Origin of the sequence: Protaetiibacter mangrovi, from assembly GCF_024752305.1 — a bacterium.
GTDB classification, from domain to species: domain Bacteria; phylum Actinomycetota; class Actinomycetes; order Actinomycetales; family Microbacteriaceae; genus Homoserinibacter; species Homoserinibacter mangrovi.
In genome coordinates this window covers 210,433-402,242 of sequence record NZ_JANTHX010000007.1, presented here as the reverse complement: position 1 = coordinate 402,242, position 191,810 = coordinate 210,433, and the positions used below count along the sequence as shown (strand labels likewise).

General features: G+C 71.7%; 185 protein-coding genes, 4 tRNA genes and 1 pseudogene. 123 read left to right on the top strand and 67 right to left on the bottom strand.

Going from position 1 to position 191,810, the window contains the following annotated elements; translation table 11 throughout:
• Window positions 1-957 (top strand): cation diffusion facilitator family transporter (locus tag NUH29_RS09600; protein WP_308445761.1); only part of this gene is annotated, 957 nt, incomplete at its 5' end.
• A 37-nt stretch (window positions 958-994) separates the two neighbouring features.
• A complete protein-coding gene (locus NUH29_RS09595; protein ID WP_258798879.1) occupies window positions 995-1,744 on the top strand; it encodes an alpha/beta fold hydrolase in 750 nt (249 codons plus the stop codon).
• A 1-nt stretch (window position 1,745) separates the two neighbouring features.
• On the opposite strand, the gene NUH29_RS09590 is transcribed toward NUH29_RS09595, so the two are convergent.
• The gene (locus tag NUH29_RS09590) at window positions 1,746-2,240 is read right to left on the bottom strand and encodes a bifunctional nuclease family protein (RefSeq protein ID WP_258798878.1); all 495 of its coding nucleotides are present in this window, start codon (window positions 2,238-2,240) and stop codon (window positions 1,746-1,748) included.
• Between the two features lie 107 nt (window positions 2,241-2,347).
• Here NUH29_RS09590 and NUH29_RS09585 point away from each other — a divergent pair, with 107 nt between their 5' ends.
• The gene (locus NUH29_RS09585) at window positions 2,348-2,845 is read left to right on the top strand and encodes a hypothetical protein (RefSeq protein ID WP_258798877.1); all 498 of its coding nucleotides are present in this window, start codon (window positions 2,348-2,350) and stop codon (window positions 2,843-2,845) included.
• Between the two features lie 147 nt (window positions 2,846-2,992).
• On the opposite strand, the gene NUH29_RS09580 is transcribed toward NUH29_RS09585, so the two are convergent.
• Window positions 2,993-4,453, bottom strand: coding sequence for a helix-turn-helix transcriptional regulator (locus NUH29_RS09580; RefSeq protein WP_258798876.1), 1,461 nt, complete (start codon window positions 4,451-4,453; stop codon window positions 2,993-2,995).
• 146 nt (window positions 4,454-4,599) lie between these two features.
• On the opposite strand from NUH29_RS09580, the gene aceA reads away from it, so the two are divergent.
• The 9 genes from aceA to NUH29_RS09535 all read left to right on the top strand — a co-directional run bounded on the left by aceA (window position 4,600) and on the right by NUH29_RS09535 (window position 13,728).
• Window positions 4,600-5,928 (top strand): isocitrate lyase, encoded by a 1,329-nt coding sequence (aceA, locus tag NUH29_RS09575; protein ID WP_258798875.1) that lies wholly within the window; start codon window positions 4,600-4,602, stop codon window positions 5,926-5,928.
• Window positions 5,929-6,033: 105 nt separating this feature from the next.
• Window positions 6,034-7,695, top strand: a complete 1,662-nt coding sequence (gene aceB / locus NUH29_RS09570; RefSeq protein WP_258798874.1) for a malate synthase A — start codon at window positions 6,034-6,036, stop codon at window positions 7,693-7,695.
• The gene (locus tag NUH29_RS09565; RefSeq protein ID WP_258799255.1) at window positions 7,695-8,249 is read left to right on the top strand and encodes an adenylate kinase family protein; all 555 of its coding nucleotides are present in this window, start codon (window positions 7,695-7,697) and stop codon (window positions 8,247-8,249) included. The genes aceB and NUH29_RS09565 overlap by 1 nt, the downstream gene beginning before the upstream one ends.
• Window positions 8,250-8,269: 20 nt before the next feature.
• Window positions 8,270-9,499 (top strand): DUF2254 domain-containing protein, encoded by a 1,230-nt coding sequence (locus NUH29_RS09560; protein WP_258798873.1) that lies wholly within the window; start codon window positions 8,270-8,272, stop codon window positions 9,497-9,499.
• A 109-nt stretch (window positions 9,500-9,608) separates the two neighbouring features.
• The gene (locus NUH29_RS09555; RefSeq protein WP_258798872.1) at window positions 9,609-10,292 is read left to right on the top strand and encodes a hypothetical protein; all 684 of its coding nucleotides are present in this window, start codon (window positions 9,609-9,611) and stop codon (window positions 10,290-10,292) included.
• On the top strand, window positions 10,289-10,525 hold the full coding sequence (locus NUH29_RS09550) for a hypothetical protein (RefSeq protein ID WP_258798871.1): 237 nt from the start codon (window positions 10,289-10,291) through the stop codon (window positions 10,523-10,525). The genes NUH29_RS09555 and NUH29_RS09550 overlap by 4 nt, the downstream gene beginning before the upstream one ends.
• 37 nt (window positions 10,526-10,562) lie before the next feature.
• Window positions 10,563-11,255 carry a response regulator transcription factor gene (locus tag NUH29_RS09545; RefSeq protein ID WP_258798870.1) on the top strand — a complete coding sequence of 231 codons (693 nt, stop codon included), beginning with the start codon at window positions 10,563-10,565 and terminating at the stop codon, window positions 11,253-11,255.
• Window positions 11,252-12,586 carry a sensor histidine kinase gene (locus NUH29_RS09540; protein ID WP_258798869.1) on the top strand — a complete coding sequence of 445 codons (1,335 nt, stop codon included), beginning with the start codon at window positions 11,252-11,254 and terminating at the stop codon, window positions 12,584-12,586. Before NUH29_RS09545 ends, NUH29_RS09540 begins: the two co-directional genes overlap by 4 nt.
• A 113-nt stretch (window positions 12,587-12,699) precedes the next feature.
• A complete protein-coding gene (locus NUH29_RS09535; protein WP_258798868.1) occupies window positions 12,700-13,728 on the top strand; it encodes an SDR family NAD(P)-dependent oxidoreductase in 1,029 nt (342 codons plus the stop codon).
• Between the two features lie 30 nt (window positions 13,729-13,758).
• Here the strand turns inward: NUH29_RS09535 and NUH29_RS09530 are convergent, their stop codons facing one another.
• From NUH29_RS09530 to NUH29_RS09505, 5 genes are all read right to left on the bottom strand, one after another.
• The gene (locus NUH29_RS09530) at window positions 13,759-14,301 is read right to left on the bottom strand and encodes a TetR/AcrR family transcriptional regulator (protein ID WP_308445760.1); all 543 of its coding nucleotides are present in this window, start codon (window positions 14,299-14,301) and stop codon (window positions 13,759-13,761) included.
• Between the two features lie 84 nt (window positions 14,302-14,385).
• The gene (locus tag NUH29_RS09520; protein ID WP_258798867.1) at window positions 14,386-14,901 is read right to left on the bottom strand and encodes a hypothetical protein; all 516 of its coding nucleotides are present in this window, start codon (window positions 14,899-14,901) and stop codon (window positions 14,386-14,388) included.
• Window positions 14,902-15,096: 195 nt separating this feature from the next.
• Window positions 15,097-15,891 carry a ferritin family protein gene (locus NUH29_RS09515; RefSeq protein ID WP_258798866.1) on the bottom strand — a complete coding sequence of 265 codons (795 nt, stop codon included), beginning with the start codon at window positions 15,889-15,891 and terminating at the stop codon, window positions 15,097-15,099.
• 16 nt (window positions 15,892-15,907) lie between these two features.
• Window positions 15,908-18,223 (bottom strand): SDR family oxidoreductase, encoded by a 2,316-nt coding sequence (locus NUH29_RS09510; RefSeq protein WP_258798864.1) that lies wholly within the window; start codon window positions 18,221-18,223, stop codon window positions 15,908-15,910.
• The gene (locus NUH29_RS09505; protein ID WP_258798863.1) at window positions 18,220-19,023 is read right to left on the bottom strand and encodes a hypothetical protein; all 804 of its coding nucleotides are present in this window, start codon (window positions 19,021-19,023) and stop codon (window positions 18,220-18,222) included. Before NUH29_RS09505 ends, NUH29_RS09510 begins: the two co-directional genes overlap by 4 nt.
• Before the next feature lie 121 nt (window positions 19,024-19,144).
• Between NUH29_RS09505 and NUH29_RS09500 the strand changes: the two genes are divergently transcribed.
• From NUH29_RS09500 to NUH29_RS09450, 11 genes are all read left to right on the top strand, one after another.
• Entirely contained in the window at window positions 19,145-19,921 is a 777-nt protein-coding gene (locus NUH29_RS09500) for an SDR family NAD(P)-dependent oxidoreductase (RefSeq protein ID WP_258798860.1), read from the top strand.
• Window positions 19,922-20,045: 124 nt separating this feature from the next.
• Window positions 20,046-20,801, top strand: coding sequence for a lysophospholipid acyltransferase family protein (locus NUH29_RS09495; protein ID WP_258798859.1), 756 nt, complete (start codon window positions 20,046-20,048; stop codon window positions 20,799-20,801).
• Window positions 20,798-22,501: an FAD-binding oxidoreductase gene (locus tag NUH29_RS09490; protein ID WP_258798858.1), complete on the top strand. Its 1,704-nt coding sequence runs from the start codon at window positions 20,798-20,800 to the stop codon at window positions 22,499-22,501. Before NUH29_RS09495 ends, NUH29_RS09490 begins: the two co-directional genes overlap by 4 nt.
• 34 nt (window positions 22,502-22,535) lie before the next feature.
• Window positions 22,536-22,910, top strand: coding sequence for a hypothetical protein (locus tag NUH29_RS09485; protein ID WP_258798856.1), 375 nt, complete (start codon window positions 22,536-22,538; stop codon window positions 22,908-22,910).
• Window positions 22,911-23,009: 99 nt separating this feature from the next.
• The gene (locus NUH29_RS09480; RefSeq protein ID WP_258798854.1) at window positions 23,010-23,252 is read left to right on the top strand and encodes a hypothetical protein; all 243 of its coding nucleotides are present in this window, start codon (window positions 23,010-23,012) and stop codon (window positions 23,250-23,252) included.
• A gap of 33 nt (window positions 23,253-23,285) precedes the next feature.
• On the top strand, window positions 23,286-24,203 hold the full coding sequence (locus NUH29_RS09475; protein WP_258798852.1) for an RHS repeat-associated core domain-containing protein: 918 nt from the start codon (window positions 23,286-23,288) through the stop codon (window positions 24,201-24,203).
• Window positions 24,200-24,619, top strand: a complete 420-nt coding sequence (locus tag NUH29_RS09470; RefSeq protein ID WP_258798851.1) for a hypothetical protein — start codon at window positions 24,200-24,202, stop codon at window positions 24,617-24,619. Before NUH29_RS09475 ends, NUH29_RS09470 begins: the two co-directional genes overlap by 4 nt.
• 156 nt (window positions 24,620-24,775) lie before the next feature.
• On the top strand, window positions 24,776-25,615 hold the full coding sequence (locus NUH29_RS09465) for an RHS repeat-associated core domain-containing protein (protein ID WP_258798850.1): 840 nt from the start codon (window positions 24,776-24,778) through the stop codon (window positions 25,613-25,615).
• Entirely contained in the window at window positions 25,596-25,847 is a 252-nt protein-coding gene (locus NUH29_RS09460; RefSeq protein WP_258798849.1) for a hypothetical protein, read from the top strand. The genes NUH29_RS09465 and NUH29_RS09460 overlap by 20 nt, the downstream gene beginning before the upstream one ends.
• A 1,071-nt stretch (window positions 25,848-26,918) precedes the next feature.
• Window positions 26,919-27,836, top strand: coding sequence for a pseudouridine-5'-phosphate glycosidase (locus NUH29_RS09455; protein WP_258798848.1), 918 nt, complete (start codon window positions 26,919-26,921; stop codon window positions 27,834-27,836).
• On the top strand, window positions 27,833-28,720 hold the full coding sequence (locus NUH29_RS09450) for a carbohydrate kinase family protein (protein WP_258798847.1): 888 nt from the start codon (window positions 27,833-27,835) through the stop codon (window positions 28,718-28,720). Before NUH29_RS09455 ends, NUH29_RS09450 begins: the two co-directional genes overlap by 4 nt.
• 63 nt (window positions 28,721-28,783) lie before the next feature.
• Here the strand turns inward: NUH29_RS09450 and NUH29_RS09445 are convergent, their stop codons facing one another.
• Window positions 28,784-30,118, bottom strand: coding sequence for a cryptochrome/photolyase family protein (locus tag NUH29_RS09445; protein ID WP_258798846.1), 1,335 nt, complete (start codon window positions 30,116-30,118; stop codon window positions 28,784-28,786).
• Window positions 30,115-30,555 carry a MarR family winged helix-turn-helix transcriptional regulator gene (locus NUH29_RS09440; RefSeq protein WP_258798845.1) on the bottom strand — a complete coding sequence of 147 codons (441 nt, stop codon included), beginning with the start codon at window positions 30,553-30,555 and terminating at the stop codon, window positions 30,115-30,117. The genes NUH29_RS09445 and NUH29_RS09440 overlap by 4 nt, the downstream gene beginning before the upstream one ends.
• 243 nt (window positions 30,556-30,798) lie before the next feature.
• Between NUH29_RS09440 and NUH29_RS09435 the strand changes: the two genes are divergently transcribed.
• The 6 genes from NUH29_RS09435 to NUH29_RS09410 are packed head-to-tail and all read left to right on the top strand — an operon-like array spanning window position 30,799 to window position 36,304.
• A complete protein-coding gene (locus tag NUH29_RS09435; RefSeq protein WP_258798844.1) occupies window positions 30,799-31,515 on the top strand; it encodes a VIT1/CCC1 transporter family protein in 717 nt (238 codons plus the stop codon).
• Window positions 31,516-32,196: a response regulator transcription factor gene (locus NUH29_RS09430; protein WP_258798842.1), complete on the top strand. Its 681-nt coding sequence runs from the start codon at window positions 31,516-31,518 to the stop codon at window positions 32,194-32,196.
• Window positions 32,193-33,569 (top strand): sensor histidine kinase, encoded by a 1,377-nt coding sequence (locus NUH29_RS09425; protein ID WP_258798841.1) that lies wholly within the window; start codon window positions 32,193-32,195, stop codon window positions 33,567-33,569. Before NUH29_RS09430 ends, NUH29_RS09425 begins: the two co-directional genes overlap by 4 nt.
• Before the next feature lie 53 nt (window positions 33,570-33,622).
• The gene (locus NUH29_RS09420) at window positions 33,623-35,047 is read left to right on the top strand and encodes a ferredoxin reductase family protein (protein ID WP_258798840.1); all 1,425 of its coding nucleotides are present in this window, start codon (window positions 33,623-33,625) and stop codon (window positions 35,045-35,047) included.
• Window positions 35,044-35,559 (top strand): FMN-binding protein, encoded by a 516-nt coding sequence (locus tag NUH29_RS09415; RefSeq protein WP_258798839.1) that lies wholly within the window; start codon window positions 35,044-35,046, stop codon window positions 35,557-35,559. The genes NUH29_RS09420 and NUH29_RS09415 overlap by 4 nt, the downstream gene beginning before the upstream one ends.
• Before the next feature lies 1 nt (window position 35,560).
• A complete protein-coding gene (locus NUH29_RS09410) occupies window positions 35,561-36,304 on the top strand; it encodes an FAD:protein FMN transferase (protein WP_258798838.1) in 744 nt (247 codons plus the stop codon).
• Here NUH29_RS09410 and NUH29_RS09405 read toward each other — a convergent pair.
• Window positions 36,301-37,569 (bottom strand): APC family permease, encoded by a 1,269-nt coding sequence (locus tag NUH29_RS09405; RefSeq protein WP_258798837.1) that lies wholly within the window; start codon window positions 37,567-37,569, stop codon window positions 36,301-36,303. The two genes, NUH29_RS09410 and NUH29_RS09405, sit on opposite strands and share 4 nt — an antisense overlap.
• Window positions 37,570-37,634: 65 nt before the next feature.
• A complete protein-coding gene (locus tag NUH29_RS09400; protein WP_258798836.1) occupies window positions 37,635-39,227 on the bottom strand; it encodes a C2 family cysteine protease in 1,593 nt (530 codons plus the stop codon).
• Between the two features lie 169 nt (window positions 39,228-39,396).
• On the opposite strand from NUH29_RS09400, the gene NUH29_RS09395 reads away from it, so the two are divergent.
• Window positions 39,397-40,392: a TIGR00341 family protein gene (locus NUH29_RS09395; protein ID WP_258798835.1), complete on the top strand. Its 996-nt coding sequence runs from the start codon at window positions 39,397-39,399 to the stop codon at window positions 40,390-40,392.
• On the opposite strand, the gene NUH29_RS09390 is transcribed toward NUH29_RS09395, so the two are convergent.
• The 3 genes from NUH29_RS09390 to upp all read right to left on the bottom strand — a co-directional run bounded on the left by NUH29_RS09390 (window position 40,361) and on the right by upp (window position 48,129).
• Complete coding sequence (locus NUH29_RS09390) at window positions 40,361-46,357, bottom strand: DUF5979 domain-containing protein (protein WP_258798834.1); 5,997 nt, start codon at window positions 46,355-46,357, stop codon at window positions 40,361-40,363. The two genes, NUH29_RS09395 and NUH29_RS09390, sit on opposite strands and share 32 nt — an antisense overlap.
• Before the next feature lie 95 nt (window positions 46,358-46,452).
• Window positions 46,453-47,172 (bottom strand): winged helix-turn-helix domain-containing protein, encoded by a 720-nt coding sequence (locus NUH29_RS09385; protein WP_258798833.1) that lies wholly within the window; start codon window positions 47,170-47,172, stop codon window positions 46,453-46,455.
• A 324-nt stretch (window positions 47,173-47,496) separates the two neighbouring features.
• Complete coding sequence (gene upp / locus NUH29_RS09380) at window positions 47,497-48,129, bottom strand: uracil phosphoribosyltransferase (RefSeq protein WP_258798832.1); 633 nt, start codon at window positions 48,127-48,129, stop codon at window positions 47,497-47,499.
• A gap of 12 nt (window positions 48,130-48,141) precedes the next feature.
• Here upp and NUH29_RS09375 point away from each other — a divergent pair, with 12 nt between their 5' ends.
• Window positions 48,142-48,612 (top strand): nucleoside deaminase, encoded by a 471-nt coding sequence (locus NUH29_RS09375; RefSeq protein WP_258798830.1) that lies wholly within the window; start codon window positions 48,142-48,144, stop codon window positions 48,610-48,612.
• Window positions 48,613-48,691: 79 nt separating this feature from the next.
• Here NUH29_RS09375 and NUH29_RS09370 read toward each other — a convergent pair whose 3' ends face one another.
• Complete coding sequence (locus tag NUH29_RS09370) at window positions 48,692-49,045, bottom strand: hypothetical protein (RefSeq protein ID WP_258798828.1); 354 nt, start codon at window positions 49,043-49,045, stop codon at window positions 48,692-48,694.
• A gap of 20 nt (window positions 49,046-49,065) precedes the next feature.
• Window positions 49,066-50,025: a cation diffusion facilitator family transporter gene (locus NUH29_RS09365; RefSeq protein ID WP_258798826.1), complete on the bottom strand. Its 960-nt coding sequence runs from the start codon at window positions 50,023-50,025 to the stop codon at window positions 49,066-49,068.
• A 23-nt stretch (window positions 50,026-50,048) separates the two neighbouring features.
• Between NUH29_RS09365 and proC the strand changes: the two genes are divergently transcribed.
• A complete protein-coding gene (gene proC / locus NUH29_RS09360) occupies window positions 50,049-50,870 on the top strand; it encodes a pyrroline-5-carboxylate reductase (protein WP_258798825.1) in 822 nt (273 codons plus the stop codon).
• Between the two features lie 4 nt (window positions 50,871-50,874).
• Here the strand turns inward: proC and NUH29_RS09355 are convergent, their stop codons facing one another.
• Together NUH29_RS09355 and NUH29_RS09350 are read right to left on the bottom strand one after the other, a co-directional pair.
• Window positions 50,875-51,546: a potassium channel family protein gene (locus tag NUH29_RS09355; RefSeq protein ID WP_258798824.1), complete on the bottom strand. Its 672-nt coding sequence runs from the start codon at window positions 51,544-51,546 to the stop codon at window positions 50,875-50,877.
• Window positions 51,539-52,963, bottom strand: coding sequence for a TrkH family potassium uptake protein (locus tag NUH29_RS09350; protein WP_258798823.1), 1,425 nt, complete (start codon window positions 52,961-52,963; stop codon window positions 51,539-51,541). The genes NUH29_RS09355 and NUH29_RS09350 overlap by 8 nt, the downstream gene beginning before the upstream one ends.
• 70 nt (window positions 52,964-53,033) lie before the next feature.
• Here NUH29_RS09350 and NUH29_RS09345 point away from each other — a divergent pair, with 70 nt between their 5' ends.
• Window positions 53,034-53,489, top strand: a complete 456-nt coding sequence (locus NUH29_RS09345; protein WP_258798822.1) for an ArsR/SmtB family transcription factor — start codon at window positions 53,034-53,036, stop codon at window positions 53,487-53,489.
• A gap of 6 nt (window positions 53,490-53,495) precedes the next feature.
• On the opposite strand, the gene NUH29_RS09340 is transcribed toward NUH29_RS09345, so the two are convergent.
• Complete coding sequence (locus NUH29_RS09340; protein WP_258798821.1) at window positions 53,496-54,533, bottom strand: FUSC family protein; 1,038 nt, start codon at window positions 54,531-54,533, stop codon at window positions 53,496-53,498.
• A 129-nt stretch (window positions 54,534-54,662) separates the two neighbouring features.
• Between NUH29_RS09340 and NUH29_RS09335 the strand changes: the two genes are divergently transcribed.
• Both NUH29_RS09335 and NUH29_RS09330 read left to right on the top strand, forming a co-directional pair.
• Window positions 54,663-54,863, top strand: coding sequence for a helix-turn-helix domain-containing protein (locus NUH29_RS09335; protein ID WP_258798820.1), 201 nt, complete (start codon window positions 54,663-54,665; stop codon window positions 54,861-54,863).
• A 74-nt stretch (window positions 54,864-54,937) separates the two neighbouring features.
• The gene (locus NUH29_RS09330; RefSeq protein ID WP_003792170.1) at window positions 54,938-55,036 is read left to right on the top strand and encodes a 30S ribosomal protein bS22; all 99 of its coding nucleotides are present in this window, start codon (window positions 54,938-54,940) and stop codon (window positions 55,034-55,036) included.
• A 15-nt stretch (window positions 55,037-55,051) separates the two neighbouring features.
• Here NUH29_RS09330 and NUH29_RS09325 read toward each other — a convergent pair whose 3' ends face one another.
• Window positions 55,052-55,831, bottom strand: coding sequence for an HAD family hydrolase (locus NUH29_RS09325; RefSeq protein WP_258798819.1), 780 nt, complete (start codon window positions 55,829-55,831; stop codon window positions 55,052-55,054).
• Between the two features lie 20 nt (window positions 55,832-55,851).
• On the opposite strand from NUH29_RS09325, the gene NUH29_RS09320 reads away from it, so the two are divergent.
• The 3 genes from NUH29_RS09320 (at window position 55,852) to NUH29_RS09310 (ending at window position 56,704) form a co-directional block, all read left to right on the top strand.
• The gene (locus NUH29_RS09320) at window positions 55,852-56,109 is read left to right on the top strand and encodes a glutaredoxin family protein (protein ID WP_258798818.1); all 258 of its coding nucleotides are present in this window, start codon (window positions 55,852-55,854) and stop codon (window positions 56,107-56,109) included.
• Entirely contained in the window at window positions 56,106-56,402 is a 297-nt protein-coding gene (locus NUH29_RS09315; RefSeq protein ID WP_258798817.1) for a Dabb family protein, read from the top strand. Before NUH29_RS09320 ends, NUH29_RS09315 begins: the two co-directional genes overlap by 4 nt.
• Before the next feature lie 89 nt (window positions 56,403-56,491).
• Window positions 56,492-56,704 carry a YegP family protein gene (locus NUH29_RS09310; RefSeq protein WP_258798816.1) on the top strand — a complete coding sequence of 71 codons (213 nt, stop codon included), beginning with the start codon at window positions 56,492-56,494 and terminating at the stop codon, window positions 56,702-56,704.
• A gap of 66 nt (window positions 56,705-56,770) precedes the next feature.
• On the opposite strand, the gene aspS is transcribed toward NUH29_RS09310, so the two are convergent.
• Window positions 56,771-58,090 (bottom strand): aspartate--tRNA(Asn) ligase, encoded by a 1,320-nt coding sequence (aspS, locus tag NUH29_RS09305; protein ID WP_258798815.1) that lies wholly within the window; start codon window positions 58,088-58,090, stop codon window positions 56,771-56,773.
• A gap of 45 nt (window positions 58,091-58,135) precedes the next feature.
• Between aspS and NUH29_RS09300 the strand changes: the two genes are divergently transcribed.
• Entirely contained in the window at window positions 58,136-59,086 is a 951-nt protein-coding gene (locus tag NUH29_RS09300) for a phosphotransferase family protein (RefSeq protein WP_258798814.1), read from the top strand.
• Window positions 59,087-59,265: 179 nt separating this feature from the next.
• On the opposite strand, the gene NUH29_RS09295 is transcribed toward NUH29_RS09300, so the two are convergent.
• A complete protein-coding gene (locus NUH29_RS09295) occupies window positions 59,266-59,625 on the bottom strand; it encodes a winged helix-turn-helix transcriptional regulator (RefSeq protein WP_258798812.1) in 360 nt (119 codons plus the stop codon).
• A gap of 64 nt (window positions 59,626-59,689) precedes the next feature.
• On the opposite strand from NUH29_RS09295, the gene NUH29_RS09290 reads away from it, so the two are divergent.
• The 6 genes from NUH29_RS09290 to ccsB all read left to right on the top strand — a co-directional run bounded on the left by NUH29_RS09290 (window position 59,690) and on the right by ccsB (window position 66,618).
• Window positions 59,690-61,951, top strand: coding sequence for an LLM class flavin-dependent oxidoreductase (locus NUH29_RS09290; protein WP_258798810.1), 2,262 nt, complete (start codon window positions 59,690-59,692; stop codon window positions 61,949-61,951).
• A gap of 95 nt (window positions 61,952-62,046) precedes the next feature.
• The gene (locus tag NUH29_RS09285) at window positions 62,047-62,676 is read left to right on the top strand and encodes a histidine phosphatase family protein (protein WP_258798809.1); all 630 of its coding nucleotides are present in this window, start codon (window positions 62,047-62,049) and stop codon (window positions 62,674-62,676) included.
• Complete coding sequence (locus NUH29_RS09280; RefSeq protein WP_258798808.1) at window positions 62,673-63,293, top strand: TlpA family protein disulfide reductase; 621 nt, start codon at window positions 62,673-62,675, stop codon at window positions 63,291-63,293. Before NUH29_RS09285 ends, NUH29_RS09280 begins: the two co-directional genes overlap by 4 nt.
• Window positions 63,294-63,296: 3 nt before the next feature.
• Window positions 63,297-64,031 carry a cytochrome c biogenesis CcdA family protein gene (locus tag NUH29_RS09275; protein ID WP_258798807.1) on the top strand — a complete coding sequence of 245 codons (735 nt, stop codon included), beginning with the start codon at window positions 63,297-63,299 and terminating at the stop codon, window positions 64,029-64,031.
• Window positions 64,009-65,643 (top strand): cytochrome c biogenesis protein ResB, encoded by a 1,635-nt coding sequence (gene resB, locus NUH29_RS09270; protein WP_258798806.1) that lies wholly within the window; start codon window positions 64,009-64,011, stop codon window positions 65,641-65,643. Before NUH29_RS09275 ends, resB begins: the two co-directional genes overlap by 23 nt.
• 9 nt (window positions 65,644-65,652) lie before the next feature.
• Complete coding sequence (gene ccsB, locus NUH29_RS09265; RefSeq protein WP_258798805.1) at window positions 65,653-66,618, top strand: c-type cytochrome biogenesis protein CcsB; 966 nt, start codon at window positions 65,653-65,655, stop codon at window positions 66,616-66,618.
• A 133-nt stretch (window positions 66,619-66,751) separates the two neighbouring features.
• Here the strand turns inward: ccsB and NUH29_RS09260 are convergent, their stop codons facing one another.
• Window positions 66,752-67,729: an o-succinylbenzoate synthase gene (locus NUH29_RS09260; RefSeq protein WP_258798804.1), complete on the bottom strand. Its 978-nt coding sequence runs from the start codon at window positions 67,727-67,729 to the stop codon at window positions 66,752-66,754.
• A 42-nt stretch (window positions 67,730-67,771) separates the two neighbouring features.
• Between NUH29_RS09260 and NUH29_RS09255 the strand changes: the two genes are divergently transcribed.
• The 4 genes from NUH29_RS09255 to NUH29_RS09240 are packed head-to-tail and all read left to right on the top strand — an operon-like array spanning window position 67,772 to window position 71,325.
• A complete protein-coding gene (locus NUH29_RS09255; RefSeq protein ID WP_258798803.1) occupies window positions 67,772-68,134 on the top strand; it encodes a hypothetical protein in 363 nt (120 codons plus the stop codon).
• Complete coding sequence (locus NUH29_RS09250) at window positions 68,131-69,057, top strand: 1,4-dihydroxy-2-naphthoyl-CoA synthase (RefSeq protein WP_258798801.1); 927 nt, start codon at window positions 68,131-68,133, stop codon at window positions 69,055-69,057. Before NUH29_RS09255 ends, NUH29_RS09250 begins: the two co-directional genes overlap by 4 nt.
• Before the next feature lie 4 nt (window positions 69,058-69,061).
• On the top strand, window positions 69,062-70,201 hold the full coding sequence (locus NUH29_RS09245; RefSeq protein WP_258798800.1) for an AMP-binding protein: 1,140 nt from the start codon (window positions 69,062-69,064) through the stop codon (window positions 70,199-70,201).
• Window positions 70,202-70,248: 47 nt separating this feature from the next.
• Entirely contained in the window at window positions 70,249-71,325 is a 1,077-nt protein-coding gene (locus NUH29_RS09240) for a 1,4-dihydroxy-2-naphthoate polyprenyltransferase (protein ID WP_258798799.1), read from the top strand.
• Between the two features lie 13 nt (window positions 71,326-71,338).
• On the opposite strand, the gene NUH29_RS09235 is transcribed toward NUH29_RS09240, so the two are convergent.
• Window positions 71,339-71,602: a DUF4229 domain-containing protein gene (locus NUH29_RS09235; RefSeq protein WP_258798798.1), complete on the bottom strand. Its 264-nt coding sequence runs from the start codon at window positions 71,600-71,602 to the stop codon at window positions 71,339-71,341.
• A gap of 53 nt (window positions 71,603-71,655) precedes the next feature.
• Here NUH29_RS09235 and NUH29_RS09230 point away from each other — a divergent pair, with 53 nt between their 5' ends.
• The 4 genes from NUH29_RS09230 to NUH29_RS09215 all read left to right on the top strand — a co-directional run bounded on the left by NUH29_RS09230 (window position 71,656) and on the right by NUH29_RS09215 (window position 75,086).
• Entirely contained in the window at window positions 71,656-72,021 is a 366-nt protein-coding gene (locus tag NUH29_RS09230; RefSeq protein ID WP_258798797.1) for a PLD nuclease N-terminal domain-containing protein, read from the top strand.
• Window positions 72,018-73,676 carry a 2-succinyl-5-enolpyruvyl-6-hydroxy-3-cyclohexene-1-carboxylic-acid synthase gene (menD, locus tag NUH29_RS09225; RefSeq protein WP_258798796.1) on the top strand — a complete coding sequence of 553 codons (1,659 nt, stop codon included), beginning with the start codon at window positions 72,018-72,020 and terminating at the stop codon, window positions 73,674-73,676. The genes NUH29_RS09230 and menD overlap by 4 nt, the downstream gene beginning before the upstream one ends.
• Window positions 73,677-73,767: 91 nt before the next feature.
• Entirely contained in the window at window positions 73,768-74,589 is an 822-nt protein-coding gene (locus NUH29_RS09220; RefSeq protein ID WP_258798795.1) for a polyphosphate kinase 2 family protein, read from the top strand.
• A gap of 47 nt (window positions 74,590-74,636) precedes the next feature.
• Window positions 74,637-75,086, top strand: coding sequence for a DUF805 domain-containing protein (locus tag NUH29_RS09215; RefSeq protein WP_258798794.1), 450 nt, complete (start codon window positions 74,637-74,639; stop codon window positions 75,084-75,086).
• A 16-nt stretch (window positions 75,087-75,102) separates the two neighbouring features.
• On the opposite strand, the gene NUH29_RS09210 is transcribed toward NUH29_RS09215, so the two are convergent.
• On the bottom strand, window positions 75,103-76,353 hold the full coding sequence (locus NUH29_RS09210) for an isochorismate synthase (RefSeq protein WP_258798793.1): 1,251 nt from the start codon (window positions 76,351-76,353) through the stop codon (window positions 75,103-75,105).
• Window positions 76,354-76,437: 84 nt separating this feature from the next.
• Between NUH29_RS09210 and NUH29_RS09205 the strand changes: the two genes are divergently transcribed.
• Genes NUH29_RS09205 through NUH29_RS09195 form a run of 3 tightly spaced genes read left to right on the top strand, consistent with a single transcriptional unit; the run spans window position 76,438 to window position 79,671 of the window.
• On the top strand, window positions 76,438-77,190 hold the full coding sequence (locus NUH29_RS09205) for a class I SAM-dependent methyltransferase (protein ID WP_258798792.1): 753 nt from the start codon (window positions 76,438-76,440) through the stop codon (window positions 77,188-77,190).
• Between the two features lie 19 nt (window positions 77,191-77,209).
• The gene (locus tag NUH29_RS09200) at window positions 77,210-78,271 is read left to right on the top strand and encodes a polyprenyl synthetase family protein (RefSeq protein WP_258798791.1); all 1,062 of its coding nucleotides are present in this window, start codon (window positions 77,210-77,212) and stop codon (window positions 78,269-78,271) included.
• Window positions 78,272-78,324: 53 nt separating this feature from the next.
• Entirely contained in the window at window positions 78,325-79,671 is a 1,347-nt protein-coding gene (locus tag NUH29_RS09195; RefSeq protein ID WP_258798789.1) for an FAD-dependent oxidoreductase, read from the top strand.
• A 40-nt stretch (window positions 79,672-79,711) separates the two neighbouring features.
• Here the strand turns inward: NUH29_RS09195 and cls are convergent, their stop codons facing one another.
• Window positions 79,712-81,184, bottom strand: a complete 1,473-nt coding sequence (gene cls, locus NUH29_RS09190) for a cardiolipin synthase (RefSeq protein ID WP_258798788.1) — start codon at window positions 81,182-81,184, stop codon at window positions 79,712-79,714.
• Between the two features lie 177 nt (window positions 81,185-81,361).
• Between cls and NUH29_RS09185 the strand changes: the two genes are divergently transcribed.
• On the top strand, window positions 81,362-81,991 hold the full coding sequence (locus tag NUH29_RS09185) for a hypothetical protein (protein ID WP_258798787.1): 630 nt from the start codon (window positions 81,362-81,364) through the stop codon (window positions 81,989-81,991).
• 7 nt (window positions 81,992-81,998) lie between these two features.
• Here the strand turns inward: NUH29_RS09185 and NUH29_RS09180 are convergent, their stop codons facing one another.
• The 5 genes from NUH29_RS09180 to NUH29_RS09160 form a co-directional block, all read right to left on the bottom strand.
• Window positions 81,999-84,485 (bottom strand): CHAT domain-containing protein, encoded by a 2,487-nt coding sequence (locus tag NUH29_RS09180; RefSeq protein ID WP_258798786.1) that lies wholly within the window; start codon window positions 84,483-84,485, stop codon window positions 81,999-82,001.
• Window positions 84,485-86,062: a S8 family peptidase gene (locus tag NUH29_RS09175; protein ID WP_258798785.1), complete on the bottom strand. Its 1,578-nt coding sequence runs from the start codon at window positions 86,060-86,062 to the stop codon at window positions 84,485-84,487. The genes NUH29_RS09180 and NUH29_RS09175 overlap by 1 nt, the downstream gene beginning before the upstream one ends.
• 29 nt (window positions 86,063-86,091) lie before the next feature.
• A complete protein-coding gene (locus NUH29_RS09170) occupies window positions 86,092-86,547 on the bottom strand; it encodes a hypothetical protein (RefSeq protein ID WP_258798784.1) in 456 nt (151 codons plus the stop codon).
• Window positions 86,547-87,158, bottom strand: a complete 612-nt coding sequence (locus tag NUH29_RS09165) for an RNA polymerase sigma factor (RefSeq protein WP_258798783.1) — start codon at window positions 87,156-87,158, stop codon at window positions 86,547-86,549. The genes NUH29_RS09170 and NUH29_RS09165 overlap by 1 nt, the downstream gene beginning before the upstream one ends.
• Window positions 87,159-87,240: 82 nt before the next feature.
• Entirely contained in the window at window positions 87,241-87,729 is a 489-nt protein-coding gene (locus NUH29_RS09160) for a YajQ family cyclic di-GMP-binding protein (RefSeq protein WP_258798782.1), read from the bottom strand.
• Window positions 87,730-87,752: 23 nt separating this feature from the next.
• Between NUH29_RS09160 and NUH29_RS09155 the strand changes: the two genes are divergently transcribed.
• On the top strand, window positions 87,753-88,538 hold the full coding sequence (locus NUH29_RS09155) for a lytic murein transglycosylase (protein WP_258798781.1): 786 nt from the start codon (window positions 87,753-87,755) through the stop codon (window positions 88,536-88,538).
• A gap of 209 nt (window positions 88,539-88,747) precedes the next feature.
• Here NUH29_RS09155 and NUH29_RS09150 read toward each other — a convergent pair whose 3' ends face one another.
• On the bottom strand, window positions 88,748-89,755 hold the full coding sequence (locus NUH29_RS09150; RefSeq protein WP_258798780.1) for a LacI family DNA-binding transcriptional regulator: 1,008 nt from the start codon (window positions 89,753-89,755) through the stop codon (window positions 88,748-88,750).
• A gap of 133 nt (window positions 89,756-89,888) precedes the next feature.
• On the opposite strand from NUH29_RS09150, the gene NUH29_RS09145 reads away from it, so the two are divergent.
• Window positions 89,889-89,973 (top strand) — tRNA-Tyr (locus tag NUH29_RS09145).
• A gap of 48 nt (window positions 89,974-90,021) precedes the next feature.
• On the opposite strand, the gene NUH29_RS09140 is transcribed toward NUH29_RS09145, so the two are convergent.
• The 4 genes from NUH29_RS09140 to NUH29_RS09125 all read right to left on the bottom strand — a co-directional run bounded on the left by NUH29_RS09140 (window position 90,022) and on the right by NUH29_RS09125 (window position 93,542).
• Complete coding sequence (locus tag NUH29_RS09140; protein ID WP_258798779.1) at window positions 90,022-90,291, bottom strand: hypothetical protein; 270 nt, start codon at window positions 90,289-90,291, stop codon at window positions 90,022-90,024.
• Window positions 90,292-90,325: 34 nt separating this feature from the next.
• The gene (locus NUH29_RS09135) at window positions 90,326-91,078 is read right to left on the bottom strand and encodes an anti-sigma factor (RefSeq protein WP_258798777.1); all 753 of its coding nucleotides are present in this window, start codon (window positions 91,076-91,078) and stop codon (window positions 90,326-90,328) included.
• Complete coding sequence (gene sigK / locus NUH29_RS09130) at window positions 91,075-91,659, bottom strand: ECF RNA polymerase sigma factor SigK (protein WP_258799253.1); 585 nt, start codon at window positions 91,657-91,659, stop codon at window positions 91,075-91,077. The genes NUH29_RS09135 and sigK overlap by 4 nt, the downstream gene beginning before the upstream one ends.
• A 161-nt stretch (window positions 91,660-91,820) precedes the next feature.
• Window positions 91,821-93,542, bottom strand: coding sequence for a cytochrome c biogenesis protein DipZ (locus tag NUH29_RS09125; RefSeq protein ID WP_258798776.1), 1,722 nt, complete (start codon window positions 93,540-93,542; stop codon window positions 91,821-91,823).
• Between the two features lie 152 nt (window positions 93,543-93,694).
• Here NUH29_RS09125 and NUH29_RS09120 point away from each other — a divergent pair, with 152 nt between their 5' ends.
• From NUH29_RS09120 to NUH29_RS09100, 5 genes are all read left to right on the top strand, one after another.
• A complete protein-coding gene (locus NUH29_RS09120; protein ID WP_258798775.1) occupies window positions 93,695-94,345 on the top strand; it encodes a fasciclin domain-containing protein in 651 nt (216 codons plus the stop codon).
• Between the two features lie 111 nt (window positions 94,346-94,456).
• A complete protein-coding gene (locus tag NUH29_RS09115) occupies window positions 94,457-95,350 on the top strand; it encodes a formylglycine-generating enzyme family protein (protein ID WP_258799252.1) in 894 nt (297 codons plus the stop codon).
• Window positions 95,351-95,442: 92 nt separating this feature from the next.
• Window positions 95,443-96,945 (top strand): arylsulfatase, encoded by a 1,503-nt coding sequence (locus tag NUH29_RS09110; RefSeq protein WP_258798773.1) that lies wholly within the window; start codon window positions 95,443-95,445, stop codon window positions 96,943-96,945.
• Between the two features lie 25 nt (window positions 96,946-96,970).
• Complete coding sequence (locus NUH29_RS09105) at window positions 96,971-97,771, top strand: inositol monophosphatase family protein (RefSeq protein ID WP_258798772.1); 801 nt, start codon at window positions 96,971-96,973, stop codon at window positions 97,769-97,771.
• A 121-nt stretch (window positions 97,772-97,892) separates the two neighbouring features.
• The gene (locus NUH29_RS09100) at window positions 97,893-98,819 is read left to right on the top strand and encodes a M23 family metallopeptidase (RefSeq protein WP_258798770.1); all 927 of its coding nucleotides are present in this window, start codon (window positions 97,893-97,895) and stop codon (window positions 98,817-98,819) included.
• Here NUH29_RS09100 and NUH29_RS09095 read toward each other — a convergent pair.
• Window positions 98,816-99,775, bottom strand: a complete 960-nt coding sequence (locus tag NUH29_RS09095) for a formylglycine-generating enzyme family protein (RefSeq protein WP_444544369.1) — start codon at window positions 99,773-99,775, stop codon at window positions 98,816-98,818. The genes NUH29_RS09100 and NUH29_RS09095 overlap by 4 nt on opposite strands.
• A 24-nt stretch (window positions 99,776-99,799) precedes the next feature.
• Here NUH29_RS09095 and NUH29_RS09090 point away from each other — a divergent pair, with 24 nt between their 5' ends.
• The 3 genes from NUH29_RS09090 to NUH29_RS09080 all read left to right on the top strand — a co-directional run bounded on the left by NUH29_RS09090 (window position 99,800) and on the right by NUH29_RS09080 (window position 103,705).
• Entirely contained in the window at window positions 99,800-100,408 is a 609-nt protein-coding gene (locus tag NUH29_RS09090) for a PadR family transcriptional regulator (protein ID WP_258798768.1), read from the top strand.
• Window positions 100,405-102,216, top strand: a complete 1,812-nt coding sequence (locus NUH29_RS09085; protein ID WP_258798767.1) for a sulfatase — start codon at window positions 100,405-100,407, stop codon at window positions 102,214-102,216. Before NUH29_RS09090 ends, NUH29_RS09085 begins: the two co-directional genes overlap by 4 nt.
• Window positions 102,217-102,283: 67 nt before the next feature.
• Entirely contained in the window at window positions 102,284-103,705 is a 1,422-nt protein-coding gene (locus tag NUH29_RS09080; RefSeq protein ID WP_258798766.1) for an MFS transporter, read from the top strand.
• A 63-nt stretch (window positions 103,706-103,768) separates the two neighbouring features.
• Here NUH29_RS09080 and NUH29_RS09075 read toward each other — a convergent pair whose 3' ends face one another.
• A complete protein-coding gene (locus NUH29_RS09075) occupies window positions 103,769-105,427 on the bottom strand; it encodes a glycoside hydrolase family 13 protein (protein WP_258798765.1) in 1,659 nt (552 codons plus the stop codon).
• Between the two features lie 281 nt (window positions 105,428-105,708).
• On the opposite strand from NUH29_RS09075, the gene NUH29_RS09070 reads away from it, so the two are divergent.
• The 6 genes from NUH29_RS09070 to NUH29_RS09045 all read left to right on the top strand — a co-directional run bounded on the left by NUH29_RS09070 (window position 105,709) and on the right by NUH29_RS09045 (window position 111,810).
• Window positions 105,709-106,935, top strand: a complete 1,227-nt coding sequence (locus tag NUH29_RS09070; RefSeq protein ID WP_258798763.1) for a sugar ABC transporter substrate-binding protein — start codon at window positions 105,709-105,711, stop codon at window positions 106,933-106,935.
• Window positions 106,936-107,031: 96 nt separating this feature from the next.
• Window positions 107,032-108,621, top strand: coding sequence for a maltose ABC transporter permease MalF (malF, locus tag NUH29_RS09065; RefSeq protein WP_258798762.1), 1,590 nt, complete (start codon window positions 107,032-107,034; stop codon window positions 108,619-108,621).
• On the top strand, window positions 108,618-109,505 hold the full coding sequence (locus NUH29_RS09060) for a sugar ABC transporter permease (protein WP_258798761.1): 888 nt from the start codon (window positions 108,618-108,620) through the stop codon (window positions 109,503-109,505). The genes malF and NUH29_RS09060 overlap by 4 nt, the downstream gene beginning before the upstream one ends.
• 141 nt (window positions 109,506-109,646) lie before the next feature.
• Window positions 109,647-111,485 carry a glycoside hydrolase family 13 protein gene (locus NUH29_RS09055; RefSeq protein WP_258798760.1) on the top strand — a complete coding sequence of 613 codons (1,839 nt, stop codon included), beginning with the start codon at window positions 109,647-109,649 and terminating at the stop codon, window positions 111,483-111,485.
• A gap of 135 nt (window positions 111,486-111,620) precedes the next feature.
• A tRNA-Thr gene (locus tag NUH29_RS09050) sits at window positions 111,621-111,692 on the top strand.
• 44 nt (window positions 111,693-111,736) lie between these two features.
• Window positions 111,737-111,810 (top strand) — tRNA-Met (locus tag NUH29_RS09045).
• A gap of 94 nt (window positions 111,811-111,904) precedes the next feature.
• On the opposite strand, the gene NUH29_RS09040 is transcribed toward NUH29_RS09045, so the two are convergent.
• Complete coding sequence (locus NUH29_RS09040) at window positions 111,905-112,489, bottom strand: cation efflux transmembrane domain-containing protein (protein WP_258798759.1); 585 nt, start codon at window positions 112,487-112,489, stop codon at window positions 111,905-111,907.
• A gap of 129 nt (window positions 112,490-112,618) precedes the next feature.
• Here NUH29_RS09040 and NUH29_RS09035 point away from each other — a divergent pair, with 129 nt between their 5' ends.
• The 5 genes from NUH29_RS09035 (at window position 112,619) to NUH29_RS09015 (ending at window position 116,005) form a co-directional block, all read left to right on the top strand.
• On the top strand, window positions 112,619-113,428 hold the full coding sequence (locus NUH29_RS09035; RefSeq protein WP_258798758.1) for a helix-turn-helix domain-containing protein: 810 nt from the start codon (window positions 112,619-112,621) through the stop codon (window positions 113,426-113,428).
• Window positions 113,429-113,490: 62 nt separating this feature from the next.
• Window positions 113,491-114,285 carry an oxidoreductase gene (locus NUH29_RS09030; protein ID WP_258798757.1) on the top strand — a complete coding sequence of 265 codons (795 nt, stop codon included), beginning with the start codon at window positions 113,491-113,493 and terminating at the stop codon, window positions 114,283-114,285.
• A 40-nt stretch (window positions 114,286-114,325) separates the two neighbouring features.
• On the top strand, window positions 114,326-115,126 hold the full coding sequence (locus NUH29_RS09025; RefSeq protein ID WP_258798756.1) for an alpha/beta hydrolase: 801 nt from the start codon (window positions 114,326-114,328) through the stop codon (window positions 115,124-115,126).
• Between the two features lie 58 nt (window positions 115,127-115,184).
• Complete coding sequence (locus NUH29_RS09020) at window positions 115,185-115,508, top strand: ArsR/SmtB family transcription factor (RefSeq protein WP_258798755.1); 324 nt, start codon at window positions 115,185-115,187, stop codon at window positions 115,506-115,508.
• Window positions 115,505-116,005 carry an SRPBCC domain-containing protein gene (locus NUH29_RS09015; protein ID WP_258798754.1) on the top strand — a complete coding sequence of 167 codons (501 nt, stop codon included), beginning with the start codon at window positions 115,505-115,507 and terminating at the stop codon, window positions 116,003-116,005. The genes NUH29_RS09020 and NUH29_RS09015 overlap by 4 nt, the downstream gene beginning before the upstream one ends.
• On the opposite strand, the gene NUH29_RS09010 is transcribed toward NUH29_RS09015, so the two are convergent.
• Window positions 115,975-116,853, bottom strand: coding sequence for an SRPBCC domain-containing protein (locus NUH29_RS09010; protein WP_258798753.1), 879 nt, complete (start codon window positions 116,851-116,853; stop codon window positions 115,975-115,977). The two genes, NUH29_RS09015 and NUH29_RS09010, sit on opposite strands and share 31 nt — an antisense overlap.
• Entirely contained in the window at window positions 116,850-117,176 is a 327-nt protein-coding gene (locus NUH29_RS09005) for an ArsR/SmtB family transcription factor (protein WP_258798752.1), read from the bottom strand. Before NUH29_RS09005 ends, NUH29_RS09010 begins: the two co-directional genes overlap by 4 nt.
• A gap of 113 nt (window positions 117,177-117,289) precedes the next feature.
• On the opposite strand from NUH29_RS09005, the gene NUH29_RS09000 reads away from it, so the two are divergent.
• From NUH29_RS09000 to NUH29_RS08990, 3 genes are all read left to right on the top strand, one after another.
• Entirely contained in the window at window positions 117,290-117,862 is a 573-nt protein-coding gene (locus tag NUH29_RS09000; protein ID WP_258798751.1) for a VanZ family protein, read from the top strand.
• Between the two features lie 70 nt (window positions 117,863-117,932).
• Entirely contained in the window at window positions 117,933-119,159 is a 1,227-nt protein-coding gene (locus NUH29_RS08995) for a sensor histidine kinase (protein ID WP_258798750.1), read from the top strand.
• Window positions 119,156-120,238: a hypothetical protein gene (locus tag NUH29_RS08990; RefSeq protein ID WP_258798749.1), complete on the top strand. Its 1,083-nt coding sequence runs from the start codon at window positions 119,156-119,158 to the stop codon at window positions 120,236-120,238. The genes NUH29_RS08995 and NUH29_RS08990 overlap by 4 nt, the downstream gene beginning before the upstream one ends.
• On the opposite strand, the gene NUH29_RS08985 is transcribed toward NUH29_RS08990, so the two are convergent.
• Window positions 120,239-120,913, bottom strand: coding sequence for a TetR/AcrR family transcriptional regulator (locus tag NUH29_RS08985; protein WP_258798747.1), 675 nt, complete (start codon window positions 120,911-120,913; stop codon window positions 120,239-120,241). It lies immediately after the preceding gene.
• Between the two features lie 107 nt (window positions 120,914-121,020).
• On the opposite strand from NUH29_RS08985, the gene NUH29_RS08980 reads away from it, so the two are divergent.
• Genes NUH29_RS08980 through NUH29_RS08970 form a run of 3 tightly spaced genes read left to right on the top strand, consistent with a single transcriptional unit; the run spans window position 121,021 to window position 126,668 of the window.
• On the top strand, window positions 121,021-123,036 hold the full coding sequence (locus tag NUH29_RS08980; protein WP_258798746.1) for a glycoside hydrolase family 3 protein: 2,016 nt from the start codon (window positions 121,021-121,023) through the stop codon (window positions 123,034-123,036).
• Between the two features lie 45 nt (window positions 123,037-123,081).
• On the top strand, window positions 123,082-124,389 hold the full coding sequence (locus tag NUH29_RS08975; protein WP_258798745.1) for an MFS transporter: 1,308 nt from the start codon (window positions 123,082-123,084) through the stop codon (window positions 124,387-124,389).
• A gap of 44 nt (window positions 124,390-124,433) precedes the next feature.
• Window positions 124,434-126,668 carry a glycoside hydrolase family 3 C-terminal domain-containing protein gene (locus NUH29_RS08970; protein ID WP_258798744.1) on the top strand — a complete coding sequence of 745 codons (2,235 nt, stop codon included), beginning with the start codon at window positions 124,434-124,436 and terminating at the stop codon, window positions 126,666-126,668.
• 9 nt (window positions 126,669-126,677) lie between these two features.
• On the opposite strand, the gene NUH29_RS08965 is transcribed toward NUH29_RS08970, so the two are convergent.
• Both NUH29_RS08965 and NUH29_RS08960 read right to left on the bottom strand, forming a co-directional pair.
• Entirely contained in the window at window positions 126,678-127,319 is a 642-nt protein-coding gene (locus NUH29_RS08965) for a DUF2510 domain-containing protein (RefSeq protein WP_258798743.1), read from the bottom strand.
• Window positions 127,320-127,344: 25 nt separating this feature from the next.
• Window positions 127,345-127,863, bottom strand: a complete 519-nt coding sequence (locus tag NUH29_RS08960; RefSeq protein ID WP_258798742.1) for a hypothetical protein — start codon at window positions 127,861-127,863, stop codon at window positions 127,345-127,347.
• 356 nt (window positions 127,864-128,219) lie between these two features.
• Here NUH29_RS08960 and NUH29_RS08955 point away from each other — a divergent pair, with 356 nt between their 5' ends.
• Genes NUH29_RS08955 through NUH29_RS08940 form a run of 4 tightly spaced genes read left to right on the top strand, consistent with a single transcriptional unit; the run spans window position 128,220 to window position 131,066 of the window.
• Window positions 128,220-128,666, top strand: a complete 447-nt coding sequence (locus tag NUH29_RS08955; protein ID WP_258798741.1) for an FAS1-like dehydratase domain-containing protein — start codon at window positions 128,220-128,222, stop codon at window positions 128,664-128,666.
• Window positions 128,663-129,085, top strand: a complete 423-nt coding sequence (locus NUH29_RS08950) for a MaoC/PaaZ C-terminal domain-containing protein (RefSeq protein ID WP_258798740.1) — start codon at window positions 128,663-128,665, stop codon at window positions 129,083-129,085. Before NUH29_RS08955 ends, NUH29_RS08950 begins: the two co-directional genes overlap by 4 nt.
• Complete coding sequence (locus NUH29_RS08945) at window positions 129,082-130,179, top strand: UDP-N-acetylmuramate dehydrogenase (protein ID WP_258798739.1); 1,098 nt, start codon at window positions 129,082-129,084, stop codon at window positions 130,177-130,179. The genes NUH29_RS08950 and NUH29_RS08945 overlap by 4 nt, the downstream gene beginning before the upstream one ends.
• On the top strand, window positions 130,176-131,066 hold the full coding sequence (locus NUH29_RS08940) for a ribokinase (RefSeq protein ID WP_258798738.1): 891 nt from the start codon (window positions 130,176-130,178) through the stop codon (window positions 131,064-131,066). Before NUH29_RS08945 ends, NUH29_RS08940 begins: the two co-directional genes overlap by 4 nt.
• A gap of 57 nt (window positions 131,067-131,123) precedes the next feature.
• Here NUH29_RS08940 and NUH29_RS08935 read toward each other — a convergent pair whose 3' ends face one another.
• The 5 genes from NUH29_RS08935 to NUH29_RS08915 all read right to left on the bottom strand — a co-directional run bounded on the left by NUH29_RS08935 (window position 131,124) and on the right by NUH29_RS08915 (window position 135,310).
• Entirely contained in the window at window positions 131,124-131,750 is a 627-nt protein-coding gene (locus NUH29_RS08935; protein WP_258798737.1) for a response regulator, read from the bottom strand.
• Window positions 131,747-132,886 carry a sensor histidine kinase gene (locus tag NUH29_RS08930; RefSeq protein WP_258798735.1) on the bottom strand — a complete coding sequence of 380 codons (1,140 nt, stop codon included), beginning with the start codon at window positions 132,884-132,886 and terminating at the stop codon, window positions 131,747-131,749. The genes NUH29_RS08935 and NUH29_RS08930 overlap by 4 nt, the downstream gene beginning before the upstream one ends.
• The gene (locus tag NUH29_RS08925; RefSeq protein WP_258798734.1) at window positions 132,887-133,732 is read right to left on the bottom strand and encodes an ABC transporter permease; all 846 of its coding nucleotides are present in this window, start codon (window positions 133,730-133,732) and stop codon (window positions 132,887-132,889) included.
• Window positions 133,729-134,598: an ABC transporter ATP-binding protein gene (locus NUH29_RS08920; protein WP_258798733.1), complete on the bottom strand. Its 870-nt coding sequence runs from the start codon at window positions 134,596-134,598 to the stop codon at window positions 133,729-133,731. The genes NUH29_RS08925 and NUH29_RS08920 overlap by 4 nt, the downstream gene beginning before the upstream one ends.
• A 79-nt stretch (window positions 134,599-134,677) precedes the next feature.
• Window positions 134,678-135,310, bottom strand: a complete 633-nt coding sequence (locus tag NUH29_RS08915) for a TetR/AcrR family transcriptional regulator (protein WP_258798732.1) — start codon at window positions 135,308-135,310, stop codon at window positions 134,678-134,680.
• Between the two features lie 70 nt (window positions 135,311-135,380).
• On the opposite strand from NUH29_RS08915, the gene NUH29_RS08910 reads away from it, so the two are divergent.
• Entirely contained in the window at window positions 135,381-136,679 is a 1,299-nt protein-coding gene (locus NUH29_RS08910) for a glycosyltransferase (protein WP_258798731.1), read from the top strand.
• Between the two features lie 42 nt (window positions 136,680-136,721).
• Here NUH29_RS08910 and NUH29_RS08905 read toward each other — a convergent pair whose 3' ends face one another.
• Together NUH29_RS08905 and NUH29_RS08900 are read right to left on the bottom strand one after the other, a co-directional pair.
• Window positions 136,722-136,991 carry a hypothetical protein gene (locus NUH29_RS08905; protein ID WP_258798730.1) on the bottom strand — a complete coding sequence of 90 codons (270 nt, stop codon included), beginning with the start codon at window positions 136,989-136,991 and terminating at the stop codon, window positions 136,722-136,724.
• Window positions 136,988-138,646, bottom strand: a complete 1,659-nt coding sequence (locus NUH29_RS08900) for a PspC domain-containing protein (RefSeq protein ID WP_258798729.1) — start codon at window positions 138,644-138,646, stop codon at window positions 136,988-136,990. Before NUH29_RS08900 ends, NUH29_RS08905 begins: the two co-directional genes overlap by 4 nt.
• A 104-nt stretch (window positions 138,647-138,750) precedes the next feature.
• On the opposite strand from NUH29_RS08900, the gene NUH29_RS08895 reads away from it, so the two are divergent.
• Both NUH29_RS08895 and NUH29_RS08890 read left to right on the top strand, forming a co-directional pair.
• Window positions 138,751-139,986, top strand: a complete 1,236-nt coding sequence (locus NUH29_RS08895) for an ATP-binding protein (RefSeq protein ID WP_258798728.1) — start codon at window positions 138,751-138,753, stop codon at window positions 139,984-139,986.
• Complete coding sequence (locus tag NUH29_RS08890) at window positions 139,983-140,636, top strand: LuxR C-terminal-related transcriptional regulator (RefSeq protein WP_258798727.1); 654 nt, start codon at window positions 139,983-139,985, stop codon at window positions 140,634-140,636. The genes NUH29_RS08895 and NUH29_RS08890 overlap by 4 nt, the downstream gene beginning before the upstream one ends.
• Window positions 140,637-140,745: 109 nt before the next feature.
• Here the strand turns inward: NUH29_RS08890 and NUH29_RS08885 are convergent, their stop codons facing one another.
• Entirely contained in the window at window positions 140,746-141,552 is an 807-nt protein-coding gene (locus NUH29_RS08885) for an endonuclease domain-containing protein (protein WP_258798726.1), read from the bottom strand.
• A 282-nt stretch (window positions 141,553-141,834) separates the two neighbouring features.
• The gene (locus NUH29_RS08880; protein WP_258798725.1) at window positions 141,835-142,491 is read right to left on the bottom strand and encodes a LysE/ArgO family amino acid transporter; all 657 of its coding nucleotides are present in this window, start codon (window positions 142,489-142,491) and stop codon (window positions 141,835-141,837) included.
• Between the two features lie 73 nt (window positions 142,492-142,564).
• Between NUH29_RS08880 and NUH29_RS08875 the strand changes: the two genes are divergently transcribed.
• The 5 genes from NUH29_RS08875 (at window position 142,565) to NUH29_RS08855 (ending at window position 147,726) form a co-directional block, all read left to right on the top strand.
• Complete coding sequence (locus NUH29_RS08875; RefSeq protein WP_258798723.1) at window positions 142,565-143,461, top strand: LysR family transcriptional regulator ArgP; 897 nt, start codon at window positions 142,565-142,567, stop codon at window positions 143,459-143,461.
• Between the two features lie 114 nt (window positions 143,462-143,575).
• A tRNA-Trp gene (locus NUH29_RS08870) sits at window positions 143,576-143,648 on the top strand.
• Between the two features lie 52 nt (window positions 143,649-143,700).
• Window positions 143,701-143,979 (top strand): preprotein translocase subunit SecE, encoded by a 279-nt coding sequence (secE, locus tag NUH29_RS08865; protein WP_258798722.1) that lies wholly within the window; start codon window positions 143,701-143,703, stop codon window positions 143,977-143,979.
• 46 nt (window positions 143,980-144,025) lie between these two features.
• The gene (gene nusG / locus NUH29_RS08860) at window positions 144,026-144,979 is read left to right on the top strand and encodes a transcription termination/antitermination protein NusG (protein WP_258798721.1); all 954 of its coding nucleotides are present in this window, start codon (window positions 144,026-144,028) and stop codon (window positions 144,977-144,979) included.
• Between the two features lie 65 nt (window positions 144,980-145,044).
• Window positions 145,045-147,726 (top strand): hypothetical protein, encoded by a 2,682-nt coding sequence (locus NUH29_RS08855; protein WP_258798720.1) that lies wholly within the window; start codon window positions 145,045-145,047, stop codon window positions 147,724-147,726.
• On the opposite strand, the gene NUH29_RS08850 is transcribed toward NUH29_RS08855, so the two are convergent.
• Window positions 147,707-148,339, bottom strand: a complete 633-nt coding sequence (locus tag NUH29_RS08850; protein ID WP_258798719.1) for a LysE family translocator — start codon at window positions 148,337-148,339, stop codon at window positions 147,707-147,709. The genes NUH29_RS08855 and NUH29_RS08850 overlap by 20 nt on opposite strands.
• Before the next feature lie 154 nt (window positions 148,340-148,493).
• Between NUH29_RS08850 and rplK the strand changes: the two genes are divergently transcribed.
• Window positions 148,494-148,925 (top strand): 50S ribosomal protein L11, encoded by a 432-nt coding sequence (rplK, locus tag NUH29_RS08845; protein WP_130490052.1) that lies wholly within the window; start codon window positions 148,494-148,496, stop codon window positions 148,923-148,925.
• 2 nt (window positions 148,926-148,927) lie between these two features.
• Window positions 148,928-149,617 carry a 50S ribosomal protein L1 gene (gene rplA / locus NUH29_RS08840; protein WP_258798718.1) on the top strand — a complete coding sequence of 230 codons (690 nt, stop codon included), beginning with the start codon at window positions 148,928-148,930 and terminating at the stop codon, window positions 149,615-149,617.
• 262 nt (window positions 149,618-149,879) lie between these two features.
• On the opposite strand, the gene NUH29_RS08835 is transcribed toward rplA, so the two are convergent.
• Window positions 149,880-150,212 carry a cupin domain-containing protein gene (locus NUH29_RS08835; RefSeq protein ID WP_258798717.1) on the bottom strand — a complete coding sequence of 111 codons (333 nt, stop codon included), beginning with the start codon at window positions 150,210-150,212 and terminating at the stop codon, window positions 149,880-149,882.
• A complete protein-coding gene (locus NUH29_RS08830; protein ID WP_258798716.1) occupies window positions 150,209-151,648 on the bottom strand; it encodes an NAD(P)/FAD-dependent oxidoreductase in 1,440 nt (479 codons plus the stop codon). The genes NUH29_RS08835 and NUH29_RS08830 overlap by 4 nt, the downstream gene beginning before the upstream one ends.
• 30 nt (window positions 151,649-151,678) lie before the next feature.
• On the opposite strand from NUH29_RS08830, the gene NUH29_RS08825 reads away from it, so the two are divergent.
• Complete coding sequence (locus NUH29_RS08825; protein ID WP_258798714.1) at window positions 151,679-152,203, top strand: GNAT family N-acetyltransferase; 525 nt, start codon at window positions 151,679-151,681, stop codon at window positions 152,201-152,203.
• Between the two features lie 6 nt (window positions 152,204-152,209).
• Here the strand turns inward: NUH29_RS08825 and NUH29_RS08820 are convergent, their stop codons facing one another.
• Window positions 152,210-153,175 (bottom strand): NADP-dependent oxidoreductase, encoded by a 966-nt coding sequence (locus tag NUH29_RS08820; protein ID WP_373317449.1) that lies wholly within the window; start codon window positions 153,173-153,175, stop codon window positions 152,210-152,212.
• A 91-nt stretch (window positions 153,176-153,266) separates the two neighbouring features.
• Here NUH29_RS08820 and NUH29_RS08815 point away from each other — a divergent pair, with 91 nt between their 5' ends.
• A complete protein-coding gene (locus NUH29_RS08815; RefSeq protein ID WP_258798713.1) occupies window positions 153,267-153,953 on the top strand; it encodes a Pr6Pr family membrane protein in 687 nt (228 codons plus the stop codon).
• On the opposite strand, the gene NUH29_RS08810 is transcribed toward NUH29_RS08815, so the two are convergent.
• On the bottom strand, window positions 153,926-154,474 hold the full coding sequence (locus NUH29_RS08810; RefSeq protein WP_258799250.1) for a YqaJ viral recombinase family protein: 549 nt from the start codon (window positions 154,472-154,474) through the stop codon (window positions 153,926-153,928). The genes NUH29_RS08815 and NUH29_RS08810 overlap by 28 nt on opposite strands.
• A gap of 240 nt (window positions 154,475-154,714) precedes the next feature.
• Between NUH29_RS08810 and NUH29_RS08805 the strand changes: the two genes are divergently transcribed.
• The 14 genes from NUH29_RS08805 (at window position 154,715) to NUH29_RS08740 (ending at window position 170,411) form a co-directional block, all read left to right on the top strand.
• Window positions 154,715-155,455 (top strand): response regulator transcription factor, encoded by a 741-nt coding sequence (locus NUH29_RS08805; protein WP_258798712.1) that lies wholly within the window; start codon window positions 154,715-154,717, stop codon window positions 155,453-155,455.
• A complete protein-coding gene (locus NUH29_RS08800; protein ID WP_258798711.1) occupies window positions 155,452-156,891 on the top strand; it encodes a sensor histidine kinase in 1,440 nt (479 codons plus the stop codon). The genes NUH29_RS08805 and NUH29_RS08800 overlap by 4 nt, the downstream gene beginning before the upstream one ends.
• 5 nt (window positions 156,892-156,896) lie before the next feature.
• Window positions 156,897-157,661, top strand: a complete 765-nt coding sequence (locus NUH29_RS08795; RefSeq protein ID WP_258798710.1) for a hypothetical protein — start codon at window positions 156,897-156,899, stop codon at window positions 157,659-157,661.
• Window positions 157,662-157,861: 200 nt separating this feature from the next.
• Entirely contained in the window at window positions 157,862-158,377 is a 516-nt protein-coding gene (rplJ, locus tag NUH29_RS08790; RefSeq protein WP_258798709.1) for a 50S ribosomal protein L10, read from the top strand.
• Between the two features lie 81 nt (window positions 158,378-158,458).
• Window positions 158,459-158,851 carry a 50S ribosomal protein L7/L12 gene (gene rplL, locus NUH29_RS08785; RefSeq protein ID WP_258798708.1) on the top strand — a complete coding sequence of 131 codons (393 nt, stop codon included), beginning with the start codon at window positions 158,459-158,461 and terminating at the stop codon, window positions 158,849-158,851.
• A 249-nt stretch (window positions 158,852-159,100) separates the two neighbouring features.
• Entirely contained in the window at window positions 159,101-160,453 is a 1,353-nt protein-coding gene (locus NUH29_RS08780; RefSeq protein WP_258798707.1) for an ABC transporter substrate-binding protein, read from the top strand.
• A gap of 119 nt (window positions 160,454-160,572) precedes the next feature.
• Window positions 160,573-161,541, top strand: a complete 969-nt coding sequence (locus NUH29_RS08775) for a carbohydrate ABC transporter permease (protein ID WP_258798706.1) — start codon at window positions 160,573-160,575, stop codon at window positions 161,539-161,541.
• Window positions 161,538-162,527, top strand: coding sequence for a carbohydrate ABC transporter permease (locus NUH29_RS08770; protein WP_258798705.1), 990 nt, complete (start codon window positions 161,538-161,540; stop codon window positions 162,525-162,527). Before NUH29_RS08775 ends, NUH29_RS08770 begins: the two co-directional genes overlap by 4 nt.
• An 80-nt stretch (window positions 162,528-162,607) precedes the next feature.
• Complete coding sequence (locus NUH29_RS08765; RefSeq protein WP_258799249.1) at window positions 162,608-164,461, top strand: ABC transporter ATP-binding protein; 1,854 nt, start codon at window positions 162,608-162,610, stop codon at window positions 164,459-164,461.
• A gap of 125 nt (window positions 164,462-164,586) precedes the next feature.
• Window positions 164,587-165,948, top strand: a complete 1,362-nt coding sequence (locus NUH29_RS08760) for a cystathionine beta-synthase (RefSeq protein WP_258798704.1) — start codon at window positions 164,587-164,589, stop codon at window positions 165,946-165,948.
• A 60-nt stretch (window positions 165,949-166,008) separates the two neighbouring features.
• Window positions 166,009-167,187 carry a cystathionine gamma-synthase gene (locus NUH29_RS08755; RefSeq protein WP_258798702.1) on the top strand — a complete coding sequence of 393 codons (1,179 nt, stop codon included), beginning with the start codon at window positions 166,009-166,011 and terminating at the stop codon, window positions 167,185-167,187.
• 72 nt (window positions 167,188-167,259) lie between these two features.
• Complete coding sequence (locus NUH29_RS08750) at window positions 167,260-168,549, top strand: APC family permease (protein ID WP_258798701.1); 1,290 nt, start codon at window positions 167,260-167,262, stop codon at window positions 168,547-168,549.
• The gene (locus NUH29_RS08745) at window positions 168,536-169,219 is read left to right on the top strand and encodes a cyclase family protein (protein WP_258798700.1); all 684 of its coding nucleotides are present in this window, start codon (window positions 168,536-168,538) and stop codon (window positions 169,217-169,219) included. Before NUH29_RS08750 ends, NUH29_RS08745 begins: the two co-directional genes overlap by 14 nt.
• 16 nt (window positions 169,220-169,235) lie before the next feature.
• Window positions 169,236-170,411: a substrate-binding domain-containing protein gene (locus NUH29_RS08740; protein WP_258798699.1), complete on the top strand. Its 1,176-nt coding sequence runs from the start codon at window positions 169,236-169,238 to the stop codon at window positions 170,409-170,411.
• A 35-nt stretch (window positions 170,412-170,446) separates the two neighbouring features.
• On the opposite strand, the pseudogene NUH29_RS14585 reads toward NUH29_RS08740, so the two are convergent.
• The 3 genes and pseudogenes from NUH29_RS14585 to xylA form a co-directional block, all read right to left on the bottom strand.
• Window positions 170,447-170,977, bottom strand: a pseudogene (locus NUH29_RS14585) (ThuA domain-containing protein); the annotation flags it as partial.
• A gap of 9 nt (window positions 170,978-170,986) precedes the next feature.
• The gene (gene xylB, locus NUH29_RS08735) at window positions 170,987-172,405 is read right to left on the bottom strand and encodes a xylulokinase (protein ID WP_258798698.1); all 1,419 of its coding nucleotides are present in this window, start codon (window positions 172,403-172,405) and stop codon (window positions 170,987-170,989) included.
• A gap of 5 nt (window positions 172,406-172,410) precedes the next feature.
• Window positions 172,411-173,604 carry a xylose isomerase gene (gene xylA, locus NUH29_RS08730; RefSeq protein WP_258798697.1) on the bottom strand — a complete coding sequence of 398 codons (1,194 nt, stop codon included), beginning with the start codon at window positions 173,602-173,604 and terminating at the stop codon, window positions 172,411-172,413.
• A 134-nt stretch (window positions 173,605-173,738) separates the two neighbouring features.
• Between xylA and NUH29_RS08725 the strand changes: the two genes are divergently transcribed.
• Window positions 173,739-174,764 carry a LacI family DNA-binding transcriptional regulator gene (locus NUH29_RS08725; RefSeq protein ID WP_258798696.1) on the top strand — a complete coding sequence of 342 codons (1,026 nt, stop codon included), beginning with the start codon at window positions 173,739-173,741 and terminating at the stop codon, window positions 174,762-174,764.
• Here the strand turns inward: NUH29_RS08725 and NUH29_RS08720 are convergent.
• The 5 genes from NUH29_RS08720 to NUH29_RS08700 are packed head-to-tail and all read right to left on the bottom strand — an operon-like array spanning window position 174,751 to window position 181,538.
• On the bottom strand, window positions 174,751-176,019 hold the full coding sequence (locus NUH29_RS08720; RefSeq protein ID WP_258798695.1) for an endo-1,4-beta-xylanase: 1,269 nt from the start codon (window positions 176,017-176,019) through the stop codon (window positions 174,751-174,753). The two genes, NUH29_RS08725 and NUH29_RS08720, sit on opposite strands and share 14 nt — an antisense overlap.
• On the bottom strand, window positions 176,020-178,368 hold the full coding sequence (locus NUH29_RS08715; protein WP_258798694.1) for a beta-xylosidase/alpha-l-arabinosidase: 2,349 nt from the start codon (window positions 178,366-178,368) through the stop codon (window positions 176,020-176,022).
• A 2-nt stretch (window positions 178,369-178,370) separates the two neighbouring features.
• On the bottom strand, window positions 178,371-179,234 hold the full coding sequence (locus NUH29_RS08710; protein WP_258798693.1) for a carbohydrate ABC transporter permease: 864 nt from the start codon (window positions 179,232-179,234) through the stop codon (window positions 178,371-178,373).
• Between the two features lie 2 nt (window positions 179,235-179,236).
• A complete protein-coding gene (locus NUH29_RS08705) occupies window positions 179,237-180,208 on the bottom strand; it encodes a carbohydrate ABC transporter permease (protein WP_258798692.1) in 972 nt (323 codons plus the stop codon).
• A gap of 19 nt (window positions 180,209-180,227) precedes the next feature.
• On the bottom strand, window positions 180,228-181,538 hold the full coding sequence (locus NUH29_RS08700) for an extracellular solute-binding protein (protein ID WP_258798691.1): 1,311 nt from the start codon (window positions 181,536-181,538) through the stop codon (window positions 180,228-180,230).
• A 239-nt stretch (window positions 181,539-181,777) separates the two neighbouring features.
• Between NUH29_RS08700 and NUH29_RS08695 the strand changes: the two genes are divergently transcribed.
• The 8 genes from NUH29_RS08695 (at window position 181,778) to NUH29_RS08660 (ending at window position 191,494) form a co-directional block, all read left to right on the top strand.
• On the top strand, window positions 181,778-182,896 hold the full coding sequence (locus tag NUH29_RS08695) for an ROK family transcriptional regulator (RefSeq protein WP_258798690.1): 1,119 nt from the start codon (window positions 181,778-181,780) through the stop codon (window positions 182,894-182,896).
• A 67-nt stretch (window positions 182,897-182,963) separates the two neighbouring features.
• Window positions 182,964-184,418, top strand: a complete 1,455-nt coding sequence (locus NUH29_RS08690) for a GH1 family beta-glucosidase (RefSeq protein ID WP_258798688.1) — start codon at window positions 182,964-182,966, stop codon at window positions 184,416-184,418.
• A gap of 41 nt (window positions 184,419-184,459) precedes the next feature.
• A complete protein-coding gene (locus tag NUH29_RS08685; protein ID WP_258798686.1) occupies window positions 184,460-185,470 on the top strand; it encodes a LacI family DNA-binding transcriptional regulator in 1,011 nt (336 codons plus the stop codon).
• Between the two features lie 249 nt (window positions 185,471-185,719).
• A complete protein-coding gene (locus tag NUH29_RS08680) occupies window positions 185,720-187,084 on the top strand; it encodes an ABC transporter substrate-binding protein (protein WP_258798684.1) in 1,365 nt (454 codons plus the stop codon).
• Between the two features lie 69 nt (window positions 187,085-187,153).
• A complete protein-coding gene (locus NUH29_RS08675; RefSeq protein ID WP_258798683.1) occupies window positions 187,154-188,083 on the top strand; it encodes a carbohydrate ABC transporter permease in 930 nt (309 codons plus the stop codon).
• Window positions 188,080-188,979, top strand: coding sequence for a carbohydrate ABC transporter permease (locus NUH29_RS08670; RefSeq protein WP_258798682.1), 900 nt, complete (start codon window positions 188,080-188,082; stop codon window positions 188,977-188,979). The genes NUH29_RS08675 and NUH29_RS08670 overlap by 4 nt, the downstream gene beginning before the upstream one ends.
• Window positions 188,976-190,493 (top strand): arabinosylfuranosidase ArfA, encoded by a 1,518-nt coding sequence (gene arfA, locus NUH29_RS08665; protein ID WP_258798681.1) that lies wholly within the window; start codon window positions 188,976-188,978, stop codon window positions 190,491-190,493. The genes NUH29_RS08670 and arfA overlap by 4 nt, the downstream gene beginning before the upstream one ends.
• Window positions 190,490-191,494, top strand: a complete 1,005-nt coding sequence (locus tag NUH29_RS08660; RefSeq protein ID WP_258798680.1) for an arabinan endo-1,5-alpha-L-arabinosidase — start codon at window positions 190,490-190,492, stop codon at window positions 191,492-191,494. Before arfA ends, NUH29_RS08660 begins: the two co-directional genes overlap by 4 nt.
• Window positions 191,495-191,499: 5 nt before the next feature.
• Here the strand turns inward: NUH29_RS08660 and NUH29_RS08655 are convergent.
• Window positions 191,500-191,810, bottom strand: a 311-nt coding sequence (locus NUH29_RS08655; protein WP_258798679.1) for an HNH endonuclease signature motif containing protein, incomplete at its 5' end; no start/stop codon positions are given.

Below are 191,810 nucleotides of genomic sequence, written 5' to 3'. Positions count from 1 at the left end.
CACGAGCACGAGCACGAGCACGGGTTGCGCGGCCTGCTGCACGACGTGTTCGTGCCGCACTCCCACGACGCCGCCGACGCGATGGACGATGCGCTCGAGTCCAACGCCCGCGGCATCCGTGCGGTCAAGATCAGCCTCGTCGTGCTGGGGATCACCGCGCTCGCCCAGCTCGCGATCGTGGTGGTCAGCGGCTCGGTCGCGCTGCTCGCCGACACGGTGCACAACTTCTCGGACGCCCTCACGGCCGTGCCGCTGTGGGTCGCCTTCGCGCTGGGGTGTCGTGCCGCGACGCGGCGTCACACCCACGGGTTCGGGCGAGCCGAGGATCTGGCGGGCCTGTTCGTCGTGGCGATGATCGCGCTCTCGGCCATCGTCGCCGCCGTCGAGTCGGTCCTGCGCTTCATCGAGCCTCGCCCCGTCGAGCACCTCGAGTGGGTGCTCGCCGCGGGGATCGTCGGATTCGCGGGCAACGAGATCGTGGCGGTGTACCGCATCCGCGTCGGGCGGCGGATCGGATCGGCGGCGCTCGTCGCCGACGGCGTGCACGCGCGTGCCGACGGGTTCACCTCGCTCGCCGTGGTGATCGGGGCCGTCGGGGTCATGCTCGGGTTCCCCCTCGCCGATCCGATCGTGGGCCTCGTCATCTCGCTGGCGATCGTCGTGCTGCTGATGGGCACGGTGCGGAGCATCGGCGGCCGACTCATGGACGCCGTGGAGCCGAGCCACGTGGACGCGCTCGAACGCGCCCTCACCGGCACGCCCGGGGTCCGGGGCGCGTCGGAGCTGCGGTTGCGCTGGGTCGGGCATCGACTGGTCGGGTCGGCCCTGGTGCATGTCGACGGGGACGCCCTCTCCGAGGGTCTGCGCATCGCCCACCGGGCCGAGCACGCCGCCGAACACGCGCTCCCCCAGCTCGAGCGGCTGGATCTGCGCCTCGCGCCGGCCCCGCACCCCTGATCGCCGCGGGTTGACTCTCGCGCCATCGTTGACCCGCATGACGGTCGCCGGCCGGGAGGAGGCCGTGCACGCACAGGCTCTCCGCGGCGCACTGCAGGTCCGCGGTCGCCGGGTCGCCACCTACGCGTGGGGCGACGACGGCCCTCCCGTGGTGTTCGTGCACGGCTGGCGTGGTCGCGCCGCCCAGTTCGCCCCGCTCGTGCCGACGCTGCTCGAGTCGGGGCATCGGGTGCTCGCGTTCGACGCCCCGGCGCACGGGGCGTCGTCGGGCGGTCCCGTCGACATCCGCGATTGGCTCGCGACGCTCGCCGAACTCCAGCGCATCCACGGTCGCTTCCGCGCGCTCGTCGGCCACTCCTTCGGCGGCTTCAGCTCGGTCACGGCGGTGCGCCACGGTCTCGAGGCGGATGCCGTCGTCTCGATCGCGGGAGCCGGCCGCCCCGCGGCGTTCCTCGACGAGTTCTCCCGGATGCTGCGCCTCGACGAGCCGACCCGCGCCGAGCTGGAGCGCCGCTTCCTCCGCCGGGTGGGCGAGGACCCGGCGACGCTCGCCGAGCGGTACGACGCGCTCGCGCATCCGCTTCGCGCCGGAGTCCCTCTGCTCGTCGTGCACGGGGACGCCGACCGGCAGCTGCCGCTCGCCGACTCCCGTGCGCTCGCGGCGGCCACCCCGGGTTCGCGGCTCGTGGTCGTGCCGGGCGCGGGGCACACCCGCGTGCTCGGTGCCCCCGAGACGGTGGAGGCGGTGCTCGAGCACCTCGCGCTCGCGGCGCGACCCCTCGCCTGACTCAGCCTCGGAAGTCCTCCGGGTCGACGTCGTCGAGGAACCGGCGGAAGTCGTCGACGCTGCGTTCCGCGTCGGCCTCGTCGACGGTGGGGTCGGGCACGCCGGCCTCCTCGAGCACCGACTCCGCCACCCAGATCGAGGCGCCCGCGCGCGAGGCCAGCGCCACGGCATCCGAGGGGCGGGCGTCGACGCGGCGCACCCCGGAGGGCGTCGACAGCGTCACCTCGGCGAAGTAGGTGCCCTCCTCGAGCCGGGTCACCTCGACCCGCTCGACCTCGGCGTCGACGCTCGCCAGCAGGTTGCGCATCAGGTCGTGGGCGAACGGGCGCGGCATCTCGACGTCCTCGATCGCGACGAGGATCGAGGTCGCCTCGAGCTCGCCGATCCAGATCGGGACGACGGCGCCCGCGCGATCCGCATCGAGCAGGGGCTTCAGCAGCATGACGTGCTGGCCCGTGGTGTCGACCACGAGGGCCGCGACCCGCACTTGGATCATCCGCGCCTCCCATCGGACGTGGGGATGGTAACCCGGGCATCCGCCGCTGTCACCCCCATTGCCTTCCGCGGCGGATGGGCGTCCACTGGTATCGGAGAGGAGTCGACATGACCGACACCGGCAAGATCCAGGACCACGCCATCGACGAGACGACGGAGGTCACGCCGCAGCACTTCGACGAGGAGGGCTACGTGGTCGGGCACCCTCATCACACCGCCGTGACGAGCGACGACCTCGGCCCCGACGGCCGTCTCATCGTGACCGAGGACGAGCCCGCGGCGCCGCAGACGCCCGCCTCGCGCGTCGACACCGCCGAGTCCGATGCGCGCGACGGCCAGTTCGACGACCAGCGCATGCCCACCACCGACGGCGAGCTGTCGGAGCCCGACGAGACGATCGTGCTCGCCGATCCCGACGCCTCGATCGCACCTCCGCCCGACGGAGACCCCGACCGCCCGCCGCTGCTGCCCGACGGCATCCCGGGCGGACCGGATCCCGCTCCCGAGGCGCCGACGCCCTACGACCCGACGCCCGACGAGCCGGCGCCGTTCGCCCCCGACGAGTCGGTCGACCCGGACCGGACGCCGGGGGGCCGAGCGTTCTGATGTGCCCGGAACAGGAGCACCGGGCGGGCCGCACCTACGTCGAACCCGGCGAGCTCGAAGCGCGCGAGAGGGCCCGCGACACGCACCACCGGCACCAGGCCGACGGCGCGACCGGCGACCAGCAGGAGTCGGAGACCGAGGCGGGGCCTACTCCGGCGCGTGCGCCTCGAGGAACTCGTACACCTCGGTGAGGTCGACGCCCGTGAAGGTGCCGGTGGGCATCGCCGCGAGCAGCGAGGAGTGCAGCCGCGCGCTCGGCCAGGCCGCGTCCTCCCAGCGGGCCGCGAGCTCGGCGGGAGGGCGGCGGCAGCACGACGGATCGGGGCACGTCGACGCGCGGCGCACCGGGGTGTCGCGTCCGCGGAACCACTTGACGTTGACGAAGGGCGTGCCGACGCTCACCGAGAACGAGCCGTTGCCGGTCGACTGGATCGACGAGGTGCACCAGTAGGTGCCGTTCGGCTTGTCGGTGTACTGGTGGTACGGGCTGAACCGGTCCTCGACGTCGAACACCTGCCGCGCCGACCAGTACCGGCACACCACCTGGCCCTCGACCGCACCGAGCGCATCCGTCGGGAACAGGGCGCCGTCGTTCTCGTAGGCCTTCGAGATCGCGCCCGACTCGTGCACCTTGAGGAAGTGCACCGGGATGCCGAGGTGCTCGGTCGCGAGGTTCGTGAAGCGGTGCGCCGCGGTCTCGTAGCTCACCGCGAACGCGTCGCGCAGGTCCTCGACCGAGAGCTCGCGCTTCGTCTTGGCGGCGGTCAGGAACTCGACCGCGCTCCTCTCGGGGATGAGCAGGGCGCCCGCCAGGTAGTTGGTCTCGACGCGCTGGCGCAGCAGCTCCGCGTAGTCGCGCGGCTCCTGCTTGCCGAGCACGTGGGCGGCGAGCGCCTGCAGCAGGGCGGAGCGCGGGTCGGAGGTCTGCCGCACGGGCAGGTAGATGCGGCCGTTGGCGTGGTCGGTGACCGAGCGCGTGGTGGGCGGCAGGTCGGCGACGTAGTGCAGCGTGAAGCCCAGGTGGCGGGCCAGCTCGGAGGCGACGCGCTGCGAGAGCGGGCCGCCCTCGTGCCCGACGGCGCCCAGCAGGTCGGCCGCGATGGCCTCCAGCTCGGGGAAGTGATTGCCCCGCCTGCGCTGCTCGCGTCGCAGCTCGGCGTTCGCCCGGCGCGCCTCCTCCGGGGTGGCGGCGCGTTCGCGATGCAGGCGCCCGAGCTCGTCGTGCAGGGCGAGGATCGTCTCGATCGCGTCGTCGCTGAGCGACTTGCGGATGGGCAGCGGGTCGAGGCCCAGGCTCTGGAAGAGCGGACCGCGCTGGGCCCGTTCGAGCGCGATCTCGAGCGCCGCCCGGCGTGACGGCGGCTCCTGGGTCAGCAGTTCGTCGACGGTCGTGCCGAGGATGCGCGCGAGCCGCTGCAGCTCGCCGAGCTTGAGCTCCCGCTTGCCGTTCTCGATGAGCGACACCTGCGAGATCGCGCGCCCGAGCTCGCCCGCGACCGCCTCGAGGGTCATGCCGCGGTCGAGGCGCAGCTGCCGGATGCGGCGGCCGACGGTCAGGGAGTCGATCACGTCCTCATCGTCGAACGGGTGCGCGGCCGCGGTGCTCATGCGACGAGCATCGCATCCCGGGTTCTTGCGCTCAAGAGAAAAACACAGATATTTCGGGCGGACTCGGTCGAGAAAGTCGGATGTGGTGGGCGCACCATCGACACACGCACCGCATCCCGCGGACCCGCATCCGGAAGGAACCGCCCATGAGCACGACCCCCGCCCGCAGCATCCCGCGACCCGGCGACCAGACCCAGACCGCCGAGGAGCTCGCCACCGAGTGGGCGGCCGACCCGCGCTGGAGCGGAGTGCGCCGCGACTACACCGCGGAGGACGTCGTCGCGCTGCGGGGGCCGGTCCGCGAGGAGGCGACGCTGGCCCGCCGCGGCGCCGAGCGGCTCTGGGAGTCGATCCTCGTGAACTCCGAGAACCCCGAGCACTGGATCGCCGCCCTCGGCGCGCTCACCGGCAACCAGGCGGTGCAGCAGGTGCGTGCCGGGCTCGAGGCCATCTACCTCTCCGGCTGGCAGGTCGCCGCCGACGCCAACCTCTCGGGCCAGACCTACCCCGACCAGTCGCTCTATCCGGCCAACTCGGTGCCCGCCGTCGTGCGCCGCATCAACAACGCCCTGCAGCGCGCGGCGCAGATCGAGTACGCGGAGACCGGCGCGACGAGCCGCGACTGGATGGCCCCGATCGTCGCGGATGCCGAGGCCGGCTTCGGCGGACCGCTCAACGCCTACGAGCTCATGCACCAGATGATCCAGGCGGGTGCCGCGGGCGTGCACTGGGAGGACCAGCTGGCCTCCGAGAAGAAGTGCGGGCACATGGGCGGCAAGGTGCTGGTGCCGACCGGCCAGCACATCCGCACCCTCAACGCCGCGCGGATGGCGGCCGACGTCGCGGGCACCCCGACGGTCATCATCGCCCGCACCGACGCGCTCGCCGCCACCCTGTTGACGAGCGACCACGACGAGCGCGACCGCGAGTTCCTCACGGGCGAGCGCACGGCCGAGGGCTTCTACGAGGTGCGGAACGGCATCGACCCGGTCATCGCCCGCGGGCACGCCTACGCGCCATACGCCGACCTGCTGTGGGTGGAGTCGGCCGAGCCCGACCTCGAGCTCGCGCGCCGCTTCGCCGAGTCGATCCACTCCGAGTTCCCCGACCAGAAGCTCGCGTACAACTGCTCGCCGAGCTTCAACTGGAAGCGCCACCTCGACGACGACCGGATCGCGACGTTCCAGCGCGAGCTCTCCGCGATGGGCTACGCCTTCCAGTTCATCACCCTCGCCGGCTTCCACTCCCTCAACCACGGGATGTTCGAGCTCGCCCTCGACTACAAGGACCGTCACATGTCCGCGTACGTCGAGCTGCAGGAGGCCGAGTTCGCCTCCGAGGCGCGCGGCTACACGGCCACGAAGCACCAGCGCGAGGTGGGCACCGGCTACTTCGACCGGATCGCCACCGCCCTCAACCCCACCTCGGCCACGCTCGCCCTCGCGGGCAGCACCGAGGCCGCCCAGTTCCACTGACCCTGATGGCCATAGACATGTCTCTGACCTGATAGACGCCGGTACGCGGGTGTCCACGTCGGTCGAGACATGTCTATGGCCTCCGAAACCACACGGAGATTCACCATGAACGCACGGATGGAGGTGCTCGGCCCGCAGGGCGAGCGCTTCGACGAGATCCTCACCCCGGAGGCGCTGCGCTTCCTCACCCGGCTGCACGACGCCTTCGTCGGCCGCCGCCACGAGATCCTCAGCGCCCGGATGGAGCGGCGCCGCGGCATCGAGAACGGTCGCGACCTGCGCTTCCTGCCCGAGACCGCCGCGATCCGCGACGACCCGCACTGGCGGGTCGCGGGCGCCGGCCCCGGCCTCGAGGACCGACGGGTCGAGATCACCGGCCCGACCGACCGCAAGATGACGGTCAACGCCATGAACTCGGGCGCCAAGGTGTGGCTCGCCGACCACGAGGACGCCACGAGCCCCACCTGGGCGAACATCGTCGGCGGGCAGCTGAACCTGTCCGACGCGATCCGCCGCCGGATCGACTTCACGAGCGCCGAGGGCAAGGAGTACCGGCTCGGCGAGGAGACCCCGACGATCGTGTTCCGCCCGCGCGGCTGGCACCTGGTCGAGAAGCACCTGCGCTACACGGATGCGCCCGGCATCGCCGGCCCCGCATCCGGGTCGCTCGTCGACTTCGGGCTGTATGCGTTCCACAGCGCCCACGAGCTCATCGCGCGCGGGAGCGGCCCGTACTTCTACCTGCCGAAGCTCGAGTCGCACCTCGAGGCGCGGCTGTGGGACGACGTGTTCACCCTCACCGAGGAGCTGCTCGGCATCCCGCACGGCACGATCCGGGCGACGGTGCTGATCGAGACGATCCCGGCGGCGTTCGAGATGGAGGAGATCCTCTACGAGCTGCGCGACCACTGCGCGGGGCTCAACGCGGGCCGCTGGGACTACATCTTCTCGATCATCAAGAACTTCCGCGGCCGCGGGGCGGCCTTCACGCTTCCCGACCGCGCGCGGATCACGATGACCGTGCCGTTCATGCGCGCCTACACCGAGCTGCTCGTCGCGACCTGCCACAAGCGGGGCGCGCATGCCATCGGCGGCATGAGCGCGTTCATCCCCAACCGTCGCGACCCCGAGGTCACGGCGCGGGCGCTCGAGCAGGTCGCGAACGACAAGCGCCGCGAGGCGGGAGACGGCTTTGACGGCACCTGGGTCGCGCACCCCGACCTCATCGAGACGGCCCGCGCCGAGTTCGACGCGGTGCTGGGCGAGCGCCCCCACCAGCTCGACCGGCTGCGCGACGACGTGCACGTCGAGGCCCGGGAGCTCGTCGATCTGCGGATCGACGGCGAGGTGACGGATGCCGGGGTCGCCGCGAACGTGTCGATCGCGCTGCGCTACCTCGAGTCGTGGCTGCGAGGCGTCGGCGCCGCGGCGATCGACGACCTCATGGAGGATGCGGCGACCGCCGAGATCAGCCGCTCGCAGCTGTGGCAGTGGATCCGCCAGGGTGTGGTGACGACCGAGGGCACCCGGGTGACGGGCGCCCACGTCGAGAACCTGCTCCAGGAGGCGGTGGCCCGCTACCGCACTGACGGCGGCCGCTTCGATGACGCGGCCGAACTCGTGCGCAGCCTCGCGCTCGAAGATGAGTTCCCGACCTTCCTCACGATCGAGGCGTACTCCCGCTTCCTCGTCGAGCCGGAGGTGAACGCCGCGCTGTCGGCGCTGGCCACGGGCCCCGTGGCGACCCGCGAGGGGAGGGCGGCGTGATGCGCATCGTGCTCGTCGGCCCGCCCGGTGCGGGCAAGGGCACCCAGGGGGCCCTCGTCGCCGAGCGCCTCGGCGTTCCGCAGATCGTGGTGGGGGAGCTGCTGCGCACGCACATCGCATCCGGCACCGCCCTCGGCGAGCGCGCCCGCGAGTTCGTGGAGCGCGGCGAGCTCGTGCCCGACCATCTCGTGGTGGGCATCGTCGAGCAGGCGGTCGAGCCGCACCTGGACGGCTTCGTGCTCGACGGCTTCCCGCGCTCGATCGCACAGGCCCGCATGCTCGACCGGTTCCTGCGGGCGCGCGCCGCGGAGCTCGACGTGGCCCTGCACTTCGAGGTGCCCGACGAGGTGCTCGCCGACCGGATGGACGCCCGCGGCCGCGCCGACGACGTACCGGAGGTCGCCGCCACCCGCATCGCCGGCTTCCGGCAGTCCGAGGAGGCGCTCCTCGAGCACTACCGGGGCCGGGTCGTCGAGCTCGACGCCGTCGGTGCGGTCGACGTGGTCTTCGACCGCATCCTCGACGGCCTGCGGGAGGCCCTCCTCGCGGCGTGACGGGTGGTTGAATCGAGCGCATGAGCGCTTGGCGGATGTTCTTCGTGCGGATGACGCGGCGCATCTGGTTCCGGGCGGCCCTGTTCACGGCGGCCGCCGTCGCGATCGTGCTGATCGGCGGGCTGCTCGGGCCCGTCGTCCCCGACGCGCTGCGCGTCGACCTCGGCCAGGGCTCGGTCGCCACGATCCTGCAGGTGCTCGCCACCACGATGCTCGCGGTGACGACCTTCTCGCTCGCGGCGATGGTGTCGGCGTACGGCCAGGCGGCATCCGTCGCCACCCCGCGCGCGACCCGGCTGCTCGTCGAGGACCGCACCTCGCAGAACGCCCTCTCGAGCTTCCTCGGCACCTTCGTGTTCGCGATCGTGGGGCTCGTCGCCCTCTCGACCAGCTACTACGACACCGCGGGCCGCACGATCCTGTTCCTCGCGACCCTCGTGGTGATCGTCTACGTGGTGGTGGCGCTGCTGCGGTGGATCTCCCACCTGTCGGGCTTCGGGCGGATGGCGGATGTGATCGATCGGGTCGAGGCCGCCGCCGACCGCACGCTCTCGACCTGGTCGCGCGCGCCGCACCTGGGGGCGTCGGCGCCGGTGGAGGTGCCTCCGTCCGCTCTCTCCGTGCTGCCGGAACAGGTCGGCTATGTGACCTTCGTCGACGTCCCCGCACTGGATGCGGTGGCGCGTTCCGCCGGCGTGGTCGTGCATCTCGCCATCTGCCCCGGCTCGGGGGCGGAGCTCTCCGCACCCGTCGCGTGGATCGAGGGGGAGCTCGGCGAGCCCGACGAGGTGGTGCGCGGGGTGCGGCGTGCGGTGCGGATCGAGCACCACCGCACCTTCGAGCAGGACCCCCGGCTCGGGGTGATCGCGCTCGCCGAGATCGGCAGCCGCGCACTCTCGCCCGCCGTCAACGATCCGGGCACCGCGGTGCAGATCATCGCGGCGCTCGATCGGGTCTTCTCGCGGGTGCTCCGCGCGCCCGAACCGGATGAGCCGACCACCGATCGCGTGCACGCCCCGTCGCCGGCGTTCGCAGACCTGCTCGACGACGCCTTCCGTCCGATCGCCCGCGACGGCGCGGACAAGATCGAGATCGCCTTGCGCCTGCAGCGCTGCCTCGGGTCGCTCGCCGCGATCGCCGACGGGCCGCGGGCCGACGCGCTGCGGGAGGCGGCGCACGCGGCGCGCGCCCGCGCGGAACGCGGACTGACGTTCCCACCGGATGCGGAGCTCCTGCGCTCGGCATCCTGAACGCCGCCCCGTCCTTACACGACCCGTACATTCCGCTGACGAAGCGGTGACGACGACCCGCCACTCTCGTTCCTGCGACGCACCCCACGCCGCGCGAACGGAGGACCACATGAGCACCATGATCGTCGCGGCCGCACTGGCCGCGATCCTCACCGCCGGGGCGCCGGCCGCCGTGACGGACGGCGATCCGACACCGCCCGCCCGCGCCACGGTCGGGGAGATCCAGCAGCAGGGCGACCTCGCGATCGAGCGCCGGCTGACGGCGCTCGACGCGGCCGAGCTGCGCCTCGGCAACGCGCAGAGCCTCGACGAGGGGCACCGCTCGAGCCTCGAGGCGACGATCACCGACACGCGCAGCGGGCTGGAGTCGCTGCGGAGCGAGCTCGACGGGGCCCCGGACGCGGCGTCCGCCCGCGACGACTACCGCAGCATCTTCTCCGACTACCGGGTCTACGCGGTCGTTCTCCCGCAGAGCTACGTCGTCGCGGGGGCCGATCGCGCGGAGGCGGTCACGATCCCGCGCCTGCAGGCCGCCGCCGAGGCGCTCGAGGCGGCGATCGACGCGCAGGGCCGCGACGACCTCGCCGACGACCTCGCCGACCTCCGCTCCGAGATCCAGAAGGCGCAGGACGACCTCGACGGTCTCGCCGATCGCGCGCTCGCCGTGGCCGTGGACGACTTCGACGCCGACCCCGCCGTCATGCAGGACATCACCCTGACCGCCCGCGACGCGGTGCTCTCGCTGCGCAGCGCCGTCGTCGACGCCCGCACCCTCGCGGACGAGCTGCGATGAGCGCGGCACGGATCGCGACCGCGGCGGCGATGCTCGTCGCGGCGGTCGCCCTCGCCGGATGCGGACGGCTCGCGCCCGTCGACCCGGGGGCCGGCGCCCCGGCCGCCGACCCCTCGCCGACCTCGCTCGCCGACGTCGACGAGCTGCTCGGCGAGGCGGCGGGGTCGCTCGACGACACCGAGCGGCTGCTCGACGACGCGGACGACGCGGCGGGGCAGGAGACGCAGCGATGACGCCCGCGGTCGTGCCCGCGTGGGCTTGAATGTCCCCATGAGCGAGCCCGACGCCCGTGGCCTGGTGGTGGTCGTCGAGGACGAGCGCGCGATCGCCGACCTCGAGCGGCTGTACCTCGCCGACGCCGGGTTCGGCGTGCACCTCGCCCGCGACGGGCGCAGCGGTCTCGCCGACATCCGACGGCTCTCGCCGGTCGCCGCAGTCGTCGATGTGGGCCTTCCCGGGATCGACGGCACCGAGCTCGTGCGCCTGCTGCGGGCCGAGGGCGACCGCACCCCGGTCATCTTCGTCACCGCGCACGACGACGAGATCGACCGGGTGCTGGGTCTCGAGCTCGGCGGCGACGACTACCTCACGAAGCCCTTCTCGCCGCGCGAGCTCGTCGCCCGCGTGCGGGCGCTCGTGCGCCGCTCCGGGTACGCGGCGGATGCGGGAGCCCGTCGCCGCGTGGGGCGGATCGAGCTCGACACGGACCGGCGTCAGGTGTGGGCCGGAGGCGTGGAGATCGAGCTGACCACCACCGAGTTCGAGCTGCTGGCGCACCTCGCGACGCGACCGGGTCAGGTGTTCTCGCGGGAGCAGCTGCTCTCGGCGGTGTGGGGCGCGGTCGACTACGGCGGCACCCGCACCGTCGACGTGCACCTCGCCCAGCTGCGCGCGAAGCTCGGCGACCCCGATCCGTTCCGGACCGTTCGCGGCGTCGGCTACGCCCTGCGGGACGGGTCATGAGCCGCCGCGCGCCGCTGGCGCGCCGCATCTTCCTGGTGACCGTCGTGGTCGCAGTGCTCACGGCGATGGTGACGGCGGTGGCGGTGCTGCAGCTCGCGCGCGCGGGCGACGCGGAGGAGGCGCGCGCCTCGCTCGGACTCCAGGCGGAGCGGCTGGCGAACGCGCGTCCGGCGACCCGGGCGGCGCTGGTGGAGGGTCTCGCCGAGCTCGCCGGATCGGATGCCCGCGCCGCGGTGGTCGCCGCCGACGGGTCGGTCTCGGGAACCGCGCCCGCACCCGCCCGGGTGGTGGCGGCGCTGCTCGACGGCGAGGCGGCGTCGACCTCGGCGCGCGCCGACGGGGTCAACTGGATCGTCGAGGCGCGCCCGAGCGCGGACGGCGGGGGTGTCGTCCTCGCGCGCGATGCGACGTCGGTGCGGGCCGTCACGCCGGCGATCGCCCTGCGGGTGCTGCTCGCTCTCGCCATCGGCGTCGTGGTCGCGGCGCTCGCGGCCCTCGTGGCGGCGCGCACGCTGTCGCGTCCGCTCGCGCGACTCGCCGGCTCGGCGCGCCGCATCGCGGCGGGGGAGCGGGGCGTCGCCCCGGCGCCGAGCAGCGTCTCCGAGATCGCCGACGTCGAGGCGGCCCTCGAGGCCCTCGACGACGCCCTGACGCGATCCGAGGGCAGGCAGCGCGAGTTCCTGCTGTCGATCTCGCACGAGCTGCGCACGCCGCTCACCGCCATCCGGGGTTACGCCGAGGCGCTGCGCGACGGGCTGGTCCCGGGTGCCGCCGCCACCGAGGTCGGGGCCACCCTCGAGGCCGAGGCGACGCGTCTCGGCCGCTTCACCGACGACCTGCTCGCGCTCGCGCGGCTGGAGGCGGAGGACTTCCCGGTCGTGCTCGCGGGGGTCGAGCTCGGTCCGGTGCTCGCGGATGCCGCATCCGCCTGGACGGGCCGCGCCACCGCTCTCGGCGTCGCGCTCGTCGCGGAGGGGACCGCTGCGACGCGCACCGACGCGGGCCGGGTGCGCCAGCTCGTCGACGGTCTGATCGAGAACGCGCTGCGGGTGAGCCCCGAGGGCTCGACGATCCGGATGACGGCTTCGCTCGTCGGGGACCGCGCGGTCGTCGAGGTGGCCGACGGCGGTCCGGGGCTCAGCGCCGACGACGCGGCGCACGCGTTCGAGCGGGGCAGGCTCCGCGAGCGCTACGCCGAGGTGCGTCCGGTGGGCACGGGACTCGGTCTGTCGATCGCGGCCCGCCTCGTGGAGCGCCTCGGGGGCGCCATCTCTGCCCGGTCCGGCGAGCGGTCGGGCGCCGTCTTCCGCATCGAGCTCCCGCCCGCGTGACGTCGCCGAGTGTTCGCCGAGAGCGGTGTCAACAAAGTTGACTGCGCTCGTCGCGCGGAGGAGACTGAAGTCGCGGACCCCGACGACGAGGCCGCGAGAAAGGACACGTCATCATGGCCAAGGACAAGCCGCTCACCGGGAAGTCGTCGGTGGGCGAATGGCTCAAGCACCCTGTCGGAGGCCCGCTCCTGCGTGACCTCCTCGCGCAGGGGGGACAGGACGAGAAGGCCCTCGCCCCGGTCCGGCTCTTCCCGCTGCAGCGTCTCGTGCAGCTCAGCAAGGGCCAGTTCCCGCAGGCGATGGTCGACGAGATGGTGGCGAAGGTCAACGGCGGGGTCGCCCCCGTGGAGGAGGAGGCGGACGACGCCCCCACCCCGGGCGAGTGGACCGAGCAGATCACGCCCGGCCGCTTCGCGGGCAAGACCGTGGTCGTGACCGGCGCCGGGTCCGGCATCGGGAAGGCGACCGCGTCGCGCGTCGCCCGCGAGGGCGGCAAGGTCATCGCCGTCGACGTGTCCCAGCCGCGACTGGACGAGTTCGCCTCCGAGCTCGCCGGCAACGACGTCACGATCGTCGCGGGCGACATCACGAACCCCGACTCGATCGCCGCGATCGTCGCGGCTGCGGGCGGACGGATCGACGCGCTCGCCAACGTCGCCGGGATCATGGACGACATGACCCCGCTGCACGAGGTGAGCGACGCGGTCTGGGATCGGGTGATCTCGATCAACGTCACCGGCATGTTCAAGCTGACGCGCGCCGTGCTGCCGCTGATGCTCGAGGCCGGGAAGGGCGCCATCGTCAACGTCGCCTCGGAGGCCGCCCTGCGCGGCTCCGCCGCCGGACTCGCCTACACCACCTCGAAGCACGCGGTCGTGGGTCTGACCAAGTCGACGGCGTTCATGTACGCGGGCAGGAACATCCGCGTGAACGCGGTCGCCCCCGGCGGCACGGCCACGAACATCGAGGCCAGCTTCGCCTCGGAGCTCGGGGCCGAGCGGATCACCCCGCTGCTCGCCCTGCTCCCCCCGGTGGCGATGCCCGACCAGCTGGCGGCCTCGATCACCTGGCTGCTCAGCGACGACGCGACCAACGTCACCGGTCAGGTCGTGGCCTCCGACGGCGGCTGGTCCGTCCAGTAGCGATCGGCCGGGCGCCCGACCCGAGCGCGCTCAGGGCGTGACGAGCGCCTGCAGGAGTGCGCCGTAGCGGCGCACGATGTCGGTCCGGTCGGCGGCGAGGAGCTCCTCGTCGCCGACCACCCACATGCTGTACAGCAGCCCGCCCACGAGCGAGGCCGCGAGCCGCGCCCGCACCTCCGCATCCGGCCCCGTCAGGCGCGACCGGAGGGGTGCGACGAACGCCGTGTCGTGCACCTCGCGCAGGCGCGGCGCGACCCCGTCCGAGTCGCTTGCGCGCACGAGGGCGAGGAAGATGCCGCGCACCTCGTCGCCGGCGTTCAGCACGTACTCGATGAAGTGCTCGCCCAGCTGATCGATCGGGCCGTCGAGCAGGGGCTGCGCCTCCTCGTCGAGCTGCATGATCTCGAGGAAGAGCGCCTCCTTCGACCCGAAGTGGCGGATGATGAGGGCCGCGTCGACACCGGCCGCTGCGGCGATGTCGCGCACCGAGGTGCCGGCGTATCCACCCGCCGGGAAGAGCTCGGCGGCGGCGGCACGGATCGCCTCCCGGGTGCTGGGACGGGAGGACGTCATCCCGCGACTCTACGCCGCCCGCACCCGCCCGCATGACGGGGGCCGCGCGACCGTGGTCGCGCGGCCCCCGAAGAGGGTCGGAGCTCAGTCGAGCATCGCCCCGAGGTCGATCGAGTCGGTGATGCCGCCGACCATCCCGTCCACGTCGATCAGGTCGTCGACGCTCGTGCCGAGGGCGCCGTCGACGACATCCGAGACGCCCGCGTCCACGGTCTGGTCGACGAGGTCCGAGACCTCGGTGCCGATCGAGGTGCCGTTGCCGACGGAGGTGCCGTTGCCGATCGAGGTGTCGTTGCCCGATCCGATGGCGGTGTCGTTGCCGGAGGCGACCGGGGCCGTGACGGTGTTGCCCGACGCGGTGTCGTTGCCGGACGCGATCGCGCTGCCGTTCAGCAGCCCGCCGTTCAGCACGCCGCCCGCGAGCACGTCGCCGGTTCCCACCTCGGGCGCGACCACCACGGGCGCCTCCAGGCTGGTGTCGGTCGAGCGCGAGGTGTCGATGCTCGTCGAGTCGTCGGCGATCGCGGGTGCCGCGATGCCGGCGGTGATGAGTGCGGCGGCCGCCGCGGTGGAGCCGAGGGCGATCTTCGTCTTGTTCATTGCTGAACCCCTTTTCAGGTCGATCCGGTTCCGGATCCGCGTCGCGGGGATCTCCCGGACGCAGGGAGGGGTCCGGAGCCGCCCGGAGATCGGTTTGGTGCGATCACCCCCGAACGGGGTTCGACGACGGCGCGGAGTCGCCCCGAAGCCCCGGGATACGGGGGCAGGAGCCGGTTCCTGAGAGGGACCTGGCAATCAGGCGGCGATGCCGCGCTTCTCGAGCGAGTCCTCGACGATCGTGAGGCCCTCCATGCCGGGGAGCTTCGCGATGTGCGAGTCGACGTCGCGCACGAGCTTGCGGCCCTCGGGGCCCGCGAACAGGTGGTTCATGACGTGGGTGACCTCGGCGTCGTCCTGCACGCCCGAGCCGACCGGGCCCCAGAAGCGCGAGAGCGCGAAACGGGTGAGCTTCTGCGCCTTCTTGGAGTCCTTCAGCCGGTCGCGCGCCTGCGAGGCGTAGAACGCGACGTGCCGGGTCTCCTGCTTCGCGATCCGCTTCAGCAGCTCGGCGAGCACCGGGTTGCCCTCGAGCTCCGCCATCCGCAGGTACGCGGCGTTGGCCGACCACTCGTTGGCCGCGCCCCAGCTCATGTGCACGGCCACGAAGTCGTTGCCGACGAGCCCGCCCATCACCGACTGCTTGATGGGGTCGAGGCGGTCCTTCCAGCCGAGCTTCAGGCGGGTGGCCTTCAGCACGTCGTAGTCGACCGTGATGCCGTGCTTGGCGAGCACCGCGGCGAGCGCCTCACCGTGCCAGAACTCCTCGCGGTTCCACATCGTCATGAACGCGCCCACCTCGGGCTCGTTGTGCGAGGGGGTGGTCAGCAGGTCCCGCAGGTAGCAGGTCGTGTGGTACTCGATGTCGCACATGTAGCGCAGGGTGCGCAGGGTGTTCTCGGGAAGCGGGTGCTCGTCGAAGACGTCGAAGTCGAGGTCCGACCAGCCGACGGCAGCCGAGTTCGTCGTGTACTTGTCGATGTCGAATGCCATGGCTGTCCGGGCGGCGTCAGCGCGAGCCGTCCGCTCCCTTCTCACGGGTGTCGGATGCGGTGCCTTCCGCAATCAAAGCACGATTGGATGAACGGCTCCCGCTCCTCCAGGTGTCGATCCGCCACCGCCGGCGCCCGGCCTCGCGGGCGAGGCGGCTGTCGGGGTTGACGGCGTGCGGGTGCCCGAGCAGCTCGAGCCAGACGAGGTCGGCGTGGCTGTCGCCGTAGCCGTACGACGCCGACAGGTCGAAGCCGCCGCGCTCGGCGTACTGGCGCAGCCAGTTGGCGCGGGCCTCGTCGACGATCGGCGGGCGGGCCAGGTAGCCGGTCAGCTGCCCGTCCTTCACGTGCATGGCGCCCGCGACGACCTCGTCGAACGCGCTCGCCACCGGCTCGGTGAGCGTGCCGATCGACCCGGTGACGAGCACCGTGCGGTGGCCGGCGGCGCGGTGGGCGGCGGCGCGCTCGAGGGCGGCGGTGGCGGTGTGGCCGAGCATGGTGTCGGCGTAGCCGCCGCGCACCGTCTTCTCGAGGCGCGCCTCCGACATCCCCTCGTAGCGCCGCAGGAAGGTGCGGATGAACTCGCCCCGGTCGCGACGCTCGGCGCGTAGGTAGCCGGGCAGGTGGGCGAGGATCGACACGACGGATGCCGGCCACGCGGTCCAGCCCCAGCCGGCGCGCCGCACCCAGAGGTACTGCTCGACCAGGTTGGTGTCGACGACCGTGCCCTCCAGGTCGAAGACCGCCACCACATCCGTGCGCTCGGAGAGCGCCTTCGCGGGGCGGCCCTCGGTCGAGGTGGCCTCGGGGCGACGCGAGAACGCGCGCGTCAGGGTGGTGATCGCGGGGAAGTGCACCCGCTGCAGGTAGTCCTCCCAGTCGATCGCCGCGATGTCGAAGCCGCGGTCGGCCCGCAGCTTCGCGGGGATCGCGGCGTGCAGGGCGCGGGTGTTGGTGTCGTCGAAGATGATCTCGGTCTGCACGTAGGCGCGGTACAGCTCCGCGAAGTTCTCGAGGGTCTCGAGGTCGCTGCGCTTGGTGGCGAGCTCGGCGAGCTGTGCGCGGGTGCGCGTGGTCGAGCGTCCGCGGGAGAGCTGCCGCTCGCGCCGCTCCAGCCGCGTGCGCGCGCGCCGCAGCTCGCCCTCGACCTTGCGGCCGCCCGGGAAGCGCCAGGTGGGCACGCCGATGTCGCCGCCACCGGGAGAGGGCATCGGGTTGGCGGTGAAGTACTCCTTGACGTTCTCGTACATCCGGTGGAATGGCAGCGGGTTCGAGGCCCCCGAGCTCACGTGGAAGTACTCGGGCTCGCCGGCCGGCGGGTTCGCCGCGGCGGCGAGGATCGCGTTCACGACGTAGTCGACGGGGATGAGGTCGAGCACGCTGTCGGGCAGACCCGGGAACTCGGGCAGCAGCCCGCGCCCGTAGGCGAGGATGAGCGGGTCGGCCACCTTGAAGCCGTCGATCCAGCCGGGGAACGGATGCGCGATCGCCGACTCGATGATCGCGGGGCGCACGACCGAGAGGCTGCCGCCGGTGCCCGCCCACAGCTCCTCGGCGGCGCGCTCGGCGAAGGCCTTCGTGAGGGTGTAGACGTCGGTCCAGCCGAGCGACTCGGCGCGGGTGCGGCCGGCGTCGACGAGGGCGTCGGTGACCCACGCGACGCGGGCCTCCTCGCTCACCCGGGCCACCGACTGCGGGCCCTCCTTGCCGTGCTCGGCGCGGGCGCGGTCCATGAACGCGCGCAGCTGATCGGGCTGGCGCGAGATCAGCTCGACGCGCTCGCGGGCCGACTTCGCGGCCGCGTACTCGGCCCGCCAGTCGACACTGTGGCCGAGCCGCGCCTCGGGCACGACGCCCTTGCGCAGCCCCCCGACGTAGCAGGTGGAGACGTGCACGACGTGCGGGGTGGATCCGGATGCGCGCAGCGCCTCGTAGAGGCCGATCGCACCGCCGACGTTGGTGTCGAACGCCTGGTCGATGGGCGGGTCGAACGACACGGTCGAGGCGGAGTGGATGACGATGTCGATGTCGCCGGGCAGCGCGGGCACCGAGCCGAGGCCGCCCTCGACGATCCGGATGCGGCGCGCCACCGCGTCTTCGACCCCCGCGTCGCCGACCGCTTCGCGCCAGGCGCGGAACACGGGCTTGCGCAGCAGGGTGCGCAGCCGGTCGTCGCCGCCCGCCGAGCCCTTGGTGCGCACGAGCAGCGAGATGGTGGTGTCGGGGTGCGTCGAGAGCAGGCGCTCGAGCACCGCCTGGCCGACGAATCCGGTGCCCCCGGTGAGGAAGACGTGGGCCGACCCGAGCTCGGTCTTCGCCCGCTTCGGCGTCACGGCGCGAGCCTCGCGGTGACGGTGGCGCCCTCGGCGCCGAGCCCGGGCAGCGCGGCGAGGCGCTCGCCGATGCGGGCCGCGGCGGTGCGCCCCTCGGCGTCGCCGAACACGAAGGTCTCGAAGAAGGTGCGGTCGGATGCCGGGATCTCGGTCGCGCCGATCGGCCAGGCCGCCTGCGCGAGCGCCTTGCGCGTGAGCCGCACGGCCCGCGCCGAGGCGGCCAGCTTGTGCTCGGCCTCCTCCGCGAGGAACGCGACGTGGCGGTCCTTCACGGCGATCAGCGTTGCCACGAGGGAGGTGAGCGCGGCGGCCGCCTCGCCGAGGCGCCGGTAGGCGACCTGCGTGATGAGCTCGTCGACGAGCCCCGTGGTGACGTGCCCGGCCACGATGTCCTCGCCGGCGATGTTGCCGGCGAGTGCCCGGCGCACGGGGCCACGACGCTCGGCGCGTTCGGTGGCGCTCTTGCGCAGCGGCCCGCTGAGCGGCGTGGTGTCTGCGCCGACGGCGCCGAGCACCACGTCGAGCGCGTCCGCCACCCAGTACTTCTCGAAGGCCCAGGTCGCGAGGAACGCGGTGACCCGCGCATCCTTGTGGGTCGCCGTGACGAGCAGGTTGCGCATGCGGTCGAGGGTGCCGCGCTCCAGGTCGCGCAGCACGCGCAGCAGGTGCACCGCATCCGGGGTGAGTCCGGCCTCGGCGATCGCCTCGCCGTCGATCTCGGCGCGGTGACTGCCCCGGGCCGTGCGGGCGTACTCCCGCACGTCGAACTCGTCGACGGCCGTCGTGCCTCGTGGCGTCATGCGGATGGTGGGCCTTCCTGCTGGGCGCGCTCGGGCGATGGTGCGCCCCGAACGACCGTATCGCACCCCGTATTCCGAACGTGTGACGGAGAGGGCTGCCCGGGCGGTTATCGTGAGCGGCATGCCCACAGCCCTCGTGACCGGCGGAACCGCCGGCATCGGAGCCGCCTTCGCGCGTGCGCTCGCCGCCCGGGGATACGACCTCGTGCTGGTCGCCCGAACCGCATCCCGTCTGGAGGAGTTCGGAGCGGAACTCCGTTCGGATGGGCGGGAGGTGGAGGTGATCGTCGCCGACCTGGGGGCCGCCGCCGACATCGACCGGGTGGCGGCGCGTCTCGCCGACACCGCGCGCCCGGTCGACCTGCTCGTCAACAACGCGGGGTACGGCATGAAGAGCCGCCTCGCCGACCCCGACCTCGCCGAGGCGGCAGACGCGTTCGAGGTGATGATGCGCGCGCCGCTCGTGCTCTCGGCCGCGGTCGTGCCGGGGATGCGCGAGCGCGGGAACGGCGCGATCGTCAACGTGGCGAGCGTCGCCGGCTACCTCTCGATGGGCCTGTACTCGGCGATCAAGGCGTGGATGCGCGTCTACTCGGAGAGCATGTCGAACGCGCTGCACGGCACCGGCGTGACGGTGACGGCGCTGCTGCCCGGCTGGGTGCACACCGAGTTCCACGACCGCGCGGCGATCCGCAAGTCGTCGATCCCCTCCTGGCTCTGGCTGTCGGCCGACGACCTGGTCGCCGCCTGCCTGAAGGATGCCGCCCGCGGTCGCGCGGTCTCCATCCCGACGCTGCGCTACCGCTTCCTCACCTGGCTGCTGCGCCACCTGCCGCCCCGCACCGTGCGCTGGGTCTCGCGCAGCATCTCGAGCTCCCGTCACCGCGACCAGCCCTGACCCCGTCCCCGTCCCGAGCTGGTACGACCCCATCTGTGCGGTTGCCCCCGCCGCAGGACATGCACCGGAGGTCGCCAGCCCGTCGCGTAACCGCCGCGGAATCCGGCAGGACTAGCCTGGCTGCATGGTGACGAGCGGCGCGGACCACCCGACCCCCCGCCGCGACCGCTTCACGTCGAAGGGGCAGGCGGCCGCACGCTTCATCGCGCAGCGCTGGATCCTGAAGCCCGTCGCGTGGTCGGTGGTCAGGGTGACGGTCGTCGGGCGGCGGAAGCTCCGCGACGTTCCGGAGGCGTTCGTCGTGGTCGCCAACCACTCGAGCCACCTCGACGCGCCCCTCATCCTCGGCGCCCTCCCGCGCAAGCTCTCGCGCTACCTCGCGGCGGGTGCGGCGGCCGACTACTTCTTCGACGTGTGGTGGCGCCGCGGGCTCACGGCGCTGTTCTTCAACGCCTTCCCCGTCGACCGCACGGGCCTCAACAAGCGCAGCGTCTCCGCGAGGTCGCTGCTCGAGCGCGGGGTGCCGCTGCTCGTGTTCCCCGAGGGCACCCGCTCGAAGACCGGCGAGATGGGCCACTTCAAGTCGGGCGCCGCCTCGCTCGCGATCGCGACGGGCGTGCCGACGGTCCCGGTGGCACTCATCGGCGCCGGCATCGCGCATCCGCGGGGCAGCAGCTGGCCGAAGGCGGGGCGCCTGCCGGTGGGCGTCGTGTTCGGTGAGCCGATGCGCGCGGAACCCGACGAGACGGCCGTCGCCTTCACCGCCCGCGTGCGGGCCGAGATCGTGCGTCTGCACGCGGCGTACGCACCCCGTATCCTGAGCGCGTCCGGCTCCCCGAAGCCGAACGCGCATCCGTCGCCCGAAGGAGAGACAGCGTGACCGACGTCGAGCACATGAAGTGGTGGGGCTGGGGCGTCGACGGCGTCGGCTTCCACCACGAGGACAAGCCGGGCTTCGCCCCCTTCGTGCTGAACGCGGTCGGCCTCGACCTCGCGACCGCCGAGCAGGCCCAGCAGCCGGCGTTCGACGGGCTGACCCTCGCCGACCCGGTCGCCCCGGCCGCCTTCGTGGCGGCGCTCGCGGGCATCGTCGGCGAGGACCACGTGACGACGGATGCGATGGAGCGCGTCGTGCACACCTACGGCAAGAGCCTGCGCGACCTGGTGCGCATCCGTTCCAACCGGATCGCCCGCGCGGTCGACGTGGTCGTGTACCCGGCCGACGAGGCCGAGGTGCAGAAGGTGGTCGACGCAGCGGTCGCCCAGGATGCGGTGCTCATCCCGTTCGGCGGCGGCAGCAACATCGCCGGCAGCCTCGAGCCGATCCCGGGCGAGACCCGCACCGTGGTCTCGCTCGACATGGGCCGCATGAACCGCGTGCTCGACATCGACACCGACTCCGGCCTCGCCCGCATCGAGGCGGGCGCCCTCGGCCCGCACCTCGAGGCGCAGCTGGCCGCCCAGGGCTGGACGATCGGCCACTTCCCCGACAGCTTCACCCACTCGACGATCGGCGGCTGGGCCGCGACCCGCTCCTCCGGCATGCAGTCGGACAAGTACGGCGACATCGCGCAGATCGTGCGGGGCATCCGCGTGGTGCGCCCGTCGCACGACGACCGCGACGGCGTGCTCGTGATCCCCGCGATCCCGTCGGCCTCGACCGGCCCGAGCGTGCGCGAGATGATCGTCGGCTCCGAGGGCCGCCTCGGCGTGATCACCGAGATCACCGCCCAGGTGCACCGGGTCGCCGAGCTGCGCGAGATCCAGGCGTACTTCTTCCCTAACTGGGAGGCGGGCCTCGCCGCAATGCAGGCGATCTCGGAGTCGGATGCGAGCCCCATCATCACGCGCGTCTCCGACTCGCGCGAGACGGGCTTCTCGATGGCGACCAGCAAGGAGCGCCACGGCATGGACGCCGTGCTCGCCGAGAAGGTGCTGCCGTCGATCATGCGCTCCAAGGGCTGGACCCTGGAGGACATCTGCCTGTCGTTCATCGGCTTCGAGGGTTCGGCGCAGCACGTCGCCCGCCAGAAGAAGCTCGTCGGCGCGATCGTGAAGAAGCACGGCGGCATGGGCGTGGGCACCGGCCCGGGCGTGCTCTACGACCAGAAGAAGTTCGACACCCCGTACCTGCGCGACTTCCTGCTCGACCGCGGCGCCGCGGGCGACGTGTCGGAGACCGCCGCGCCCTGGTCGAAGCTGCTGCCGGTCTACAACGCCGTGGTCGCCGCCGCGAACGCCGCCTACGACGAGATCGGCACCAAGGGCTGGATCATGTGCCACCTGTCGCACTCCTACCATTCGGGCGCGTGCCTCTACTTCACCTTCGCGTTCGTCGGCGGGGAGGACATGCTCGCCGAGTACGACGTGGTGAAGAGCGCCATCCAGCAGGCCTTCGTCGACAACGGCGGCACGATTTCCCACCACCACGGCGTGGGCGTCGAGCACTCGCCGTGGATCGAGCAGGACATCTCGCCCGAGGGCGTCGCGGTGATGCGCGGCCTGTTCTCGGCGGTCGACCCCGGCGAGAACTTCAACCCCGGCAAGGTGGTGCCCGCCTCGCGCGAGCGGGTCTCGTAGAGCGCACGCCCGCGTGGTAGACGTGCGGGGAGAGATGAGCGACACCACACGCACAGTGGTCGAGGAGCTGCTGATCGAGGGGCTCGTCGACTGGGTCGACCCCAGCTGGGTCTACTCCACGGTCTCGGAGCGGACCCCGCTTGCCAGCTTCGACGATCGCAGGATCCACACGATGGGCGTCATCGTCGAACTGCTCTCGGCGGGGCTCATGGTGCCGGGAGACGTCGACGAGCTGGGCGTGTTCCGCCCGTGGGATGTCGGTGCCGGCGACGCCGTCGAACGAATCGCCGAGCGATGGAGTCGGGACTGGCCCGGCACGGTCCCGACACCCGGCGCCATCTGCTGGATGTCGGCGACCCCCGAGGGCGAAATGCGTGCGCACGAGTTAGTTGCACGCGAGCGAGCTTGACGCTGACCGATTCGTTGGCTGACGACATCCACCACGTACTGCTATGACGCGGCCGACCGCCTGACCGCCACGACGGTGACACCTACACCGTCAACGGGCGTGACGCCCGCGGGAGGGAACTTGTCGTCGACGGGTCCGGGGGCGACGCTCGCGTATGACGCGCATGGCAACACGACTCTGCTCGGCACCGATCAGCTGGTGTACGACCTGGCGGATCGCCACACGAGCACGGTGTTGGATGACGGCACGATCATCGAGTACGTGCGGGATGCGACGAACCGGATCGTGCAGCGGACGGTGAAGACCGGCCCGTCGGATCCGTCGCCGGAGGTGACGAAGTAGCTGTACGCGGGTGGTGGGGATGCTGCGTGGGCGGTGGTGACGCCGTCCGGGTTCGAGGCGACCTATGGTCTGCCGGGTGGTGCGACGGTGCGGGTCGACAGTGCGGGTGCCCAGGTGGGGTGGGCGTATCCGAATCTGCATGGGGATGTGATCGTGCAGGCCGACCCGGCCGGTGCCCGGGTGGGCGACCGGGCGAGTTATGACCCGTTCGGGCAGCCGGTCGACCCGGGTACGGGTGAGGTCGGTACGACGGCTGCGGATGATGCGGTGCCGGACACGGTGTCCGGGTCGGATGCGGACTATGCGTGGGCGGGTGGTGCCCGCAAGCTCTACGAGCACCAGGGCAGTGTCGCGTCGATCGAGATGGGTGCGCGGGTGTTCGTGGCGGCGTTGGGGCGGTTCATGTCCGTCGACCCCGTCGAGGGCGGGGTGACGAATGCGTACGACTACCCCGCGGACCCCATCAATCGATTTGACTTGAGCGGGGAACGCGCGTGCATCGATTCCGCGTGTTCTCAGTTCGATGTTCCGAAGAAGCCTTCCAAACCGGGCAGCTCGAACTTCATTGGACCTGTGGCTCCGCCTCCGCCGGTGGCTCAGGGCTACGCGCCGAAGTATCAGGGATCGGTGAATGGGCAGGGCTGGAGCTTCCGCGTCAGGACCGACAATCCTGTTGTGCTCTACGCGACCTACGGTGGCACCGGTGTCGTAGATGTGATCATGACCATGGAACTGGACGGACAGCGTCAGGAGGCCTTGCGATGCACGCTGATTGCGAAAGGGGCTTGCTGGCGTGTGTTTGATCCCGCCGACGTCGGGTACTCGGGAACAGGGACGCGCCCCAGATTCAGCTACATTAGCTGGGCAAACTTCTGGTGTGATGAATGCGGCTGGCCGTCTTCCGAGTCCATCACAGTTGATGTCTATTCCCTGGAGAAGGTGACTCAATGAAATCCCTCGCCGGCGCGGTCGGACTGATCATTGTTGCCTTGTCCTTGGCGTCGTGTGCTGAGTCTGGAACGCCGGGAGCGCGACACGATTTTGCAGATCGGACTTTGATCGCCGCGGTGTCCGACGAAAGGCAAGACACTCGAGCTCTTGAAGAGTGTCAGTCGGTATATGCGTCTACAACGTTCGTGGCTGCGTGGACCAGCAACTCGGCTGAGGTTCGGGACATTACCTCAGAAGCGCCAGGCACAGGCTTCAAAGACGTTGGCGGGCTCCCTGAGGACGCAGCAGCTGTCGTATACCTCTGCATCACCCAGTCCACGGACGGCAGCCCGATATATGTTGCGAGGTGGCTGACCGAAACTGATGATGGGATCGTCGCGATCTTCGACAGCGACGGTCGACTCACAAAGCTCTGACCGAAAGCCTGCCGTCAACCGGCACATGGGCACGGTCCTGGGTGACGGCACGATCATCGAGTACGTGCGGGATGCGACGGGCCGTCACGAAGACGGGTGCTCCGGTCGAGGTGACCGAAGTACCTCTACGCGGGTGGTGGTGATGCTGCGTGGGCGGTGGTGACCCCGTCCGGGTTCGAGGCGACGTATGGTCTGCCGGGTGGTGCGACGGTGCGGGTCGACAGTGCCGGCGCAGCCCTGGGGTGGGCGTACCCGAATCTGCATGGTGATGTGATCGTGCAGGCCGACCCGGCTGGTGTGCGGGTGGGGGTGCGGGCGTCGTATGACCCGTTCGGGCAGCCGGTCGACCCGGGCACGGGTTTGATCGGTACGACGGTTGCGGATGATGCGGTGCCGGACACGGTGTCCGGGTCGGATGCGGACTATGCGTGGGTGGGTGGTGCCCGCAAGCTCTACGAGCACCAGGGCAGTGTCGCGTCGATCGAGATGGGTGCCCGGGTGTTCGTGGCCGCGTTGGGGCGGTTCATGTCCGTCGACCCCGTCGAGGGCGGGGTCACGAACGCGTACGACTACCCGGCCGACCCCATCAACGGATACGACCTCAGCGGGACAGTCCGCGACGACTGGCGGCTCGCATCGGTTCACTGCAAGTGCGCAAACGTCGGAGGTGCGAGCGGAGTGAAGATGACGTTCGGCTCCCAGACTGCAGCGAACACCGCCGCCGATGGCCCCGGTCGCGGTGGCTCGGGAGGAAGTTCGGGGGGCGGTTCGGGTCGTGCAGTGGTGCCAACGCCAACGCCAACGCCAGCGACGGCGTTGGAGATGTTGCGATCAGCGACAGTTTCGCCGAGAGTGGCGAGTCAGACGGATGCCCGGCTCAGTCAATGGCATAGAAGGGCGTTTCGAATGGATGATCCGGAACGGTGCATCAGAACTTCATCGCGACCCAACGGTTTAATCCGGGAGCCTTCTAGTGATGACGCCCAGCGGGGATGACTCCGAGCAACTGCTCACCAACGACGAGACGCGCGCAGTGCTGATGCGCTTCTCCCTGGGCAGCATGAGCTTGACGGAGCTTCGAATGTGGGCGTCGTCCAAGCAGGAGGTGCGCTGGGAGTCTCCGTACGAGGCGATCCTGGGGGAGGTCTTGATGGCCGTCGCCGATGACGGCTTCGATGTCGAATTGGCGCAGACGTTCGTCGATCGTCTGGGTTGGGAGCTGACGTAGCTGACCACGAGTAGGGACTCGAGCCTCGTACCTGGGGTGTCGATGTATCGGTTCGATGGGGCGGGTCGTCTGGTGCATGCGAGCATTCCGCGGCATGAGCTCGACTGCGGTTTCGATGCCGCAGGGTGTGGGATTGCTGGTGCAGGTGCGAGCGGCAATCGCACGGCATCGTCGGACAGGCCAGGCGCCCACAGGACATGCAGTAGTCGCAAAGAAGACGGCGATAATCCTACGTCGGCGTGGGTATGGTTCTGGTAGTCGTTGCAGGTACGCGGGTGGTGCGACGGTGCGGGTCGATGGTGCGGGTGCTGCGGTGGGGTGGGGGAACGCCTGATGAGAGCCGCGCTAGCCGTGTGCACCTCGCTCGTGATCGCGGGGCTCGTGATGTTGGTCGCGGTCGCCGCTACGAGCGGGGTCGACCTTGACTCGTGGCGTGACCGACTTCTCGTGACGCTGACAATCGTCAGTGCCGCGACCGCGATTGGCATTGCTCGGAAACAACGCGCTAGTCGTGCTCGTCTGAAGCTGGATCCTTCCGGAATCTCTTCCGCGATCGTCACCCGGACTGGATCGTTGAACGCGGCCATCTGGACGCTGGCCGACCTCGAGGGCGCGGCCCGGCCGCTGCTGGACTCGACGATGCTGCTTGACGCCGGGCCATACGGGGTCAGACTCGCACGACTCCGTGGTCAACGAGTATGCGAGTGGCCGTGGGAACGAATCGAAGCGATCGAGGCAGATTCTGCCGGGGCGACTGGACTCACGATCCGAGTGCGAGCTGCAGAACGCTCCATAGAGATGCGGTTCACCCTCCTGGGCGAGGCAGGTCTCTACGGAACTCCTCCGTCGAAAAGCGACTTGACGTCTTTGGCCGCCCGACTCAACTCCCTGAAGGAAGAATCCGGGGGGATCGCAGAGGGGTTCGGGACCTTTTGAAGTGCGGTCGCGCCGGCACGTTCGGCCGGGGTGCACCCGTTGCCCCTATGCGACCGTGGCCCACATGCCCGCGGCCGTCGGCTCCGTCGCGGCATCGTGAACGTCGCCGCTCACCACGCGCATTAGCGTTGGGGGGTGACCGCCTTCCAGCTCTCCTCCGAGGTCGCCGACGCGCTCGCCGACGGCCGCCCGGTCGTCGCCCTCGAGTCGACGATCATCAGCCACGGCCTGCCGCGCCCCCGCAACCACGAGGCGGCGATCGAGTTCGAGCAGATCCTGCGTGAGAAGGGCGTCACGCCCGCGACGATCGCCGTGCTCGACGGGGTGCCGCAGATCGGACTGGACGCCGACGGCGTGCGCCGCATCGCCGAGGAGGACCTCGCCAAGGCTTCCGTGCGCGACCTGCCGATCCTCGCCGCACTCGGACGCTCCGGCGCCACCACGGTCGCCGCCACCGCCTACCTCGCCGGCCTCGCCGGGGTGCGGGTTTTCGCCACCGGCGGGCTCGGCGGCGTGCACCGCGGCGCATCCGAGACGTTCGACGAGTCGGCCGACCTCACCACCCTCGCCTCCTCGCCCGTCACCGTCGTCTCGGCCGGCGTGAAGAGCGTGCTCGACATCCCGGCGACGCTCGAGCGCCTCGAGACGCTGTCGGTGCCGGTGATCGGCTACGGCACCACCGCGTTCCCCGCGTTCTGGCTGCGGGAGTCGGGCTGCGAGCTCGACTGGAAGGTCGACACCGCCGACGAGGTCGCGCAGGTGATGGCCGCGCGCGACGCCTTCGGCTCGCGCACCGGCATGGTGCTCGCCAACCCGATCCCGCTCGCGCAGCAGTGGGATCCCGCCGAGCACGACCGGGTGCTGGCGACCGCGTTCGCCGCCGCGGATGCCGCGGGCGTGCGCGGCAAGGCGGTCACCCCGTTCCTGCTCGGCTTCATCGTGGAGGAGTCGGGCGGCCGCAGCCTCGAGGTGAACCTCGACCTCGCGCGCAACAACGTGCGGGTCGCCGCGGAGGTCGCGACCGCCTGGTCGCGGATCGCGCCCCGCCCGTGACGGGCAGCCGGATCGTCGTCGTCGGCGATGTCATCAACGACATCGTCGTCGTGCCGCGCGTGCCGATGCGACCCGACACCGACACGCCCGCCACCATCCGTCCGCGACCGGGAGGCTCGGCCGCGAACACGGCGGTGTGGCTCGGCTCCCGGCACGCCCCCGTCGACTTCGTCGGCGCGGTCGGCGCGCACGATGCAGACGTGCACGAGCGCGAGTTCCGCGAGTCGGAGGTCGAGCCGCACCTGCAGGTCGAGGACGCGATCCCGACCGGGTCGATCATCATCGTGGTCGACGGCGAGGAGCGGTCGATGTTCGTCGAGCGCGGCGCCAACGGGGCGCTGCGGATCGAGAGCGTGACCGATGAGCTGCTCGACGACGCGGCCGTGCTGCACGTGAGCGGCTACTCGATCCTCGACGGCTTCGGCGCCACCCGCACCCGCGACCTCATCGCGCACGCCACCGCGCGCGGGGTGCCCGTGTCGGTGAATCCGGCGTCCATCGGCTACATCGCCGATTTCGGCGTCGAGGCGTTCAACGGCGCCATCGAGGGCGCCACCCTGCTCTTCCCCAACCGTGCGGAGGCGCGGCTGCTGACGGGGGAGGACGACCCGATCGCCGCCGCCCGTGTGCTCGGCGCCCGGTTCCCGGTGGTCGCTCTGACCCTCGGCGGCGACGGGGTGCTCGTGGTCGTCGACGGAGGCGAAGCGGTGCAGGTGCCGGCGCCCGCCGTGCGTCTGGTCGACCCGACCGGCGCGGGGGACGCCTTCGCCGCGGGCTTCCTCGAGAGCTGGGTGCAGCACCACGACCCGATCGCCGCGGCCGAGACCGGCGTGTTCGTGGCCGCGTGCGCGGTCACCCAGATCGGCGGTCGTCCGGCGTTCTGAGGGGCGTCCGTGATCTCGAGACGCGTCCGCTGCGCGGGCGCTCCTCGATCACCTGGGGGCGCGTCACCGGATGGTGTCGTAGGCGGCGAGGGCGCGCTCGCGCGTCGCGGCGAGGTCCACGATCGGGGCCGGATAGGCATCCGTGCCGTACTCGGGGATCCACCGCCGGATGTACCGCGCGTCGGGGTCGAAGCGGGCCGCCTGACGCTCCGGGTTGAAGATGCGGAAGTACGGCGCCGCGTCCTGCCCGCTGCCCGCCACCCACTGCCAGTTGCCGGGGTTCGAGGCCTCGTCGGCGTCGACCAGCGTGTCCCAGAACCACTGCTCGCCGACCCGCCAGTCGACCAGCAGGTTCTTGATCAGGAAGCTCGCCGCGCTCATCCGCACCCGGTTGTGCATCGTGCCGGTCGCCCACAGCTCGCGCATGCCCGCGTCGACGAGCGGCAGCCCGGTGCGCCCCTCGCGCCAGGCGGTGAGCTCGGTCGGGTCGGGCTCGGCCCAGGGGAAGCGGTCGAAGGCGGGCTTCAGGTTGCGGGTGGCGAGGTCCGGCTCGTGGAAGAGCGTGTGCCGGAAGAACTCGCGCCACCCGAGCTCCCGCAGGAACGGCTCGGACTGCGGCCCGCCGGCGGCGCGGATGCGATGCCACACCTGGCGGGGCGACAGCTCGCCCCAGCGCAGCCGGGGGCTCAGGCGCGAGCTCGCGTCGACGGCGGGCAGGTCGCGCTCGGCGTAGCCGTCGAGCTCTCCGGCGAACTCCTCGAGCCGCGCGAGCGCGGCGGCCTCCCCGGGGGCCCAGGCGGCGCGCAGCCCGCCGGACCAGTCGGGGCGCGTCGGCAGCAGCCCCCACGCCTCGAGCGCGTCGCCGCCGGGGGCGTCGGCGCCGGTCAGCGCATCCGGCGCGGGCAGGGGAGAGGCGACCGGGCGGTCCCGGAGGCCGTTCCAGAACGGCGTGAACACCCGGTACGGGGTGCCGGAGCCGGTGCGCACGTCCTGCGGTTCGGCGAGCACGTCGCCCGGGAACGACCGCGCATCCACGCCCGCCTCGCGCAGCGCCGACTTCAGCCGCGCATCGATCGCGCGGGCGGGGGAGTAGCGGCGGTTCCACAGCACCGCGTCGGCGCCCGCCTCGGCGACGAGCGCGGGCAGCAGCTCGACGGCCGGCCCGCGGCGCAGCACGAGCGGCACCCCGAGCTCGGCGAGCTCGTCGCGGAGCGCGGCGAGCGAGTGGTGCAGCCACCACCGCGCCGCACCGCCGGGGGCGCGCACCCCCTCGCCGTGCTCGTCGAGCAGGTAGCAGGCGATCACGGGCGCGCCGCGATCGGCGGCCGCGTGCAGCGCCGGGTGGTCGGCGATGCGCAGGTCGTCGCGGAACCAGACGAGCGTCGGGGCGGTCGTCAACTCGGCGACGCCCCGGCCCGCAGCTTCTCGGTGAGCGCGCGCAGCGTGCGTCGCTCGTCGGGGTCGAGCACCGACATCCGTACGGCGATCGCGCGCGCGTGCTGCGCCCCGACCCTGCGGAACACTTCCACGCCGTGCTCGGTCAGCGCGACGATCGTGCCGCGTGCGTCGGCGGGGTCGCGGCGCTTCACGACGATGCCGCGCGCCACGAGGCGGTCGAGCAGCCGGCTCACGCTCGGCTGGGTGAGCAGCAGATGCCGGTTGAGGTCGCGGATGCGCAGGGCGCGACCCGGCTGCCGGTAGAGGTTGAAGAGCACGTCGTACTCGGTGAAGTTCACCTCGTCGTCGGGGAACTCGGCGAGCAGCGCCCGCAGCACGGAGACCTGGGCCCGGTAGAGGGACTCCCAGGCGTCGACGGCGTCCGCGCGATCGTTCACGGACTCAGCTTAGGAAATGATTGAAGGCCGGCCGCAGAGGCGAGCGGCCGGCCTTCTCCCTTGCACCAAGAGTGTCCTGCAATCACATTCCGCTTGGTCCGCCACAGCAAACGAATCAAGCTCTTTGAATGTATAACGGAAAGATAACGCTGTCTAGTTATCCGTTCGTTATTTTTTCTGCGAGTTCCCCCGGAGGACCTTCGGCGCTGGCGGGGAGCCGATCCGGGGTGGTCTACTGACGCGATGAGCACCGAGACCCACGCCGACGAACCCCACGCCGCCGGAGTCGCCGCGCGCCTCAACTGGCTGCGCGCGGGGGTGCTCGGCGCCAACGACGGCATCGTCTCGGTCGCCGCGATCGTGGTGGGCGTCGCGGGCGCCACGACCTCCGTGCCCGCGATCCTCGCGGCCGGATCGGCCGGCCTCATCGGAGGGGCCATCTCGATGGCCCTCGGCGAGTACGTCTCGGTCAGCAGCTCCCGCGACAGCACCCACGCCCTCATCGCGAAGGAGCGCGAGGAGCTCGCGACGATGCCCGAGGCGGAGCTGCGCGAGCTCGCCGCGCTCTACGAGGCGAAGGGCCTGAGCCCCGCGACGGCGCAGACCGTCGCCGAAGAGCTCACCGCCCACGACGCGCTCGCCGCGCACCTCGAGGTCGAGCTGCACATCGACCAGGACGACGTGGCGAACCCCTGGACGGCCGCCTGGGCCTCGGCGGCGTCGTTCACGATCGGCGCCCTGCTGCCGTTCCTCACGATCCTGCTGCTGCCGGAGGCCGTCCGGGTGCCCGGCACCTTCGTGGCCGTGCTCGCCGCCCTCGCGCTCACCGGCGCGGTGTCCGCGCGGATCGGCGGAGCCTCGGTGCCGCGCACCATCGCCCGCGTCGTCATCGGCGGGGCGCTCGCGCTCGCGGCGACGTTCCTCGTCGGCTGGCTGCTCGGCACCACCGGGGTGGTCTGAGTGGCGCGCATCCTGGTCGTCGAAGACGACCCCGAGATGGCCGAGCTGCTCACCCGGGGGCTCCGGGAAGAGGGCTATGAGGTCGCCGAGGCGCGCGACGGCACCACGGGACTCATGGAGGCGGTCGAGGGCGGATTCGCGGCCGCCGCGGTCGACGTGATGCTGCCCGGCCTCGACGGCTTCGAGTTCTGCCGACAGCTGCGGATGCGCGGCTCCCGGCTGCCGGTGCTGCTGCTGACGGCGCGCGACGCGGTCGAGGACCGTGTGCACGGGCTCGACTCGGGTGCCGACGACTACCTCGTGAAGCCGTTCGCGTTCGCCGAGCTGAGCGCCCGCATCCGGGCCCTCGTGCGCCGCGACGCCCAGGAGCCGAAGGTGCGGGTCGTCGTCGGCGAGCTGGAGCTCGACGCGGCCACGTTGCGCGCCCGGATCGGCGGCGAGCCGGTCGCGCTCAGCGCGCGCGAGTTCGCGCTCGCCCGCCTGTTCGCCACCCATCCCGGCGCCGCCCTCGACCGCAGCGCCATCCTCGAGGAGGTGTGGGGAACCACCCGCCACATCGACCCGAACGTCGTCGACCAGTACGTGCGCTACCTGCGCCGCAAGCTCGATCCGGCGCGCGTCGGCTTCACGATCGAGACGGTGCGCGGGGTCGGCTACCGGCTCGAGGTGCCCGGCGCATGAGACGGGTCTCGGTGCGGGTGCGCCTCGCGATCGGCTCGACCCTGCTCGCGCTCGTGCTGCTCGCGGTGGCGCTGCTCGTCACCCGCGGCGTCGTCGACGGGATGCTCACCGACATCGACGCCTCCCTCGCCCGCGCCGACCTCGCGCCGTTCGCCGAGCAGATCGGCGACGGCGGAGGGGAGTCGCTCGACGAGCCCGCCTACGGCGTGCTCGTGCGGATCGTGGACCCCGCGGGCCAGGCGGTGGTCGACACCATGCCGCACGAGTTGCACGAGCAGGTCGAGCACCGGGCGCCGGCCGACACCGAGTTCCGGGCCGAGGTGCACGACGTGCCCTACACGATCGCCGGCGAGACGGTCGAGACGGCCGAGGGCACCTGGGCGCTCTGGGCCGCCCGCAGCTCCGAGAGCACCGAGCTCGCCCTCCACGGCCTCGACCTCGTGCTGGTGGTCGGAGGGCTGCTGCTGCTCGCGCTGTTCGCGGTCGCATCCTGGCTGCTCGCGCGCGCCGCGCTCGCCCCCGTCGAACGGATGCGCCGCGCCGCCGCCGAACTGCCCGCCGAGGGCGACACGGTGCTGCCCGTCGGCGAGGCCCACGACGAGCTCGCCCAGCTCGCGGCGACCCTCAACGACTTCCTGCGCCGCATCCGGGCGTCGACGGCGCGCGAGAAGCAGATGGTGTCGGATGCCGCCCACGAGCTGCGCACCCCGGTCGCGGCGCTGCGCACCCGGCTCGAGCTCGCGCGCGAGAGCGGCGCCGACGCCGACGCCCTGCGCGCCGAGCTGGAGGCCGCCGAGCGCGACGCCACACGGCTCGGCGCGCTCGCCTCGAACCTGCTCGCCCTCACCCGGCTCGAGCAGCTGGCCGTCGCGGAGACCTCCGACGCCGACGCGCTCGCCGCCGCGGTGGGCGACGCGGTCGACCGCGCCCGCCTGCTCGCGCCCGCGGCCGACATCGACCTCGAGCTGGCGCTTCCCGACGGCAGCTGCGCACCGCTCGGCTCGGCGAACCTCGGCCGCGTCGTCGACAACCTGCTCGCCAACGCGGTTGCCGCGACCGACGGCGCGGGCAGCATCCGGGTCGCGCTGCGCGCCGCGGAGGGGTCGATCGTGCTCGCGGTCGACGACGACGGGCCGGGGATGCCGGAGGACTTCCTGCCGCGCGCCTTCGAGCGGTTCAGCCGCCCCGATGACGCGCGCACCCGCGGCGCCGGGGGTGCGGGCCTCGGTCTCGCGCTCGTCCAGGGGATCGCGCGGGCCGCCGGCGGCGAGGTGACGGCCCGGAATCTGCACCCCGGGCTGCGGGTGGAGCTGACCGTTCCCTCCTGTGAGAACTCTCATCCGGCGGACGGCCCGCTCACATCCCCGGCATAGGCACGGCTTCCATCCTGAACTGGTCGAGACCGACCGGACCCCAGGAGGAAGACATGACCGCGACGCTCCCCCACGTCGCCGCCACCCCCGAGGTGACACGGTCGGCCCCGACCATCGACGCGGGTCGTCGGCGCCGCCTCCAGCGCCGTCGGCTCGCGTCGGACCTGCTCGTGATGGCCTTCTGGGCCTCCGGGGCCGCGGCCGCCGCGCTCTACCTGGCCTCCGGCGGACTCGCCGACTGGACCTCGGCGGGCGGGATCGTGACGGGCGTCGGCATCCTCGCGGGGCTGATCGGCACCGACTTCGTGCTCGTGATGCTGGTGCTCGCCGCGCGCATCCCCGTGCTCGACGCGGTCGTCGGCCACGATCGCGCGATGGCGGTGCACCGGCGCCTCGGCAAGCCGGCGCTCTACCTGCTGCTCGCCCACGGGGCGCTGCTGCTCATCGGCTACGCCCTGACGGCGCAGCTCGACCTCGTCGCCCAGTTCGTGCAGCTGTGGGAGCTGCCCGACATGCCGCTCGCGTTCCTCGCCATCGGTCTGTTCGTGGCGGTGGTCGTCACCTCGCTCGTCGCCGTGCGCCGCAAGCTCCCCTACGAGTTCTGGTACGGCGTGCACCTGCTGAGCTACGCCGCGGTGCTGACCGCGCTGCCGCACCAGCTGAGCGTCGGCGGGGTGCTCGCCGAGGGTACCGTGCAGCGCGTCTACTGGATCGGGCTCTACATCGTCGCGATCGGCTCGATCGTGGTCTTCCGCGTCGCCGAGCCGATCGTGTCGTCGCTGCGGCACCGGATGCGGGTGGAGCGGGTCGAGTGGATCGCACCCGACGTCGCGTCGCTGCACCTCACGGGGCGCCGCCTCGACCTGCTCGGCGCCCGCGGAGGCCAGTACTTCTTCTGGCGCTTCTGGAGCGGCCGCACCTGGTGGCACGCGCATCCGATCTCGCTGTCGGCCGAGCCCACCGCCCGCCGCGCGCGCATCACCGTGCGCGTGCTGGGCGAGGGGACCCGCCGCATGACCCGCGTCGCGCCCGGCACGCCGGTGAGCTTCTCCGGCCCGTTCGGGCTCTTCACCGACGCCGCCCGCACCTCGCCGCGGCTCGCGATCGTCGCCGCTGGCATCGGCGTCACCCCGGTGCGCGCCCTGCTCGAGTCGGGCGACCTCGCCCACGGCGAGGCCACGATCCTGCTGCGCGGCTCCACCGACGACGCCGTGTTCCTCGCCGACGAGCTGCGCGAGCTCGCCGGCCGCCGCGGGGCGCGCCTGTTCCGCTCGGTCGGACCGCGCGGCGCCACCGGGGGCTGGCTGTCGGCGGCGGATCGCGCTCGCGGGGTCACGATCCGCAGCATCTTCCCCGAGCTCGCCCAGTCCGACCTGTACATCTGCGGCCCGCAGGCCTGGACGGATGCGGTCGTCGCCGACGCCCGCGCGGCCGGCGTGCACGAGGACCGCATCCACACGGAGAGGTTCGACTGGTGAGAACACGAGCCATCCTGGGGAGCGCCCTCGCGGCGTTCAGCATCCTCGCGATCGGCTGGGAGGCCGGCACCTCGAACGGCACCCTCGCGACCACGACGACCACCGACACCGGGGGCACCGCCTCCGGAACCACGGGAACGGGCTCGTCGTCCTCGAGCTCCTCGAACACGACGGACTCGGGCTCGACCTCGGGGAGCGACAGCAGCAGCTCGACGACCTCGACCTCGGGAGCCGCCGATGGCACCTATTCGGGCTCGGTCGAGAGCACCCGCTTCGGCGATGTGCAGGTGCAGGTCACGATCTCGGGCGGCGCGATCACGGACGTGACGGCCCTGAAGCTGACCGATCACGACGGCCGCTCGGTGCAGATCAGCAACCGCGCCGCGCCGATCCTGCGCCAAGAGGTGCTCGCCTCCCAGTCGGCGAACGTGCAGATGGTCGGCGGCGCCACGTACACGAGCGAGGCGTACCTCTCGTCGCTCCAGTCGGCGCTCGATCAGGCGGGCTTCTGAGATGCGGCACCACTGGACGACGATGGGCACCGAGGCCTCGATCGTGGGCAGCGACCTGACGGCGGCCGTGATCGCCGAGGTGGAGCGCGGGTTCGCGGACGTCGACGCGCGCTTCTCGCTGTACCGTCCGGATTCCGAACTCTCGCGGGTGGCGGCGGGCTCCCTGCGCCTGGACGATGCGAGCGACGACCTGCGGGGCGCCTACGCGCGAGCCCTCGCCTGGCGCGCACGCACCGACGGGGCGTTCACGGCGCACCGACCCGACGGGGTCGTCGACCTCTCCGGGGTCGTCAAGGCGCTCGCCATGGCCGACGCGGCCGCGCTGCTGGATGCCGGCTCCCGAGACTGGCAGCTCGGCGTGGGCGGCGACCTGTGCTGGTCGGCCGGCGGCACCTCCGGTCCGTTCGGGATCGTCGACCCCGCGGACCGCTCGGCGGTCCTCGCCGCCGTCGTGCCCGCTGCCTCCCGCCGGGCCCTCGCGACGAGCGGCAGTGCCGAGCGTGGCGAGCACATCTGGACGCGGCTCGACCTGCCGGTGAGCCCGTTCGTGCAGGTCAGCGTGCTGGCCGACGACATCGTGACCGCCGACGTGCTCGCCACCGCGATCGTCGCGGGCGGCGAGGCGACCCTCGACCTCGCGACCGAGCGCTGGGACGTCGACGTGCTCACCGTCGACCGCGCCGGCGAGCTCCGCGCCACCCCCGGCATGCGAGCCGCGATCCGGTCGGCCGCCCCGGTCGGCTAAGCCCTGCGGGCGGCCGTGACGCGCACGAGCCGTGCGACGACACCGACCGCGAGCACCGCGCATCCGATGACCACGCTCGGCCAGGGGAGCGTGGCCGCCAGCACGACGCAGCCGATCGCGCCGACCGCCTGCAGCACCCGGGGGGAGCGCCGCTCGGCCCGGGGCAGCGTCCACGCCGACAGGTTGGCGACGAGGTAGTACAGCAGCACCGCGAACGACGAGAACCCGATCGCGCCCCGGAGGTCGGTGACGAGCACGAGCACGAGCACGATCGCGCCCAGCACGAGCTGCGCCCGCCGCGGCACCGAGAACCGCGGATCGATCGCCGCGAACCATCCGGGGAGATCGCCGGTGCGCGCCATCGCGAGCCCGGTGCGGGTGATCCCGGCGAGCAGGGCGAGCAGTGCCCCGAGCGCGGCGAGCGCGGCACCGCCCTGCACGATCGGCGCCGTCCAGCTCCACCCACCGGACCCCGCCAGCTCGGCGAGGGGTCGAGCGGAAGCCGCCAGCCGCTCCGGTCCGAGCACGGCGAGCGCCGTCACGGCGATCGCCGCGTAGACCAGCAGTGCCAGCGCGAGGGCCAGCGGGATCGCGCGGGGGATCGTCCGAGCGGGGTCGCGCACCTCCTCCCCGAGTGTTGCGATCCGCGCGTATCCCGCGAAGGCGAAGAACAGCAGGCCCGCCGACTGCAGCACCCCGAGCACCCCCGACTCCGGGAGCGCCGGAGCGAGGGATGCCGGATCGGCGGTCCCCGACGCGAGGCCGCCGACGACCGCGAGCGCCAGCACCGCGAGCACCACCACGACGATCGCCATGGTGGCGCGGGCTGTGCGGGTCACCCCGAGGACGTTGACGACGGTGAGCACCGCGACGCATCCGGCCGCCACCGGCTTCACCCACTCGGGCGGCACGAGGTAGGCGGCGGCTGTCAGCGCCATGGCGGCGCAGCTCGCCGTCTTGCCGACGACGAAGGCCCAGCCGGCGAGGAAGCCCGGCCACTCGCCGAGCCGCTCCCGCCCGTAGAGGTAGGCGCCGCCCGAGCTCGGATACCGCGCTGCCAGCTGCGCGGTCGAGGTGGCGTTCGCGTACGCGACGACGGCCGCCAGCAACAGGCCGATCAGCAGCGCGGATCCGGCGGCGGCCGCGGCCGGGGCGAACACGGCGAAGACCCCGGCGCCGACCATCGAACCGAGCCCGATCGCGACCGCGTCGAGCAGTCCCAGGCGTCGGGCGAGCGCTCCTCCGGAGGGGGGAGAGGCGGCCACGCCGCCAGCCTAGGGTGCCCGAAGCGGGGCCGGGTGAGGAATACGCCGGCCCCGCCCCGGGGGTCTCAGTCGGCGCCGCCGGTGCCGGCGAAGTAGCGCCGGAAGGCGCCCACCTCCATCGCGAACACGCCGTTCGCGCCGAGCGGCACGTCGCGCCACCAGCTCACGTCGCGAGCGTGGAAGTCGCCCGAGGCGGTCGTCGACCCGGTGCCGGGCGTCGACCCCCACGGGTTCCGCACGATGATGTAGTCCACCGGGCGCAGCTCGTAGCGCTGGAACACCTCGTCGGGCAGGTCGATCCGCATCCGAGCGAGCTCGTCGAGAGTCGCGCCGCCGAGCTGGTCGCGTACCAGCACGGGGTCGGGCGTCGGCACCCGCCACTCGGGGATCATCCTCGGGATGTCGACGGTCAGCCGCAGACGGGGAACCCACTCGTAGCGGCGCATCCAGCCGAGCACCGAGTAGGCGTGGGAGGCGACGATGCCGGCCTCGTTCGCGGCGCGCGTCGCCTCATCCGAGCCGGCCCCGTACGACCAGCACACCATGGGCGTCGTCGTGCGCCCGCCCAGGCTGTGCGACTTCACGAGCGTCAGCAGCTGCGCGTCGCTCATGCCGGAGTGGCCGTTCGCGTAGGCGTGGCCGCCGGTGAGCGAGACGCAGGAGGCGACCGTGTTGCCCCACGCCAGGTCCGGGATCTTCGGGAAGTCGTCGCTCGTGCCGAAGCGCCACTTCGCGAACGCCTTCTCGTAGACGGCGGGCCAGATCTCCCCCGACTCGAACGAGTGGGCGAAGGCCGAGACGCTGCCGCCCGACCCGACGAGCACCCGATCCGACACCTCGACCGTGCCCCAGCCGCCCGAGCCGTAGCCGCCGCTGCCGCCGAAGAAGCTCACCTGGTGGGTGAACGAGTCCTGGCCGGATGCGGTGGCGCGGGTGCGGTCGGCGATCGTGAACGGCTTCGCCCAGGCCACCGACGACATCGCGGCGATGAAGTAGCAGTCGGCGACCGAGCCCTGCACCGGGTCGAAGAACTCGGTGGTCTCGTTGTAGAAGCGCCCGGTGTCCTGCCAGCTGTACCCCGGCGGGTGGTAGCCGGGCTCCAGCGGGAACAGCACGTCGAGCACGCGGTCGTCGAACAGGTGCGCGTAGCGCAGCTTCAGGTCGCCGGCCCGCCCGAGCTGGGCGAACACCCCGTCGCGGGTGAGGGTGGCGCCCCGCACCGGCACGTCGGAGGGGTTCTTCTCGCCGAGCGCGGCCAGCACGTCCGCGAGCGTCGACGCCTGCGACAGGTCCGGCGTGCCGGTCTCCTTGTCGTCGGTGTCGTCGTCGCCGCGCGCCGGGGGAGCGGCCGGTCGGGAGCGGGTCGGGCGCCCCTTCGCGAGGGTGCTGCCGTAGAAGATGGGCGAGTCCGCCGAGCCGATGATGTCGGCGTAGGGCAGGTCGAAGACGTCCTCCAGCACGCCCTGCGGATCGCGCGCGCTGTCCCAGTCGATGCGGCGCCCGGCGACGAGCGAGGCGAGGGCGTAGGGGTTGGGGGCACCCGTGGTGGCGAGCGCCTCCTCGTCGGTCGCGGCGCGCGGGCGCACCGCCTCCGAGCTCGTGTGCTTCGTGCGCGAGCGGCTGGATGCGCTGCGCCGAGCGGGACTGGTCGTGGTCATCGTTCTTCCTCTCGAGGAGCGGCGGCGGACACCGTCGGCGGGCATGCGCCCACAGGGGAGAGGAGGCCCGGGAGCCGTCGGTGATACCGGGTCGCGTCGATCTTGCCGCCCGGTTCGGGCGGGCCCTACTCTGCACACAGGAGCGGTGCGCAGCCGAGGGAGGGCGGAGATGTCGCGGTTGACCCAGGCCCTCATCCCGCCGTCGCAGCGTCAGACGGCCGAGGATCTGCACGACGCGCTCGACCTCAGCCGCGGCGACGTGGTGCGCAAGCGCGGCGCGTTCTTCATCATGCTGGTGCTGTCCGGCGTTATCGCGATCTGCGGCGTCATCGCCGACTCGACGGCGACGGTCATCGGCGCGATGATCATCGCCCCGCTCGCCACGCCGATCCAGGGCATGGGCTTCGGCATCGTCACCGGGCATCCGCGTCTCGTGCTGCGCAGCTTCCTCTGGATGGTCGCCGGGGTGGCGATCGTCATCGTGCTCGGCACCCTGTTCTCCTCGATCGTGATCGACCCCGCATCGCTGACGACGAACTCGCAGATCACGGGGCGCACCTCGCCGCAGCTGCTCGACATGATCGCCGCCCTCGCGACCGGGTTCGCGGGCGCCTTCGCGATGTCGCGCCGGGATCTCAGCACCGTGCTGCCGGGGGTCGCGATCTCGATCTCGCTCGTGCCGCCGCTCGGGGTCGTCGGGGTGTGCGCCGGTCAGGGTGCGTTCGACCTCGCGTTCGGCGCGCTGCTGCTGTTCGCCCTCAACGCGCTGGCGATCGTGATCGCCGCGAGCATCGTGTTCACGGTCGCCGGCTACGCCCGCGAACCCAGCTCGATGCCCGCGCCGCGTCGCCGCCGGGCCTACCTGATCGTGGCCCTGCTGTCGCTCGTCGTGCTCGTGCCGCTCGTGCTCAACTCGATCGTGACGCTCGCCCTCGCCTCCTGGAACGCCCAGATCCGTGATGCGAGCGTCGCGTGGATCTCCACGAAGCAGGGCTCCCACGTCGACGACGTGCGGTGGGTCGGCCTCACGGCCACGGTCGACGTCGTGACGCCGGACGGCGACATCCCGCAGCTCGGCGACCTCTCGGCCGAGCTGAGCGACCTGCCCTCGTTCGTGAGCGTGGTGGTCGACGTCAGCATCGCGACCGAGCACCAGGTGCGCTGAGCCGCCTCCTCGTGGCGATCGCCAGCACTCCGAGTGCGGCGAGGCCGAGACCGAGCACCGCGAGCAGGTCGACGCCGTCGAGTCCGGTTCCGGCGAGGCCGCTGCCGTCGGGGTCCGGTCCGGGTGGGGGTCCGGGCGGCGGTCCAGGTGGGGCGGGGAAGGGGTAGCGGTTCTGCACGCGCGCGGTCTGCACGACCGGTGCGCTGCCCGACCCGTCGGATGCCGTGTCGACGGCGATCGTCGCCCCGTCGCCGAACCGCTCCTGCTCGCCATAGGTTCCGACGTCGCCGAGCTCCGACACCGTGCAGTCGGCGCCGAGGGGGATTCCGAGGATGTCGGTGCGCAGCCCGCCGCCTCGGCTGAGGGTGAGGGCACCGTCATCCGGAAGGGCGAGCGGCACCCCCGCGACGGTGCACTCGACCTGGAAGTCGAACTCGTCGGGCGCCTGGGCGAGGTCGCCGACGATGAGCTTCGTGACGCCGAGGTCGCCGGCGAGCAGCATGACACCCGCCTGCACGGGCGCCGACGAGAGGGGGCTCCCGACGAGCAGCTGGGCGGTCACCCCCGCCTGGTTCCACGCGATGCCCGGGTCGGTGTCGGGAACGTCGATCGGCGCGCCGTCGACGAGCGTGCTCGACGCGGGCTCGTTCACCGTGCGGTACCGCAGCTCGACGCTGTCGCCGGGGGCGAGGGGGATGCGCTGGAAGACGATCGTCACCCGGATCGCGGTGATCGCCTCCGGATCACCCGTGTACCCGGACAGCGTCTCCCACACGGCGGTGGTGTCGCAGGTCGGGTCGCTCAGCCACACGGATCCGGGGGCGGCCCCCGTGCAGGGGTCGGCGCTCGTCGTGACCTCGGTGGTGATGTCGAGTCCCACGATCGGACGCACGGTGATCGAGTCGGTCACGAGCACCGGGTGGTACTCCGACAGCCGCGCGCTGCCGGTCGCCAGCATCCGGTCGCCCGGTCGGGGCAGCGGGTCGACGATGGTGACGGCCGAGTAGTCGATCGTGCCCGCGTTCACCACCGAGAACTTCCACTCGTCCTCCGCGCCGACGGCGGAGTACGAGGCGCACGGCAGGCGGGTGAAGCCCTCGGAGTCGACCGCGCACCCGGCGCTCGGGTCGGACGGGTTCGCCTCGCCGTCGACGACCGCGCCGTCGACGTCGCCGTTCACGTACTTGGCCGCGTACAGGGCCCCGCCCGGGTTCGGTTGCACGAAGTTCGAGGTGCCGCACTGGTCGGTTGCGAGTCCGGTGAGCAGTCCCTGGGCGTTGCCGGAGGTGTTGGTGCAGTCGTCGAGGGGGTCGGCCGAGTCCACGAGGAAGTCGTTGACCGCCGACTGGCCCGCGGAGAGGCCCGGCAGCAGTGTCAGCGCGATCGTGATCGTGAAGGTCTCGCCGGGCGACATCCGGTTCGCGCCCGCGGGCCAGGTGAAGGTCAGCGTCTTCCCGTCGGGCGAGCTCGACAGCGACACCGCGGTGCCGAGGGTGCCTCCCGCGCTCGTCGCGTAGCTCGGGGGCGTGCCGTCCCATTCGAGCGCGGCGGGAAGCCGGTCGACGACCTCGTCGATCGTCACGAAGCCGGTGCCCGTGTCGGTGAACTCGAGTGTCCAGTCTCCCGTCGACCCGACCGCCACATTGTGGCCCGACCCGGGCTGGGTCTTGACGACGTCGAGGCCGCGCGTGCCGGGGTCGAGCACGATGCCGTCGTCGGCCTCGGCGGTGGCGGTGCTGAACAGGCCGTCGGTGCGTTCGCTCGCCGCGGTGACGGTGTCGTCGAGCTGCCCGGGGAACGGGAGCGGGGTGCCGTCGCGCTGGGTGCCGAGCAGGGTCACGGTGAAGCCGGCGGCGGCGCTCCACGGCGCCGCGGGTGCGGTGTGCGAGAACACGTCGCCGTCCGTGCGGTCGAACACGAACCGCACACCCCGGACGCTGTCGGGCGGCACCGGGGGCAGCACCGGTGTCGCGCCCGCGACCCCCGGGATCCACACCCCCGCGACGAGCACGTCGACGCGCACCTGATCGGCGCCCGCGGGGAGGGTGGCGATCAGTGCGGGGTCGTCGGCGAGCCGCACCCCGTTCCAGAACGCCGGGTCGTCGTCGGTCAGGGTCACCGATTGCGGCGCGGCGGTCGCCGTCCCGGAGTCGGCGGTGAGCGCCACATCGGGATCGGTCGTCGGCGCGTCGACCTCGAGCACCGAGTCCGGCGTGATGCTCTTCCCGGCGACGACGTCCAGTCGAGCGTCCGTGAGGGTGACGGTGGCGTCGCCGGAGGCGTACGGAGCGGACGCCGGGTCGTCGGGGTCGGGGGCGAGCACGGGGTCGTATGCCTGACTCTGGGCGATGTTGCGCACGTCGCTCGCGACCACGTCGAGTCCCGTGCTGCGGGCGGTCGCGCGCAGACGGGTGTTCAGCACCAGCCGCAGCTCGTTGCCCTGGCTGAGCGAGCCGCCATCGGTCTCCGGCGATCCCCCCTGATACACGACGCTGACCCCGACCACGTCGGCGAGCTCGGCCTCGCCGAGCGCCGTCACGGCGTCGATCGACATGCTCGTCGTCGAGAGCACGCCCGCGGCGGAGCGGTGCCACAGCGTGACGGTCGAGGCCGACGTCGAGACCTCGCTCGGGTCGTCGAACACGAAATGCACCAGCAGCAGGTCGAACTGCTCGAAGGGGTTCTCGGCGGCGACGTATGCGCGTCCCGCGAACGGATCCCCGTCCCAGTCGTCGGCCGGCATGACGCACTGGTCGAGGGAGCCCGGAGGACACGGTGTCGGGTCGGTGATCCGGATGTACGGCGCCCGCGCGGGGGAGGTGTTCTCGGCGAAGAGCCGATACGTCACCTGGGGGTAGTCGGCCGCCGGCACGTCGTCCGACTCGGGGATGGCGATCTCGGTCGGGTCGGCGACCTTGCGGACCGACACCCCGGGCAGCTCGTCGATCAGCGTGACCGAGTCGCGGTCGGCGTCCGACTGCATGCCGTCGACGGAATGGTCGGCGTCGATCCGCGCCGAGTTCCAGATGACGTTCGGATCGAGCCCGTTGTAGCCGTGCTTCGCCGTCACCCACGGATCGTTCGGGTTGGTCGGCGCGGTCGCGACCACGCGCACGGTGTTGCGCAGCTGCCAGGTGAGGTCGATCGGGCGCTGCACCCCGCCCGGCGAGGAGGCGACCCCCTCACCGGGGGCGGGCGCCGTCGGATCGGTGGAACCCACGCGGGCCGCGTCGTCCGGCAGGATCGTGATGCGCACCCCCGTGGTGTCGGCGGTCTCCTCCGGCAGCAGTGCGTAGCCGACGAAGCCGCTCGCGTCCATCCAGCTGCCGGGCGGGGTCACCGTCACCCAGGCGCCGGAGCGGAACAGCTCGACAGCAGTCACCTGGTCCCACTGCAGACGCGGGTCCTGGGCGAAGCTGATCGGATCGATCGACAGCAGGTCGAAGGCCTGGAAGGTCGTCGAGGCCGCGCCATCCGGATCCGCTCCCGGCGCCGTCGCCGGATCGGTCACCACGACGCTGTCGAAGCCGGGTCGCGGCACGTACCAGCCCAGTCGCGTGGTGGCCGTGTCGCCCGATTGCGAGACCAGGGCGTCGAGGTCGCTGGTGTGATCAGCCGCCTCCACCCAGCGCTTCGTGATGACGGGGCCGTCTCCTGATCCGGTCGTGATCTCGATCTGCGCGTCGTCGGATGCCTGGCGGTCTCCGCTCTCGATGGGGTCGTCGATGCCGCTGACGACCGCCGAGGCGTCGGCGTGGGCCCAGTCGAGGTACGGCGTCGCGAGGCCGTCGTCGGCGGTGTCGGTGGGTCCCGTGCCGTCGCGGAGGGTGTCACGTGCCACGAATCCGATGTTCGGCTGCACGGACTGGCCCTGCGCGAACCCGCTCGGGTCGTCGAAGGTGAAGCGGATGCCGACGACGTCGGAGGTCGCCGTCGGTGCCAGCGCGGCGACCAGCTCGGCGTGGCTCATCGTGTAGATGAACGCGGAGCTCTGCGGGGGCACGACCACGAGGGTCAACCAGCTCGGGTCGCCGTCGACCTGGTACTCGATCGTCAACGTCGTGTTCGCCGGCACCTGGGTCGCGGCGATGGAGTACAGGTCGAAGCCGTTCCAGAACGCGTTGGGGTCACCCGTGCCGGAGTCACCCGAACCCCAGCTGTCCTCCACGACGATGGTGGTGGGATTCACATCCGCGGCCCCCGTGCCGGTCGTCGCGGTGATGGTGGCGAGCACGTTGCCGCCCGGCTCGACCGCCGAACTGGGGCTCAGCTGCTTCGCGAGGTTCAGATCGACCTCGGGGAAGACGACGTCGAGGGTCGCGGGCGCGACCTGGGTGTCGGTTCCGGCGGCATTCGTCGCGGATGCCGACAGGGCGTTGACCCGGCTGTCGGTCGGATCGCCGAGCGAGACGAGTTCGGTCGACGGGGTGACCTCGGCGGGAATGGTCGCGACGACCCCGGGCGCGAAGTCGCCCGTGAAGGTGACCGTGAAACCGGTGACCGTCCCGGCGGGCGGCGTGGGTGCGGTGCCGCAGATGAAGGCGGCGGGCGCCTGATCGACGCCCCCGATCTGCCAGGAGATCGTCGGGGAGGCGCTCACCACAGCCGGGCAGTCGATGCCGCCGGGGAACCCCGTGAAGAGGTAGTCGTCGTCGAAGAACCCGACGTCGACGAGCGTGAGCGTGTCGACGGGTCCGTTGGAGGCGTTGGTCGCGGTGAGTGTCGCCGTGCTCGGGGAGCCCGCCGGCACGGTCGACGGGGCGAAGCTCTTCCCGGGGGTGACGGCGACCGTGAGGGGCGTGATCTCGAACGGTGCCGTCCAGTCGTCGGTCACCGGCGGCTCCCCGTCGAAGACGAGCGTGCCCGATATCTCGTTCGTCATGCTGGTGCCGGTGACGAGCGACGAGGCGTCGTCGCGGTCGGTGGCGCGTTGGGCGACCTGGATCGGCACCGTGACGCTCGCATCCGGGGCGATGCCGGTCTCGTAGACGAGGCGGATCCCGCCGACATCCGCCGGGTCGGCGACGCTCGTCGGAAGGGTCGGCGTCGTGGCGGGCGCGCCGTCGGTCGTCCAGTTCCATGTCGCGCCGTCGAACACGTAGGCCTGAACCGTCACCGTGGTCGCGTCGGGAGGGAGGCTGCTCGCGCCGAACCCCGTGAAGTCGACGATCCGGAACGGGTTCGAGGCGTCGAGGGCGGCTGCGCCGTCGGGCGCCGTCGCCGGTTCCTGGATCACGAGCTGTTCGGCCGCGATGTTGGAGGCGTTGCCCGAGGTCACGGTGATCGTCGACGGCTCACCGGGGTCGAACTGCTGGCTCGCGGGCTCCCACAGCTTGTCGCCCGTGATCGCGGTCTCGATCGGCACGGTCACCCGCACCTGGGCCGGATCGGCGAGAGGGGGGACGACACCGTCGGGCGGGTTGTCCCACGTGACGGAGGCGGTGTTGGTGAGCAGCGCCCCGTTGGCCGGCCAGTCGGGGCTGAGGTCGTCGGGCACGTGCAGGGTGATCGACAGCACGCCCGCGCCGATCGGCAGGCCGAGCACGCCGCCGCCCAGGTCGGCGGTGAACTCGACGGTGGGGGCGCATCCGGCGACGACGGGGCCGGGCGCGACGCATCCGTCGGGGTCGAAGGTGAACGGGACCGTGTCGGGGTCGATGGAGTACGACACCAGGTCGAGCCCGACGAACTCGGCGGGCAGGGGGTCGCTGATCCGGGCGCCCTCGCACGGGGAGTCGGCGCACTGCACCGTGATCGTGAAGGTGAAGGAGTCACCCGGGCCGACGTCGGCGAGCTCGCCACCGTCCACCGCCTTCTGGATCGACATGCCCGCCGGGGCCGCCGATGCCGGCGCCGCGGGCACAGCGACCATGGCGGCGACCGCCAGCAGACCGCTGAGCGCGGCCGCGACGACGCGGCGCGCGCGGCCCTTCGGCGACCGATCGGACGTGGATGTCGTGGTCACGTGCTCCCCCCGACGAGGTGGACACATCCATCGGAAGTGTCCACCGGGAGGGGTGGGAGGGCGTCACCCGCCGCGGGTGGTCGTGACCGCGCGCGTCAGAACACGTCGGGCGACGGGGTCGATGCCCAGCGGATGGTGACATCCGCGTGCCGGTCGAAGCGGTACCCGGAGCCGCGTACGGTGCGCACGATGTCCTCGTAGGCGCCGAGCTTCGAGCGCAGCCGCCGCACGTGCACGTCGATGGTGCGCTCGTTCGGCACCTCCTCGGTGCCGTCCGACCAGAGCGTCGCGATGATCTCGTGGCGGTCGATCGTGCGGCCCTCGCGGAGCACGAGGAACTGCAGCAGCTCGAACTCCTTGTAGGTCAGCGGGGCGATCTCGCCGTCGAGCTGCACGCGCTTGCGCGAGATGTCGATCACGACACCGCCCTTCGGCTCCGGCGGCTCGGCGGGGGCGGCCGACTGGCGGTGCTTGGCGAGGGCTGCCGGATCCTGCAGGGCGAGCCGCACGACCTCGACGTCGCGACCGCCCGCACCGCGCGGGGCGAGGGCGACGGCGGCGTAGGTCTCGGCATCCGGCACGAGGTCGGCGATGGTGCGCTTGAGCGCCTCGACGAGCTGGGGGAGCGAGACGCCGGAGGTGGCGGCGGTCAGCTCGTCGACGCCCACGTAGAGGGCGAAGCCGCGGGCCTCGGTGCCCTCGGGCACCGCGCGGATGCGGGGGCGTTCGGCCTCGGGCGCCGGCTGCGAGACGGCGCGCGTGGCGGGGTAGGGACGGGTCGGGGGGCGGAGGGTGTCGAGGGTGGCGAGAGACATGTCGTCGAATCCTTGCGAGGTGTCGGCGGCCGCGTCATCGAGGGGAGCGGCGGGCCGGGAGCTGTCGAAGCGGGAGGCGTCATCCGGGGACGGACGTCCGGATTCCGGGGAGTTCACCATGGGTCAACTCGGGCGCGAGGTGGCCTTACGCACACATTCGACAACACATGACCGTGCGCACCGGCATCATCATGCCGGCGTTCCCGAAGGCCTCGACGGAGGTCGTGGGGCGCGCGTGAACGGTCATGGGGGCAAGTCTGGGTGAGAGTTACGCCGTGTGTCAACCAGGCGGGGCGCCGACGTAACACAACACGTAACACAGGCTCATACGAGGCCGTAGAGGCGATCGCCGGCGTCGCCGAGGCCCGGCACGATGTAGCCCTTCTCGTTGAGCTTCTCGTCGAGCGCGCCGACGACGATCGTCACCTCGCGGCCCTCCGTCGCCTTCCGCACCGCCTCGATGCCCTCGGGGGCGGCGATGAGGCACACCGCGGTCACGTCGACGGCGCCGCGCTGGAACAGGAACTCGATCGCCGCGCCGAGCGAACCGCCGGTCGCGAGCATGGGGTCGAGGATGAAGCACTGTCGGTTCGAGAGGTCGTCGGGCAGGCGCTCGGCGTAGGTGGTGGGCTGCAGCGTCTCCTCGTCGCGGACCATGCCGAGGAAGCCGACCTCGGCGGTCGGCACGAGCTTGACCATGCCCTCCAGCATCCCGAGGCCGGCGCGCAGGATCGGCACCACGAGGGGGCGCGGGGTCGCGATCGCCAGGCCCTTCGCCTCGGCGACCGGCGTCTGCACGGTCACCTCGGTGGTGCGCACGTTGCGGGTGGCCTCGTACGCGAGCAGCGTGACGAGCTCCTCGGCGAGCGAGCGGAACACCGGCGACGGGGTGCGCTCGTCGCGCAGCACGGTGAGCTTGTGGGTGATGAGCGGATGGTCGGCGACGTGCACTCGCATAGGCTTCAATCTATGCCCTCAGGCGCCGATGAGGAGGCCATGCGCCTCGCGCTCGCCGAGGCGGAGCTCGCCCTCGCATCCGGGGATGTTCCGGTCGGCGCGGTGCTGCTCGACCGGGACGGATCGGTGCTCGCGCACGGCCGCAACGAGCGCGAGAAGCACGGCGACCCGACGGCTCACGCCGAGGTCGTCGCGATCCGGCGGGCCGCCGAGACCCGGGGCGACTGGCACCTCGACGGCACGACCCTCGTGGTGACGCTCGAGCCCTGCGTGATGTGCGCCGGTGCGATCCTGGCCGCGCGCATCCCGCGTGTCGTCTTCGGCGCCTGGGACGAGAAGGCCGGGGCCGCCGGCAGCGTGCACGACCTGCTGCGCGACCGCCGCCTGCCCGCCCGCGCCGAGGTGGTGCCGGGCGTGCTCGAGGCCGAGTCCGCCGCCCTCCTCACCCGCTTCTTCGAGGACGCCCGAGCCTCCGAGCTCTGAGCCCAGCCCCGAGAGTACGCACATCCGCGTACTCTCACCCGCGAAAGTACGCGGATGTGCGTACTCTCACGGAGTCGGGTCAGTGCCAGAAGACGGCGACCACCACGTTGACGATGGCGAGGCCGCCTGCGGTGTGGAACCACGGCTTCACCCGTCCGCCGCGACGCTGCGCCACGAACGCGAGGATCGCGGCCACCAGCACGACGAGCGCGATCACGAGCTTCACGGTGATCTTGATCATGTTCAGGTCGTGGTCGCCGGCCTGGGCGACGCCCACGAGCCCCACGCCCGACACCACCTGGGTGATCGCGCCCGCCAGGATCACGCCGACCGCGAAGCCGTCGTCCTTGCGCATCTGCACGAAGAAGGTGCCGATCACGGCCGCGAGACCCAGCATGTGGGCCGTGAACAGGATGCTGTGCAGGATGTCCATCGTTGCTCCTCCCGCGGAGCTCAGTCCGCGCTCTTGATGACGATCGCGTCGGTGGGCGGGTTCTCGCCGTGGGCGACGTAGATGTCGGGCTCGAGGTAGATCACCCGGGCCGCCGGAACCGCCGCGCGCACATCCGCCTCGATCGCGTCGATCGCCGCCGCGACCTCGACCGCACGGGCCGCCTTCGGAACCGCGATCTTCGCGGCGACCATGAGCTCCTCCGGCCCGAGGTAGAGGGTCTTCATGTGGATGACGGCCTCGACGAGGGGGTGGTCGTTCAGCGCGGCCAGGATCTTCGCGTGGTCGTCGGGGGTGGCGCCCTCGCCGACGAGCAGGCTCTTGGTCTCCACGCCGAGGATGATCGCGACGAGCACCAGCAGCACGCCGATCGCGATCGTGCCGATGCCGTCCCAGACGTTGTCGCCCGTGAGGATCGTGAGGCCGACGCCGATGAGCGCGAACACGAGCCCGGTGAGCGCCGCCACATCCTCCAGCAGCACCACCGGCAGCTCGGGCTGCTTCGCGCGTCGCACGAACTGCACCCAGCTCTGCCTGCCGCGGAGCGGATTCGACTCCTTCACCGCGGTGCGCAGCGAGAAGCCCTCGAGGAAGATCGCGATCACGAGCACCAGGATCGGCAGCCAGGCGTTCTCGAGCGGATGCGGGTGCGTCAGCTTCTCGACGCCCTCGTAGATCGAGAACACGCCGCCGACCGAGAACAGGATGATCGAGACGACGAAGGCGTACACGTAGCGCTCGCGGCCGTAGCCGAACGGGTGCTCGGCATCCGCGGACTTCTTGGCCTTGCGCCCGCCGAGCAGCAGCAGCAGCTGGTTGCCCGAGTCGGCGACCGAGTGCACCCCCTCGGCCAGCATCGAGCTGGAGCCGGAGAAGAACCACGCGACGAACTTCGTGATCGCGATGCCCAGGTTCGCCAGGAATGCCGCGATGATCGCCTTCGTACCGCCGGACGCGCTCATGCCTCGATTCTAGGATGAGGGCCATGACCACCCTCCCGCCCCTCGCCGTGCTGGGCGCCGGTTCGATGGCGGGAGCCATCGTGCGCGGCCTGATCGCCTCGGGTGTCGACCCCGCGTCCGTCGCCGTCAGCACGCGCAGCGCCGCGTCCGCGGCGGCCTGGCGGGCCGAGGGGGTGCGCGCCGAGTCGCTGGAGGAGAACCCGCACGCCAACGCGGGCGTCGTGGGCGGTGCGGGCGCGGTGCTGCTCGGCGTCAAGCCCGCCATGGTCGTCGACACCCTGCGCGAGATCGCCGGCGCCCTCGACGCGCGCGCCGTCGTCGTGAGCGTCGCGGCGGGCATCACGACGGCGACGATGGAGGGCGTCGTGCCGAACCCCGTCGTGCGCACGATGCCCAACACCCCCGCGCTCGTGCGCCGCGCGGTCACGGGCGTGGTCGCGGGTTCGCGGGCGGGCGACGCGGAGCTCGCGATCGCCCGGGCGATCTTCCAGGCCGTCGGAACGGTCGTGGAGCTGCCCGAGGAGCGGATCGACGCCCTGTCGGCGATCTCCGGATCCGGTCCCGCGACGTTCTACTACCTCACCGAGCAGCTCACCGAGACGGCCGAGCGGCTCGGGTTCACGCGGGAGGAGGCGCGTCTTCTCGCCGAGCAGACGCTCGTCGGATCGGCCGAGCTGCTCGCCGCGACCGGGGAGGAGCCCGCCGAGCTTCGGCGCCGGGTGACGAGCCCCAAGGGCACCACCGAGCGCCTCATCGCCGTGCTCGACGAGGCGCGGCTCGCCGACGTCTTCGAGCGCGCCGCCGAGGCGGCCATCGCCCGCGCCCGCGAGATGGCGCGCGGCTGAGCGGTTAGGACTGCAGCGACGCGAACTTCTCGAGGTCGGCGGTGGAGCCCGACGCGATGATGAGGTCGTGGTTCGAGATCATCGTCTCGGGCGTGGCGTAGGTGAAGTCCTTGCCCGGGCTCTTCACCCCGACCACCGTGATGCCGTAGCGCTGGCGCACGTGCGACTCGGCGAGGCTGAGGCCGCGGATGGGCTTCGGCGGGTACATCTTCACGATCGCGAAGCCGTCGTCGAACTCGATGAAGTCGATCATGCGCCCCGACACCAGGTGCGCGACCCGCTCGCCCGCCTCCGCCTCCGGGTAGATCACGTGGTTGGCGCCGATCCGGCTGAGGATCTTGCCGTGCGACTGGCTGATCGCCTTCGCCCAGATCTGCGGCACCTTCAGGTCGACGAGGTTCGCGGTGATGAGCACGCTCGCCTCGATCGAGCTGCCGACCGCGACCACCGCGATCTGGAAGTCCTCGGCGCCGATCTGGCGCAGCGCGTCGATCGATCGCGCGTCCGCCTGCACGGCGTGGGTGACCCGCTCGGCCCACTTCTGCACGAGGCCCATGTCCTCGTCGACCGCCAGCACCTCGCGGTCGAGCCGCTGCAGCTGCCCCGCGGTGGCGGCGCCGAACCGGCCGAGCCCGATCACGAGAACGGGTGCGTCGTGGGCGATCTTCTCAACCAACGATGGGCCTCTCCTCCGGGCGGCGGAACAGCTGCCGCCGCGTGGACGCCGCGAGCGCCGCGGCGAGTGTCACTGTACCGATGCGTCCGAAGAACATGGTCGCGGCCAGCACGTATTGCGCGGGGTCGCTCGCGCTCTGCGTGAACCCGGAGCTCAGGCCGCAGGTCGCGAAGGCGCTGATCACGTCGAACAGCACGTAGTCGAGCCGCTCGTCGTCGTTGATGAGCAGGATCGCGATGCTCGAGGCCGCCACGATCGTCGCGCCCCAGAGCACCACGGAGACGGCGAGGCGCAGCACATCCGACGGGATGCGGCGCCCGTAGGCCTCGAGGTCGTCGTTGCCGCGCGCCTCGGCGAACGCGGCGAGGAACAGGATCGCGAGGGTCGTCACCTTGATGCCGCCCGCGGTGGATGCCGAACCGCCGCCCACGAACATCAGCATGTCGGTCACGAGCAGGCTCGAGCCGTCGAGCGAGGGGATGTCGATGGTCGAGAATCCGCCCGAGCGCGCCATCGCCGACAGGAAGAACGACTGCAGCACCCGTTGCCCGGGGTCCATCGCGCCCATGGTCGCCGGGTTGAAGAACTCGAGCAGGAAGTAGGCGAGCGCACCCCCGACGAGAAGCAGCGCGAAGGTCACGAGCGTGAGCTTCGTGTGCAGCGACCAGCGGCGCGGATGCAGGCTGCGGCGCAGCGTGTAGATCACCGGGAAGCCGATCGCGCCGAGGATCACCGACACCATGATCGTGATCAGGAACCACGGGTCGCCCGAGAACGGACCGAGGCCCTCGCTCGTCGGGGTGAACCCGGTGTTCGTGAACGACATCGCCGACCAGTAGAAGGAGTGCAGCACGGCGGTGCCCGGATCCTCCCCGGCGAGCAGCAGGCGCGGGAAGAGCACCGCGGCCACGATGAGCTCGATCACGATGACGCTCGTGGCGACCGTGAGCAGCAGACCGCCGGTCTCGCCGAGGCGCACCGCCTGCCCCTCCGCGACCGGGCCGCGGTGGATGCGCAGCGGGTTCGCATCGCCCGCCGCGATGAGCTTCTGCCGCAGGCCGAGGCGGCGGCTGATCACCAGGCCGAGGATCGAGGCGAGCGTCAGCACGCCGATGCCGCCCACCTCGACGCCGACGAAGATCACGACGTGCCCGAACGGCGACCAGAAGCTCGCCATGTCGACCGTCGTGAGCCCCGTGACGCAGATCACCGACACCGCGGTGAAGAGCGCGTCGACGAAGGGCGCGCGCTCGCCGGTCGCCGTCGAGATCGGCAGCGAGAGCAGCAGCGTGAAGGTGCCGACGAGGATGGCGAAGACCGTGATGGCGAAGCGCGCCGGCGTCAGGGTGGCGAAGTCGCCGATCCCGTCGACGATGCGCGCTCCGAGAGGTTCGCGCTGCACCGGCTTGGTGCGCATCCGTCCCCCTCAGCTCGTCCGCCGGATCCGGGTCATGGTACTCCCCGGGTCGCCTGGCTAGTCTGTCGGAATGGCCGACATCTTCGACGTCCTGGCGGACGGTACTCGCCGTGAGATCCTCCGGCAGCTGCTCGAGAGCCGCGGCGAGCTCGCCGTCGGCGATCTCGTGACCGAGCTCGGCATCGCCCAGCCCACGGTGTCGAAGCACCTGAAGGTGCTGCGCGAGCACGGTCTGGTCGGCGTGCGCGAGGAGGGACAGCACCGCTACTACCACCTCGACGCGAGCCCGCTCGAGGAGATCGAGGTGTGGCTGGAGCCGTTCACCGACTTCACCGTCGGCACCGACGAGAACGGTGCGACCACCGTCTACGCCGCGTGGGCGGGCGCCGAGTTCGGCGACCGGCTGGGCCGCACGGCCGCCGAGACGGCGAACGTCGCCCGCGTCGCGTTCGAGACGGCGCAGGAGAAGATCGAGGGCGCCCGCGCCCGGGTCAGCGAGAAGCTGCCGAAGCTCCGCAAGAGCTGAGCGCGCTCAGTCCGCCGACTCCGCGAGCGTCTCGTGGATGCGGCGGAGGTCCTCGAGGAGCGACCCGACGAGGATCCAGTGCCCCGACGACGGCGCGCCGATCACGAGCGGCGAGGTGAGCGCGGGGATCGACTGGGTCGGCGGGTCGCCCGGCTCCGCGCTCGTGCGTCGCATCACCCGGCGCACGTCGTGGGCGGCGCGACGCAGCTGCTCGGCGATCGCCCGCACGGTGGGCTCCTCGGCCAGGCCCGTGTCGTAGCGGTCGTAGACCGCCCGCGTCATTCCGATCACCTGGGTCACGATCGGGCCGAGCCGGGCGAGCGTCGCCTCGAGCCGCCGCAGCTCCTCGCGGCGTCGCCGGGCCCGCGGGTTGAGCGTGAGGGATTCGGCGGCGGATGCGATCGCGTCGGTCGCGGTCTGCACCATCGGTCGCATGAGCCGCGCCGTGAGCATGAGCTCCTCGAGCTGGGCGGGGGTCTGCCGTTCGCCGAGGGCGGTCGCGAGGCGGTCGAGCGAGGCGGCCACCTCGCCGCCCAGCGCGTCGACCGTGCGCTGTGCGGGCGCGAGCGCGACGGGCGGCACGAACGCGAGGTTCACGATGAACCCGATGACCGCGCCGATCACCGTCTCGAGCACGCGGTCGAGCGCGTAGTCGGGGGTCGCGGCCCCGAGGGCGAGCACGAGCAGCGCGCTGATGGCGACCTGGTTCGAGGTGCCCGTCGTCATGCGCAGCGCCCAGGCGACCGCGAGCGCGGCGACGACGGCGACGAGCACGACCCACGTCGCCTGTCCGAAGGCGAGGGCCAGGGCCGAGGCGATGACGACGCCGGCGACGACGCCCACCGAGCGCTCGATCGCCTTGGCGACCGACTGGTTGAGGCTCGGCTGCACGACGAGCAGCGCCGCGATCGCGGCGAAGACGGGCAACGGACCCGGGATCAGCCATCCGGCCACCAGCCAGGCGACGATGGTCGCGACCGCCGACTTCGCGACCTGCAGCCACGGCTGGCGGCGCGAGGCGCGGAACGTCGCGAGCACCCTCATGCCTCCAGCGTCCCACGCCCGGATGCACGGCCGGCCGGGTCCTGGACACGGGATCGCCCGAACCTCTACTCTGTGGCAGAGCACTCCTGCCACAGGAGTCACACCACCCACACAGCTATCGAGGCGGACATGGCACGCGATCTCTCCGACGTGCGCTTCCTGACGGTCCAGGAGGTCGCCGACATGATGCGCGTCTCCTCGATGACCGTGTACCGCCTCGTGCACTCGGGAGAGCTGCCGGCCGTGCGCTTCGGGCGCTCGTACCGCATCCCCGAGTCGGCGGTGGCGGGCGTCGTGGGCATCGCCGACCACGACATCCAGGCCGGCTGATAGAATCACCCGGTTAGGCTTCCCGCGGTTCGACACGGACCCGGTGGTCCGCTAGTCGAACGAATGAGGTGAACATGGGTTCCGTCATCAAGAAGCGCCGCAAGCGCATGGCGAAGAAGAAGCACCGCAAGCTTCTGCGCAAGACGCGTCACCAGCGTCGCAACAAGAAGTGACAGATGGCCCCGGGATCAGTCCCGGGGCTTCGTCTTTCCCCGGCCGACCTGCTTGGCCTCTCGGCGCACCACCTTCTGCTGCGCCTTGATGGACGCCGGGTCGAGCCGCATCGTCGGCCAGCCCTTCTCGGCGGCGTAGCGGGTGAGCCCCGCATCCGGGTTCACCGCGACGCGGTTGCCGACGAGCTCGAGCAGCGGGATGTCGTTGCGGCTGTCCGAGTACGCCCAGGACGCGGCGAGGTCGGCCCCGAGCTCGTCGGCGAGGGCGCGTGCCGCGACGGCCTTGTGCTCCGCGTGCAGCACCGTGCCGATGAGCCGTCCCGTGTAGACGCCGTCCACCGCCTCGACCCGGGTGCCGAGGGCCCCGGTCAGACCCAGCTTGGTCGCGATGAGCTGCCCGACCTCGATCGGGGTCGCCGAGACGAGCCACACCTGGTGGCCCTTCGCGAGGTGCTCGTGGGCGAGCGCCACCGTCTCGGGCCAGAGCCGCGGGCGGATGCGGTGCTCCCAGATCGACTCGGCCAGCCCCTGGATCTGCTCCTCGGTGTGCCCGGCGACGAGTCCCAGGGCCCGCTCCTTCGCGGTTCCCATGTGCTCGTGGTTCTCGCCGACCTTGATGAAGCGGCGCTGGTGCCAGCCGAACAGCAGGATGTCGCGCCAGCCGATGATGCCGCGCGCCCAGGCCTCGCGTCCCACGTGGAACACGCTCGTGCCGTGCATGAGCGTGTTGTCCACGTCGAAGAAGGCGATGACGGGGCGTTCGCTCGGGCTCGGGTGGTGCGGGTCCTCGGGCATGACCCCCATAGTCTAGGTGGGTGTCCGCACCGCGCCTGACCCTCCTCGGCAAGCCCGGATGCCATCTGTGCGACGACGCCCGGGCGATCGTGCTCGAGGTGGCGGGGGAGCGCGGGCTCGCGCTCGAGGAGCGCAACATCCTGGAGGACGAGGCGCTGCTCGACCGGTACGCCGAGGAGATCCCGGTGCTGCTGATCGACGACCGGGTGCACACCATCTGGCGCGTCGACCCCGCGCGGTTGCGCCGCGCACTCGACGAGAGGGAGGAGACGGCGTGATCCGTCACATCGTCAGCTGGCGGCTCGCGTCCGCCGATCCGGAGCAGCGCGCAGCCGACGCCGCGGGCATCAAGTCGCGCCTCGAGGGGCTCCGCGGGGTGCTCGCCGCCGAGCGGATCGACGTGGGCGTGGACCTCGGCGCGACGGAGGGCAACTGGCACGTCGTGCTCGACTCCGACTTCGCGGACGCCGACGACCTGGCCGCGTACCAGGTGCATCCGGCGCACGTGGAGGCGGCCGCGTTCATCCGCTCGGTCGCCGAGGCGCGCAGCTGCGTCGACTACGAGCGCTGACCTCGCCGCGCCGTGACCCCCTAGCGGGGGTGGCCGATCCGGTCTAGTCTCCAGGGATCACCTCCCCCCGAGCGTTCGAGGAGCCCCCGATGCGTTTCCAGGTCCTGCGCAGCAAGAACCCCACGCAGCCGTACTTCTGGCGCATCGTCTCCGAGAGCGGGCAGACGGTCGCCGTGAGCGGCAACTACGTCGCCAAGGCCTCGGCGGTCGCGATGGTGGAGGCCGTCATGCGGTCGATCCCGCGCGCCACGATGGAAGACCTCACGGTGCTCCAGGAGCCGCGCTACCAGCAGACGGCGTGAGCCCATCCGTGAGAGCACGCACTTCTGCGTACCCTCACGGTCGACAGCACGCAGAAGTGCGTACTCTCACGGCGTCAGGCGGTTCGGCCCGCGGAAGAGGTAGGTGACCTCGCGGATCGAGGGCTGGTGCAGCAGCAGCATCGTGACGCGGTTGAGGCCCATCCCGAACCCGCCGTGCGGCGGCACGCCGTAGCGGAAGAAGTCGAGGTAGAACCCGAGCTCCTCGGGGTCGAGGCCCTTCTCCTCGGCCTGTGCGACGAGCACGTCGACGCGGTGCTCGCGCTGGGCGCCGGTCGAGATCTCGACGCCGTTGAACAGCAGGTCGTAGCTGTTGGTGAGCGTCGGGTCGTCGGCGTGGCGCATGTGGTAGAACGGCCGGATCCCGGTGGCGTAGTCGGTGACGAACACGAACTCGTGCCCGTACTGCTCCTTGACGTACTCGGCGAGGCGGCGCTCGCCCTCGGGGTCGAGGTCGCCGTCGGCGCGCGGCACGGTGTAGCCGCGGGACTCGAGGATGCTGTGCGCCTCGGCGAGCGGGATGCGCGGGAACGGCGTCGAGGGCACCGTCACCTGGATGCCGAACGCCGCCTCGATCTCGGCCCCGTGCTTCTCGGCCACCGCGGTGAGGCCCGCCACGAGCAGCTGCTCGTGCATGGCCATGACGTCCTCGTGCGAGTCGACCCAGCTCATCTCGGCGTCGACCGAGATGAACTCGGTGGCGTGCCGGCTCGTGAACGACGGGTCGGCCCGGAAGGCGGGTGCGACCTCGAACACCTTGCCGAAGCCGGCCGGCTGCGCCATCTGCTTGAAGAACTGCGGGCTCTGCGCGAGGTAGGCCTTCGTCTCGAAGTACTCCACCTCGAACAGCTCGGCGCGCGACTCGGACGCCGACGCCATGAGCTTCGGGGTGTGGATCTCGATGAAGTCGTTCTCGACCCACCAGCTGCGCAGGGCGTGCAGGAACGTGGTCTGCACCCGGAACACCAGGTTCTGCTCGGGGCGGCGCAGGTCGATGAAACGCCAGTCGAGGCGCTTGTCGATCGACGAGTCCTCGGCGATGGGGATGTCGAGCGCGGGGGCGGCCACCTCGATGTCGCCGATCTTCACCTCGAGTCCGCCGAGCTTCACGCGCTCGTCGTGCTTGAGCTCGCCCGTCACCGTCAGGAAGGTGCCGTGGGTGAGGGCCGAGATGCTCGTGGCGAGCGGATCGGCTCCGGGCTCCTCGATGTCGGTGCGCGGGTGCACGAGCTGCACGGCGCCCGACTCGTCGCGCAGGATGACGAACTGCACCTTCTTCTGATCGCGCACCGTCTCGACCCATCCGGAGACGGACACCGGTCCGTCGGGCTGGGCGGCGAGCTGCTTGACGAGGGTGCGGGAGGTCACGGGGGGAAAGTCTAGTCGCGCCACCGGAGGGGCTATCCTCCGGGCGTGAGCTTCGATCCGCCCGATCCCGACCGGCTCGCCCGGGTGCTCGCGCCGCTCGGCGAGCTCACCCGGCTCGACCTGCTCGAGGGCGGCACGTTCGCCTCCGTGTGGGAGGCGGGGTTCGCATCCGGTGCGGAGGCGATCGTGAAGATCGCGCCGGCCGACGACGCCCCCTCGCTGCTGCTCTACGAGGAGCGGATGCTGCGCACGGAGGCGTGGGCCATGGGGCTCGCCGCGGAGCGCGGGTGGCCGTATCCGCGGCTGCTGCTCCTCGACACCGGGCGGGATGCCCTCCCGGTCGACGTACTCGCGATGAGCCGGATGCCGGGCGAGCGCTGGGACCTCGCCGCGGCGACCATGTCGGATGCGGCGAACGATCGCGCGACGCGGGAGCTGGGTGCGGTCCTCGCGCGCGTGCACGCCGAGACGGGTGCGGAGTTCGGCTACCCCGGCTCGTCGACGCTGCGCGCCACGAGCTGGCCCGAGGCGGTCGCGCTCATCGTCGAGAGCCTGCTCGCGGATGCGCGGCGGGCGGGCGTCGCGCTGCCGGATTCCCGCATCCGCGCCGCCGTCGCACGCGGACGGGAGGCGCTCGCCCAGGTCACGGTGCCGCGCCTGGTGCACGGCGACCCGTGGCGCGGCAACGTCTTCGTCGTGCCCGAGTCGGGGCGGGTGCTCGGGCTGATCGACGTGGAGCGGGCGATGTGGGCGGATCCGCTGTTCGACGTCGTCGCCGGCGACGCGATGAACGTCGGCGATCCGGATCCGCGGCTCGCCGCGGTCCCGGTGTTCTCGCCGGACGAGCGCGCCCGGATCGAGCTCTACCGCATCTGGTTCACGGTGCTCATGACGACCGAGATCGTGCCGCGCGGGTTCTCGGGCGACTGGCTCGTGCCCTACCGTGCCGAGCTCGCCGCGAACCTGGCGACGCTGCTGGAGCGCGCCGGCGCCTGACCCCGCCCCGAGCATCCGTCCCAAATCAAGGAGTCGAGCAACCGAAATCAAGGAGCTGCGCGCTTGCCGGGGCCGCAGTGGGCGACTCCACCCTCATCCGTCACATCGGGTCCTTGATTCGGGTTGCTCGACTCCTTGATTCGGGGGGCGGGGGGCGGAGGGCGGATGCGGCTGCGCGGCTAGCCCGCCTCGCGGCGTGACTCCCCGTCGGCGAGATCGCCCCAGCGATGGCCCCAGCTGGCGAGCGGCTGAAGGGCGCGCAGCAGTTCATCGCCGGCGCGGGTCAGGCGGTAGCGCACCTGCACCGGCGTCGTGGGCACGACGGTCCGATCGACGAGACCCGACGCCTCCAGCTCGCGCAGCCGCTGCGCCGCCATCCGGTCGGAGAGGCCGTCGACGGCGGCCACGATCGCGCTGAACCGCGTCGCGCCCCGACCGATCGCGAGCAGGATGCCGGAGCTCCAGCGGCGACCCACGAGTTCGGTCGAGGAGATCAGACGGCGGCAGGCTTCGTCGTCGATGTGCTGGATGTCGTCCACTTACCCAGAGTAAGCGACTTACCGGCGCGTTGCCGGGGCGCGCCCGAGCGGCGAGGCTGTGGTCATGCCCGACTACGGTCACCCCCTGCGCTTCGGCACCTTCATCACCCCGACCGCTGCCCGACCCGATGCGCCCGTCGCGCTCGCCCGGCTCGCCGAGGAGCTGGGCTACGACCTCGTGACCTTCCAGGACCACCCGTACCAGCCGGCGTTCCTCGACACCTGGACGCTGCTCAGCTGGGTCGCCGCGCAGACCAGCAGCATCCACGTCGCCGCCAACGTGCACAACCTGCCCCTGCGTCCTCCGGCCGTGCTGGCGCGGTCGGCTGCGAGTCTCGACCTGCTGTCGGGGGGTCGGTTCGAGCTCGGCCTCGGCGCGGGCGGCTTCGTCGACCCGATCGTCGCGATGGGCGGCCCGCGCCGAACACCGGGCGAGAACGTCTCGGCGCTCGAGGAGGCGCTGCCGATCATCCGCGGCCTGTGGGACGTCGACGAGCGCGGCGGGCTGCGGGTCGACGGCGAGTTCTACCGCGTCGACGGGGCCAAGCGCGGCCCGGCGCCCGCCCACGACATCCCGATCTGGATCGGCGCCCTGAAGCCGCGGATGCTGCGCCTGATCGGCCGGTCGGGCGACGGCTGGCTGCCGAGCTGGGCGTACCTCGGGGAGGGCGGACTCGCCGCGGGCAACGCCGTGATCGATGCGGCGGCGGAGTCGGCGGGGCGCGACCCCCGCGAGATCCGGCGGCTGCTGAACATCGGCGGCCGGTTCCACGACGACGAGGCGGGGTTCCTGCAGGGTCCTCCCGCGAGCTGGGTGGAGCAGTTGCTGCCGCTCGTCGTCGACGACGGCGTGTCGACGCTGATCCTCGCGAGCGACGACCCAGCCGCCCTCGAGACCTTCGCGACCGAGGTGGCTCCCGGACTGCGCGCGCGGGTCGCGCAGGCGCGCACCGCGGGCGGTGTCGCCGTGTCCGACCGCGTGCGTCCCGCATCCGCGCTCGCGGCCCGCGCGGCCGGAATCGACTACGACGCCCTGCCCGACTCCCTCGCCGCGAACGCCGTCGAGCCCGGCGACCGCGAGTACCGCCGGGTGCGGTCGACCTACATGCGCGGAGGCTCACCCGGCCTCGTGCTGCGCCCGCGTGGCGTCGAGGAGGTGGTCCAGGCGATCGCGGTGGCGCGGGAGCACCGCCACCTCCCCCTCGGCATCCGCAGCGGCAGCCACGGCATCAGCGGCCGCTCGACCAACGACGGCGGCCTGGTGATCGACGTGTCGGCGCTCCGCGGCATCGAGGTGCTCGACGAGGATGCCCGTCTCGTGCGCGTCGGACCGGGCGCCCGCTGGCAGGACGTCGCCGCCGCGCTCGCGCCGTACGGCTGGGTCATCACCTCCGGCGACTACGGCGGCGTCGGCGTGGGCGGCCTCGCGACGGCCGGCGGCGTCGGGTACTTCGCCCGCGAGCACGGCCTCACGATCGACGCGATGCGCGCCGCCGAGCTCGTTCTCGCGGACGGCAGCGTCGTGCGCGTCGACGCCGGCCACGACCCCGAGCTGTTCTGGGGTGTCCGCGGGGCTGGAGCCAATCTCGGGATCGCGACGGCGTTCGAGTTCGAGGCGGCGGAGGCCGGGGACGTCGGCTGGGCGCAGCTCGCCTTCGACGCATCCGATACCGCCGCGTTCCTGGCCGGTTGGGGCGAGACGATGGAGTCGGCGCCGCGCGACGTGTCGGGCGAGATCATCCTGGGCGCACCACGTGGGGGCAGGTCGACGGCCATGGCGCTGCTGCTCGTCGACTCCTCCGACCCCGACACGATCCTCGAGCGGCTGCAGCCGTTCGCCGAGCTCGCCCCGCTGCTCGAGCAGTCGATCGTGGTCGCCCCCTATGCGGCGGTCATCGCCAACGCGCCCGGCGAGTCCAACGGCGGCCACGGCGCGCCCGTGGCGCGGGGAGGGCTCGTCGAGCACCTCACGCCGGAGCTCGCGGACGAGCTGGCGCGGATGCTGCAGAGCGGTCGCGTGCACTTCTTCCAGATCCGGGCGGTCGGCGGCGCAGTCTCCGACGTGCCGGAGGACGCCACGGCCTACGCCCACCGCTCCGCGAACTTCTCGCTCGCGGCGATCTCGGGCGATGCCGACTGGCTGAACGCGACGTGGGACGCCCTCGAGCACCACATCCTGGGGGTCTACCTCAGCTTCGAGGCCGACCCCCGCGGCGACCGGGTCGAGCGCGCCTTCCCGCCGGAGACCCTCGCCCGCATCCGCGCGCTCAAGTCCCGCGTCGACCCGGACGGCCTCTTCCGCGACAACTTCTTCGTCGAGGGGTGAGGGGTCTCAAAGTGCACGGGACACGCCGTCGGGGGTGCAGTTTGCGACCCCTCACCCGGGGAACGCGGGCGTCGGGCCGCTCGTAGACTGGACGGGTGCCGGCCGACCTCGTCCATCTCGTTCGCCACGGCGAGGTCTTCAACCCCGACCGCGTGCTCTACGGGCGCCTGCCGGGATTCGGGCTGTCCGAGCTCGGCCACCGGATGGCGGCCATGGCCGCGGTCTCGTTCGCCGATCGCCCGGTCACCGCGCTCGTGGCGAGCCCCCTGCAGCGCACCCGGGAGTCGGCGGCGCCGTGGGCGGCGCGATTCGGGCTCGAGCCGCGTATCGACGAGCGCCTCATCGAGCCGGCCAACCGCTTCGAGGGCACCAATGTGCGCCGGGGCCTGCGTGACCCCCGCAACTGGCCCTACCTCGTCGGACCCTGGCGCCCGACCTGGGGCGAGGCGTTCACCTCCATCCGCACCCGGATGATGGCCGCGGTGGCGCAGGCGTACGCCGAGACCGACGGCGGCGACGCGGTGCTCGTCACCCACCAGCTGCCGATCTGGATGGTCGCGCGCACCGTCGCGCGCAAGCCGCTCGCCCACGATCCGCGCACCCGCCGCTGCGCGCTGTCGAGCATCACGACCCTCGCCTGGAGGGACGGCGCCTTCGTCGAGGTGGACTATCAGGAACCTGCGGCAGAGTTGCTCGCGCAGTCCATCGACCTGGGAGCCGTGTGATCACCCGAGAAACCCGCCGTATCGGCGTGCGCCTCGCGCTGCCCGCGGCCCTGCTCGCGGCGCTGCTCGCCGGCTGCACCCCTCAGGCGGACGACCTCGCGGGGCAGTACGAATCCGGGGGCGGCGGGGGGTACATCTCCGGCGACGGGCGCGTGATCCAGCCCCCGGCATCCGAGCGCGAGGACGCGATCGCCTTCTCGGGCACCCTCGACACCGGCGACGCCTTCGACTCCGCCTCGCTCGCCGGCACCGTCACCGTCGTCAACTTCTGGTACGCCAGCTGCCCGCCCTGCCGCGAGGAGGCGCCCGACCTCGAGAAGCTGCGCGCCCAGTTCGAGGGCGAGGACGTCACCATGCTCGGGGTCAACGTGAGCGACACCGCGGATGTCGCCCTCGGCTTCGAGAAGAAGTTCGGCATCGGCTATCCCTCGATCGTCGACGGCGCCGACAACGCCGTGCAGCTCGCCTTCGCCTCCTCGACGCTCGCGCCGAACTCGGTGCCGACGACGCTCATCCTCGACACGCAGGGGCGCGTCGCCGCGCGGATCAGCGGGCTCCTCGAGAGCCCGAGCGTCGTCGCCGACATCGTCGCCGAGCTGCTCGCCGAGAAGGGCTGAGCGGTGGATCCGGGCGAGATCGTCATCTCCGGCGGGCTGTGGTTCGCCGTGCCCATCGCGCTCGCCGCGGGTCTCATGTCGTTCCTCTCGCCCTGCGTGCTGCCGCTCGTGCCCGGGTACCTCGGCTACGTGTCGGGCGCCACGGGCGGCACCCCCCGCACGCGCTCCCGGATGACGCTCGGCGCCCTGCTGTTCGTCGCCGGCTTCTCGCTCGTGTTCATGGCGGTGTTCGTGCTCGCGGGCACGGTCGGGCGCTTCCTGCTGCAGTACGGCGACCTCATCATGCGCATCGGCGGGGTGCTCATCATCGTGCTGGGTCTGGTGTTCATCGGCCAGGTCACGGTGCTGCAGCGGCAGGTGAAGCCCACCTGGCGCCCGCGCACCGGACTCGTGGGCGCGCCGCTGCTCGGCATCCTGTTCGCGCTCGGCTGGACGCCGTGCATCAGCCCGACCCTCACCGCGGTCGGCTTCCTCGCCGGCTACGGCGGCGAGCCGTGGCGGGCCGTGCTCATCGGCCTCGCGTACTGCGCCGGACTCGGGGTGCCCTTCGTGCTCGTCGCGCTCGGCTTCGGCTGGGTCGGGTCGAGCCTCGGCTGGGTGCGCCGCCACATCCGCGCCGTCAACATCGCGGGCGGCGTGCTGCTCGTGATCATCGGCGTGCTCATGGTCACGGGGCTGTGGAGCGTCATCATGTCGGAACTGGGGGCGGTGATCGGTGGCTTCAGCACCCCGCTCTAAGGCGCCCACCGAGCGCAGCGGCGACCCGCACCGGCCCGACGACCACATCGACGCCGAGCCGGCCGCCGACGGCATCGCCCAGCCGAAGCTGGGACCCGTCGGCTACCTGCGCTTCTTCTGGCGGCAGCTCACCAGCATGCGCACCGCGCTCGTGCTGCTGCTGCTGCTCGCGCTCGCCGCGGTGCCGGGTTCGCTCGTGCCGCAGCGCAGCTCCGACCCGAACGGCGTCATCCAGTACGAGCAGAACAACCCCGACACCTTCCAGGTGCTCGACGCGCTCGGGGTGTTCTCGACCTTCAGTTCGCCGTGGTTCTCGGCCATCTACCTGCTGCTGTTCATCTCGCTCGTGGGCTGCATCCTGCCCCGCACGAAGCACCACCTCGACGCGCTGCGCGCCCGCCCGCCCAAGACCCCGGCTCGGCTGTCGCGGCTCGTCGGCTACACCGAGCAGACTGCGACGACGGATGTCGAGACCGCGGTCGAGGCCGCCCGCGCCACCCTGCGCGGCGCCGGATACCGCGTCGAGCGCTACCGCGACTCGATCTCGGGCGAGCGCGGCTATCTGCGCGAGACGGGCAACCTGGTGTTCCACACTGCGCTCGTCGGCGTGCTGGTGACGGTGGGCATCGGCGGCGGCTTCGGGTACACCGGCCAGAAGGTGATCATCCAGGACACCTCGTTCACCAACTCGCTCGCGAGCTACGACTCGTTCAACCCCGGCCGGTTCTTCACCGATGACGCGCTGGAGCCGTTCTCGGTGCGCCTCGACGACTTCGAGGGCAGCTACGAGCTCGACCCGTCGACGGGCAACTACCAGCCGGTCGACTTCACGGCGCACCTCTCCACCCGCACCCCGGGAACCGACTGGACGGATGCCGACCTCAAGGTGAACTCCCCGCTCGAGCTCGGCGGCACCAAGATGTACCTGCTCGGCAACGGGTTCGCGCCCGTCGTGACCGTGCGCGATCCGGACGGCGAGGTCGCCTTCTCGGGGCCGGTCGCGTTCCTGCCGCAGGACGGCAACCTGCGCAGCCTCGGCGTCATCAAGGTGCCCGACGGCCTCGACGAGCAGCTCGGCTTCCTGGGGTACTTCTACCCCGACCCGCTCGAGCTCGCGGACGGCACGTATACCTCCGTTTCGCCCCACCCAGGAACCTCGAGCCTGCTCTCCCTGACCCTGTACAAGGGCGATCTGGGGCTCGATGCGGGCGTCTCGGTGAACGCCTATTCGCTGAACGTCGACAACCTCACCCAGATCGCGGGGCCGAAGGCCGACACCCCGGCGATTCAGCTGACGCAGGGACAGACCGCCGAGCTGCCCGACGGTCTCGGCACGATCGAGTTCACGGGGCTGCAGCGCTTCGTGAGCGTCGAGTTCCACCACGACCCGACCGAGGGGTGGGTGCTGCTGTTCGCGCTGCTCATCCTCGGCGGCCTGCTCGTGAGCCTGTTCGTGCCGCGGCGCCGCATGTGGATCGCCGTCAGCGCCGACGGCGACGGGGTGCGCCTCGAGTACGCGGGACTCGCCCGCGGCGAGGACCCGGGGCTCGAGGCCGCGGTCGCCGACGTCGCCCGCAAGCACGCCGCCCGGCTCGACTCCCGACGAACGTAGGATGAACCCGTGACGACCGCGACCCTCGCCGCCTACTCGCTGCTCGCCGTCTACTCGGCGGCGGCGGTGTACGTGCTGGCCTTCATCGGCTACGTCGTCGACCTCTCCGGTCGCTCGAGCCGCGCGCTCGCGGCGCAGCCCGCCGCATCCGCGTCGGTCGCGTCGACCACGGGCACCACCACGGTGCTCGCCCCGCCCGCGCCGCCGACCGCCGCCCCGGAGGTGCGCGATAGCCGCGCGGCCCGCGTCGCGTTCGCGCTCACCGTGCTCGGCTTCGTCATCCACGTGCTCGCGCTCGTGCTGCGCGGCATCGCCGCCGCGCGCGCCCCGTGGGCGAACATGTTCGAGTTCGCCGTCACCGGCACGGCCGTGATCGTGGGCGTGTACCTCGCCGTCAACATCTTCCGCAACGTGCGCTACGTCGGGGCCTACATCACCGGGCTCGTCTCGCTGCTGCTGATGCTCGCGACCATCAACGTCTACGTCGACGTCGTGCCGCTGCCGCCGGCCCTCCAGTCGGGTTGGCTCGTCATCCACGTCTTCGTCGCGATCCTCGGCACCGGGTTCTTCGCCCTCGGCGCGGGGCTCTCGATCGCGCAGCTGCTGCAGGCGCGGCGCGAGACCGGCGCCACCGACCAGCCGCGGTTCCTGCGCGGCTTCCCGAGCTCCGAGGCGCTCGAGAACACGGCCTACCGGGTGAACGTGATCGGCTTCGCGTTCTGGACCTTCACGCTCATCGCCGGCGCGATCTGGGCCGAGCACGCCTGGGGTCGCTACTGGGGATGGGACACCAAGGAGGTCTGGACCTTCATCATCTGGGTCGTCTTCGCCGGCTACATCCACGCCCGGGCGACCCGCGGATGGCGGGGTGCCCCCTCGGCCTGGCTCGCGATCGTGGGCTTCGCCGCGGTGCTCTTCAACTTCACCGTCGTCAACCTCTTCTTCAAGGGGCTGCACGCCTACAGCGGGCTGTGAGTTCTCTTGCGCCGCGATAATCCGCGGCGCCGGCCGAGAAACGCCACGAGCGCGGTCGCGGCGTTTCTCGAGTGCCGACACAGAGATCCCTGCACGGAGGACGAGCCGGTCCCGCAGGCTCTCGACGAGCGGGTCAGGGGAGTAGAGCGGCGCAGCGGCGGATGCGGGCGTGCCACCACGCCACCCGATCCGGGGGTGCGGCGTGGGCGCGCAGCATCTCGGGGTCGGGGTCGACGTCGCGCACCGGGATGGCACCGTCGACGGGCAGCAGCGGCTCGCCGGTCACGTCGGCCGCGAGCAGTGCGGCGGTGCCGAGGCCGCAGTCGTAGTCGAGTTCGGGCAGGGCGGCGGCGAGCCGGGCGCCCATCGCGAGCCCGACCGAGGTGTCGATCGCGCTCGAGACCACCGCAGGCAGCCCCGCCTCGGCGACGATCCGCAGCGCACGGGCGACGCCGCCGAGCGGCGGCACCTTCACCACCAGCAGGTCGGCGGCGCCGGCGCGCGCGACGGCGAGCGGGTCGTCGGACTTGCGCACGCTCTCGTCGGCCGCGATCGGCAGCTGCCAGTCGTGCAGCCGCCCGCGCAGCTCGGCGAGCTCGTCGATCGTCGCGCAGGGCTGCTCGAGGTACTCGAGGTCGAAGCCGGCGAGTTCGTGGGCCGCGCGTTCGGCCTGGTCGACGTTCCAGCCGCCGTTCGCGTCCACCCGGATCCGCCCCTCGGCCCCGAGGATGCGGCGCACCTCGCGCACGCGCGCCACGTCGTCGGCGAGGGTCTCGCCGGCATCCGCGACCTTGATCTTCACGGTGCGCACCTCGCCGAACCGCGCGAGCACCTCCGCGATGCGCTCCCGCGGCACCGTGGGCAGCGTCGCGTTCACGGGGATCGTGTCGCGAAGGACGGGCGTCCGCTCGCCCCAGGCGGCCTCGACGGCGGCGGCGAGCCAGGCCGCGCTCTCGGCGTCGTCGTACTCGAGGAACGGCGCGAACTCGCCCCATCCGTTCGGGCCGCGCAGCAGCACCGCCTCGCGCTCGAGGATGCCGCGGAACCGCGTCGCGAGCGGCAGCCGCACGACGTGCGCCGCCGCGAGGAGCGCGTCGACGTCGGGATGCATGGCTCCAGTGTGCACCGCGACCGCCGTCGCTAGGGTGGGAGCGTGAGCGACGGGCTGCAGATCTTCGACGTGCCGGCGGATGCCGAGCACCTCGACGACGGTGCGCCCGAGGGCGACGCGACCGCGCCCCGCCCCCGCTGGCCCGGCTCGGTCGCCGGCGGCATCGCGATCCTCATGGTGGTGACCTGGGCGGTCGCCCTGGCGTGCTCGCTCGCCGGGCTGTTCGAGCTCGGTGTCGGCCTCTCGCTCTCGGCCATCCTGCTGAGCGTGCTGGCGGTCGCCGCGGGCCTCGTGGCGGTGATCGGTCGCTGGGGACGCGGCTGGGGCATCGCCGCGATCGCGGTCGGGGTGCTGCTGAACCCCATCGTGCTGCTCTACGGCCTCAGCTGGATCGGCGCGCTGTGAGCGGCGATCCCGCGGTCTCGGAGCTCTTCGACCCCGAGCGCTGGCGCGCGGTTCCGGGCTTCGACGATCTCGCCGACACCACCTACCACCTCGACACCTCCGGTCGCATCGCCCGCATCGCCTTCGACCGGCCCGAGGTGCGCAACGCCTTCCGGCCGCAGACCGTCGACGAGCTCGCCCGCACCCTCGACGACGCGCGGCAGAACCCGAGGGTGGGCGTCGTGCTGCTGACCGGCAACGGGCCGAGCCCGAAGGACGGCGGGTGGGCGTTCAGCTCCGGCGGCGACCAGCGCATCCGCGGGCGCAGCGGCTACGAGTACGCGGGGTCCGATCCCGGCACGCGGCCCGCGGGCGCTCCCCGATCCGGCGCCGGACGGCTGCACATCCTCGAGGTGCAGCGGCTCATCCGCTTCATGCCCAAGGTGGTCATCGCGCTCGTGCCCGGGTGGGCGGCCGGCGGGGGCCACTCGCTGCACGTCGTGTGCGACCTCACGATCGCCAGCCGCGAGCACGCGCGCTTCAAGCAGACGGATGCCGACGTCGGCTCGTTCGACGCGGGCTACGGCTCGGCGTACTTCGCGCGGCAGGTGGGTCAGAAGTTCGCGCGCGAGGTGTTCTTCCTGGCCGAGGAGTACGGCGCCGAGCGCGCCCACGAGATGGGCGCCGTGAACGCCGTCGTGCCGCACGCCGAGCTCGAGAGCACCGGGCTCGCGTGGGCCGAGACGATCCTCGGCAAGAGCCCGACGGCGATCCGCATGCTCAAGTTCGCGATGAACGCGGTCGACGACGGGATGGTCGGGCAGCAGGTGTTCGCGGGCGAGGCGACCCGTCTGGCGTACGGCACCGACGAGGCCGCGGAGGGGCGCGACGCGTTCCTCGAGAAGCGCGACCCCGACTGGGGCCCGTACCCCTGGCACTTCTGAACCGATGAGGCCCCTCGTCCAGGTGCCGGCCGCCGCGGGGCACTCCGCGGTGCTCGAGGCCCTGCGCGCGGCGCTCGCCGGCGGCCCCGCGCTGTTCGTCGCCTCCGGGGAGCCGGGTGCGGATCCCTCCCCGCTGCCCGCCACGGTGGCCCAGCACGTCGGGCTCGTGGTCGAGACGAGTGGCACCACCGGCCGCCCGAAGCGCGTCGTGCTGCCGACGGATGCGGTGCTCGCCTCCGCCGCGGCGAGCGAGTCCGCGCTCGGGGGCCCCGCGCAGTGGGTGCTCGCCCTGCCGGTGCACTACATCGCCGGCCTCAACGTGCTCGCGCGGTCGCTGAGCGCCGGCACCCGACCGGTGGCCGTCGGCGCGGGCGGATTCACGGCGGAGGCGTTCACGGCCGCCGCGTCCGCGCTCGACTCCGACACCTCCCACGCCGTCGCGCTCGTGCCCGCCCAGCTCGCGACGCTGCTCGGTGACGCCTCCGCCCGGGCGGCGCTGCGCGGCTTCCAGGCGGTGCTCGTGGGCGGACAGGCCACCCCGGCGCCGCTCGTGGACCGCGCCCGCGAGGCGGGCATCCGGGTGGTGCGCAGCTACGGGTCGAGCGAGACGAGCGGCGGGTGCGTCTACGACGGCGTCCCGATCGGCGGTGCGCACGTGCGGGTGGTCGACGGCGAGGTGCAGCTCGGCGGCACCACGATCGCCGACGGCTATCTGGGCGACCCGGAGCTGACCGCGGCGCGCTTCCTCGACGACGGCGGCATCCGCTGGTTCCGCACCGCCGACGCGGGCGACTGGGACGGTGCGCGGCTGCGCGTGTCGGGCAGGCGCGACGACGTGATCGTCTCGGGCGGCGTCAAGATCGCGCTCGCGGCGATCGAGGAGGTGCTGCAGGCCCAGCCCGGATGCGCCGACGCGGTCGTCGTCGCCGTACCCGACGCCCGCTGGGGCGAGCGGCCGGTCGCGATCTGCAGCGGCGACGCGGTCGACGACGCGGCGGCGATCGCCGCCGTGGGGGTGGCGCTCGGGTCGGTGGCGCGTCCCGAGCGGATCGTGCGGCTCGCCGCGCTGCCGACGCTCGCGAGCGGCAAGCCCGATCGCGGCGCGCTCGGCGCCCTCGCAGCGAACTCACCCCCCGGTGGTTGAGTAGCACCCGCAGCGTGCGTGTCGAAACCCTCAGTAGGCTTCCCCTCGTGGCGAAGCAGCAACGGTTCGATCCCCAGGCCGTCGATCGCGCGCGAGGCAGCGCGCGCCCGAAGACGACGGGGCCCGCGACGAAGACCCCCGGCAGGAACGCGTCCTCGAAGGGGCGCGGCAAGAGCGGTCGCCCGGGAGGGCGCCCGCCGGCCGAGGCGAGCCCCGCGACCCTCGGAACCTGGATCTCGGCAGCCCGGCCCGCGACTCTCGCACTCGCCCTCGCGCCCGTGGCGCTCGGCACGGGCGCGGCCGCGCTCCTCATGCCCGTGTGGTACGACCACTGGGTGCGCGCGCTGCTGTGCCTCGCCGTCGCCGCCCTGCTGCAGATCGGCGTGAACTACGCCAACGACTACTCCGACGGGATCCGCGGCACCGACGCGCACCGGGTGGGGCCGGCACGGCTCGTCGGGTCGGGCCGCGCGAAGCCGCGCCACGTGCTCGTCGTCGCCCTGGTGTTCTTCGGGCTCGCCGCCGTCGCGGGTCTGGCCCTCGTGGTGCTCACCCAGCACTGGTGGCTGCTCGCCGTCGGCGCGGTCGCCATCGTCGTCGCCTGGTTCTACACCGGGGGCAGGCGCCCGTACGGGTACACGGCCGGACTCGCCGAGCTCGCCGTGTTCGTCTTCTTCGGCCTCGCGGCCGTGGCGGGCACGACGTTCGTGCAGGTCGGGACGGTCAACCTCGAGTCCTGGCTCGGCGGTGTCGCGGCCGGCCTGTTCGCCGTCGCCGTGCTGCACGTCAACAACCTCCGCGACCGGGTGCAGGACCGCGCGGCCGGGAAGCGCACCCTCGCGGTGCGGCTCGGCGACATGCCGTCCCGTGTCGTGTACGCGCTGCTCGTGGCGGCGCCGTTCGGGTTGCTCGCGTTCTACGCGGTGTTCTACGACCTCGCGGCGTACGTGTACTTCGCGCTCTTCGCGGCGGCACCGGCGATCCTCATCGTGATCACGGCGCGCACCGCGCGGGAGTTCGTCACCGCCCTCAAGCTCACGCTGCTGAGCGCGCTCGCCTACGAGGTCGGCCTCGCGGCGGCCCTGGCGCTCGTCGTGCAGGCGGGCGTCGGCGCGTCGACCTGATCCGGGCGGCGGGTCACTCCCCGTCTTCGGCGCGCTCGTCGACGCCGCGCTCGTCGGAGACGGGAGCCTGCTTCGCACGGGCGCGCTCGCGCCCCTCGGCGAACTCGGTCGACACCCGGTTCCGGAGCGTCGGGAAGAAGATGTAGGCGACGGTCAACCCGATCACGGTCGCGACGATCGCCGCCAGCCAATACGGCAGCCCGACCAGGTAGAGCAGGGCGAAGGTGCCGCCGAACAGGGCGAGGCGCAGCAGGGTGTACGGGATCCAGGCGGGCACCCGGCAATTCTAGGTCGCCGGTGCTGAGCGTCCGTCCGGCCTAGAATCGGGTCATGGCCGCCCTGCTGCGCTACCTGCCGTTCATCGTGGCACTGGTGCTGCTCGTCGCCGCGGTGGTCGACATCGTGCGGATCGAGCCCTCCCGCGTGCGGGCGCTGCCCAAGCCGCTGTGGGCGGTGATCGCGATCGGTCTGATCTTCATCGGTCCCATCCTCTGGTTCGCCCTCGGGCGCGAGCCGCTCGAGCCGCGGCAGGCGGGCCGCCTGCGCCAGCCGCCCGCGGCCCCCGACGACGACCCCGAGTTCCTGCGCCGCATCGCCCGCGAGAAGGAGCAGGAGCAGCGCATCCGCGACCTCGAGAAGCGGCTGTCCGAGCTCGACGGCGACGCCGACGGCGAGACGCCGAAGAACCCGCGGTGACGCCTCCCGCACCCGACGCCCCCGCGAGCGTCTACGCCACCGCGCTGCTCGCGGGCCTGGTCCGCCGGGGGGTCACGGATGTCGTGGTGTGCCCCGGTTCCCGGTCGCAGGCCCTCGCGCTCGCGGCGGCGCGGTTCGAGCAGGCCGGACTGCTGCACCTGCACGTGCGCATCGACGAGCGCTCGGCGGGGTTCCTCGCGCTGGGTCTCGCGGCCGAGACGGGCGTGCCCGCGGTGGTCGTCACCACCTCGGGGACCGCGGTCGGCAACCTGCACCCGGCCGTGCTGGAGGCCGCGCATTCCGGGGTCCCGCTGCTCGTCGTGAGCGCCGACCGGCCCGAGGAGCTGCGGGGTGTCGGCGCCAATCAGACCACGCGTCAGGCGGGCATCTTCCGCGACGTCGCCCCGCAGTCGTGGGACGTGCCGCCGCCGGTCGGCGACGCGGGCGAGGAGGATGCGGCGGACGCGCTCGCGGCGGAGCTGCTCGACGGCATCCGGGGGCCGCGTCACGTGAACCTCGCCTTCCGCGAGCCGCTCTCGTCGCCGGTGCGGCTGCCCGAGATCGAACCGGGGGAGTGGGTGTCCGCGGCGGTGCCCGCCGCCGACACGATCGAGCTCGCCCCGGCGCCCGGCACCGTCGTGGTTGCCGGAACGGGCGCGGGCGAGCAGGCGGAGCGGATCGCGCGCGAGCTCGGGGCGCCCCTGCTCGCCGAGGTTGCGAGCGGTGCCCGCTTCGGCCCGAACCTCGTCGCCGCGTACCGGGAGCTGCTGGGAACGGCCGGCTTCGGCGACCGGGTGGAGCGCGTCGTCGTGTTCGGGCATCCGACCCTCAGCCGCGAGGTGCCCGCGCTCATCGAGCGACGGGGTGTCGAGACGGTCGTGGTGCGCACCGCGGGTCTCGACGACTACAACCCCGGCCGGCGGGTCGCGCGGTTCGCCGACGAGCTCGTGGTCGACACCTCGCGCGAGCCCGACCCGTCGTGGCCGCGCCGCTGGGTGCACGCCTCGCGCACGCTCCTCGAGGTCGACGACGGCTCGGTCGCCTCGATCGGCACCGACTACGCCGAACGCGCCGCGTTCGCGCGCGAGCAGCTGCAGCGGATGCGCGCCCCGGTCACGCGGCGCGACCTCGCCGAAGCCGTGTGGGCGGCGAGCTGGCCGCACGATCGGCTGGTGCTGGGCGCGTCGCGGCTCATCCGCGAGCTCGACCGCGTGGCGCCCGGCAAGCGCATCCCGGTGCACGCCAATCGCGGGCTCGCCGGTATCGACGGCACGGTCGCGACGGCGACGGGCATCGCCCTCGCGTCGCAGCGCGACGAGACGCGTCCCGGCGTCACGCGTGTGCTGTTCGGCGATCTCGCGCTGCTGCACGACGTCGGCTCCTTGCTCGGCGGCGAGGGCGAGGAGTGGCCACGGTTGCAGCTCGTGGTGGGCAACGACCACGGCGGCACGATCTTCGACGGGCTCGAGGTGGCGCGCTCCGCCGACCCGGCGCTCGCCGATCGGGTGCTGCTCACGCCGCAGCACGTCGACCTGGCGGCCCTCGCATCCGCCTACGGCTGGGAGCACCGGCTGGTCACCGAACGGGGCCAGCTCGACGGCGCCCTCACGCCGACCCCCGGCCGCGTCGTCGTCGAGGTCGCGCTCGCCCGCTGAGGCGCCGCTCGCGACCCGGCACCGGCCGCCGGTTCCTTGATTCGGGATGCCGGCACGGGCCCGCGCCCCGAGCCGGCGCTAACGTGAGCGCATGAGCTTCGCCGAACGGTTGCGCGTGGGGCCGGGCTTCCGCCTGGCGGATGTCGACCCGGATTCCACCCCCGGCTTCGACGGCGATCGGAAGGACGGCGCGGCGGCGCTCGCGGCGGGCGAGCCCGAGCTGGACCGGCTGCAGGAGCTGCTGTTCGCCAACACCGAGCACGATCCGCGGAGCGTCTTGCTCGTGCTGCAGGCGATGGACACGGCAGGCAAGGGCGGCATCCTGCGGCACGTCGTCGGCGCGGTCGACCCGCAGGGCGTGCACATCCACGCCTTCAAGAAGCCGACCCCCGAGGAGCTCGCGCACGACTTCCTCTGGCGGGTCGAGCGCGAACTTCCCGGGCCCGGCCGGATCGGCGTCTTCGATCGATCGCACTACGAGGACGTGCTCATCGGCCGGGTTCGGCAGCTCGCCGATCCCGCCGAGATCGAGCGTCGCTACGGCGCCATCGTCGACTTCGAGGAGCGCGTGGCGGCATCCGGCACCGTCATCGTCAAGTGCATGCTGCACATCTCGTCCGATGAGCAGCGCGACCGTCTCGCCGAGCGGCTCGACAGGCCCGACAAGTACTGGAAGTTCAACCCCGGCGACCTCGCCGAGCGCGCACTGTGGGACGACTACCAGGCCGCCTACCAGCTCGCGATCGAACGCACCGCGACCGAGACGGCGCCCTGGTACGTGATCCCGGCGAACCACAAGTGGTACGCGCGCCTCGCCGTCTCCGAGTTGCTGACGGATGCGCTGCGCTCGCTCCGGCAGGAGTGGCCGCCCGCCGACTTCGACGTCGCGGCCCAACGCGCCGCCCTCGGCTGACCTCGCCACCGGTTCCGTGGTGGCGCGCACGGGTCTACCGTGTGGCCATGACGACATCCTCCGCTGCGTCGCTCGATCTCCCCCTCCCCGGCGCCACCTTCGGCCAGGCCGTCTCACGCTTCTTCCGCAAGTACGCCACCTTCTCGGGACGCGCCAGCCTGTCCGAGTACTGGTGGTGGGCCCTCGCGACGGGCATCGTCTACATCGGCGTGGCGGTCGTGTTCCTGGTGGGCGGCGCGGCGACAGGCGATCTGAGCACCGACGGGTCGATGTTCACGCTCGGCGCGCTCGCCTCGGTCGGCGTGGGGCTGCTGGTCATCTGGTTCGTCGTCACCCTGATCCCGCAGCTCGCGGTCACGGTGCGCCGACTGCATGACGCGAATCTGTCCGGATGGCTGGTGCTGCTGCGACTGGTCCCCTCGGTCGGCGATCTCATCGTGCTGATCCTCACGATCCTGCCGAGCAACCCGGCCGGGGTGCGATTCGACCGGCGCTGACGCCGCGGGCGGGGGTTCAGCCGAAGGCTTCGACGATGGGCCGGAACTTCAGCTTCGTCTCGGCGAGCTCCACATCCGGGTCGGATGCCGCGAGGATGCCGCCGCCGGCATACGCGCGGATGTCGCCCGCCGCGTCGATCTCCGCGGACCGCAGCGACACCGCCCATTTGCCGTCGCCGTGCGCGTCGACCCAGCCGACCGGGCCGCCGTAGCGCCCGCGGTCGAGCTGCTCCAGCTCGCGGATCACCTCCAGCGCCCTCCCCGTCGGGGTGCCGGCGACCGCCGCGGTCGGGTGCAGCGCCGCCGCGAGATCGAGGGCCGACGACCCGTCCGACAGCGTGCCCTCGATGTTGGTCGCGAGATGCCAGAGGTTCGGCAGCTTCAGCGCGAACGGGATCTCGCTCGCCGAGATCCCCGAGCGCGCGTGGGGGCCGAGGGCGTCGAGCACGCTCTGCACGGCGTAGCGGTGCTCGTCGAGGTCCTTGGTGGAGGTCGCGAGCCGGAGGGCGGCCGCGTGGTCGGCATCCGCGTCGGCGCCGCGCGCGATCGACCCGGCGAGCACGCGCGCCGACACCTTGCCGTGGTTCACGCGCACGAGCGTCTCGGGGCTCGAGCCGATGTGGCCGTCGATCGCGAAGGTCCAGGTGTCGGGGTAGCCGAGCGCGAGGTCGACGAGCACGCGCCGCAGGTCGCCGCCCTCGGGCAGGTGCCCGACGAGGTCGCGCGCCAGCACCACCTTGCGCAGCTCGCCGGCACGGATGCGCTCGACGGCGCGGGCGACGAGCTCGCGGAAGCGGTCGGGACCGACGTCGCCCGGCTGCAGCGCCAGACGGAACTCCGCGCCGAGCGCCGTCGCCTCCGGGGTCGGATGCGGCCCGTCCTCGCCGGCGACCGTCACCTCGGTGACCCAGCTCACGCCGTCGCGCCGACCGATGATGGTGCGGGGCACGATGAGCACGCTCTCGAACTCGGATCGCTCGTCGAAGGTGAAGGCGCCGAAGGCCAGCAGACCGCTGCCGGAGCTGCGCACCGGATCGTCCACGGCGGCGGCGGCCGCGACGCGACGCCAGGTCTCGGCGGCGCGCGCGATGCGGTCCGGCCCGCGGAAGGTCAGTCGCAGCGCCTCGCCGAGTCCGGCCACGCCCTCACCCCGGCGCATGAACAGCAGGGGCGACTGCGCGTCGAGCAGCGGGAGCAGCGACGTCACCGGATCGACGACCCGCGTACGCGCGGAGAGCGCAGGCACGGCGCGCTCGGGTTCGGTCACCTCACCAGCCTAGGCTCCCGCGGCGGCGTCCGAGCGGGTCGAACGGCCCAGGCGTGCGGCATACGCGCCTGGCTAGGATGGCCCATGGTGAACAAGGCGGACATGGAGAAGAAGCCGGACGAGGTGTCCGGCATGTTCGACGACGTCGCCCGCGGGTACGACCGCACCAACGACATCCTCTCGCTCGGCAACGCGCCGCTCTGGCGGATCGCCACCGTGCGGGCCATCGCCCCGGAGCCCGGCGAGCGCATCCTCGACATCGCGGCCGGCACCGGCACCTCCTCCGCGTCGATCGCCCGGTCGGGCGCGACGGTCGTCGCCCTCGACTTCTCGCCCGGCATGATCGCCGAGGGGCGTCGCCGGCATCCGAAGCTGGAGTTCGTCGAGGGCGATGCGGCGCGTCTGCCGTTCGGCGACGACGAGTTCGACGCCGTCACCATCAGCTTCGGCCTGCGCAACATCGCCGACCCGATCGCGGCGCTGGGTGAGATGTACCGGGTGCTGAAGCCCGGGGGCCGGCTCGTCGTGTGCGAGTTCTCGCACCCCACCAACCCGCTCATGCAGTTCGGCTACGACGGCTGGATGAAGCTCGGCATGCCGCTCGTCGCGAAGCTCGCCAGCAGCAACCCCGACGCCTACCGCTACCTCATGGAGTCGATCGAGCGCTGGCCCGACCAGCACGCCCTCGCCAAGTGGATCCGCGGCGTCGGCTTCTCGCGCGTCGCCCACCGCAACCTGACCGGGGGCGTCGTCGCCCTGCACCGCGCCCGCAAGCCCGTCGACCCGGCGGTGCGCGCATCCGCCGCCCGCCGCCGCTCCCCGCGCGCGACCGACTGAGCTCCCGAACGGCCACCACGTGACCCCGACACCCTCGATCATCCGCCGCCGCACGCTCGGCGGCGCCCTGGGGCTCGGCGACGCGCTCTTCGCCTCGAGCGAGGAGAAGAGCTTCGCGCGCGCCATCGAGGCGGGCCTCGAGAAGGTCGAGGCGGGCCTCACCACCCAGCTCGCCTTCGCCGACGACATCGCGGATGCCGCGGGCCGCTACCTGCTCGACGCCGGCGGCAAGCGCGTGCGCCCCGTGCTGGCCCTGCTGACGGCGCAGCTGGGCGAGGGAGTGAACGACGACGTCGTCGTCGGCGCACAGGCGGTCGAGATCACCCACGTCGCCTCGCTCTACCACGACGACGTCATGGACGACGCGCAGGTGCGGCGCGGGGTGCCGAGCGCGCAGACCGTCTGGGGCAACTCCGTGGCGATCCTCACGGGCGACCTGCTGTTCGCCCGGGCGTCCAAGCTCATCGCGAGCCTCGGCGACCGCGCGCTCACCATCCAGGCCGACGTCTTCGAGCGCCTGTGCCTCGGCCAGCTGCACGAGACGGTCGGCCCGCGGGCGGGTGACGATCCGATCGAGCACTACCTGAGCGTGCTGGCCGACAAGACCGGCTCGCTCATCTCCTGCGCGGCGGTGATCGGCGTGATCTTCTCGAACGCACCCGAGGAGTACCGGGAGCCGGTCGAGACGTTCGGCGAGAAGGTCGGCGTCGCGTTCCAGCTCGTCGACGACGTGATCGACCTGTCGAGCGAGATCGGGCAGACCGGCAAGGCCGCCGGCACGGATCTGCGCGCCGGCGTGCCCACGCTTCCCCTGCTGTACCTGCGCCGCGAGGCAGAGGGCGACGAGGCGGCCGCGGCGCTGCTGTCGCGCCTCGAGGGGGGCATGGACGCGGATGCCGACCCCGCCGCCTTCGCGGACGCGGTCGCCGAGCTGCGCGCCCATCCGGTGACCGCCGCGACGATCGCCGAGGCGAACCGCTGGGCCGACGACGCCGTCGCCGCGCTCGCGCCGCTGCCCGACGGACCCGTCAAGACCTCGCTGACCCGATTCGCCCAGGCGATCGTCGAGCGCTCCGGCTGATCCGCCGCACGCTCGCACCCCACGCGCCCCGGCGCCAGGAAGGAACCCCCCGCATGAAGCTCCGCCTCGCCATCGTGGGCGCCGGGCCCGCCGGCATCTACGCCGCCGACATCCTGCTCAAGTACGAGCGCGCCTTCGACGTGTCGATCGACCTGTTCGAGCAGCTGCCCGCGCCCTACGGGCTCGTGCGCTACGGCGTGGCCCCCGACCACCCGCGCATCAAGGGCATCATCACGGCCCTGCGCGAGGTGCTCGACCGCGGCGACATCCGCATCTTCGGCAACGTGCTCTACGGTCGCGACATCACCCTCGACGACCTCAAGAAGCACTACCACGCGGTGATCTTCGCGACGGGGTCGGTGCACGACGCAGCCCTCGACATCCCCGGCATCGAGCTGCCCGGCAGCTACGGCGCCGCCGACTTCGTCAGCTGGTACGACGGGCATCCCGACTACCCGCGCACCTGGCCGCTGGAGGCCGAGTCGGTGGCCGTGGTGGGCAACGGCAACGTCGCGCTCGACGTGGCGCGGATCCTGGCGAAGCACCCCGAGGACCTGCTGCCGACCGAGATCCCCGACAACGTCTTCGAGGGGCTGAAGGCCTCGCCCGTCACCGACGTGCACGTGTTCGGGCGCCGCGGGCCGATGCAGGTGAAGTTCACCCCGCTCGAGCTGCGCGAGCTCGGCGAGCTGCGCGACGTCGACATGATCGTCTACGACGAGGACTTCGACTACGACGAGGCCTCGAAGCGGGCCATCGAGTCCAACAAGCAGGTGCTCGTGATCGACAAGGTGCTCGGCCAGTGGCGGCAGCGCGAGGTCGGGCAGGCCTCCCGTCGCCTGCACCTGCACTTCTACGCCAAGCCCCTCGAGGTCGTCGGCGACGAGCACGGCATCACGGCGTTCCGGTACGAGCGCACCGAGCCCGACGGCCAGGGCGGGGTGCGCGGAACGGGCGAGATCCGCGAGGTGCCCGTGCAGGCCGTCTACCGGGCGGTCGGCTACTTCGGGTCGCCGCTGCCCGGCATCCCGTTCGACAAGAAGCACGGCGTGGTGCCGAACCACGAGGGCCAGGTGCTCGACAAGGACAACCGCATCGTGCCGGGCGTCTACGCCACGGGCTGGATCAAGCGCGGTCCGGTGGGCCTGATCGGGCATACCAAGTCGGATGCGATGGAGACCATCTCGCACCTCGTGAAGGATCAGGCGAGCTGGTGGAGCCCCGCCGAGCCGGACGAGGACGCCATCCCGGCGCTGCTCGCCGAGCGGGGTGTCGCCTGGACCGACCTCGACGGATGGCACCGCCTCGACGCCCACGAGATGGCGCTCGGCGAGCCGCACGGTCGCGCCCGCATCAAGGTGGTGCCGCGCGACGAGATGGTGCGCATCAGCAGGGATTAGGTGGTCGAGGAGCGCCGCGAGGCGACGCGTCTCGAGACCCTCACTGCAGGCCGGCGGTCAGGCGCATGAGGTTGTCGACGACGCGCACGCCGCTCGAACGCTTGTCCCACTCCTCGAGGGTGAGCTCGCGGCTGACGGCACGGTAGGAGTCCTCCACCTCGCGCAGCTGCGAGAGGAACGGCTCGCCGTGCACCATGACCGAGATCTCGAGGTCGAGCGTGAACGAGCGCATGTCCATGTTGCTCGAGCCGATGATCGCGACCTCGTCGTCGAACGTCATGTGCTTCGCGTGCAGGATGGTCGGCGCCGGGTAGAGGTAGATCTTCACCCCCGCCTTCAGCAGCGCCTCGTAGTAGCTGCGCTGGGCGTGGTAGACCATGAACTGGTCGCCGATCTCCGAGACGAAGAGCTCCACGTGCAGTCCCGACTGGGCGGCCGTCGTCACGGCGTAGAGCATCGAGTCGTCGGGCACGAAGTACGGGCTGACCAGGATGATGCGCCGCTGCGCGTTGTAGACGAGCGAGTTGAACAGCCGCAGGTTGTTCTCGCCCGGGAACCCCGGACCGCTCGGCACGACCTGGCAGTCGAGGTGGCCGTCGCCCGACAGCCGCACGGGGGCAGCCTCCCGCACGAGCAGCTCGTCGGTCTCCGAGTACCAGTCGGTCACGAAGATCGCGTCGATCCCGGCGACCACCGGGCCCTCGAACCGCACCCAGTAGTCCTTCCAGTGCAGTCCGCGCTTGTGGTTCTTCTTCTTCTGGTACGGCGTCTCGATGACGTTCGCCGAGCCCGTGAACCCGACCTCGCCGTCGACGACGAGGAGCTTGCGGTGGTTGCGCAGGTCGGGGCGCTGGAACCTGCCCTTGAGGGGCTGCAGGGGCAGCATCAGGTGCCACTCGATCCCGGCGTCGGTCAGGAACCTCTTGGTGCGCCGGAACCCCGGATACTGCGCGTTGCCGAGGTGGTCGAGCAGCACCCGCACCTTCACCCCGCGGGCGCGCGCCTCGGCGAGCGCCTCGAAGAAGTCGCGCGTCGAGTCGTCGAGCGACAGGATGTAGAACTCCACGTGCACGACGCGCTTCGCCCGGCGGATCTCCGCGGCCATCGCGTCGAAGGCCTCCTGGTTCTCCTTCCACATGCGCGCGCTGTTGCCGCCGACGAGCGGCATGGCCCCGAGTTCGCGATTGAGCTCGACGAGCGGCTCCAGCCAGGTCGGCCAGGTCGGATCCTTGCGCACCAGGTCGATGCCCTCGGTGGTCTCGAGGATGTACTCGTTGATCTCGTACTGCTTGCGGCGGCGGCTCTTGGGGAGCCGTGCGCTGCCGAACAGCAGGAAGAACAGGATCCCGAGGTAGGGGATGAAGAAGATCGCGAGCAGCCACGCCATCGCGGTCTGGGGGCGGCGGTTGCGCGGCACGATGATGAGCGCCGCCACGCGGACGCCGACGTCGAGCAGGATCAGCGCGAACAGCGTGATGAGTGTGACCCAGGCTGTCAGGCGGTCGGTGTCCACGCGCTCAGTCTGGCCGACCCGTCACGGCCGCGCCAGGTGCCGTGCTCACCCGGGGCGGGTGACGGGATCCGGATGTATCAGGACGCCCCGCACGCACTCCTCTCTCTCAACGCTTCGCCGCCGGGCGACGCGCACACCGACGGAGGAGACCACCATGCCGACGGGAGCACGCCGCCCATGGAGCTGACCCGATCGGGGGCCGCGACCTGCAGCGACCCCCACGCGCTCCACGAGCACGAGGGACCCGCCCCGCGCGGGACCCTCGTGCTCGGAGCCGAGACGGATCGCAGCGCGCGCTGGCTGGTCGCGAGGCTGCGCGCATCCGGTGACCCGTGCGAGCTCGCCGAGCGGATGCCCGACCCCGCGCCGTCGTCGTCGCTCGTGATCGACCGGCTCACGGAGCGCGGCGTCGACCCCCTGCTGGAGGCGTTCGCGGCGGCGCACGTGGGCTTCTCCTGTGCGGAGCCCGACGTCGACGACACCTCGCCGTGCCCGCTGCTCGAGGCGGCGCTGCGAGCGGGCGGCGCCGAGGGGCGCTTCGTGCATCTCGTCGTCGTCGACGGGCGGATCATCGGGCTGCGCCGCATGCAGACCCTGCTCGGCGAGCCGGTTCCCGAGCGGGTGCAGCTCGCGACGGCGCGGTTCGCGTCGGCGATGGGTGCGGAGTGCGGCTTCCTCGGACTCGATCTCGTGGTCGACGCGGTCGGGCGCTGGTGGTTCGGCGGCTCGACGACGCTGCCGATGCTGGAGGTCGCGGGCGACGAACTCATCGCGCTGCTGCGCGACCGGGCGCGCGCCGTGGGCTGAGAGCGCGTCACCACCCCGAGCCGCGGACGAGCATCGGGGTGGCGATGCCGGTCGCGCGGGTGGCGTCGCACAGCGCGTCGGCGACCCCGCTGCCGCGCGCCAGCTCCCGATGCACCGCCGGCAGCAGCACCGCGACGTGCTCGTCGGCGACGGCCGCGGGTGAGGCCAGCACGGAGCGCGCACCCGCGTGCGTCCAGGCGCGCGCCATCCCGAGGGCTTCGAGCCCCCAGCGGGTCGAGGATCGGCCGAGCTCGCATGCCGACATCACGACCACCTCGGGCACCTCGGCGAGCTGGTCGATGTCGAAACCGAACCACGGTCCGTCGGCGAGCTCGAAACCCGAGAACAGCGGATGCTCCGCGGAGTGCCGCCCGTGGGCGGCGATGTGCAGCAGCTCGACCTCGGAGGCCACGCGCGTGACCTCGGGGGAGGTCGCCTCGTGCCGCACCGCCAGGTGGTCGGCATCCGACCAGCAGGCGGCGGCGGCGTCGAGCTCCTGACGTGCCCGCTCGACCCCGGGGCCCGAGGCGAAGCCCACGCGCCGGATGCGGGTGGGCGTCCGGTGCAGATCGAGCCAGCGCCGCGCCGACTCGGCGGCCACGACCGGGCGGCCGACGATGCCCGGCAGCATCGCCCACGGCACGCCCGCGAGCGCCCCCGCGGCCGTGAGCACGAGCCGGGAGGTGCCCGACAGCGACGCGGCCAGGGGGGCGACGAGCAGCCGGTCGAGCGCGGTCAGCCGGGCGGCGAGGGCGGCATCCGTGCTCGCGCGGAGCGCGGCGGGAAGGGTGGTGGCCGCCATGTCGAGGTCGGCGAGCAGCCCCGCGAGCAGACGCTCGAGCGGTTCGGCCTCGCCCAGGTCGACGATGCGCGGTGCGGACGGATCGCGCGGGGTGAGCACGAGCGCCGCGATGCGGTCGCCCACCCACAGGTACGCGGCGAAGGCCGCGTCGTCGTGTTCGAGCGCGTCGAGCAGCTCCTCGAGCAGCACCGGTCGTTCCGGCCGCTCGCCCGCGGTCGCCCGGTCGGCCCAGTGCAGGCGCCGCACCTCGTCGCGGAGCGCCGACTCGCGTGCGGCGCTCGCCGAGGTCGGCGCGGGATCCATCCGCAGCTCGCGCAGCTCGGTGAGCGCGTCGGCGACCCGCGCGTCGGCGTCGGGTCGCAGCGGAACGACGCTGCCGCTGAGGGCGCGGACCCGCTCCGACCAGTCGAGCACCTCCTGCGGGTGCTCGCGCCCGAGCGCGGCGCGCACGCCGGTGGTCGCGAGGGCGCGGCCGTAGCGGGCGGCGCCGCTGTGCAGCTCGAGGCTGCCGAGGCTGGACTGCCAGGTGGTGAGGGTCGCGATCCCCCGCGCGGCGGACGCCAGCACGGTCGCCGCGTCGCCCCGCGCCTCCGCCACGGCGGCGTCGACCTCGTCGGCGCGCACCTGCACGGCGATCGAGGAGGTCGCGGCGGGGCGGACGATCGCGCGCAGCGACGCCGCCTCCTCGGTCCGGCCCTCGGCGACCGCGTCGAGGGCGAGCTCCAGCCGCAGCAGGGCGGCGTCGTCGCGGCGGTGCAGCGCGTCGAGGGCGAGCGCCGTCGAGGTTCCGAGCCTCCGTGCGGCCGAGGTGCCGCGCCGTGCGCGCAGCGCACCCGTGACGACGAGCGCATCCGCGCGCACGGCGCCGCTGTCGTTGCCACGATCGCGGAACCGGCGCGCGGCGCGGCGGGCGACCTCCGCTGCGTGCGCGGGTCGGTCGAGCACCAGGGCGCGGGCGAGCAGCAGCTCCGCCTCGGCCTGGGCCTGCCGCAGGCGGCGCGAGCCGTAGGTGCGGGCCGCCTCGTCGAGCAGCCGCACGGCATCCGCGGTCATCCCCGCGGCCAGCAGCGCCTCGGCGCGGTCGCCGTCGCACACCGCGCGCATCACGGGCGAGAGTTCGCCGAGCACCTGGGCTGCGGCGTCCATGGTGCGGATGGCGCGGGCCAGGTCGCCCCGCAGCATGGCCGCGTAGCCCTCGTTGCTGTGCGCCTTGGCCTCCTCGACGGGCTCCCCGGCGCGGGCGAACGCCGCGGCGGCACGCGCGAAGTCGTCCTCCGCGCCGTCGATCTCCGACCTCTCGAGCCGCACCAGCCCGCGGTTGAGGTGGGCGCGTCCGAGGCTGACGGGCAGCTCGTCGAGACGCTCGATGGCCCAGCCCAGGTCGGCGATCGCGGCGTCGGTGCGCCCCCGCCGCAGCTCGAGCAGGCCGCGCTGGCTCGTGAGCACGGCGCGCGTGGTGTCGCGGATGCCGGCGGTGCCGAGCGCCAGCGCGATCGCCTCGATGCCCGCCTCGGCCGCCCCCTGCTCCGAGTCCAGGTAGGCGAGGGTGCCCGCGACGAGCGCCGCGGTGTCGGGGTCGGGGGTGCGCGCCTGCGCCGCCAGCAGGTCGCGTCGTGCCGCCGCGTGACGGCCCGCGTTGCCCGCGGCCACCGCGCGGGCGTAGAGCTGCGCGGCCGTCAGTCGCGACGCCATCAGGCGGACGGGGGCTGCATCCGGCCGAGCACGGCCGCGACGGCGGCGCGTGCGCGTTCCACCGAGGGCTCGGCGGACACCGACTGCAGCTCGGCGGCGATGAGCCCGGCGACCACCGGGGCGGCGAACGAGGTGCCGCTCCACACCGCGAAGCCCCCGCTGAAGTCGTCGGGGTCGATCGTCTCGCGCGCGACCCCGCCGAGCGGGTCGGACGCCGTGGCCTGCACACCGCCCTCGAAACCGGATGCGCCGCCCGCCGGCAGGGTGCTCAGCACGGCGGCACCGGGCGCGAAGCAGCGCACCCATGGGCCGATGTTGCTGAACAGGGCGACCGTGCCGTTGGGGTTGAGCGCGCCGACGGACACGAGCGGGGCGCCGTCGCCCGGGTCGATCCACGGGGTGCCCCCTGCGGGGGCCGGATTCCACGGTCCGAGGGCGGCGGGGAACATCGGCCTGTCGGTCGAGTCGTTGCCGGCGGAGCACACGACGACGACGCCCGCGCGGCGCAACCGGAGCAGCAGCTCGGCGACGGTGATGTCGAAGGCGTTCTGCTCGGGGGTCTCGTGGTAGAAGCCGAGGGAGAGGTTCAGCACGTCGAGCCGCGCGCCCCCCTCCACCTGCACGACGAGCGCCGTCAGCGTGTCGACCAGGTCCTGCTCCTCCCACAGGCCGTCCGAGCCGGCGACCCGCACGGGGGCGATCCCGGCGTGGGGCGCCGACTGGTGCACGAGGCCGGCGACGAAGGTGCCGTGCCCCGAGCCCTCGTCGAGCATGCCGTCGAGCGGTCCGAGCTGGTCGGGCCGCGCCTCGGGGTCGTTCCCCGCATCCGTGAAACCGGCTGCGGCGAACGCGGTGACCACGACCGGGTCGAGCCACGGGTGGCTCCCGCATCCGGTGTCGACGACCGCCACGACCGCGGATCCGGCGGGCTTCGCCGTGGCATCCGCGGGATCCGGGCCCACGTACGCGACCACCTGCCGTCCGCCGCTGCCGGCGAAGCCGTACTCGATCGAGGGCGTGTCGCCTCCCGCGTAGGGGTTCGTGGAGTGGAACGGGTTGGTGGAGTGGAACGGGTTCGTCGAATGGAACGGGTTGGTCGAGTGGAACGGGTTCGTGGAGTGGAACGGGGCGAGGAAGCCCACGTGCTCGAGGCCCACCCCGGGCAGGCCGATGCCGCGGCTGCGGGCGACCCGCAGCACCTCCCACGCGTCCGGGGTCGGCGCCGTGGAGATCGCCGAGACCAGTCGGAACCGCTCGGTGCCCGGGGTGCCCGAGGCCCACGGGTACCGCGACAGGCGCTCCTTCGTGACCTCCGGGGACTCCTCGAGGCGCGCCGCGCGGCGGGTGCGTCCGCGCTCGGGCTCGAGGGCCCAGCCGAGCTCCGCGACCAGCTCGGCGAGCAGGGCGCGCACCGGGTCGTCGGGCGGCAGCAGCGTCGAGACGAGCAGTCTCGACGGGACGTACCCCGTCGAGAAGGCGGTGTCGTGGTCGTCGCGCGTGACGACGCGCACCACCCCCCGCGGGAGCTCCTGCTCCGCGCGGCGGCGCCAGTCGGGTGCCCCCTTGTCCGTCAGCATCCGTCGTCCTCCTCTTTCCCCCGAGGTCGTCATCGCACCTCGAATTCTCCGGTCACGCTGTAACCCTCCGACCCGTCGGGGCGGATCACGAGCCGGTAGCCGCCGGGTGCCAGCCCGGCGAACTCGAACCGCCCCTCGGGGCTGATGTCGGTCGCCGCGACCTCGTGCCCTGCGGTCTCGAGCGACGCCCGACCGGACCGCGGCGGAGCGAGCCAGCCGTCGATGCGGTGGGTTCCGGCGTCGGACTCGATCCGCAGCAGCAGGGTGACCGGATCGACGCCGAACTCGAGCACCCGCGGTGCGCCGCCGCGGGCGCCCGCGAGGGTGCGCTCGTCCGAGACGAGCAGCAGTTCGCGGTACTCCTCGGCGAGGCGGCGGGTCCCGAGGGCCACGAGCACGTCGTCGACCAGCCCGGGGGGCATCGGGTCGCGTTCCTGCCACAGCTCGCGGAGGGCTCCGAACAGCTCCTGGTCGTCGCGGGACATCATCGGGCCTCCCCGGTGGTCAGCAGCTCGCGCAGCTTGTCGAGACAGCGGCCGCGGGTCGGGCCGATGCTGCCGATGGGCATCTGGAGCTCGGTCGACAGCTGCACGTAGTCGGGGCGGTCCGAGAACGCGATCACCCGCAGCAGCCGGCGGCAGCGCTCCGACAGCGACTCGACGGCGCGCCACAGCCGATCGCCCTCGACGTTGCGCTCGGCCGCCGACTCGGCCGACTCGACGGAGTCGCCGAGGCGTTCGAGCGCCTCGTCGTCGGTCGGCGACTGGCGCCCCGTCGCCTTCACGACCCGCCAGGATTCGCGCCGGGCGGTCGTGCTCAGCCAGGCGAGCACCGTGCGCGCGTCGTGCACGCCCTCGCCGGTGCGCACGAGCGCCAGCCAGGTCGTCTGGATGACGTCCTCCGCCTCGTCACGCCCCAGCCCGTAGGCGCGCACCACGTGCCAGAGCGCGGGGGTGACGAGGCGCACGAGCCCGTCCATCGCATCCGCGCGCCCGCCGCGCCAGGCGTCGAAGAGCTCCGCCGCTCGCGCCCAGAGGGGAGCGGCCTCTCCGCGATCGGGGGGGCCGGAGTCGCGAACGGTCTCGCCGTCGCTCATGGATTGAATCTTCACCGCTCATGAAGAGCGCTCACAAGCCCCCGTTGATACATCCCGCGGCTGGGAGGGCGTGCCGGGCGGGTCAGCGCATGTTCACGAACTGCAGGGCGACGTCGAGGTCCTTGCCCTTCAGGAGGGCGATGACCGCCTGCAGGTCGTCGCGGCTCTTCGACTGCACCCGCAGCTCGTCGCCCTGGATCTGCGACTTGATCGACTTGGGCCCCTCGTCGCGGATGATCTTGGAGATCTTCTTGGCGTCCTCCGACGAGATGCCCTCCTTCATCCGCGCCTCGATGCGGTACTCCTTGCCGGAGGCGAACGGGTCGCCGGCGTCGAGGGAGCGCAGCGAGATGCCGCGCTTGATGAGCTTCTGCTCGAACACGTCGAGCACCGCCTTCACGCGGTCCTCGGAGTTGGCCTTCATGAGGATCTTCTCGCCCGAGAACTCGATCGAGGCGCCGACGTTCTTGAAGTCGTAGCGCTGCGCGATCTCCTTCTGCGCCTGGCTCAGAGCGTTCTGGGTCTCCATCGTGTCGACCTTGCTGACGATGTCGAATGAGGAATCTGCCATGCGGCCATGCTAGGACTTGGGGCGTGCGCGCCCGACTCCCGATCATCGGCGCGGTCGTGGCGGCGATCGCGGCGCTCGTGCTGCTCGTGGGCGCGATCGTGTGGTTCCTGGCGCCGCGGGTCGGGCTGGAGCTGCCGGGTGCGACGGAGGAGCCGCTGCCGAGCTGGGCGCCGCCCGCCGAGCCGCCGGTCGCGGCGGCGACCCCGACCGGGCCGGGCATCGGAGGACTCGTCGACCCGGACTGGCTCGATCGCACGGCGCGGGCCACCGGCATCCCGGAGCGCGCCCTCGCCGCCTACGCGGGCGCGGCCATCGTGAAGGCGCAGACGCTGCCCGAGTGCGCGCTCAGCTGGGCGACGCTCGCCGGGATCGGGGCGACCGAGTCGGATCACGGGCGCCACGGCGGGTCGACGCTCGACCAGTACGGCACCGCGACGCCCGGCATCTTCGGGGTCGCGCTGGACGGCGACGGGGTGGCGCTCATCCCCGACAGCGACGGCGGCGCGATCGACGGCGACGCCGAGGCGGATCGGGCCGTCGGCCCGATGCAGCTGATCCCGGAGGCGTGGCGCAACTGGCACGTCGACGGGGGAGGCGACGGCGTCGAGGACCCGCAGAACATCGACGACGCCGTGCTCGCCGCCGCCAACTACCTGTGCCGGGCGAGCACCGCCTACGACACCGAGGACGGATGGCGGGCCGGCATCCGCTCGTACAACGCCCCCGAGGTCTACCTCGGCACGGTCGCGAGCTTCGCCATCCGCTACGCCGACGCGGCGTCTGCCGCGTCCTCCTCGCCGACCCCCTGACTGCCGTGGTGCGCTGGTTCTCCCCAATCAAGGAGTCGAGCAACCCGAATCAAGGACTGGATGTGACGGGTGAGGCGGATGCGGCGGATGTGGCGTCATCCGGGGAGCGTCTCCTTGAGATGGGTTGCTCGACTCCTTGATTTGGGATGATCCGGACCGCATCCGGAACGAGGGGCAGGCGCAGGCGTCGAGGCGGATGCGGCGGCGGCTCAGCGGCGAGCGGTCGAGGAGCGCACCACCAGCTCGTACGGCAGGTCGATGTTGAGCTCCTCGGCCTCACGGTGGCCCGGGTGCAACTCGTCCATCAGCAACTCGACCGCCATGCGCCCCTGCATGTCGGGGAACTGCGCGATCGTGGTGAGCCCGAAGAACTCCGAGAGCTCGTGGTCGTCGATGCCGATGATCGACACGTCGCTCGGCACGTGCATGCCGAGGTCCTTGGCGGCGAGGATCGCGCCGAACGCCATCTCGTCGGATGCGGCGAAGATCGCCGTCGGACGCCCTGCCGGGTTGCCGAGCAGCTGCTTCGCGGCGCGGTATCCGGACTCCATGGTGAAGTCGGCGGCGTGGAAGTGCCGGTCTTCGGGCTGGAGTCCCGCGGCGCGCATGGCCAGCTCGTAGCCGTGGCGGCGGTTGGTGGGCAAGTGGAAGTCCATCTCGAGCGCGTCGCCGCCGATGTGGGCGATCTCGGTGTGCCCGAGCGCGAGCAGGTGCTCGGTGGCGAGCCTGCCGAGCTCGACGTCGTCGAGGCTCAGCGTGCGCACTCCGGGCAGCGGGCCGCCGACGCCGACGATCGGCTTGTCGAGGTCGATGAGGCGCTTCACCTCGTCGGCGGTGAGCTCGAGCGACACCGCGATCACCGCGTCGACGCGTTTGCGCAGCAGGAAGTGCTCGAACACGAGCCGCCGCTCCTCGTCGCTGCCGCCGAGGTTGTAGAGCGTGAGGTCGTAGCCCTGCTCGAGCAGCGCCGACTCGGCGCCCTCGATGACGGCGCCGTAGAACCATCGGTTGAGGAACGGGATCACGACGCCGACGTTGCGGGTGCGTCCGGTGGCGAGGCCCGAGGCGCTCGACGAGACCACGTAGCCGAGGTCGGTCGCGGCGGCCTGCACCCGCGCGCGGGTGGCGGGGGAGACGGATCCGCGCCCCGAGAGCGCCCGCGACACGGTCGCCGCGGAGACGCCCGCCTGCTGGGCGACCTCGTGGATGCCGGGCACGCGTCCTCCTGCGCTGGTGGGTGGGGTGCTCGCATCCTATCGGCGGGGGCGCCCGTGGTCTCGGCCACCCCCGCGACCTTGTATCCTTGATGGGCGCGAGCGGTTGGTGAACACACGAGTCGTGAGCGCACCTGGCGAGTTACCCAAGTGGCCAAAGGGATCTGACTGTAAATCAGCCGTCTACGACTTCGGGGGTTCGAATCCCTCACTCGCCACCAACGTGACAGGCCCCGCTTCGGCGGGGTCTTTCACATTTCCGGCCCGCGTCACCAGATGGTGCCGCCGCCGACGGAGATGCCCGCCCAGGTGAGGGCGATGAAGATCGCCGCGATCACGACGGGCGCGATGCCGACGCCGCCGCGGGCGAGACCCTTGAACAGCCCGATCACGGTGAAGATCGCCGCGATGACGGAGAGCGCACCGCCGAGGATCAGGCCGATGAACAGCGGGATCGGCATCAGCAGGAGGCCGGCGAGCGCGATCCAGAAGCCGGCCCAGGCGGCAGGGTTCTTGGGGCGAGGTGCGGAGTCGGTCATGGTGTCGATTGTCCCAGACGGTCCCCGCGGTCGCTCAGGCGGTCGCCACCACGAGGATCGGGTCGGTGGTCGGCTGCTCCGACCCGCCCGCGGGCTCCACGGTGATGCCGACGCTCGCGCCGGGGGTCATCGCCCCGGCGAGCTCCACATCCGCCGTGCCGTCGTGGGTGGTGAAGGTGCCGGCGGGGCGAGCGCCTGCGTCGTCGATGTACCACAGCTCGTAGACCCGGTCGTCGGCGAGTGCCGGCAGCTCGTCGGCGACCACGGCTGCGGAGGCGAGCGACACCGACCAGACGACGGTCGCGCTGCCGCCGCCCGTCACCGGGGCGGTGGCGCTGCGGGCGTCGGATGCGGCGAGGATCTGCTCGGATGCCGTGGGCGCCTGGGTGGTGCCCACCCCGGTCAGCACGTAGGCGGTCGCCCCGCCGGCGAGCCCGACGACGACGGCCGCGGCCGCGACGATCGCGAGGGGTCGCCGGTACCACGGGCGCAGCGGCACGACGGGCGCGACGGCGGGCTCGGGCGGGGCGCCCGCGCCCGCATCCGCGCCATCGTGCTGCGGCAGCCGGGTGATCGCATCCAGCACGGATGCGCGCATCGCGGCGGGCGGCTCGACGGGCGCGACGGCCATGCCGAGCCGCGCGGCGGTCTCGACGAAGCCCTGCGCCTCGGCGGCGAGCTCGGGGTCGGCGGCCAGCTCGGCCTCGAAGCGTGCCCGCTCCTCGGCCGGCATCGCCCCGGCCGCGTATGCGGCGGCTCGGGCGGTGGCGTCCTCGCGGTCGCTCATCGGTCCACCCCCAGGTCGTCACGGAGTCGGATCATCCCGTCGCGCAACCGTGTCTTCACGGTGCCGAGCGGGACTCCCAGCATCCTGGCCATCTCATTGTGCGTGTACCCGCCGTAGTAGGCCAGGATCACCGCCTCGCGCTGCAGCTCGGTGAGCCGCGCCATCGAGCGCAGCACCCGCTCGTGCTCGATACGGATCTCGACCGTCTCGGCGACGTCGTCGTAGTCGGGCTCGAGGTCGCGCGCCCCGATCCGCAGGTCGCGGTCGTGGGAGGCCTGCGAGGCCCGCACGCGGTCCACCGCCCGCCGGTGCGCGATCGTGAGGCACCAGGAGACCGCGCCACCGCGATCGGCGCGGAACGAGGGGGCGTTCTGCCAGATCTCGAGCAGCACCTCCTGCGCCACCTCCTCCGACTGCGCCGGGTCGCGCAGCAGGCGCTTCACGAGGCCGAGGATCCGCGGGGCCATCAGGTCGTACAGCTCGGCGAACGCGGCCCGATCCCCGTCGGCGGTGCGCGCGAGCAGCTGGTCCGGGTTGGGAAGTCCCCGGCCGACACCCTGCGCATCCATCGCGTTCAGCATGTCATCCCTTCCGGCCCCGCGGGCGTCGGACACCTGACGCGAGCCCTGGGCGGGGAACGCGATCACAGCCGACATGGGTTCCGCTCCTTCGGGTAGGTCTACGGTTCCTGCAGTGATTCGGAGCCCTCGACCCGCCGGATGGGTATCGAGGCGATGGGTGCTCATCCGAAGGTGAACGAGTAGACCGTCACGCCCGCGGGCACGGTGACGGTGATCTCGCCGGTCGTCGACCCGTCGACCCGCACCACCCGGTACGAATCGGGGGCGCCGGAGACCCGGATGCGGTCGTCGGCGACGTGGTCGCCGGAGACCTCGAGGGTCCCGTCGCCGCCCGCCACGATCCGCACCTCCTGCCCGGCGGTGTAGGAGAGACGGATGCGGGCCTCGCCGTCGGCGGGCGTGGCGCCCTGGAAGTCGAGCGTCCAGGATCCGTCGAGGGCGAAGGTGTCGCGCGCGAACTCGGCGGGGAACCGGTAGTCGTGGGTGCCGGATGCGTAATCCTCGTCGCCGCCGAAGTTCACCTGCTTGCCGAGGCCCAGGTAGCTCTCCGGGGTGGTGGAACCGGCGTCGGGGGTGTCGTCGGCGACGTCGGTCGGCGAGGGCAGCACCACATCCGGGTTCGCATCCTGCAACAGCTCGCGGATCAGCTTCTCGGTGGTGTCGTAGCCGCCCTCGCCGAAGTGGATGTGGCGCACCGTGCCGTCGGCGTCGATCAGGTAGCTCGCGGGCCAGTAGCGGTTGCGGTAGTTCGTCCAGGTCGAGAGCGAGTTGTCGAGCGCCACCGGGTAGTCGATGCCGAAGCGCTGCACGCCCTGTTCGACGTTGCGCTGCTCCTTCTCGAACGCGTACTCGGGGGAGTGGATGCCGACCACCCGCAGCCCGGCATCCCGATACGCGGCGTCCCACGCGGTCACGTGCGGCAGCGAGCGCTGGCAGTTGATGCACGAGTACGCCCAGAAGTCGACGAGCACCACGTCGCCGCGCAGCTCCGCGAGGTCGACCGGCTCACCGCCCGGCGTGTTGAGCCACGCGGTGATGCCCTGGATGTCGGGTGCGGTGCCGCAGCTCTCGAGCTCGGTCGCGCCGGCCGTGCAGTTGTCGAGCTCCTTGTTCTGGTCGTTCACGAGGCCGCCGAGCTGCAACGCCTCCCCGACCTGATCGGACTCCGCGAGCCCCGTCTGCAGCTCGCTCGTGTAATCGGGCAGCAGCCGCTGCAGGGCCGCCGGCAGGTCGAAGACCAGACCCACGGCGAGGGCGATCATGACCACGCCGCCGGCGATGCGGATGCCGCGCTGCCGGGTGCGGAACGCCTTGATCCGCTCGGTGACCGAGCGGCCGGCGAGGGCGAACACGAGCAGCGGGATCGCCGCGCCGATCGCGAACGACACCGTGAGCACGATCGTGCCGACCCCGATCCGCCCCGTCGACCCCGCCACCGTGATCGCCGCGAGCACCGGCCCCGCGCACGGCACGTAGACCGCCCCGAGCGCGAAGCCGAGGGCGAAGCCGCCGCGCTCCACCCCGACGGCCTTCTGCGGGATCAGCGAGAACGGCTTCTCCAGCAGATGCTGGAACGCCGGCACGATCAGCCCGATGCCGATGAGCACGAGCACCACGATGCCCGCCCAGCGCAGCACGTCCTGGGGCAGGCCGAGCAGCGACAGCAGCGCCGAGCCCACGAGCGTGACGAGGCTGAAGCTCAGCACCAGCCCGAGGATCACGAGGTACGGCCGCCACCTCGACACCTGCGGCCCGTCGCCGTCGCGGCGGGCGCTCTGCGCGCCTCCCGACAGGAAGATGACGGGCAGCACGGGGAGGATGCACGGCGAGATCCCGGTGATGAGACCGCCGAGCAGTCCGATGAGCACGAGCGTGAGGTCCATGCCGGGCATTCGGAGCGGACGGCCGGATCGTTCGGTTCCGGATCCGATCGCATCCGCACCCAACCGATCGGGGCGGGGCTCCGAACCCCTGTCACGAGCCGCACCGCGCGGCACCGGAGGCGCACACCTCCGAGGACGAAGGGATTCCTCCCATGCGCACCACCTCTCGCACCACGTTCGCAGCGATCTCGTTGGCGGCCGTCGCCGCCTTCGGGCTCGCCGGCTGTTCCATGGCCGCCCCCGAGCCGTCCGAGCCGCCCGCCATGGAGCAGCCCGAGACGACGCCCGCCACCGACCCGGCGTTCGACGACCTGGTCGGCCCCGGATGCCAGGCCTACGCCGACTCCGTGCCCGACGGAGGCGGGTCGATCGTCGGCATGTCGCAGGATCCGGTCGCCGTCGCGGCCTCGAACAACCCGCTGCTGACCACGCTGGTCGCCGCGGTCTCGGGTCAGCTGAACCCCGACGTGAACCTCGTCGACACGCTCAACGGCGGTGAGTTCACGGTGTTCGCGCCGGTCGACGACGCCTTCGCCGCGCTCGACCCGGCCACGGTCGAGTCGCTCAAGCAGCCCGAGAACGCGGCGCTGCTGACCTCGATCCTGACCTACCACGTGGTGTCCGGTCAGCTCCTGCCGTCCGACGTGGTCGGCATGCAGACGACCGTCCAGGGTGCCACGGTCGACGTGACCGGCAGCGGCGACGACCTCATGGTCAACGGCGCCAAGGTCATCTGCGGCGGTGTGCACACGGCCAACGCGACCGTGTACCTGATCGACTCGGTGCTGATGCCGCCGGCCTGATCGATCACCGCAGAGGGGCCGGCTCGTGGGGGGCCGGCCCCTTCGCATGTCCGGCGACCCGCCGCCGCCCGGCGATAGTGTCGAGCCGTGAGCGTCTCCCCCGACCGCGACATGGTGTCGATCCCCGCGGGCACCCTGCGGATGGGGTCCGACGACTTCTACCCCGACGAGCGGCCCGTGCACGAGCGCGAGGTGGCGGCGTTCCTCATCGACCGCTACGAGGTCACCAACGTCGACTACGCGGCCTTCGTGGAGGCGACCGGCTACGTCACGGTCGCGGAGCGCCCCCTCGACGCGGCCGAGTTCCCGCAGCTGAGCGACGAGGAGCGCCTGCCCGGCTCGATGGTCTTCACGCCCACCGACGGCCCCGTCGACCTGCGCAACTGGCGCAGCTGGTGGCGCTGGCAGCCGGGTGCCTTCTGGCGCGCACCGCACGGTCCCGGCTCGTCGATCGAGGACCGACTCGACCGACCGGTCGTGCACGTCGCGTTCCCGGATGCGCTGGCCTACGCCGCGTGGGCGGGAGGCCGGCTGCCCACCGAGGCCGAGCACGAGTACGCCACCCGCGGGGGGATCGTGGGGGCTCGGTTCGCGTGGGGCGACGACATGCATCCGGACGGCGTGCCGCAGGCCAACAGCTGGCTCGGGCACTTCCCCTACGACAACCAGGGATGGGGCGACGCGGCCCCCGTCGGCTCGTATCCGCCGAACGGCTTCGGGCTCTACGACATGACCGGCAACGTGTGGGAGTGGACCTCGGACTTCTACACGCCCCGGCACCTGCGCCTCTCCGACACCCCCGTCGACGCGGGGAAGCGGCAGAACCTGCTCGCCACGGCGAGCGCCGAGCCCGGCTTCGCGACGCCGCGGCGGGTGCTCAAGGGCGGCTCGCACCTGTGCTCGCCGGAGTACTGCCTGCGCTTCCGGCCGGCGGCGCGCTCGCCGCAGGCCGAGGACACCGGCATGAGCCACATCGGCTTCCGGCTGGTGCGCGACGCGGGGTGAGGTTCGCCCGATCCGGGTGAGTCGGCCGCGAGCCGCGGCGGCTTGACTCGTGCCGAGGGCGCCATCCCCGCGCCGCGACGACGGGAGTCACCATGTCCGACAGGCCGAACATCCTCATCATCTGGGGCGACGACATCGGCATCTCGAACCTCAGCACCTACTCGGACGGCCTGATGGGGTACCGCACCCCCAACATCGACCGCATCGCCGACGAGGGTGCGAAGTTCACCGACTACTACGGCGAGCAGAGCTGCACCGCCGGCCGTGCCGCCTTCATCACCGGCCAGAACCCGTACCGCACCGGACTCACCAAGGTCGGCCTGCCGGGGGCGGATGTCGGACTCCGCGCGGGCGACCCGACGATCGCCACCGCGCTCAAGCAGCAGGGCTACGCGACCGGCCAGTTCGGCAAGAACCACCTCGGCGACCGCGACGAGTTCCTGCCCACCGCGCACGGCTTCGACGAGTTCTTCGGCAACCTCTACCACCTGAACGCCGAGGAGGAGCCGGAGCTGCCGGACTACCCGACCGAGGCCGACTTCCCGAACTTCAAGAAGCGCTTCGGCCCGCGGGGCGTCATCCACTCCTGGGCGAACGAGGACGGCACCCAGCGCATCGAGGACACCGGGCCGCTCACGAAGAAGCGCATGGAGACCTGCGACGAGGAGTTCCGGGATGCGGCGGTCGATTTCATGCGCCGCCAGACCGAGGCCGACACGCCCTTCTTCGTGTGGGTGAACACGACCCACATGCACTTCCGCACCCACACCCGCGAGGAGGACCTCGGGCGGGCGGGGCGCTGGCAGTCGCCGTACCACGACGCGATGGTCTACCACGACGAGATCGTGGGCGACATCCTGAACGAGCTCGACGCGCTCGGCATCGCCGACGACACGATCGTCATGTACTCGACCGACAACGGCCCGCACATGAACTCGTGGCCGGATGCGGGGATGACGCCGTTCCGCAACGAGAAGAACTCCAACTGGGAGGGCGCCTACCGGGTGCCGGCGATGGTGCGCTGGCCGGGGCACATCCCGGCGGGTACGACGCTCAACGGCATCGTCAGCCACAACGACTGGTTCGTGACGCTGCTCGCGGCGGTCGGCGAGCCGGACATCGCCGCGAAGCTCGCGGCGGGCACCGAGCTCGCCGGCACCGAGTACAAGGTGCACCTCGACGGGCACAACCAGCTCGACTACATCACGGGTGCGGCCGAGGAGAGCCCGCGGCAGCACTTCTTCTACTGCTCCGACGACGGCGACCTGACGGCGCTGCGCTACGACAACTGGAAGTTCGTGTTCCTCGAGCAGCGGGCCGCGGGCACCCTGCGGATCTGGCAGGAGCCGTACGTGGAGCTGCGGTTCCCGAAGCTCTTCAACCTGCGCACCGACCCGTACGAGAAGTCGGACATCACCTCGAACACGTACTGGGACTGGGTGCTCGACCACATCTTCCTGTTCGTGCCGGCGCAGATGTACGTGGCCGAGATGATCCAGTCGCTCGCCGAGTTCCCGCAGCGGCAGGCGCCGGCCTCGTTCAACCTCGACAAGGTGATGGCGAAGCTGCAGGACGCGACCGCCGGGGCGTCGTAGCGGCGGGGCGTGGGAGGCTTGGGGGGTGACCTCCGAGCTGCTCGACCTCGCCCGCACGATCGCCGTCGAGGCGGGTGGGCTCGCCGCCCGGCGTCGCGCCGAGGGCGTCGAGGTCGCCGCGACCAAGTCGAGCATCGTCGACGTGGTCACGGCTGCCGACCGCGAGGTCGAGGAGTTCATCCGCGCCCGCATCGCCGCCGCGCGCCCGCAGGACGGCATCCTGGGCGAGGAGGGCGGCGCCACCGGCGGCACGAGCGGGGTGACCTGGGTCGTCGACCCGATCGACGGCACCGTCAACTACCTCTACGGCATCCCGCACTACGCGGTCTCGATCGCTGTGGTCGAGGGTGACCCCGAGCCGCTCACGTGGACGGCGCTCGCGGGTGCCGTCGTGAACCCGGCGATCGGCGAGGTGTTCACCGCCGCGCGAGGTGTGGGCGCGTTCCTGGGCGACCAGCGCATCCGGATCGCGGATGCCGTGCCGCTCGAGCAGGCGCTCATCGCCACCGGCTTCGCGTACGACGCGGCGATGCGCGGCCGGCAGGGCGAGGTGGTCGCGAAGCTGCTGCCGAGCGTGCGCGACATCCGGCGCCAGGGCACCGCGTCGCTCGACCTGGCATCCGTTGCGAACGGTCGGCTGAACGCGTACTTCGAGCGCACCCTCAACCCCTGGGACCACGGCGCGGGAGCCCTCATCGCCGAGGAGGCGGGGGCGCTCGTGAAGGGTCTCGGTGCTGTGGGGCGCCCGAGTCGCGAGTTCCTCATCGCCGGGCATCCGGATGTCGTGGGGCCTCTCGAGGAGCTGCTCGTCGAGCTCGGGGTGTGATCTCGGGGGCGGTTCGATACCATCGAATGGATCCCGACACCCGATCCCGACCGTCGAACCACTTGGAGGAGAGCGTGAGCGCAGTCACCGCACCCCTCCGTGGCGACCGGCAACCGGCGTCGTGACGGGGCCCGATCCCTCGCTCCCCCCGGCGACCTCCCGACGCGAACTCCGTGAGCGGGAACGCGCCGCCGCGTCGTCGGGAGCCCTCCCGGCGCCCGCGGAGCCCGCGATCGCGACCCCGATGACGGCGGCGCCGCCGAGCACCTTCGCGGCGCCGGCGCACGTGGTCGCGGCCCCCGCATCCGCCCGCCCCTCGGTGCGGCACTCCACCCGTGGCGCGATCGTCTCGAAGCTGCTGTCGGGTGCCGCACTCGTCTCGGCGGGTGCCCTGGTGGTGGGCATGTCGCTGCCGGCGAACGCCCTCGACGCCTACGCGCCCTCGTCCGAGTCCGATACCGCGCTGCTCGCCGTCGCGCCGAAGGTCGAGGGGCAGGAGGTCGACGTCGTGGAGGACGTCGCCGACGTCTCGGTCGACCGCGACGGCTTCGAGGTGAAGTCGTGGGCGCAGGTGCTGCGCGACAAGTACTCCCGGGGCAGCTTCGCCTACTCCGTGTACTGGACCGGCCCCATCCGCTGGCCGTTCCCGTACGAGGTGCCGATCACCGACGGCTACGGTCCGCGCGCGGCTCCGTGCTCCGGCTGCTCGACGTTCCACTACGCGATCGACCTCGTGCCGGGCGCCGGCACCCCGATCTACGCGATCGCCGACGGCGTCGTGATCGCGCACACGGACGGGCACGGCAGCTGGGGCAACTTCGTGCAGATCCAGCACACCATCAACGGACGCACCGTGATCTCGAGCTACGCCCACATGCAGACCGGCTCCTCGCCGCTGCAGGTGGGCGACCGGATCTCTGTCGGCGACTTCGTGGGCCTCGTCGGGGCGACCGGCCAGGTCACCGCCCCGCACCTGCACCTCGAGATCGAGGACGACGGCGTGCGCGTCGACCCCTTCATCTGGCTCACCCAGAACACCGCCCACTAGCGGTCGCCCGGCGCCTCCGTTCGGGGGCCGACCGTGCGGAAGCCGCAGTTGCCCATGGTCGAGTCGGGGGTGTTGCCGGTACGCGCCGCCACCCGATAGCGGTTGCAGTAGGACTCGTGGCAGAGGTAGGAGCCACCGCGCGTCACGCGTCGCTCCGGCTGCGCGATCGGCAGCAGCGGGGCGCCGGTCGAGGATGCCGCAGGTGCCCGCGTCTCGAAGCGGTCCGCGCACCATTCCCACACGTTCCCCGCGACGTCGTAGAGGCCGAGACCGTTCGCCGGGTAGCTCCTCACCGGTGAGGTCGCCAGCCATCCGTCGTCGCGGGTGTTCCGGCTGGGGAAGGTGCCCTGCCAGATGTTGCACATCCAGTGACCGCCGGGGGTGAGCTCGTCGCCCCACGCGTAGCGGGCACCCGTCAGTCCGCCACGCGCGGCGGCCTCCCACTGCCACTCGCCGGGAAGCGCTCGACCCGCCCACCTCGCGTAGGCGGCGGCGTCGTACCACGACACGTGCACCACCGGATGGTCGGCCAGCTCGTCGAGGTCGGAGAGGGGGCCGAACGGATGCCGCCAGTCGGCGCCGGCGACCAGCAGCCACCAGGGGGCGGAGGGGGAGCGCCCGATCACGTGGTGCCGCTCGGCGGCGACGGCGAGGTGGAACACGGCCGAGCTCCCGGCGGTCTCGGCGTCGGTGACGTGGCCCGTCGCCTCGACGAATCGTGCGAACTGCGCGTTCGTCACGGGGGTGGCGTCGATGTCGAACGCGTCGAGTTCGACCGTGTGCTGCGGGCCTTCGGCGTCGAAGGGGTAGCCCTCCTCGAAGGCGTCGCCGAGCAGGTAGCTGCCGGCGGGGACGAGGCAGGTCGCGGCATCGGATTCGTCGACGGGCACCTCGACAGCTTGACACAGCGAACCTCCGACGGCTATACAACATGTTACATATGTGCAGATGCACATAACTCGATGGCGAGGAGAGGGACGATGAAGTTCGAGAACGTGGTGCTGGGAGTGCTCGCGCTCAAGCCGTTCCACGGGTACGAGCTCATGAAGTGGTTCGACACCGAGGGGCAGTTCATCCGCTCCAACACCCACCACAGCCAGATCTACCGCGAGCTCGCCCGCATGGTGAAGGACGGGCTCGTCGAATTCGAGGTCGACGCCCGCGACGGTCGACCCGACGCGAAGATCTACCGCATCACCCCGGTCGGTCAGCAGGTGCTGCTCGAGTGGGTGCGTTCGCCGTTCGTGCCGACCAGCCGTTTCCAGGACGCCGACTTCAACACGCGCTTCGCCTTCGCGATCGCGCTCGACCTGCCCGCCGCGCTGCGGATCGTCGAGACCGAGCTCGAGTACCGCCGCGCCCAGGTCGCGGCGAGCAGGGTGCGCTCGCGCGGGATCGTCGGCGTCGACCCGATCGACGGCTTCGACGTCGAGAGCTACGCGCGCTACGGCGAGCACATGCACGTGTTCGGCGCCGACTCCGTCGACCGCTGGATGGACTGGCTCGAGTCGATGCGCGCCCGCCTCGTCGCCGACCTGGGCGGCGAGGAAACCGCCGCCCCCGACACCGCAGAGGAGCACTCCGCATGAGGGCCATCATGGTCATGTTCGACAGCCTGAACCGCCGGATGCTTCCGAACTACGGCGGGGACTGGGTGCACGCACCGAACTTCGAACGGCTCGCGAGCCGCACCGTGACCTTCGACAACTGCTACGGCGGGTCGATGCCCTGCATGCCCGCGCGCCGCGAGATGCACACCGGGCGCTACAACTTCCTGCACCGCTCCTGGGGTCCGCTCGAGCCCTTCGACGACTCCGTGCCGGCGATGCTCACTGCGGCCGGGGTGCACACCCACCTCGCGACCGACCACCAGCACTACTGGGAGGACGGCGGCGCGACCTACCACAACCGCTTCTCGACCTACGAGTTCTTCCGTGGGCAGGAGGGCGACCCGTGGAAGGGTCAGGTCGCCGATCCGGAGATCCCCGAATCGCTCGGCATGTCGTCGTCGGTGAAGCCCAAGCTCTGGCGCCAGGACTGGGTCAACCGCGCGCACCTCGCCGACAAGGCCGACCACCCCCAGACGCTCACCTTCGACGCCGGGGTGGAGTTCATCCAGACCAACCTCGCCGAGGACTCCTGGTTCGTGCAGATCGAGACCTTCGACCCGCACGAGCCCTTCTTCAGCTACGCCGAGTACAAGACGCACTACGCGGCCGCCGAGTGGGACGGACCGCACTTCGACTGGCCCGACTACGCCAAGGTCACCGAGACCCCGGATGCGGTCGAGCACGCCCGCGCGGAGTACGCCGCCCTGCTCACGATGTGCGACGAGTCGCTCGGTCGCGTGCTCGACCTCATGGACGAGAACGACATGTGGGACGACACGATGCTGATCGTGTGCACCGACCACGGCTTCATGCTCGGCGAGCACGGTTGGTGGGGCAAGAACGTGCAGCCCTGGTACGACGAGACGATCCACAACCCGCTGTTCCTCTGGGACCCGCGGGCGCAGGTGGCGGGCGAGCGCCGCGGCGCCCTCGTGCAGACCATCGACTTCGGCCCCACGCTGCTCGACTTCTTCGGCCTCGCCGGCACCGACGACATGCAGGGCGCCTCGCTCGCCGGGGTGCTCACGGATGACACCCCCGTGCGCGAGCACGCGCTGTTCGGGGTGTTCGGCGGCCACGTCTGCGTGACCGACGGGCGCTACGTGTACATGCGCGCCTCGGCGACCCCTCAGAACCAACCGCTCTCCGAGCACACCCTGATGCCGACCGTGATGACCGGGTTCTTCCCGCAGCAGCAGCTCGCGCACGCGCAGCTCGTCGATCCGCTGCCGTTCAGCAAGGGTCTCAAGGTGCTGAAGACGCCCGCCCAGGCCTGGGTGAGCCCGTTCGCGTTCGGCACGCAGCTGTTCGACCTGCGCACCGACCCCGACCAGCACGAGCCGCTCCGCGACGCCGACCTCGAGAGGCGGCTCGCCACGGCGCTGCGCGACGCGATGATCTCGGCCGACGCCCCCGCGGAGCAGTTCGTGCGACTGGGGCTGCCGGTCGAGGGTCCGCTCGGCGACGAGCACCTGCTGATCGAGGCCCAGTGGCCGATGCTGCAGGCCTCGCTCGCCCCCGCGTCACGCGCCGACGACTTCGGCGCCGACGGGGTCGTGCTCGACCGCCCGCTTCGCGAACTGCTCGGCGACCCCGCGACGCGCGACGTGCTCGTCGAGCTCGCCCCGATGCTCGCGGGTGGGCCGATGGTCCACATGATCGGCGGGCTGTCGCTGCTGCAGATCGCGTCGATGATGGTCGGCCTGCTGCCCCGCCCCGTGCTCGCCGGGCTCGCCGCCCGCCTGACGGCCGCCTCGAGCGCCGAACCCAGCGTCGAGCGGGGCTGACGCCCCGACTCGCACCCCCTGCACCACCTGCACCACCTGCACCACATCACAAAGGAGTGAACCCACCATGACGAACGACAACACCACGACGACGCCGCCCGCGGCGAGCACCCCACCGGGGGTGCCGACGGTGACCGCGGCGATCCGCCACGGCGACCTCGACCGCACGGGCGGGGTACCGCGCCGCAAGACGAACCTCGTCATCCTCGGCGGATCGATGGTCGCCGACGGCGGCGAGGGCTCGATGGCGACGACGCTGTTCCCGGTGATCGCCGCCGCGCTCTCGCTCGCCACCAGCGCGCTCGGCATCCTGTCGGCCGTCGGCCGCATCGTGGGCGTGTTCGCCGGACCCACCTGGGTGTTCCTCGCCAAGAAGTTCGGACGCAAGCCGATCCTGGCGATCGCCACCGGATTCTGGGGTGTCTGGGCCGTCGCCGCGGGCTTCTCGCAGGACTTCGCCCAGCTGCTCGTGCTCTACGCGATCATGGCGGCCGGTACGGCCGCGGCTCACGCGATCGTGCCGGAGGTCATCGGCGACTCGTTCGAGGACAAGAAGCGCGGCCGCGTCGTCGGCTGGCTCTACGGCGGCACCGCCGCCATCGGCAGCGTCATGGCGCCGCTCATCGGTCAGCTCGCGAACGTCGAAGACGGATGGCGCTACGGCTTCTTCGTTTTCGGCGCGATCAACGTGCTCTTCGGTGTGCTCATCCTGGCGTTCTACAAGGACCCGGGCACCGGCGGCGGCGAGGAGCAGCTCAAGACGTTCAGCCAGGCGGAGCGCGACGCCGCCTCGAAGATCACCTGGGCGAAGGTCCGCTCGCTGCTGCGCATCCGCAGCTACGTGATCCTGCTCGGCAGCCGGCTGCTCTCGAGCCACCTGCTGCTCGCCGCCTTCGGCGTGGTGCTGCTCGTGCAGGAGTTCGGGTTCGACACCGCGGTGGCCGCCTCCGTGATGGCGCCGTTCGGCATCGGCTACCTGCTCGGCACCATCGTCGGCGGCTTCCTCTCCGACCTGCTGAACCGCCTGAGCCCCGACTTCGGTCGCGTCGGGATGCTGCAGGGCGCCCAGCTGGCGTTCGCCGTGGTCGCGTTCTTCACGACCCAGTTCGTGTACGGCGGGATCCTGCCCTACCTGGTGCTGTTCGGCATCGTCGGCCTGACGGTCGGCCTCAACCCGGGCGTCAACCGCCCCCTGGTGATGGCGGTCGTGCCGCCGGAGCTGCGCGGTGCCGCGTTCGCGATCTTCGTCTCGATCATCGAGTCGATCGGTTTCGCGATCTACACGCTGACCGCGGGCTTCCTCGCCGACACGGTGGGGCTGCAGACGGTCATGCTCTGGCTCGTCTGCGGGATCATGGTGGTCAACGCCGCGTACCTCACGCTGCTCTACGGCCCGTACAAGCGCGACCGCCGCGCGCTCGAGGCGGAGCTCGACGCCCGCCGCGAGCGGATCCTCGAGAGCGAGGCCGCCGCAGCATCGGGCGACTGACGCCGCACAGCCGTCGGGCCCGTCACGATCCTCGGATCGCGGCGGGCCCGACGTCGTATGAGCTCAGCCGACGAGCCAGACCGTGGTGTCGCCGGGGATGCGGCCCGAGGCGACGGGGCCGCTGCCTGCGACCACGGTGCCGGCGGGCAGCGGGGCGGTGCCGGCGCCCGTGTTGGCGACGACGGTGACGGCGCCGTTGCGGAAGATCAGCACCGCGGGGTCGTCGCTCGCCAGCCACTCGATCTCGCCCGCGCCGAGCTCGTGCTGCTGGCGCAGCGCGAGCAGGGTGCGGTAGAGCTCGAGGGTCGAGCCCGGCACACCGGCCTGGGTGTCGCGGGCGTAGTCGGGCCAGCTGTCGGGCAGCGGCAACCAGCTCGCCTCGCCCGGGCCGAAGCCCGTGCTCGGGGCGTCGGCCTCCCACGGCAGCGGCACTCGGCATCCGTCGCGGCCGTAGGTCTCGCCGCCGGTGCGGAAGAAGCTCGGGTCCTGGCGGGCGGCATCCGGCAGGTCGATCACCTCGGGCAGCCCCAGCTCCTCGCCCTGGTACAGGTACGACGAGCCCGGCAGCGCGAGCATGAACGCGGTCGCGGCGCGGGCGCGGCGCAGGCCCACCACCTCGTCCGGATGCGACTCCGACTTCGGACCCAGGCCCTGCCCCTGTGGCGGGGGCGGGGTGAGGCCGAGGCGCGTCGCGTGCCGGATGACGTCGTGGTTCGAGAGCACCCAGGTGCTGGGAGCGCCCACCGAACCGAACGCGGCCAGCGAGTCGTCGACGACCTTCTTCAGCCGCTCGGCCTTCCACGGCGTCTCGAGGTAGCTGAAGTTGAAGGTCTGGTGCATCTCGTCGGGGCGCACCCAGTTGGCGAGCTTCGCGAGCGGCTCCACCCAGGCCTCGCCGGCCAGGATGCGGTCGGGTCCGTAGGCGGCGAGCACCTCGTGCCAGTCGCGGTAGATCTCGTGCACGCCGTCCTGCGCCCAGTAGGGCACATCCGTCTCGTCGCCGCCCATGCTGCCGGCGTCGGCGGGAGGCGTGTAGTCGGGGAGCCCCTCGGCCTTCGCCATGCCGTGGGCGACGTCGACGCGGAAGCCGTCGACCCCGCGGTCGAGCCAGAACCGCAGCACCCCGCGGAAGTACTCGCGCACCTCGGGGTTGGTCCAGTCGAAGTCGGGCTGCGAGCTGTCGAACAGGTGCAGGTACCACTGGCCGGGGGTGCCGTCGGGCGCGGTCACCCGCGTCCAGGCGAGGCCGCCGAACACCGACTCCCAGTTGTTGGGGGGCAGCTCGCCGTGGGCGCCCTTTCCGTCGCGGAAGATGTAGCGCGCGCGCTCGGGTGAGCCGGGAGCGGCGTCGAGCGCCGCCTGGAACCAGGCGTGCGCGCTCGAGGAGTGGTTCGGCACCAGGTCGATGATGACCCTGAGGCCCAGCTCGTGGGCCCGATCCAGCATCACGTCGAAGTCGGCGAGGGTGCCGAAGAGCGGGTCGACGTCGCAGTAGTCGGCCACGTCGTAGCCGGCGTCGGCCTGCGGCGAGGTGAAGAACGGCGACAGCCAGACGGCGTCGACGCCGAGGTCGGCGAGTGCGGGCAGCCTGTGTGTGATGCCGGGCAGGTCGCCGACGCCGTCTCCGTCCGCATCCGCGAACGAGCGCGGGTAGACCTGGTAGATGACGGCGGTGCGCCACCAGTCGTCGCGCTGCGTCGCGCGGCCGATCGTCGAGTTCACGATGGTTCCTTCGGTCGGGGGCCTGGGGCGCTTCCGATGCTAACGAGCGCCTGTTACGCGGACGTATCGGTGCGTCCGTGCCCCGCGGATGTTTCCCATTTGTAAACGTTTCCAACCGCACCTGTCAATTCCCGGCCCGGCGTGATCAGCCTGTGACCTGGATGACTTGACAGACGGGGGATCCGTGGGTTGTCATGTCTGCAAACGCTTGCACCGAGCGTTCCGGAGAACGGCCTCCGCTCTGGCGGCCGGAACCCGACCACAGGGAAAGGACCACACCAATGAAGGTGACCAGGAAGGGCGCTCTGAGCCTCGGCGCCATCGCCGTCGCATCCGCGTTCGTGCTGAGCGGTTGCTCCGCCGGCGACAGCGGAGACACCCCCACCACGGGCGGAACGCTCACCGTCTGGGTCGACGCCGAGCGCGTGGACGCGCTGCAGGGCGCGGCCGACGCCTACACCGAGAAGACCGGCGTCAAGGTCGACCTCGTGTCGAAGGACAACGCCACCATCAAGGACGACTTCATCCAGCAGGTGCCGACCGGCGAGGGCCCCGACATCACCATGGGCGCCCACGACTGGCTCGGCGAGCTGACCACCAACGGCGTCGTCGCGCCGCTCGAGCTCGGCGACTCCGCCGACGACTACCTGCCGGTCGCCATCCAGGCCGCCACCTACGAGGGCACCGTCTACATGCTCCCGTACGCGGTCGAGAACATCGCCGTGCTGCGCAACGCCGACATCGTGCCCGAGGCCGCGACGAGCTTCGACGACATGATCGCGAAGGGTCAGGCCGCCGGCCTCACCCAGCCGTTCGTGGTGGAGCAGGGCGCCGAGGGCAACCCGTACCACCTGTACCCGTTCCAGACCGCGTTCGGCGCCCCCGTCTTCGGCACCGACGCCTCGGGCAGCTACGACCCGAGCGACCTGCAGCTCGGCAGCGACGGCGGCTACCAGTTCGCCGACTGGCTCGCGAGCCAGGGCAAGACCGGCACCGGCGTCTTCAACACCGACATCGACGGTGCGATCGCCAAGCAGGCCTTCCTCGACGGCACCGCCGCCTTCTGGCTGACCGGCCCGTGGAACGTGGGTGCGGCGGTCGACGCCGGTATCAACGTCGCCATCGACCCGGTGCCGAGCCCGACCGGTGAGGCGGCCCAGCCGTTCGCCGGCGTGAAGGGCTTCTTCCTCTCGGCCGAGTCGAAGAACAAGGTCGCCGCGACCGACTTCCTCGTGAACTACCTCGGCTCCGAGGACGTGCAGCTCGAGCTGTTCAAGGCGGGCAACGTGCTGCCGGCCCTGAGCGCCGCCGCCGAGAGCGCGTCGAGCGACCCGATCATCAAGGGCTTCGCGAACGTGGGCGCCGACGCCGTGGCGATGCCGTCCATCCCCGCGATGGGCTCGGTGTGGCAGTACTGGGGCGTGGCCCAGGCCGCCATCATCAACGGCGAGGACCCGAAGGCGACGTGGGACAAGCTCGTCACCGACGTGACCGCCGCCATCAGCTGATCGCCCGCTGAACCGGATGCGGGGCGTGCCGCCGCAGGGGTGGACGCGCCCCGCATCCGTCAGTGAATCCACCCCTGCCCCAGAGAGTTGACCCAGATGGCCCAGGCCCCCACCGCCCCGCGCCGCACCCGGCCGGCCGCGCCGCCCACGCCGGGGAGCGTGCGCGCGATCCTCGTCAAGATCCTGCTGCTCGGCATCGTCGACGCCCTGTCGATCTACGCCGCGTTCGTGCTCGTGATGCAGCACAACTGGGTCGTCGCGATCATCGTGCTCGCCGTGACCGGGTTGGTGAACTGGATCTACTTCTCGCGGCGCCTCATCCCGGCGAAGTACCTCACGCCGGGCCTCATCTTCCTCGCCGTGTTCCAGGTGTTCGTGCTGCTCTACACGGGCTACGTGGGCTTCACCAACTACGGCACCGGCCACAACGGCACCAAGGAGCAGGCGGTCTCGTCGCTGCTCGCCTCCTCGCTGCAGCGCGTCGAGGACTCGCCCGCCTACCCGGCGACGGTCGTCGACAGCTTCGGGCAGCTCGGCCTGCTCGTCACCGACCCCGACACGGGCGACGCCTACGTCGGCACCAACGACCAGCCGCTCGCCGCGGCGCCGGATGCGGAGTTCGACGGCGGCAAGGCCGTCTCGGCCCCCGGCTGGACGAGCCTCAGCTTCGCCGAGGTGATCGCCCGCACCGACGAGATCACCCAGCTCGCGGTGCCCTACTCCGACGACCCGAACGACGGCGCCCTGCGCACCCAGGACGGCAGCAACGCCTACCGCTACCTCTCGACGCTCGAGTACGACGAGCAGGCCGGCACCATGACGAACACCCAGACGGGCGTCGTCTACGCCGACCAGGGCACCGGCGCGTTCGTCGCCCCCGACGGCACGGAGCTGCGCCCCGGCTGGCAGATCACCGTCGGCTTCGACAACTTCGTGCGCGCGTTCACCGAGCAGTCCATCCGCGGGCCGCTCGTCTACGTGACCATCTGGACCTTCGTGTTCGCGATCGGCTCGGTCGCGCTCACCTTCATCCTCGGGCTGCTGCTCGCGATCACCTTCGAGAACGCCCGCATGCGCGGGGTCAAGTACTACCGGGTGCTGCTCGTGCTGCCGTACGCGTTCCCGGCTTTCCTCTCGATCCTCGTGTGGAAGGGCATGATGAACGAGAGCTTCGGCTTCATCAACCAGGTGCTGTTCGCCGGCGCCGACATCCCGTGGCTCTCGGATCCGACGCTCGCCAAGGCGAGCGCCCTGCTCGTGAACCTGTGGCTCGGGTTCCCGTACATGTTCCTCATCTGCACCGGGGCGCTGCAGGCGATTCCCGACGAGCTGACCGAGGCGGCGACCATGGACGGCGCCCGCGGCTGGGGCATCTTCCGTCAGATCAAGCTGCCGCTGCTGCTCTCGACGACCGCGCCCGTGCTCATCGCATCCTTCGCGTTCAACTTCAACAACTTCAACCTGGTGTACCTGCTGAACAACGGCGGACCGCGCGACACCACCACGAGCCTGCCGGTCGGCCACACCGACCTGCTGATCTCGATGGTCTACAAGGTGGCGTTCACCGGCCAGAACCGCGACTACGGCCTGGCGTCGGCGTTCTCGATCATCATCTTCCTCATCGTGGCGATCATCTCGGTGATCAGCTTCTCGAGGACCAAGGCCCTCGAGGAGATCCAGCGATGACCACGACCCAGCTCTCCGCCCCGCGTCGGCGCTCGGCCGGGCGATGGTTCGCCGACACCGGATGGCGTCACCTCGTCGCGGTGCTGGTGTGCGCCTTCGCCGTGTTCCCGCTGCTGTTCGTGATCTCGAGCGCGCTCAACCCGAACGGCACCCTCACGGGATCGAACGCGCTGTTCTCGCGGATCGGCATCGACAGCTTCTGGCGCATCCTGACCGACCCGCAGAACCCGTACCTGCTGTGGTTCGGCAACACCCTGCTGATCGCCTCGGTGACCGCCGTCGCCTCCACGCTCATGGGGGCGCTCGCCGCGTACGCGTTCTCGCGTATGCGCTTCACCGGCCGCCGCTTCGGGCTCATCACGATCGTCGTGATCCAGATGTTCCCGCAGCTGCTCGGCGCGGTCGCGATCTTCCTCATGATGAGCGCCATCGGCGACGTGTTCCCGGCGTTCGGGCTCAACACCCACATCGGGCTCATCATGGTGTACCTCGGTGGCGCGCTCGGCGTGAACACCTACCTCATGTACGGCTTCTTCAACACGGTGCCGGTGGAGATCGACGAGGCGGCGAAGATCGACGGCGCAGGCCACGCGCGCATCTTCTTCACCATCATCCTGCGGCTCGTCGCGCCGATCCTCGCCGTCGTCGCGCTGCTCTCGGTGATCGCCTCGTTCTCGGAGTACCTCATCGCGAGCGTGCTGCTCATCGACCCCGAGAAGCAGACCCTGGCCGTGGGCCTCGTGAAGCTCGTGTCGAACCCGCGCTACGCCGACTGGAGCGCGTTCTCGGCGGGCGCCATCATGGCCGCCATCCCCGTCGTCGCCCTCTTCCTCGCCCTGCAGCGCTACATCGTCGGCGGCATCACCGCCGGCGCCGTGAAGTGACGAGGGGCTGGTTTCGACACGCCGCTTCGCGGCTACTCAACCAGCGGCTGGAACCCGCTGGTTGAGTAGCGCCCGCAGGGCGCGTGTCGAAACCAGCCCCCGCGAAACCCCGTCGTCACACGAGAGGTCTATGGTGCCCGCATGACCGCATCCCCCGCGGCACTCCCGCACCACGACGGTTCGCCGCTGTACGTCTCGACGCAGACCCCCGAGCTCGGCGGCACGGTCGCCCTGCGGCTGCGGGTGCCGCGCGGCTTCGCCGACCTCCGGGTCGTGCGGGTGCGCTCGAACCCCGATCGCGAGCCAAGTTATGCCGACGCCCGCGTGGTGCACGAGACCCCGGATGCGGTGTGGTGGCAGGCGGAGGTGGTGGTCGAGAACCCGGTGCACGGCTACCGCTGGCTGCTGGAGGACCACGACGCCGAGACGTGGTGGCTCACCTCGAAGGGCCTCTCGAGCATCGAGACCCGCGACATCGACGACTTCCGGCTGGTGACCTTCCCCGCGCCGCCCGACTGGGGCAAGGACCTGGTGATGTACCAGGTGTTCCCCGACCGCTTCGCGCGCTCGGCGGCGGCGGACGACCGCGAGCCGCCCGAGTGGGCGATGCCGGCCGCGTGGGGCGACCCCGTCATCCATGTCGGCCCGGGCACGGGGGAGCAGTTCTTCGGCGGCGACCTCGACGGGGTGCGCGAGCACCTCGACCACCTGCTCGACCTCGGCGTGAACCTGCTGTACCTGACGCCGGTGTTCCCGGCGCGCTCGAACCACCGCTACGACGCGCAGTCGTTCGACCACGTCGACCCGCTGCTCGGTGGAGACGAGGCGCTGGTGCGGCTGGTCGAGGCGGCGCACGAGCGCGGCATCCGGGTGATCGGCGACCTCACCACCAACCATTCCGGCGACGCGCACGAGTGGTTCCGCGCGGCGTTCGAGAACCCGGGCGCGGCCGAGAGCGCGTTCTACCTGTGGCTCGACGAGACGCAGAGCGACTACGTGTCGTGGCTCGGTCACAAGAGCCTGCCGAAGTTCAACTGGAACTCCTCGGAGTTGCGCGAGCGGTTCATCGAGGGGCCGGAGTCGGTGGTGGCGCGGTTCCTGCAGCCGCCGTTCTCGTTCGACGGCTGGCGCATCGACGTGGCCAACATGACGGGCCGCTACCGCGACGAGGACCTCAACGAGGCGGTGCGCCGGGCGATCCGCCGCACGATGGTCGAGGTGAACCCCGACACGCTGCTGGTGGGGGAGTCGACGAACGACGCTTCGGGTGGCGACTTCACGGGCGACGCCTGGCACGGCGCGATGACGTACGCCAACTTCACTCGGCCGCTGTGGAACTGGCTCTCGGTGCCGGGTTCGCCCGCGGGCGGCGGCCTCGGCATGACCCTCGGGCGCACCACCGACTACACGGGCCTCGAGTTCTATGCGGCGCACCGGGAGTTCGCGGCGGCGCTGCCGTGGCGCACGCGGCTGCACACCATGAACGCGCTCGACACCCACGACACCCCGCGCTTCGCCACCTCGGCGCGCGAAGGCGTGGTGCCGGTGGCGGTGGGGCTGTCGATGACGCTGCCCGGCATCCCGGTGGTGTGGGCGGGCGACGAGTTCGGCTTCACTGCCGCCGACGGCGAGGAGGCCCGCACCCCGATCCCGTGGGATGCGGCGGATGCGTACGCGGACCACATCGCCCTCTACCGGCGGATGATCGCTCTGAAGCGTGAGCATCCGGCGCTGAACGGCGGCGGCATCCGTTGGCTGCACGCCTCGGAGGAGGCGGTGGCGTTCGTGCGCGAGTCGGCGGACGAGTGCGTGCTCGTCGTCGCGACCCGCTCCGCCACCGAGGTCGACCTCGCCGGCGAGCTCCCCGACGACGCCGAGCTGCTCGAGGGCGCCGCCCCGTGGCGGGCCGGCCTCGTGCGCACCCCCGGCCCGTCCTTCCTCGCCTGGCGGCTCCCGGGAGTGCAGCTCCCCGCTTGGTGATCGCTCGCATCCCGCTGGTTGAGTAGCCCGCGCAGCGGGCGTGTCGAAACCAGCCCCCCGCACCCCCGCTCCCGCGTTCGGGCCACCCCCTCCGGGATGCTAGGCTCTTCCGGTGCCGCGGAGCGATCCGCGAACGCCCCGATAGCTCAGTGGTAGAGCACTTCCATGGTAAGGAAGGGGTCGTCAGTTCAATCCTGACTCGGGGCTCTGTCCGTCGGAGCGGGGCTCCACCCTCGCGCCGACGGACTCGTGGCTGAGTAGCTCAGTTGGTGAGAGCGCACGACTCATAATCGTGAGGTCGCGGGTTCGAGTCCCGCCTCAGCTACTTACTGGTCGGTCAGACCGATTCCCGGTCGGGCCGCTCTGCTTTCCGGACGTATGGCCGCGGGTGATCGTTGCCGCGTCTCCGACTGCGCAGATCAGGGGCGCGCGGACCGTCGACCGAGGCGCTCGTCGCGTGCGGCGCGCCACACTGCGCGCGCCGCGTCGGCATTCAACAGTCCGATGGCGATCCCGATCGCGATGTCGACCCATCCGGTGTGCACCCAGAGCGTGGCGACGGCGCCGGCGATGATCGCAACGTTCGCGAGCGCGTCATTGCGGGCAGAAAGCCACGCCGCCCTTGCCATGCTTCCTGTGAGGTTGCGATGGCGCACCAGCAGCAGCGCGCATGTGAGGTTGATGGCGAGCGCACCCGCAGCGGTGAGTGACAGGGGAACGATCTCAGGCGCAACAGGATTCAAGATCTTCTGCACCGCGGCGATGATCGTCGCGACCGCCGGCACCAGGATGACGAACGCGAGGACGCTGCCTACATGCGATTGGCGTCGCATCGACCACGCCGACGCGGCGAAGATCAGCAGGTTGATGCTGGCGTCTTCGAGGAAGTCGACACTGTCGGCGAAGAGGGACACGGAACCGATGGTCAGCGCCACCACGAAATCCACGGCGAAGAAGCCGAGGTTCAGCAATGCCACCACGAGGACGGTGCGCCGGAAGGTCACGCGGACAATCATCCACTGCGGTGACGCGTCACGCACCGATGCTCGGCGGGCATCCTGATCGTCGCGCTGCGGGCGCACCCTTGTCGAGGGGAGAAGCCCGGCCCCAACCATCCTCGCTACACTCTCGCCATGACGGCGGGCCGGCCCCTCGGTGACTACCTGCGCGCACGCAGGGAGCTCATCCGTCCCGAGGAGGCGGGGCTGCCCGCCGGCAACGGCCGGCGCCGGGTCGCGGGGTTGCGGCGCTCCGAGGTGGCGATGCTCGCCGGCATCAGCACCGAGTACTACGTGAAGCTCGAGCAGGGTCGCGAGATCCACCCCACCGACCAGGTGCTCGAGGCGCTGTCGCGGGCGCTGCAGCTGGATGCGACGGCGCGCAGCTACCTCGCCTCGCTCGTGCACCTGCCGCACGTCGAGACCGGCCCGAAGCGCGAGCTCGCGCACATCCGCTGGCTCATCGACGGATGGCCGCTCACCGCCGCGGTCGTGCACGACCGCTACAACGACATCGTCGCCTCGAACGCGCTCATGCGGGCTATCGTGCCCGCCTACCGTGAGGGCGCCAACAGCCTCGCCGCGCTGCTGCTCGACCCGGAGGTGCGGGCGCTCTACGGCGACGAGTGGGACGGGCTGACCGCCCGCTCGGTGGCGCTGCTGCGCGCGAACTCCGGACCGCAGCCCTACCTCGTGCGCACCCAGCAGCTGATCGCGCAGCTCACCCGCGAGAGCCCCCGGTTCCGCGAGGTGTGGCCGCGCAACGACGTGCACGGCGCGGGCGACGGCGTGCACCACCTCGCGCACCCGCGGGTGGGAGCGCTCTCGCTGCGGTTCGCGCGCTTCCCGGTGCTCGGGCCGGGCGAGCACTCGATCTTCGTCTACTACGCCGAGCCCGGCACACCGACCGCGGATGCGCTCGCCGTGCTCGCGCGAGAGGGGTAGCGCGGCTACCACCCCCAGCCCGCCCACGCGCGGGGCGCGCATCCGGCCCTAGCCTCGCGGCCATGGACCTCGGATTGCAGGGCAGGACCGCCGTCGTCACCGGCGCGAGCAAGGGCATCGGGCTGGCGATCGTGCAGGGGCTCGTGGGCGAGGGGGTGCGCGTGGTCGCGGGCGCGCGCTCGATCACGCCCGAGCTCGAGCCGCTGGTCGCGAGCGGCGACGTGCTCTTCGAGTCTGTCGACCTCACCACTCCCGACGGCCCCGAGCGGCTCGTCGCGCGCTCCGACGAGCTCGGCGGGCTCGACATCCTCGTCAACAACGTGGGCGCTGTGTCGCTGCGCTTCGACGGGTTCCTCGCGATCACCGACGAGCAGTGGATGCAGACCCTCACCCTGAGCTTCCTCGCGGCGATGCGCACCACGCGGGCCGCCATCCCGCGGCTCATCGCCCGCGGCGGCGGCAACATCGTGACCATCGGATCGGTCAACGCCTACCTGCCCGACCCTCCCGTCGTCGACTACTCGGCCGCGAAGGCCGCGGTCTGGAATCTCTCCAAGTCGCTGTCGAAGGAGTACGGCGACCGCGGCATCCGGGTCAACACGATCAGCCCCGGCCCCGTCGCGACCGAGCTGTGGCTCGGCGAGCAGGGCGTCGCCGCGACCGCCGCGCGCGCGATGGGCGTCGACGTCGACACCGCCCGCGATCGCGTCGTGGCGAGCCAGGGCGGCTTCTCGACCGGACGCTTCACCCAGCCCTCGGAGGTGGCCGACCTCGCGCTGCTGCTCGCGAGCGACCGCGCCGGCAACGTCACGGGCGCCGACTTCCTCATCGACGGCGGCCTCGTCAAGACCCTGTAACCCCACCACCGCAGCACCCCCCAACAGAAGGAGAACCACCATGACGCACGTCCTCTTCATCCACGGCCTCTGGATCCACTCCTCGGCCTGGCGCCCCTGGCAGGACCTCTTCGAGTCCAAGGGCTACACCACGGATGCGCCGGGCTGGCCCGGCGATCTCGACACCGTCGAGGCCACCCGCGCGAACCCCGCGGGCCTCAACAACCAGGGCATCGCCGAGATCTGCCACCACTACGCCGACCTCATCGAGACGCTCCCCGAGAAGCCCGTCGTCGTCGGGCACTCCTTCGGCGGGCTCATCGCGCAGGAGCTGCTCGCCCACGATCTCGTCGCGGCGGCGGTCGCGATCGACCCGGCACCCGTCAAGGGCGTGAAGGTGCTGCCGTTCTCGCAGCTGAAGTCGGGCTTCCCGGTGCTGTCGAACCCCGGCAACAAGTCGAAGACGGTGGCCCTCGACGAGAAGCAGTTCAAGTACGCCTTCGGCAACGTGCTGAGCGACGAGGAGTCGAACGCCCTGCACGACGCCTGGACGATCCCGGGGCCGGGTCGGCCGCTGTTCGAGGATGCGACGGCCAACTTCGTGCGCAACTCGCCCGCCGCGGTCGACACGCACACCGCCATCCGCGGTCCGCTGCTGCTCACCTCGGGCACCGAGGACCACACCGTGCCGCAGGCCGTGACGGTCGCGGTGGCGAAGCTCTACGCCGACAACACCTCCTCGGTCACCGAGTACCACGAGTACGCGGGCAAGGGGCACTCGCTCACCCTCGACGCGGGCTGGCAGGACGTCGCGCAGGATGTGCTGGCCTGGCTCGACGAGAAGGGCTTCGGTCCGGCCTGACGGGTGATCCACGAATGTACATTGACATGTACGTACACGACGATGTACATTCGCGGATGTGGAAGCTCTGCTCGACGTGATCGCCGACCCGCAGCGGCGCACCCTGCTGGATGCGCTCAGCAACGGGCCGGCCACCGTCACCGAGCTCGCCGGGCTCGTGCCGATCGCACGGCCCGGTGTCTCGCGCCACCTGCGCATCCTGCGCGAGGCGGGCCTCGTCGAGGTGCACGCCGACGCGCAGCGCCGGGTGTACGAGCTCCGCAGCGAGCCGCTCATCGAACTCGACGAGTGGCTCGCGCCCTATCGCGCGCTCTGGGGGCAGCGGCTCGACGCCCTGCACACCGAGGTCAGCCGCGGCAAGAAGACGAGGAGCGACGGATGACGGACCAGCGATTGATCGGCGAGCTGCGCGAGGAGGGCGGTCTCGGCGTGGTGCACGTCGAAGACGTCTACGCGACCGGCATCGACGACCTGTGGTCGGCGATCACCGACCCCGAGCGCCTGGCGCGCTGGGTGGTGCGGATCGAGGGCGAGCTGCGGGTGGGCGGCGAGTTCACCGCGGCCTTCACGAGCGGCTGGCGGGGGATGGGTGTCGTCGAGGTGTGCGAGGCGCCGCACCGCCTGCAGGTGCGCACCTGGGAGCCGGGCGGCGTCACCACCACGATCGAGGCGCTGCTGACCCCGGAGGGTGCCGGCACGCGGCTGGTCATCGAAGATCGGGGGCTGCCGCTCGAGGAGTACGCCGCGCACGGCGCCGGGTGGCAGGCCCACGTCGAAGACCTCGCCGCCTACCTCGCCGGCCGGGTGCCGCGCTCCTGGGAGGAGCGCTGGCACGAGCTCAGCGCCGACTACCTGGAGCTGGCCCGGGCGGCCAGGTAGCTCGCCAGCAGCCGCGTCTGCGCCTCCCACCCGCCGTCGTTGCCCTCGCGGGCGGCGTCGCGCAGCTCCTCGGGCAGCTCGTCGAAGCCGTCCTCGGTGATCGTGACCCGGGTGCCGTCGGCCACCTCGTCGAGCGTGAACTCGACGGCGGTCGACACCGCCGACTCCGCCGACGGGTTCCAGCGGAACGCGAAGCGCCGCCGCGGTTCGACGGCCAGGACGTCGAAGGTGAGCGGGGCGCCGCGGTGCGGCTCCTGCGCGGCGGCGATCTCCGGGTCGACCGCCGTCGGCACGATGCGCCCCGTGGTGGTCTCGCCCACGCGGAACGGGCCGTCGAGCTCGGCGCCGAACCAGGCGCCGAACGCGCGCGAGTCGGCGATCGCATCCCACACCGACTCCAGCGGCGCGGCGATCACCGCACTGCGGCGGATGTCGGGCTCCCGTTCGAGCAGCGCCTTGAGCGCCTCGATGATGTGGCGCGAGCCGTCCGCCGTCTCCGAGCCCTCTCGACTCTGCGCGCGCGCGCCGCGGTGGATGAGGGTGACCCGGCACCCGTCGGCGATCGGGGTCACCTCCCAGTGCAGCGACCCCTGGTCGTCGCGGCCGCCGTACCAGGTGGCGATGAAGGTGTGGGCCAGACGCATCGGGGGCTCGAACTCGAGCACCTCGCCCACGATCTGCACGTCGCCGTCGTCGTCGACGAACTCGATGGGGGAGCCGAGCTGCCAGGTGGTGCGGGGCGCGGTGCCGTAGTAGTACCGCCGCACGGTGTGCGGATCGGTGAGCGCCGCCCACGCCTCGGCAGCGGACGCGGCGATGGTCACCTCGTAGACGCGGTCGTCGGTCATCGGTCGTTTCCTCTCTCCAGCTCGGATTTGAGCGCGAGCAGCCCGGCGGATGCGCGGGCGCCGAAGTCGTCGATCCACCGCTGCGCCAACTCCACGATCGGCACGGCGTTCAGGTGGCAGCGCCGCACGCGGCCCTGCTTGCGCGACACGATCAGCCCCGCCGCCTCCAGCACGCCGACGTGCTTCAGCACGGCGTGGCGACCGAGCGGCGCCAGCGCCTCGGTGAGCTCGCCGATGCTCTGTCCGTCGCGTTCGCGGAGTGCATCGAGGATGCGGCGGCGCGAGGGCTCGGCGATCGCGGCGATGACCGCATCCGTGTCCACCCCGCCAAAATAGGTGACTGCACAGTCACCTGTCAAGGAACGATCCCTCCGACGGACGAGGATCCGCTTCCCGACGGATGCGCGCCGCCCACGCCGCCGCGTGTACTGAGGGCATGCTCCCCACCGCCGTGCACAGACCCGCGCCGCCCGGCATCCGCCGACGCGCGCTGCTCGTCACGCTCTTCGTCGTCTACCTCGCGCTGCTCACGTGGCTCGTCATGTGGAAGCTGCATGACCCCTTCATCGGGCGCGCCGACATGCGCAGCATCAAGCTCGTGCCGTTCCTGCCCGGCGACGGCTTCGGCGCGAGCGACCCGCTCGAGATCCTCGGCAACGTCGCCGTCTTCGTGCCGTTCGGCGTCTACCTTCGGCTGTTGCGGCCCGACTGGCGCGTCGCCCGGATCGCGCTCCTCGCCGGCGCGCTGAGCTTGGCGTTCGAGGTGGCCCAGTACGTCACCGCGGTCGGCAGCTCCGACGTGACCGACGTCATCGCGAACACCGCCGGGGCGATCCTCGGGTTCGTCGTGCTCGCCGGGATGCGGCGGCACGGCCGCGGCGGCGCGATGCTGACCGCGAGCCTCGCGGCCGCCACCGTGATCGCCCTCGTCGCGGCCGTCGCGGTCGTCGCCGGGCGCCCGAGCCTGCCGGCCCCCGGCGACGGCGGCGCCGGACACATCGTCGACTGAGTCGAGGCCACGGGAGTCGTGCGACATCCCGCTACTCCCGCCCGCCCGGCCGGATCGCTACCCTTCGCATATGAGCGCCGCGCCTCCGCCCCCCTCGGGGCTGGAGGCGCCCGCCGGCGGAGGCTGGATCTTCCCCATGCGGGAGGCCGCCGGCTCCACCCGGGCGGCGCTCGTGAGCGGGGCATCCGCCCTGAGCCTCGTGCTGCTCGGCCTGCTCGCCACGCTCGGGATCATCCTCGCGGCCGCCGTGCCGGAGAGCGTCGCGTGGTGGATCCTCCCCCCGCTGGCGCTGCTCGCCGCCTGCTGCGTCGCCGCCTGGCGGTGGGATCCGATCCCGGTGCTCGGCTACTTCGCGCTCGCCGGCGCCGTCGCGGCCGCCCTCGCGGCCCTCACGGTCGCGGTCGCCGATTCGCCGATCCAGGCGGCCGCCGGAACGGCCGGGTTCCTGCTCTCGATGACGACCAACGTCGCCGTGCTCATCGGCGCGGCCTCGGACCGATGGACGGGCGGCATCGCGGGCGCGCTCGGCGGATACGCCCTCGGCGAGGGGACGATGGCGATCACGGCGGCCCTCGTCGGGCTGCCGTATCGCCTCGACCTCCCGCCGATCGCGATCGCGGTCGGGGTGGCCGTGGGCTACGCGTTCGTGCCCCTCGCCCGCCGGCGTTCGCGCCGGAGCACCGCCTCGCTGGACGCGGCCGACCACCGCACCCGCGCTCGCCGCCTGCGCGAGCTCGAGGGGCGGGAGTCGATCGCCGTGCTGCACGACACGCTGCTCGGCGAGCTCGCCGCCTTGTCCCATCGCGAGCCCGGCCCCCTGAGCGAGACCGATCGGGAGCGGGTGGTGGCGAGCCTGGAGTCGAGCGCGATGCTGCCGCTGTTGCGCGACGAACCCGAGCCCGGCTTCGCGGAGATCGCCTCCCAGCTCCTCGCGATCGGTGCCGCCGGGGGCGTGCGGCTGCGGCTGGAGGGCGACCTGGCGGCACTCGACTCGATCGCCGATCCCCTCGGGCCGGCCCTGCACGCGGCCCTCGAGCAGTGCGTCGTCAACGTCGCCCGGCACGCGGGGGTCACGGAGGCATGGCTGGCGGTCTCCCGTTCCGGCGACGAGCTCAGCATCACCGTCGTCGACGAGGGCGTCGGCTTCGATCCGGATGCGGTTCCGCACGATCGGCTCGGGCTGAGCGAATCGGTGCGCGGCCGGATCGAGCGCCTCGGCGGCACGGTACGGGTCTGGAGCAGCCCGGGCGCCGGAACCTCCGTGCATCTCGTCGTGCCGTGGGGAGCCGGCGGATGATCGGCACGCGGCACTCGCCCCAGCAGCTCGACCCCCTCGCCGGGGTGACCGCCCAGTTCTTCGCCTGGATCTTCACATCCGCCGCCTTCGCCACCTCGGTCGGGCTGACGATCCTGCATCGGGCGGAGTACCACTCCCCGCTGCTGCTCGCGGCGGCGTTCCTCTGCCTGGTGGCGACGGGCGCCGTGGTCGTCGGGGCGAGCGCACCCCGGCGCGCCCCGTTCACGCGGCGCAGCGCGATCGCGATCCACGTGCTGGGGCTCGCGGCTGTCGGCTTCGAGGCCGCCGCCCAGTGGGGCACGAACACCGCGGTGCGCTCCGACTGGGCGCCACTCGCACTCGCCCTGTTCGTGATGGCGACCGGCTGCTTCCGCCCCGCATCCGAGATCCTCATCGCCGACATCCTGAGCGTGCTGGTGGTCACGGTGGTCACCACATCCGGCGCCGTCGCGTCCGACTGGCCGCTGCCCGCGATCGTCTACGCCGGCCTCACCGCGGGTCCGCTGCTCGCGGCCGGCGTCGGTGCCGCGGTCTTCTCGGCGACGCTCGTGACGCGGCTGCTGCGATGGCGCGAGTCGACGGGCGATGCGCGTCTCGCCGCGGCGGAGCAGCTGCGCGCCCAGGTGCGCGACGAGCTGCACCGTGAGCGCCTGACCCTCGTCGAGCGCGAGGTCGGGCCCTTCCTGCGTGAACTGGTCGCCCGGGGCGAGACGGATGCGGCGGACGCCGAGCGGGCGCGGGAGCTCGGCGACGCGCTGCGTGCAGCGCTCGTCGCCGAGTCGGAGGGGGTGTGGCTCGGCGACCTCGTCGACGAGATCCGCGATCCGGACGGCCTCGCCGTGCACATGGACGAGACCCAGCGTGCTGCCGTGGAGGCGGCGTGCGCGGGGCTCGCCGACCGTCGGGTGACGGCGGAGCTCGCCCGGGTCGGCGACCTCATCCGCCTCACCCTGCGCTGGGGCGGCGAGGGGCGCGGACGCCTCCGCCCGGAGATGCAGGCGATCCTGCGCCTCGTCTTCCCGGGCGCCCGCGTGCGCCCGACGCGACGCCACGTCGAGGTGGAGTTCGAGGCCGCCTGATCAGCCGGCGGGTGGAGCCACCTCGACGGCGTCGAACGCCCGCAGCCCCTCGGGCGTCATCCATTCGGCGAGCGTGCGGCGCACCTCGGCGGCCATGTCGATCCTGCGGTCGAAGAGCCACTGCGCCTGCAGGCCGTCCATGAGGGCGGTGAGCCGCAGGGCGGCGTCGTCGGGGTCGAGATCCGGTCGCAGGTGGCCGGCGCGGACGGCGCCGCGCAACGCGCGGGCGGTGCCGCTCCGGATGCGTTCGTAGCGTGCGACGACGTAGTCGTGGGCCGGATGGTCGGGGGCCGATGCCTCGGCCGACAGGCGCACGAAGAGCTCGATGAGCCCGGGCACGAGCCGGTTGTGGTCGGCGAGGTCGACCATGCCGCGCAGCACCCCGATGGCACCCGACCCGCGCGTGTAGGGGGCGAAGCGCTCCTGATCCTCGACGTCGCGCGCCTCGAGCACGGCCTCCAGCAGCGCCTCCTTGTCGGGGAAGTGGTGCAGCAGGCCGGCGCGGGAGATGCCGCATGCGGCGGCGATCTCGAGGATCGTCGCCGAGAGGAAGCCGCGCTCGGCGAAGTGCGCGGATGCGGTGTGGATGATCGCGTCGCGTCGGGCGCGGCCCTTCGCATACCCGCGTGCGGGCGCCTCGACTCCCGCCTCGGGGGTGGTCTCCAGCGCGCTCACGGATGCGAGGTTAGCACCGGAATTGACAAAACCGACACTTGTGTAGATATTTGATCTCACTCGCCGCGGAGTGCACCGAGCGCCGCGGCCCGGACGAAGGAGTTCCCGTGGCCGAGGCCTGCTTCCCCTACCAGGACGCCTCCCTGCCGACCGAGCAGCGCGTCGACGATCTGCTCGCCCGCATGACGCTCGACGACAAGGCCGGGCTCATGTTCCAGCCGATGGCGCCGCTCGGCACCGACCTCGACGAGGCGGGCATGTTCGGCTCGCCGTCGATGCGCAAGATCATCGACCGGCGCATCACGCACGTGAACATCCTGCAGGCCGGTACCGCGCGCGAGCTCGCCGAATGGCACAACGCGGTGCAGCGCATCGCCGAGGAGACCGAGCTCGGCATCCCGTTCTCCATCTCGTCCGACCCGCGCCACTCCTTCACCAACAACCCCGCGGCGGCGCTCTTCGCCGGGCCGTTCTCGCAGTGGCCCGAGTTCCTCGGCTTCGGCGCCCTCGACGACCCGGAGCTCACCCGCCGCTTCGCCGACACGGTGCGCCGGGAGTACCTGGCCGTCGGCATCCGCGTCGCGCTGCACCCGCAGATCGACCTCGCGACCGAACCGCGCTGGGCGCGCGCATCCGGCACCTTCGGCTCCAGCGCCGAGGTCACCGGTCGCCTCGGCGTCGCCTACACGCTCGGGCTGCAAGGCGACGAGCTCGGCGCCCACTCGGTGTCGACCATGGCCAAGCACTTCCCGGGCGGGGGCCCGCAGCTCGACGGCGAGGACCCGCACTTCGACTACGGCCGCGAGCAGGTCTACCCCGGCGAGCGGTTCGAGCTGCACCTGCAGCCGTTCCGGGAGCTCATCGACGCCGGCGTCAGCCAGCTCATGCCCTACTACGGCATGCCCGTCGGCACCGAGTACGAAGAGGTCGGCTTCAGCTTCAACAAGCAGATCATCACCGGCCTGCTGCGCGAACAGCTCGGGTTCGACGGCGTCGTCTGCACCGACTGGGGCATCCTGTCGCGCACCTTCTGGGGCGTCGAGCACCTGAGCTACGAGGAGCGGATGCTGAAGTCGCTCGATGCGGGTGTCGACCAGTTCGGCGGCGAATTCCAGCCGAAGGTGCTCATCGAGCTCGTACGCTCGGGTCGCGTCGACGAGTCGCGGCTCGACACCTCGGTGCGGCGCCTGCTGCGCGAGAAGTTCCGCCTCGGGCTGTTCGACGGGGCGCGCTACGTCGACGCGGATGCGGCCGACGCGATCGTCGGCGCCGCCGGGGCGCGCGAGGCGGGGTTCGCCGCCCAGGTCGCCTCGCAGACGCTGCTCGCCAACGACGGCGCCGTCACCCTGCCGCTGTCGGGCCAGCCGAAGGTCTACGTCGAGGGCATGGAGCCCGCCGCCCTCGCGGGGTGGGCGAACGTGGTCGCGACGCCCGCCGAGGCGGACGTGGCGATCGTGCGCACCTCGGCGCCTTGGGAGGAGCGGGGGGAGCCCGGCACGATCGAGTCGTTCTTCCGTGCCGGCTCGCTCGAGTTCCACGACGACGAGCTCGCCCATCTGCGGGAGCTCGCCGTCGCCGCCCCGCTCGTGCTCGACGTGTACCTCGACCGGCCCGCGATCCTCGCCCCGCTCGTGGGAGTCGCGTCCGTCATCACCGCGAACTACGGCGCGTCCGACGACGCGTTCGCCGCGATCCTGTTCGGCGCCGCCGAACCGCAGGGTCGGCTGCCGTTCGAGATCCCGTCGTCGATGGCCGCCGTCGAGGCGAACCTGCCCGACGTGCCGAACGACACCGCCGATCCGACGTTCCCGGTCGGGCACGGCCTGCGGTACGCCGACTGGACGCCCGCGGTGCGCCCGGATGCGTCGACCACCACGATGGCCGCTGCGGCGCCCGCCGGGAGCCGCTACGACCTGACGAAGACGCCGCTGAAGGTGATCCTCGCCGACCCCGAATCGCGCGCCATCCTCGAGGAGCTCGCGCCCGAGGTGCTGAACCACCCGATGATCGGCCTCGCCACGGGCATGCCCGTCGAGACCGTGCTCGGCATGGCCGCAGGCCAGGCGCCCGCCGAGCTCATCGACGACCTCCGTTCCCGTCTCGGCGCGCTGCAGCCGCAGTGAGCCACCTCCGATAACCGACCGAACAACCAACCCGAAGGAACAGCGATGACAACGACGTCAAGCCCCTCCGAGCCCGGTGCCGCCCTCGCGGCCGAGGGTGTCGCCGAACTCGACTCGCAGGAGCGGGTGAAGATCCGCGGACCGCTCCGCAAGCTGCTGCTCTGGCTGCTGCCGGCCAACATCAGCGTCTTCATCCTCTGGGGCGCGATCCCCGGCATCCTGCTCGCGCGCCAGGTCGCCGAGATCGACCCGAGCGAGACCGCCAAGGTCGCGAACCTCGCCCTCGTCACCACGATCGGCGCGTTCGCCGCCATGATCGCGCAGCCGGTGGCGGGCGCCGTCTCGGACCGCACCCGCAGCCGGTTCGGACGCCGCGCCCCCTGGATGGTGGGCGGCGCGCTCATCGGCGGACTGGCGCTCATCGGGATGGCGTTCTCGAACACCATCCTGATGATCGCCATCGCCTGGACGATGGTGCAGATCGCCTACAACTTCGTGCAGGGCCCGCTCTCGGCGATCCTGCCCGACCGGGTGCCGGTGCGCGCCCGCGGCACCTTCGCCGCGATCGGCGGGGCGGCGACGATGATCGGCGCGATCGGCGGCCAGGTCGTCGGCGCCTCCCTCGCCCAGAACGTCGGCGCCGCATACGTCGGCCTCGCGGGCTTCACCCTCGTCGTGATCACACTGTTCGTGGTGTTCAACCCGGACCGCTCGAGCAAGGAGCAGGTGAACACGCCGTTCCGGCTGCTCGACTTCCTGCGCACCTTCTGGGTCAACCCGATCAAGCACCCCGACTTCTTCTGGGCGTTCGCCGGTCGACTGCTGCTCTTCACCGGCTACTTCGGGGTCACGGGCTACAACCTGTTCCTGCTGCAGGACTACGTCGGACTCGGTGACATCGACGAGGCCACCGGGTACGTGCCGGTACTGGGTCTGCTCGGTCTCGCGGGCACGCTGCCCGCGATCCTCATCAGCGGGCCGATCAGCGACCGCATCGGTCGCCGCAAGATCTTCGTCTTCATCTCCTCGGTGATCGTCGGCCTCGGGCTCGTCGTGCCGTGGGTGATGCCGACCGTCGGCGGCATGATGCTCATGTCGGTCATCATCGGGGTCGGCTTCGGCGCGTTCATGTCGGTCGACCAGGCGCTCATGACCGAGGTGCTGCCGAGCGCCGACTCGTACGCGAAGGACCTCGGCGTCGTCAACATCGCCGCGACCCTGCCGCAGACCCTCGCCCCCGCCGTCGGCGGCGCGATCGTGCTGGCGTTCGGCTACGCGGGCCTGTTCCCGGTGGGCATCGTCCTGTCGGTGGTCGGCGCGTTCTGTGTGTTCATGATCAAGGCCGTCAAGTAACGATGGGGTCGCCGACCGCCATCCGTCCCGAAGGAGAGAACCCCATGACCGATGCCACGAACCTCGACGGCCTCACGACCGAGCAGAAGGCCTCGCTCGGATCGGGTGCCGACTTCTGGACCACGAAGGCGGTCGGCGACATCCCGTCGATCATGATGACCGACGGTCCGCACGGCCTGCGCAAGCAGGCCGGCGACACCGACCACCTCGGCATCTCGGCGAGCGTGCCCGCCACCTGCTTCCCGCCCGCCGTGGGGCTCGCCCAGACCTGGGATCCGGAGCTCGCGGAGTCGGTCGGCGCGGCGCTCGGCCGCGAGTGCCAGGCCAACGACGTGCAGGTGCTGCTCGGGCCGGGCGTCAACCTGAAGCGCTCGCCGCTCGGAGGCCGCAACTTCGAGTACTTCTCCGAGGAGCCGCTGCTGTCGGGTGCGATGGGCGCAGGATGGGTGCGCGGCATCCAGGAGCAGGGGGTCGGCGCCTCGCTCAAGCACTTCGCCCTCAACAACCAGGAGGACGACCGCATGCGGTCGAGCTCCGACGTCGACGCGCGGCCGCTGCGCGAGCTCTACCTGCGTAGCTTCGAGCGCGTCGTGCGCGACGCGCAGCCGTGGACGGTCATGTGCTCGTACAACAAGGTCAACGGGGTGCAGGTCGCCCACGACCCGTTCCTGCTCACCCGCGTGCTGCGCGAGGAGTGGGGCTTCGAGGGTGTCGTCGTCTCCGACTGGGGCGCCGTCGTCGACCGGGTGAAGTCGGTCGCGGCCGGTCTCGACCTGCAGATGCCCGGCGGCGAGTCGGGTCCGGATGCGGCGGTCGCCGCCGCGGTCGCCGACGGTTCGCTCGACCCGGCCGCCCTCGACGCCGTCGCGGAGCGCACCGCGCGTCTGGCGCGCGTCGCGCACGCCGCGCGCGAGGCGGGCGCCGCCTTCGACGCGGGACTCCACCACGCGCTCGCCCGGCACGTCGCGGGCAGGGCGGTCGTGCTGCTGAAGAACGACGACGCCCTGCTGCCGCTCGCGGCGTCCGGGTCGATCGCCGTCATCGGCGAGTTCGCGCAGACTCCGCGCTACCAGGGCGGCGGTTCGTCGCACGTCAACCCGACGATGCTCGACGTTCCGCTCGACGAGCTGCGCGCGGCGGCGCCCGAGGCGAACGTCTCGTTCGCCGCGGGCTTCACCGTCGACGGCTCGGGGGTCGACGCCGACCTCGCGGCCGAGGCCGTGCGGATCGCGGCGGCCGCGGATGCGGCGGTGCTCTTCCTGGGGCTCGACGCCTCGCAGGAGTCGGAGGGCTTCGACCGCGAGCACATCGAGCTGCCCGAGGAGCAGCTCGACCTGCTCGCCCAGGTGATCGCCGTGCAGCCGAAGACCGTCGTCGTGCTGAGCCACGGCGGTGTGCTCCGCCTCGCCCCCGTCGCCGACCTGGCACCGGCGATCCTCGACGGGGCCCTTCTCGGTCAGGCGGGAGGCGGCGCGATCGCCGACGTGCTGTTCGGCGCCGTGAACCCCTCCGGCAAGCTCGCGGAGACGGTGCCAGTGCGCCTGCAGGACACCCCCGCCTACCTCAACTTCCCCGGCGAGGGCTCGCACGTGCGCTACGGCGAGGGCCTGTTCCTCGGCTACCGCTGGTACGACGCCCGCGAGCTCGAGGTGACCTTCCCCTTCGGACACGGGCTGTCGTACACGAGCTTCCGCTACGACGCGCTCGAGCTCGCCGCGGATGGCGACGGCATCCGGGCCCGGGTGACCCTCACGAACACCGGCGCCCGCGAGGGGCGGGAGATCGTGCAGGCGTACGTGTCGCTTCCCGACTCGAGTGTGCAGCGCCCGGTGCGCTGGCTCGGCGGATTCGCCTCGGTCGAACTCGACGCGGGAGAGACGGCGACGGTCGACCTCGTGATCGAGGGTCGCGACCTCGCCTACTGGAACGTGGAGCTCGACCGGTTCGTGGTCGAGCCGGGCGACTACGCCGTCGCCGTCGGCGCGTCGAGCCGCGATCTGCGACTCGACGACGATGTCGACGTCGAGGGCGAGGAGGTGCGCACCCCGCTCACCATGGAGTCGACGCTCGGCGAGGTGCTCGCGCATCCGGTCGCCGGCGCCCTCGTCGCCGAGCAGTTCGCCGCCCTGCCCATGGCTCAGGCCGACACCGCCGCGCTCGGCATGGACATGATGCGCATGATGATGAGCGTGCCGATCGAGCGCATCGTCGGCTTCGCCCAGGGGCAGGTGAGCCGCGAGCAGATCGCGCAGCTGATCGCCGCGGCGAACGCGGCGTGAGGCGCCGGCTCAGCTGAAGCTCGCGTAGTCCCCGTAGAGCGGCAGCTCGGCGAAGATCGCCTGCATCATGAGGGCCATCCAGACGAACGACACGATGATCAGCACGACGTAGCTGCCGATGTGCGCCCACAGCGGCCATCCCGCGGTGCGCGTGACCTTGCGCAGCACCACGTGCCGTCCGATCAGGTAGACGATCGCGTACGGGATGAACGCGAAGGCCCAGTGGAACGGGCGCTCGACGCCGACCGACACCAGGTGCTTGTAGTCGCGGAACGCCGAGAACACGAGGAAGCCGTACACGACCCAGCCGAGCACGCCGTAGATCGCGAAGAAGGCGAGGTATCCGGCCATGGCCGAGGTGAGCTGCGAGGTGTCGCCCGAGTACTCCGCCTCGAACACGGCCCGCATGTAGCCCGTCATGTCGAAGAAGAAGATCGGGATGCTGCTCACGAGGGTGAGCAGCGCGACGAGCCAGACCCAGACGGTGTCGACCCGGGTGCCCTCGGGCAGAGCGGGCCGGGTGGCCGGCTGCGCGACGCCGGCGCCCGGTGCCGTGTGTTCGGTCCAGCCGCGACCGTCCCACCAGCGCTGGCCGCCGGATCCGTCGGGGTACCAGCCGGGTGCGGCGGCGGATGCGGTGGTGTCGGTCATCGGTCCTCCTCGGTGTGCTCCGATCCTAGGTGCCGAGCTCGACGAGGCCGGTCGTGACGCTCACCACCGCCCAGGTGGCGAACGCGGAGTACCAGAGCACGTAGAGGGTGATCGACACGATCAGCGGGGCGGGCGATGCGCGCACCACCTTGCGCAGCACGACCTGGCGCCCGACGAGGTACACGAGCCCGGCGATCGCCGCGAAGCCCCACGGGAACGGGCGCGCGACGCCGAGCGTCCGCAGTCGTCGGGCGTCGCGTGCGGCGAACAGCAACGCGAGGGCGATGGTGGCGAGCGAGCTGGCGAGCAGCAGCGACGCGTGCAGCAGCACGTGGCCGAGTGCGGCATCCGTGTCGCCCACCCAGAGGGCGTCGAACACGACGCGGATGTCGAAGAGGTAGACGGTGGAGGCGAGCACCCACGGCACGACGACGAGCAGCCAGATCCAGACGCCGTCGACCCGCGTGCCCGGCGGGAGGGGCGGCCGCTCGTGCGGGGCGTGCATCTCCCGCGATGCCGGGGGAGGGATGACGAGGCCGCTCACAGGGGCGAGCGTAGCGATGTCGGGGGTGCGTGATGGACTGCATTCGGCGGCGCGGAAGAAAATCCCGCGACACGCCGAGACACAACATCTTGGGGAATGACATCGGTGAAATTCCCGTTATATAGTGATGACTCACGAGGGCCGAAACCCTCGACCACCAGTTGAGACTTTTGAGGGAGGTTGCCATGAACGACGTCGACACCGTCGGTGGCTACGCAGTTCCGGTCGACCCGATGGACGACCTCTACTGCGAGTCCTGCCAGTAAGGCAGCACCACCGCACAGACCCCCCGGAACCCCGGCGAGACCCCTACGGTCGCCGGGGTTCCGTATCGTCCGGGGCGATAGTCTCGACCCGTGAGCGTCAACCCCGAACTCCAGGGGCGGAGCTATCCGCCGACCGCCCCCTACCTGGTGGGGCGCGAGAAGGTGCGCGAGTTCGCGCGCGCCGTGTTCGCGACCGACCCCCTGCACCACGACCCCGAGGCGGCCCGCGCCGCCGGCTACGCGGATGTGGTGGCGCCCCCGACCTTCGCCGTCGTCGTGCAGGAGCACGCGCTCGCGCAGCTGCTCGCCGACCCGGAGGGCGGCATCGACTTCAGCCGCGTCGTGCACGGCGACCAGCGGTTCAGCTTCAGCCGACCGATCGTCGCGGGCGACGAGCTTACGGCCACCCTCACCGTCACGAGCGTCAAGACCCTCGGCGGGCACGCCATGGTGACCGCCGACGCGCTGGTGGCCGACGCATCCGGCGATCACGTGGTGACCGCCACCTCGAGCCTCGTCGTGCGGGGTGACGAATGAGCGCCCCGGCCCTGTCGTCGCTGACCGTCGGCGACGTCGTCGCCGAAGCCGACTTCGCCCTCAGCCGCGACTCCCTCGTGCGCTACGCCGGGGCCTCCGGCGACTTCAACCCGATCCACTACCGCGACGACATCGCCGCATCCGTGGGCCTCCCCGGCGTGCTCGCCCACGGGATGCTCACCATGGGCCTCGCCGTGCAGCCCGTGGTCGACTGGGTCGGCGACGCCGGCCGGGTCGTCGACTACCAGGTGCGGTTCACGCGTCCCGTGGTGGTCGACCCCGTCGACGGCGCCGTCGTGACGGTCGTCGCCAAGGTGGGACGGATCGACGAGGGAGCCGCCCGCATCGACCTCACCGTCACCTTCGCGGGCGAGACCGTGCTCGGCAAGGCCCAGGCGGTCGTGCGCCTGGAGGCGTGACGCCGGTGACCGGGCTCGCCGGGCTCACGACGCTGCGCGTCGGCGGCCCCGCCCGCGAGCTGCTCGCGCCGACCACCCGCGACGAGCTCGTGCGCACGGCGCTCGAGGTGTGGGCCGGCGGCGACGACTGGCTGCTGCTCGGCGGGGGATCCAACGTGGTGATCGCCGACGACGGATTCGACGGCACGGTCATCCGCACCGTCACCCGCGGGATCGACATCGCGCTCGACCGCGACGGCCACCACGCCCGCGTGCGCGCGGCCGCGGGGGAGGGCTGGGATGCGCTCGTCGCCGCGACGGTCGACGCCGGCCTCGCCGGGGTGGAGGCGCTCAGCGGCATCCCGGGCACCGTCGGCGCCGCCCCCGTGCAGAACATCGGCGCCTACGGGCAGGAGCTCGGCGAGCGCCTCGTCGGCATCGACTTCCTCGACTACGCCTCGGGCGAGGTGCAGCGCCTCGACGCCGACGAGCTCGGGCTCGGCTACCGCACGAGCGCCCTCAAGCGCGGCCGTGCGGGGATCGTGCTCGCGATCGAGCTCGACCTCGACGCGGGCGGCTGGTCGGCGCCGATCGCGTACGCGCAGCTCGCCGGCGCGCTCGGGGTCGAGCAGGGCGAGCGCGTGCCGCTCGCCGACGCCCGCCGGGCGGTGCTCGCGCTGCGCGCCTCGAAGGGCATGGTGCTCGACCCCGCCGACCCCGACTCGGTGAGCGCGGGCTCGTTCTTCACCAACCCCATCGTCTCCGAGTCGTTCGCCCGCACCCTGCCGGCGGAGGCGCCGCGGTGGCCGGTCGTCGCCGAGGAGGGTGATCGCCTGCTCGCGCCGGGACAGGAGGTGCCCGCCCTCGCCTCCGCCGAGTACCGCGTGAAGCTGTCGGCCGCCTGGCTCATCGAGCGCTCCGGGATCTCGCGCGGCTTCGCCCTGCCCGGTTCGGGCGCCGCGATCTCCTCCAAGCACACCCTCGCCATCGTCAACCGCGGGCAGGCGACCGCGGCGGAGGTCGTGCAGCTGGCGAACTTCGTGCAGACGCGCGTTCTCTCCGAGTTCGGCGTGGTGCTGCATCCGGAGCCCGTCTTCGTGGGGGTCGCGCTGTGAGCAGCATCGTGGTGCTCGGGAGCGCCAACATGGATCTCGTCGTGCGGCAGCCGCGGCTGCCCGAGCCGGGGGAGACCATGTTCGGCTCGTCGTTCGCGACGGTGCCCGGGGGCAAGGGGCTCAACCAGGCGATCGCCGCCGCCCGGGTCGGGGGCGACGTCGCGTTCCTCGGCGCGGTCGGCGGCGACGCCTTCGGGCGGGAGCTGCGCGAGACCCTCACGGCGGCCGGGGTCGACACGACGGGGATCGCGCTCGTCGAACGGCCCACCGGCACCGCCCACATCTCCGTGCTCGACGGCGGCGAGAACGCCATCGTGGTGGTCCCCGACGCGAACGGCGTGGAGCTGCCGCTCGACGACGTGCAGCGTGACGCCATCCGCGCCGCCCGCTCCCTCGTGGTGCAGTTCGAGCGCCCGCTGCCCCTCGTCGCCGAGGCGCTCGCGTTCGCGCGTTCGGTCGGGGTGACCACGGTCGTCACGCCGGCGCCCGTATTGCCGCTGCCCGACGGGTTCCTCGACCACGTCGACGTGCTCGTGCCGAACGCGGGCGAGGCGCGCGAGCTCGCCGGAGTCTCCGACGAGGCGGATGCCGCGCGCGCTCTCTCGCTGCGCGTCGGCACCGTCGTGATGACGCGCGGTGCGCGCGGCGCCCTCGTGGCGCGCGGGGGCGAGATCGTGGCGGAGGTGCAGCCGCACCCGGTGACCCCGGTCGACACGACCGGCGCCGGCGACACCTTCACGGGCGTGCTCGTGGCCCGCCTCGCGGCGGGCGATGCCGAGCCGGATGCGCTGCGCGCCGCATCCGTCGCCGCCGCGATCGCCACGACCCGCCCCGGCGCCTCCCCCTCGATGCCGACCTGGCCCGAGGTCGAACCTCACCTTCGCTGAGGGGTCGCAAAGTGCATCCCGCGCGGCGTGTCGCGTGCACATTGCGACCCCTCGGCGTCAGAGGATGCCGAGCTCGATCGCGCGGGTGACGGCGCGGGTGCGGTCGTTCACGTCGAGCTTCGCGAAGGCGTGCAGCAGGTGGGTCTTCACGGTCGCCTCGCCGAGGTGGATGCGCACCCCGATCTCGCGGTTCGAGAGCCCCTCGGCGACGAGCCGCAGCACCTCCAGCTCGCGCGGGCTCAGCTCCGGGCCGCGCGTCGGCTCCGGCGCGCGGGTGCGCGCGACCAGCATCCGGCTCACGCTCGGCGCGAGCGCCACCTCGCCCGCGGCGACCGCGCGCACGCCCGCGAGCAGCTCCTGCTCGGGGGCGGCCTTCAGCAGGTACCCGCTCGCGCCCGCCGCGATCGCCGACAGGATCGCGTCGTCGGTCTCGTAGGTCGTCAGGATCAGCACGCGCACCTCGGGGTGGGCGGCCAGGATGCGCGCCGTCGCCTCGTCGCCGTCGATGCCCGGCATCCGCAGATCCATGACGACCAGGTCGGGCGCCGCGCCCGGCACGAGGGCGATCGCCTCCTCGCCGCTCGCCGCCGTGCCGACGATCTCGACGTCCGGGGCCGCGTCGAGCAGCGCCACGATGCCCGCGCGCACCACGGGGTGGTCGTCGACGACGAGGATGCGGATCACGCGGCACCCCCGAGCGGCAGCGTCGCGGTGATCGCCGTGGCGCCCGGCGTGCCGTCGACGGCGAGCGCCCCGCCCGCGAGGGCGAGCCGATCGCGCAGGCCCGCGAGCCCGAAACCGGCGTGCACCTCGGCGGGGAACCCGCGTCCGTCGTCGCGCACGGTGAGCCGGGCGGTGCCGGAGGCGGAGGTCAGCTCGACCCGAGCGCTCGCCGCCTCCGAGTGCTTGCGCACGTTCGCGAGCCCCTCCTGGGCGCACCGCAGCAGCACGACCTCGGCGTCGCGGTCGAGCGGCTCGTCGAGCGCGGTCGTCACGGCGACGCGGATGCGGGTCTCGCGCTCGAAGCGCTCCGCGAGCCGCTGCAGCGCATCCGCGATACCGCCCTGGGCGAGCTCGACCGGGGCGGCGGCGGCGACCAGCGCACGCGTCTCGGCGAGGGCGTCCCGCGCGCCGGTCTCGATGAGCTCGAGCGTCTCGTCGTCGAGGGTGCCCGCCGCGAAACCCCGACGGGCGCGCTGGGCCAGGAGCACGAGCCCGGTCAGCGACTGGGCGACCGTGTCGTGCACCTCGCGCGACATCCGCGCCCGCTCCTCGGTGACCCCCGCGTCGCGATGCAGGGCCGCGAGCTCGCCCTGCGCGGCGGTCAGCTCGTCGAGCAGCCGGCTCTTCTCGTCGCCGAGCTCGGCGATGCGCCAGATCCAGAGGCCCATGATCGACGCGAACGCGAAGGAGAGCGTCTGCGTGATGAGGATCTGCGGCAGCGCCGGCAGCCCGCCGAGCGACACCCAGAAGCCCGCGCCCACCGCGACCGACCCGGCGAGCGACGCCGCGATCCCCGCGCGCCGGGACCCCGACACGATCCACAGCAGCGGGTAGACGAAGCACTGCGCGGCGGCGAGCGGCGGCTCGATCGCGGTCAACAGGCCCCCGTACGCGATGGTGACGCCGGAGAGCACGAGCGCGGCGGTGTTGCCGTCGACCACCCGCGGACGGATGAGGAGGAACAGCGCGGAGTAGACCACGACGGCGGATGCGCCGACGGTCAGCGCGGCGGGGCCCACCCCGTTCGCGAGGAGCACGGCGAGCACGCCGAGGCCCGTCGCCCCCAGGGCGACGAGCCACCAGCGCGAGCGGATCACTCAGCCATCCTTGCGGATCCAGCGGAAGGTGAGGCGGGCGGCGACGAGCCCGGCGACGAGCCAGATGCCGCATACGATCGCGATGCCCGCGAGGTTCCATTCGCCGCCCGGCTCGAGCGCGGCGTAGCTGTCCGGCAGGAACACCGAGCGCATCCCGTGGGCCAGCCAGGCGAGGGGGAACACCTCCGCGACCCGCTGCAGCCATTCCGGCAGCGCCGAGAACTGGATGTAGACGCCCGAGATGAACTGCAGCACCAGCACGATCGGGATGATGACGGCGGTCGCGCTCCGGCCCGAGCGCGGCAGCCCCGACAGCCCGATGCCGAGGATCGAGCAGGTGCTGACGCCCAGCAGGAACACCCAGGCGAACGTCGCCCAGTTCTGCGGGTCGGTCGGCAGCGGCACCCCGAAAGCGATGCGCGCGACCGCGATCAGGATCGCCGCCTGCAGCAGGGCGGTGACGAGCACCTGGCCGATCTTGCCGATGAAGTAGCTGACCGGCGAGAGCGGGGCGCCGGCGAGCCGCTTGAGGGTGCCGTCGCCCTTCTCCATCGCGATGTCGATCGCCATGTTCTGCAGCCCGGAGAGCAGCACCCCCGCGGCGAGCATCGCCGGCAGGTAGTACTGCGCGGCGGTCACCGGGTCGCCGTCCGGGGTGGTGCCGAAGTTCCCGTCGCTGAACGCGACCGAGAAGATCGTGAGCATGAGCAGGGGGAACAGGAAGGTGAAGAACACCGTGTCGCCCTGCCGGAAGTAGCCGCGGATCTCGTAGCCGGCCCGCGAGAGGCCGAGGCGGATGGTGCGCCCCGGCGCGAAGCGCGCGGCGGCGGGGGTGAGGGTGGTCATGCGATGCTCCCTTCGAGCTGCTCCGCGGCGGACTCGCCGACGAGCGAGAGGTAGATGTCCTCGAGGCTCGGACGCACGACTTCGAGCCGCTCGGGCTCGCCGGCCGCAGCCAGACGCGCGACGAGCGCGCCGGGTTGGTGGGTGCGCTCCTCGCGGAGCACGCCCCGATCGAGCCAGCGCACGATCGGGATCCGCGCATCCGCCCCGCCCAGCTCGTCGATCGGGCCGAGCGCCATGAGCTCGCCGCCGGCGATGATGCCGCCGCGGTCGGCGAGCTGCTGCGCCTCGTCGAGGTAGTGGGTGGTGAGCAGGATGCTGGTGCCCTCGTCGCGGAGTCCCCGGATGAGCTCCCAGAACCGACGGCGCGCCTCGGGGTCGAAGCCGGTGGTCGGCTCGTCGAGGAACAGCAGCTCGGGGCGCCCGACGATGCCGAGGGCCACGTCGACGCGTCGCTGCTGGCCGCCCGAGAGCTTCGAGATGCGGGTGTTCGCCTTCTCCTCGAGGCCGACCGCGGCGATCACCTCCTCGACGTCGCGCGGGTGCGGGTAGAGACCGGCGAAGTGCCGCAGCTGCTCGCGCACGGTCGCGGTGCCGGTCTCCCCGGTCGACTGCAGCACGATGCCGAGCCGCGCCTTCCAGTCGAGGCCGCCGTGGGCGGGGTCGACACCGAGCACGCGCACCTCGCCGCTCGTGCGGCGACGGTAGCCCTCGAGGATCTCGATGGTGGTGGACTTGCCGGCCCCGTTCGGGCCGAGCAGGGCGAAGGTCTCGCCGCGGCGGATGTCGAAGTCGATGCCGCGCACGGCCTCGAACTCCCCGTAGCTGCGGCGGAGCTGCCGTACCTCGACGACGTTCTCTGTGGTCATGCCCCCACTCTGGCCCGGCGGCGCGGGTTGCGCCTCTCCCGGGTGGTGGGTGCGGCATCCACCGAACGGTGGATGCGGCTCAGGGGGTGAAGACGGTGCGTTCGACGGTGTCGACGAGCCACTCGCGGTAGCGGCGCATGCTCCATCCGGAGTCGAGCACGAGCTGCACGTAACTGCTCGGCGAGACCAGGAACTGCAGGGCCGCCGCGAACTCCTCGTCGTCGCCGGGGCGGCGGGCGAGGCCCCGCGCCCGGAACGCCGCCATCGAGTCGCGGAAGTCCGTGCGCCGCCGTGACTGCAGTGCCTCGAGGCCCTGCTCGACGGCGGGATCGCCCATCGACGCGTCGAGAAGGGCGATCCACAGGCGCGAGATGCGGGCGTTCGCACTCGCGATGAACTCGACCCATCCCTCGAGCAGCTCGTCGTCGGGCAGGGCCAGGAGGCGGGCGCCGGCGTCCTGTTGGCCGATGGTGGAGCCGTGGCTCTCCTGGCCGGTGAAGGCCTGGTCGAAGGCGGCGAGGATGAGCGAGCTCTTGGGGCCGTTGGCCTTGACCGTCTCGAGCGAGACGCCGGCTGCCTCGGCGAGGCGGGCCAGGGAGGTGCTCGCGTAGCCGTCGCGCGCGAACAGCTCGGCTGCGGCGTCGAGGATGCGCCGGCGGGTGTCGGCCGCCTGGGCGGTGCGCAGGGGCGAACTGTAGGCGCGGGGTGTCATTTGACTTTCCTATCAGGGTGGTGAATACTCCATCAAGTCCGTCAATATCTTAACCGCGAAACCCACCACCATGACCACCACCTCCCTGAACCTGCTCGTCTGCGCCACCCCGGTGCACGGGCACGTCACCCCCCTGCTCGCCGTCACTCGCCACCTCGTCGCGTCCGGTCACCGGGTGCGCTTCCTCACCGGCGAGCGCTACCGCAGCGCGGTCGAGGCCGCCGGCGCCGAGTGGCTGCCGCTTCCCGCCGAGGCCGACTACGACGACCGCGACATGGACGCCGCCTTCCCCGGTCGCGTCGGGCTGAGCGGCCCCGCCGGCATCCGCTACGACCTGCGCGAGATCTTCCTGACGCCGGCCCCCGCGCAGCTCGCGGCCGTCGACGCGATCATCGCGTCCGACCGTCCCGACGCCGTGCTCGTCGAGAGCCTGTTCATGGGCTCGCTCCTGCTGCTCAGCCGCCCCGGCGATCGCCCGCCCGTCGTCAACCTCGGGATCGTGCCGCTCGGGCTGGCGAGCCGCGACACCGCGCCCTTCGGCCTCGGCGTCCCCCCGAAGCCGGGTGCCGCCGGACGCGCGCGCAACGCGATGCTGTCGTTCGTGGCCGAGCGGATCATCTTCGGCTCCCTGCAGCGCTACGCGCGCGAGCTCGTCGCCCGCGCCGGCGGGCGGATGCGGGGCAGCTTCATGGGATCGGCGGGACTCGCCGACGCGCTCGTGCAGTTCACCGTGCCCTCGTTCGAGTACCCGCGCTCCGACCTGCCGGAGACCGTGCACTTCGTAGGCCCGGTCTCGCGCACGCAGCCCTCGACGACCCCGCTGCCCGAGTGGTGGGGGGATCTCGACGGCAGCCGTCCGGTGGTGCACGTCACGCAGGGCACGGTCGCCAACACCGACTTCGCCGAGCTCATCGCCCCGGCGATCGCCGGCCTCGCCGACGAGGACGTGCTCGTCGTCGTGTCGACGGGCGGGCGCGACGTGCCGGTGCGCGACTATCCCGCCAACGTGCGGATCGCCCCCTACCTCCCGTACGACCGCCTGCTGCCCCTCGTCGACGCCTACGTGACCAACGGCGGATACGGCGGCGTGCACTACGCCATGGAGCACGGCGTCCCGCTCGTGACGGCGGGCCTCACCGAGGACAAGATCGAGGTGACCGCCCGCGTCGCGTGGAGCGGCGTCGGTATCGACCTGCACACCGATCGGCCGACGGCCGATCAGGTGCGAGCGGCGGTGATGCGCGTGCTCACCGAGCCGTCGTTCCGCGAGCGCAGCGCCGCCATCGGGCGCGACATCGCGGCGTCGTCGGGCGTCGCCGGGCTCGAGACGATCCTCGCCGAGCTCGCCGCCGCGCGCACGGTGCGCTGAGTCCGCCCGGGCGCACCGACGCGGTCGTCCGGCCGCCCCTGCTCAGCGGCGCTGCAGTCGGCGGACGACCGCCGCGAGTGCCAGCAGGGTGACGCCGCCGCCGACGGCGACCACGATCACCACCGTCCAGCCGAGGGCGTCGAGGTCGAGCACGGTGTCGAGGGCGGCGGCGCGTCGCGCCGGCGCCCCCATGAGCCAGAGCACGGAGCCGGACACCGCCATCAGCACGAGGCCCCACAGCGCGGCGCCGATCCGGATGCGCGGCCGCGGCAGGCGCTCGACCTCGGTCGTCGGGATGTCGGTCTCGCTCACGGCGCGGCTCCTTCGGGGGTGGGGGTGGAGGTCGGGGTCGGCGTCGGGGCGGGTGGGGTATCCAGCACGTCGCCGTCGCCGTTCCACGCGTGCACCTCGTCCGGCGCGGGGTCGAGCGGGATCGGGGTGTCGTCGGTGTCGGCCGCCTGCAGGTAGAGGGTGGTGCTCCCGCCCCAGAGGCGCAGCACCAGGTCCGGGTCGCCGCCCCCCGCGGTCAGGGTGAGGCGCCCGCCCGTGACGTGGTAGTTCGACGAGCGTCCGCCGACCGATCCGAGCACATCCTCCACCGACGCCCAGCTGCTCGACGAGCCGGTGGTGTACTCGATGCGCACGGTCGCGCCCTCGTCGAGGTAGAGCGAGACGCTTCCCGCCGCCTGCCACAGGTCGACCACGGGGGCGGGGCCTCCGTCGCGATCCGTGACGTAGAGGCTCGTCGTGCCGACCAGCTGCGCGTACCGTCCGTCTCGATCGGAGGCGATGCCGTAGTTGGCTCCGGGCGGCAGCAGCCTCCGATCGGTGGGCACCAGCACGGCGGTCAGGAGCGCGAGGAGGGCGAGGATCGAGAAGAAGGTCAGCGCTCCGCTGCGACGACGCCCGACGGCGACCGCGACGGTGCCGATCCCGAGCACCAGCACGATGGCCGCTGCGCCGATCGCCCATTCGGCCCCCCGCGTGGATGCCGACTGGGCGGCGCCGAACGCCGAGATCGCCCCCGCGACGAGGGCGACGCCGACCACGAGGAACACGACCCCCGCGCTCGCGCGCGGCCTGGTGATCCCCCGGATGCGAGCGCGTTCGCGGGCGGCGGCCGCGGCGGCGACGGCCTGCGCCTGGGCTTCGGCCTGCCGTCGCTCGTGCTCGCTGCGGCGCTGTTCGGCGACCCAGGCGGCGCGCTGCCGCTGCCACTCGTCCTGGCTCGCCTTCCAGGCGGCCAGCTCCTCCGCGGAGGCGTCGGCGGGCGGGGCGGGCGGTTCGCCCGGCTCGGCGATCGAGGTCGCCGCCACCGCCGCGGCCGCGGACGCGGTCGCCGCATCCGGGAACGCCGGCACCGTGTCCGGACGGTCGTCGGTCGTGGCCGGGGTGGTCGGGATGTCGGTCGAGGCGCGGCGGGCGAGCCACACGACGACGACCACGGCCAGCACGACCACGACCCCCGACCAGATGGCGCGCCCGAGCGCGCCGCCCCAGCCGAGGTCGCCCCAGTACAGCGCGCCCGTGAACCAGAAGCTCTGGGTGAGCGGCAGGAACGACAACAGGAAGACCGCCAGGATCCCGGGCATCGCGCGGGTCACCCGGCCCTGTCCGAGCTCGCGGGCGTGGATCGTGCCCGCCAGGTCGGGGAGCAGGAACCACGCGACGGCGTACACGAGCGCCACGGGCGCGCCCACGACGGCGAGCACCACGGCGACGCCGCGCACGATGAGCGGGTCGATGCCGAGCCGGGCGGCGACTCCGCCGCACACGCCGCCGAGCCAGCCCTCGCGGCGGGGCAGCTGCAGCTCGCGGATCCAGGTGAAGAACGGCGCCTCGGGTTCCTCGGGTGCAGCCGGGTCGGGGGTGGTGCCCTCGGGCGCCGTCTCGGATGCCGAGTCGTCCGGTGCCGTGTCGGGGGCCGCCTCATCGGCGGGCGGGGGTGCAGGGGTGCGTCGAGCCATGCTCCGATCGTGGTGCGCATCGGGCTGGGCTCTCTATGGGGTGAACCCCTGACCGCACCCTGAACCCGGGCGCCGGGGGACCGCCGTCGTGCTTGGATCGTCGCATGACCGCAGCTGCGCATCCGGATGCCGCCGCCGCCCGCGTGCGCCCGCCGCTCGTGCGCCCGCGCGAAGTCGTGCTGGGCGGCGTGAGCACGGCGCTCGGACGCCACCTCGGCGCGCGGCCGGAGGTCGTGCGGATCCTCTTCGCGGCCGTGACTCTCGCGGGAGGTGCGTACGCGGTGGCCGCGGTGCTGCTCGCCGGCAACCTCTTCGCCGAGGCGATCGGAGCGGCGCCCGTGCTGCTCTACCTGTGGTTCTGGGCGCTCGTGCCGCGCGAGGCGGGCACCCCCGACGCGCCGCGCACGCGTCGGGTGCCGGTCGCGGCCGTGCTCCTCGGGATCGCCGGCGGACTCGCCCTGCTGCTGCCGTTCACCTGGCGGCTCGATCAGCCCGTCCCGCTCGGACTCGTCGAGAGCGCGGCGGCGGCCGTGCTCGCGATCGTGTGGGCGACCACCGCCGATGCGCGCGACCCGCAGCGTGCCGCATCCGCGCCCGTCGTGCGATCGCTCGCCGCGGGATTCCTGGCGCTTCTCGGGCTCGCGGTGCTGCTCGGCGCGTTCGTCGGATCGCGCACCCTCGTGGCGATCGTCGCCGTGACCGTCGTCCTGCTCGGCGCCGCGGCGTTCGTGCTCCCGCCCCTCATCGCGCGCTGGAACGCCCGCGCGGCCGAGCGCGCCGCCCTCGCCCGCGAGGAGCAGCGCTCCGAGATCGCCGCGCACCTGCACGACTCGGTGCTGCAGACGCTCGCGATCATCCAGAACCGGGCCGGTGCGGGCTCCGAGATCGCCCGCATCGCGCGCGCCCAGGAGCGCGAGCTGCGCGATTGGCTGTTCGCGGGCACCGACCCCTTCGCCGGCGATCTGGCGACCGAGCTGCGCACGATGGCGCGCGAGCTCGAACTCGCGTACGCCGTGCGCATCGAGGTCGTGACGGTCGGCGAGGTCTCGGAAGTGGAGTCCGCCGCGCTCGCCGGGGCGGCGCGTGAGGCGCTCGTCAACGCCGCGCGTCACGCGGGCGGCGACGTCACCGTCTACGCCGAGGCGACCCCCGACACGGTCGAGGTGTTCGTGCGCGACCGCGGCGCGGGGTTCGATCCTGATGCCGTGCCCGACGGGCGGCTCGGCATCCGCGAGTCGATCGTGGGCCGCATGACGCGCGCCGGCGGCACGGCCGCGGTCGAGAGCGGGCCCGAGGGCACCGAGGTGCGCATCGCGCTGCCGCGAGGGGGCCGGGCATGACGCGGGTGCTCATCGTCGACGACCACTCCATCTTCCGCACGGGCCTGCGCACCGACCTCGGCGACGCGGTCGAGGTGCTCGGCGAGGCGGGCGACGTCGACGCCGCGGTCGCGGCGATCGCCGAGCTGCGTCCCGAGGTCGTGCTGCTCGACGTGCATCTGCCCGGTGGCGCCGGCGGCGGGGGAGCGGAGGTGGTGCGGCGCTCCGCCGCCCTGCTCGGCGAGGTGCGCTTCCTCGCGCTGTCGGTCTCGGACTCCGCCGAGGACGTCGTCGGCGTCATCCGCGCGGGCGCGCGCGGCTACATCACGAAGGCCACGAGCGGCGTCGAGGTCGCGGCGGCGGTCGCGACGGTGGCTGCGGGCGACGCGGTGTTCTCGCCGCGCCTCGCGGGCTTCGTGCTCGACGCCTTCGGCACGGCGGCGGGCGCGCCCGCGGTCGCGGCATCCGACGACGAGCTCGACCGGCTCTCCGCCCGCGAACAGGAGGTGATGCGGCTCATCGCCCGCGGCTACGCCTACAAGGAGGTCGCCTCGCACCTCTACATCTCGATCAAGACGGTCGAGACCCATGTCTCCTCGGTGCTCCGCAAGCTGCAGCTCTCGTCCCGCCACGAGCTCACCGCCTGGGCCCTCGAGCGCCGCCTGCTCTGACGGCCCGGCCCCCCGTGGTTCGTCGCGCCCCGGCGCGGCGCCCGTGCGCTCCCGGGGAGGGGTCGCAAAGTGCGCTCAACGTGGCGTGTCTCGCGCACTTTGCGTCCCCTCACCGCGTGCGCGACGCGAGAACACGGCGTGCCATGGCGACGAGGCGCTCGGGGTGCTGCAGGTCGTCGTCGTTGACGAAGACGACCTTCCACCCGATCGACTCCAGCTCTGCGATCCGGGTCATGTCCTCGCGCCACTGGTGTGGGTCATTGTGATGGATCCCCTGATATTCGAACGCCACCTTCTCGCGCTCGAATGCGAGATCGATTCTCCGACGTCGGCCGGTCGAGGGGATCGCAACCCAGAGGTTCACGCGAAAAACCGTCAGCCCGGCCCGCACGAAGACGAGCCGCATCTTGCTCTCCCGAGGGCTCTCCGCGCCCGGATCCAGCAGGGCGAACGCCTCGTGCAGAAGCTTGCGACTGCGGGGCGCCGGATGACGTTCGAGAACCCCGCGGAGCCGCACGGAGCTGCTCATCCGGTTGGCGGGGCGGATGAGGTGGTCGCCCGCCGCGACGAGGTCCTCGAGTTCGAGGACGGCTCCCAACTCGCACCAGGCCCGCTCGGGGGAACTCGTCGGGAGCTGATGGACGACGACCACCTCACCCGCCCGGGGCACGACCACGAACTTGTGCCCGCGGACGCCACGGGATCGTGGTCCGCGCCGCGGGTTGGGTACGGCGACGTGGAGTGTCGGATCCCGCTCGAAGACGAGCGGTACGGGGATCCCGTGGAGGAGCGCGGCCGTGACGGAGCAGAAGAACTCGTCCGGCGCCATCCGGGTCGCGTAGCTGGCGCATCTCTCGCGAAGATCGTGCGCTGCTTCGCGCTCGCGAACCCCGTGGAAGGGGCGCGCGAGGTCCATCCCGCGGAGCCGGCCGTACCTCAGCCCTCTCGCGGTCGCATCCGCGACGGTGAAGGCTCGGTCGAGATCATCGGGCAGCGGAGTAGGTGATCGCATGACGCGAGCGTCGCGCCGGCACGGCTCCTCCGATCCGGCCGTCGGGTGATCTGGGGATCATCCCCTCAACCCGCGCTTTCGGGACGACGTCGCGCCCCCTGAGCGAGGGGACGCAAAGTGCTCGAGACACGCCGTGTTTCGCACAGTTTGCGTCCCCTCACGTGAGGGAGTGCGCGCCGGCGCGCGTCAGGAACCCGAGCCGGTGAACAGGGGGAGGAGCACGAGCACGGCGAGGGTCAGCATCAGGACGGCGATGAGGGCGTCCAGGATGCGCCACGCGAGCGGGCGCGCGAAGACCGGGGCGAGCATCCGGGCGCCGAAGCCGAGGGTCGTGAACCACAGCACGGATGCCGCCGCGATCCCCGCGCCGAACAGCCAGCGCGCGTCGCCGTGGCTGTTCGCGAGCGAGCCGACGATCGCGATGTCGAGGTACACGTGGGGGTTCAGCCAGGTGACCGCGAGGCACGTGCCGATCGCGGCGAGCAGCGAGCGGCGGCGGGACGCGGCATCCGGTTCCGCCCCCGAGACCGAGAGCGCGTCGGCCTCGCGTCGCAGCGCACGGCGGGCCGCGAGCACGCCGTAGCCTCCGAGGAAGAGCGCCCCGGCGACGCGCACGACGGTCATCAGCCACGGCAGCGCACCCAGCACGAACCCCGTGCCGGCGATGCTCAGAGAGATGAGCACCACGTCGGACAGGGCGCAGATCGCGACGACCGCGAGCACGTGCTCGCGGCGGATGCCCTGCCGCAGCACGAAGGTGTTCTGGGCGCCGATGGCGACGATCATCGAGAAGCCGAGGGCGAACCCGGCGAGGGCGGCCGCGAGGGCGACGGAGGTGCTCACGGGTGTCGACGCTAGGCGCAGACTGACATGCAATCCAGTTCAGGATTCTGCAGAAGCATTAGCATCGCTTCAGATGAATCTGGACAACCAGCAGCTCGCCACGCTCCGCGCCGTCGTCGACGCGGGCACCTTCGACGCGGCCGCCCGCGCACTGAGCGTCACCCCGAGCGCCGTGAGCCAGCGCATCAGGGCCCTCGAACAGCAGCTCGGCCGCGTACTCGTCGAGCGCACCAAGCCCGTGCGGGCGACCGAGTCGGGCGAGGTGCTGGTGCGGCTCGCGCGCGAGATCGCGCTGCTCGAGACGGATGCGGCATCCGCGCTCCGCCTCGACGACGAGGGCGACGGTTTCACGACGGTCTCCCTCGCCGTCAACGCCGACTCGCTCACGAGCTGGTTCCTGCCCGCGATCGCCGACGTCTGCGCCGCGCGCCGCATCGTCGTCGACATCCACCGGGAGGACCAGGACCGCACGGCGGAGCTGCTGGCGTCCGGCCGCGTGATGGCGGCCGTCACCTCGCAGGCCGAGCCGGTGTCCGGCTGCAGCTCGACGCCGCTCGGCGTGCTCGTCTACCGCCCCTCCGCGAGCCGCGCGTTCGCGGAACGCTGGTTCCCCGACGGGGCGGATGCGGCATCCCTCGCCCGCGCCCCTCTCGTCGACTTCGACCACGACGACGAGCTGCAGACCCGGTTCCTGCGACGCGCGTCGAGGCGCCGTCTCGATCCGCCGCGGCACTTCGTGTCGGGTTCGAGCGACTTCCTGCAGGCGATCGAGCTCGGGCTCGGCTGGGGGATGCTGCTCGAGTCGCAGCTCGCGGACGCCACCTCCGGCACCTTCGTCGAGCTCGACCCCGACGGCCCCGGCGTCGCCGTGCCCCTGCACTGGCAGCAGTGGAACCTGCGCTCGCCCGGCCTCGACGCCCTCGCGGACGCCGTGATCGCCGCCGCCCGCACCGCGCTGCGTCGCCGCTGACGCCCGGCACTGACAGCGCACCCCGGCGCATGCCGTACACTTGTGCAGGTTGCCTCGAAACCCATACTTCGTCGTGCCCGGAACCGGATGCGGCGAAGCGGGGGAGGGTGACATAGGGCGGTGGCTCAATTGGTAGAGCAGCGGTCTCCAAAACCGCAGGTTGCAGGTTCGAGTCCTGTCCGCCCTGCGAATCCGGCGCACGCGAGTGCGCGGGATCGCCGGCCGAAAGGGTAGTGAGAGTGGCACGCAAGGTGATCGACGAGCCCAGCGAGGATGTCGTCGCGAACGCCAAGCGCGAGCGCGCCGAGCGGAAGAACCCGTTCGCGCGGATCGCCCTCTTCATCCGGCAGGTCATCGCCGAACTCAGGAAGGTCGTCACCCCGACCCGCCGAGAGCTGTTCAGCTTCACGGGCGTCGTGCTCGTGTTCGTGCTGATCATGATGGGCCTCGTGTGGGGCCTCGACCAGCTGTTCAGCTGGCTCGTCACCTGGGCTTTCGGCAACGGCAGCTTCAGCTGACCTCCCGGCCCCCGGCAGCTCGCCCCCCACAAGGAAAGAACTCACCGTGACTTCAGAATCGCGCGACATCGACCTCGCGACCGCAGCCGAGCAGTCCTCCGAGGAGGACGAGGCCCAGGAGGGCAACGTGCTCGCCGACGAGGAGGCTCAGGTCGAATCGGCCGAGCACCGCGCGGTGCATGTCGTCGACGAGGACGAGGACGCCGACGTCGAGGCGGGCCTCGAGAGCGCGCTCGACGCGCTGGAGGCGGCATCCGACCCCGAGGCCGACGCGATCGTCGACGACGCGCTCGACATCGACTCCGCCGACGAGGCGGATGCGGCTGCCGCGGCCACCGAAGACGAGGAGATCGTCGACGAGGAGGGCGACGAGCCGGAGGTCGACCCCTACGAGGAGTTCCGCGCCGAGCTGCGCGCGAAGCTCGGCAAGTGGTACGTCATCCACTCCTACGCCGGCTTCGAGAAGCGCGTGAAGCAGAACATCGAGTCGCGTCGCCAGTCGATGGCGATGGAGGACTACGTCTTCGAGGTGCAGGTGCCCATGGAGGACGTCGTCGAGATCAAGAACGGCCAGCGCAAGCTCGTCAACCGCGTGCGCATCCCCGGCTACGTGCTCGTGCGCATGGACCTCAACGAGGACTCGTGGTCGGTCGTGCGCCACACGCCGGGCGTCACCGGCTTCGTCGGCAACTCGCACAACCCGACCCCGCTGCGGTTCGAGGAGGCCTTCAACATGCTGAAGAGCCTCGTGCAGGTCGTCGAGGCCCCGGTCAAGGGCGGCACGGCGGCGAAGGGCGGCAAGGCCGCTCCGCGCGTCATCCCCGCGGAGATCGACTTCGAGGTCGGCGAGACCATCACGATCAAGGAGGGCTCGTTCGCGGGCCTTCCCGGCACGATCTCGGAGATCAAGCCGGAGTCGGGCAAGCTCACCGTGCTCGTGTCGCTGTTCGAGCGCGAGACCCCGGTGGAGCTGTCGTTCGACCAGGTCACCAAGCTCTGACCGTCCCCCGAACACACCCGTTCGGGGTACATCGGGCTCCAGCTGAGTCCTCCTAGGCTTCTCGGGTGCCCCGTGCCCTCCCGACGCGGCTGATCGCCGCCGCCCTCGCACTCGCCGCATCCGTCGGCGTCTCGCTCGTCACCACCACGGCGGCCGCCGCGGATCCGCTGCTCGGTGAGGCCGCGTTCCTCGCGGCGCGCGACGATCCGGATGCGGTGGCTCCGTCGGAGCCGTGCGACGCGACGGCGGCGAACCCCGCGGAGCTGCGCACGCTGGCCGCGGCGGACGGCACCGCGACCACCATCTGCCTCGGCCCGGACTGGGCGTACCGGAACCCGTCCTCGTATTCCTCGATCGACGAGATCCGCATCGAGCGCGACATCGTGATCGACCTCCAGGGCAACACCCGCGACAACAGCTACACGACCTCGCTGCGGATCGCGGTCGCCCCCGGCCACCACCTGCAGCTGCGCGACACCTCACCCACCCCTGGCATGCTCACGCTGCTGCGCGGCATCCAGGTTCCCCCGACCGCGTCGCTCGTGGTGTGGAGCGGCGGGATCATGCCGTGGGGGCAGGAAGGCGACGCCGCGATCGGCGGGGTGAACGGCCAGTCCGGCGGCGACATCGTCGTGCGCGGCGGGACCATCCAGGCGTACTCGGAGTCGGGCGGTGCCGGAATCGGCGGCGGTTCCGGCGGTGACGCCGGCTCGTTCACGATGTGGGGAGGGTCGGTCACCACGACGGGCGGCGCGGGTGCCGCCCTCGGCGGCGGCGACGGGGGCGACGGCGGCGCGGTCACCGTGCGCGGCGGCTCTCTGTCTGCCACCTCCGGGGGCTTCAACACCGGTGCATGCCCCTACGTCTGCATCCACGTCGCCGCGCCGGCGATCGGCGGCGGCAACAACGGCTCGGGAGGCGACGTGCTCGTGACGGGCGGCACCATCGTGGCGACGGCCGTCTCCGGCGCGGGCGGCGTCGGCATCGGCGGGTCGATGTCCAACAGCGGATCGCCGGTGCTCCCCGGCACGCTCACCGTGACCGGCGGCTCGGTGACCGCCTCCGGCACCGAGGGCATCGGCGGGGGATGGAGCGCATCCGGCGGCACGATCAGCATCAGCGGAGGCGCTGTCCACGCGGCCGCCGGCCTCCCGATCGGCGGGCAGTACCTGACCTCCGCCCCCGACATCTCGGTGACGGGCGGCACGCTCGACGCCGTGCCGCTGCAGCTCGACTGGCTCGACGACGACTGGGTGATGGATGCCGTGATCGGCGCCGGCGCCGGTGCGGAGGCGAGCGGCTCGCTGCACATCGGCGCGGCGGGCGCCGTGAGCCTCACCGCGAAGGGCGGTTCGTTCTTCGGGGACCACGGTCTCGCGAGCGTCGAGGTCGCCGGCACCCTCTCGATCGACGACGGCTACGCGGTCGTGTCCGGCGACGGCGACTTCGGTGTCCCCGATTTCGCGGTGACGACGGGCGGACGGATCACGGGCACGGGCGAGCTGCGCGGCATCGTGGGTGCTGTCGCCGTCAACGACGGCACGATCACCGCCTCGGTCGACCTCACCGGGCTCACCGTCCAGCAGAACAACTACCTCGTCTCGTTCACCGACCCCGATGCGGGCCCGATCCCCTCGGTGCGGGTCTTCGCCCCGACCCTCGCGGATGCCGGCAGCGCGCCCCCGTCGATCACGGGCGTCGCCGCGTGGACCACGCCGACCGCGGTCGTGGTGGATGCCACCACCGAGCTCGCGGGTGCGGTCACCTCGGGCTCCCGCGCCGGTGGCACCGCGGCCGTCGCGCTGTCGTCGGCCGACGGTTCCCTCTGGATGGCTCTGCCGGCCGTGGTCGCAGCGGGCGACCACGTCGCCCCGACGATCGAACGTCGCACGACGGCGGATGCGGCCTTCCCCGGTGCCGACGTGTCTGCGACGTTCACCGTCTCGGGACCCGCCGGCGACGTGACGGCCGAGGTGGTGAGCGGCGGGGTGCTGACCTTCTCGACCCCGGGCGTCTACACCGTCACCGCCACGAGCGCCGCGGCCGGGTTCTCCCACCTGACCGCCGTCGGGACGCTCGAGGTGGCGACCCCGCCGTCCATCGCGACGACGGCCCTGCCGGATGCCGTGTCGGGTGAGCCCTACTCGGCCGATCTCGTCGTGACCGGCTCGCCCGCACCCTCCCTCACCGACGACGGCATGCTGCCGCCGGGTCTCTCCCGCAGCGGGCTCACCGTCTCGGGGACGCCCACCGCGGCCGGCGACTACGCGTTCACGGTGACGGCGAGCAACGAGTCGGGACCGGTCGACCAGGTGGTCTCCCTCCACGTGGCCTACGGCACGCCCGTCTCGCTCGCGCTGACCCTCCCCTCCGGAGCCGTCGCCCAGCAGGGCGGCTCGGTCACCCTCGACGTCGAGGGCACCGACGCCCTGGGTCAGCACTTCGATGCGGGCGACCTCGTCACCCTCTCGAGCGATGTGCCGACGGATGTGATCTCGGGCACGACGGTGGGCTTCCCGCACGCGAGCCCGCACGTCATCACCGCGAGCCTGACCGGCAACCCGCTCGTCTTCACGACGCTGCTGATCGAGGTGCGGCCGGCGGCCGCGGCGGCCCCGCTCGCGGACACGGGAGCGGCGGATGCGCGCTCCGCGCTCTCGGCGGCGGCGCTCGCGATGCTCGCGGGCGCGGCGCTGCTCGCCCTGCGGGCTGCGGGTCGTCGACGGGTCAGTGCCGGGCGCCGCTGAACAGCAGCACGCCGCCGAGCCCGATCATCATGCCGCCGCCGGTGGCGCGGAGGCGTGCGATGCGCTTCGGCGAGTTCGCGAACCAGGCGCGCGCGGTGCCGGCGGCGAGCGCCCAGCACGAGTCGCAGACGAGCGCGAGCGCCACGAACACCACGCCGAGCTCGCCGAGCTGCAGCGGGATCGACCCCGCGCGGTAGTCGACGAACTGCGGCAGCACGGCCACGAAGAACGCGATCGTCTTCGGGTTGGTGACGCCGACCACGAAGCCCTCGCCGAGCAGCCGCCACGCGGAGCGGGGGCGCGCGGCCTCGTCGTGCGGCAGCTCGTCGCGGTGCCGGATCGCCTGGATGCCCAGATACACCAGGTACCCCGCGCCGATGACCTTGATGATCGTGAAGATCACGATCGACTGGGCGACGAGCGCGCCCACGCCGAGTGCCACGAGCGTCAGCAGCGGCAGCATCCCGAGCGCGTTGCCGACCACCGAGAGCACCCCGGCGAGGCGCCCGTAGGCGATCGAGCGGCCGATCACGAACAGGATGCTCGGGCCGGGCATCAGGATGAGCAGCACCGAGGCGACGACGAACGCACCGAGGGACGCGGCGGGGACCATGAGCAGAGACTAGTCCGCGCTCGCGCTCACAGGATGCGTCGCGTATCATGTTCAGGTTGCCCACGTGCTTCAGCGCGCCCGGGCGGCGACCGCATCCGTCCGGATGTCGGGAGAGTGGGGCCGACCGGTCCCGTTCGACAGAGAGAAAGAGAACATGGCACCGAAGAAGAAGGTGACCGGCCTGATCAAGCTCCAGATCAACGCCGGCGCCGCGAACCCGGCCCCGCCCATCGGCCCGGCCCTGGGTCAGCACGGCGTGAACATCATGGAGTTCTGCAAGGCGTACAACGCCGCGACCGAGAACCAGCGCGGCAACGTCATCCCCGTCGAGATCACCGTGTACGAGGACCGCTCGTTCACGTTCATCCTCAAGACCCCGCCCGCCGCCGAGCTCATCAAGAAGGCGGCCGGCGTCGCCAAGGGCTCCTCCACCCCGCACACGGTGAAGGTCGCGAAGCTCACGCGTGAGCAGGTGCGCGCCATCGCCGAGCAGAAGCAGGTCGACCTCAACGCCAACGACATCGAGGCGGCCGAGAAGATCATCGCCGGCACCGCCCGGTCGATGGGGATCACGGTGGAGGCGTAATCATGGCTCAGAAGTCCAAGGCATACCGCGCCGCCGTCGAGAAGATCGAGGTCGGCAAGTTCTACGGTCCGGATGAGGCCGTCGCCGTCGTCAAGGAGACCGGGTCGAAGAAGTTCGACTCCACGGTCGAGGTGGCGCTCAAGCTCGGCGTCGACCCGCGCAAGGCCGACCAGATGGTGCGCGGCACCGTCATCCTCCCGCACGGCACCGGCAAGACCGCCCGCGTCATCGTGTTCGCGACCGGCCCCGCGGCCGAGGCCGCGATCGCGGCGGGCGCCGATGAGGTCGGCGGCGCCGAGCTCATCGAGAAGGTAGCCGGCGGCTACACCGCGTTCGACTCGGCGGTCTCGACCCCCGAGCTCATGGGCCAGGTGGGTCGTCTCGGCAAGGTGCTCGGTCCCCGTGGCCTCATGCCGAACCCCAAGACCGGCACCGTGACGCCGGACGTGGCCAAGGCCGTGTCCGACATCAAGGGCGGCAAGATCGAGTTCCGCGTCGACAAGCACGCCAACGTGCACTTCGTGATCGGCAAGGCCGGCTTCTCGACCGACCAGCTGAACGAGAACTTCAAGGCCGCGCTCGACGAGATCCAGCGCGCCAAGCCGTCCTCGTCGAAGGGCCGCTACATCCAGAAGGGGTCGCTCTCGACCACCTTCGGTCCGGGTGTGCCGCTCGACGTCTCGGTGCTCTGAGCAGCTGAACCACTCAGGAGGGGTCCGCTTCGGCGGGCCCTTCCGTCGTTTCCGGCCCCGTGGGGCGCGGCATCCGCGTGCGGCATCGTCTGCGGCATCCCGAATCAAGGAGCCGAGCAACCCATCTCAAGGAGTCGGCGTGACCGGTGTGGCGGACGTGGCCGGTGAGTCCGGATGCCGGGGCGCGTTCCTTGATTCGGGTTGCTCGGCTCCTTGATTCGGGAGCGAGCCCCGACTCGGGAGCGGGCAGAGCGCGTCGAGCTCAGGCGGGGGTGACGTAGACCTTCCGCAGGGTCTCGTGCACGGTCCACGTCGTGCGCTCTCCCGCCGAGAGGCGCATCACGGTGCCGGGCGTCAACTCCGCCACGCGGCCGTCGGAGAACACGACGGTCGCCCGCCCCGCCAGCACCACGAACACCTCGTCCGCCTCGACGTCGCTCATCGTGCCGGACGACATCTCCCACACGCCGTACTCGCCCCCGGACGCCGTGGTGCCGAGCGCGCGCCATCCGGTGCTCGGCGCTCCCGCGATCCGCTGCGCGTCGTCGACGGGTTCGTGGTCGAGCGGGAGCGAGCCCGCGTCGACGGGCTTCACGAGTCGAACCCCAGGCCGAGCGCGTCGAGGGTGCGCAGCAGCACGTTGCGCGACCCCTCACGGTGGTCGGCGCGGTCGAGCGACCAGCGGGTCGCGGCGATCCCGGCGGATGCGGCGGGCTCCGGCGGGAACGGAACGGGCCGCCGCCGCACCATCTCGAGCTCGGTGCGCTCGGTCGGCTCGCCGTCCAGCAGGTCGAGCATCGTGTCGGCGGCGAAGCGCGTGGCGCCGACGCCGAGGCCGGTGAACCCGGCCGCGTAGGCGACCCGGCCCGTGCGGGCCGTGCCGAAGTACGCGCAGAACCGGGTGCTCGTGTCGATCGCCCCCGCCCAGCGGTGGCTGAACCGCAGACCCTCGAGCTGCGGATACAGGGTGAAGAAGTGCCGGGCGAGCCTCTCGAAGCTCTGCGGACGGTCCTCGTAGCGCGCCCGCACCCGGCCCCCGTAGCGGTAGATCGCGTCGTAGCCGCCGAACAGGATGCGGTCGTCGGCGGTGCGGCGCGAGTAGTGGAACTGGTTCGCGAGATCGCCGATGCCCTGCCGCCCCTCCCACCCGATCGAGGCGAGCTGGCCCCGGTCGAGGGGCTCGGTCATGAGCACGTAGTCGTAGACCGGCACCGTCATCAGCCGGTTCCGCACGAGCAGCGAGGGGTAGACGCTCGTGCCGAGCGCCACCCGAGAGGCGCGGAGGCGGCCGCGGTCGGTCACCACCGCGACCCCGTCGCCGTCGGCCTCCAGCCGCCGCACGGGGCTGTCCTCGTGCAGCTCGACGCCTGCCTCGGCGGCGGCGCGGGCGAGCTCCCGCGCCAGCCGGCCGGGGTGCACGAGCGCCACCTCCCGGGTGCGCCACATCCCGCCGAGGTAGCTGGGGGAGTGCACCTGGGCCTGCACCTCGTCGCGATCCCACAGCACGACATCCGCGTCGCCGTCGGCCGGGCGGGTGCCCTCGAGCCAGGCGAGCTGGTGCGGCTCGGTCGCCACGTCGAGCTCGCCGGTGCGCTCCCACTGCACGTCGAGACCGAGCTCGGCGATGGTGCGCTCGATCGCGTCGAGGTTCTCCATGCCGAGGCGTGCCAGCTGCGCGTACTCCTCGGGCCACCGGCTGCGGCCGTTCTCCTCGCCGTGGGTGAGGCTCGCCTCGACGAAGCCGCCGTTGCGGCCGGATTGCGCCCAGCCGATGCGCTTCGCCTCGAGCAGCACGACGCGTCGGCCGGGGTCGCGCTGCTTCGCCCGCAGCGCCGTCCAGAGTCCGGTGAACCCGCCGCCCACGATCGCGAGGTCGGTGGTGGCGCTGCCGGCGAGGGGCGCATGCGCGGGCGGGTCGCCCAGCTCGTCGAGCCAGAACACCGCCTGACGTGTGCCGTCGAGCGCGTGCGTCACCACGGATGCCGAGGGCGGGTACCGCTCGAAGACGGTGTCGTGCGCAGCGGGGCTCATCGGCCCATTGTCGCGGAATAGGCTGACGGGGTGCAGGTGCGACGGGCGACGGAGTCGGATGCGATCCTCCTCGCGGAGCTCGCCGCGCTGACCTTCCCCCTCGCGTGCCCGCCGCACACCACCGACGAGGCGAAGGCCGCCTTCATCGCGGCGAACCTGAGCCGCGCGAGCTTCGAGAGCTATCTCGCCGATCCGCGTCGCGTGCTGTTCGTCGCGGAGGACGCCGGGATGCTCGTCGGCTACACGATGCTCGTGGCGGGCGAACCGGCCGACGCGGACGTCGCGGCGGCGATCGCCCTGCGCCCGACCGTCGAGCTCTCCAAGTGCTACGTGCATCCGGACGCCCACGGCGGCGGCATCGCGGCGGCGCTCATGGGGGCGAGCCTCGACGACGCGCGTGCCGGCGGAGCCGCCGGCATGTGGCTCGGCGTCAACCAGGAGAACGCGCGCGCCCAGCGCTTCTACGGCAAGCACGGCTTCGCCCGCGTCGGCGTCAAGCGCTTCCTCGTGGGCGACCGCTACGAGGACGACTTCGTGTTCGAGCGGGCGCTCTGAGGCGTCTCAGACGTCGGCGACGGCGAGAACGATCTTGCCGCGGGTGTGCCCCGACTCGATGAGCCGATGCGCCTCGGCCGCCTCCTCGAGCGGCAGCACCCGGTCGACGAACACCCGCACGTCGCCGGACTCGATGAGCCGCGTGACGATGGAGAGGGTCGCCGCGTCGGGGGCGACCCGGAAGCCCGTGGCCCGCACCCCGAGCGCCTCCGCCTCGGCGCTCATCGTGGGGAACGAGCCCGTGGGGCCGTTGACGTAGAGGGCACCCGGGCGCAGCACCGCCAGCGAGCGCGAGCCGGTGTCGCCGCCGGCGTTGCCGACGAGGTCGATGACGACGTCGACCGGATCGATCGCCTCCTCGAAGGGCCCCGCCGTGTAGTCGACGACCTCGGCCGCGCCGAGCTCGGTGAGGAAGGCGGCGTTGCGCGCCGACCCGGTGGCGATCACGTGTGCGCCGAAGTACGACGCGAACTGCACCGCGAAGTGGCCGACGCCTCCGGCGCCCGCGTGGATCAGCATCCGCTGACCCTCGTGCGCCTTCGCGGTCTCGACCACCATGCCCCACGCCGTGAGCGCCGCGAGCGGCACCGCCGCGGCCTCGACGTGGGAGAGCGACGGCGGCTTCCTGGCGACGCTGAGCGCGGTGACCGTGAGGTACTCGGCGTAGGCGCCGCTCATCCGCGGCACCATCCCCATGCCGTAGACCTCGGTGCCGGGCTGCAGCGGATGCGACTCGTACGGCGCCTCGACCACGATGCCCGAGAAGTCGTTGCCCAGCACCACCGGGGTCGTGGTGACGCCGGCCCACGCGCCGTGACCCGCACGGGTCTTCGCGTCCACGGGGTTGACCCCCGCCGCGATCACCTTGATGAGGAATTCCGCGTTCACGCGCGTCGGCGCCTCGACCTCGGAGGTCTCGAGCACCTCCGGCCCACCGGGCGCAGCCATGGTCACGGCCCGCATCGTCGTCATGTTCCCTGGCCTTTCCGCCTCGGGAGCCATTCAACGTGCGTCATGCGTCATCGGTGTTACACGGATGTCACCGTGCTGATAACTTCTCGGCATGCGCTCCGCGTTCCTGCTCATCCGGATCGCGGGCGCCCTCGCCGTGGTCGCCGCCGTCGTCGGTCAGCTGTCGCTGAGCATCGGTTACTGGACCTCGACCGGGGTGCGGGATCTCGCCACGTCGATCACCAACTTCTTCTCGTTCTTCACGATCCAGTCGAACGTCATCGGCGCGGTCAGCCTCACGATCGGCGCCGTGCTGCTCGCCCGCTCGGTGCTCCCCGACCCCGGCTGGTACGCCGTGCTGCGCGCCTGCGCCACGACATACCTGGTCACGACCGGCATCGTCTACAACCTCCTGCTGCGCGGCATCGAGCTGCCGCAGGGGTCGACCCTGCCCTGGTCGAACGAGGTGCTGCACGTGGTCGTGCCGATCGTGCTGCTGGTGGACTGGCTGTTCGCGCCGGGGCGTCGACGAGTCGGATGGGGCGCGGTGGGCGTCATCGTGGTCTACCCGATCGTGTGGGCCGCCTCCACGATGCTGCGCGGGCCGTTCGTCTACAACGACGCCCTGCATCGGCAGGGGTGGTACCCGTATCCGTTCCTCGACCCGGCGAACTTCGCGAACGGCTACGGCACGGTGCTGCTGTACGTGCTGGGCATCGCGGCGCTCATCGGCGCCGTCGGCGTCGGGGCGATCGCGGTGTCGCGGTCGCGTCAGCGGCGCATCGCGCCGAGCAGCTGATCGGCGAGCTGCACGAGGCGGTGGATCTCGTTCTCGTCGCGGTCGACCCAGCGGGTCTCCGGCACGCCGCTGATCGGCACGAAGTCGTCGTGCTGCTCCCAGACCACGAGCGTGCGCTCGGCGCCGAGCACGTACTGCTGCCACCAGACCTGGCGCAGGTAGTGCCGGGGGATCGAGCGCCAGGCGCTGCGCGTCGTCTTGATCTCGCAGAGCTCGAGCCGGCCGTCGGTGTCGCGGATGCCGTCGGGCGTCGCCAGGTGCAGCGGCTCGCCGTCGGCGTGGAAGAGGGCGGTGTTGCCGCGCATGCCCGCGTGGTGGCGTGCCACCCAGCGACCGATCTCGGGTTCGCGTTCGCGGCCGTGGCGGGTGAAGGCGTTGCCCGTGAAGCCCGAGCCGAGCAGCTTCTCCATCGCGACGGCCCGCACGGCCTTCTCGCCCGTGAGGCGGGCGACGTCCGTCGCCGTGACCCCCCGGGCTCGGGCGCGCAGCCACGACACCCGGTCGGCCGCATCCGCGACCATGCGCTCGCGGTACGGCACCGGGGCCGGATCGAAGAGCGCGAGGGTGGGCTGCACGCCTCCATCGTCACACGGGCATGCGACGGTGCTATTTCGACACGGCCGCTCCGCGACCTACTCGCTCAGCGGTACCTCGCTGGTCGAGTAGCGCCGTAGGCGCGTGTCGAAACCAGCCCATGAACTCCCTAGACGGCGTCTAGGAGCGTCATAGGAATCTCCCAGGCCGCGGAGCACAATCGAGATGTGAGCACTCCGACCGCCGCCCCCGCACCCCTCACCCGTCCCGACGGCTCCCCCGTGCGCGCGCTCGTCGTCGACGACGAGCCCTCGCTCGGCGAGCTCATCCAGATGGCGCTGCGCTACGAGGGCTGGCAGGTCGAGACGGCGACCGACGGCGCATCCGCGCTGGGCAAAGCGCGCACCTTCCAGCCCGACGTCGTGGTGCTCGACATCATGATGCCGGGCCTCGACGGGCTCGAGGTGCTGCGCCGGCTGCGCGCGGGGGGCGACGAGGTCGCCGTGCTCTTCCTCACCGCGAAGGATGCCGTGAACGATCGCGTCATCGGCCTCACCGCGGGCGGCGACGACTACGTGACGAAGCCCTTCAGCCTCGAGGAGGTGGTGGCCCGGTTGCGGGCCCTGCTGCGCCGCACGGGCCGCGCCGTCACCGGGTACACCGACCCCGTGCTGCGCGTGGGCGACCTCATGCTCGACGAGGAGAGCTACGAGGTGAGCCGCGGCGGCACCCCCATCGACCTCACCGCGAAGGAGTTCGAGCTGCTGCGCTACCTCATGCGCAACCCGCGCCGTGTGGTGAGCAAGCTGCAGATCCTGGACCGGGTGTGGAGCTACGACTTCGAGGGCCGCTCGAGCATCGTCGAGATCTACATCTCCTACCTGCGCAAGAAGATCGAGGGCGACGGGATGCCGCCCATGATCCACACGGTGCGCGGCGTCGGCTACCTGATCAAGCCGGCGTCATGACCGAGGCGCCCCGCACCGCCCGGGCGCCGTGGTCGATCCGCCGACGCGTCGTGCTGGGCGTCGTCGCCCTCGTCGCCGTCGTCGGCATCCTGATCGGGACGGTCAGCGTGTTCGCCCTGCGCCAGAACCTGCTGCAGCGGCTCGACTCGCAGGTGCAGGAGGTCATGCGCTTCGTGACCTCGGGACCCGGGGGCGGCAGCGTGCCCGGAGGCTCCGACAACCTGCGCAGCGGCCTCGTGATCGTCGTCGACGTCGACGGGGCGGATCCGGCGGGCGTGGTGTACGACGGGCCGGGACCCGGCACGGCGCTCACCGACGAACAGATCGAGCAGGCCCTCGCCGCCCCGAAGAACCAGGTCTCGACGATCACGATCCCGGGCCTCGGCACCTATCGCATGGAGGTGCACCGGGCGTCGAACGGGGTCGCCGCCGTCGGCATGTCGACCTCCGAGGTCGACACCACCACCTGGACCCTCGTCGGCATCTTCGCGCTCGTCACGGCCGGCGCCCTGCTGCTCGCGGCGCTCGGTGCGGTCGCCCTCACCCGGGTCGCCCTGCGGCCGCTCGGACGGGTGACCGAGACCGCCGCCCGCGTCACCGAGCTGCAGCTGGCATCCGGAGACGTCGCGATCCCCGAGCGGGTCCCCACCGCGGAGGCCGATCCGCGCACCGAGGTCGGGCAGGTGGGCGCCGCCATCAACCGGATGCTGGGGCACGTCGAGAGCGCGCTCGTCGCCCGCCAGCACTCCGAGGAGAAGGTGCGCCGCTTCGTGGCCGACGCGAGCCACGAGCTGCGTACGCCGCTCGCCTCCATCCGCGGCTACGCCGAGCTCACCCGCCGCATCGACGACGACCTGCCGGTCGACGCCATCCGCTCCCTCGACCGCATCGAGTCGGAGTCGATCCGCATGACGGCCCTCGTCGAGGACCTGCTCGAGCTCGCCCGCCTCGACGAAGGGCAGGGGCTCGTGTTCGGCGAGGTCGAGCTCGTGCGGATCGTGACGGATGCCGTGGGCGACGCCTACGCCGCGGCGCCCGACCACGACTGGGAGGTGGTGGCGCCCGAGCCGCCGCTCACCGTCGAGGGCGACCAGGCCCGCCTGCACCAGGTGGTGGTCAACCTGCTCGCCAACGCCCACCGGCACACCCCGGAGGGCACCGCGGTGACGGTGACGCTCGCCGAGGCGGGCGACGACGTGGTGCTCACGGTCGCCGACGACGGTCCCGGCATCGATCCCGAGCTGCAGCCGATTCTCTTCGAGCGCTTCGCCCGCGGCGACACCTCGCGCTCGCGGGCGACGGGCAGCACGGGCCTCGGCCTCGCGATCGTCGCAGCCGTCGTCGACGCCCACCACGGCGAGATCCGCGTCGAGAGCAGGCCCGGCGACACCCGGTTCACGGTGCGACTGCCGCGGAGGAGGGTGCTGGCAGACTGAGCGCCATGCGATCTGCCCCCCGATCGTTCCCCGTGCTGCTGCTCGCCCTCCCGCTGGTCTTCGCCGCGCCCGCCGCGGCGTCGGCGAGCGTCGGCTCCGTGCCGCCGGAGGTGACGGCGTACGTCACCGGGGGCGGGATGGTCGAGCGGCTCGACGACATCTACGGCACGGATGCCGCGGGCGGCGGCATCGACTTCGACGACACGACCGCCTCCGGCCCGATCTCGCGCGTCTTCCGCTGGACCGACGCGCGACTCGCCGGCGACACGGAGGGCAAGCCCGTGCGGATGGCGAACGAGTGGGCCGTGCCGGTGACGATCGCCGACGAACCGGTGGGGGTCGCGATCGTCTGGATCAACCTCGACACCGAGGACCCGGAGCTCGCGGAGTTCGATCCGGACCCCGACGCCGCGGTGGCGCTCGCCGCCGTGCCCGACGATGCCCAGCTGGTGCGCGACGTGGGCGGCTCCGCGTGGTTCGCGCTCGCCGACGGCACGCTGACGCCGCTCGTGCCGGGCACGTCCGGCGTCACCACCCCGACGCCCGTCGACGAGGTCGTGCTCGTGACCCCGGGGCCGGACCCGGAGCCCGCCACCTCCGACTCCGGGTTCACCGTCGCGGTGGTCGTCGCCCTGCTGCTGCTCGCCGTCATCGTGGTGGCGCTGCTCCTCCCGCGGTGGGGGAGACGCGCCGACGAGGGCGACGAACCCCCGGCCGAGCCGGACGCCTCGGCGGACCCACCCGCGGAGGAACCGCCCGCGCAGGTGTGATACTCTCGACGAGCCGAAGACCGCCGGTCTCTGCGCGCCCGCTTGCGGGCCGCGGACGAAGTCCTCACCAGAGGGGCCCGCGCAGGCGTGTGAAGTAGACCTCCGGGTTCAGCTCCGTGCGCATGCGCCGGAGCTTTTTTGTTGGGTCCTCCGCCCCACCGGCAGCCCTCGGCGTGACATCCACAACCACAAGGAGCGCCATGGCGAACAAGGAAACCACGGTCGCCGAGCTGACGGACGAATTCCGCAACTCGAACGCGATCGTGCTCACCGAGTACCGCGGCCTCACGGTGGCGCAGCTCAAGCAGCTGCGCTCCAGCATCCGTGAGAACGCGAGCTACGCCGTGGTGAAGAACACGCTCACCAAGATCGCCGCGAAGGAAGCCGGCGTGGAGGGTCTCGACGACCTCCTCGAGGGCCCTTCCGCGATCGCGTTCGTGCACGGCGACACCGTCGCCGTCGCGAAGGCTCTGCGTGACTTCGCCAAGGCCAATCCTCTGCTCGTGGTCAAGGGCGGCTACTTCGACGGTGCCGCTCTGACCGCTGCCGAGGTGGGCAAGCTCGCCGACCTCGAGTCCCGGGAGGTGCTGCTGGCCAAGCTGGCCGGCGCCTTCAAGGCCTCGCTGTTCGGAGCTGCCTACCTGTTCAACGCGCCGCTCGCCCAGGCCGTCCGCACGGTCGACGCGCTGCGCCAGAAGCAGGAATCCGCGAGCTGACGCTCGTACCCAGACACATCCGGCGGATCCCCGTCGGAGGTTCGACCCCGGGGCTCCGGCCCCACAGCTAAGGAGAAAGAAATGGCCAAGCTCAGCACCGACGAGCTGCTCGAGGCGTTCAAGGAGCTCTCGCTCATCGAGCTGTCCGAGTTCGTGAAGAAGTTCGAGGAGACCTTCGAGGTCACCGCCGCCGCTCCGGTCGCCGTCGCGGCCGCCCCGGCCGCCGGTGGCGCCGGTGGCGCTGCCGAAGAGGTCGAGGAGAAGGACTCGTTCGACGTCGTCCTCGAGTCGGCCGGCGACAAGAAGATCCAGGTCATCAAGGAGGTCCGTGCGCTCACGAACCTCGGCCTCGGCGAGGCGAAGGCCGTCGTCGACGGTGCCCCGAGCACCGTCCTCGAGGGCGCGAACAAGGAGACCGCCGAGAAGGCGAAGGCTCAGCTCGAGGAGGCCGGCGCGACCGTCGTCCTCAAGTAAGGACGTCACGCACCGCTTCAGAAGGGCGCCGCTCCCCACGGGGGCGGCGCCCTTCCGCATCCCCGGAAGGTTGCGCGATCGTGACCTGTTCGGGGGACGGGGTGGTTGCCGGGCGTGGGAGCGCTCGCCTAGCGTGGGAGATGGAAACGGTTCCCGTCGTCGCGAACGTGACCGCACGGGAGCCTCCGCCCTGCACCATCCGCACCCCGACACCGCCACCCGCGGGGGAGGGCTCAACGAGGAGGAACAATGCGTTCACGGGTGAACCGCCGGCTGTTGGCCGGCGTCGCGGCCTTCGGAGTCGGCGCACTCGCGTTGACCGGCTGCACCGGCGACATCGCAGACGACGGCGGAGACGTCGACTGCGCGCCGTACGAGGCATACGGCACCGACGAGGGCAAGACCGTCACGATCAGCGGCACGATCCTCGACCTCGAGGCCGACCGGCTCGTGGAGTCCTGGAAGGACTTCGAGACCTGCACCGGCATCGAGATCGACTACCAGGGCTCGAGCGAGTTCGAGGCCCAGATCGCCGTGCTCGCCGAGGGCGGCAACGCGCCCGACATCGGCATCGTGCCGCAGCCCGGTCTGCTCGCCCGGCTCGCCGCCGGCGGCTGGCTGATCCCCGCGTCGAAGGGCGTCGAGGACAACGTCGACAAGTGGTGGTCGGCCGACTGGAAGCAGTACGGCACCTACGACGGCACCTTCTACTCGGCGCCGCTCATGGCCTCCATCAAGGGCTACATCTGGTACTCGCCGAGCGAGTTCGCGGACAAGGGCTACGAGGTGCCGACGACGCTCGACGAGCTGAAGGCGCTGTCGGAGAAGATCGCGGCCGAGGGCGACCACAAGCCGTGGTGCGTCGGCCTCGAGTCCGGTGAGGCGACCGGATGGCCGGGCACCGACTGGGTGGAGGACTTCGTGCTCCGCGAGGACGGCCCCGACGTCTACGACCAGTGGGTGAACCACGAGATCCCGTTCAACGATCCGCAGATCGTCAAGGCCTTCGACTCCGTCGGGGAGTACCTGAAGAACCCCGACATGGTCAACGGCGGCATCGGCGACGTGTCGACCCAGATCAGCGAGGCGTTCCAGACCGCGGGTCTGCCGATCCTCGACGGCGAGTGCTCGCTGCACCACCAGGCCTCCTTCTACGAGACCTTCTGGAACCCGGACGGCGGCGACGCCAACACCGTCGCTCCCGACGGCACGGTGTGGGCCTTCCTGCTGCCGCCGGTCAACGCCGACGACCCGCAGGCGGTCACCGGTGGTGGCGAGTTCCCGGTCGCGTTCCGTGACGCCCCCGAGGTCGAGACGGTGCGCACCTTCCTGTCGAGCGACACCTGGGCCAACAACCGGGTGAGCCTCGGCGGCGTCATCTCCGCGAACAAGGGCGTCGACCCCGACAACGCCTCGAGCGAGCTGCTCAAGCAGTCGATCGAGATCCTGCAGGGCGACACCACGTTCCGCTTCGACGGCTCGGACCTCATGCCGGGCGCCGTGGGCGCGGACTCGTTCTGGAAGGGCATCGTCGCCTGGGTGGGCGGCCAGTCCACGCAGGACACGGTCGACGCGATCGAGGCCAGCTGGCCCACCAGCTGATGCCCTGACCGCATCCGGATCGGGGGCGGGGCTGGTTCTCAGTCCCGCCCCCGCTCTACCCTCGGAGCAGGGCCGTGCCCTGCACCACCTCTTCGACGGTGAAGAAAGGCGAGTGACACATGACCACCGGGGATCTGATCGGCAAGATCCTGCAACTCGTGATCGGCTTGGTGATCTTCGCCGCCATCGTCGGGCTGCTGGTCTTCTTCATCGACAAGGCGCCCAAGAAGGGGCGCGACTACTGGCAGCTCGTCGGCTTCCTCGCGCCGGCGCTCATCCTGCTGACGATCGGGCTCGTCTACCCGGCGTTCCGCACCCTCGGGCTGTCGTTCGTCGACAAGGGCGGCAACTTCACCTGGGACAACTTCATCTGGACGTTCACCCAGCCGGCGGCCATCCGCACCCTCATCAACACCGTCATCTGGGTCGCGTTCGTGCCGACCATCTCCACCGCGCTCGGCCTCGCCTACGCCGTCTTCATCGACCGCTCCCGCGGCGAGCGCGTCTACAAGGCTCTCGTGTTCATGCCGATGGCGATCTCGTTCGTCGGCGCCGGCATCATCTGGAAGTTCGTCTACGAGTACAAGTCGGCGGGCCGCGAGCAGATCGGCCTGTTCAACGCGATCGTCGTCGCCTTCGGCGGCGACCCGGTGCAGTGGCTGCAGACCGACCCGCTCAACACCTTCCTGCTGATCCTCGTGATGATCTGGATCCAGACCGGCTTCGCGATGGTCGTGCTCTCCGCCGCCATCAAGGGCATCCCGACCGAGCAGATCGAGGCGGCGCAGCTCGACGGCACCAACGCCTGGCAGCGGTTCCGCAACGTGACCGTGCCCGGCATCCGCGGGTCGCTCGTGGTGGTGCTCACCACCATCTCGATCGCCACCCTCAAGGTCTTCGACATCGTGCGCACCATGACCGCCGGAAACTTCAACACGAGCGTCATCGCCAACGAGATGTACACCCAGGCGTTCCGCGCCTCCGAGGTGGGGCGCGGATCCGCGCTCGCCATCATCCTGTTCGTGCTGGTGCTGCCGATCGTGATCTACAACGTCAATGTGCTCCGCAAGCAGAGGGAGATCCGATGAGCTCCGTTGCCCCCGCAGACCTCCCCATCAAGGACGGGGAGGGCGAGATCGAGGTCGCCGTCGAGGGACGCGACGGCGGCAAGGCCGGCCGGGTCAAGCGGCGGCTCACCTCGCGGGGTGCCACCATCGCCGCCCTCGTCATCGCCGTGCTCTGGACGATCCCGACCTTCGGGCTGTTCATCTCCTCGTTCCGGCCGGCCGAGCTGATCCTCACCACCGGATGGTGGACGATCTTCCAGAACCCGGGCTTCACCCTCGACAACTACCGCGACGTGCTGCTCTCGCCGTCGCAGTCCTCGCCCCAGCTCGGCGCCTACTTCGTCAACTCGCTGTTCATCGCCATCCCGGCGACCATCTTCCCGCTGACCTTCGCGTCGATGGCCGCCTACGCCTTCGCGTGGATGCGGTTCAAGTGGGTGAACTGGCTGTTCATCTTCGTGTTCGCGCTGCAGATCGTGCCGCTGCAGATGGCGCTCGTGCCGCTGCTGCAGTTCTTCTCCACGTTCCTGAAGCCCGGACAGCAGTGGCTGCACGACCTCATCCCGATCATCCCCGTGCAGAACTACCTGCCGATCTGGATCGCGCACACCATGTTCGCGCTGCCGCTCGCCATCTTCCTGCTGCACAACTTCATCTCCGAGATCCCGGGCGAGGTGATCGAGGCGGCCCGCGTCGACGGCGCGACCCACGGGCAGATCTTCTTCCGGATCGTGCTGCCGCTCGCCATCCCGGCGCTCGCGTCGGTGGCGATCTTCCAGTTCCTGTGGGTGTGGAACGACCTGCTCGTGGCGCTGATCTTCTCGGGCGGCACGCAGGACGCCGCTCCACTCACCCAACGATTGGCCGAGATGGTGGGGTCGCGCGGGCAGGAGTGGCAGCGCCTCACGGCCGGCGCGTTCGTGTCGCTCGTCGTGCCGCTCATCGTGTTCTTCTCGCTGCAGCGCTACTTCGTGCGCGGGCTCCTCGCGGGCTCCACGAAGGGGTAGCCGCTCCGCGCTCGCCGCCGGTTGAGGAGCGAGCGCAGCGAGCGTGTCGAAACCGCCCCGCCTAGGCTCGACACGTGAGCATGGGCGGACGCGGCGGCGGGATGCGCGGGGGCGTCGGCAGCCGCGATGCCGAGGTGCAGCGGGCCGAGAACGCGGCCGCGCCCCGCATCCCGAACCTGCTCGGGCGCATCGGCGAGCTGTTCGCTCCGTTCCGCGTTCCGCTGAGCCTGACGATCGTGCTCGTGCTCGCCTCCGCGGGGCTCGGGGTGCTGCCGCCGCTGCTCACCCAGCGCGCGTTCGACGAGGGGCTGTTCCCGCCATCCGGCACCCCGGACGTGCCGGTGCTGCTGTGGCTCGTCGGCGCGATGGTCGGGCTGTGGCTGGTGTCGGCGGTGCTCGGCGTGTGGCAGACCTACCTCACGGCGCGGGTCGGCAACTCGGTGATGGGCGTGCTGCGGGTGCGGCTGTTCAGCCACCTGCAGGCCATGGAGCTCGGCTTCTTCACGCGCACCAAGACGGGTGTCATCCAGTCGCGGCTGCAGAACGACGTCGGCGGCGTGGCATCCGTGCTCAACAACACGGTGTCGAGCGTCGTCGGCAATACGGTGACCGTGGTCGCGGCGCTCGTGGCGATGCTCGTGCTCAGCTGGCAGCTGACGATCGTGGCGGTCGTGCTGCTGCCGGTGCTCGTGCTCGCCCAGCGCAAGGTCGGGCAGGTGCGGGCGCGCATCGCGACGCAGACGCAGGAGTCGCTGTCGGAGATGACGGCGATCACCCAGGAGACCCTGTCGGTGTCGGGCATCCTGCTCGCCAAGACCTTCAACCGGCAGCCCGCCGAGATCGCCCGCTACTCGGCCGAGAACGACCGGCAGATCGAGCTGCAGGTGCGGCAGCAGATGTCGGGCCAGTGGTTTTTCGCCATCGTCGGCGTGTTCATGTCGGTCGTGCCGGCGGTCGTCTACCTGGTGGCGGCGTGGCTGATCCTGCACGAGGTGCCGGTGACGGCGGGCACGATCGTGGCGTTCACGACCGTGCAGGCGCGCCTGATGTTCCCGATGATGGGGCTGCTGCGGGTGGCGCTCGACCTGCAGACCTCGCGGGCGCTGTTCGCGCGCATCTTCGAGTACCTCGACCTGCACCCGGCGATCACGGATGCCGCCGATGCACGATCGGTGGATGCGGCGCGGCTCGGCGAGGTGGAGTTCCGCGACGTGACGTTCCGGTACCCGGATGCCGCCGCCGATGCGCCCGGCACCCTGCAGGACGTGTCGTTCCGCATCGAGCCCGGCCAGTACGTCGCGTTCGTCGGGCCGTCGGGCGCCGGCAAGACCACGGTGTCGTACCTCATCCCGCGGCTCTACGAGGCGAGCGAGGGCGCAGTGCTCTTCGCGGGCACGGATGTGCGGGAACTGCGGCACGCATCCCTCGTCGATCACATCGGGGTCGTGAGCCAGGAGACCTACCTCTTCCACGCGACGATCGCCGAGAACCTGCGCTACGCGAAGCCCGACGCCACCGACGAGGAGCTCGAGGCCGCCTGCCGCGCGGCGAACATCCATGACACGATCTCGCGGTTCCCCGACGGCTACCACACGCTCGTGGGGGAGCGCGGCTACCGGCTCTCGGGCGGCGAGAAGCAGCGGGTGGCCATCGCGCGCGTGCTGCTCAAGGACCCGGCGGTGCTCATCCTCGACGAGGCGACGAGCGCGCTCGACACCGTCTCGGAGCGCATCGTGCAGGGGGCGCTCGACGCCGCCTCCCGCGGGCGAACCACGGTCGCGATCGCCCATCGGCTCTCGACCGTGGTCGACGCGGATGTCATCCACGTCGTGCGCGCGGGCCGCATCGTCGAGTCTGGCACCCACGCCGAGCTGCTCGGCCTGGGCGGCGAGTACGCGCGGTTGTTCGCGGAGCAGCTGACCGCGTCGGTGTGAGGTTCCATAGACATGTCTATGACCTCACAGACACCGGCGCGCGGGTGTCTATCGGGCCAGAGACATGTCTATGGCCGCCGCGGACCACCGGTAACACACGGATGCGCGCCGGTAGGCTCGAAGCCATGAAATACGCCGAGACGGTGCTCGACCTGGTGGGCAACACGCCGCTCGTGAAGCTCAACCGCGTGACCGACGGCATCCGGGCCACGGTGCTCGTGAAGGTCGAGTACGTGAACCCGGGCGGCAGCTCGAAGGACCGCATCGCGCAGCGCATCATCGACGCGGCCGAGCGCGAGGGGAAGCTCAAGCCCGGAGGCACGATCGTCGAGCCGACCTCCGGCAACACGGGAATCGGGCTCGCGCTCGTCGCCCAGCAGCGCGGCTACCGCTGCGTGTTCGTGTGCCCCGACAAGGTCTCCGAAGACAAGATCAACACCCTGAAGGCGTACGGCGCCGAGGTCGTGGTGTGCCCGACCTCCGTCGCGCCCGAGAGCCCCGACTCCTACTACTCGGTCAGCGACCGGCTCTCGAAGGAGATCCCGGGTGCCTTCAAGCCCGACCAGTACTCCAACCCCAACGGACCGCTCAGCCACTACGAGACCACCGGCCCCGAGATCTGGCGCGACACCGACGGGCGCATCACGCACTACGTCGCGGGCGTCGGAACCGGCGGCACCATCTCGGGTGCGGGGCGCTACCTCAAGGAGCAGAACCCCGCCATCCGCGTGATCGGCGCCGATCCCGAGGGCTCGGTGTACTCCGGCGGCACCGGCCGGCCGTACCTCGTGGAGGGCGTCGGCGAGGACTTCTGGCCGACCGCCTACGACCCGGAGGTGGTCGACGAGATCATCGCGTCGTCCGACGCCGAGTCGTTCGACATGACCCGCCGGCTCGCCCGCGAGGAGGGCCTGCTCGTCGGCGGCTCCTCGGGGCTCGCCGTCGCATCCGGGCTGAAGGCCGCGCGCGAGCTCGGACCCGACGACGTCATGGTGATCCTGCTGCCCGACGGCGGCCGCGGCTACCTCGGCAAGGTGTTCAACGACCGCTGGATGCGCTCCTACGGCTTCCTGCCCGCCGAGGGCGAGAAGACGGTGGCCGATCTCGTCGGCACCAAGGAGCCGGAGCTCGCCGGCCTCGTGCATGTGCACCCGAGCGACACCGTGCGCCACGTGATCGACAAGATGCGGCGGTTCGACATCTCCCAGATGCCGGTGCTGTCGGCCGAGCCGCCCGTCGTGATGGGCGAGGTCGTCGGCTCGGTCGACGAGCAGAGCCTCATCGACGCCGTGTTCCACGGCGACGCGAAGATGACGGATGCGCTCGCCGGGTTCATCGGCGCACCGCTGCCGCTCATCGGCATGAACGACTCCGTCTCGGCGGTGCGCGACGCGCTCGTCGATGCGGATGCGCTGCTCGTGACCGCCGACGGCAAGCCCGCCGCCGTGGTCACCCGCCACGATCTGCTCGCGTTCTTGGCCGAATAGCACCGCCTCGCCGAGCAGCGAACCCCGCGCCCCGCACCACCCCAGAACCAGGAAGCACCCATGAGCCTCGACGAGTCCCGCGACGCCGACTTCGCCACCCGCGCCATCCGCGCCGGCCAGTCCTTCGACCCCACCACCGGGTCGGTGATCCCGCCCGTGTACCTCACGACGACGTTCGTGCAGGACGGTATCGGCGGCTTCCGCGGCGGCTACGAGTACACCCGCGGCGGCAACCCCACCCGCACCGCGCTCGAGACCCAGCTCGCGGCGCTCGAGGGCGGCGACCGCGCGTTCAGCTTCGCCTCCGGGCTGTCGGCCGAAGACGCGCTGCTGCGGGCTCTGCTCGCCCCCGGCGACCACGTGCTCATGGGCAACGACGTCTACGGCGGCACCCACCGGCTGGTGAACCGCGTGCACGTGCCGTGGGGCGTCGGCCTCGACACCGTCGAGATGGGCGAGCTCGACGCGGTGCGCGCGGCGCTCACCCCCGAGACCCGGGTGGTGTGGCTCGAGACCCCCTCGAACCCGCTCATGAAGATCACCGACATCGCCGCGGTCGCCGAGCTCGCGCACGCGAACGGCGCGATCGTCGTCGTCGACAACACCTTCGCCTCGCCCTACCTGCAGCAGCCGCTCGCGCTCGGCGCCGACGTGGTCGTGCACTCGACCACGAAGTACCTGGGCGGCCACTCGGATGTGCTGGGCGGCGCCGTCGTGCTGAACTCCGGCCTCGAGGTGCGCGGCGAGGATCTCGCCGACCGCGTCGGCTTCATCCAGTTCGGCGTGGGTGCGGTCTCGGCGCCGATGGACGCGTGGCTCACCTCGCGCGGCATCAAGACGCTGCACGTGCGGATGGACCGCCACTCCGCGAACGCGCAGGCGATCGCCGAGTCGCTCGTGGGGCATCCGAAGCTCGCGAAGGTCTACTACCCGGGCCTGCCGGAGCACCCGGGGCACGAGCTCGCGGCCCGCCAGATGCGCTCCTTCGGCGGCATGCTCTCGATCGAGCTGCACGACGCCGACGCCGCCCGCCGGTTCGCCGAGTCGACCGAGCTGTTCCAGCTCGCGGAGTCGCTCGGCGGCGTCGAGTCGCTCGTCTGCTACCCCTCCGAGATGACGCACGCCTCGGTGCGCGGTACCGCGCTCGAGGTCTCGCCGGCCGTCGTGCGGCTCTCGGTGGGCATCGAGGGCGTCGACGACCTGATGTCCGACGTGCTCGATACCCTCGCTCGCGTCTGAGTCGGCGCGAATCGCGCGCACGATGGCGGAAAATCGCTGGTCCGCGCGTTCGTGCCAGCGCAGGATGAGAGCGTGAGCAAGGTGAGCGCGGTCGAGACGCGGGAGGCACCCGTGGTGCACGGGCGGATCGGGCTGCCCACCGCATCCGCGCTGTACATCGCCGCCGTGCTCGGCACGGGCATCCTCGTGCTGCCGGGACTCGGAGTGGATGCCGCCGGCCCGGGGTCGATCCTCGCCGTCGCGATCGTGCTGGTGCTGTCGATCCCGCTCGCCGCGACCTTCGCCGCGCTCGCCGGGCGCTATCCCGACGGAGGCGGCGTCGCCACGTTCGTGCGACTCGCCCTCGGCGACACCGCCGCGCGCGCCACCGGTTACCTCTTCCTCTTCGGCGTCGGATTCGGCGCACCCGTCGTGGCGGCGCTCGGCGGCGAGTACCTGACGACCGCGCTCGGCCTCGACCGCACCTGGGTCGCCGCGATCGGCATCGGCTTCCTGGTCGCCTCCCTCGTGCTCAACCTCTTCGGCCTGCGGGTGTCGGGTGCTGTGCAGCTCGGACTCTCGGGACTCCTCGTGGCCGTCGTCATCGCCGTGATCGCGAGCGCCGCACCCGCGGTGCACGCCGCGAACTTCACGCCCTTCCTGCCGCACGGCTGGGCCGGCGTCGGCCTCGCCGTGAGCCTCTTCGTCTGGGCCTTCGCGGGCGGCGAGGCGATCACCCACATCGCGCACGAGTTCCGCAACCCGCGCCGCACGATCGCCTGGGCCACCGCCATCGGCATGACCGTGGTCGGGGTCGCCTACCTCTCGCTGCAGCTCGTCACGGTCGGCGTATTCGGCTCGGCGGGGTCGCCCGGGCAGGCTCCTCTCATCGACCTCGTCGCCATCAACTGGCCCGCCATCGGGCCGGCGCTGATCGGCGGCATCGCGACGATCATCGTGCTCGGGGTGCTCAACGCCTACGTGCCCGCCTTCGCGAACCTCGCCGCATCCCTCGGTCGCGATCGGCACCTGCCGCGCTGGTTCGCCGTCGGCTCGGAGGCGGGCGTCGTCCCGCGCCGCGCGATCGCGCTCGTGGCCGCGCTCAACCTCGGCTACGCCGCCGTGTTCTTCGGCTTCGGCTTCGAGCTGCAGACGTTCATCCTCATCCACACCGCCTCGATGGTCTCCCTCTACTTCATGGGCATGATCGCCGCCGTGCGCCTGTTGCGGCGCTGGAGCATCGGATGGTGGATGGCGGTCGTGTCGGTCGTGCTGACGGGCGCGCTGCTCGTGCTCGCCTGGGACCACCTGCTCGTGCCCCTCGTGCTCGCCGCCGTCGCCGTGCTGGTGACCGTCATCCGGAGGTTCCGTGCCCGCCCCTGACCGCACGCCGCGACGCGTCGTCGACCTCAGCCACCGCATCCGTGCCGGGCTCGTGACCTACCCGGGGCTGCCCGCGCCGGTCATCACGCCGCACCTCACCCGGGAGGACTCGCGCTCGCACTACGAGCCGGGCACCGAGTTCGCGATGGACGTCATCACGATGATCGGGAACACGGGCACCTATCTCGACAGCCCGTACCACCGCTACGGCGACGGGGCGGATCTGGCCGGCCTCGGGCTCGCGAGCCTCGTCGAGCTGCCGGCGGAGGTGTTCCACCTGACCGACCTGACGACGCGCGGCATCCCGGCATCCGTGTTCCGGGACCGCGACGTGCGCGGCACGGCGGTGCTGCTGCACACCGGCTGGGATCGGCACTTCGGCACCCCCGCCTACGGGGTCGACGCCCCGTTCCTCTCCGCAGAGGGCGTGGCGTACCTCGTCGAGCAGGGTGCGGCGCTCGTCGGCATCGACTCGCTCAACATCGACGAGGTCGTGCCGCACGGCCCCCGCCCCGCTCATTCGGGGCTGCTCGGCGCCGGCATCCACGTGGTCGAGCACCTCACCAACCTGGGCGAGCTGCCCGCCTCGGGCGCGCGCTTCACCGCTGCGCCTCCCGCGATCGAGGGCTTCGGCACCTTCCCCGTGCGGGCCTACGCGACCCTCGGCTGAGACGTAGGCTCGCCTCGTGACGTCGAGGTCGGGTCGGATGACGGCGGCGCTGCTGATCGGCGCGCTCGCCGGCTCGCTCGCCGCGTGCACACCGCCGCCGAGCGGTCCCCCCGTGGTGGTGCTGTTCCCCGGGCAGCCGGACGACGACTGGGGTGCGAGCGCCCAGGTGCTGCGCGACGAGCTGGAGGGTGACGGATACGCGGTGGAGGTGCGCTTCGCGGGCGATGACATCCCGCGCCAGCTGGAGCAGCTGCGGGAGGTGCTCTCGGCCGCCCCCGCCGCGGTCGTGATCGCCCCCGTCGACCCCACCTCGATCTCGGCGGTGCTGGCCGACGCCGCACCGGACGAGGCCGCGATCATCTCCTACGACGACCTCATCCTCGACTCCGAGCTGGTGGACTACTACGCCACCTTCGATCACCGCGCCGCGGGCCGCGCCGAGGCGACGTCGCTCGTCGACGCCCTCGGGCTGGCGGACGACCCGGATGCCGGCCCGTTCGCGGTCGAGCTGCTCGCCGGATCCGCCGACGACCCGGGTGCGCAGGGCGCCTTCGCGGGGGCCCTCGAGGTGCTGCAGCCGTATCTGGACGCCGGGCGGATCACGGTGCCCTCGGATCGCACGGACCTCGAACGGGCGGCGATCCTGCGCGGCGACCCCGCGATCGCGGCCGAGCGGGTGGCCGCGCTGCTCGCCGACGACGTGCCGCTCGCCGGGGTGCTCTCGCCGAGCGACGCCATGAGCGCCGCCGTCGCGGGGGTACTGGCCGACGCCGGGCTCGAGGTGGTCGCGCCCGGCGACACGTGGACGGCGACGCCGATCCCCGTCGAGCCGACCCCCACGGCGACCGCACCGCCGCCCGATGCGACGACGCCGCCGAACACCGATGCCGGTCCCGACGCCGAGAACGGGACCGGTGAGGACGCCCCGGCGCGGGTCGTGCTCACCGGCGGCGGTTCGACGCTCGACGGCGCCCGCGCCGTGCGCGACGGCTCGCAGACCTCGACCGTGCACGAGGATCCCCGGGAGCTCGCCCGGGCCGTCGCGAGCATGGTGAGCGAGGTGGTCGCGGGGTCCGCACCGACGGTCACCCGGGGGGCGACGACCGACAACGGCGCGCGCGAGGTGCCGACACTGCTGCTCGAGCCGCGGCTCGTCGCGACCCGTGAGGACGCGCTCGCCGTGCTCCGCTGAGTCACCGCCGCGACAGCAGCCAGGCCGTCGGCCTCGTGCGCCCAGGCCAGCGGGTGCCGCACCCCGCCCTCCTCGTGCCAGGCGAACGCGGTGGCCCGCGGCGACATCCGGAGCGCCGTGTAGCGCTCGTCGACGAGGTGGACGTCACCGAGACCCGTCGTCACCGGGTGCGGATCGAGCTGCACCCGGGTGTCGCCGAGCTCGGGGTGCCAGCTCGCATCCGGCACCCACCGCCCACCCAGCATGCGCTCCCACTCCGGACGATCGACGAACAGGCAGGCGGCCGCGTGCACGCCCAGCATCGGCCGTCCCGCGCGGAGGTGCCGGTCGAGGGCGATCAGCACCAGCTGATCGCCCGGTGTCGCGGCGTAGGCGTTCGAGGCCTGCACGATCGCGAGCTGCGGGCCGTCCTCGATGCCCGCCGCGAACGCGGCCGCGGTGTCGACGATGCGCGTGCCCACCCCGATCGCGGCGAGCACCTCGGCGATCCGCCCGGCCGTGGCGGGGAACGGATGCCACGGGTCGCCGAAGTCCCCGCCGCCCGTCAGCAGCAGCGCGTCGGTCATGCGTCGACGCTACGCCCCCGCGCGGGCCGCGTACTGCTCGCGGATGAGCGGGACGGTCGCCGCGGTCGGGCGCGCGAGGGTCGCCGGGCGCCACTCGGGGCGGGCTCCCGTGAGCACCCACGCCGCCTGCACGGTGGCGCCGAGGGCGACGTACTCGCCGGGCTCGGGCACCTCGACCGGCGCGTCGAACACCTCGGCGGCGATGCGGGAGACCGCCGGGTTGGCGGCGGCGCCGCCGACCAGCAGCACCCGCGAGGCCGACACCCCGAGCCGGCGCACGGCGTCGAGGCCGTCGGCGAGCCCGCACAGCATCCCCTCGATCGCGGCACGCGCGAGGTTCTCGCGGGTCGTCGAGGCGAGGGTCATGCCGAACAGGGTCGCGGTGGCGTCGGGGAGGTTGGGGGTGCGCTCGCCCTCGAAGTAGGGCTGCAGCACGAGCCCGCCCGATCCGGGTTCCGCGGCGAGCGCGAGCTCGCCGAGCCCGGCGTGGTCGACGCCCAGCAGCGCGGCCGTGCGGTCGAGCACGCGCGCCGCGTTGAGGGTGGCGACGAGCGGCAGGAACAGGCCCGACGCGTCGGCGAACCCGGCGACCGTGCCTGTCTCGTCGGCGATCGGCGCATCCGTCACCGCGAAGACGGTGCCGCTCGTGCCGATCGACACGACGACGTCCCCGGACCGTGCACCCAGTCCGAGGGCCGCCGCCGCGTTGTCTCCCGCGCCGGGACCCACCACGATCCCGGCCGGGATGCCCTCCTGTTCGACGGTCTCGCCCATCGCCTCGCCCGGCCCGACGATGCGGGGGAGCGTGGCGTCGTGGCCGAGCGCCGCGATCAGCAGCTCGTGGTCGTGGCCGCCCGTCGCCGGGTCCCAGTAGCTGGTGCCGGACGCGTCGGAGCGGTCGGTCGCGAGCTCGGTCAGGTCCGGACCGAGCGGGCCCTCGTCGGCGGGCCCGTAGCCGCGCAACCGCCAGCTCAGCCAGTCGTGGGGCAGCGCGACGGCCGCGACCCGCGCCGCGTTCTCGGGCTCGGCATCCCGCAGCCAGCGCAGCTTGGTCGCGGTGAAGCTCGCGACCGGCACGCTGCCGGTGCGGCGGGCCAGCTCGGCCGCGCCGAACTCCGCGATCAGCTCGCGGGCGGCCCCGGCCGAGCGGGTGTCGTTCCAGAGCAGCGCGTCGCGGATGACCCGGCCGTCGGCGTCGAGCACCACCATGCCGTGCTGCTGGCCGCCCACCGAGATCGCCGCGACGTCGGCGAGCCCGCCGGCATCCGCGATGGCCGCCCGCAGGGCGTCCCACCACGCGGCGGGCGCCACCTCGGTGCCGTCCGGATGCGGCGCGCGCCCCGTGCGCACCACCGCGCCCGTGTCGGCGTCCCGCACGACGACCTTGCAGCTCTGGGTCGACGAGTCGACCCCCGCGACGTACGCCATCCGGGTCAGCGGGCGCCGAGCAGGTGCTCGGTGGCGAGCTGCTGCAGGCGCACGAAGCCGAAGCCCTTGGCGCCGAGGTACGACTCCGGCTCGAAGTCCTCCCACGCGCTGCGGTCGGCGACGAGGTCGTCGACGGTCTCGCCCTCGTTCAGCGTCGGGACCGAGAGCTCGAGCACCTTGGCCGCCTCGAGCGCCTCCTGCACCTCGGGGTCGGCGCGGAAGGCCGCGGCGCGCTCCTTGAGCAGCAGGTAGGTGCGGATGTTGGCCTTCGCCGAGTCCCACACGCCGGTCTCGTCCTCGGTGCGCGAGGGCTTGTAGTCGAAGTGGCGGGGGCCGTCGTACGCCGGTCCGCCGTTCGGGCCGCCGTTCTCGAGCAGGTCGACGAGTGCGAAGGCGTTGTGCAGGTCGCCGTGGCCGAACACGAGGTCCTGGTCGTACTTGATGCCGCGCTGGCCGTTGAGGTCGATGTGGAAGAGCTTGCCGTGGAACAGCGCCTGGGCGATGCCGGCCGCGAAGTTCAGGCCCGCCATCTGTTCGTGGCCGACCTCTGGGTTCAGGCCGACGAGCTCCGGGTGCTCGAGCTCGTTGATGAAGGCGAGCGCGTGCCCGACCGTCGGCAGCAGGATGTCGCCGCGCGGCTCGTTCGGCTTCGGCTCGATCGCGAAGCGGATGTCGTAGCCCTTGTCGAGCACGTACTGCCCGAGCAGGTCGACGGCCTCCTTGTAGCGCGAGAGGGCGGCGCGGATGTCCTTGGCCGAGTCGTACTCGGCCCCCTCGCGCCCACCCCACATGACGAAGGTCTTCGCGCCGAGCTCGGCGGCGAGGTCGAGCTGGCGCAGCACCTTGCGCAGCGCGTAGCGGCGCACCTGGCGGTCGTTGGAGGTGAAGCCGCCGTCCTTGAAGACGGGCGGGGAGAACAGGTTCGTGGTCGCCATCGGCACGATGAGGCCGGTGTCGGCGAGCGCACCCTTCAGACGGTCGATCTGGGTCTGGCGCTCGGCATCCGTGGAGCCGAAGGCGAACAGGTCGTCGTCGTGGAAGGTGAGCCCGTAGGCTCCGATCTCGGCGAGCTTCTCGACGGCGTGGACGACGTCGAGGGGCTTGCGGGTCGGGCCGCCGAAGGGGTCGGTGCCGTTGTAGCCGATGGTCCAGAGGCCGAAGCTGAACTTGTCGTCACGGGTGGGGGTGGGCGCGGTCATCGCGGGTGCTCCTCGTCGAGATAAAATGTTGCAGGCTCAAACATATACCATGAAGCCGGACACGCAAAGCGCCGATAGTTTCGCGAAAACCACGAATATCCCGGACTAGACTGACGCGATCGAAGGGAGGCTCGATGGCCCGCACCGCATCCGGCGAACGCGTCACACTCGCCCAGGTATCGGAGCAGGCGGGGGTCTCGCTGTCGACCATCTCGAAGGTGCTCAATGGTCGCCCCGACGTCTCCCCGGCCACCCGCGCGCGCGTCGAGGCGCTGCTCGCCGAGCACGGCTATCTGCGCCGGAAGGCGTCGTCCACGACCGCCACGGGGCTGATCGAGCTGGTGTTCCACGAGCTCGAGGCCGCCTGGTCGATGGAGATCATCCGCGGCGTCGAGGATGTCGCGAGCGCCCACGGGCTGAGCGTCGTGCTGACCGAGAGCGGCAGCAGGCACGCCCCGGCGCCCGACTGGATCGAGGGCGTGCTGCGCCGTCGCCCCGTCGGAGTCGTGCTGGTGTTCTCCGACCTGCCCACCGAGTACCGGGAGACGCTGCGCTCGCGCGCCATCCCGTTCGTGATCATCGACCCCGCGGGCGACCCCTCGCCGGAGGTCCCCTCGGTCGGCTCCGCCAACTGGTCGGGCGGTCTCATGGCCACCCGCCACCTCATCGAACTCGGCCACACGCGCATCGCCGCCATCACCGGCACCGACGACATGATGTGCTCTCACGCGCGCATCGACGGCTTCCGCTCGGCGATGACCTCCGCGGGTCTCGAGATCCGCCCCGACTGGATCCGCTTCGGCGACTTCCACACCTCGGGCGGCTACGAGCACGGGATGTCCCTGCTCGCGGGCGACGACCGGCCGACGGCGATCTTCGCCGGCTCCGACCTGCAGGCGCTCGGCGTGATGGAGGCGGTGCGCGAGCTGGGGCTGCGCGTTCCCGACGACCTCTCGCTCGTCGGCTACGACGACATCCCGCTCGCCAAGTGGGTGAGCCCGCGGCTGACGACCGTGCGCCAGCCCCTGCGTCGCATGGCCGAGGAGGCGACCCGGCTCGTGATCCGGATGACCGAGGCGCCGCTCGAGTCGGTACCCCGCATGGACCTCGCGACCAACCTCGTCGTGCGCGAGAGCACCGCCCGGCTCAGCGCAGCGTGAGCGGGGCGAGCGCCGCGTCGGTGCCGGGGCGCTCGATCGCGAACTCGGCCGCCCGCCCGCCGGCGACCACGCGGTAGTCGCCGAGCGTGCCGGAGACGCGGATGACGCCCTCGGCATCCGTGCGCATGCGGGTGGGGGAGAGCCACCACTCGCCGCGCACGAGCGATCGCAGGGCGTCGTGGGCCGGCTTGCGCGAGCCGTCGGCGCGGAGAAACCCTCCCGGCGCACCGAGCCAGGCACCGGCATCCGTGATGCCCCAGTAGGTGATCGACTGCACCGCCGGGTGCGCCCAGAGGGAGCGGTAGTGGCGCTCGAGCTCGTCGGCCTGTCGGGCCTCGCCCTCCGGCGTCGAGGGCCAGGACTCCGGCTGGTAGTCGTTGAGGTCGACGATGTCGGCGGGCATCAGCTCGCCCGAGAGCAGTGTGTTCTCGGTGAGGTGCAGCGGCAGCCCGTAGCGGGCGAAGCGGTCGACCATCGCGAGCATCGCCTCCTCGCCCCAGTAGCCCTGATGCATGTGGGTCTGCAGCCCGAGCGCGTCGATGCGCACCCCGTTCTCGAGCAGCCCCTCGATGAGGCACTCGTAGGCGCTCGACAGGTCGAAGTCGTTGAGCAGCAGGGTGGCGCCCGGATCGGTCTCCCGGGCCGCCGCGAACGCCTCGCGGATCAGCGGGATGCGGCCCTTCGCCCGCGCGACCCGCGAGATCGCGTTCGGCACGCCGTCCGGTTCGTTCTCGAAGACGGGCATGATGACGGCCTCGTTCACGACGTCCCAGGAGCCGATGAGCCCGCGGAAGTCGCCCACCTCGCGGCGGATGCGGTGAAGGGTCTCCTCCCACGCGGCATCGAGCGGCATGGCGTCCATCCACGGCGCCTTCACCGTGTGCCAGACGAGCGGGTGGCCCTTCAGTCGCACCCCGCGATCCGCGAACCAGCGCGCGGCGGTGCGGATGCGCTCGGTGCGCGGTTCGCCCCGCCGCGGCTCGAAGTCGCCGCGGTAGAACGGCAGCGTCGCGGTGTCGAACACCCCCAGCCAGTCCTCGGCGAGGGCGGCGGCATCCTCCTCCCCGTTCGCGTGGGGGATGAGCTCGAAGCCGGTCGAGCCGAAGCCGAAGGCGTGCCGGGTCTGCGCGACCTCCACCTCCCGCTCGGCGAGGGGAGACCCATCCGGGCCGGCGAGTCGGAGGACGAGCTCGCCGGCACGGTGGGGGTGATGGTCTCGAGACGCGTCGCCCTGCGGGCGGCGCTCCTCGACCACCTAGGCCACCTCCACCTCGGCGTGCAGCGGGCGCGTGTGATCGACCACTCGGGTCCCGCCGGTCAGTTCGACGGGGTGGCTGAACACGATGTCGCCCGCGGACCGTCCGACGCCGAGCACGAGCGCGCCGGGCTCGACGATGCGCGTGCCGTCGCGTCCGGTGAACGCCGCGAGCTCCGCGGGAACCCGGAAGGTCACCGTCGCCTCGTCCCCGGCGGCGAGGTCGACGCGCGCGTAGGAGACGAGCCGCTGCACGGGTCGCACGACGCTCGCCACGGGGTCGTGCAGGTACAGCTGCACGACCTCCGAGCCGTCGCGATCTCCCGTGTTCGCGATCCTGACCCGCACGTCGACGGTCTGCGAGAACAGCGCGCCCGAGACCCCGAGGTCGGTCCAGTCGAAGCTCGAGTACGAGAGCCCGTGCCCGAACCAGTAGGCGGGGGTCGGGTCGATGCTCGACACCCCGCTGCGACGCGCGAGCGGCGCGGCGAGGTAGCTCGACGGCTGCGCACCGGGCGTCGCGGGCACGCTGACCGGCAGTCGGCCGCCGGGGTTGACGCGGCCGCTCAGCACACCGGCGATCGCGCGCGTGCCCTCCTCGCCGAGGAAGAACGCCTCCAGGATCGCGCCGGCGCGCCCCGGTGCGTCGCCGAGCGCGTAGGGGCGGCCGGCGAGCAGCGTCACCACGGTCGGCGTGCCGGAGGCGAGCACCGCGTCGAGCAGCTGCTGCTGCGCGCCCGGCAGCTCGAGCGACTCCACGTCGCATCCCTCGCCGCTCGTGCCGCGCCCGAAGAGCCCCGCGCGGTCGCCGAGGGCGAGCACGACGACGTCGGCGTCCCGGGCCGCGGCGACCGCGGCCGGGATCTCGGCGGTCTCGCCGCCGTCGATGCTCGTGCCGCGCACGACGACCAGGTCGGCATCCGGGAACTCGGCGCGGATCGACTCCCGCAGGGTCGGCAGCTCGATCCCCGGCGCCACCTCCGGATGCTGCACCCCGACGTGGGCCGGGAAGGAGTAGCAGCCGAGCACGGCGTAGGCGTCCTCCGCGGTGGGGCCGATGATCGCGATCCGCTTCGGGTTCGCGAGCGGCAGCACGCCGTCGTTCTCGAGCAGCACGACGGCCCGCTCGGCGAGGCGCGCGGCGAGGCCGCGACTCTCGGCGGGGTCGAGGTCGATCGTGCCGCGCACCTCGTCGGGGGTCGAACCGACCTCGCGCAGCGCCTCCGGGACGGGCGACCATCCGGGGTCGAGCAGCCCGAGTCCGACCTTCTGCGCCAGCACCCGCCGGAGCGCGGTGTCGATCACCGCCTCGTCGAGACGGCCGGCGCGCACCTCCTCCGCGAGGGGGGCGCCGTAGCCGCGCACGGTCGGCAGCTCGACATCGATCCCCGCGGTGAGCGCGGCGGCGGCGGCACCGCCCCAGTCGCCCTCGGCGACCACGCCGTGCAGGCTCGCGAGGAACCCGACCGCGAAGTAGTCGGCCACCACGGTGCCCGAGAAGCCCCAGCGCTCGCGCAGCAGTTCGGTGAGGATGCTGCGGTCGGCCGCCGTCGGCACCCCGTCGAGGTCGGTGTAGGCGTTCATCACCGAGCGCACGCCGCTCTCGCGGATCGCCATCTCGAACGGGGGGAGCAGCACGTCGGCCAGCTCGCGCGGCCCGACGGAGACCGGTGCGAGGTTGCGCCCCGCCTTCGAGGCCGAGTAGCCGACGAAGTGCTTGAGGGTCGCGATCACGCCGGCCCGCTCGAGGCCCTGCACGTAGGCGGTCGCGATCGTGCCGACGAGGTAGGGGTCCTCGCCGATGGTCTCCTCGACGCGGCCCCAGCGCGCATCCCGCACCACGTCGAGCACGGGGGCGAGTCCCTGGTGCACTCCCAGCGAGCGCATGTCGGCACCGATCCGGCCCGCCATCTCGCGCACGAGGTCCGGGTCGAAGCTCGCCCCCCACGACAGCGGCACCGGGTAGGCCGTCGCGCCCCAGGTGGCGAATCCGGCGAGGCACTCCTCGTGCGCGATCGCGGGGATGCCGAAGCGGTTCGTGGCGGCGATCCGCTCCTGGGTGCGCTGCAGCGAGAGCGCACCCAGGGCGGGATCCACGGGCGCGGTCCCGAAGGGCCGCGTCAGCTGGCCGATGCCCGTCGGCAGCAGCGTGTCGAGATCGACGTCGTCGATCATGTCGTTCTGGTGCGGGGCCACCTCGCCGCCGTCCGACGACGCCCCGACCCAGATGCCGTACAGCTGGGCGAGCTTCTCCTCGAGCGACATCTCGGCGACGAGCGCCTCGACGCGCGCGTCGGCGGATCTGGAGGTGTCGCGCCAGACGGGCACGACACCGACCTCGATCGCCATCGCTACCCCTTCACCGCGCCGGTCAGGCCGCTCACGATGCGTCCCTGCGCGAGCGTGAAGAACACGAGAGCGGGGATCATCGAGATGGTCGTGAAGGCCATGACCTTCGCCGTGTCGGACGAGAACTGGGTCGCGAACGCCTGGGTGCCGAGCGGCAGGGTCGAGTGCGACGGGTCGCCCAGGATGAGCAGCGGCAGCAGGTAGGCGTTCCAGGAGGCGACGAAGGCGAGCACGCCGACCGTCACGAGACCCGGTCCGGCGAGCGGCAGCACGATCCGCCAGAAGAAGCCGAAGCGGCCGGCTCCGTCGATCGTCGCCGCATCCTCCAGCTCCGCGGGGATGGCCCGCAGGAACGGCACCAGGATGATGATCGTGGTGGGCAGCGCGAACGCCACCTGGGGGATGATGATGCCCCACAGGTTGCCGAGCAGGCCGAGCCCCTTGATCATCGTGAACAGCGGCACGACGGCCACGGTGAGCGGGAACAGCAGCCCGGCCGTGAACAGCGTGAACAGCGCGTCGCGACCCCGGAAGCTGTAGCGCGCGATGACGAACGCCGCCATGACCCCGAGCACGATCACGCCACCGGTGGTGAAGCCGGCCGCGATGGTCGAGTTCACGAGCTGCACCCAGAAGTTCTCCGAGGTGAGCACGGTGAGGTAGTTCGTGATGACCCACGGGTCGGGCCAGGCGGACGGGTCCTCGTTGATCTGCCCCGTCGTCCGGAAACCTCCGATGATGAGGTACACGACCGGCGCGATCGTCACCGCGATCGCGACGAGCGCGACGAAGTAGACGGCCGGCTGGCCCCAGTCGAACTTGCGGCCGGCGTGCTGGCCGACGGTCGGGATGGTCGTCGTGGTCATGGTCAGGCCCCCCGCCCGACGGCGCCTTCGAAGTCGCGCCGCAGCACGTGACGCTGGTAGAGCAGCGCGAAGACGAGAGAGATCAGGAACAGGATGACGGCGACCGCGGAGCCGAAGCCCAGCTGCGAGCGCTGGAATCCGTACTGCATCATGTAGGTCGCCATGGTGACGGTCGCGTTGACCGGTCCGCCGCCGGTGAGCACCCAGACCATGTCGAAGAGCTGCAGCGATCCGATCATCGACAGGAACGCCCAGATGCGGATGGTGGGCCCGAGCAGCGGGATCGTGATGTGCCGCTGGATCTGCCACCAGCTGGCGCCGTCGATCGATGCGGCCTCGAACAGCTCGTCGGGCACCCCCTGGAGGCCCGCGAGCATGAGCAGGATCGCGAAGCCGAGGTACTTCCAGCTGAGCACGAAGAACAGCGTCCAGAACACGACGTTCTGATCGGCCAGCCAGAGCTGCTTCAGCCCGCCGAGCCCGATGGACTCGAGGAAGGCGTCGAACGGGCCGTTCGGCTGCAGGATCAGCTTGAAGGCCAGGGCCGCCACGACCTCGCTGAGGACGTACGGCACGAAGATCAGGGTGCGGATGAGGGTGCGCCCCCGCAGCGGGCGGTTGAGCAGCAGGGCCACGCCGATGGCGACGGGACCCTGGATGAGCAGGGAGAGGACGACGATCGCGAGGTTGTTGCCGATCGCCTTCAGGAACGTCGGGTCGGTGAGGGCGCGCACGTAGTTGTCGATGCCGATGAAGCGATCGAGCGGGCCCAGGCCGTTCCAGTTGAAGAAGCTGTACACCGCGGCGAGCACGACGGGCACGATGACGAAGGTCACGTAGACGACGAGGGCGGGGGCCGCGAAGCCCCAGATCATCGCCACCGACTTGACGTCGAACCGCCTCTTGCGCGGGCGGGGACGGACCGGGTCCGCGGCGTGAACCGCGGACCCGGCCGTGATGGTGCTGGTGGACATCAGTTCCCTTGCGTCGGTACTACAGCGTCGCCGCTGCGTCCTGCATGGCCTTCACGATGTCCTCCGGGCTGCCCTGTCCTCCGAAGAGGGCGACGATGCCGTCGTTCATCGCACCGCCGACGGTCGCGCCGTAGGAGGTGTCGAGCCAGAGCTGCACGTAGGACGCCGACTGCAGACCGGCGAGAACCTGCTGCAGGTTCGGGTCGGTGATGCTCGACGCGGCGGCGGGCAGCACCGGGATGCCGGCGCCGATCTCGCCGAAGCGCGACTGCACGCTCTCGGAGTCGATGTACTCGAGCAGCTCGACGCACTCCTTGGGAGCCCAGGTCGCGCAGGCGAAGCCGTCGCCGCCGCCGAGGGCGGCGGTCGGGTCACCGTCGGTGCCGGGGATGCCGGGGAAGTTGAACCAGCCGAGGAAGCTCGGCGGGGTCGCGTCGGCCTGGCCGGTGTCGTCCTTGAGGATGCCGCCCATCACACCCGGGTCCCAGTGGCCCATGAGCTCCATGGCCGCCTTGCCGGTGGCCAGCATGCCCGCCGAGGATCCGGCGCCCTGCTGAGCGGAGGTCGCGAGGAAGCCGTCCTGGAACGGGTTGGTCGCGATGAACTCCTGCAGGAGGTCGCCCGCCTTGATGAAGCAGGGGTCGCTGAAGTCGAGCTGCGACTGCGCCTTCTTGAGCACGTCGGGCGAGCAGGACTTGAGGGCGAAGTTGTACCAGTAGTGCGCGGCGGGCCACTTGTCGCCCGCGCCCACGGCGATCGGCACGATGCCGGCGTCCTTGAGCTTGGTGACGTCCTCGTTCAGCTCGTCGAGCGTGGTCGGCGGGGCGTCGATGCCCGCCTGGGCGAAGAGGTCCTTGTTGTACCAGAAGCCCTCGATGCCGTACTGGAAGGGGAGACCGTAGGTCTTGCCGTCGACCTGCCATCCGGAGACGACCGGGCCGACCGCGTCGATGGTGTCGGCGGCCGAGTCGGAGATGTCCATGACGTAGCCCGCGGCGACCTGGTCCTTGATCTCGCCGCCGCCCCATGCCTGGAACAGGTCGACCCCGCTGCCGGAGCGCAGGGCGTTGGGGATGAGGGTGCGCTGCAGCTCCTCGTTCTGGTAGCCCTCGACCTTGACCGTCACGTTGGGGTGGTCGGCCTCGAACTCCGTGGCGACGTCCTCCCACAGTCCCTTGAGGGGGTCGGAGGTGGCGTTGTGCCACCAGGTGATGGTGACCTTCCCGTCACCGCCGCTGTCTCCCCCCGTGGAACAGGCGGTGAGACCGCCGACGGCCAGGGCGGTCGCAGCGGCGACGGCCCCGACCCGAGTGATCCGGGCTTTGTTCATCTTCGAACACCTCTCGAAAGTTTCGACAACTACGTCGAAAGTGGTTGGGATGCGGCGATCATACGCAGGGGCGACAATTGCCGTCAATAACAACAAAATAACCTTTCGGTCCCGGATCCTCCCCCGTCCGGGGGGCGTCCCGGGCCGCGGAGGGGGTCATCCGGGGACGCGCTAATCTGTGCGACGTGGCAGCACTCGGGGACACCGTGGACTCGGTCCGGCGTCGAAATCTTTCGACGGTGCTCGAGCTCGTCCACCGGGGCGGAGGCCCCTCCCGCGCCGACCTGACCGCCCTCACCGGCCTCAACCGCTCGACGATCGGGGCGCTCGTCGCCGAGCTCGTCGAGCTCGGGCTCGTGCAGGAGACCGACCCCTCCGCGACCAACCGGGTCGGGCGGCCGTCCCGGCGCGTGCTGCCCGATCCGCGCCCCGCCATCATCGCCGTCAACCCCGAGATCGACGCCGTGACGATCGCGCTCGTCGGCCTCGGGGGCCAGGTCGACCATCGGGTGCGGCGCGAACTCGACCATGCGCCCACGCCGGAGGAGGCCGCGGCGGTCGTCGGCGAGGTCGTGGAGGAGCTGCGCGACGGCCCCGCGCGCGAGCGCCGTCTCGTCGCCACGGGGCTCGCCGTGCCCGGCCTCGTGCGCGCCGAGGACGGCATGGTGCGCTGGGCGCCCCATCTTGGATGGCGCGACGTGCCGTTCGCGCGCCTCGTGGAGTCGGTCGTCGAGCTGCCGACCGTCGCCGACAACGACGCCACGCTCGGCGCGCTCGCGGAACGGCTGTTCGGCGTGGGCCGCGGGGTCGAGCAGCTCGTCTACCTCAACGGCGGCGCGAGCGGCATCGGCGGCGGGGTCATCGTGAACGGGCAGCCGTATCGCGGCGCGCACGGCTACGCCGGCGAGTTCGGTCACAACCGCCCCCGCCTCGACGACCCGGCCCATCGGGCGACCGTCGGCGGCACGCTCGAAGAGGAGGTGAGCCGCGCGAGGCTGCTCGCGATCCTCGGCTGGTCCACCGCCGACGAGCCCGAGCTCGAGGCGGCGGTGCTCGCCTCGGCCGACCCGGCGCTGCGCGCCGAGCTGACCCGTCAGCAGATCGTGCTGGGCGGCGCGCTCGGCAACGCCATCAACGTGCTCGGTCCCGAGCTCGTGGTGCTGGGCGGCTTCCTCGCCACCCTGCTCGCCTGGGATGCGCCCGCGCTCGAGGCCGCCGTCGCCGCGCGCACGCTCCCGGTCGCGTGGGAGGGCACCCGCATCCGCGCCGCCGCCCTCGGCCGCGACCGCCTGCTCATCGGCGCCGCCGAGCTGGCCTTCGGCCGCATCCTCGGCGACCCCGCCTCCTTCGCCGCCTGACGGGAGACGCCATCCCACCCCCGCGAAGCGGCTCGCGCCGATGGGCCGGGTGCGGGAGACTGGACAGATGCCCCCCGCAACCGGTTCCACAGACTTCCGCGACAGCGGCCTCGAGTTCGCCCCCGACTTCGTGATCGGTTCGGCGACGGCGTCGTACCAGATCGAGGGCGCCGCCCGGGAGGACGGCCGCGGCCCGTCGATCTGGGACACCTTCAGCCACACGCCGGGCAGGGTCTGGAACGGCGACACGGGTGACGTGGCCGACGACCACTACCACCGCTGGGAGTCCGACCTCGACCTGATGGCCGAGCTGGGGCTGCAGGCGTACCGCTTCTCGATCGCGTGGCCGCGCATCCAGCCGACCGGCTCCGGTGCCGTCAACCCCGCGGGCATCGCGTTCTACTCGCGGCTGGTGGACGGCCTGCTCCAGCGCGGCATCCGCCCGATCGCGACGCTCTACCACTGGGACCTCCCGCAGACCCTCGAGGACGCCGGCGGCTGGCCCGCGCGCGACACCGCCCTGCGGTTCGCCGAGTACGCGGCCCGCACCGCCGAGGCGCTCGGCGACCGCGTGCACACCTGGACGACGCTCAACGAACCGTGGTGCTCGGCCTATCTCGGCTACGGCTCCGGAGCCCACGCCCCCGGGCGCACCGACGGCGCGGCGGCGCTCGCGGCGGTGCACCACCTGAACCTCGGCCACGGTCTCGCCGTGCAGGAGATCCGGCGCGCGGCGACGAACGATCCGGAGCTCTCGGTCACCCTCAACCTGCACGTGATCCGCGGCGACCACTCGACCTCTCCCGAGGCGAAGCGCCGCATCGACGCGCTCGCGAACCGGGCCTTCACCCATCCGATGCTGAAGGGGGAGTACCCCGCCGACCTCCTCGAGGACACCGCCGCGGTCACCGACTGGGCGTTCGTGAAGGGCGGGGATCTCGCCGACATCCGCCAGCCGATCGACGTGCTCGGCGTCAACTACTACTCGACCGTGACGGTCAAGATGTGGGACGGCGTGGGGCCGAAGGCCAACAACGACGGCCACAAGGACGTCGGCGGCTCGCCGTGGCCGGGCAGCTCGGATGTGGTCGAGTTCCTGCCGCAGGAGGGCCCGTTCACGGAGATGGGGTGGAACATCGCGCCCGACGGCCTCGAGGAGCTGCTGCTGTCGCTGAAGGACGAGTTCCCGGACCAGCCGCTCATGATCACCGAGAACGGCGCCGCGTTCCCCGACCGGGTGACGATGACGGATGCCGGTCCGCGCGTGCACGACGACGACCGGGTCGACTACCTGAACCGACACTTCACGGCCGCGCATCGCGCGATGCAGCAGGGCGTCGACCTGCGCGGCTACCAGGTGTGGTCGCTCATGGACAACTTCGAGTGGGGCTACGGCTACTCGAAGCGCTTCGGCATCGTGCGGGTCGACTACGAGACCCAGGAGCGCATCCTGAAGGATTCGGCGCTCTGGGTGAAGGAGCTGCTCGAGACGCGGCGCACCCCCGGCTCGCCCGAGCGCTGAGCCGCGCCGGGCCCGCGCTGCAACGTTGTAGAGTGACGCGCGTGGCGGCCACTCTGCACGATGTCGCGAGGCTCGCCGGGGTCTCGATCAAGACCGTGTCGAACGTCATCAACGACTACCCGCACATCCGCCCCGCCACGCGCGAGAAGGTCGAGCAGGCGATCGCCGAGCTCGGCTACCAGCCGAATCTCTCGGCCCGCAGCCTCCGCTCCGGCCGCACCGGGGTGATCGCCCTCGCCCTGCCGGAGCTCGGGCTCAGCTACTTCGCCGAGCTCGCGGATGCGGTGATCCGGGAGGCGGAGAGGCGCGGGCTGACCGTCACCATCGAGCACACCGGCGGCGACCGCGACCGGGAGCTCGAGGTGCTGCGGAGCCCCCGCCGCAAGCTCAGCGACGGGCTCATCTTCAGCCCGCTCGGGATGAGCCAGGAGGACGTCGGACTGACGGGAGTCGGCTACCCGCTGGTGCTGCTCGGCGAGCGCATCTTCGGCGGGACCGCCGACCACGTCACGATGCAGAACGTCGACGCGGCCCGCGCCGCGACCGAGTACCTGATCGGTCTCGGGCGCCGCCGCATCGCCGTCGTCGGCGCCCACGAGGGCGAGGTGATCGGCTCGGCCGGCCTGCGCCTGCGGGGCTACCGGGAGGCGCTCGACGCGGCGGGCATCCCGTTCGACCCGGCGCTGCTCGGCTACACGGCGCTCTGGCATCGGGCGAACGGCGCCACGAGCATGCGCGAGCTGCTCCGGAGCGGCGTGCGGTTCGACGCGGTGTTCGGGCTCAACGACACGCTCGCCCTCGGCGCCATGCGTGTGCTGCAGGAGGCGGGGCTGCGAGTACCCGACGACGTCGCCGTGATCGGCTTCGACGACCTCGACGAGGCGCAGTACTCGCTGCCCAGCCTGACCACGATCGACCCCGGTCGCGAGCAGATCGCGCGAACGGCGGTGGACGTGCTGATGCAGCGAGTGGCCTCGCACGACGCCACGCCGGCGCGCGAGGTGTACGCCGATTTCCGCATCGTCGAGCGCGAGTCCACCGGCCCCGCCTGACCTCGTCGCTGCCGTGCAAGCCGCGACCGACCGGCGGGTATTGACAACGTGAACGTCCGTGGGCATGATTCTCTACAACGTTTACTTTCTAACGTTGTAAATCGACCGGATGGACCGGGAGAACGGATCGAGGGAGATTCGCGAGGAGGCGCAGACGCCTCACGCCGAGTCCGACCCGCCGCTTCACCGGACCGCTTCGGGTGCATGACAAAGAAGTCCCACAACACCTTCCGAAGGGATCCCACCACAGTGAACAAGAAGCTCGCACTGGCCGCCGTGTCGGCCGTCGCGATCACCTCGCTCCTCTCCGCCTGCTCGGCGGACGGGGGCTCCGGCGGGGGCGGCGGCGGTGCCGACACCTCCAGCTGCACCAACACCATCACCAAGACCGACCTCCCCGTCGTGTCGGTGTGGGGCTGGTACCCCAACATGGACAAGGTCATCGACAACTTCAACGCCGGCAACGACGAGGTCCAGGCGTGCTGGACGAACGTCGGGCAGGGCAACGACGAGTACGACAAGTTCCAGACCGCCATCTCGGCCGGAACCGGCGCGCCCGACGTGATCATGCTCGAGGCCGACCGCATCTCGAACTACGTCGTGCAGAACGCGCTCGTCGACATCTCGGGCTACGGCTACGACGACGTGAAGGGCGACTTCAGCGAGGGTGCCTGGAAGGACGTCTCGGTCGGCGACGCCGTCTTCGGCGCCCCGGTCGACGGCGGGCCGATGGGTCTCATCTACCGCAGCGACGTCTTCGCGCAGTACGGGATCACGACCCCGCCCACCACGTGGGACGAGTACATGGCCGACGCGCAGAAGGTGAAGGACGCCGGCGGCCCGCTGTTCGGCGACCTCGGCGCCAACGTGCCCGCCGTCTTCATGGCCCTCACCATCCAGGCCGGCGCGAAGCCGTTCACCTACGACCCCGCCACACCGGAGGACATCGGGATCAAGGTCAACGACGACGCGTCGAAGAAGGTGCTCGACTACTGGGCCGAGCTCGTCTCGAAGGGCCTCGTGGGCACGCAGGACCAGTTCACCCCCGAGTACATCTCGGGCATGGTCGGCGGCGACTACGCGACCTACGTGTCGGCGGCCTGGGCGCCCGGCTACCTGACCGGTGCCGGCGTCGGTTCGGGCGACGACTCGGGCAAGTTCTCGGTCGCCCCGCTTCCGCAGTGGGACACCGCGAACCCGGTGGCCGTGAACTGGGGCGGATCGGCGTTCTCGGTGACGGCGCAGTCGTCGCAGCCCGAGAACGCGGCCAAGGTCGCGTTCGGCCTGTACGCCGACGACGCCTCGCTCAAGGACGGCTGGGAGAACCAGATCATCTTCCCGCTCAACAAGAACGTGCTCACCTCCGACGAGTTCGTGAACGCCCAGGTTGGCTTCTTCAACGGCCAGCAGGCCAACAAGGAGGTGTACGTGCCCGCCGCGGACGCGTACAAGGGCTTCACCTACAGCCCGTTCGCGTCGTACTACTACGCATCGTTCACCGAGGCGCTCGCCGCCATCAACAACGGTGAGAAGACCGGCTCCGAGGCCGCCGACGAGCTGCAGCAGAAGCTCGTCGACTACGCCACCGAGCAGGGCTTCACCGTCACCGAGTAATACGACCGGTCCGGGTCGGCCGCACACCTCGCGGTCGACCCGGACCCCCACTCCCGCAAGGATCTCCGCATGACCTCCACGACACTCGCGCAGCCGCGGCCGCGCGCGGGCATCGCCACGGCACGGCGACGTCACACCCTCGTCGGCTGGGCCTTCGTCGCACCGTTCGCGATCGTCTTCGTCGTCTTCCTCATCGCCCCGCTGGCATACGCCTTCTACCTGTCGCTGTTCCGCAAGGCGCTCATCGGCGGCACCCAGTTCGTCTGGTTCGAGAACTACCTGAAGGCCTTCACCGACGAGCACTTCCTGTCGGGCGTCTGGTTCGTGCTGACCTTCTCGGTCGTGCTGATCCCGGTGCAGATGCTCGTCTCGCTGGCCATCGCCCTGATCCTCGACGTCGTGACCACCCGGTTCGCCCGGTTCTCGCGGCTCATGATCTTCCTGCCGTACGCCATCCCGGTCGTCATCGGCGCCCTCATGTGGGGCTTCCTCTACAGCAAGAACTTCGGGCCGCTCGGCGAGCTGTTCGGCCTCTTCGGCGCGAACGCGCCTGACTTCCTGAGCCCCCAGCTCATCTTCTTCGGCCTGCTCAACGTGGTCACCTGGCAGTGGGCCGGCTACTACATGATCATCCTGTACGCGGCGCTGCAGGGCATCGACCCCTCCATCTACGAGGCCGCCCGCATCGACGGGGCGAACAACTGGCAGATCGCCGTGCGCATCAAGGTGCCGATGATCACGAACTCGCTCGTGCTCATCCTGGTGTTCGCGCTCATCGGAACGCTGCAGTTCTTCAACGAGCCGATGATGCTGAAGTTCCTCGCGGCCGGCACGATCGGCCCCGACTTCACGCCGAACATGTACGCCTACCAGCAGGCGTTCGCGCTCGCGAACTTCAACTACGGCTCGGCGATCTCGTTCGCCCTCGGCATCGTGGTGTTCATCTGCGTGTACATCTTCATGCTCGCGACGCGGAAGCGCGGGGGGTTCCTCGGATGAGCACCCACACCGAGCTGATCACCACCCACGGCCGTCCGCAGCGCCGGCCGGGACGGCGCTTCATCGGGGCGCAGCTGGTCCTCGGCCTCCTGCTGGTCTACTTCCTGGTGCCGTTCTACTGGATCGTCATCAACTCGTCGAAGGATGCCGCGGGGCTGTTCGGCGGCGGGAGCGCGCTGTGGTTCGCCGACTCGATCGACTACCTCGGCAACCTGCAGACGCTGTTCACGTACAACGGCGGCATCTACCTGCAGTGGATCGGCAACTCCGCCTTCTACGCCCTCACCGGCGGTGTCGGCGCCACGATCCTCTGCGTGCTCGCGGGGTACGGCTTCGCGAAGTACCGCTTCCGCGGTCGCACCTTCACCTTCTCCCTGCTGCTCGGCGCCGTGATGGTGCCGCTCACGGCCCTCGTGATCCCGACCTTCATCATGCTGTCGCAGCTGAACCTGACCAACACGGTCTGGTCGGTGATCCTGCCGTCGCTGCTGAACCCGTTCGGGGTCTACCTGATGACGGTGTTCGCCCGCGATGCGGTGCCCGACGAGCTGCTCGACGCGGCCCGGGTCGACGGGGCGGGCGAGCTGCGCACCTTCGTGCAGGTGGCCCTGCCGCTCATGCGTCCGGCGATCGTCACGGTGCTGCTGCTGTCGATCGTCGCCACCTGGAACAACTTCTTCCTGCCGCTCGCCATGCTGCAGAACAACCGGCTGTTCCCGGTGACCGTCGGCATCAACCAGTGGCAGAGTCTCGCCGCCGCCAACAACGGCGGAGGCACCTCGCTCTGGAGTCTCATCATCATCGGCTCGCTCGTCTCGATCGTGCCGCTCGTCATCGCGTTCCTCTCCCTGCAGCGGTATTGGCAGGGCGGACTCTCCATGGGAAGCCTCAAGTGATCTCTGCACACCTCACCGTCGACCCCCACTTCCGGATCGGTGCCATCGACCGGCGGCTGTTCGGCGGCTTCGTCGAGCACCTAGGCCGGCACGTCTACGACGGGATCTACGAGCCCGGGCACCCGAGCGCGGATGCCGACGGCTTCCGTCAGGACGTCGTGGCGCTCGTGAAGGAGCTCGGCGTCTCGACGATCCGCTACCCGGGCGGCAACTTCGTCTCGGGGTTCCGCTGGGAGGACTCGGTCGGGCCCCGGGCCGAGCGTCCGCGTCGTCTCGATCTGGCCTGGCACTCGACCGAGACCAACGAGGTGGGGCTGCACGAGTTCCAGACCTGGCTCGAGCAGGTCGGCTCGGAGCTCATGCTCGCCGTCAACCTCGGAACCCGGGGGGTCGCCGAGGCGCTGGACCTGCTCGAGTACACCAACATCCGCGGCGGCACCGCCCTCAGCGAGAGCCGACGCGCGAACGGCCGGGACCTGCCGTTCGACGTGCGGATGTGGTGCCTCGGCAACGAGATGGACGGCCCGTGGCAGCTCGGCCACCGTTCGGCCGACGACTACGGCAAGCTCGCCACCCAGACGGCCAAGGCGATGCGGCAGCTCGACCCCGAGCTGCAGCTCGTCGTGTGCGGGTCGTCGTCGCGCGCGATGCCGACCTTCGGAGAGTGGGAGCGGGTGGTGCTGACCCACGCCTACGACGATGTCGACTACATCTCGTGCCACGCCTACTACGAGGAGAAGGCCGGCGACCGCGCGAGCTTCCTGGCATCCGGGGTCGACATGGACCGCTTCATCGAGGAGGTCGTCGCGACGGCCGACCACGTGAAGGCGGTGCGCGGCAGCGACAAGACGATCGACATCTCGTTCGACGAGTGGAACGTCTGGTACATCGAGCGCTATCACGGGGTCGACAAGGTCACGGGGATCGACAACTGGCCGATCGCGCCGCGCATCCTCGAGGACCACTACTCGGTGCTCGACGCGGTGGTGTTCGGCAGTCTCATGATCTCGCTGCTGAAGCACGCCGACCGGGTGACGAGCGCTTCGCTCGCACAGCTCGTGAACGTGATCGCGCCGATCATGACCGAGCCGGGTGGGCCTGCGTGGCGGCAGACCACGTTCTTCCCGTTCGCGACGACGTCGCGACTCGCGCGGGGCGCCGCGCTGCAGTTGAAGCTCGAGGCGCCGCTCTACGACACGGCGCAGTACGGTGCGGTGCCGGTGGTCGACTCGGTCGCCACCCACGACGACGCGAGCGGGGCATCCGCGGTGTTCCTCGTGAACCGTTCGCAGGATGAGTCGGTCACGATGACGGTCGACCTCGCGACGCTCGGTGCGGTGCGTCTGGTCGCAGCCGAGACGCTGTCGGATGACGAGCTCGACGTGGCGAACACTCTCGACGATCCGGAGCGCGTGGCACTGCACCCGAACACCTCGGCGAGGATCGTCGACGGTGTGCTGACGGTGGAGTTGCCGCCGGTGTCGTGGACGGCGATCGAGCTCGCCGGCGCGTGACCGCGCGGCTGCTCGGCCCCGTCGTTGTGGCGGCGCTCATGCTGACGGGGTGCAGCCCGATCCAGCCGACGCCGCCGTCGGATCTGGCGGGCGACGTGCGGGTGCACGATCCGGCGCTGGTCGCCGGCGCGGGCGACGAGCCCTGGTTCGTGTATTCGACGGGTGACCCGCTGCTCGACGGCGGCGAGCTGCAGGTGAGGCGTTCGGACGATGGGGGTGTCACCTGGCGTCGTGTCGGTTCGGTGTGGCCGACGGGTGGGCGTCCGGCGTGGATCGCCGAGGAGGTGCCCGGTGTGACGAACCTGTGGGCCCCGGAGCTGCATGAGCACGACGGCACGTGGTACCTCTACTACGCGGCGTCGACATTCGGATCGAACCACTCGGCGATCGGCCTCGCGACCGCGACCACGCTCGATCCCGACGATCCGGCCTACGGCTGGACCGATCGGGGGCCGGTGCTGGTGTCCGAGAAGACCGACGACGTCAACGCGATCGACCCGGCCGTGATCGACGACGCCGAGGGGCGACCGTGGCTGGCGTTCGGCTCGTTCTGGAGCGGCATCCGGATGCTGCCGTTGAGCTGGCCGGGCGGCCTGCTCGCGGAGGGTGCGTCCCTCGACGACGCGGTGTTGCTCGCCGGTGGGCGCGGCGGCCCGAACGCGATCGAGGCGCCGTCGATCACGCGGCACGGAGACGCCTTCTGGCTGTTCGCGTCGATCGGGGCCTGCTGTCGCGGGGTGGACTCCACCTACCAGGTGATCGTGGGTCGGGCGGATGAGGTGACCGGGCCGTATCTCGATGCGGACGGGGTGCCGCTCGCGTCGGGCGGTGGCACGGTCGTGCTCACCACCGAGGGTGATCGCATCGGGCCGGGAGGCGAGTCGGTGTCGGGCGAGTTGCTCGGCTTCCACTTCTACGACGGGGCGAATGCGGGCCTTCCGGCGCTCGCGATCGAGCCGCTGCGCTGGGGCACCGACGGCTGGCCGTCGGTGGGGGAGTAGCCGCATCACCCGGTGAGGAGTCGCTCGAGTGCGGGGCTGCGGGAGGGCAGGGGCATGTGCCGGAGGATCCCGTCGGGGTCGGGTTTCTCGAGCAGGTAGTCGCCGTCGCGGCGTCGGATGCGCCACCGGTTGTTGTGGATGTTGAGGTGGCAGAACCGGCACAGCAGCACCCCACTGTCGATGTCGGTGCGGCCTGCGTGTTCGTCCCAGTGGTCGATGTGGTGTGCTTCGCACCAGGACGGTGGTCTGCCGCACATCAGGCACCCGCCATCCCGGGCGGCCATCGCGGTCCGTTGCTTCTCGGTGAACAGTCGCT

Excerpts from the sequence above, each read along its gene's own strand:
- NUH29_RS08950 (WP_258798740.1), top strand. The coding sequence starts at position 128,663 with ATGAGCGCCCCGGCCCTGTCGTCGCTGACCGTCGGCGACGTCGTCGCC.
- NUH29_RS08810 (WP_258799250.1), bottom strand. The coding sequence starts at position 154,474 with ATGGTCGCGGATGCGGCCGACCGGGTGTCGTGGCTGCGCGCCCGAGCC.
- NUH29_RS09025 (WP_258798756.1), top strand. The coding sequence starts at position 114,326 with ATGACGCACGTCCTCTTCATCCACGGCCTCTGGATCCACTCCTCGGCC.
- NUH29_RS09180 (WP_258798786.1), bottom strand. The coding sequence starts at position 84,485 with ATGGCGTCGCGACTGACGGCCGCGCAGCTCTACGCCCGCGCGGTGGCC.
- NUH29_RS09425 (WP_258798841.1), top strand. The coding sequence starts at position 32,193 with ATGAGACGGGTCTCGGTGCGGGTGCGCCTCGCGATCGGCTCGACCCTG.
- NUH29_RS09245 (WP_258798800.1), top strand. The coding sequence starts at position 69,062 with ATGAGGCCCCTCGTCCAGGTGCCGGCCGCCGCGGGGCACTCCGCGGTG.
- NUH29_RS09230 (WP_258798797.1), top strand. The coding sequence starts at position 71,656 with ATGGCCGCCCTGCTGCGCTACCTGCCGTTCATCGTGGCACTGGTGCTG.
- NUH29_RS09395 (WP_258798835.1), top strand. The coding sequence starts at position 39,397 with ATGTCGCGGTTGACCCAGGCCCTCATCCCGCCGTCGCAGCGTCAGACG.
- sigK (WP_258799253.1), bottom strand. The coding sequence starts at position 91,659 with ATGCTGAACGCGATGGATGCGCAGGGTGTCGGCCGGGGACTTCCCAAC.
- NUH29_RS09160 (WP_258798782.1), bottom strand. The coding sequence starts at position 87,729 with ATGGCAGATTCCTCATTCGACATCGTCAGCAAGGTCGACACGATGGAG.
- NUH29_RS09330 (WP_003792170.1), top strand. The coding sequence starts at position 54,938 with ATGGGTTCCGTCATCAAGAAGCGCCGCAAGCGCATGGCGAAGAAGAAG.
- NUH29_RS09195 (WP_258798789.1), top strand. The coding sequence starts at position 78,325 with ATGAAGCTCCGCCTCGCCATCGTGGGCGCCGGGCCCGCCGGCATCTAC.
- NUH29_RS08915 (WP_258798732.1), bottom strand. The coding sequence starts at position 135,310 with ATGACACCCCGCGCCTACAGTTCGCCCCTGCGCACCGCCCAGGCGGCC.
- NUH29_RS09290 (WP_258798810.1), top strand. The coding sequence starts at position 59,690 with ATGCCCGACTACGGTCACCCCCTGCGCTTCGGCACCTTCATCACCCCG.
- NUH29_RS08770 (WP_258798705.1), top strand. The coding sequence starts at position 161,538 with ATGAGCTCCGTTGCCCCCGCAGACCTCCCCATCAAGGACGGGGAGGGC.
- NUH29_RS08715 (WP_258798694.1), bottom strand. The coding sequence starts at position 178,368 with ATGGCGATCGAGGTCGGTGTCGTGCCCGTCTGGCGCGACACCTCCAGA.
- NUH29_RS09350 (WP_258798823.1), bottom strand. The coding sequence starts at position 52,963 with ATGCGCACCAAGCCGGTGCAGCGCGAACCTCTCGGAGCGCGCATCGTC.
- NUH29_RS09335 (WP_258798820.1), top strand. The coding sequence starts at position 54,663 with ATGGCACGCGATCTCTCCGACGTGCGCTTCCTGACGGTCCAGGAGGTC.
- NUH29_RS09560 (WP_258798873.1), top strand. The coding sequence starts at position 8,270 with ATGAGCGCTTGGCGGATGTTCTTCGTGCGGATGACGCGGCGCATCTGG.
- NUH29_RS09585 (WP_258798877.1), top strand. The coding sequence starts at position 2,348 with ATGACCGACACCGGCAAGATCCAGGACCACGCCATCGACGAGACGACG.
- NUH29_RS09115 (WP_258799252.1), top strand. The coding sequence starts at position 94,457 with ATGGTGTCGATCCCCGCGGGCACCCTGCGGATGGGGTCCGACGACTTC.
- NUH29_RS09595 (WP_258798879.1), top strand. The coding sequence starts at position 995 with ATGACGGTCGCCGGCCGGGAGGAGGCCGTGCACGCACAGGCTCTCCGC.
- NUH29_RS09340 (WP_258798821.1), bottom strand. The coding sequence starts at position 54,533 with ATGAGGGTGCTCGCGACGTTCCGCGCCTCGCGCCGCCAGCCGTGGCTG.
- NUH29_RS09400 (WP_258798836.1), bottom strand. The coding sequence starts at position 39,227 with ATGACCACGACCAGTCCCGCTCGGCGCAGCGCATCCAGCCGCTCGCGC.
- NUH29_RS08900 (WP_258798729.1), bottom strand. The coding sequence starts at position 138,646 with ATGGCTCGACGCACCCCTGCACCCCCGCCCGCCGATGAGGCGGCCCCC.
- NUH29_RS09495 (WP_258798859.1), top strand. The coding sequence starts at position 20,046 with ATGGTGACGAGCGGCGCGGACCACCCGACCCCCCGCCGCGACCGCTTC.
- NUH29_RS09375 (WP_258798830.1), top strand. The coding sequence starts at position 48,142 with ATGCCCTCAGGCGCCGATGAGGAGGCCATGCGCCTCGCGCTCGCCGAG.
- NUH29_RS09485 (WP_258798856.1), top strand. The coding sequence starts at position 22,536 with ATGAGCGACACCACACGCACAGTGGTCGAGGAGCTGCTGATCGAGGGG.
- NUH29_RS08775 (WP_258798706.1), top strand. The coding sequence starts at position 160,573 with ATGACCACCGGGGATCTGATCGGCAAGATCCTGCAACTCGTGATCGGC.
- NUH29_RS09205 (WP_258798792.1), top strand. The coding sequence starts at position 76,438 with ATGGTGAACAAGGCGGACATGGAGAAGAAGCCGGACGAGGTGTCCGGC.
- NUH29_RS09515 (WP_258798866.1), bottom strand. The coding sequence starts at position 15,891 with ATGGCATTCGACATCGACAAGTACACGACGAACTCGGCTGCCGTCGGC.
- NUH29_RS09000 (WP_258798751.1), top strand. The coding sequence starts at position 117,290 with ATGCTCCCCACCGCCGTGCACAGACCCGCGCCGCCCGGCATCCGCCGA.
- NUH29_RS09125 (WP_258798776.1), bottom strand. The coding sequence starts at position 93,542 with ATGGACCTCACGCTCGTGCTCATCGGACTGCTCGGCGGTCTCATCACC.
- NUH29_RS09070 (WP_258798763.1), top strand. The coding sequence starts at position 105,709 with ATGAAGGTGACCAGGAAGGGCGCTCTGAGCCTCGGCGCCATCGCCGTC.
- NUH29_RS09310 (WP_258798816.1), top strand. The coding sequence starts at position 56,492 with ATGCGTTTCCAGGTCCTGCGCAGCAAGAACCCCACGCAGCCGTACTTC.
- NUH29_RS09550 (WP_258798871.1), top strand. The coding sequence starts at position 10,289 with ATGAGCGCGGCACGGATCGCGACCGCGGCGGCGATGCTCGTCGCGGCG.
- NUH29_RS09505 (WP_258798863.1), bottom strand. The coding sequence starts at position 19,023 with ATGACGCCACGAGGCACGACGGCCGTCGACGAGTTCGACGTGCGGGAG.
- NUH29_RS09080 (WP_258798766.1), top strand. The coding sequence starts at position 102,284 with ATGACGAACGACAACACCACGACGACGCCGCCCGCGGCGAGCACCCCA.
- NUH29_RS09215 (WP_258798794.1), top strand. The coding sequence starts at position 74,637 with ATGACGACATCCTCCGCTGCGTCGCTCGATCTCCCCCTCCCCGGCGCC.
- NUH29_RS08800 (WP_258798711.1), top strand. The coding sequence starts at position 155,452 with ATGACCGAGGCGCCCCGCACCGCCCGGGCGCCGTGGTCGATCCGCCGA.
- NUH29_RS09060 (WP_258798761.1), top strand. The coding sequence starts at position 108,618 with ATGACCACGACCCAGCTCTCCGCCCCGCGTCGGCGCTCGGCCGGGCGA.
- NUH29_RS08970 (WP_258798744.1), top strand. The coding sequence starts at position 124,434 with ATGACCGATGCCACGAACCTCGACGGCCTCACGACCGAGCAGAAGGCC.
- NUH29_RS09365 (WP_258798826.1), bottom strand. The coding sequence starts at position 50,025 with ATGAGCGCGTCCGGCGGTACGAAGGCGATCATCGCGGCATTCCTGGCG.
- NUH29_RS08760 (WP_258798704.1), top strand. The coding sequence starts at position 164,587 with ATGAAATACGCCGAGACGGTGCTCGACCTGGTGGGCAACACGCCGCTC.
- NUH29_RS09095 (WP_444544369.1), bottom strand. The coding sequence starts at position 99,775 with ATGTGCATCTGCACATATGTAACATGTTGTATAGCCGTCGGAGGTTCG.
- aceA (WP_258798875.1), top strand. The coding sequence starts at position 4,600 with ATGAGCACGACCCCCGCCCGCAGCATCCCGCGACCCGGCGACCAGACC.
- xylB (WP_258798698.1), bottom strand. The coding sequence starts at position 172,405 with ATGGCGTACGTCGCGGGGGTCGACTCGTCGACCCAGAGCTGCAAGGTC.
- NUH29_RS09410 (WP_258798838.1), top strand. The coding sequence starts at position 35,561 with ATGCGGCACCACTGGACGACGATGGGCACCGAGGCCTCGATCGTGGGC.
- rplK (WP_130490052.1), top strand. The coding sequence starts at position 148,494 with ATGGCACCGAAGAAGAAGGTGACCGGCCTGATCAAGCTCCAGATCAAC.
- aceB (WP_258798874.1), top strand. The coding sequence starts at position 6,034 with ATGAACGCACGGATGGAGGTGCTCGGCCCGCAGGGCGAGCGCTTCGAC.
- NUH29_RS09420 (WP_258798840.1), top strand. The coding sequence starts at position 33,623 with ATGACCGCGACGCTCCCCCACGTCGCCGCCACCCCCGAGGTGACACGG.
- NUH29_RS08975 (WP_258798745.1), top strand. The coding sequence starts at position 123,082 with ATGACAACGACGTCAAGCCCCTCCGAGCCCGGTGCCGCCCTCGCGGCC.
- NUH29_RS09110 (WP_258798773.1), top strand. The coding sequence starts at position 95,443 with ATGTCCGACAGGCCGAACATCCTCATCATCTGGGGCGACGACATCGGC.
- NUH29_RS09545 (WP_258798870.1), top strand. The coding sequence starts at position 10,563 with ATGAGCGAGCCCGACGCCCGTGGCCTGGTGGTGGTCGTCGAGGACGAG.
- NUH29_RS09175 (WP_258798785.1), bottom strand. The coding sequence starts at position 86,062 with ATGCTGACGGACAAGGGGGCACCCGACTGGCGCCGCCGCGCGGAGCAG.
- NUH29_RS08925 (WP_258798734.1), bottom strand. The coding sequence starts at position 133,732 with ATGACCACCCTCACCCCCGCCGCCGCGCGCTTCGCGCCGGGGCGCACC.
- NUH29_RS09435 (WP_258798844.1), top strand. The coding sequence starts at position 30,799 with ATGAGCACCGAGACCCACGCCGACGAACCCCACGCCGCCGGAGTCGCC.
- NUH29_RS09055 (WP_258798760.1), top strand. The coding sequence starts at position 109,647 with ATGACCGCATCCCCCGCGGCACTCCCGCACCACGACGGTTCGCCGCTG.
- NUH29_RS09580 (WP_258798876.1), bottom strand. The coding sequence starts at position 4,453 with ATGAGCACCGCGGCCGCGCACCCGTTCGACGATGAGGACGTGATCGAC.
- NUH29_RS08755 (WP_258798702.1), top strand. The coding sequence starts at position 166,009 with ATGAGCCTCGACGAGTCCCGCGACGCCGACTTCGCCACCCGCGCCATC.
- NUH29_RS09470 (WP_258798851.1), top strand. The coding sequence starts at position 24,200 with ATGAAATCCCTCGCCGGCGCGGTCGGACTGATCATTGTTGCCTTGTCC.
- NUH29_RS08780 (WP_258798707.1), top strand. The coding sequence starts at position 159,101 with ATGCGTTCACGGGTGAACCGCCGGCTGTTGGCCGGCGTCGCGGCCTTC.
- NUH29_RS09555 (WP_258798872.1), top strand. The coding sequence starts at position 9,609 with ATGAGCACCATGATCGTCGCGGCCGCACTGGCCGCGATCCTCACCGCC.
- NUH29_RS09085 (WP_258798767.1), top strand. The coding sequence starts at position 100,405 with ATGAGGGCCATCATGGTCATGTTCGACAGCCTGAACCGCCGGATGCTT.
- NUH29_RS08920 (WP_258798733.1), bottom strand. The coding sequence starts at position 134,598 with ATGACCACAGAGAACGTCGTCGAGGTACGGCAGCTCCGCCGCAGCTAC.
- NUH29_RS09325 (WP_258798819.1), bottom strand. The coding sequence starts at position 55,831 with ATGCCCGAGGACCCGCACCACCCGAGCCCGAGCGAACGCCCCGTCATC.
- NUH29_RS09035 (WP_258798758.1), top strand. The coding sequence starts at position 112,619 with ATGACGGCGGGCCGGCCCCTCGGTGACTACCTGCGCGCACGCAGGGAG.
- NUH29_RS09345 (WP_258798822.1), top strand. The coding sequence starts at position 53,034 with ATGGCCGACATCTTCGACGTCCTGGCGGACGGTACTCGCCGTGAGATC.
- NUH29_RS09540 (WP_258798869.1), top strand. The coding sequence starts at position 11,252 with ATGAGCCGCCGCGCGCCGCTGGCGCGCCGCATCTTCCTGGTGACCGTC.
- NUH29_RS09370 (WP_258798828.1), bottom strand. The coding sequence starts at position 49,045 with ATGGACATCCTGCACAGCATCCTGTTCACGGCCCACATGCTGGGTCTC.
- NUH29_RS08820 (WP_373317449.1), bottom strand. The coding sequence starts at position 153,175 with ATGACGACGATGCGGGCCGTGACCATGGCTGCGCCCGGTGGGCCGGAG.
- NUH29_RS08705 (WP_258798692.1), bottom strand. The coding sequence starts at position 180,208 with ATGTCCACCAGCACCATCACGGCCGGGTCCGCGGTTCACGCCGCGGAC.
- NUH29_RS09170 (WP_258798784.1), bottom strand. The coding sequence starts at position 86,547 with ATGTCCCGCGACGACCAGGAGCTGTTCGGAGCCCTCCGCGAGCTGTGG.
- NUH29_RS08690 (WP_258798688.1), top strand. The coding sequence starts at position 182,964 with ATGCCCCCCGCAACCGGTTCCACAGACTTCCGCGACAGCGGCCTCGAG.
- NUH29_RS09120 (WP_258798775.1), top strand. The coding sequence starts at position 93,695 with ATGCGCACCACCTCTCGCACCACGTTCGCAGCGATCTCGTTGGCGGCC.
- NUH29_RS08830 (WP_258798716.1), bottom strand. The coding sequence starts at position 151,648 with ATGAGCCCCGCTGCGCACGACACCGTCTTCGAGCGGTACCCGCCCTCG.
- xylA (WP_258798697.1), bottom strand. The coding sequence starts at position 173,604 with ATGACCGCGCCCACCCCCACCCGTGACGACAAGTTCAGCTTCGGCCTC.
- NUH29_RS08815 (WP_258798713.1), top strand. The coding sequence starts at position 153,267 with ATGCGCTCCGCGTTCCTGCTCATCCGGATCGCGGGCGCCCTCGCCGTG.
- NUH29_RS08990 (WP_258798749.1), top strand. The coding sequence starts at position 119,156 with ATGATCGGCACGCGGCACTCGCCCCAGCAGCTCGACCCCCTCGCCGGG.
- NUH29_RS08890 (WP_258798727.1), top strand. The coding sequence starts at position 139,983 with ATGACGCGGGTGCTCATCGTCGACGACCACTCCATCTTCCGCACGGGC.
- rplA (WP_258798718.1), top strand. The coding sequence starts at position 148,928 with ATGGCTCAGAAGTCCAAGGCATACCGCGCCGCCGTCGAGAAGATCGAG.
- proC (WP_258798825.1), top strand. The coding sequence starts at position 50,049 with ATGACCACCCTCCCGCCCCTCGCCGTGCTGGGCGCCGGTTCGATGGCG.
- NUH29_RS09140 (WP_258798779.1), bottom strand. The coding sequence starts at position 90,291 with ATGACCGACTCCGCACCTCGCCCCAAGAACCCTGCCGCCTGGGCCGGC.
- NUH29_RS09015 (WP_258798754.1), top strand. The coding sequence starts at position 115,505 with ATGACGGACCAGCGATTGATCGGCGAGCTGCGCGAGGAGGGCGGTCTC.
- NUH29_RS09385 (WP_258798833.1), bottom strand. The coding sequence starts at position 47,172 with ATGTCTCTCGCCACCCTCGACACCCTCCGCCCCCCGACCCGTCCCTAC.
- NUH29_RS08765 (WP_258799249.1), top strand. The coding sequence starts at position 162,608 with ATGGGCGGACGCGGCGGCGGGATGCGCGGGGGCGTCGGCAGCCGCGAT.
- NUH29_RS09500 (WP_258798860.1), top strand. The coding sequence starts at position 19,145 with ATGCCCACAGCCCTCGTGACCGGCGGAACCGCCGGCATCGGAGCCGCC.
- NUH29_RS09010 (WP_258798753.1), bottom strand. The coding sequence starts at position 116,853 with ATGACCGACGACCGCGTCTACGAGGTGACCATCGCCGCGTCCGCTGCC.
- NUH29_RS09165 (WP_258798783.1), bottom strand. The coding sequence starts at position 87,158 with ATGAGCGACGGCGAGACCGTTCGCGACTCCGGCCCCCCCGATCGCGGA.
- NUH29_RS08995 (WP_258798750.1), top strand. The coding sequence starts at position 117,933 with ATGAGCGCCGCGCCTCCGCCCCCCTCGGGGCTGGAGGCGCCCGCCGGC.
- NUH29_RS09135 (WP_258798777.1), bottom strand. The coding sequence starts at position 91,078 with ATGAGCGACCGCGAGGACGCCACCGCCCGAGCCGCCGCATACGCGGCC.
- NUH29_RS08670 (WP_258798682.1), top strand. The coding sequence starts at position 188,080 with ATGAGCACCCACACCGAGCTGATCACCACCCACGGCCGTCCGCAGCGC.
- NUH29_RS09220 (WP_258798795.1), top strand. The coding sequence starts at position 73,768 with ATGAGCTTCGCCGAACGGTTGCGCGTGGGGCCGGGCTTCCGCCTGGCG.
- rplJ (WP_258798709.1), top strand. The coding sequence starts at position 157,862 with ATGGCGAACAAGGAAACCACGGTCGCCGAGCTGACGGACGAATTCCGC.
- NUH29_RS09090 (WP_258798768.1), top strand. The coding sequence starts at position 99,800 with ATGAAGTTCGAGAACGTGGTGCTGGGAGTGCTCGCGCTCAAGCCGTTC.
- NUH29_RS08875 (WP_258798723.1), top strand. The coding sequence starts at position 142,565 with ATGAATCTGGACAACCAGCAGCTCGCCACGCTCCGCGCCGTCGTCGAC.
- NUH29_RS08850 (WP_258798719.1), bottom strand. The coding sequence starts at position 148,339 with ATGGTCCCCGCCGCGTCCCTCGGTGCGTTCGTCGTCGCCTCGGTGCTG.
- upp (WP_258798832.1), bottom strand. The coding sequence starts at position 48,129 with ATGCGAGTGCACGTCGCCGACCATCCGCTCATCACCCACAAGCTCACC.
- NUH29_RS09260 (WP_258798804.1), bottom strand. The coding sequence starts at position 67,729 with ATGCATCCCGACGTCGACGCGCTCCTCGCGGCGGCGCACGTCGTGCGG.
- NUH29_RS09185 (WP_258798787.1), top strand. The coding sequence starts at position 81,362 with ATGGAGCTGACCCGATCGGGGGCCGCGACCTGCAGCGACCCCCACGCG.
- NUH29_RS09565 (WP_258799255.1), top strand. The coding sequence starts at position 7,695 with ATGCGCATCGTGCTCGTCGGCCCGCCCGGTGCGGGCAAGGGCACCCAG.
- NUH29_RS08710 (WP_258798693.1), bottom strand. The coding sequence starts at position 179,234 with ATGACCACGACGACCATCCCGACCGTCGGCCAGCACGCCGGCCGCAAG.
- NUH29_RS09520 (WP_258798867.1), bottom strand. The coding sequence starts at position 14,901 with ATGAACAAGACGAAGATCGCCCTCGGCTCCACCGCGGCGGCCGCCGCA.
- NUH29_RS08910 (WP_258798731.1), top strand. The coding sequence starts at position 135,381 with ATGACCACCACCTCCCTGAACCTGCTCGTCTGCGCCACCCCGGTGCAC.
- NUH29_RS08895 (WP_258798728.1), top strand. The coding sequence starts at position 138,751 with ATGACCGCAGCTGCGCATCCGGATGCCGCCGCCGCCCGCGTGCGCCCG.
- NUH29_RS09590 (WP_258798878.1), bottom strand. The coding sequence starts at position 2,240 with ATGATCCAAGTGCGGGTCGCGGCCCTCGTGGTCGACACCACGGGCCAG.
- NUH29_RS09460 (WP_258798849.1), top strand. The coding sequence starts at position 25,596 with ATGACGCCCAGCGGGGATGACTCCGAGCAACTGCTCACCAACGACGAG.
- NUH29_RS08965 (WP_258798743.1), bottom strand. The coding sequence starts at position 127,319 with ATGACCGACACCACCGCATCCGCCGCCGCACCCGGCTGGTACCCCGAC.
- NUH29_RS08725 (WP_258798696.1), top strand. The coding sequence starts at position 173,739 with ATGGCCCGCACCGCATCCGGCGAACGCGTCACACTCGCCCAGGTATCG.
- malF (WP_258798762.1), top strand. The coding sequence starts at position 107,032 with ATGGCCCAGGCCCCCACCGCCCCGCGCCGCACCCGGCCGGCCGCGCCG.
- NUH29_RS08885 (WP_258798726.1), bottom strand. The coding sequence starts at position 141,552 with ATGGACCTCGCGCGCCCCTTCCACGGGGTTCGCGAGCGCGAAGCAGCG.
- NUH29_RS08795 (WP_258798710.1), top strand. The coding sequence starts at position 156,897 with ATGCGATCTGCCCCCCGATCGTTCCCCGTGCTGCTGCTCGCCCTCCCG.
- NUH29_RS09030 (WP_258798757.1), top strand. The coding sequence starts at position 113,491 with ATGGACCTCGGATTGCAGGGCAGGACCGCCGTCGTCACCGGCGCGAGC.
- NUH29_RS08700 (WP_258798691.1), bottom strand. The coding sequence starts at position 181,538 with ATGAACAAAGCCCGGATCACTCGGGTCGGGGCCGTCGCCGCTGCGACC.
- rplL (WP_258798708.1), top strand. The coding sequence starts at position 158,459 with ATGGCCAAGCTCAGCACCGACGAGCTGCTCGAGGCGTTCAAGGAGCTC.
- NUH29_RS08675 (WP_258798683.1), top strand. The coding sequence starts at position 187,154 with ATGACCTCCACGACACTCGCGCAGCCGCGGCCGCGCGCGGGCATCGCC.
- NUH29_RS09530 (WP_308445760.1), bottom strand. The coding sequence starts at position 14,301 with ATGACGTCCTCCCGTCCCAGCACCCGGGAGGCGATCCGTGCCGCCGCC.
- NUH29_RS09535 (WP_258798868.1), top strand. The coding sequence starts at position 12,700 with ATGGCCAAGGACAAGCCGCTCACCGGGAAGTCGTCGGTGGGCGAATGG.